The organism is Paenibacillus sp. LjRoot56 (genome assembly GCF_964253335.1).
Classification (GTDB): domain Bacteria; phylum Bacillota; class Bacilli; order Paenibacillales; family NBRC-103111; genus Paenibacillus_E; species Paenibacillus_E allorhizoplanae.
In genome coordinates this window covers 1-230,686 of the sequence record NZ_CAXURV020000005.1, presented here as the reverse complement: position 1 = coordinate 230,686, position 230,686 = coordinate 1, and the positions used below count along the sequence as shown (strand labels likewise).

Here is a 230,686-nt window from a genome sequence, read left to right as displayed (position 1 = left end):
ATTCTTTGCCTTTTTCCGCTGTTAGCTCGTCTGTAGCTTGCTTACACAGTCCTGCTGCTACCGCGCTGTCGATACCGCCGCTAATCGCGATCAGCAGACCGTTCGCGTGCGCGCCAAGCACGTAATTTTTCAGGAAATCCACACGTTTGCGAATCTCTTCATCAATATCAATTTCAGGTTTAACGCCGAGCTTTGCGATAATTTCAGCTTGTAAACTCATGCAACTCTCCACCTTTTATCTAAATTTTGGAATGATGCCTTCTTTGAGATCTAGTATAGACTTTCGGCTCCCAAATTTCAAAGTGTAATCCACAACAGTGAGAAAAATGGCCATGCTGGTTCACTCGCGTTAGTCGATTTTTTCGACTATCTACACCCGTGATGGCGCCATTTTCCTCGCGATAGTCGATTTTTTCGACTATCTACACCCGTGATGGCGCCTTTTCACTCACGTTAGTCGATTTTTTCGACTATCTACACCCGTGATGGCGCCCTTTTCCTCGCGTTAGTCGATTTTTTCGACTATCTACACCCGTGGGGACGCCTTTTCACTCACGTTAGTCGATTTTTTCGACTATCTACACCCGTGGGGGCGCCTTTTCACTCACGTTAGTCGATTTTTTCGACTATCTACACCCGTGGGGGCGCCTTTTTCACTCACGTTAGTCGATTTTTTCGACTATCTACACTCGTGGGGGCGCCTTTTCACTCACGTTAGTCGATTTTCTCGACTATCTACACTCGTGGGGGCCCTTTTCACTCACGTTAGTCGATTTTTTCGACTATCTACACCCTACGTGCCTCTGGGCACACCAAAAAGAAAAAAGCCCACCTGCTCATTGGCAGGTAGGGCCTATATGCCTAACAATTATTATTTGCAATATTGTTCAAAAGCACCAATCAAATCGCCAGCGATCATGTCTGCGGAACGATCTTCGATTTGGTGACGTTGAATGAAGTGAGCTAGCTCACCATTCTTGAACAACGCGATGGATGGGGATGATGGCGGGTATGGTGCCAAGTACTCACGCGCTTTTGCCGTAGCATCCTTCTCTTGACCAGCGAACACGGTGTATGTGTAAGTTGGTACAGTTTCGTTTTGAAGAGCTTTCGCAACACCTGGACGACATTGACCAGCTGCACAGCCACAAACGGAATTCACGACAAGCAGCATCGTGCCATCCTTGGATTTCTCAATTGCTTCCTCAACTTGCTCAGGAGTCAGAAGCTCCGTAATTCCCAGACGAGTCAAATCTTCTCTCATCGGTTTAACCATATCTTTCATGTATGAATCAAAAGACATTGCCATATGTGCCACCCCTTAGGATTTAATAGTTACTCTTAAAACGTAATGACTATAACTTATATTATACATCCGTTAGCGGTGAAAGCAAAGTCCAATGTCGCTTGATAAAAATAGAAATAAAGCGAAAGCTGTTTAGGCTTCCGCTTTATCATCCTTATCATTCTCGATATCTTGACCCGGTTCGTAGGCAACATTTTTATCCGGATGGGTGAAAATACCACTTTGCGGCTTGATGCCTTCTTCAAATAGTTCGCGATTCTCTGCGCTTTGGAAACCAACATCCTTAAAGGGATGCACCCACTGGTCGCCTGCCATGACTTCGGGGTTCGTATCCGACGTCCATTGCTCCAGAGGGGAGTTCTCGGATTCATAATCATGATCGCCGATGGTCACGCCATACTCGTTCACGAATGGCGCACGCGGACCTCGCCCTTGCTCAAACTGCGGCAGAAAATCGATCTCAAAAGGATCTAGCTCACTCTGGTCCTTCGAAGAGGCGGCTGATTTCTTCTGATCTTGACTCATGTGGATGGGCGGTTGGGGCCATCCAATTTTTTATCATAGCCCTCTTTACTTGCAGGTTTTTTATCACGCTGTTGATTTTGCTGTTCTTGCTGGATTTGCGTTTTGGAATCATTCTGACTCATATCCATCAACTCCCTTCTGCCCGTAGTATGTGACAAAATAGGGAGATTCATTCCAATAATCAGCATGAGTAGATTCAGTAACTGTCCAGGGGTGAGATACAACGCGGTAGGCTCCGCTAAAGCAAAAAAGCTCTCAACCATCCCCGCTGCACCACCATAGAACAAGGTAATCTTCAGCAGCTTGCCTGTTCCTAGAACCGTTGTCGAACGAACTGTCCACAGCTGCTGCCACACCAGTAAAGGCACCAATAAGATCGCTAGGTACGCATGATGGGGATGAAATCTCGATACCGTACCTTCCACGCCAATTCCCCAGGGCAATTGGGTTGGCAGCCCGAATGAAGGCGTCAAAGCCGCATATAGGAATACAGCTGACGCAGCACCAATCGCGAGCATATCCAGTAAAACTCGCCAAGCAATACCATGCTTACGCACCTGATACGTTAAGTAGATGTACGCTAGTACGATGCCTACTACGATCTCCATCCTAGAGCCTGCTGTCAAAAGCAGCTTCATCGGGCTCTCCCATAGCAGGGATGGCTGTGTCAACAGACTACCCAATCGCCAAGTAAAGAACACGATCAAGACACTATTCAAAATCAGATCATCCATACCCTTTACGGCTCCCCGATCTGTATCAGACACTTCCAACTCTATCCGATTCCATTGCCGCACTACACGTCGCATCAGCCAAAACCCGAGCACACAAGCCAACAACAACGCGACTAACTGCCCCTGCAATTGCAGCGGGCCAATTTGTACCACTTCAGGCATAGGTGACCTCCGACTCTTTTTACCTAAACATAACATTAATGTGCTTAACTTTCGACAAAACGCTTACTATTTCCTGGGAAATTTTGCAGAAGAGCGTGAACGTTTGTCAAAATCCCTCGAACTTACTGATGAACGATCTCCAGAGTTCTTTGTCTCCATCCTATTTCCCGACAAAAGGAAACAACAGCTTCTGATTCTCGTTCGTATACATGTTATCCTTGGTGATGACCTCGGAACCCGTATCCATCACGCGTTTGACCGTTTCGCCGCGATGCGCTTGGAGTGCCGTTTTGACAGCGAGATATCCCATGTTAAAAGGCTTCTGCACGACCGTTGCTTGCAAAATCCCAGCCTCAAGGAAGGAAATTTCATTCATTGAGCTGTCGAAGCCGACAAGCTTTATCGTTCGCCCAGGGTCCATCTCCTTCAGGGCCCTCCCGGCGCCAATAGTCGAAACCTCATTCAAACCAAAAATGCCTTTGATTTCCGAGTGCTCCCTGAGAAGTTCCATCGTTTGCTCATACGCCTTGTCTTCAGATCCGTTACTATACAACGAATCTAGCAGCTTAACGGAAGCATCACTGTTCAAGCTATCCCGCACCCCGTTTTCGCGATCCATCTGGGTGGTCGAGGTTTTCACAAAGCTAACGATTGCGTACGTTGCTGGCCCTTGCACATAACCCTTCATCGTTTCCACAGCTTTGCGCCCTGCCGCGTAATTATCCGTTGCAATAAAGCTCTCCGATACGCCTCCCGCAAGACCTGAATCGACCGTGATCAGCGTAATCCCTGCATCTATCGCACGCCGAGCAACAGGAACTAGCCGATTGTAATCCGTTGCCGCCAGGATAATCGCCTTCGGCTTCTCCACTATGGCTTGTTCCACAAGTTTAATCTGTTCCTCGATTTGTGATTCCGAAGCAGTTCCCACGATCTTAATCTCTGCATTATACTCTTTCGCGGCTGCAAATACGCCTTGATTCAACACCTGCCAGAATTCCACATGTGGATCAATCGTCTTGGGGATCACAATAATTGAATTGTTCTTGGCACCCAATTGGTTAGCGAAGACTAGAAATCCCGTGATCAGAATAACGGCAGCGGCAAGCATAATCACAACAGCACTCACTCTAATTTTCAAAAAAAACACCTCACTTCTAACCTTCACTTTGACCCTGAACGGGCGGCATTTCAGGAAACGTAATCGTGACTGTCGTACCCTCTTCGAGTTCGCTTTCGAATTGCAACCCGTACAGCTCTCCAAAGTACAGCTGAATGCGGTGATTCACATTAAGCAAACCGAACCCTTTACCTGATTGTGATTGATGCGTCGTTTTCAGTCTTAAAGCCTTCAACTGCTCCTCGCTCATGCCAACGCCGTTATCCATAACCTTAAGCTCGATGACACCGTCCGACTTCCGCCCGGTAATACGGATATGCCCGCTTTCTGCCAAATGCTTCATGCCATGATAGATCGCGTTTTCCACGAGCGGCTGCAGCACGATTTTCAAACTACGATCTTCCAATAGATCCGCATCCACCTCGATGTCGTACGTGAATTTATTGCGGTAACGGATATTTTGTATCGTTAAATAGTTCTCAATATGAGCCAATTCCACACGAATAGGAACGAGTTCCTCCCCTTTGCTAATGCTCGAACGCAGCAGCTTGGACAAGGCAGAAGTCATCGTCACGACATCATCGACTTTCCCCATCTCGGCCATCCAAATAATCGAATCCAGTGTATTGTATAAAAAATGAGGCTGAATCTGCGCCTGCAAGGCCTTCAGCTCGCTAATTCGTTTGACCTCTTGATCTAGTACCGTCTGGCTCATCAGCTCTTTGATTTTGCTAATCATCAGATTGAACGTCCGTGACAGCTTGCTAATCTCATTCGCGCCTTCCACATCGACCCGGATATCGAAGTTCCCCTTCTCTACCTGCTTCATGTGAACTTCGAGTTGTTTAATCGGTTTGGTCAACGTGATCGACAGCCAAATCGAAATCGCCAGCGCAATAATAAGCGCAATTCCTCCCCACATGGCGGAGGTCAGCTGCATCTCTTTTTTGTTCCCACTGAGGTCACCGGCATAGGTTACGCCGACCATTTTCCAGCCAAAGCTCGTTGTTCGCACGGTATAGATCTTATTTTCATCCGTCACCACCGTTTCGAACGTACTATCCTTGGCCTGCATCAATGCACGGATATCCTCCGACTTCAAGCCCGAATACAGCAGCTGCTGCTGAGGATGATAAATGAGATCGCCGCTCTTTTCGAGTATGAATACGTACCCTCGCTGACCCAACTGAATTTGATTGCACAAATCATTAATGAGGTTAAAGTTCAGGTCAACGAGCAGCACCCCGCTTGCGCCACCTGGCTGCGGACTTGGCATCTGCTTCGAGATCGAAACAACCCATTTATATTCATTTTGATACACATGCTGCACATGGGAGGAGGAAATGACGATATCTCCCTTGCTCCTGCTCGCTTTGGTGTACCATTCCTGTGAAATCAACTCGGCGTAAGACTTAAATTCAGGTGACACCCGATCCGATACAACAGCACCATTCGAACCGATGAACACAATGGAAGCGATATCATTTCGCGAAGCAACGATTGTGCTGAAATAGCTGCTGATCTGACGCTTCAACTGCTGCGCTTCCGTATCCTGCGGATTTTTCATAGAGAGATATTGCTTCAGGTCCGTATTGCTCAAAGAAAGCGTAGAAATGCTCTCCATATTGCCAATATAAGTTTGGATATTCTTATTCACTTGCTCAAGCAGTTGGTTCGTATAGGTCAGCGAGGCATCCGTTACGGCGACTGTCGAGAGCCGATAGGCGCTATAGCTGAGAATGACGGTTGTACATAAAATTAAACAAGAAAAGGCCAACGCGAACTTCGTATGAATGCTTTTGAATTGAAAAGATCGAAGTAGACTTCTCATAAGAGCCCAGCCTTGTTGACGGCTCTGAACTCCTTCGGGGTCATACCTGTATGTCTTTTGAAAATAACACTAAAATATTGCGGATCACCATAACCTACCTTCGCTGCAAGTTCATATGTTTTGAGTTGCGTGGTGGCTAGCATTTCTTTGGCTTTATCTAACCGGTATCGGGTCACATACTCAATGAAAGTCTCCCCCGTATACGGCTTAAATAACGCGCTGAAATAGCTCATGCTCATATAGATATGATTGCACACCTGCTGCAGCGAAAGCTGCTCATCGGCATAATGCTCATGAATATAGGCAACAGCCGACTCCAACTGCGCCCCTGACACATGCGTACGTTTCTCTGCAAGCCGATCTACGAACGCTAAACAAATGCCCTCTAACCACAGCCGCACATCATCTAATGTCTTGCGTGTGTAGAGTTCCATGAACGAATGATCGCCAAGCACATCTCCATCATCCACCCCCGTCTCCACCCCAGCATTCATCAGGGCGACGAGCAGTTTGTGGAGCTTGCCGTAGCAAGATTCCATGGGACACGCTGACTTCTTCAAATCGTCGATCCACTCGTGCAGGGTGTTCGTGATGGCAGTCTTTTCACCTGTTTTGATCGCTGCGATCAATCTCTTCTCTGTACGTAAATAGCTCGAGTTATCTTGGCTGCTCCCGAACTCCATATCTCCAATAGCGATGATGCGATTATTCCCTAACATAAAGCGGTAATCCAATGCAGCAAGCGCTTCTTGAAAAGCCTTCGGCAGCTCCTGCAGTCCCTTGTACATGCGGCTAATGCCTACTGTGACGGTCATGCCCAAATATTTCTCTATACTGTATCTTGCTTGCTCGGCAAGCGTCTGACCGATGACCTCGACTTGGTTCTCCCTGCCTGAAACGAGACCGACAAGCTTATCATCACGAGTCCGAAAAACCGTACCGCCATGCTCCTTCTCTACAATTTCATGCAAAATATTATAAGCCGCAAATCGCAGCAGCTCCTCTTCCGCCACTTGGTCGCTGTACAGCTCCCTGCCAAAGTCATCTATGTCGAGTGCTAGGACAGTATGTCCGGCACCCTCTAAGTGCAGACCGAACATTGGAAGCTTTCGCTCGATCTCGTCTTGCCGCATGCCGGATGTGACCAACCGTTCCAAAAACCGCTCGCGCAGCAAGGGCATACTCTCTTGGAATTGGTGGCGAAGGAACGTGATGTCCTCGTGCTGCTTGCGCTCCTCATCCAGCTCGAGGCATAGCTTCTGCAGAAATTCCGTGAATTCTGCGCTATTGATCGGCTTCAGCAAATAGTCCTTTACCTTCAACTTAATCGCTTGCTTGGCATAGTCAAAATCCTCGTAACCGGTTACAATGACGACTTTAATCGTACGGTACTTGGCGACAATCCGCTCCGTGAGCTGAAGTCCGTCCATGAACGGCATATTAATGTCGGTGATAACGACGTCTGGCTGCAGCCGCTCAACCGCTTCGTAGGCGTCACGGCCATTATCGTAATCGCCGACAAGCTGGAAGCCGCAAGCTTCCCAGTTCGTCTTCTTCTTGATGCCTTCTCTGACTTCATCCTCATCATCTATCATGATGATTGTGTACATGGTCCGTTCACCTCTGGCTACATCGAATTAGGCTCTATGTGTATTGTACACAGCAGTCCCAGTAACTGGCAATGCATACTCCTTAGTCGATGCGCTGACAAACGCGCAAAAGAGGCTGCATGTTTACAGCCCCTATCGCTTGTATGATTATTTTCGAGAACCGATTACTTCTACAATACTTATGAAGGTACGTTATGACTAGACAAGAAGAACTCAAACTGGATCTCTTGATCCGCTGGAATCTGATATTCTTCATGAACAGGTGCACCCCAGCTGTCGTCCCCGCCAACACCCATTTGTTTGCCTGCAACAGTCACAACGGTATAATGAACTTCCGGAAGCTCAAAGGCATGATCAGCATGCTCGAGTTCAAATGCCGTATACGGAGACAAGTTGCACTCTACAGGTGCAACTGGATCTGACTGAATCGACAGGCCAATACCAGCCAAATCCGTCACATTCACACGGCGTACGCCCGTACGGTTACCCGATTCCTGTGGAACCAGATAAGGCGTAGGCAATTGATTCACCGGACGACTAAATACGCACAAACGTGCACCGAAATTGCGGTCGATATAATTTTCTTCAGGTCCCATCGCATACCACTCGGATTGACTATAATCTGCTGACATCTTGAATGATACAGCAAGTATCGGCAAATTCGGCAGACCCGCGGCACCCTTGTAATGTGTATTCACGCGAACATTTCCATTCGCTAATACCGTGTACGCAATTCGAACAGACACTTCCGTGTTAATGCTGAATTTGTAATCGAAAACGACAGTTGCTGAACCTTTTTCTTGGCTAAGCTCCCAATTGACGCATTTGCGAGCCAGACTAGCGGCATACCAAGCTCCAGCAGTGAAACTCATTGCAGTTCCTTTGTCATTATCCGTGGTAGCACGCCAGAACAATGGAACAGGCGGCGTAGCTATCATTTCGCGACCTTCGTATTTCAACGAAACGAGTGATCCGACTTGTTTCGAGAAAATAGCGATAAAGCCTTTGCCTGTCACGCTCATATTAACATCGCCCTCAACGACAACGACTTCGCCAGAAGGCTGCTCAACCTGACGGCTTGCCCCAACCACAAACGTCGTTTCGCCAAACGTAGTCTCAAATCCAGCATCAGCCCACAGCGTAGCTTCTCTTAGAACTAAAGAAGCCTGAATGCAGTACTCACCAGGTGTTCCTTCTACATCCGGCAATTCAATTGGCAGACTGAATTCACTCTGAGCTTCGACTTCGATATTCGCTTGCCCAGCGCCAATCTCTTTCCCCTCATGGAACAGACGGTACACAAGTACCAAATCATCTGTGTTCGCAAATAAATTCTCATTCACGATGTTAATATGAGTTCTCGTTGGTTCCAGCTTAATATTCTGATAAAGGAATTTAACTTCCTGCATTTTAGGTGTGATTTGACGATCGGCAAAGACGAGACCATTACCGCAGAAGCTGTAATCGGTTGGACGATCTTTGAAATCACCGCCGTATGCCAAAAACTCACGGCCATTTCGGTCTTTTTTCACAATTGCTTGATCGATATAATCCCAAATAAAGCCGCCTTGATACATCGGATATTTGTTCTCAAGCTCTGTATACTTATGCAGGCCTCCGACGGAATTCCCCATTGCGTGCATGTATTCACAGCTAATGTATGGTTTATTCGGCTCGCTGTTGAGATACGCTTCAATATCCGCTGGCTTCGCATACATCCGGCTTTCCATATCGCTGGTCGCATCATAATTGCGATCGTAGAATACACCTTCGTAATGAACAAGTCGTGTAGGATCTGTTTCACGGAAATAGTTAGACACATTGAGAATCACTTGCCCGGCATACGACTCATTACCGCATGACCAAATGAGAATCGAAGGATGATTCTTATCCCGCTCCACCATCGAAATCGCACGATCCATGACAATATCTTGCCACCCCATATCGTTACCTGGAATGTTCCAGGAAGGCTCAACTGCGCCCATCTTTTGCCATGAACCGTGTGTCTCTAAATTCATCTCATCAATAACATAGACCCCGTACTCATCACATAGCTCATACCAAAGCGTTTGGTTAGGATAGTGAGACGTACGAACGGCATTAATGTTACTGCGCTTCAACGTCTGAATATCCCACAGCATATCCTGCTTCGTAATCGCACGTCCGCTGCGGCTGTTAAACTCATGGCGATTGACACCTTTGAAAACAATACGTTTCCCATTGATGCACATTAGCTTGTCCTTCATTTCAAACCGGCGGAACCCAACCTTCTGAACGATGGCTTCAACTACATTGCCGCTCTCATCATAGATCGAGATACACGCGGCATATAGATATGGGCTTTCCGCACTCCAAGGCTGAACAGTACCTGCAGCAAGGTTGAAAGATAGGTTGCCTCCGCGGAATTCACCTTCTTCTGTCAGGCAGATTTGCCCTTCAGCATCCTTCAGTTCAAGCTTAGCGCGAACGGATGCCGTATGCTCATTGCGAAGCTTGAGCTCAATCTCAAGCAGCCCTTGCTCATACGCATCATCCAAATCTGCCTTCACACGCATATCCCACACATGGACTTTAGGTACGGTGTACAAATACACCTCGCGGAAAATACCCGACATCCGCCAGAAATCCTGATCTTCCAGCCAGCTTCCTGTGCTCCGCTGATAAACTTCTACGGCCAGTTTGTTCTCGCCTTCACGAATATGAGGCGTTAAGTCAAACTCGGCAGGCGTAAAGCTATCTTCGCTGTAACCGATAAATTCACCATTAAGCCAAACATAGAAAGCCGATTCAACGCCTTGAAACGAAATATAGACGGGCTTGCCAACCATCGTATTCGGCAATTCGAAATTTTTCACATAGCTGCCAACTGGATTATGCTCTTGCGAAATATGAGGAGGACGAAGTGCTTCAACACCGTCCCATGGATACATCGTGTTAACATATTGTGGCTGACCCCAGCCTTGCAGCTGGATATGACCAGGCACTTGGATATGCTCCCAAGCTGCGCAGTTATAATCCATTTGATAAAAAGACTGCACGCGGCTTGCGGGGTTAACCGCGTAACTAAACTGCCAGCGCCCGTTCAAGCTATGCCGCATGTCCATCGGTGCGCCAGCCTCCGCAGACGCCATTGAATGATAATAACGATGATCCGAATGGGCTTCCAACCGGTTCACTTTGAATACCCGTACATCTTGAAGCCAATCAAGGCTCGGTACCGAATGTTTCATTTATCTATGCCTCCCAAAAAATAAGACCCACGAAGGGGTCTCGAATTACACACTATTTTACAGAACCAACCATTCCAGCGACAAATTGCTTTTGCATCAAGAAAAAGACAAGTGCTGTCGGCAATGTTGAGATCACAATAGCGGTCATGATAACCCCAAAATCCGGTGAATAACTAGAACCCAAATTGGAAATCAACAAAGGAATTGTTCGTTTCTCCGGTGTTTGCAAGACAATAAGCGGCCACAAGTAGTTGTTCCAGCTAGACATAAAAGTAATGATAGCGGCAGCTGAATACGTTGTTTTCATGGTCGGCATATACACACGGAAAAACAACCCTAATTCCGTCAAGCCATCGATACGCCCAGCTTCCAGAAGCTCCTTCGCGAACATTTTTGTGCTTTGACGGAAGAAGAAAATGAGAAACGCTGTCGTAAATGTCGGAAGGACAACCGCGTTCATGGTGTTAATCCCGATAAATGGAACCGCGCGAGATAGACTCGAAAACATTTGGTAAAGCGGAACCATCAACGCCGCGAATGGAATCATCATGGAGACAAGCAGGATATTGAACACGATATCCTTGGCTTTGCTCCGATAGATTTCGAAGGCATAGCCTGCCAGCGAAGCAACGACTAAAGCCAAGATGGTTGTAGATAATGAGATCCTCAAGGAATTCCAAAGTGCAGGAACGAGATTGATTGACTTGGTTAATTTGTGGAAGTTGTCCATGAAATGCGATCCTGGTAACATTCTGCCCTGTGTAACGTCCACAGATAGATTCGTGGAACTAATGACCATCCATATGAATGGAAAAATGGAGATAAGCGCCACAGCAAAAAGGAAGACATAGATGATTGTACGTCTTAATCCTATCATTTTTTATCACCTGCCAATTTGATTTGAAGGACAGATAACACAATGATCATGACCACAACCGAATAGGAAACTGTTGCTGCATAGCCAAAATCAGGTGTGTATTTGAAAGAAAGATTGTAGATGTACTGCGATATGGAGAGGGTAGAATTACCTGGGCCACCCTTCGTAATATTCATAATCTCATCGAACAATTGCAGCGTACCAATCGTCGAGGTAATGGACGTGAAGAGAACAATAGGCTTAAGCATTGGGAACGTAATAAAGAAAAACTGTTTGAACGCAGAGGCTCCGTCAATACGAGCTGCTTCATAAATAGAGCTATCAATGTTTTGCAAAGAGGAAAGGAAAAAAATCATATTATATCCTGTCCAGCGCCATGTAATGGCAAGGATAATCGTAATTTTCGCCCAGAAAGGATCGGAAATCCATGCGATGGGCTGTGAAATCAAGTGAATCTTAATTAAAGCCATATTGATCAAACCATCGTTACCAAACAAATATTTGAAAACAACGGAGTAGGCAACAAGTGAAGTTACGCACGGCAAGAAAATAGCTGTACGGAAAAACCCTTTAAAACGAAGCTTGCTATCATTTAACAAAACGGAAATCATCATTGACAGAATGATCATGACCGGCACCTGGATAATCAAATAAATAAACGTATTCTTTACGGCAGTAATGAAAGTCTTATCGCTAAAGAGCCGCTTATAGTTGCTGATCCCGTTGAAATGTAGATTAGCACCCGCGCCTGTTTTAAAAGAAAGCAGCAATGCCTGAATCATGGGATAAAAGTAAAACAAACATATCATCAATACGGCAATAGCGATAAACAGCCATCCCGTAAGCTTTGCACGGCTACGCATCGAGTAGTTCATTAGATTTCAAATCCTTCCATTATTTACGATGAAAAATCGAAACGCTGTCCCCTGCTTTGCATTTTCGCAATTCAGAGGTCAGCGTTCCATAGGTTAATGGGAAGAGAAACTTACTTAAGTTGGGATTCTGCTTGGGACTGAGCATCACTGAATACTTTCGCGATGTCTTTGCCCTTCAGGTAATTTTGCATCTCAACTTTGAGAATATCTTCAATCGCATACGTATGCAGACCATAGTTGACTTTAGGAATTTGAGCCGTCCATGTTGCGAAATCAGAAATCACCTTTTGACCTCCGAAGAAATCGTCGGCTTTCGTATAAGCTTCACCTTGCGCAGCAGGTTTATAAGTACCAACAACCCCTACGTCTGTCACTAATTTTTGATACAAATTCACATCAGAACCGAGTGTTTTTCCAAGGAAATCAGCAGCCGTATCTTTACCTGTGCTGTTTAATACATACCAGGAGCTTCCTCCAAGGTTAGATGCGTTAACGGAACTAGCTGTGTTTTTCAACTTAGGAAAAGGAACAACTGCCCATTTACCGGATTGATCAGCTTGTGATTTAACCGATGGCGTAATCCAGTTACCTGTCGGAACAGAAGCAACAGCACCGCTATTGAAACCAGCTAGGAAGGAGTTCCAATCCGAGTTGATTTTCACAATGTTCGCGTTCATGATTTCTTTGTATGTTTCGAAAGCTTCTTTCAACACAGCGTTGTCTTTCAGATCCGGCGTAGTGCCGTCACTCTTCAGATACCAAGCGCCTGCGGATTGAATCATCATACGGATTAAACCAAGATCATTGGGATCCTGTGTCAGCAAATCTTTACCTGTTTTGGCTTTAACCGCTTTACCGACTTCAATGAATTTCTGCCAGTCAATGTTTTTCAAATCATCAACCTTGTAGCCTGCTTGTTCCAAGTAATCTCTGCGAACATAAAGACCTGTTACGCCGGAGTCAAATGGTACACCGTATTGTTTACCGTTCAAGCTTGTTGGACCTAATTTGTATTCAGCGAAATCCGAAGCTTTAATGGATGCGGACATATCTGCGAATGCATCTGGATATGTTTTCAAAAAGCTTTGTGCACGGTAATCTTCAATCAATACAACATTCGGAAGGCCTGACTTTGAACCAGAGTTCAAACCAGTATTCATCTTTTGAATAATGTCATCTTGTGCATATTCAACAACATTGATTTTCACATCAGGATGATCCTTGGCATAAGCGTCTTTCGCTAGGTTCATTGCTGCGATATTAAAGTTCTTATCCCATGCCCAAACGGTAATTTCTTTACTAGTGCTTGCAGCACCGCCGCTAGGAGTAGTCGTTGATGATGTGTCTGACGAATTACTTGAACATGCCGTCAAAAGCATAAAACTTGCAAGTAAAACCGTAGAAATTTTCTTCTTCATGTGATCCCCCTGATGATTTGAATTTGTAAGTGCTTACTTATAGATAATATCATTTGGGCAAATCGTCTTGTTAGAACGAAATTTGCTGAAATTAGCGTTTTTATTGTATCTGGAATCCCATCCTTATTTGATCATTTGTAATATTTTTATATTTTGTATTTTTTTTTAGTTTTTTATACTTCTACAAGGATTGAATTGTACGCCATGGAAGCGTAATTGATATCTTCGTCCCTTGTCCCAATGTGCTTGTTATCGCAACCCCATATTCTTCTCCGTATAAAAGAACCAGTCGATCATGAACATTACGAATACCAATTCCTGTGAACATTTGCCTTGCACTTGTGGGATTCGGCATCTCATCCGCTTCGTTAGAAAGTTCCATGCCATCCCCATTGTCAACGACTTCACAGAGCAGCGTATCCCTCTCTTTCGTGATGATGACATAAATATATCCCGTGCCTTTCTTATTAAAAGCATGAAAAAAAGCATTCTCAATAAAAGGTTGCAGCATCAAATTAGGCACTTGCGCAGGCAAGCAGTCCGGTGAAACAAAGTAATCGACCTTAATCCCTTGGCCATAACGAATCTGATTAATGAACACGTAATGCTTTAAATTCACCAATTCTTGCACAACAGGAATCGTTTCTTTGACATTACTGATGGTATTCTGCAGGAGAGAAATGAGCGCATGAATCGTTTGCGTGGCGGACTCCTGGCTCCCTCGCTGAACAAGGATGTTAACAGAAGCCAGCGTATTATATAAAAAATGCGGATTAATCTGCTGCTGCAGCGCGGCTAATTCTGCCTTGCGCTGCTCTTTCTGCGTATCAACAAGCTGACTAATATAGTCGTTCAACTCATCGAGCATGAAATTGAAGGATCGGCTAAGTTCCCTTGTCTCATAGGTGCCCGTTACCGCCATATAATTATGAAAATTCTCTTTCGTTACCGTGGACATTTTCTTAACAAGTTTTCTTAACGAGAGCGTCAATCTCCGTGTGATCACATATACAATGAGCACAGCAATAGCCACGATTCCCGCAACAATGAAGAAAATCGCTTTCCGGTTAAGCATTTGACCGAGTGTCACCTTTTTATCAATAACATTCATGATGTAAAAGCCATACAACGGCAAATCTCCAGCCAATACAATGACATCTTTATCGAACATCTTCATTTCATCCTTGGCCAGACCCTGCTGCTGAATCCTCTGTGCACTGCCTAAAAGCTCTTTGGACGTAGTTCCGATCAGCTCAGCTCGATTGCTAGAAACGATTAGACCTTGACGATCTAATATCAACACATCATTCCCATCACTTGTGAAGCTTGCATAAATGGATCTTAGATCGCTTTCTTTCATGATGATATAAAGCGTCCCATACCAATCTTTACTGACAGGATCAATCAGAGCTTTGGCGGCAACCAGTCCTGGATCTCCAGAACCTGGCCTCCCTTCATCCAAATAGCTGTATAATAAGCGTCCTGGCTGGTTCCGCGACTCTTGTGTAATCGGATTTCGCCCTAAATCCGCCAAAGAACCGGACCAGTAGGTACGGTCGCTCGTATAGTTTTTGCCATTTATGCCCGAAATGATCATCCCAATGTTCTTGGCTCCAATGCCCGACTGGATTCGCTTCATCTGTTCGCTCATACCGAAGGCCACCTTGAAGTTGGTTACCGAATCGGTATCTCCTTCGGTCAGAAAACTTTTAATCGCACCGCTTTGCGCTGCGTTAACGACAATATTTACATTTGAATAATGAATGGATTCCAAACCGCTTTTAATTTGTTCAATTATTTTGGAATTTGTGATACTAAATGTCTTCACAAAAAGCTTTTCCGACATTTGCACGGTAACCCAAGAAGTCGCCACCGTGACAGTGATCATGCTAAGCACCATCACAAGGAACAATTTACTAAATAAGCTTTGATCGGAGAATTTTCTTAACCATGCCCCCATATGTCATGTGATTCCTTTCGTCTTCATTTTTTGCGATAGTGGCTAGGTGAAGTCCCCATCAGCTTACGAAACACTTTCGTGAAGTAACTATGATCGGAGTAGCCAACAAGAGAGCTAATTTCTGAAATCGACATATGCGCGCTATCTCTTAGTAATTCACACGCACGTTCGATCCGAATACGATTCAAATACTCATTGAAGCCTTCTTTATTATGAATGGTGAAATAATTGGATAGATAGGAGGGGTTGAAATGAAACTGTTTGGCTACTTCTGTCAGCGTCAGCGGTTCCGTAAAATGCTCATCCAGATACATTAAAATCTTCTGTATGCCCGGAGAACTTGTTTTGTTACCTGTCACACAGTCTGTCGCCTCATTAAGAAACTTAGCTAGAAGAGAGCGCACTTCCCCGATATGTTTGGCCTCATGAATGGCACGGAAATACTCATACTTCGCTTCATCCAGCGTTCTGGCCTCATAGTGAAAGTGCAGTAAAGAGACAATAATATTGAATAGGCTGTGGCCTAGAAAAGATTTAAACTCGAACATATCCGTATCCAATCTGCCAGGCATGGAGGCTACATAACGGCCAAGACGTTCAAAAGCTTGTTGAAAATCTTGATGATTCAGTTCAGCGCTAAACGCCTCCGAATCAAATGATTCTCCGTTCCCTTCATGTTCTACCAGTTCGTCTGCAAAGAACAGTTGTTGATCCGATAGAAAGAAACGGTGATCCAACACTTTGAGAATATCTTGCGTATACACGTCATGGAGTTCTTCGATTTTCCTGAAATTTTTGCTAAGCGCCACATAGAAGGAGGAGCCTCCTCTTACGCCAGAATCCACCAATTGTTCACATAAATGGATGGCATCCATTCTGCCAGCATCCTCTGTATTCAGCAAAAACCGGATATGGCTGTCTTGATGGGACAGACGGTGAATGATAAAGGGTTGCTCGGCATCCTGAACCAACCCTTTCAGCAAGGTTTCGATCCATTCCTCGTTTCGTTTCATTGAAGAGGACGAGCTATCTTGCATATCTGCAACGAATAAAATAAAACAAGGATACGGGAATTGAGCGCTGATCTCCGCACCATCCATCTCCATGGCATAGCCGGAAATTAGCTTGTCCAACACATAGTCGACAGACTGTCCTTTTTCATTCGTAAAGTCTATATGTCGAAAGGCTGGCATCCCTTGTACAGTCTTTTTTAATACAGCTAACAGCGAATTTGCATCTAATTTAGGTTTTAATAAATAATCTGCTACACCATTCTGAAACGTAGAGCGCACATACTCAAATTCACCGTAGCTGCTGAGCACCACGATTTCAATCTCTGGATAGAGGCCTTTCACAACTCTGACCAATTCCTCTCCACTCATAACCGGCATAACAATATCTGTCAGGATCAGGTTGGGTTCGAGTCGCTTGACCATGTCAAGCGCATCCTGACCGTTAGAAGCCTCGCCGACAATCTGGAATCCTTCGCTCTCCCAATCGAGAAGATGTCTGATCCCTTGACGAACTAGCATCTCATCATCAACAATTAATATCTTGCAATACGTCTCCATGACTTACTCCTTTGTGGACTATACATAGCTTCCCACTTTTAGATTGAACGATGTATCGGTCTCTGTCGGATTTTAAAGTTAATTGTACACATTAACGAGCATGAATCAACAATCATCCCGAGAACTTAACTACGCAGCAAAAAAAGCATCATTCACCATGTTAGCGTGAAAGATGCTTCCTGCAGACAGTTTTCTAATTCATTTCCCATTTAAATATAACGTCGCATGATGTCGTTTTTATTCGTAAAGTAGCGGCTTGATATCCGCAGCATCAATGTTCGTTTTGTCATACCAGTGGAAACCTGTATCGATGTTTTTGGCAACTGTTTCGCCTTTGATCGCTTGCACGGCCGCTTTTACGGACCAATAGCCGATGCCGATCGGATCTTGCGTAATCGCCCCAGCCATTTTACCGCTGCGGATGGCATCCATTTGTTGTTTGCCGGAGTCGTAACCGATAACAACGATTTTGTCTTTCTTGAGCTCAGTCACCGCATTCAGAACACCGATAGCTGAACCTTCATTGGCACCGAAGAAGCCTTTGATATTCGGGTGTGCTTGAACAATCGCTTTCGCTAAGTCTGTTGATTTGAGCTGGTCGCCACCGCCGTATTGGGTATCAACGATTTTGATGTTCGGATATTTCGCTTTGATCTGATTCGTAAAGCCATCTCGACGATCGATCCCTGTGCGGCTCGTTTGGTCATGCACGACAAGTGCGATTTCGCCTTCGCCCCCGATAAGCGCAGCCATTTTGTCGGCGGCGAGCGCAGCAGCCGCTTTATTATCAGTAGCGGCAGTCGTCACCGGAATGTCGCTATCCACACCAGAGTCGAAGCCGATGACCGGGATTTTGCTTGCTTTGGCCTTCTCGAGCAGCGGCGTCGCCGCCTTACTGTCAAGGGCAGCGAATGCGATGGCCTGTGGCTTTTTGCCCAGTGCAGCTTGCAGCATTTCAATTTGCTTATCCACCTGTGTTTCTGTCTCAGGACCTTCAAATGTAATCTCCACATTGAATTCCTTCGCTGCTTTCTCTGCGCCTTGCTTCACCGCTTGCCAGAACTGGTGCTGGAAGCCCTTGGAGATGACCGGAATATAGATTTTATCTGACTTTACTGTTGTCGTTGATCCCGCTGTGGATGTCGCTGTTTTCGTCGTGGAACTGCATGCACTCAATAAAATGGCTGACAGCAATACCAAAGATGATGCTACAGCAAATTTCTTAGTCCGTTTAAGCACTGTACCTCGCCCCTTGCTTCTCAATTTTGGTTGTATAGGACTCCTGACGGAGTGAATACCAAGGTTATTTCTTGCGGCGGCGCATCATATCTGCGTATACCGCCAACACAATGACGATCCCGACAATAACCGTCTGCCACTCCTGCTTCACGGATAAAATACGAAGTCCATTCGTCAGCACACTCATGATCAGCGCACCGATGACGGTTCCAAGGATGGAACCTTTGCCCCCGCTGAGGGACGTGCCCCCAATGACCACGGCTGCGATGGCTTCGAGCTCATAGCCAGCCCCAAGTGCAGGCTGCGCTGAGTTGAGGCGAGAGGCCATCATGATGCCGGCAATTCCGCTGAACACACCTGTTAGTGTGTAAATGACGATTTTCCAGTAGTCCACGTTGACGCCAGAAAGCCTAGTAGATTCTTCATTGCTGCCTAGGGCAAAGTTGTAACGGCCAATGATCGTTTTGGTCAAAATAATACTGGCTATGATCGCAGCTCCGAAGAACACGAGAATCGCGTTCGGAATTTCCACACCTGGGAAAATGTCGCTAACTAGTGAGCCCATCGAAATCTTCGTGAATGCAGGCGTATCGTTAAAATAAATCGGCTTCGTTCCCGATATGACAAGCGATAAGCCCTTCGTCACCATCATCATGGCAAGCGTTGCGATGAAGGGCGGAATTTTCATTTTAGCTACAAGCAGCCCGCTAATGAGTCCGCAGACAGCCCCAGTCAGAATGCCTCCGACAATGCCGAGCGGCATCGGGAGCTGCCACGTCGTGATGATCACGCCGGCCATGACGGAGGAAAAAGTCATCACGGTTCCAACGGCCAAATCGATCCCCGAGGTGATGATAACGAACGTAGAGCCTAACGCTAGAACCCCGATAACGGCGGTTGAGAGCATAATAGCAATGAGGTTATCGAATTGGAAAAAGTTGCTCGACGAGATGGAAAAAATGAGAACGAGCATGATTAAACTGGCAAATGCCAATAGCTTCTGTGCAGCTCCGTTTTGTTTGGACAAGGTGGGAATTGTTTTTTTGTAGGCATGTGCAAGTCTTGTTGACATGAGGCTCCTCCTAACTGATCCGCATCGTGGCGAATCGCATAATAGCTTCCTGTGTGGCTTCTTGCTGCGTGAGTTCACCGGTAATGCGACCTTCGCACATGACCATGATGCGATGGCTCATACGTAATATTTCTGGCAGCTCCGAGGAGATCATGATGATCGATTTCCCTTGCGCCGCGAGATCATCGAGCAGCTTGTAAATCTCGGTTTTGGCTCCCACATCGATACCTCTTGTCGGTTCATCGAAAATGAGAATATCGCAGTCCCGCAGCAGCCATTTACCGATAACGACCTTCTGTTGGTTACCGCCGGATAGGAATTTCACCTGTTGATGGATCGTTGGTGTTTTGATTTGAAGCGCTTCCACATAGTGCTGCGCTTTCTCGCCGATGATGCTGTCTTGCATCCAGCCGAGTCGCCGCGCCTTTCGATAGGAGGCGAGTGCGATGTTCATTTTCACATCCATCTCCACCATGAGCCCGAAGCGCTTGCGGTCCTCAGACAAGTAACCGATGCCGTGCCTCACCGCGTCATGCGGCGCTTGGATACGGACCTGCTGTCCGTGGATGCGGATGTCTCCGGAATCGATGGCGTCTGCGCCAAAAATCGCCCGCGCCACCTCCGTGCGCCCCGCTCCCATCAGACCGGCGAAGCCGAGGATTTCACCTTTGGCCAGATGGAAGGAAACATCCTTCACCGCTGAGCCGCGGTTTAGCTTGGAAACTTCCAACACCTTCTCCTTTGAGGTGGTGGTTGTTTGTTGATTCGGGCTGACGTAGAGCTCGCGCCCTACCATCATCGCAATGATCTGATCGATGGATGTCGTCTGCGTCTGCACCGTATCGATATAACGGCCGTCACGCATGACGGTGATGCGATCACTGATGCGTTTCAACTCTTCCATCCGGTGAGAGATGTAGACGATTCCCACACCGCGGCTGCGGAGCTGATGGATGATGCGGAACAGCTCCTCTATCTCTGCGTGCGTGAGGGCGGCTGTCGGTTCGTCCATAATCAGTACCTCGGATTGAAAGGATAGCGCCTTCGCAATCTCTACCATCTGCTGCTTGGCTACTGTCAAATCCGCCACCATCGTTCGCGGGTCTAGCTGTAGGTTCATCTGATCCAGGAGGTTCTGCGCTTGCTCATTCAGCATGCGTTCATCGACGAATAGCTTGATGCCATGTCTCGGCTCGCGGCCGATAAAGATATTCTGTGCGATCGTCAAATCTGGCATCAGGTTCAACTCTTGGTGAATCATCGAAATACCTAGCTGCTGCGCTGCTCTTGTATGAGGGATATTCACTTCCTTGCCCTTCACCAGGATGCGACCTTCGTCTTTCTGGTACACACCCGTGGCAATTTTCATCAATGTTGATTTCCCTGCCCCATTCTCACCGACTAGCGCGTGCACCTCACCAGCAGCTAACGCCAACTGACACTGATGCAGCGCATGAACACCAGGAAAATGTTTCTCAATCCCTTCCATCCTGAGCAAAATTTCCTCACTCATCGTCTATCTCACCTCGTACCCCAGTTCGTCATGTCCCTCGTTCATGAGTTCATTCTACCTGCCAAAAGCTGGAATGAGAGTGGATAAATCTCTTCAAAAACGTTGAAAATCTTCTGATTCGAGGTTGGCGTGCTTGAGGGGGGGGGAAGTATGGAGGTGCGAAAGTGTAGGTACTGGAGGTACGGTGTGTTGATAACCTGTTTGGAGTAGCTATGCCTTGGAGATACGGAACGTCGTTCCGCTATTTCGGTGAAAAGAACGAATACGCCAGAGTTGAGGAACCACGTTCACGGGCAGGATAGTGTGATCACTTCGGTTCTTGGGCAGTTCCAAAAAAATTTCAGGACAATCTTACTACAAAATTCTTCATTTTTTGTAGTATTTTGATTTTTTTATCGGGGGTTATGTTTACTTATGTCGAAAATAAGAGAATCCCCCCACTTTTTATTTAACAAAATTATCCTAATTTGTATTATTAAAAGTCTTTATACCTATTCCAAACAATAGAAATGATTGTTAACATAACATGTGTTGTTGCGGCAGTTACAGCAAGAGATTTATCTATAAAACAATTTCATCTTCAAAATATCCGTGATATGAAAACTAGAAACAGTAATAAGGTGGTTGATTTTACGATGAATAGGTACTTAACCTTATTTATTATCCTAATATTGGTGATATTAAGTGGTTACGCCAACAAGGAAGAAGTAAATTTAGTAGCTAATAGCGATTCTTGGAAGTTTAAAGTAAACTATCTCCCCAGCAAACATGGATACATTGAAAAACAAACAATTGAATACATTGGGAAATTATCTGTAAACAAGGTAGACATTTCTCTAAATTACAAAAATAATAGTTCCACTGTAAATACACTAAAAGTTGAATCTCTTGTTGGGGTTGGTCCTCAACAGTTACCTACCAAAACCGAGGTAGATAATTGGAAAGATACAAAAACTGTTAAGATAACTTGGACTGAAAAAGATACTTTGCAAGAGGAAACAATTAGAATCACCCCCTCAATCCAGGAATAATTAAGGAGTCGCACTTTGACGAATCTGGGCTATCACGATATGAAATACTCCACCTCATTGGGATCTCATTTCCCAAATAGACAAGAAAATGGATAGAGATTCAGATGTAATCTGAAAACTCTATCCATTTTTATTTCGCCAATTAAATGTCCAAGCTGCTATTCAGCAGCTTGACCGTTCAATTTCTCTTTGAGCAGGTTCAGCTGCTCATCTACTTTAGCTTGCTTCGCTGTGTCGATCGGCGTGTAGCTGCCAACCCCACCAGCTGGTACGTATGGCTTGCGAGCGATCTCAGCTTCAACTTCAAGCTGAATGATCTTCTCTTCCATGCGTTGGAAGCCGCGAGATGCGTTGCCGCTTTCGATCACACCGTTGTAGGATACTTGCGCCATTTGTTTCTTCGCTTTCGCTAATTGAGCACGGGATACAAGCTCGTTGCGTTTGTTGCGCATTTTGTAGAATTCATCTTTCATCTCGTGCAATTGCTGTGTCAACTCATCCGCATGAGCTTTCGCAGAAGCGTATAGATCTGTGTACTCAACAATTTTATCTTCGTGGTACAGTTTTTCTTCAACAGCTTGACGAGCAATCGCTTCTTGGCCATTTTTGATGGCTGCGGAGGCTTTCGCTTCACGATCAGCTACTAGGCGAACGGATTCTTCAAGGCGCTGCTTCAGCTTGCGCTCACTTGCGATTTGGCGAGCAACCGTTACTTCTGCCTGGGCAATTTCTTGCTCCATATCGCGAAGGTATTGGTTCAACATTACGATTGGATCCTCAATTTTATCTAATACCTCGTGAATTGAAGCTTTCGTCATATCTTTCATTCTTGTGAATACACCCATGGTTTACACGTCTCCTTTTTTACTATCCAATGTTTGTTTTTCAAAACGAGCGACTTTGGCTCTAAGTTCGTCTACTTCTCTTTGCAAAGCTTTCTTCTCAATGTCTTTCATCATCTCATCGATGTTGTTCGTTGGTTGGCTCGCTTCATAGGAAGCATACTTGCTAGTCGGTTGTGGCGCTTGGTGGTGGTTATGGGATTTATGATGATTCCATGCTCCCCCTGGATAGTTTTGACGACCATACGAGCTTGCATAGGGATCAAATGGGGGCTGATCAAACCCAGGTTCCTTCGGAATGACAATCGCCGCTACAAAGTAGACGAAAATGACGGTGCCTCCGGTGAAAAACGTGGTGATCACGACTAGTAAACGTAATAGTGTGACATCTACATTCATGGCTTCTGCAAGTCCCCCGCATAGGCCCGTTAATTTCTTATCTCTTCGTGAGCGATATAGTTTGTTCATGATCCTGTGTTCCCTCCTGTTTCAGTCTATTGCGAAGTGCTTCCATTTCCGCATCTACAGCTGGGTTACCCCCACTGTAGTAGCTTTCGCGACCCATCTTCCTAACGTCGCGAAGCGTCCTGGCGTGCAGCTCCATATCGGATACGCGCTCTTCCAATCGGCCGAACATCCGCGGTGCCCCATCTTGTGTGACACTGCTGCGAGCATGCATGCGCTGCTGCAAGCGAGCGGACTCCATACGAGCCAAGTAGTAGCTTCGTTTGTCTGCGACTTCTTTGTAATCTGCCTTCAGTTGTTGCAGCTCCTCATCAAGCTCAAGGATGGACTGCTTCGCCTGCTCATACAGATCATGGTATTGCACGCTTTTCTCTTCCGCCTGCAACTTCTCTTGCAGCACGATGCGTGCCATATGCTCTTCGCCAGCCTTCAAAGCCAGCAGCGCTTGATGCTCGCGCTTTTCTTTCGTTTCTAGTGCAGTTAAATATTGTTGCCGAAGTGACGCTGCATGACTTACGCATTGCTGATACAATCGTTCTGACTGCACAAGCTGCTCACGCTGGGCCGCTAAGTATTGGTCAATCAAGCGTACCGGGTCTTCCGACTTCTCTAAATGCTCATTCAAAGTTGCCACGGTTATATCTCTCATCCGCCTAAATAGGCTCATCTTCACTCCACCTTTTTCACACTCTATATTCGATTCTCTTACCGCTTACGTTAAGCTGTTCTTCCTTTTAACATGGAAAATCCATATCCGATTAACCCGATTGCCAGAAGAATAATGATCCAACCTGCTAGCTTACTTACTAGAATGATTATCCCGATACCGGCAATTACCCATCCTATTTTCTTATCGTTCTTAATCCCTAGGTAACCCAGTCCAACCATAATGAGGGGAATCACATATCCCATCACCGAGCCAATAAAGTCTCCTAAGTGAAAACCTAGCTTATTGAATAAAATCAGTGCGCCGAATGCGATCAGCAGAGCGGCAAATCCTGTATTTCTTTTCATCGTTTCGTCACCGCCTTTCGTTGTTTGTCGTCGTCTTCTTCATGTCTTTATTCTAGGTAAAATCGCGGCTTTCCAAAACGGACCGTGGACGGTATTTGCACCTAGACCTTAGTCGGGGTGGGTCTACGACCTATGATAGACGGGCATTCCCCCCTGCTGGCATAGCTAAAATTATCGTGAGTGCCATTTAGGAAGTATGGTAAAATAAGGGCTGGTTTGAACTATCACGCTTTATTGCGTAAGGAGGATTCTCTTGTGAACATCTCGGAGGGAACTTTTCAGGGAATTGGTGGGGTTGAACTTTTCTATAGAAGAGCCACTCCGTCAGAAGTACCAGTCAAAGGCGCCATTATTGCTGTACATGGACATGGCGACCACAGCGGTGGATTAGTCAATATGTGTGACGCACTCGTACAGGGGGGTTATATCGTCTATTCGGCTGATTCGCGCGGTCATGGGCGAAGCCCCGGTATTCGTGGATCCATACGCTCATGGGACGAATACAAAGGAGATCTGCATGTATTTAGGGAACTCGTCCAATCTGAAAATCCTAAATTGCCTCTCTTTATCATTGGTCACAGTATGGGGGGCGTGATTAGTGCGGACTATGTGCTCGATCGGGGCACTGGGATTCGTGGACTCGTTTTGGTGGCTCCCGCGATTTCGTATGAAATGACGACCTTTGAGAGTTGGCTCATTAAACTTCTGGGGAAAATAAGACCACAACTCACCATTCAAAAATCAGGCAGTGTCGATGGATTAACACAAGATCCCGAAATGGTTGCAAAGCTGCAAGCAGATCCTTTGCGTCATAGTACCGTAACGCCGGGTTTAGGCCTTGGACTAAGCCAAGCCATTCCAAGAATTTTGAATCACGCACAATCGTTTCAACTCCCCCTTCTCCTGCAATACGGCCTAGAAGATAAATTGACGCCCCCCGCGAAGCTTCAGCAATTCCTGCACTTGGTGGGTTCGCAAGATAAAAAGAGCTACGCTTACGATAGGATGCTTCATCGTCCTTTTGATGACCTAGGGCGAGAGCAATTTTTTTCTGATTTACTAGATTGGTTGGATCAACATACGGTTACGCGTAATTAACCCAAGATGTATGTTTGCAAATGAAAGAAAAACCGCCGTCAATGACGGCGGTTCTTCTTATGCTTATAGTCGCTGCTATACCGTTTCCCTATCTAACACGTACACCTTCACGTTCTTTTTCACACCAAACTCCTGTGCTTGGCCCAAATCATTCATGAAGACATCAATTCTGGAGCCGCGAATCGCCGATCCGATATCTTCCGCTTTCCGGATGCCAATGCCTTCGATGAACACCGTGGATCCTAAAGGAATGACGGCCGGATCTACAGCAATCGTGCGTCCCTCCTTAGCTTTGATACCACTATAAGTGATGCCGTATGTAGGATGAGAGGCTTTTTTGCCTGTCGATTCAAAGCCCGCGGTGTACGCGGTTAACGTTGTATTAATCACTTTTTTGATAATTTTCGGCTGTCCCTCGGATGCAGCTGCTACAGCGACAAGAGGGATTGTAAGACTTTGTCCGATCGTCAGTTGGTTCGGATTCGAAATGGAATTGGCAGCAATGAGATCATCGACAGCGATTTCAAAGCTTTTTGCTATTTTGAACAGGGTATCTCCTCGGCTTACTTTGTACGTTGTCGCAGCTTGATCGACTGCAGTAGCTGGAGCTTCAGCGATCGATGTATCCGTGCTTCCACTCGTAGAGGCCACATAGACAGGCGACATATCCATGTCTTCATAGCTCGTCGGATACGAATATGCCTTCGATTGCATGAACCACAAACCAAGCAACACAATGAGGGATAAGGTCGATATACATATTTTACGAAACATCATAGCTATAGCTCCTCCTAGAAAAGTTAATAGAGTTATAGCTACTAGACTCGGCTAAAAGTAAACTTTCTATACATTTCCTATGAAATTAATGATAGATACATAGAAACTATTAAGAGAGAACCATAAGGACTGGTTTGTATATTCTCACCTTATTCTGTTTACGATAGTAAACCTATGGATGATATTAAAAACAAAAAGATGATTCCTGTCTGATATATTTCCCCATCTAAATATGCCTTGACAGGAATATTCCATTTGGGTTATATTCAATACATGAATACGATATTCAGTGCTCTTGCCGAACCACATCGCTTACGCATGGTTGAGCTATTACGAGACGGCCCCCTTACTGTAGGGGAGATCGTCGACCGGCTCGGCCTAAGTCAGCCGCAAGTTTCCAAGCATCTGCGTGTACTAAGTGAAGCAGGACTCGTAGAGGTACAGCCAATAGCGAATCGAAGGGTCTATAAACTGCGGCCGCAGTCCCTTCAGGACATTGAGAATTGGCTCGGTTCCTTCAGACGTCTGTGGGAAACCCGATTTGATCGGATGGAGGCCTATATAGAGGCTTTGCAGGCAAAGGAAAACAAACCGGCTGATCCGAAATAAATCGCGATCAAGCTTCCGTAAACTATTTTATATAATGGAGGATTAGACATGACACAACAAAACACATTTGAGATGAATCATGAAGGTACAGAATTGGTGATTACTCGTATCGTTAACGCACCTCGTGAGCTTGTATATCAAGTATGGACAGAGCCTGAGCACTTAGCTGCATGGTGGGGGCCAACGGGGATGGAGTTGACGGTCGTATCCCTGGATGTTCGCCCAGGCGGCCTTTTCCACTACGGAATGAAGTCACCGGAAGGCTTTGAAATGTTTGGCAGATTCGCGTATCAAGAGGTTGTTGCACCGGAAAAGCTTTCCTATGTGACTTCTTTCGCAGATCCGGAAGGAAACGTAATCCGTGCACCGTTCAGCCCTATTTTCCCACTTGAAATCTTGAATAAATTAACGTTCACCGAAGAAGATGGCAAAACGATCATCGTCATGAGCGGCGGCCCGATCAACGCGACGGAAGAAGAAATTCAGTTCTTCGCTTCGATGAAAGGTTCTATGGAAGAAGGATTTGGCGGAACGTTCAAGCAATTGGATGACTACATTGCGAAAATTACAGCTTAATCCCATACACAAACAAAAAACGAGCCTTCAGAAGAACTCTTCTGTGGCTCGTTTTTGTTTTGTAACAGGATATTTATACAGCTGCTTTGCGCAGCAACCCATAGGAAATGATCGAATAGATAACGACCAAAGGGATCATATACCAGAACAAACCCATATAATGATCAGCTACCCAATGGCCAAAATCGCTCCATAGATCGAAATGTGTCATCGTATAAGAACCAATTGTCCCAATCAGCAGCATCGCTGTAAAAAAGATGTACATGGACATGCTGCCAAAACGGCGATGCAAGCTAGAAATAGCAAACCCAAGGAAAAAACAATGTACCAATACGAGGATATTAAACCCCAGTATACCGATGTACGGTAGATCGCTTAGAAAACCTATTTTAAACAGATGCAAATTCACGTTCCACCCGTCTGTTGCTTGTTCAATGGCCGAAAGAATGGTTAGCGCAATCCCTGAAATACTATTTACTAAAACGACAGTCAAGGCTGTACCGAAGAAATAATCTTTTCTCCGAATACTAAGACCGATGGCGAATGGGAACGTTTCTTTTATCGTCAGCGTTCCTGCTATAAATGCGTATACGAATACAGAAGCAACCGCACCCGTATTGACGGTTTCACCGTCATTCAATGAAAGAGCAATTAAAGCATTGATCAGAAAATTAGCGCCCAGGATGGCCCATGGAACCAAAAACCATGTGTTCTTGTTCCTTAGATGAAGCATGACTACTTGCTTAACTCGGTTCATAGTAATTCAGACCCCTTTCCCGCGACTTGCGTGCGTGTCAGATGAACGATGAGCTGCTGGATGGAAACTGGAGCGAATTCCAGTCCTAATTCTTCGGCGTATTTGCGATCTTGCACCGAAAGAGCCCCCATGATGGTCGCTGTTGCAGCAGAACCAATTGCTGTTCGCTCCAGCACTTCTTTTCCCCGTACGAACGCATCTACCGCTGATTTCAAACCTGAAACCATACAAGCACGGCCGCGAAGCGCATCAGCATCTTCATTTAGAATTAACTTGCCGTTGTCGATCACTAGAACATGCTCAAGTAGTCGACTCACCTCATCAATGAGATGTGTAGAAAGAATGACGGTTCGAGGGTGCTCCGCGTAATCTTCCAACAGACGATCATAGAAAAGTACACGTGCTACAGCATCCAACCCCAGATACGGCTCATCGAAGATCGTCAATGGCGCGCGGCTAGCGAGCCCCACCACAATACCCACCGAGGAGAGCATGCCTCTGGAGAGCTTTTTAATTTTCCTTTTGATCGGAAGTCGAAAATCTTCAATTAACGCGTTAGCATACGCATCATCCCAGTTCGGGTATAAGGTTTTGGCAACCGCCAGCACGTCAATAATACGGAAAGTATCCGGATATTTCTGGCTCTCTTTAATAAAACAAATCTGATTCAGCACCTGACTATTCTCAAAAGGCTCTTCGCCAAATACCTTGAGCTCACCGCTTGTCGCGAACTGCTGTGCGGAGATCATATGCATGATGGTTGTTTTGCCTGCGCCATTTCTGCCGAGTAAGCCGTAGATTTTGTTCGCTTCTACCGTGAAGCTGACCCCGTCAACAGCCTTAACTTGGCCATAGGCCTTCGACAGTCCTTTTACCTCAACAACGTTCGTCATTACGCTTTCTCCCCTCTCCGCACCATTTCCGTTAATTGCTCTACCGTTATGCCTAACTTCTCGGCTTCCCTCACCATCGTCACGACATATTGCTCGTAAAAAAGTTCTTTACGCTTCTCCATCAGCTTCGCCCTCGCTCCCTCCGCTACAAACATGCCAATGCCACGCTTCTTGTATAAAATCCCTTGGTCCACTAGCAGGTTAACACCCTTCGCTGCCGTTGCCGGATTGATCTGATAAAAGGCTGCAAATTGATTCGTAGAAGGAACCTGCGATTCTTCCAGCATGCGTGACTCGATAATGTCATCCTCAATCTGCTCTGCGATTTGCACAAAAATCGGGCGGCTATCGTCCATCATAAATCCCACAATTCTCACCACCGCTTTCATCACTACATTGGTTAGTTACTCATGTAATTAACCATACAACCAAATAACATCGAAGTCAAGCGTAATACAAAAATTGGGTAGTTAAATAATTTCTTTTTTGCAGGGGAATACCAGTAGGGCGTGGGGTGAGAACCGGTCTAGGTAAAGATAAAGACAAGAAATGGTTGAATACAAGAAGAGCTGGTTAAAGACATAGAAAAGAAAAAGCGAATGACGACACACTTATTGAAAGGTAGGGTATCTATGTTTCTATCTATCATACGGAGTAGTTTGGTGGTTTTGTTGGGGTTTGCGTTGATTAACCCTGTTGGGGAAGGAATAAAGTCTACGCGCGCATCACAGCATGCTACAGTACAAGTGGCACCGCAAACCACTTTTGCACATGAGGATTCACAACTTGCTGCGGTACAAGATGAGCTGAAAACTGTTGCTGCACAAGTAGAGCCGCAAACCGCTGAACCGTTGTTTTCTTTCTCGGTGATGAGCGACGTTCATATCATATCGACGGACTCGGCTTCTCAGTTGCTTCTGCGGCAAGCGCTCGCGGATCACCATGAGCTGCGCCCAGACAGCAAGTTGCTTGTTCTGAACGGTGATCTCACGAACGGCAGTGAGAGCGATTATCGCAGCTTGCTGACGCTGCTTAGCCGCCAGCCCCATGCCCCTGTGCAGGCGACCATGGGCAACCATGACTACTACGGCGTGTGGCGCAAGCCGGATGGCACGATGGATTACACGAAGATGAATTCTTCGTGGTCGAGTGCGAATGCGGTCGCGTTATTCGACCGCATGATGGGGTACGACAAGCCGTATCACGAGCTTGTCGTAGAGGGCTATCGCTTCCTATTCCTTAGCGGGGAAGCGTATAGAGACGTGGACGCATCCATTAATGAGGATGCGTACCTCTCTCCCACGCAGCTCAGCTGGCTGAGCGAGCGGCTCACGGCGGCGAGCTCGGCGGATGCCGGCAAGCCCGTGTTCGTATTCCTCCACCAGCCGCTGCCGAGCACGCTGGATGGTACAGATCTGGAGCTGGGCGTCGTCCAGCACAAGGAACTGCGTGCGCTGCTTGACGCGCACCCGAATGTCATTTTGTTCAGTGGGCACACCCACTGGAACGTTGAAACGACCAGCCAAGTGAAGCAGCTGAAGTTTCTTGCCGCTTCCAGCGCCTCCATCCGCGAGGTATGGAGCGCTAAGAACGAGCCCGAGACGCGGTCGCTTAGCCAGAGCCTCATCGTCGATGTTTACCCAGATCGCGTAGCTATTCTACGCCGCGAGCATACCGAAAAGCGATGGATCGAGCCATCCATCGCGAAGGGGTATGATGTGAAATAGCGCTGCCAGCTTTAGTTCGATTTCACCCACTTAAGATGCCCTTAACAAGCTGTCATCGTATTGCTCGGCTAATTAGTTGTGGTAGAATCGGACTAAAGCATGCTTCAGAGCCGACTAAGCTCATTTAAGTCGGAAGATCCGAAACTATTTACATGGAAAGAGACCCTTCCGTAATGGAAAGGTCTCTTCTTCTTGCTGAGCTTCACTGACGGCCACACAGATTCGTTTCATTAACAATACAGGCCGACTGCAACGCGCCTACAGACGTGTTTGGACAAGTGAAAGTCAGCCTTTCGGATCACTCGAAGGACAGTCTTATTCCGATTACGCTACATTCTGTGTGCTCACTGATTCATCGTAATCAAGTGCCTACACGATCTGTAATCGACTTCACACTCCTCAATAACTGGAAAACCTCCATTTATTTTTCCTATTTTAGCGTGAATTTTTATTTTAACTGGAAAATATGTAGCTAATTTTTGAGTTTCTGCTGTTTCCGACGTAAAAGCTTGAAATTACATGTATTTTTTACAGTTATTTGTATAAAAAGGAAGATTCCCACTGAATTTAACTGTATGTTTTCCCGCTAAAGTACCACCATGGGTTCATCACACAAACCCCAATCTACTAAACAACCAATCTATTAACACATTTTCTATTACATAGGTAAATCTAGTTAACGGGCATGCCTCCTTCGACATCTACTATAAGCAGATAGAGAGAAGGAGGTGAAACTTACATGCAAAACACAAAACGCAGCATCCCTACTCTCAAAGACTCTGGCAAGTTCGGCAAGTCGTACACGCGCATTCCTCTGGGCAAAAAGTTCGGTCCTACACAAACACTTAGACGACTTACTATTCTTTGGGTAGATAACGCCGGTGTTCCTTTCGTCACTTCGGGCTTTTTCTGTGAGGCTCGTACTTTAAATGGAACTCGTCTTGCAACTGCTCGCTTTGATGCATTTGGAACTGCCGTATTCCGTACAATCGGTACCCCTACTACACGTACTTTAGTTCTTAGAACTTTCGATGCAGACGGTGTCATCTTCCGTACACGTACGGTTCGTTCTGGTATTTCGGCTTTCGTATTTATCGGCTAATTAACCAAAAACAGCCCACCCCCGGCAAATCCAAGGGTAGGGCTGTTTTCTCTTTTACTTAAATTGCTTCAGAAGGCGCTTCGCCGTTCCGTTCGGTGTGTCAATGACTTCATACATATTGACGATGACGCCAGTTTGCACTTGCTCGTTTTTCAAACCGGAAATGCTTACTCTCTGGCTGCCGCTCGTTAATTTGCCTGTACCCATTAATGAAGCATCTTGGGTACCAACGATACGACCGAGAGAATCGACCATTTCGAATTGGATTTTGGAGAAATTAGAATCAATAATGACTTGATCTTCATGTGTAATATCCATGTCTAGTTGAAGAACATAGGAATAGGTTCCGCCGCTATACGTCCAGCCAATCGAGCTGTCATTCACCTTAAGTGAGAATGGATAGATCGCGATGGTATCTCCAGTTTCTTCTCCCTGTAATGCAACTTTGAACGTCCCTGCGGACACATTTCCTTCTGAAACGGACTTATCATCGTACACATTCAGCGCAAATGAATCATCTTCTGTCGTTTCTTTATTAGGCAGCAAGTAGGAGTAGCTGACTACATAGGAGCTTCCTGGTGCAATTTGCGTAGCCGCCGCGCTTTGGCGAGAGCCGGTATACGCATTGCCTTTATTATCGATAAGCTCGTTCTGCAGCTCAGGCAAAGCAAGCGTGCTCGTGCCGTTGTTCGTGATTTTGTATTTGGCGATCGCGGTTTTGTAGCCAAGATCATCATTCTCATGCGCATGAAGCTCAATGAGCGATACTTCCAGATTCGGGTTCACAACGCTGCTGCCCAGAGCAAGCTTGGTTCCAAGCTCATAGTCTACCGCTGTGGTGAAGCCGTTTTGGGCTTCGGTCGCGCCTTTGAGCACGAACACAGCCACAGGCTGTTGCCCTGTTATTGTGGTGGCACTGTTCCCTGATGTGGTTGACCCGCTTCCCGTCGTTCCTGCACTATTACCTGTCGTTGATCCGCTTCCCGTACTACCAGTCGTTGTCGTTGTCCCGCTCCCCGCCGTGTTTCCCGTGCTAGCCGCCGCTTTCTGCCACAGCACGAGCTGTGCCGCATTCGGATCGATGCCCGTTGGCAACGTTGCATTGAAGTAATAAGTCGCCGTCTCCTTCGGCGCTAAAAAACCGCTGCGCGTACTGTTATCTGTGGATGACACGGATGAGCCTGAGTCACCGAACTGGTAGGAGGCTGCCAAGGAAGGGACAGGAGCGACAACGTCCCCGTCATTGCTCAGTGTAACCACAGTCTGAACGTGGACACCATCCGCTTGAATCGAATACGTAGACGAGCTTGCCTTCGCAGTCACGTTCTCGCCATCCTGCTGCCCCGCATAGCTCTGTTTCACGCCCAAAGCTACCGTATTCAGCGACGAATTCATACTCAAAGTTCCCAGTGAAACATCTTCACTTTGATTGAGATAATAATATTCCAACGTTAGCCCGCTTGTAGGCATGCCTTTAGAAATTAGCGTTTTGAGCGTCAATGTATCGGACTGATTGGGCAAAATAGCCGTATCCGCTCCACTCGCAACTGTCGCCGTGTATTTCATTCCATTGGCATCCACAAGTCTAGCTAGCAATCCTGCGGGTACTTTCACGCTGCTAGATCCTAAGTTCTTCGCTGCGACTTGCGTGTACATATACCATTTGCCATTCTCGGTCACACGTACGCTCTGGCCTAGCGCAAAAGCAAGGGAGGCATCATTCGCAAGTGTGCTGTCTAGCGTGCGCAAGCTAATAATCTCTTCTGGCGCTTCCAGCTGCCCATCTTGGATGACGGAGGCAATCGGCAGCTCACCGAGATGATTCATGAAGTCGGATTTATTGTAATCCCAGCGAAATACATCCACTTTCAAATCAGCAGCAGTTTCACCTGCCGGCAAATTCGCGTAGAATCGGAAGCTTTCCTCTTGCCCGCCGTTCACGATGCCGCTCTTTTTCTCACTCAAATTGGCCGTGTAACTATGTCCAGCACCATCCGTCACGCGTACACCATACTTGTTAAAATCAAGCGTCTGATTTTCTCCATTATGGAACAAGACTGAAAATTGCAAGGATGATGAGGAAAGTGACGCTCTATTTAGCATAAAATAAGAATCCTTCGAGATAAAAACGCCCTCTGATGCGGCGTGTGCGGAAGGTACTGGAGCTGCCCATGAGGCAGCCAGCAAACTTCCCGTCAGTAGTACAGCTAGACTTGTCTGTTTAAGTGAGTTTTTGGAGCGGAGTCCAATCGATGTTAGTTGACGAATCATAGTACAAACCTCCTGTTGCCTAATCGTAACGCAGAGCGTCGATAGGTTTTAATTTTGATGCTTTATTCGCTGGATATAAACCGAAAATGACACCAACAAGTGCTGAGAATAAAAACGCGTAAAGCCCTACGTTGATCGAAAGACTCGTCTCTTGGCTTGGATTGATATACGGCCAGGCCAGTGATAAAGCGATTCCGACCAGTAGACCGATCAGACCGCCCATCCCGCTAATCAAAGTAGCTTCGACTAGGAATTGCAGCAAAATATTTCTTCGCTTCGCCCCAATCGACTTCCGAATCCCGATCTCTCTCGTCCGCTCACTCACCGTCACGAGCATAATATTCATAATCCCGATCCCGCCTACAAGCAGGGAAATCGCAGCAACAGCAACCAATTGGTTGGTCAGCGTACTAGACGCCGTTTGTCTTGCGCTAATGAGCTCGGATGAGTTCAAAATATTGTAGCCAGTTGTACTTTTAAACTTCTGATATAAGTAAGCTTCTACGGCTAATTGTGCACGGCTGACGAGATCACCAGAGGATGCTTCCACATAGGCGGTCCGAATATTACCTAACTTAAAATCCCGGCTCATCGTCGGCAGCGGCACTAACACGGAGCTATCCAATGAGGTTCCGCTCGTATTGGAGCCCTTCGTTTGAAGAACACCGATAATCGTGTACATGTAGCCCTTCACATTAATTTCTTCGTCGATCGGGTCTTCCTTGCCAAAAAACTTCGTCGCCACTTCACTCCCGATAACTGCAACGTGATTGCGGAAATCCAGATCTGCTTGAGCGAGGAAACGTCCGCTGGCCATCTTCCCTTTTTGCAACTCCAAATAACGGTCATTCGTTCCGATCACATTGTAGCTCTCCGTTGTGCGGTCGAACTTAATGCTACTATTCTGCGTCATAGTGGGTGCAATCGACGAGATGCCCGCTGTGCCCTCTAGGGTCATGAACTCATCGTAATTCAACTGTGTGGCGCGTCCGTTCCCCATTAGGTTAACCGTTAGGAGATTCGTTCCCAGTCCTTCATATTGCTTTTCGATAGCTTTGGAGGTTCCTTGACCAATCGAGACAAGTGTGATCACCGAAGCAACCCCGATAATAACGCCTAGCATGGTCAGAACCGTTCGTAACGGATTCGAGCGAATGGTGCTCATCGCCATTTGGAAAAGCTCCCAAATTCTCATGAATGCGCCTCCTCTAACTTAGGCACTTCAACCGACCAAGCATCATTGCGGGTATCACTGACGATTTCGCCATCTCGCAGCGCCACCACGCGCTTCGCATTGTCTGCAATGTGATGATCATGGGTGATCAACACAATCGTATTGCCCTGCTGATTTAACTCTTTGATCAACTCGAGTACCTCGATGCCCGTTTTGGAATCCAAGGCGCCTGTCGGCTCATCCGCTAGAATGAGCGACGGTGAAATGGCCAATGCACGCGCAATCGCAACCCGCTGCTGCTGTCCACCCGAAAGCTCGCTTGGCTTGTGATGTCCACGTTCTCCCATCCCTAACTTCGTCAGCATACGCTTGGCTTGTTCTTTCCGTTGTTTAGGAGAAATACCTGCATAAATCATCGGAAGCTCCACGTTTTCCATCGCTGTCAGCCTTGGCAACAGGTTAAACTGTTGAAAAATGAAACCAATCTTCCGATTGCGCAGCTGAGCAAGTCCGTTGTCTGACATTTTCTCAGTAGCTACGCCATCCAATGTATATGAACCTGACGTTGGGCTGTCTAGCAGCCCAATTGTATTCATCAACGTCGATTTCCCCGATCCGCTGGGACCAATAATGGCGACAAAATCCCCCTCTGCAATATGCAGGGTAATGCCGCGCAAAATCTGCAATTCCTCCGCACCACGGGTGTAACTCTTCGTGATCTCATTTAGCTCAATGATATTCATCCCATTAACTCCTTTCCGGGCGAGATTAGCTCTTTATTGACGCGCTCCGCCACCGCCAGCATTACCGCCACCCTGGAAACCACCGCCGCCAGCAGCTCCACCTGCACCGCCTTGGAAGCCGCCTGCGCCACCTGGGAAAGCACCTCCGCCTGGGAAGCCTTGCTGTTGCTGATTTGTCGTCGTTGTCGCTCTGCGAACTGGCATGACTACCTCTTCGCCTTCTTTTACGCCATCGAGCACTTCAACTTGCGTTTTGCTTCGAATACCTACTTTTAACTCCCGCTCTTCCGTTGTACCATCGGCCTTCTTCACCGTAACCGTCGACTTGCCTCTTGTTGTCGTCACGACTTGAATCGGTAGTACGAGAATATCCTTCTTATCTTGGATGAGGATTTCAGCCGTCGCCGTCATCGCATATTTCAAATCATTCTGTGCTGTATTCGGAATGGCCACAACCGCATCATACGTAGTCACGCCATTCGTCGTTGTCCCCACATTCGATACAGAAGTCACTTCACCTGTAAAAGTTTTCCCTGCAATCGCATCGACTTTTACGTTAACCTTTTGTCCGACCTTCACACTCGTCAGATCAAGCTCATCCACAGCAATTGCGAGCTGCATCGTGCTTAGACTTGCCACTGCACCGAGCGTGGTGTTCGCATTAATCTGCGCGCCAACCGGGTAATTCCGAAGGACGTTATTCTTACTGTTGGCAAAATCCGCCGAGAACACGCCATCAAACGGTGCTTTGATCGTTAATTGATCGATTTTTTGCTGGGCATCGCTGACACGGATTTTCTGGCTTTCAATCGCAGATTGTTTGGCGACGATATTCTTTTGGAGGTCGTCGTTAAAAAGGGTCACAATCAGATCGCCTTGTTTAATCGTATCGCCATCTTTAAATTTCAGCGTTTTCACCGTACCGCTGGCTTCGGAGAAAATAGACGCCGTGCGCACATAAGCCAGTTCAGCCTGATCGGAGGAAGCTACCTTGGTTGTGCCGCTGCCGATGCTGCCTTTGACCTTTAATCCTGCCGAAAGCGTACCGTCGTTATCCACGAGTACATCGACCAAAACCACTTTATTCCCATTCGCGTCGGCGCTAATTTCGTGACCGATGGTATCGACAGCACCAACCTTCGATAGCAAGTAACCATCCACGCTCAGCTCCACGGGGTCACCTTTTTTCAATTGCACCGCTTCTTGCAGTGAAAATGGCAGTTTCACCTTAAACTGCGTTGTATCTGAAATCGTACCGATCTTCGTCGTTTTATTCACTTGACTGCCAACATCAAAATTAGCATTCAAGGTGATCTTGCCCGACATCGGAGAGGATACGCTCATATTTCCTTGTTCAGACTGCAGCTCAGTTAGATCACTCTCCAGCTGCCCCAGAGTTACTTGGGCTTCCTTGAGATTCGTTTCCGTTGACGGGACAGAAAGTTCGACGAGCACATCGCCTTTTTTAACCGCTTGATTCTGGGTTAGATTCATCGTTTTAATGATCCCTTCGATCGGGATCACAATGTTTTGCTTATCCTTAGCGTCCAATTGGGAGGTACCCGATACGGCCATCGATATGGCTCCCTTAGCCACTTTCATTGTTGTTTGTTGTGTCGCCGCTGTTGCTGGCTTCGCATTATTATGTACATAGTAGTATGTACCTGCCCCACACAGGATGGCCGCCAGGGCTACTATGAGCCACCTTTTCTTACTGCCTACTTTCATCCGTCATAACCCCTCTCACGGTTTACCTAAACACTCGTTGCCTAGGTCGTACAATCTTCACAAGATGTAGTCTACTAGGGGCGACTGAAACCTGTCTGAGTATAAGCTGAAAGTAAGTTGAACGAAAGCTGAGTGTTTGCTGAAAATGGGGATCAACAAAAAAAAGTGAAGTTGCATGGGAGACCCAGCAACTTCACTTTTTTACTATAATCTCCTGTACTCACTTGGAGTCACGCCAGAGAACTTCTTAAATGTACGGTTAAACGAGCTTAGCGATTGAAATCCAGTCGCTATTGCAATGTCTTGGATTTTCATCTCCGATTGCTGCAGTAAATTCATCGCCTGTTTAATGCGGAATTCGTTGATATAGTCGACGAAGTTCATGCCTGTTTTTTCTTTAAAATACGTAGATAAATACCCACCAGTGATGTTTAACTTGCCTGCCACCTGCTCGAGCGAGATATCTTCGGCGTAATGCTCTTCCGTATACGTGAAGACGAAACTAACGATGGGATCACGTTCCTCTTTTTTCAATCGGACCAGTCGCGCCGCCTCTTTGACCAATGTTTCGAAATACTGCTCTAGCTGCTCTACCGTATGGATTGTGGGAATTAAATCAGCTAGCCCGTACAAATCTTCATTATCGCTCATATGAAGCATTCGTATCACTTTGTCGGTTGTTTCCTCCGCGTAACGATGGAAACGTGCCGTCCCAATGCCCTTTTTCTTCATTTGTGCCAAAATGCGGCGAAGCGACTGCATCGCTAGCGCGTCGTTTCCTTCCTGCAAGTTCACATTAAATTCATGCTCCAACGCAGCTGTCGGCAAGAAATACTTCTCTTGGACTTGACCTGCCTCTAAGACGCAGGTTTCATCGTCGAACGGTCGCAGTTTGATTAACTGCACCACTTCCTCGTATGCAGCGGTCATCTGCGATGCGTGATCGTGCCGTGAGCTAACGGTTATTGTAAAGAAGCAATATTGGCTATCCGCTGCCAGCTCCGTTTTGATTTTGTCCAGTAAAACCGTTACGCGTGTGTCATCTTCGTCCAAATACACGAGAGATAAGATTTGGTCAGCTTCAATCTGGATCGTCTGCGATCCCTTCATCTCTGCGCTAATCGCGCGACTGACATACTCATGTATAAACGAGGTTGCACGCTCTTCTTCGCCGAGAAGCTCCTCCCTAAATCGAGCTTTGAATGCCAACTGGAATAATACGAATCGAAACGGCCTTTCGTCAGGCTCGATCCCCTCCAGCGTTTCATGATGCCCGACGCGGATGCGTTTAAGACGGCTGACAAGGGTATAGGAGTGCAGAAGACTCTTTTTCTCTTCCAGATCACTTAAAACTTTCTGATTCGCCCGAAGCATTCTTCCAATGTTTTCATTAATAAATTCGAATTCATTAGTCCCTCTCTGATCCGAATCCTTCTTTTCATTCAAGTGACGAATGGACTCGACGATTTTTTTCACGGGATTATTGAATCTTCTGCTAAAAAATATGGATACCATGACACTGATCGCTATAGATACGACGAGCAGCACTACTAATATAACGTTGAGGCGAACGATTCGCGCTGAAATACTTGCATCAGGCACGATATTAATGTACGTAAGACCACTTAGCTCGCCTTTTTCATAAAAATAATAGCTCCCTTCGCTTTTTACCCATCCATTTTCGGACTTTAAAGCAGGAAGTTTACGTTTGTCCGTTTGATCGGACGAGTATAGGGGTACACCTTGCGGGCTCAAGATATAAAAGTTGTCGTTGATGGACTGATGGTAAGCTTTGTACAACTTTTGGACATCAATAAAGGCGAGCATGATGAACTCGGGATACAGCTTGCTTTTGACAACATACGGAATGACTAAACCAGTTTGTGATATTGGAAGGGTCTGGGAACTCGTAAATGCAGCAGCTGGGTACAGTTGAGTACTGAACGGCTCCGTAAATTCCTTTTTCCAAAATGGGTACGTATATTTCGGGTTCGTATAGTGCTCCGAGAACATGACTTCCAAGCTGCTTCCCCGTATTTGCTCCAAAACTAGTGAATGCTTAACATCATAAACAAATAAATTATTCAGAAATAATTGTTGATTATTCACCGTTTTACGCACATCATCCATGATTTGTCCCGCTGCTACATAATCAATATCCGAGCCTTTAAGACTCCGTAAATGATCATCCAAATACATGCTGACAATGACGTTGTTCAACAATTGAAAATACTGTTCGAAACTATGAGCTGTATGCGATAAATTAGCATCGTTGTAGGTAATAATTTCATCGTGAATGCTTTTCCTGAACAGAATAAGCGAGACGATATTAAACGAAACAAACAGCACTATAATGGCCAAAAAGCTGAGCAATAACTTTGTTAATATCGAACGGGTATTGAGCTTTAACTGCAGTATACTTCTCATCAATTTGGCTTTCCCTCCCTCGAGTTTCTACAAGAAAACTTATACCGTAGTTTCTATTCATCGGTGTAGTCTCATTTTCGAAAACTGTGCATTTTTACGAAAACCCGCAAATATGCGCTAATTCCAAATAATCTCCGATTTTCAGGAAGCAGTCCCCATTATAACATGACAATATCAACAAAGATCAAGATTTCGTAAAGGGAGGGGATTCCGGGCATGGACATCCATACAGCGGAAGAGGGTTTTCGCACTGTGGCCAATACGGTCGGTAAAGCGAAAAAAAAGCGCTCCATTACGACTAGGTTGTGGAAGGAACGTTACTTATTTCTGCTGGTTTTACCAGGCCTCCTATATTTCATCATTTATAGGTACGTCCCGATGGCAGGCAACATTATAGCGTTCCAAGACTTCAGTCCGTTTCAAGGATTTCTGCACAGCGATTGGGTTGGATTGAAACATTTTAAGAAGATTTTTGAAGACCAAGAAGTCATTCGCGTTCTTTGGAATACCTTGTACTTATCCTTTTTGCAGATCGCTTTCGCTTTTCCAGTCTCAATCATATTGGCCATCATGTTAAATGAAGTGCGCAACGAAATGTTCAAACGAATCATTCAATCCATCGTATATTTGCCGCATTTCTTATCGTGGGTAGTCGTCATTGGAATCGTGACCGTTTTTCTGAAGTCCGAGGGGATTGTTAACAAGCTGCTATTCGCGCTGTTCGGCATGGATGCGACACCATTCTTGACATCATCTGGGTGGTTCATGCCTCTTATCGTATTGGAAGTTATTTGGAAAGAATCCGGATGGGGAACGATTATTTTCCTCGCCGCTTTAGCAGGCGTTAATCCAAGTCTGTATGAAGCAGCCGTTGTAGATGGTGCAAGCAAGTGGCGGCAAATCTGGCACATCACCTTGCCCTCAATTCGAGGCACCATCATCCTTCTACTGATTCTTCGTCTGGGCAGCGTGCTTGATGTTGGGTTTGAGCAAATTTTCCTGATGTTGAATTCGTTAACCATGAGCAGCGGCAACGTTATCGATACTTTCGTCTATTTCAAAGGTATTGAGAAGTCTGATTTCAGCTTCGCAACTGCCGTAGGATTGTTCAAATCGTTGATCGGGTTAATTTTGATTGTCGGGGCTAACAAGGTAGCCAAACGTTTCGGCGAAGATGGCGTCTATTGATCTTTCGCTTTCATTTGCAAAGCGTGCAGGAGGTGTAAGAATTGAATAAGCATAAATCGGTATCTGAAAAAATAGGAAATGGCTTAAATATCACAATACTTACGATTGTTGGACTTGTTATGCTATTTCCGTTTTACTATATGATCATGATCTCATTTACTTCCTATACGGAATATGTAACGAAAGAATTCGTGCTTTTTCCAACGGATTTTGTACTGGACGCTTATCAATATATTTTCAAATCCAAAGTGTTTATCCGCTCTCTTGGCGTTACCGCTTATGTTACTATAGCAGGAACGTTATTCAGTCTACTGATCACATCTATGATGGCTTATGCATTGACGAGAGGCATTCTGGGCCAACGATTCTATATGTTCCTCGTGCTATTCACTTTCGTCTTCGGGGCAGGGATCATCCCCACTTATATGGTAGTCAAAGCGACACACCTGCTCGATAGTTACTGGGCACTCATCATTCCAGGAGCCATCAATTCATTCAACCTGATCGTATTGCGCCAGTTTTTCCTAAGCATTCCCCAGGAACTGACGGAGGCTGCTGTCATTGACGGAGCTAATGATCTGCAAATTTTTTCACGGATTGTCCTTCTGCTCTCCAAGCCCGCTTTGGCAGCATTCGGTTTGTTTTATGCGGTAACCAATTGGAACATGTACTTTACTGCACTGATCTATATCAGTGATCCAAGTAAATGGACCGTTCAGGTCATTCTGCGGCAAATTGTTATCTTGAGCCAGAAGCTCGATTCCCTTTCCGATGGTCAACAGGCGGCTTTGGCACAAAACGCGCCTCCACCTGAAACAATCGGCATGGCGGCAATATTAATCGCGACGATCCCGATCTTACTAATCTATCCGTTTCTGCAAAAACATTTTGCGAAAGGGGTGATGTTGGGCTCGGTCAAAGGATAAGAATCGGCTTACCTTAACACGCTAAGATACATTCATAGGTTTTATAAATAAGGAGGGTTCGACATTGAAAAAAAATCTCGTTTGCATACTTCTTTCGGTCACGTTAGTCGGCAGTATAACAGGCTGTTCCACCAAATCGGAGGAAAGTCCTAAAGCTAGCCCGAATGCAGGGGCTACAACGGCAGTTGATAAGTCTAAAAAGTTCACCATCAATTGGTTTGACGGTACTTGGGAAGAACCGGTTCCTGGGCCAGACAGCGAAGCCGTTAAACGAATCAACGAGAAATTTAACATAGACTTTAAGTCACAATACGTACCTTTCGACACCTATGATGAAAAGCTTGCGGTCAAGATGGCTTCCGGCGATCTACCCGACGTCATTGGCATGGAAGAAGTTAACGCCAACTACTTGAAGTGGGCGCAACAGGGAGCATTCCTGCCACTAGACGAGTTCTTACAGCAGTATGAATCCACCAAAACCGTTCCAAGCTTTACCTGGGATGCATTTAAAGTGAATGGTAAGGTTTATGGCATTCCAACCTACTTCTCACCTAAAGGCGGCAAAAAGCCGATCATCCGGAAAGACTGGCTCGACAAGCTCGGCCTGAAGATGCCAACGAATTATGAGGAACTCAAACAGGTCGCCATCGCATTCACGAAAAACGATCCTGACGGCAACAGCAAAGCGGATACCATCGGACTTGGGCTTGCAAAAGATATTTATTACGACCCATCTTTCGGCTCCTATTACGCCAACTCCACCTGGTACCATAAAGATGAAACTGGTCAGTACATTCCTGGGATTATCGCAAAAGGAAATAAAGAAAAAATTGAGTTTTTGGCTGATCTTCAAAAGCAAGGCGCTCTTAACAAAGACTGGGCCGTAACAGCCTATAAGGACGTTTTCAAAGCGTTTAACGCCGGAAAAGTCGGTATTTGGTACGAACAACCAGGAACGAGCAGTCCTAACGGCGTGATGTTGGAGACAATCCTTCAAAACGATCCAAAGGCTGAAGTCGTTCCGATTCCTCCCTTTAAGGCACCAGACGGATCACAAGGCCTCACACTTGGCAGCGGCTTTTATCGAATGTACATGATTTCTGCTAAGTTGAAAAATGAACCTGAGAAAGTAAAACGTATTCTTGAAATGATCGATTATTTCCATAAAACGATACCGGATGCACAGAAGAATCCACAAAATAAAGATTTCGATTGGTTGTACGGCGGCGAAGGTAAGGGCTACAAAATGGTCAACAACATTGCCCAACCGATCGCTGAAAATCGCTCTAATGTGGCTCCAAGCGCCTATATTACGGACGGTGGCTGGGTGAAGGATGATGCAGACTTGTTCCAATTTGCCAAAATTGCCAAGATACCGGAATATGCCAAATTCCAACAGTCGTTGGCTGACATGCTTCACAACATGAAGTTCTATATTAACCCAACTAGCCGTATCATCTCTCCGATTCTTATGGAGAAAAATGCAACGCTGGCGAAATACATTACGGACGAAACAACGAAGATGATCTTCGGCCAAAGACCTCTCACTGACTGGGACAAAATGGTGCAGGAGTATATGGCCAAAGGCGGTAAAGAAATGATTACCGAAGTCAATAAATCACTGCAAGCAGGCAACATCCAAGGCGAATGGAAATAATCTAAACGAAGAGGCTGTCCCATGCGTCATCCGTCATCGTAGGATGTGCGCGGGCAGCCTCTTCGGACTTAAACGGGGGAAATTAACATGCAAACCTTAACAGCAGTTTTAATCGGGGCTGGAGCCCGCGGAGCACGAAGCTATGCGCCATATGCGTTAGATTATCCACATGAGTTAAAGTTTGTCGCTGTCGTCGAACCCGACGATCATAGAAGGGAGCAATTTGCTGCCGAGCATCAAATTCCACAAGATCATCGCTTCTTGTCATGGGAAGAACTATATGCAAGACCGAAGCTCGCAGATATTATGGTCATCTGCACGCAGGATAAAATGCATTTTGAACCAACCATCACCGCGCTAAATCAGGGATATCACGTTCTGTTGGAAAAGCCTATGTCCCCAGATCCCAAAGAATGTATCGCGATGGAAGCGGCAGCCAAGGAGAACGAACGCCTGCTATCGATCTGCCATGTGCTGCGCTATACGACCTTCTGGTCGACGATCAAACGACTGATTGATGAAGGTCGCATTGGCGAAGTCGTTTCCATCCAGCTTAACGAGAACGTCGCTTATTGGCATATCGCACACAGCTTCGTACGTGGCAATTGGAATAATTCTGATACGTCCAGCCCAATGATTCTGTCCAAATCGTGTCATGATATGGACGTTCTTTCCTGGCTCATGGACCAGCCTTGTGTCCGTGTAAGCTCCTTCGGGTCCTTGATGCATTTTCATTCAGGAAATGCGCCTGTTGGATCAACAGATCGTTGCATCGACGGGTGTGCGGTGGAATCAACATGTCCGTATTCCGCTACAAGATTTTATCTAGGTGATGGGAAGAACTGGGCTAGACATTTCACGCCAGATTTATCTAAGGAAGCAATCGTTGAAGGATTACGAACATCGCCTTACGGGCGATGTGTATATAAATGCGATAACAATGTCGTTGACCATCAAGTTGTCAACATGGAGTTCGAGAACGGAGCTACTGCGACTTTCAGCATGAGCGGATTTACGATGAAGCAGGAAAGAATCATACAGATCATGGGAACGAGAGGTCAAATTAACGGACATGATGACAAAATCACAATGTACGACTTTGTCACCCAAGAAGTGAATGAGATTACGGTGCATGTGCCAAATAGCGGTCATGGCGGCGGTGACACGGGTATCGTCCAAAGCTTCCTGCGCGAAGTTCGCAATTACGATGGCGGAGAAGGACTTACCTCTGCATCCGCTTCTGTACGCAGCCATTTAATGGCGTTTGCCGCCGAAGAGTCCCGGCTGAATCATGGAAAGTCAATTAACATTAATGAATTTGCCAAATCGTTTGCTGAGTAAGATGAGCAACGAATGGACCCATAACGAGAGATAATGAGGCGATATTTTGAAAAAGTTAGAAGTTGGAGATAAACAATTTAATCTACTCGGTCAACCCATCCGCCTTATAGCAGGTGCCATTCATTATTTTCGAGTTGTACCTGAATATTGGCACGATCGCTTGCAGAAGTTGAAGGCTTGCGGTTTCAATACCGTGGAAACCTACGTGGCATGGAATATACATGAGCCAAAGGAAGGCGAGTTCCACTTTGAGGGCATGGCAGATCTTGTACGTTTTATAGAAACAGCAGAAGAACTCGATTTATTTGTCATCGTTCGTCCAAGTCCCTATATTTGCGCAGAGTGGGAGTTTGGAGGTTTACCTTCTTGGCTTCTTCGTTACTCCGACATGCGGCTTCGCTGCGCTGATCCAACATTCCTCCAAAAGGTGGACGCTTACTACGATGTGCTCATTCCGAAGTTGATTCCACATCTTAGTACAAATGGCGGATCTATTATTGCCATGCAAATTGAAAATGAATATGGCAGCTACGGCAATGACAAGACTTATTTGGAACACTTACGGCAAGCGCTTCTTCGCTATGGTGTTGACGTTCCACTGTTCACTTCCGATGGCCCTACCGACTATATGCTGCAAGGCGGCACGCTGCCGGATGTACTAGCGACTGTAAATTTCGGCTCAAAGCCGGAAGAAATGTTCGCCAAGTTTAGAGAGTACCGGCCGACAGAACCGCTCATGTGTATGGAATATTGGAATGGCTGGTTCGATCATTGGATGAAGCCACATCATACTCGGGATGCGGAGGATGCAGCGGATGTGTTCGATCGCATGCTTAGCTTAGATGCTTCGGTGAACTTCTACATGTTCCACGGAGGCACGAACTTTGGGTTCTATAATGGGGCCAATTACGGGGAAGTTTACGAGCCGACGACTACGAGCTATGACTACGACGCTCCTATTTCTGAATGCGGCGATCTCACCCCGAAATTTCATGCTATCCGACGGGTATTATCACAACACATGGACATAGGTGAATGTGTCTTACCTGAGCCCATTGTGAAAAAGCAATATGGTGGTGTCAACTTGACACAGAAAGCTGACTTGTTCCATCATTTACTACAACTTTCAGACTCTATTACCAGCGTATACCCGCTGACAATGGAGCAAGTTGGGCAAGACTATGGGTTCATTCTGTACTCGACTACCGTATCCGGTCCCCGCCTAAACATGAAGCTGCATCTGCAAGATGTGCATGACCGTGCAATGGTTTTCGTCAATGGCTCTTATCTCGGTACCGTGGAGCGATGGGATCCCAAACCGCTGGATCTGGATATCCCGACTGGTAGCGTCAAGCTTGATATACTCGTCGAGAATATGGGGCGCATTAACTACGGATCTAAGCTGAAGGATGCCAAAGGAATAACGGAAGGTGTCCGGTTGAACGGTCAATTTTTGTTCGATTGGACGATTTCCCCTTTGCCACTTGATCAGCTGTCAGGCCTACAATACTCGCATTTTAGAGATGTTACTAGCGAAGGACCTGCCTTTTACAAAGGTTCTATTGAGATCGATGACATTGCGGACACTTTCATTCGGCTGGACGGCTGGAAGAAAGGTGTTGTGTGGATAAACGGTTTCAATTTGGGGCGTTATTGGGACCGTGGACCGCAAAAAACACTGTACATCCCAGGCCCTTTACTGCGCAAAGGCAATAATGAAATTATTGTATTTGAATTACACGGCGTGGACAATCCGGAGATCATGCTGGTAGATACCCCTGATTTGGGATAAGGAAATAACAAAGGAGCTAAGCGACCTTGTAGGTGCCTAGCTCCTTTGTTTGTTTTTATTGCACACTTCCCCTTAGTTTGTAGCTGTCGGGGCAGGTGTTGCTGTACCTTGTGCTGCGTTACGATCAGGACGACCTTGTGCGCCATCAGGGCGTTTATGAGCTGTACCCTTTTCCTCAACAGCCTTCTTGATGGAGTCTGTCATGCCGTCTTTGATTTTGCTGATTAAATCATCTTCACTGATACCCTTCGCTGTTGCGATATCCACGAGGGATTTACCAGATTCTAGCTCTGTTCTCAACTCATCTTGTGTAATACCCAGAATTGTCGTGATGACTTCTGGATTGCCGAAGTGTCCACCACCGAAGCCTCCTGGACCTCCTTTACCTCCAGGTCCACCTTTACCGCCGCCTGGAAAACCGCCCTTGAAGCCAGTGCTATCAATTTGCTTCGTTAATTGGTCGCTCAGACCTTTAATAATCTCATCGGCCTTCTCTTGTGTCAGCTTGCCAGCGGTTACTTCAGCTGTAATTGTAACTGTCTCAGCTGCAACGAGCTTGGACAAGTAATCTTCCTTCGTTAGTCCTTTTTCAACGGCAAACGCAGCTAACGTTTTATCAGCCTTCAGCGCTTCCTGTACAACGCTTTCTTCAACGCCTAGAATCGTTGCTGTTTCTTTGATCACGTTACCGCCACGGAAGCCACCGCGATCTCCCATTTGTCCACGACCTTTATCGTTAAAGCCTTTGCCGCCCTGTCCTGCTGTTGGTGCCGCTGTGCTTGTGGAGTTTCCTACTGCTGTATCTGCGAACGCTTCGTTATGTAGGGCTCCTACTAAGCCAACTCCGATGACAAAAGATGCTACTAGTGAACCTGCTAGAATTTTTTTGCTGATTTTTTTCATAATGGTATTCCACCTCATCTTTGGATTTGTGTTTGTGTTTCCCTTACAAAACCAAGTATAGCCCCCTTACCTGAAACCCATCTGAGCGTAAACTGAAGGTTGGTTGAGAGCTATCTGAGAATTGGCTGAAAATGGTATGGCATAAATTACAATAAAATTTACGTACTGGTGTTCGCTTTTCGCATTCTTTATGGTAGAATAAGGATCATATGAGCACAATTTCGAAATAGATAGGGGGACGCTGTCTAATGTCTTATCGTAAAGAGCGCAATAAGTTAATCGCTTACTGGGTAACCACCATCCTAGGACCTGCGAGTTTCGTCATCGGCGGATTCTTCTTCATAACCCATGGTGAGCAGCAAATCACTACATTGACTGGACTAGGATATCCCGAGTATATCTTGACCATCCTGGGCTTCTGGAAGCTGATGGCCGTCATTGCCATCCTGATCCCACGTTTTCCGCGATTGAAAGAATGGGCATACGCTGGCTTTTTCTTCGAGCTCTCGGGAGCCGCGGCTTCGCATATTTTGAATGGCGACAGCCTAGCTCTCGCTGCCCAACCGCTAGTATTTCTAGCGCTCGTCATGGCTTCATGGGCACTTCGCCCACGTAGCCGTAAGCTTGTTTCTTAGCTGATGCCAAGGGCCAACCGTTCGACGATTGGCCTTTCGTGTTTATGTTGGTTGAAGGATAAGTTAGATTAGCTAGTTTGTAGGTGGAAGGCGATAACTGTGTGCATTTAGATGCTATGTTGGTGGGTGCGCGGGGTTAGAGTAGCTAGTTTGTAGGGGCGGCGATAACTGCGCGTCCGAATGCTCTGTTGGTGGAGTCGAGGGCGCGGAGAGTAGCTGAACTATTGTTGTAAAAAGGATAACTGGTACGTTCCCACATACTTAATACTTCTCGCCTACTCTAACTCTACTTCACTTCACTTCACTACTTTCCTCAACTCCTTCCACTTCCACTTCCACTTCCCCCCCCCCCACAACCATTAACTGTAAAAAATACAGTTAATCCCCTCCCAATTCCCTAATATCAACCTTTAACTGGATTTCCTCCATCTATTTCTGACGATTTCAGTGAAATCAGCCACTTCAGCCAAATTTAGCTACATGAAATCCATCCATTTGCTCAAAAACAGGATTTTCATCCAAATTAACTGTATGAAATCCATCTATTGCCTCCGCTTAGGCTGCATACTCGGCATGAACCTGCTATACCCTCACTCTTGGCTTCTTTGCCACCCTATCTCTCCACTCGCCACGTCAACAGACCAAAAGAGGCCAACGCCTCAGCGTTAGCCCCTTCTATCCCTACCTATCGCGGCAACCGCACGATAAACGCGCTTCCCTCACCGACGGTGCTCTCCACATGAATAGATCCGCCATGCAGCTCCACAATGGAGCGCGTAATCGAAAGGCCTAAGCCCGCTCCGCCGCTGCGTCTTGCCCGCGAGGAGTCGATGCGGTAAAACCGATCAAACAAATGGGCGATATGCTCCGGCGCAATCCCTGGGCCGTTATCACGTACAGCGATCTCAACGGCTGCGTCCCTTCTCGTCAGTGAGACCCTTACCTCACCTGTCTCTGAATGCGTATGCTGGACCGCATTGTGGAACAAGTTGAGGATCACTTGCTTGATTTTATCCGGATCGCAATGACACAGTGTCTCCGGCTCCAAGAGGAAGGTAACCGCCCTCTCGCCTGCGAGCAGACGCAGCTGATGCTCCATTTCATGAAGCACATCGTCCATGGCTACCTCCGTCTTATGGAAAGACGGCGTTCGATCCAACCGCGCCAATAGCAGCAGGTCCTCAACTAATTTATTAATACGGACGGATTCGCCGTGCATGCTTTTCAAAGCTTTCAACAGCGGTTCAGGCTGTTGATATGCCCCACGCAGCAGCACCTCCAGGAAGCCATGAATGGAAGTAAGTGGCGTGCGAAGCTCATGCGAGGCATCCGCAGCAAAACGCCGCATCTGCTCCTTCGCTTCCTTTTCCGCCTCAAAAGAAAATTCCAACCGCTCTAGCATGCTATTAAAGGAAGTCGCCAAGCGATCCATCTCCGCCTGCCCTTGATGGTCAGGGAAGCGTTCATTCAAGTTACCGGAATCAATACTTTTTACCGTATCTACCAAATTAGACAGTGGCACAAGTGTCCGGCGCAGCACAGGCAGGAAGCCTAGCAACCCAATAACCATCGCAAGCATGGATAGAAATAGGAACGTGAGCAGCTGCCTTAGGAGAACATCCTTAATCGGCGCTGTGCTTGTACTTGCTTGAATGAGCCCCTGATAGCCGCGGGAACGATCTGGTTCCCCTCCCCCGATTTGATGAAACACAATTAATTGCTCATTCCCTTTGCTGTCTTTCATGATTAGATGTTCCTGCTTCTTTGTGCGCTTTTGCAGGATTCTCACATATTCTTCTTTGTCCAACTCCAGCGTCGACTGTTCATCTTGGGAGGAAACGAGTTTATAGGTCCCTTTGTCATCAATCAGCGCAATCGTTAAATCCGGTACGAAAATCCGCGGACCTTCGCCGAAATTATCCTGCCGATTGTTGCGCATGAAATCCTGCCTAGGCAGAAATGGGCTCGTACTCTTATCTCCTCCTAGCTCAGCCCGAAGCCACACGTTAGGCGGCAGCGCTGCAAGCTGGTTGCGAATCGTCTCTGCTTTATTTTGAAACATAAACTGCTGCATGAATACATATTGAAACACGCCAATTAACAGCAAGAGTGCCGACATAACCAATAAGGTACGAGATAAAATTTGAAACTTTAAGGATTTCGTCTCCAAGACAGCAGCGAACCAACCGCGCGTCTTCATGTCAAATCCATCCGATACCCCGCCCCGCGAATGGTGCGAATCAGCTTGTGCTCCTTATCTCCTAATTTGTCACGCAGGGAGCGTATGTACACTTCCACAATATTTTCCTCACCGCCAAAATCATAGCCCCACACTTTATCCAGAATCATCGTCTTACTCAGCACGAGACCGTGATTGATCGCCATAAATTTAAGCAACTCGTATTCCGTAGGCGATAGCTCCAAGATCCGATCATGCATACTGATTTCTTTGCGGCGGTCGTCCATGCGAAGCGGTCCAATAACGACTTCCCCGAACAAGTTTGGAAAATGGTTCCGAATCCGCGCATAGATCCGCGCTAGCAGCTCCTCAAAGCTAAACGGTTTGATCATGTAATCATCGGCTCCAAGTGTTAACCCTTTTACCCGATCATCGATTTCATCTTTGGCTGTTAGCATAATGACCGCGACATTGTCTGTCTTCTTAATCATGCGACATACCTCGAAACCATCCATCCCCGGCATCATGACATCCAGAATCGCGATATGCGGCTGAAATTTATTACAAGCTGTGATCGCACTGATGCCATCTTGTGCCGTCATCACTTCGAAGCCTTCGTTCGTTAGCCCTAGCTCTAGAAATTCTAAGATATGCGGCTCGTCATCGACGAGTAGTATTTTAATCCCTTTTAATTGACGCATCTGCAATCGTCTCCCCCGAGAAATTCATTCGTACACGACTTCTACAATCAGTATCCCATATCCTGCCTAAAAGCAATCTGAACAGCGGCTGAAAGCTAGCTGAAAGTTAACATATCTTCAGCTACTTTTCAGCTAACGGTCAATTCAATCTCAGCTACCCCTCATATACTGATCTCATAATAAGTATGGTTTCGACAGAAAAGAGGAATTCCTGATGACAATGACAACAAACACCTTCCTCCCCTTTCATTTTCAAACGCTGGACTCGGCTATTGAACTTCTTCTTCCCCTTGGTGAGCAGAGACAACAGCTGCGGATTCATGAGATCGGCAACGAATGGTTCGGGCGTGAAGAAAAGCGATTCAGCCACAGCCTCCCTGACAGTGAAATTAACCTTTTAAATACATTAGCCGGTGAAAGCTGCCTTGTGTCCAACGCCATGCTAGAGGTGCTGTTCCTTGCTGAAATGTATCAAGCTATTACAGATGGTAAATATACGCCTCTTCTATATAAAGAGAAGACCACGCTAACCCATATACCAGCTCCTGCGACGCAAGGCTGGAAGGTAAATCCAACGACCAAATCAGTTACACTGCCGGAGCATACCTGTATTCATTTACAAGGACTCGACAAAAGTTGGTCCCTGAAAAGATTAACCGACTATTTGAAGAAAACCTTATCTATTTCACGGGGACGCCTGCTATCTCAGGGCGATGTCACGATATGGGGACCATCTAGCTCCGAGCAGGAGCCATGGATGATCGGGATTCAAAATCCATGGCACGAGAACACCAAGTTAGGTGCGATTGCGATGCCAGAGGGAGCGCTATCTACGTACAGTCCGCTCGAAGATCGCAGAGATGCTGACTCTGGCAGCGATGTACTGCAATGCACAGTTGCTGGTCGGGATCTCGTGGCATGCCATGTATGGGCACGATTGTTAGGCTCACTTGGGCTAGAGGCTGGCCTGTCCCTCTTCGCCAAACGCAGTGACGCTTGTGAAGCGATTGTGCTTACCAAGCATGATGAGCTTCACTACTACGGGCGGGAAACCTCCCTCGGGCATCGATGGCTGGATCTTCAGGTCGATCACTATCATTTTAGCGACGGACATGGCAAGCAGGGTGTTGATAGCTTTACCTAAAGGATTGCATGGAAGATCGATTGTGGATGATATTAGGAAAAAATAAATGTTATCCACAATTCACCTATGTTTGTCCACAGTCGATAGGTCAGTTATCCACGAAATCAGTTGTTTTATCAACAAGTTATCCACGTGCTGTGTGTATCTTTTGAATATCTAGCTCTTTACATGCTATGATATAGAAAATACGCGAGGCAGGGGCTTTATGGAATGACATATGATGTAATCGTAATTGGCGGCGGTTCTGCTGGCCTCATGGCTAGTATTGCCGCAAGCAGAGACGGCGCAAAAGTGCTGCTCGTCGATAAAGGAGATAAGCTGGGACGCAAGCTCGGCATTTCTGGCGGCGGCAGATGTAACGTGACGAACAACAAAGACATGGATGAATTAATCAAGCATATCCCTGGCAACGGGCGATTCCTTTATAGTGCATTCACCCATTTTGGGAATAAGGATATTATTGCTTTCTTTGAGAATCTCGGCATCCAGCTCAAGGAAGAGGACAATGGTCGGATGTTTCCCATCAGCGACAAGGCCAAAACCGTTGTCGACGCGTTGATCGGCCAAGTGCGGCGCCAGGGCGTGGAGATCCGGACCAACAGTCCGGTCAAAAAGGTCTTGTACGCGGACGGCCGCGTCAGCGGCGTTCAGCTGCAGGGCGGAGAGACGATTAGTAGCCGCGCTGTGATCGTCGCCTCCGGCGGATGCTCGGTGCCGCATACCGGCTCCACGGGAGACGGTTATGCGTGGGCTGAGGCAGGCGGGCATACCATCACGCCGCTCTTTCCGACCGAGGTTCCGTTAACCTCGAAGGAGCCTTTCATCCGCAGCCGCGAGCTGCAAGGACTGTCCTTGCGCGACGTGACGCTCAGCGTGCTGAACGCGAAGGGGAAGCCGATCATCGCGCATCGCGGCGATATGCTGTTCACCCACTTCGGTCTGTCAGGGCCGATCGCGCTGCGCTGCAGCCAGTTCGTTGTGAAGGAACTGAACAAGTCCGAGCGCAAGGAAGTGCTCGTCACGGTGGATTTGTTCCCTGATCTGAGCACCGACGAGGTGTACAATGAGAGCATGACGCTCGCTAGAAGCGACGCGAAGAAAGCGATCAAAAACGTGCTCAAGTCCCTGCTATCCGAACGGCTCATCCCGTTGTTGCTTGCGAAGTCGGAGCTGGACGAACTGCTAACGTACGACAACATTCCGAAGCAGAAATGGATGGAGTTGTGCAAGCTCATGAAGGCCTTCCCTGTTATCGTCAAGGGGACGCTGTCTTTGGAAGAAGCTTTCGTGACTGGCGGCGGCATTCAGCTCAAGGAAGTCGATCCTAGCACGATGCAATCTAAGCTGGTTCAAGGTCTCTACTTCTGCGGAGAAATCCTCGATATTCACGGATACACGGGCGGGTATAACATCACCGCCGCATTCTCGACGGGCTATATGGCGGGTACGCATGCGGCGATGCAGGAGTGATATCTTCCCAAAAACTTTTTAGCGAAAACGTAGCAGTCCGGTGATTCAGCCTTCTCCCTAACGGGTATTAGTTGGTATAGAGATCAACCCCCATACCAGAAAAGGGAGCTGAAAACGATGGAGCCGACGAAAAGCGTGGACATTGAGCAGAAGCGAATTGAGCAAAAATTTGACAAGGGACTTGTCGCATCAACCTTTATCAAATATGCAGCGTACATCATTATCATTTTCGGACTGCTGTATTTCCTGGTTCGTTACGTATTCCCGCGGTTTTAGATACCGACAAAGGGGGAGCATCGCTTACCCCAAAACCAAAAAGACGAACACACACCCAAGGTGCTGTTCGTCTTTTTGCATGTCAATTTATTAAGCAGTTGCTAATTCCAACTCATCTTCCTCATCACGATCGAATGAAGCGCGGTCGAATTCACCTTCGGATTCAGCTACAAGCAATGCTGTAACTGTTGTTCCCGTTGCATTAACAGCTGTACGACCCATGTCGATCAAGGCTTCAACGCCTAGAACTAGACCCATACCTTCAAGCGGCAAGCCAAGTGCAGTCAATACAACCGTTGTTGAGATGGATGCAGGACCTGGTACACCAGCTACCCCGATGGAGGAAATGACAGCTACTAGGATTAACAATAGATACTCAGAAATACCTAGTGGAAGATTGTATACTTTTGCTACGAAAATCGCTACAACCGCCGGCCAAACGCCGCCGCATCCGTTGAAGTTCATCGTTGCCCCTAATGGTGCCACGAAGCTTGCGATACGCGGTGAAACGCGAAGGCGTTTCGTGATAACTTCCAAGTTCACAGGAAGTGTTGCATAGCTACTGCGTGTTGTAAAAGCAACAGCGATCGTCGGATATGCCTTTTTGAAGAATTTAATTGGATTCACTTTCGCTACCAGCAGCACAAGGCCACCGAATACCAAGACGAAGTGAATAATTAATGCCACGTAGGAAGTCAAAATGATTTTTGCTAACGGCTCCAATGTTTCCCAACCGTATTTAGCTGCCATAGCCGCGATCAACGCGTACACCCCATAAGGTGTCAAACGAATAACATACTTAACAACTTGGTGCATAACCGCAGCTGCTGAAGTAACGAAAGACTTCACGGATGCAACAGCTTCAGGTTTTTTGGAGCCTATGGATACGATCGCCACAGCTACGAAAATCGCGAAGATTAGAACCGGTACAACCTTACCACTCGCCATGTCGCTAATTGGATTGGATGGTACTAGATCCAAAATAACTTGGGAGAAAGTCGGAATTTCTTTGGCTTTAAAATCCTTCGGAACTGCTTGAGCGATCCCATTACCTGGATCAATCGCCAATGCCACAAGTAGACCGATTAATGCTGCGATTCCTGTTGTGAGCAGGAACCAACCAATAGTCTTGAAACCCAATTTACGAAGTTGAGCCATGCTGGACAACGACGAAATACTGTTAATAACTAAAATAAATACCAGTGGCATAACAAGCATTTTGATCAGATTGACGTAAATCGTTCCGATCGTACTAACACTTTTAAATTGCAGACCTGCCTGATTGAAAATGACCCCTGCGATGATACCTAAGCCTAAACCGATAAATACGCGGTTACCGAAACTGACTCTCTTTCTACCTAAAAAATAGATAAATCCAATCACTACTAATGATACGACTAAACTGACCCAGTTCGTTTGAAATGCACTAACTAAGTTGTTTTGCATGGTCAACATCTCCAATCCCTATTGGTTCACTTGGTTTAATTGTGATAAATATATGACAACTCACATAGGCTGTCAATGGTTACATTTTCCAGTTAACATAAAAACCGAACATTCCTCCTATTTATACGAAGGTCGATTCGGCTTTAGTTCTTTTTTATAAAATTTCGTGTAAATTTTCTACATCGTATGCTGATCATGAACGATAGCAACCACATACCACTGTGATCCTGTATATTCAAAAACAAGTCGTAAGCTGGTCCAATCCATACCTTGATACTGGGGATCGAAACCAGGGAAATGGTATTCAACTGTTATATAGGAAGACGTAGGATACACGCTGAACACATTGTTGATCATATTCCCTTTGCCAATAATCGAGTTATAGCTAATCTGTGGTGCGGCGGCAAAGTTAGCGTTATACACAAATTTCGCCCAATAGTTGGGCATCGTAAGATCAATGGGGTCACCTGACCCATCGAAAGTTCCCCAATGCGTAAGACTTGAGCTAGCCCATAACGTCGCAAGATTGCTACCTTGTACTTGAATGTCTGTCGCTGTGTGAATGTAGGAATATGGTGAGAATTGGACACCCTTCTGCGGATGCACGAGACCTGCAAGCTTCGAAATATTCTTCTCCTTTAGTAGGGACATCACTTCTTGGGCACGGGCTTCGATGACTTTCTTCGCATCTGCCGATGTCGAGAAGCTGGGAGGCGTTGCTGCTGGAGAAGGCTTCACGCTAGCTGTTGCCTGCGGCGTAGACGTCGCAATTGGTGTCGTTGGCACAGGAGAGGGCGACGAAGTGACACTTGTGGTTGGTTGCATCGTGGTTGGCTCCGAGCTGTTCGAGACCCCATTTACGGTCATCTTCTCACTGCAGCCTGTTAGTACACTGACCAAACTAACCATAACCACGACCATGGCGATCTTCCTCCTACATCCCATGAGAACCACTCCTTTTTCAAATATCTTCCTTATTACACCAAACGTATGCGAGCCGTGAAAGGTTACATTCTTTTCAACACCTCATGAAATAATGTTGGAAAAGGGAAGAGTAACTATCGGAGCCCGGATATACGGTCTAAGGTGAAGATGACTTGAGTTAAACGGCACAAAATAACTGGAAAATGTACAGCTATTCAAGGCAATCTCCCTTCAATATTAGATTTAGATGGAAAACGTACAGTTAATATCTCCAAATTTGGTCATGTGGACGGAAATCTCTGAATTTAACTGTAGGTAATCCATCTATTCTGTTTTTTGGAGGAAAAACTCTTGAATTAGCTGTAGAAAATCCATCTATTCTTAAAAGAACAAAAGTCGCCAGGCCAAAAAGCCCGAGGATCATACCCTCGAGCTATTATCATTGTCCACGCTTGGTCCGTACTTCTGCTCGTTCTGCACGTCCAGGCTCAGACCCGCTTCGCATCGCCCGACTACCACCGCCAGTTAAATACGAATACCGGCGCTAAAGTGATTGTAGTCATCCGCCGAAGGATCGAAGGCCGCCTCGTCATCACTCGGTACCGCATCGCGGTCCGCTACCACCGCGGATGCGGCATAGCTGTCGGGCCAATCTTCATTCACGGTATGTGCCGGAATGCGGATGGAGCCCTCCAGGTCATAAGCCATTGCGAAGGTGGCCTGCTCGGATTGCATCTGCGACCGATCCACGAGCCGTCCGCCGTGGGATTGAGCAATCTCGATGGCTGAGGTGATCTCCTGCGCATCTAGATGAATGTGCAGCGTTGCGCGCTCCCCTTCCAGCAGCTCCGGCTTGTAGCCGAGCTCTTCTAATGTGTCTAACGCCAGCAACGCATCTCGCGTTTGATCGAATTCAAAAAAGATAGGAACAAAGTCCTTCATCTAACAGCACCCTTTCTTCTAAAAGTTTTTCGCCAGAAAAACTGGCATCGTAAGCATAAGCTCAAATGGAAAGTCTGCCATTAGGTTTGACCAATTGTTCCTATCCTATTCGGAAACCTATTTCACCGTCTTCATCAGTGCTTCTTGAACGAGCTGGAGCAGCTCCGAGTGGTAGGCCGGCACAGCTGCGACCAAATAGATAGCTCCGTCCATCACCGCTTCCTCTACGACTGCTGTGCCACCGAGCAAAGCTACCGGATTCCCCGCGAAATCCGTCACTTTCACACCAGCCTCCTGCGCAAGCAGTAAGCCAGCATAGAGATCCTCCCCTTCGGAGTTGTACAGAACAACCCCGTGCAGATCTCCTCTGGCCAGCATCGCCCATACAATGGAAGGCGCCCATAAGCGCATCACTCTTTTGACCGAATACTCCAGATGATGTCGGAGCGCTAATGCCCGCTGATCGTCTTTCGTTACGGCATGCCCTTGAATCCATGAAACGGTAGACTTCGTTAGTGCACCGCTAGGCCTCGCCAGCAACCGTCTGTCACCTTGCCAAGCTCCTTCATCTTGAACAGCCACATAAGTCAGTTCCATGGCCGAATCATGTACGACACCCAGTACAATCCGACCTTGATAACTCAATGAAATGGAAACACCGTACAAGGGGATGCCCAGTGCGAAATTGTTCGTCCCATCCAAGGGATCCACGTGCCACACCCAATCACTTGCTGATCCACCCTCACCCGCTTCTTCACTATAGATGCGATGAGTCGGAAACACACTCAGGATGTCATCCACGATAAGACGATCCGCCAGCACATCCACCTCTGTCACGAGATCACCACGCTCATCTTTGTGCTCAAGGATGAATTGACCACCAAAACGTTTCTTGGCCAATTCACCTGCTTTCACAGCTGCTCCTACAGCAACCTCTCTTGCTAATGTCCATTCGTTCCGATTCATTCCGTGCATCCTCCTCACGTGATCACTTCTGTCCCTTCCATATTACCATATCCTACCTAGGAAAGTTGCGTGAAAGCCTACGCTTGCATTGACAAGCCACCTGTTCATAAGTGATAATATAGCAAAATCAGAAGGCGACAAGAGCTGTCGAAAGGGGTATTTGCGAGTATGGTAAAGCATCATCAACACAAGATTTTGGATTGTACGATTCGAGACGGCGGTTTAGTTAACGATTGGGATTTTAGCGTGGAGTTTGTCCAAGATATGTATCGCGGCTTGAGCGCTGCCGGCGTAGAATATATGGAAATTGGTTACAAAAACTCAGAAAAGTTACTAAAAGGCGGATCATCCGGCCCTTGGAGATTCCTAAACGAATCCTTCTTGCGTGATGTTATCACCAAAAAAACAGATACAAAACTATCCGCTCTTGTTGATATCGGACGTGTGGATGAGAAAGACATTTTGCCTCGTGAAGACAGCTTACTTGACCTTATCCGCGTTGCTTGTTACATCAAGGATGTTGATAAAGGTCTTGAGCTTGTTCAGAAATTTCATGACATGGGTTACGAAACATCCCTGAACATCATGGCGCTTTCCCACGTAATGGAGAACGAATTAACGGAAGCCTTTGAAGAAATCAACAAAAGCGCAGTTGACGTTGTTTATGTCGTAGATTCTTACGGCAGCATGGGCAGCAAAGATATTGACTACCTAGTATCCAAATTCCAACGCTTACTTCCTGAGAAGGAGCTAGGCTTGCATATGCATAACAACATGCAGCTTGCTTTCGCTAACACGATCACAGGAGCCTCCAAAGGCGTAACTTTCTTGGATTCATCCGTATACGGTATGGGTCGCGCTGCTGGTAACTGTACGACTGAATTGTTGCTCAGCCACCTCAAAGGTGCACGCTACGATGTACGTCCTGTTCTTGAAATCATTGAGAAGCACATGATTACAATGCGTGAGAAATGGGATTGGGGATACCTCATTCCATACATGATCGTTGGTGCACTAGACGAGCACCCTCGTACAGCAATGGCCTTGCTTGACTCAGCTGAAAGAAATAATTTCACTGATTTCTACGATCGTTTAACTTCCGTAGAAACATTCCCATCTGCAAGCAAAAAATAATCAACCTAACCTCAACAACCCCTACTCGCCAGTTCAGGAAAGATTAGCTCCTGACTGCACGACTAGGGGTTTTTTGCACCACATGAAAACCATTACTTGATAATTTTTGCCGAAACGACATAGTTTTCTGCGTAAGCCCGATCGATTAAGAAAATGAAGTCCTCCCTTTCTCTACGACTGAGACTCCTTCTCGGATGCACCTCGATATAATCACTATCAATGAGCATTGTACATTTCTCATCCGTATAGATTAACCCATTTTCTAAGCGTTTCATGGCTTCCATCATAACTTCCCGCGATTTTAAATCCCCAAGAATTTCCACGTAAACTTTAGCAGTAGCATCACGATCTTGGAGTAAAATCACTACCTTGTGTTTGACTTTAATGCGCACCTTCTTTTTGGGAGATATGCTCATAGGTTCTACTCCTTCATTACGTCTATGGAGTTATTTTATGTCGGCATAGGGTCATGTGGACTAGGCTAATGGACGATTTCACTATCTATTCTGTATGACTTCAGGTGTTTAAAGGCAAGGAAGGATATTTTTTCCCTAATTTGAAAATAGTAAGATCATTAGCACGTCAGGGGGGTTCAGTGTGATTCAAGTGCTCTCGACATGGCAAACATTCTGTCTGTTGTTTTTATTCCAGCTGGGTACAACCATTGTATTTGGCTTCGCTGGCGGTGCTAAGCAGGACGCTTGGTTAGCTGCCCTACTCAGTGCCACCATTGGTATAGGCATCGTATGGATGTTTTCTCGAATTTATGAACGCAATCCAGGTGAAACCTTGGTTTCCCTGCTTCAAATAACCTTCGGCAAGTATGTAGGCCACCTGTTAACCTCTCTCTATATTTTTGCTTTTATTTACGAATCGGGGCGTATTCTAAGGGATTTAGGTGAGTTAATGAGCACATTTCTACTCCCAAGTACACCAGCCCCGTTCTTAATGCTGCTACTTGTCTTATTAGTTGCTTATGCTTGTTATGCCGGGATTGAACGAATTGCTCGGTTAGCTGAACTCAGTATTATCATCGTTATTTTGTTTACCTGCATCCAACTCATTTTGCTTTTCTTCTCGGATGCCATTGACTTCTCGTGGCTGCTGCCTGTTGCATCGGATTGGCGAAGCATTGGTGTAACGATATTCCCACTAGGCTTAACAACAACCTTCGGTGAAGTTATCATCTTCGCCGTATTCTGGAAATTAACTGTCAGCCCTAGCAAGTTTCGTAAGGCTGCGCTGTACTCCTCCCTTCTAGTCGGCACAGTTTTTGTCGTACTTGATCTTATTGCCGTTAGTACGCTGGGACCTGACCTGTTCTACCGTTCCTTTTATCCGCTGCTCACCAGCTTTCAGTTGATCCGAATTGCCGATTTCATCGACAATTTGGATCCCTTTGTCGTAACAACTTTCATAACAGGCGGCTTGTTCAAAATCATGCTGTACGCCTATGCGGCATGCACAACAATCACCATGCAGTGGAAAACGGAAAATCATCGCGCGGTTATTATACCGGTCGCTTTACTGATTTGGTTTATTTCCATCTACACCGCCAAAAACATTGCCAGCCATATTTTTGTAGGCCTGAAGGTTGTTCCTTGGATTATTGAACTCCCTTTATTCGTCGTAATCCCATTGGTTATTTTCATCTTGAACGGGGTATTCAAAAAACGCAGCGTAGGGAGCTAAGGAGGGAAATCGGATGCAACAAACACCCGTTGATGAAGCCATCGATATTGCTCAGCTGCAAGCTGAGATCAATCAGCAGCTTGATCACGATCCAGATTTAGTCTTTGTACACATCCGTTCTACCCTTATCGCTTACATCTCAGGCTTGGTTGACGCTGAGCGGATTGAACGCGAGATAACCAAACCCTTATCTGAAGCGCAGCCAACAACAGGAACGCTTTCCTCCCACCTGCTAACGCCGGAAGTCAAACAAACCAATCTCTTTGAAACGTTGATCGACAGTCTGCTCATTGGCTTTGTTATGATCGCTGAGCAAGGGGAGATGGAAGTACTATTGGCCAATTTGGCCTGCTTTCCACATCGGAGTATCGAGCAGCCTGAAACAGAATCAGGTGTCCGCGGCCCCAGGGAGGGCTTCACAGAGCATTTGGAAACGAATGTTGCCTTACTGCGACGTCGTTTGAAAACAGACAAAATGCGGATCAAAACCTGGCAAATCGGCGCCCTCAGCCAAACGGAGGTACGGCTCATTTATTTGGACGGCATCGCGGATCAAGAAATTGTCGATGAAATCATGAAGCGGTTATCCGCTATTCGTATTGATGCCGTACTGGAGAGCAGCTATATCGAAGAAATGATTCGGGATAATCCCTTTAGTATTTTCCCTACCATGGAATACACGGAAAGGCCCGATGTGGTAGCTGGCGCTCTCCTAGAAGGGAAAGTCTCTATTTTCACCAATAATACGCCTTTCGTGTTACTTGCTCCTTTTCAATTCTGGTCGGCCTTTCAGTCCAGCGAAGACTACTACTTGATGTTCACCAGTGCAACCTTCATACGGTTTATTCGCTCTTTGTCTATCATTCTGGCTCTTCTATTGCCTTCTCTTTATGTGGCCATTACAACCTTCCATCCTGAAATGCTGCCGACGAATTTACTACTTGCTGTTGCAGGAGCCCGTGAAGCCTCCCCTTTCCCTGCTATGGTCGAGGCACTCATCATGGAAATTACATTTGAAGCACTCCGGGAAGCGATACTCCGATTACCACGCGTCATGGGACAAACCGTCAGTATCGTCGGCGCACTCGTCATCGGACAAGCGGTTGTACAGGCTGGGATCGTATCTACGCCCATGGTCATCGTTGTTTCAGTGACGGGAATCGCTTCCTTCATGATTCCGCGCTATAACATGACCTTTTCCATTCGGATTATGCGCTTGCTGCTGCTCTTGCTTGCAGGTACGCTCGGCTTCGTCGGAATCCTGCTGGGGCTGTTTACACTTGCCCTCTATTTGACGGGAATCCGTTCCGTTGGCGTTCCCTACCTATCTCCGATTGGACCTTTGCGATTAAAAGGACTGCGGGACTTTCTAGTTCGTTCTCCTCATTGGCTCCTTGACCGTGATCTGGTTCCTACTCCGCCAGAGGCGGATATAAAGAGGCACGAATGATGAGAAAAGTAAATCAACTGATGGCGTACACGATGATTCTAATCCTGTTGACAGGGTGCTGGGACCGCAAAGAAATTAATGATATTGCCATTATGCAGCTTTCCGCATTTGATCTGATGATGGATACAGGCAAGTACCGTGGCTATGTTCAAATTGCGATCCCCAAATCGATTGGTGCAGGCCAATTGACCACAAGTGGTGGTACACAACAGAAGACGTACATGTCGCTCGTCGATTATGGCGACAATATGGAGGCTATGTCCGTGAAGCTAGAGCGCAAGCTTTCAAGAGATCTGTTGCCTTCACACCGCAGGATCTTCATGGTCGGAGAATCCTTAGCCCGGCAAAACATGGCGCCTGTGCTAGATTTCATTTCAAGAAATCCCAAAAATCGTTTACGCACCTATCTTGTTATTGCTCGGGATACCGATGCGAAAAGTCTAATCGAGACGGAGTACCCCTTGGAAGCCACAAAGGAAGAAGCCTTGCGTGAAATCATTGTTCGAAAAACGGTGGTCCCTTCGATGCTCCGCAATTTCTATGCCTCCTCCGCCGCTACCGGTATTGAGCCCATTGCGGCTGCGTTCTCCAAAGATAAAGATGGTAAAATTCTATTGAACAGCGTTGCCTTGTTTAATAGAACCGCTTTGGTAGGCTATGTGGACGACATGCAAGCTGTTGCGCTTACGAGCCTGTTAGGCAATAAGCCCTTCGGCGACGTGGAGATAGCTCTCCCTGACCAGAAAAATAAATTGTCTGTTCGAGTCACTACGTTAAATGTTAAGAAACGAGTGGAAATCTCCGGTGAGCAACCGCATTTTATTATGGATATTACAGCAACTGGCCGTATTATGGATAATAATTCGAATCTGGATCCAAGCGATCCCGCTATTGTGGAGAAGCTCAATGCATCTTTTCAAGAGCAAATTACGAAGATATATCAGAAGCTTTTTCACACCCTGCAAACGACCTATAAGACGGACAATGCCGGTCTCGGACAATCTGTCTATCGGAAGTATCCAAAGCTGTGGAAAAAAATCGAGAAGGACTGGGAAACTATCTTCCCTGAAGTAGACGTCCAGTTTAAGGTTGCCGCTAATATTTATCAAATCGGTGTTCAAGGCGCTCCTTATTACTTAAGAGAGGATGAGATTAGTCAATAATGTGGATTAAATTGACCGCACTTACGATTCCATCCATCCTCATCGCCATCCAGCAAATGTCCTATTGGACGAAACAGGGAAGCCGCAAACAAGCTTTGGTCTTTCTCCTCTGGATGATCATAGCTTGGGGGATCGGATGCGCCTTTATCGGCGGATTCCGTCTTCCAGAACCTACAAAACCCTTATTCCCTGGCTGGGAGTAGGTCGGGTTAACACGCATCCGCTTCTGCCCACATACATTAATCTCATTGATTAATGTAATCGTGGGAGGAATTGTGTTTGAAGAAATATCCGGTTGATTTACTTATATTTGCCCCGCATCCTGATGATGAAATACTAGGGACAGCTGGCACGATCATGGACGCCATTGCCTGCGGCAAGAGAGTTCATGTCGTGTTCTTCACGAATGGCGATGGCTACCCAGAAGCGGCTACCCTCTTATTCGGTAAGCCGCCAGAAGAGCTAGGGCCAGCGCATTACTTGGAGCTGGCGCGTATACGCCAGCAAGAGGCTCTGGCAGCCGCGGCGCTGATCGGGCTTCGCCCACAGGATCTCACGTTCCTCGGCTATCCAGATGCCGGTCTGGGCCGCGTATATGCGACTACGGGCGCTATGCCGCCCTTTCAGCAGCGCTTTACGCAGCGGCAGGCAACCTACGGCGGGCTTGTGCCTGATTTTCACTCGATGTATTACGGCTGCCCCGCACCGTATCGAAAGGCTTGTGCCCTCGGTGATACGAAGGCATTGATTACGATGCTGCAGCCCAAAGAAATCTATGTCACGGATGCCGCTGATACCCATCTCGACCATGGGGCGACTCATGCTTTCGTCATGGAAGCCATCCTGCAAACTGGGTATATGGGTGCGGTCTACACGTATTTGATCCATAGCGGTGCGGAATCTCAGTGGCCATGGCCACGCGGCATCACGCCTGAGCTTCCTTTCGAAGCGCATCTTGTAGAGGGACATCGCGTTCCGTTGAACGTGCCTTGGCCGCCGCCGATCCGCCGGCCACTGACATTGGCTCAGGCCTATTGCAAGTGGCAGGCACTGCTTGCTTACCGTACGCAGATTCCAGTTGAACCGGAGTTTCTACAATCTTTTATTAAATGCGAAGAGATTTTCTGGACGCCGAATCCATACAAATAAACGCCGCTGCCTGTATCCAGTGGCTTTGGGAGTGAATATGAGCCGCTATGAGCCGCATTTTGCTAATTGAAGATGAAGAACGTATTGCCCGTGTGCTGCAGTTAGAGCTTGAGCATGAAGGCTATGAGGTACTTATTTGTGGGGATGGGCGATCTGGACTTCAAGCTGCCTTGAGCGAAGAAGGATGGGATCTCATCCTTCTTGACGTTATGCTCCCAGAGCTCAACGGACTTGAGGTTCTTAGGCGCCTTCGACAGGTCAATGCCTCGCTGCCTGTCATTCTGTTGACTGCGCGCGACGCCATCCCTGATCGTGTCAGCGGGCTGGATCAGGGCGCCAACGACTATGTCACGAAGCCTTTTGCCACAGTAGAGCTGTTAGCCCGCATTCGCAGTCTACTCCGGCAGAAGAGCCTGCAAGAGCAAGTGCCCGAACAGGATCATTTGCTGAAAATTGATGAGCTTACGATGGATTTGAAGAGCCGTGCGGTCTCGCGTGAGGGCACAGCCATTGAGCTGACGCCAACGGAGTTTGATTTGCTGCGCTTCCTGATTCAGCATCAGAACGAGGTGATGTCGCGTGAGCAAATTATCACCGAAGTGTGGGGCTATGATTTTATTGGGGATACGAATGTTGTCGATGTGTATATCCGTTATTTACGTCAGAAAGTGGACAAGCCTTTCACCACCAAGCTGATTCAGACGATCCGTGGCATCGGCTATTTGATTAAGGCGGAAAAGACGGATTCAGAAGGCAACTCCTCCTCCGATGGGCAGGAATCTGTATGAGCCTGAGACTAAAAATTACGTTATGGGTATCAATCGGTTTGATGGTAATCCTGTTCTTCAGCTTTACTTTTGTATATTACATGTTTATCCGCGTGACAACGAAGGGTGAAATTGATCTTTTGAAGGATAAAGCCAGCGCTTTGTTGCTGAAGGATCTACCTAACCATCCCGAGTATTGGAAAGATAATATGCAAATGGATGAGCTGCTCATCCCACAAGAAATGCTGCGATATATTACACCAGACTCGAAGGTCGCACATGAGATTTATTCCGATACGAATCTGGCCAGTTACCCAGCAAGCTATTCAACTAAGGCGTCTGAGGCCTTATTAACTGATGCAGATGGCATCATACTATTCGTTCGGACACCCGTGTTCAAAGACGGGAAACAAGTAGCCCTCTTAGAAATAGGACGCAGCCTGCGAAGACTTGGCATGTACTCCGAAATGTTGATCTCGATTCTTGTCCTGACTTCCATTGGTGCGCTCATATTGGCTCTGATTGGGGGTTATTTTTATACGAATGTGCTGTTTCGACCGCTTAAACAATTCATCGCTACCATGCAAAACATTGAGGAAAGCGGGTCATTCCGTCGTATTACACTGCCTGCCAACCAAGCTAATGATGAACTCATGATGCTTGGCAACACCTTCAATCGCATGATTGACAGGCTGCAAGATATGTTTCGTAAACAGGAGCAATTCCTCGCCGATGCTTCTCACGAGCTGCGAACCCCGCTCACGATTATTGAAAGCTATGCGAGTCTCTTGCGGAGATGGGCTTCCAGCAATGATCAATTGCGGGAAGAGGCCCTAGAAGCCATCGTATCTGAGTCTGCCCAGCTGAAGCTGCTCACGCAAAATCTGCTTTCACTCACGAATACAAACCGTACAAATTGTGAGCAGAATACAGAATTCGACCTTATTCCACTGGTAGAGCAAACTGCCGCGTCTCTCCGCGTCACTTCTTCCCGAGATATTCGGGTACAGTTCGAGCACAATATGAAGGAACTCCCGATGACAGGCGATCCCTATCAGATCAGGCAGTTGCTTATTATTTTAATAGACAACGCGTTAAAATATAGCCAGAAGATCGTGGATATCCGCATCTGTTTGCAAGAGAAACAGGTGATTATCAAAGTCATGGATCAAGGTATTGGCATCGCGGAAGAGGACCTCCCCCATGTCTTTGACCGCTTCTATCGGTCTGATAAAGCTAGGAACCGTAAGCAAGGAGGAGCAGGTCTTGGGCTCGCTATTGCCCAGCATATTGTGCAAAAACATCAAGGAACCATAGAGCTCCTAAGCAGTCTAGGACTAGGCTCCACGGCCGTTGTAACGCTTCCACAATCCTGTCAATAAGAACATTATAAGGGGATTCTCATCATTCTCTCAGAATTGGGCTTCCCCCCTGATATAGCGCGATTTAAAAGGTTGCATGGTAAATAATAGGGCAATTTTCATCTGGTATACTGAGTCTCAGGTGGACAACCACATCGCAAGGTTACTCAAATAAGAGTCAACTGACCAAGATTCTTGCGGATATTCATTGAAGTATCTAATCTTCAATGCAAGATAGTTTGGCGAAAACTCAGCGAAAACTCTAAGGAGGTAAACCCCATGAAAAACCCACAAAAAACTTGGTACAAAAAATTAGTCGTTACGGCATTGTCCGTATCAATAGGATTATCAGTAGCTGCAGCAGCTACACCAGGTAAGGCAGAAGCAGCTACGAGCGCGTCAACAGAAGTAGCCAATGCTACAGCGCTTACAGCGTCAGCAACATCGACTTCCAGAGGTAGTCAAGTCATTTCCATTGGTAAAAGATATTTAGGAACACCTTACAAATTCGGAGCAACTGCAGGTCAAACACGTAACTTTGACTGTTCTTCCTTCACACAATATGTATTTAAAAAAGTAGGCGTTAGCCTGCCGCGTACATCTCAACAACAAGCACGTGTAGGTAAGTATGTATCTCGTGGCAATCTGCGCGTTGGCGATTTGGTGTTCTACTCGATCCCAGGTAAGCCAGGTGTGATTCACCACGTTGCAATCTACATGGGCAATAACAAAATCCTTCAAACCTACGGCGCTGGCGGCGTTCGTATCACCAACATGAACAGCGGTACGTGGGCTTCCCGCTATATGACAGCACGTCGCGTGCTGTAGTAGGTTAACGGCAGCCACTGCTTAACTAGCAAATAAACGAGAGTCGGATAACCGAGAGTCGAACTAGATGGAAAACCTCCATCTAATTCGGCTCTTTTTGCGTGATAAAACAAAATAGCTGGATTTTCTGCCGTTAATATTGGCTATTTGGGCGAATTGGTGAGGAAACGCTGAAATTAGCTGCATATAATCCATTTGTTTTCATTTTCGGCCTGTTTTCTGCGGGAAATAACGACAGGAAATACATCTAATTTGTGGAGGGGGGAGTGGCGCCGGACTGTAATCGTGCGGTGTGCGTGCTACGAGAGCTGATGTGGAGATTGGTGTGCTGTGTGTTGTGCTGTGTGTTGTGCTGTGTGTTGTGCTGTGTGTTGTGCTGTGTGTTGTGCTGTGTGTTGTGCTGTGGAGTTGGTGGGAGTTGAGCAATTTGTACGACCTAGTAAAATAAGCGTTTCTTGCCTGTTGTGGCGGCCGCTCCTCCTCCCTGCCAAAACCAAAAGAACCCCCTCAGCCATATGGCCTAAGGGGGTTCTTTTGGTTACAGCGCGGTGACTAGTACCGGATATACGCCTCATGATAGCTCTCCTTCAACCCTCGCTTGCGAATCTTGATCTCCAATACTCGCTGCTTATAGGTGACATTGGCAGTTCTCGGCAGCACCAGCGTTGGCACTTTGATAATGCGGTTCTTACCATTCGTAAAGCCTGTCAGCTTAATTTGATTCGATTTGACGAACACTTGGAGCGCTCTTGGATCTTCTTCCTTTGCAATTTTCACCTTAACAATGACGTGCTCATGCGTCTCAAAAATTTCTGTACCGATGGTTCCAGAGGATGAAATGTTGGCATCCATGCCTGGCATCGCTTTTTTCAGCATGTCCTGTACATATCCTTCAGCCCACGTCATATTATCTAGAAAGGTCTGCCCTTTTTCGGCGAATGGCAGCTTTTGTCCAAGAAACTTCTCAACCTGTTCCCACTTCAGCCAAGGATGGCGATTAAATCCGCTCAAGCCTATCACCTCATTTTGCTAACAGTATATGTGCCTACCTCCCGATGTGACACCCTCCCGAAAATTCAGAGCACCTCTAGGCGGATACCTCATATACTGTAGGTGTGATAACGCAAGGGGGATCGGATTATGCCAGCTATCGTCGGGAATGTGAAAATTATTAGTGTCGGCTCCAGCTCTGTCGTTCATTTCGGCGATTCCTTTATTATTTCACCTACTAGCTCCTCCAAGACTTTCGCTGGAGCCGGTTCATTTAACACCGGGGATTTTCCGCGTGTCTATAATACGTACAGTACGACGGTCACCAATGATTCTGACTTTATCGATGCGAATGCGAGCGGCAATATCCTCTGACAATTGTCAGCCTAGAGCGAGGTGTTCCACAGCGTATGAACTGGACCATCCATCAAACCATTATGATTCAGCAGCTAAAAGTAAACTCTGTCGCCAACTCATCCGTCCTCCAAATTGGCACAGCGGGATCGATTCGTTCCTTGTCCAATCTGTACAATACAGGCGGTTTCGTAGAGCCTGCTCCGGAGCTTGGAACAAGTGAGGTTAATCCTGTAACCCTTGTTCCTCTGCCGGCACCGACATAACGCTAAGCAAATCTTACTTACTGCGCTTCAAGATTAGCCAGGCAGTCCTTTGAATATCGGAGTAATCCGGAAGGAGGTGCATGTCCGAATGAATAACGCGATCACGTGGCAGCAATGGGCCCAGCAGATCACCGCTTGTCTAGAAATGCAGAAACAGCGCATCGATAAGTTAGAGCAAACCGTAAACAAGCTGCAGGCGGATCTGAAAGCCATGAAGGACGAGAAGCGCATTCACATTGATAAAATAGAATATAATTTTGATCAGCTTAAGGTTGAAAAGCTAGACGGGACGCTAACGATCGGAATCAGTCCTAGCGCAATAGATCAAATTGAGGATCTCAGTGTGAACGGTAATTCCTTGAACAAAGAAAGTAACGGTGGCGGTATGGCTCCTATGGATATGAATCCTTTTTACCAGGGCGGGCAATATCAGGGGACAGGACCAAGCGGCGGGATCGGCACGGGTCAAGAGGCAGTGCGCGGAGAAGCTGCAAAGCAAGGAAAAGACATTCAAGCGGATGTCGCTAGCGGCATTGAACAGTATTTGCGGTTTGGCGTACAGGGCGATATTAACAACCTTGAACATAAATATCAGCATCCACTCGATGAGGATTACAAAGATTTGATTATCGAAGATATTCGCAAGCAACTGGATACACGTATCCAACATTATGTGAATCAATACCGCGGCGTTGGGTTCAAAGAACCTTTGGAGGCTGTAACCAACAATATTATGGACAAAACGAAGCAAGACATCCTTACAGCAATAGAGACTTACATATCCAGTCTGCCCAAGTAAATGGTTCCAACTAGATCAACTATTTTAAGGGAGAGAAGGGCTAAAGATGTTTAATTTACATGTTGAAAACAAACAAATCTGTGTTGGCGATGTCCGTATCGTTGGGGTATCCAGTGCGTCCGTTTTCCTGATCGGGGATACAGAGGTCATCTCCTTATCCTCCATGTTTGACACGCCACCGGAATCGGTCATCATCGCCCCTTTCGTTCCACTTGCTTCGGAGGGCTAATCGATGGTTCGACTATCGATTGTTGGCAACATCTATATTAATAGCATAGGCTCAGCAAGCACGATGCAAACAGGTGATAATGTGTATACTGCCTTGCAGAACCGAGTTTTTGCTGTCCAGCGTGAAGTGCCTATTTATTATGGGAATGAGGGCAGCTTCGCGGCTTACCCTTTCTACCAAAGACCTTTTCCTATCCCTCAGCCTCCCGAACCTTTCACAATGTGTGTGGATAACTTAGGGAGTTATATAACGGTTCGTAACATCCGTATTCTCGGAGTTGCGGCTTCATCTCTTTTTCAAATTGGCAGCAATCGTGTAACGAGCTCGGAAACCCGCATCAAAAACATACGTCAATTCGTGACCAATAAACCTGGTCCCAAGGGACAACAGACGTTTGTGCATACAGGGACAGATGACACAATTGGCGATATCCCAACGAAGCCGAAAGAAACTGCTGAGAACAAACCGCCACGTATTGTATTCGTTACCCAACAGCAGCAATCTAAACCAACGTAAGGAAACCAACGTAAGGATTGAAAATGGCGCTAAGTGGCGCAAACATCCTAACAAAGGCGAATAGATTGAGTAAGCGTAGAGGTCAAAGATGTGAAAAGACACTTATTTTTGGCGTAAACAACTCAACAAGAGGAATAAGTGCAAAAAGGCATCCTTTAGCGCCTAAAGCTACAAAAATGGTGGGCGCAGACAGAAATAGTTGCTTTTTCGCAATTATTTCTGTATCGAGAAGCTGATTCGAACAAAAAGGTTGCACTTTTGCACTTTTGCAAGCTCTTTCGCAGTTGTATTCACACCACGAACACATCTTGAACAGGTGATTATCGCAAAATATCGCACAAAGAGGGTCCCAGCCATATCACATGGCTTGGGACCCTCTTCTACTTACGGCATAAGCAGCGGCTGCGCGCGGCTCAGCAGTGCAGCCATCTGCGCTCGCGTCAAGGATGCGAGCGGGCGGAACGTGCCGCCTTCGAAGCCGTCGACAAGGCCCCTGCTGCTCATCGCAGCAATAGCCTCTGCCGACCAGCTATCCGCTGGCACGTCCGTGAACGTCTTCGCCACGCCGCTACCCGGCGTGGTCAGCTTTAACGCGCGGGAGAGCAGCACACTCATCTGCTCCCGCGTCATGCTCTGATCGGGCGCGAAGCGATCGTTGCTGATGCCCTGCATCAGCCCGTGCTGCTGCGCGATCCCGATCGCCTGCGACGCCCAGTGGGTCGCAGGCACATCCTTGAACGCGGCACTGGAGGCTGCCGCGCTCTCTAGTCCAAGAGCGCGCACGATAATCGTCGCGGCTTCAGCCCTTGTGAGCGCCGCGTCGGGCGCGAACGTGTCTGCGGCTGTGCCGAGCATCCAGCCGCGATTCGCTGCGTTCAGGACGTCGGCCTGCGCCCAGTGCTTTTGCATATCGGTGAAGTAAAAACCATCTGCCCATAGCTGGTAATAGCTCCAAGTATCATCAGCTTCCTGATTCAAACTCCAGCTGCCTGTTCCTTTTAACCCATATTTTCCCACTAACTTCAGCTTCGCTTTCATAGATTGCTCGTTATCGAACCAAACCGTGTAAGTACCGGCTGCTAACTCATTACCGTTCACAGTTGCTTTCGCATCTGTTGATAGGATCGTAAATGTAGCAACGGGTGACTGGCTTGCTGCATCATAACGGATTGTCCCTCGATATTGATCTACTAGCTTTTGAACACTCTTAGCAGCGATCCCTGCCCCATCGGATGCAGAATCTTGGTTCCAATAGCGGCCATATAATGGCATGCCCAATACGATTTTATTCGCTGGAGCTTGAGACAACGCATACTGAATGGATTTCTCAACAAAGGGCAAGCTAGCAACAGGACCCGGCGTAGGATCGCCAGGATAGCTCTCATCATAGGTCATGACCATTAGATAATCACTGACAGCCGCCAAAGCTTTATAGTCATACAGACCGATCCAATTCGTCGTAGAACCTGTTGGATTCGCAGCCACCGCTACAGAAACTTCCATCGTACTCGGCAGCTCCGCGCGCAGCTTTTTAACGAAATCGGTATACTTGTCTCGGTATTCCGCTCCTACATTTTCAATATCTAACTGGATGCCGTCTAGCTGATTAGCTTTGATACTTGCCACAAGTTCTTTAACTAGAGTTTCGCGTTCATCGATCGCTTTTCCACCAATCGTTCGGTCAAAATCGTTACTTAGAAAGGGGACAACTCTCTTCCCTTGCCTGTGCATCTCCGTTATGAAGGAAGCCTGCAGATCTGTAACCTCTAAACTACCATCTTCGTTAATATGATAATAACTCGGCGACACCACATCTAAGGTATCTCCGCTCTTATTGACTTGTGACGTATACGTACTAGGTGCTCCGCTGAATAAGTAGGACATATTGAACTTCCCCTGAGCCACCGTAGCCCCTGCTAAAACATCATTCTTGTATACGAACGTAACCTGACACATCGCACCGACGACGACTAGGGCCACAACAAGCCTTCGCCATCCACGTTTGGATTTCACCTTGTCTCATCCCCTATTCGATTCGTTATGATTCCTTCTATCATCCTAGAAAGCTACCAAAATCGCTACGAGTAAATACTGGGGATACGTAAAAAAACCGCTACAGCTGCGTGCTTGCACGCTGCCGTAACGGTCAAAATCTAACGGTTATTCACCGCTAGATCTTACTATTCTTTGTCTAAAGCTTGGATTAGACGATGAATCATAGCCGCTGCCTCTGCGCGGGTTGCGTTAGCTTGCGGCAGGAATTTGCCAGTATCATCCCCTTGGATAATACCCAGCTTCACAGCTACGTTCACACCTGCTTTTGCCCAATCCGCAATCTGCGATTGATCCGCAAATGTTTTGTTAACCGCCTGATCGGCTTGCTTCACTAAACGTGAAATCACAACAGCCAGCTCTTGTCGGCTGATTGCCGCATCAGGACGGAATTGTCCATCTGCTCCTTGGAAGATACCTGCTTTCTCTACAGCAGCTACTGCATCCGCATACCAGGCATCTGCTGGCACATCTGCGAAGGAGGATGCTGTATCTGAATTCTTTAATTGCAGCATTTGTGCAAACAATTTGGCAATTTGCCCACGTGTCGTTGTACCTGCAGGATCAAATTCCGTATCCGTGGTACCATCAACGATATGATGGGACACTAAATATTGAATATCTTGTTTTGCCCAGTGGTTATCCACATCCATAAATTTACGTTCGAATTTAGCCAGCCCAAATGTTCCTGATGCAGAGAAGAATACATTGATTTCTCTACCAAGGTAATGTGGCGTACCCTTAACGAATTCGTATGCGCCTAGCAACTCAGGTTCATTCGAAGGCGTTGCTGAAAGCCTCAAGATCAATGACTCAGCAGCTGTAAGCTCCTCTTTTTTACCGTTATTCTTCTTGCCCAAGCTAACTTGAAGCGTTTGGCTTGAAGCTGTATAGCCAATAGGATAAATCGCATTGCTCGGTTGCAATACTAGCTCCAATGTCTCGTCGTCTTTTAAGGCAAAAGACTTGGCAGGAATCGTGACCTCAGCATCGTTATGCTGCAGTTTCACGATGTAGCCTTTGGATTGAATGGCGTTCCATACATTCCCTTTAACGAGAAGTGTATCTTGTTTGTCAGCCAGCGGTACAATGACTTCATTGTTAGCCACGGATTTGGTTAACATAACGAAATCCAGTTCCACTTCATTTGAAGCAACAAAATTACCGCCACCACCGCCAGTTTGAGCTGACGTTTTTGAAGTTGCTGTCTTAAACGTCAAGCTTCTGTCAGCCACGAGTACGTTGCTGCCGCTATAGTCAAGCAAGTTGCCTTTAACGTTAACTTTATATGTCGAACCTGACGCAAGAGCAGTCCGCGGTTTCAGCGTCAGCTTCTTACTTAATTTCTTCGAATCATCTTCGATAAACCAACCACTCTGGTTATTGCCATCCAGAAGTTGGGCATCTCGCAATGATAGATCTTCTTTGTAGCCCTTCATGTGCTGATACTCAAACGTAACATCAATCGCTGTCTCTTGCACTCCCTCAACCTTCACAAGCTGAATAACATCCGCATTCAAACTCGTTTCATCCATTGGGCGATCAAAGACAATATCCACATTCGAGCTTACATTAACATCCTGCGCATTGTTCGCAGGTGTAATAGATGCGATCTCTGGCGTTGTTGTACGTACTAGCGGTACATTCAACTGCGTTTCCGCTGGAGGCACCACTACGATCCGGGAAGTATAGTCTTCATAGCCTTCTTTGCTAAACAATACACGCCAGTTGCCTTGTAGGACATCCCAACCGTAACGGCCTTCAACATCCGTGGTTTGCGGATTGATTTGACCATAATTGTCTGCATCCCAGCTAGTCCATTGATTTTGATTTTCCTGTTGAACGACAGCTGTCACACCAGAGACACGGTTATCCATACTACCTTCGAATACATAACCAGATGGATCGATGAGCACGATAACTTCCATCAGTGGCACAGTAACACTTAGCCCATTCTTAACATAAGTGAGCGTAAGCATTTGCTCACCGTATGAGCTCCATCCATAAGGCACTTCGCCTGTAAAGGTTTTCCCATCACTAGATTTGGTCAATGGATACGTGCTTCCGATAAAGGAAATGGACGCCTCATTGACAGCCTCTTTAAATACAACCTTTGTTGAAATCGGCGTTTTCTCCGTAACCGCGAATGTAGCTACTGAAACTTTCGGATTCAACTTCACATCTACGTTCCAACCTGCTGTAATTCTAGCCTCATCAATCCCAGGTACGCCAGACTTATACTTCACATTCACAGCTTCCGAAGATTGGCTTTGATTATTTTCTACAACTTGCGCAGTCAGTCGAAGCTCAGCTTCATCCGCACCATCGGCTACTGGCAATACAACATCCGCGTACCACCAACGGCCTTCTGCTGTCACACGTCCCAGACTCATGGAACCAGCAAAAATTTCCACTGTAGAACCTGGTTTTGTCGACCCGTATACTTTGATCTTTTTATCCCCAGTTACTGCCGGTGCATTCAAAGTCACGTACAATACATTTGAAGTAGCGATCTGTGTTGGCTCTTCTTTGTTCCCGTTAATGACTGGGTAAGCAGTTGTACGAATCGAAGCTTCATCCGCTTGATCGACGATAGCCTTAAAGCTGATTTCACCGCTTCCCCCCACAATAACATCTCCGGCTGGAATTTGAAGTACGCCGTTTGTAGCCGTTACATTTACTATTTTGCCATTCAATTCAACAGAACCATTGACCAACTTCACATTGGTCGGCAGTTCAAACTGCCATATCGTGCTGCTGGATGGCGTTGTACCATTATTTTTATATTTCAAACTATAGCTAAATTCTTTTCCTAAAATAACTGTAGCCACAGACGGAGCAAAGCTATTCCCTTCTCCGAAGAAGTGTCCACCTTGTGACTGTAGAACGATGGTTCGTTGATCTGCGCTAGTTGCGAGATTATTCTCATAGCTCGGGTAACCGTACAATGACGCAGTGAATTTGTAGGTTCCTGCGGACAATCCACGAATTTTGAAATAACCATCGGCATCTGTTCTTGCCCATCCGCTGTTCTTGCTGTTGCTTGCATATACACTCACATATTTCAGCGGTTGATTATTTTTATCAACAACCTTACCGTGAATGAATTGATCATTTTCAAGCGTTATCACCGGAATTTGATGATCAGTCACCTGCTGAACCACCATATTATCCGTAAATCCAATAGCATGCACCGAAATCTGAATTTGACTCGCTTCACCTAATCGATCAAGTCTGTAGTTTCCGTCCGCATCCGTACGCGCATACGCGTAAGATGATCCTGCATACGCAGATACATCAGCACCCACGACTGGGCGTCCAGCTTCATCTACGATCCGACCGGTATACACAACCGAAGGCTGAAGCGCAACCTCAAACGTCGAAGTTCCTGTAACAACAGTTACTTGGGACTTGTTCACAGGTTGAAGGCCAGGTACGGAAACGTTAAATGTGTAGTCATTTGCAGCCGCAATCCCAGGAAGCGAAAGAGTGCCATAATATCCGTATACTTTCTGAGTAACCGTTGGATCTGCACCTTCCAGCACAAGCAATGGATTCGGCACATAGACACGTTCCGATACAGTCATAGATTGATTGTAGCCGTAGAGATAGCCTGACTCCCAACCGAATGACTGAGAAGCTGAGGAACTGTAAAGATAATAAGATTCCAACTGACTCGTTTCAGCACCCTCTGGCATGAAGAGCTTTAACGTCACATTGGCAATTCCCTTGATCTTTTTGGCAACTGAGATCGTTACCGGATTTGTTACGTAATTGGAAACTTCATCTACGTTAAATGTCGTTTTCGTTTCTTCATATAAGCTATCGCCCATAATGGAAATGGTATAACTGCCTGGCTTTAATCGCTTAAGCTCCGATTCACCAGAGTAGGTCACGAAGTAACCGTCCTGTCCGATATACCCTTCTTTGTTGACAGAACCTGTGATCGAAACGTGCAGCGATCTGGCTACAGGTACCTGCGTTCCTTCTTCTAGCAAACGAAGCTTCACGTTCTGCAGCACTGGTAATTTAACAATAATACCCGTCTGTTTGACACCGAGTTCAGTTGTAATTCCCTGAACCACATCTGTGTAGCGGTCTGTACCTGTGCCAATCACATTGATTTTAACGGAACCGCCCGGCAGACCTGCTGCCGTAAAGTTGCCGTCCGCATCGGCATTTACTCTCACGTATTGGCCGTCAATGATAAATTCTATAGCCGGTTTGTCTGTGACAGCTGCATCGCGCTGCTTAATGGTACCTGCCAGCGTTGCGCCGATTTTCTTGTTCAACTCTACTTTCTTCTCATCCGAGTTCGTTCCGTCTCTCGTCAAATAAGCTTTAACCGAAACAATCTCGGTCACACCTTCTTTAATCTCGAATGTACCTAGGTACTTGCCTTGCCCAGGAGTGAGAACGACCTCCTCCGTGAACACCTCTGTACCCGTACCTTTCTTGAAAGAAACAACCGCTTTCGCGCTAATTCCATCTCCGATGGATCCAGTCAGTTCGATAGGCATTTGACTGCCAATTTTGAGAAGTCCAGCTGAGCTTTGAACTGTGGATGTTTTCACATCCAGTTGTGACACAGCAAATGCTGGAACAGTGAAGTGAATAATGCTGGATTCCGTGCTAATGCCCTTACTATTTACTGCAACAACCTTAAGATCGTAGATCTTGCCAGGTTGGGCTTCTGAATAAGTGAAGGAAGTCCCCGTAACATTGCCTTTGATTTTGACCAACGTTTGACCTTGCTCTGCCGCATAGACGTCGTAATACGACGCTCCGGAAACAGCATCCCAAGTCAGCTTAAGCCCTTGGCCAGCGAAAGTTGCTTTCGGATCCGGCTTGCCCGGAGGAGCGTTCGGATCTCCTGCAGGATAAGACTGAGAAATTACAATTTCTTGTCCAGGTCCAATCGGTAATTGGTAGGTTAACAGATAATTGCCGTTTTTGTTCGGAACCTCTGCATAAACCGAATCCGAATAAGAAGAATCCGATTTTATCACAACATTGCCGCTCTGATCTTTGACTGTAAGCGTCCCAGGGACGGAATTATAATAGCTGTACCCTCCGTCATCATAAGGACCTTTCCCTATAATTGCAGTGCTAAACGTTTGATAATTCTTGCCTTGCTTGACGAACACTTGATTAAGACTCAAATCGCCAGCTTTGATGATGGCTGATGTGTAAAGTAACGTCCGATCAGGATTCGTATAGTCATATGCCTGAATTGGACCGAATACGCCTTGAATATCATCATTAAAACTTAAGCTCGTAGCTTCTGAGTAAACTCTTCGTTCTGAACTCCATATGTAGCGCCACGGTGTTTCATAGTCCGCTTTCTTAATCTGAGAAAACTGGAAGCGATATTCCCCTGGCGTTGTATACAATTTCGTTAACGCATTCTCTTCAGTTATACTGCTGGATGGTACGCCAGACGAGTAGGAATAATTGGATTTAAGCACACTGACCATTTCGAAAGGAACGTTAGTTTGACCGTTCTTCAATTCCACTGTAATGAGGCTGTTCGCCAACTCAGCGAAACTTACGATGTTCTGCTCTTGTGCTGGAATCGTAACCGACTTATTGTAATGATACGCATTCGTTGAGCCATCTGTACCAACAAGGGATGCATCCAACGTAATTGGCGCACTTAATAATACACCTGGCGCTGAGAATGATAACTGGTCATTCAAAGCTGGTATGGCTAGAGATAATAACACATTTGCCATTCGGGTAATCGATGTTCCCTCCAGGGAGAATACCGTCCGAACTAGTCCGCTTTGCAGCGGCAGCGATTGAAGATTCTGCATTTGTTCGCCTGTGAAAGTTTGGTCTACCAGATAACTGGCAGTTGGACTCCCTGTCGTACTCGAAAGTAGATATGCAGCCACTATTCGATATTGCCGTTGAGGATTAATCTCTTTATAGAATTCAAGACTGCCGCCAGACATCGTGTTACTAGCTGTCACACGGTTGCCGTCGAGTTCAAAAATTGCTGCTCTAGTTAAATTACTGGTTGAATAACCAGAAGGTAGTTGAACACCAATCGACTTTGAACTGTTGTTCTGTCCAATCTGAATGGACTGATCCAAGGATAAAGTCACGACATTGGTAGGAAACAACTGCCTATTCAATTTAAGACGATAAGTGCCTTGAGAAACATTATTAATTTGAATCGGATATGAGATCTGTCTCATTCCTGAAATAGTTTTCAGTAATGTGCCATTCTGGCTAAGCTGATACTCCAATGCAGGGTCATCCCAATTAAGCGCTTGTACGCCACCAGCTGGATCGATGCCAGTCCCTTCACTGTTGAGCGAAGATCGAACCGGTGTTCCGTTCGTACCTAACGTCTCATTCCATAATCCCGTCTCTTGCATAGACGTGCTAAAAGCACCCGTTGATACAGTATCTACGAATTGCAATTGATTGTTGTATCTATCAAAGTAATAAGCATATGTGTAATACCCGCCATTTCCAGTGCTGTTCACATAGGAAACTGTCCCTTGAAATGCACTGTCCAGTTGTAGCGTCACGTCTTCAGTAAAAGACATATTGCCTCTCGAAAAAATATATCTCGTATTATCTTTTAAGACACTGAAATTTACGCTGCCTAACATGCCTCTGCTGACATAACCTACTTGACCCTGAAATTCTGATCCTATGTTTTGCAATCCAAGTGCTACCCCTGAGTTATTATAACCCGTCGGTGGTGTAACCTTGACCGTCTCACCGCCGAAAGAAATGGATTGCCCGCTTTGCACATCGGCAGGAATGCTTTTCTCTAGCAAATAAGTTTCTGCATTACCTTGTGTCACAAGAGATGCATATGCCTTAAATGCTACGTTTGAAGCTACCCATGCTGTCACTTGTCTTTGCTCATTGAATTGACGGGTATACATAGGGTAGGATACCCGATCTGTCTTGCCATAAATATCTGTGGGCATCAACAGTAAGTAGCCTGATGCGGTCTTATCATGCGTGAAGGTCAGTCTTCTTAATTGATCTTTGCCGAAATTCAAGTTACTTATATCTCCACCTGTAAAGCTATAGTGGTAAACAATGGCTTCACCAGTAGAAGTGCTTCCTCTCACTTGAAGCTCGTACTGCTTCCCTTGCAAAATAAAAGAATTCGGGATGAAGAACTCCCCATTACGAACCTTGGTCGTGAATGCCTGGTTCGTATAATACTGCTGTTCCCCGTTTGAAGAATAGTGCATGTAAGCATAGAGATTCACCTCTCCATCTTGCATAGGTGCACCCGTGTCATTTTCAACTTGGGCAATTAGACCATTGACTTCCTGAACTTCTGCAAACGCTGGTACACTGCTGCCGAACAACAATATAACGGCAAGCGCAAGCTGTAACCAACGTAATGACGTCTTTTTACTCATTCCCCACTCTTCCTCCTTGTACATAATTTGACAAATTTTCTAGTATTTCGACTTCCATCTTACTAAATAAGGAATTACAATAGCATTACACGCTAGCACTTTAGACACAGTAAGGAGTTTGTCATGCGTCTTATTCATGATTTTTTCGATGCCAAATCCCCTTCTAGCAGACTAGAAGGACCGAAGCAAACTATCATACTTATTCATGGATTAGGACTGAATAGCAACTTATGGGAAACTTTGACGCCCTATTTGTATGATTCATATTACGTAATCACCTATGACTTGCCAGGTCACGGGAATGAGCATGTACATCCACTCCCTATCAATTGGACTGATATATGCGACCAATTCGTCTTTTTTTTGGATAAGAACCGATTAAACAACGTTCATCTCATCGGCCATGGACTTGGAGCCAATCTCGCTGTTAAAGCAGCTTTACGAGTCCCCTCACGTATACAATCGCTCAGTTTGCTCTCCTTGCCGGGATTTATTCCATCTGAATATTTGAAACAAGGGATTGAAGATAGAATAAAACTTATGCTAAGCAGTGATCGCACGAGTTTTATTACGCATATCCTGCCTTCATTGACGGTTCAGCATGAATCCAATGAAATAAGATCTCGTATCTCTCAAGCCTATCAAAGTGTCCATACAGGGAACTATCTCAAACTCTTACAGTTGTTCCGTGACAACGATACGATTGCTGATTTAAAGAGTTTGAATACACCAACCATCCTTTTGGGAGGGGAGCAGGACCCCGTTTATACACCTGTGCTCTCTGCTATAAGTGCCAGCTATATTCCACAAGGACGCTTCCAGGTCATTCCTGGCGCCGCTAACCTCGTTTTCTTAGATCAGCCCAAGTGGACAGCTTATTGGGTTTGTAAACATATCGACACATTGTCTTCCAATGCGATCGATACTGACAATACGATGCCAGATACCACCATTTCCTTACATAAAGTCATTCAATCGGGACAACATCTTTTACATAATCGGCAGGAATTGAATATTCAGTTTCTGCATTCGTTCCGGATTTGTGTAAATGGTGTTGAGCTTCCTACTGGCTGGAATAAACGGTTCGCCAAGCAACTATTGCTGTATTTGTTGCTCTTCCCCAATGCAACGCGGCAACAAATGTACGACGATTTATGGCCGAATTACGAACTGAAGAAAGCACAAAATTATTTACGAGTCTGTTTGAATCATTTGAAATCATTACTTGAGCAGCATTCAGAAGGCAATGAGTTTCTGCGGATCGACCGCGAGCATGTAACCCTACAAGGGAATATACGTTGCGATTTGCTCGATTTGATACATAACCTAAAAGAAGCGATGGCCGAGCAGAATGAGGAAGTGAAGGTCGCTTGCATCCTTCAGATATGGGAAAACCTTCCGCAACATCTTCTATCAGGCTACGTCGACGATTGGATCCTGGGAACCAGAGATAAAATAGAATGGCAGCTCACCGCTTTGGCACACTGGATGAACAAAAAGGGGAATCTCTCTGACATGGCTGTCAATTTCAATTACGTAGCAATACGAAATTTCTTGCTTGAGAAAGAATAGAGGGAACTTCTCATCCAACTCCATCACCACCGAATTAAACTCTTAGTTCCCGGAATAACTTATTTCAAAACACCGGGAACATAAGGGGGATACGCCAAAAAACCGTTACATCCAAGGGATAAAACCCTGCCATAACGGTTTTCAAATATGTGTGAGCGCTCATTTCATAGCGTGTGTCCATCTTCATAGCAGATTACCCATGACTATAAAATCGATAGTGATTTCGCCCCTTGCCCTTCACTTGATATAAGGCGATATCGACTTCCTTCATCATTTGGATGACATCCGTATGATCGGAACGATACATTGTAATGCCCATACTAACCGTTGATCGAAAAGCGTGCCCCTGTACTTCCCATGTTTGCTCGACACTCGCTAAAATACGCCTAGCGATTCCTTCTACATGCTCCTGGCAGTCCACGGCCGGTAATAGAATGGTGAACTCATCTCCCCCCATTCGGGCAAACATATCAAATTCTCGTAGGCAGCTCTGTACCCGTTCGACGAATTCCTGCAGAAATGCATCCCCAACATCATGTCCCATCGTATCATTAATGATTTTAAAATCATCGATATCTACATAAAGGAGTGCAAACATACGATCCGTTCGTTTAGCCAGTTTCAGAAGTTGATGCACATGTTCCTTAAACAATCGACGATTCGGCAAACCTGTCAGCGGGTCATGGAAAGCCATCGCAATAAGGTGACTCTCTTGATTTTTGTGCTGTGTACGATCTTGAAGTGCAAATGCAATCTCAATCAACTCACCCTTTTCATCACAAAAAGGGATCGCTATACACTCCAACCATAGGTAAGCCTCACCCGCCCCTCTCACACGAAACTCAAGTTTGCTGCTCGTCTTCGTTTGCAAGGTATGCACAAACAATTTATACACATCTAGGCGAAACTCCACATCAACCGCCTCGATAAATTGCTCAATATGAACAGGCTCAGATCCCAATATTTCGTGAAATCGGCTAGAAGCATAAATCAAATTGCCATGCGCATCCAACTGACAATACAAATCCCATGCCTGCTCGATGATTTGACGTGCGAGTATCGCTTTGGGTACTTTTGAATGATTGAAATAATCTGAACCTATTTCATTGCTCATTACCTCTGCCGCCCTCTCTTATGCCATACATAGAGACTTTGGTAGCTTAACACGAATACATAAAAATCAAATTAAAACTTTCTAAAATTTTATCAATAAGAAAGTCGAAAATTAGCGATTGCTGTCATTACACTTCCCATTTTGAATAACCTAACACTACTTTATACCTAAATGTGTCATTTTTGCATGCGAGAACCCCCTCATTGTCAATAAATGGATAGAAATTATTGGGAGAATCGTTCTATAATGTAGGTAATATATGTAATATTTGAGAGAGGGAAACACCCTTCTTACATTAGGAGTTGTTTCATCACTGAGGGGGATTTCAAACATGGCAGGAGAAACCATTTTAGTCGTTGATGACGAGCAAGAAATTGTCCAGTTAATTCAACTCTACTTGGCGCGTGAAGGCTATAAAGTGATCAGTGCCAATAACGGACATGATGTGTTTGGCATTGTTAGAGAACATAGGCCTGATCTCATTATTCTGGATATTTTGCTGCCAGGACTTGATGGTATAGAGGTGTGTCGTCAGCTCCGCAAAACGAGCAATACGCCAATCCTATTTATTTCATGTAAAAGTGAGGATATTGACATCATTCTTGGTCTCAGCATGGGTGGCGATGATTATATGACGAAGCCATTCAGCCCTAGTCAACTTGTAGCCCGGGTCAAAGCACTTCTTCGCCGCAACTCCATTCGTGAGCAGCATCAGGATGATCCCCAATTGGTTAAATTCCCTGGTTTAGAAATTGATCTCGTGAGCCACATCGTACGTGCGCATGGACAAACGATCTCCCTTTCAGCCAAAGAATTCGACCTGCTCTCCCTAATGGCCAAGACACCTAACCGTGTTTATAAAATCGAACACCTCTTTGAACTCATCTGGAGCTTGGACAGCATGGGCGATCCACGCACACTCATTGTACATATTAGCAATTTACGCAAAAAAATTGAACTTAATCCAGCTGAGCCCCGCTACATCATTACTGTACGAGGCGTAGGCTACAAATTTAACGGATCCGCTATATAAATCTAGCGATGCAACCACTCCGTTATGAACTGCTGGAGAGGCACTGCTGCCGCGGCAATAACTAGAGCAGGCAGCATGTTGGCCACGTTGATTTTTCTTATTTGCAAAATATTCATTCCCACACCAATCACCAACACGCCACCTACCGCGGTAATTTGTACAATCATGGCATCCAGAGACGCTTGGCTGAACGCCATGGCGATCACAGTTGCCAACAACGCAATCGTTCCTTGCATCACAAACACGGATGCGGCAGAGAAGACAACGCCAATCCCCAAGGTGGATGCGAAAATAATGGATAAGAAACCGTCCAGCAGCGACTTGGTGTATAAAATATCATGATTATGACGCAGCCCGCCATCCAAAGGGCCTAGTATCGCCATAGCACCGATGCAATAAACAAGCGTACAGGTGACGAAGCCTTCTGATATGCTAGTTGGGGCCGCTGGATGAGATGTCGGTTGCTTGCTTATCTTGGTCTGCAGCCAATCGCCAAGTTTGGTCAGATTCGCTTCTATTCGCATGAGCTCTCCAAGAATACCGCCAATCACAATGCTCATGATAACGAGCACAATTTGATCTGTTTTGAGTGCCATTGTAATACCTAGCACAGTAATTGCGAGCCCTAGGCCCTGTAGAACTGTGTTTTTTATACTTTCTGAGATGCGGGGCAGCAGGATGCCTAATAATCCACCGATAATAATGGCCACTGCATTCACGATCGTCCCCCATAAAGCCATGCCTTTCATTCCTCTCTGCGTACAAGCTATAATGACCTTCTCATTCTACATGATTCTCCTCATAATTTCCTGCAACCTTGGAAATGGTAAGGATAAGCAACAGGAAAGGAGGCATGTTGAATGTCGAAGAACAAATCAATGGATCCCATGACTGGCGATACGGTCGAAACCGACGGTATTTATGCCAATGAGGCTGGGCAAGAGGTTACACTTAAACGAGGTGATGAGTTCCCCGCCGACCTGGTTCTAGGCCGTAGTACGTATGAGCTGCAAGGCTTTGCAGATGAGGCGGAGATTGATCATGATCAGTCGGAACTTAACCCCATGCGTAAGCGTGTAGATGCAAGAACCTAAGCTTTACTAAGCGTCATCCTGCACAAAGAAACCGAGCGGCCTCTATGGCTTCTCGGTTTTTTATTTTTCTGTGCTATACTAGGGGAATACATTGGTTAATTTTCCCCGGGGGATTCCTATATGACACGCATAATGATAATAACAGGCGGCACACTTGGCGATTGGGCACTTCAGGAGATTTGCGCGGATGATATTCTGGTTGGTTCCGATCGTGGGGCCCTTTTTCTCATTCAAAACGGCCACCTCCCTCATATATCGATGGGGGATTTCGACTCCGTTACAACCGAGGAGCTTGCCCTTATTCGAGCTTCCAGCCAAGAGTTCATAGACTGTGATCCGATTTATAAGGATCTGACGGATACGGAGATGGCTTTTAATTGGGCGCTGGATCAAAATCCAAGCCAAATTCTGCTCGTCGGCGCGTTAGGCACACGGTTCGATCATTCCCTTGCTAATGTGCATTTGCTTCGCAAAGGCATCGCGCATGGCATTCCCTGTGCGATTATGGATGCTAATAATCTCATTATGGTGATCGATCGACCGACTCGCGTGAGGAAGGGTCCGTACACACATACTTCCCTGCTTCCACTAAGCCTAGAGGTAACGGGAATCACACTGCATGGCTTTCAATATCCCCTTCATCAAGCAACGCTTGAAATTGGGATGTCGCTTGGTATCAGTAATATTCTCCTTGAACCAGAAGGCCTCATTGAGCTTACCTCAGGCTTACTACTTGTGATTCAAAGCAAGGATTAGTGAGATGCTGGTTCCCACTCTTTCTAATTTTCTAAAGCCGGCTAGAATTGACCGTGGCATCAGCGTTCCGTCAGTTTAACTCGACAGAAATTACATAAAAATTTGGAAATTCGACACGCTCTTCCCTGCTATAGGATAGCTAACTCTGTTATAATAAAGGATACGCTAGACATTTATTGAGATATTGAGGTCGTTTAAGCATGCCCCCTGTTCAAGAGAACCTTGTTAGAAATCTTCTTCCTACCAAACTACCTTCTGTTATCACACATTTTGCATCTCGACATGTCCTTACAACGCGTGAAGCCGAAATTATTAGCCTTATCGCTTTGCGTGGTTATAGCAACAAAGAAATCGCAGATTATTGCTTCATCAGTGAAAAAACAGTCAAAGTACACATCGAGAAAATCATGGATAAAGTCGGCACGCGATCGATGCGCAAACTTCTATCGGCTATTATCAGTACCGACGCTTACTCTTCATAATGAGACCAAAAGAACCGCCAGTTGCTTAAGCAGCTGGCGGTTCTTTGTGAAACGTCCCTTCGCCGAAATGACGGCGGAACTTATTTTCCTGCTTATCGCCGCGAGAACTCGCTAGATATCTAGGTTACAACGCAGCGGCGAGCTTCTGCACAAACTGCTCCAGATAACGCTGGTCGACATCATCGAACCGATTGAGGCTGGGGCTGTCGATATCCAGCACCCCGACAAGTTCGTCTCTCACTATAATCGGGATCACGATCTCCGATTGCGAAGCCGCATCACAAGCGATATGTCCCGGGAAAGCGTGGACATCAGGAACAAGCACAGTTTCCATGCGCTCAGCAGCCGTACCGCACACCCCTTTACCGAAAGGAATTCGCACGCAGGCCGGCAATCCCTGAAAAGGTCCGAGCACAAGCTCCTTCCGCTCAAGCTGATCATCCACCAAGTAGAATCCTACCCAGTTGATGTCTTCTAGAAACTGCCCCAGCAATGCAGATGCATTCGCCAGATTCGCAATACGGTTCGGTTCATCCTGTATTAACGCGTGGGCTTGCCCGATCAGCAATGTATATTGTTCTTCTCTTGTTCCGCTATAATTCGATTTCGCAAACATCTGTCATCATCCTCTTCTGCCTAGTCTACTTTCATCATACCAAATGAACGGCTCCCCGCCAAAAGGTACTGGAGCGACTAACTCCTCTACAATTGCCACTAGCGCGCCCGAGTTAGTCTACAAAACCGATTAACTTTGGTGAAACTGAGCCTGAAACCCCGGAATTAGTCTACAAAACCGACTATCTCTTCTACAATTGCCGCTGTCGCGCTGGAGTTAGTCTATTTCATCGACTAACTCCTCTCCTTATGTATGTGTACAAAAGGACAATCCGCTAATTCAGCAGATTGCCCTCAATAAGATCTTATTTTTGTCCGTAATATGCGTTTGCGCCGTGCTTTCTTAGAAAATGACGATCCAGCAAGGTTTGGTCCATCGGCTGAATGGAAGGATTCAGGTTGTACGTACGATACGCGATCTTCGCAACCTCTTCCAGTACAACTGCGTTGTGAACCGCATTGTGGGCATCCTTACCCCAGCTAAACGGTGCATGGCAGTTCACCAGCACGCTCGGAACCATCGCGGGATCCAACTCACGGAACGTTTCGATGATCACATGGCCTGTTTCCAACTCGTAAGCCCCTTGAATCTCCGCCTCAGTCATCAGACGCGTGCACGGCACTTCGCCGTAGAAGTAATCAGCATGTGTCGTACCGAGTGCCGGAATCGCGCGGCTAGCCTGCGCCCAGCTTGTCGCCTACGGCGAGTGCGTGTGAACGATACCTCCAATCGATGGAAAAGCGCGGTACAACGCCAAATGCGTTGGCGTATCCGAAGATGGCTTCAATTTGCCTTCCACAAGGTTACCCTGCAGATCCACGACAACGAGGTCTTCTGACATTATACACTTGTACGTATATGTTAGTTAGGTGTTTCGTAATTAAAGGACATATAATTAAACTTGTATGTACAGCTTATAACGACCATTAAGAATGGATAATAGAGAAAACGATCGTCTTCCCATCCGACTCCAGTCGTGTTTCCACCGAATAGTTACCGATTTGCGTTGTCGTTGTTTCAAGAACACCTTTCGCTGCAGCACGTGCGCAGGCATCCGTAAACTGGCGGTTGAAAATGTCTGCATCATACCCGAATAGGAAATCCGTAAACTTGCGGATGCTTTCCGTGTTACGAGCAAGCACCCCGTCCTCCAGACGGACAGTGACGCCATAGGTCGCAAACTGTGGATCCAACCAGAGAGAAGCTTCATTGCTGTTGCGCGCTTCGGCCGTAGCTCCGCTCAGAGATTGCGCTTTGGCTTCTGAATTCCGAAATAGACGCAGCGTCGTTTCTTCCAGATCGTAATTCGTCCCGCGCAGCTTGCCTGCCCCTTCCATCACTTCGTAGGCTTGCAGCATGCGCTCATCTGGGAAAACGAGCTTCTTGTAGCTGCCATCCTTGGTTGGCACGACTTTGATGAAAGCTTCGTTATCATTTTTCACGCTGACGCGCTTTGATTTCGTCTGCAAACGCGTAATAATTTGCAACGCTTCGGCACGTGTCACATATTGACCTACCCCGAAGTAACCATTCGGATACCCTTCCATGATCCCCTTCGTCATCGACTCTCCGATAAACTTCTGCTGCCTGCTCGTTGCGCTCTGTAAATCTCCGAAATGAGATGCTGCTGCAAGACTATATGTCTCGTCCTCCAAATATTCCGTTTCCTTCAATAAATAGTACAAAATCTCCGCGACATCTTCTCGCTTCAATGAAGCTTTATAATCAGTGAATTGTCCTTTGCTTATAAAATGAAGATCACTTGCCAAATCCAAATATGGCTTAGCCCAGTAACCGACCGTGTTCGGCTTAAACGTGAAATCCCGGTAGTCCTGTTGTAAAATATTTTGATTACCTGCACTCAGCGTTTGCAAAAAGCTTGTCTTCCACTTCCGTTCCCCATTTGGGAACTTATCTGTGAAGGCTAGCAGTACAATTTTCACAAATTGATCTGCGGTAACGGTCTCATCTGGTCGGAATGTTCCATCCGGAAAGCCATCCAATAAACCTTGCTGCACCATCTGATCGATCGTCTGCTCCGCCCAATGACCCCCAATATCCTTAAACCCTGCTGCCTCGCTTCTACCTTGCAGGCCACCTATTGTTAATAGGCAACCGATCGTCGCAATTGTCAGCCATTTATTCCATCGTATCATCGCCAATTTCTCCGCTTCTATCCTAATTTTCGGCACCAACTTCTACCATTCTCTAGGATAAGCCTTCTACTAGTCTTTGAGAACATGCTAAAAAGCCCATTCATTGAGGCAGGAAACGCCCCCCTTAACTGGGTCTATAGCCATATAAAAGGCCAAAAAGACCCTGCCCTCTACTAGGTAGAAAGCAAGATCCGCTATCGTGAACATGATTACTCTTTCTTTTTCGTCCCTGCTACCGCTTTAGCAGAATTGTAGTAGCGCATCCAGTCGACAATGTACATCATTTTAGCTAGGTAATCAGGTGCACTCCCCTGTAAATGACTGTATTGCTCTTCTTGCAGCAGTTGATGCAGCTCATACCCCTTTGTATAGAGAGTCTTCATGAACGCTTCTTCCGTCTGTGGCTTGTAGAGATCCGTTCCTCGGGAAAGTTCAATTTCCTCGATAATTGTGCCCCGGTAGTACGGGTAAACATTCACCTGCAGGCCCATATCGATGTAAGCTAAACCTGTATATTCATAAGGAAGCCAAATTAAATTCGTCTTCTTGTCTTCTAGCTTCACGGTGTACACTAAACCTAGGTTCAGGGCAATCGGCTGCGGATAATTGCTTATTAGCCCGGATCGCAAATGATCTGCTATATGCTCAACGAAATTCATGCTGCTCTTCCTCTCCGAAGGATCTAGTCCTTCCTTCATATTGCGTGCTAAAGCGCTTCGTTGTCAAGCAAGAACGCATACGTTCCAGTTTCTATCTTTAATTGTTCTGTTTTCTAGGTACAATTTCCTGCCGATCACGCTCTAACTATTGGGCATGAACAGTTTCAATAAAGAATAGGCTCTGATGAGGCACAAAGGGGCAGGGGCTTACGAAAGTTATAAGTAATGTTTTTATTTCCAATGGTGAACTTTTCGGGAATAGATGCGTCTATATAGGAGAGGTGAGAGAATTGGAAACGACGGGTGTCCATGTATTTGATTATTTGAAGTACATTGCAGAAACAACAGATCAGAAGGTGATCCTTCGTAATTTAATGGAAACCTACGGGAATGATGTGTGGAATTATGCCTTCAGTATTTGTCGTAATAAAGATGCAGCTGACGATATTGCACAGGATGCTTTCTTAAAAGTATATCGCAATCTGACGACTTTCCGTGGTGAAGCTGCGGTTAAAACCTGGTTGCTTACGATAACCCGCAATACCGCTTATGATTATATGCGCAAAGCGTTTTGGCGCAAGGTGACTCTGGTTGGATTCGTGCAATCGGGAGGTACCGCAAGTTCGGCTGAAACAGAAGCGGTTGAAAATTTATATGCAAGTGAAATTTGGCAGAAGGTCATGTCTTTATCCGCAAAATATAGAGAAATCTTAATTCTTCACGCACATTATCAGATGACAACCAAGGAAATGGCAGCTATTCTGGATATTTCGGAAGGAACCGTTAAATCCAGACTTCACCACGCCAGACTTAAGGTTCTTAGTCTGAAGGAGCGTGAAGCGCTTGAACACTCCTGAGCCGGATGACTTCCAGAAGCAATTGGAAGATGCGCCCCTCGTACAGAAGGGGTTCACCTCCAAGCTTCAGCAGGATATTGAGCAAAAGATTCGAAAGAAGGAGCGCAACAAGTCCAAGGTAAAACCTCTTCTCTGCGTTGCTGGTATAGGTACGGTCATGGCTGTTGTACTTCTTTTCCCATGGCATACGATGCATACGCAAAGTGAGGCTGCTGCGCTCGAAGGGAAAATGATGCCGGCGGCAGTCACCGTTTCCACGCCCCCTCCTGCTCCCATCAACACAGCCTTGCTCATTGGGCTACGGACAGAGCATCAGTCTACCACAAGTGGCGGCCAGGGGCGCGTGCTATCGCCACTTCGTTACAGCACCTATCGGACGATGCTCATAGCGCCCGTTCGCGGGCAATTGCAGAAGACCTCCGAAGGCACTGGTATTTTGATGCCGTATAAGCAAAACTTCTGGAAAATCGACTCCCTCACACATCTGACGAACAAAGGTGAGTCTCACTATTTATCTGCTCATTTGGCTGATCAGCCCATCAAGACAGAACGCTTCACAGAGCCAGAGGATCAAGAATTTAATCGCGTAGAAACACTGTTGTTTGCAGGCAACCAGTACGTCTCCATTGCCGAGTCGGAGGCAGCTTGGAATGGCAATGCGCCCTATCATGCGGATCGCATCTGGGTGCGCACGCTTCCACAATTGAAGGAAGCACGCACCTTGCAATTCTACAAAAAGCCAGTGGACAAGAACCACGTGTCCTTGATGGATGTCTTTGGCACAAGTACGAGTACGGATCTAGCGAGGATGTCGAGCATGGCAGACAATGCAATGAGCGAGGTATCGGGACAGAGTTGGACCGTGCAGCGTGAGGCAGGACAGTGGGTTGGCAAAGTTGCTGAAACACCGAAAGCTAGTTTATCGAGACCTGATTCTTACGTACTGCGTGATTTCCCACGCCAATTGCCTGACAAAGTCGTTAATCACGACGAGATCTGTTGTTCTTGGACCAATATCAAGTCCTCGTGGCCGAAGGCTACGGATGCGCTAACCTCCCCCTTGGACGATATGCTCGTCATCTTCGAGGGAGATACGCTCAAATTCTACTCCTACGGGCAAGCACCTGGCAGCATTCCCCAGCTTACCTTAGACCTGGAGCCTGGTGAACAGCTGGTCATGGCACAATGGGCCACAGATCACTACGTTCAGGAGTGGATTGACAAGGTCGGGCGCTACCTGTCCACTGAGACAGAGTCTCGGCCCGTGGAAGTGGAAGCACAAGTGAAAACCCGCTAGATCATAAAACCCGCTGGTCCTCTTGGACAGCGGGTTTATTGTGGTTTCGGTTGGGCTGTATGTGACTACCACTCTCAGCAACTAGGCCTTGTACGCATCCATAAAGCCTTGAACAAAACGGGGATCCCACTGGCTCCCCTTCCCATCTGCGAGAATGGCCATCGCCTTCTCGATAGGCATCCCCTTCCGATACGGCCGATCGGACGTCATCGCATCGAACGCATCGGCTACCGCAATGATGCGGCCGAACACCGGGATATCCTGGCCCTTCAGGCCATCCGGATAGCCCGCACCATCGTAGCGCTCGTGATGCGAGCGCACGCCTGGAAGCAAAGGAGCCATCGCCTCAGCGGGCTCAATTTGTTTCAAAATCGATTCACCCAGATCTGGGTGACGCTTGATTTGCTCGAATTCCTCGTCGGTTAGTCGGCCATCCTTTAACAGCACCGCATCGCGCACACCGATTTTGCCGATATCGTGCAGCAGCGCTGTTTTGTACAACCAGTCAAGCTCCTGTTCGCTCAGGCTAACCGCTTGTCCAATTAACAAAGAGTACTTGGCAACGCGCGTTGAATGCCCTGCTGTATAGGCATCCCGCGCATCGAGAGCTGCCGCAAGCGTAGCGTAATAGCTCTGCAGGAGCTGATTGTTCATTTTTTCACGGGCATCGAGGCCCTTCACCATATGGTTAAAGCCCGCAATCAACCGCGAGAACTCATCCGAGTATAAGTCAGAGGCCCGAACTTTGAGATCACCGGACTGTACTTGCTTCATCACGCGATGTAAATCCTCAATCGGCTGTTGAATATCACTGGCCAGCAGCCGTGCGCCCAAAGACGAGAAGCCAACGCCCAGCAAAAGAATAATCGCTGCCCATTTCCAATAATCAGCGATCAGCTGGGAGGAGTCCACGCTTGTGCTCAACCGAATTTGCGTTGCTAAGCTAAAAAGAAATAGCGGCATCGTGCCGATGAGAAACGCACTCAGCTGAAACTTCCGCTGAATTGACACGATGACGCGTCCATCCAACGAGACGTCCTCCCCATGAATCTGCTGCCCTAACTCACGTATATGTATCAACATGGGCCGAATGGCTTGCGCCGTCGTAAAAAACTCAAGCAACGCATGCATACTAGCAATCAGTATGGCACCGATGCCCGCCAGCCCTATGTAAAAAGCAGGCAGTGTCAACCAACCCCACGCGATCCCTAAGCTCGCCATGGTCATTGCCGGAATGGATAGCCCCAAAAAGTGCGGCCCCATGATCCGCATCACCGACAAGGCAGGAAAGCGATGTGTCTGTAAGTAGGCTGCACGAATAGTCGTAAGCGCTGGCTTCTCTTGCCCCATCATTTCGCGAATAGGCCCAATGTGCCTCCGAAATATCAGAAACTCCGCAAACATCATGACACATAACGATAAAATCATAATAATAAATACTCGGAGCATTTCGGCCCCCGAAATCGTGAGTGTTGTCGAAATAATAACCCCGCCCACAACAAGAACAGCAATCCCCGAACCCAATATATAATTTCGTAAAAGATCACGTAGAAACTTCCTATATATCAGCATATGTCTCCCCGCCTCTATCAAAAACTTTCCTCACATCGAAGTTGACTCGCATCCTCTCTATTGTATCGTAATCTAGCAAAATCTGCTTGATATCTCTAGTAGAATCGACTAGCTTGTTAGCTGTTCTGACAAAAGAAAAAAGCCGCACTCTATAGTTAAGAGTGTAGCTTTGTTGTTAGCTCCGTGTCCGTGACTTTAGCGCCCTTTTTTCGGGCCTAACCGCACCCGCGCAAGCCCTTCCCTATCCTTCCCGCTTCAACGTCGGGTCAGCATCCGTTCCAAGGAACGCGCGTGCTAGGTCGGTCACGCTTTTGCCTGTGAGTGTCTGGGTGACCTCCGGCACCTGCGCGATCATTTTGGCAATATCGCCGGTGATCCGGTTGACGCCGGACGTCGAACCGTCCTGCGAGATCACGGTGATCTTATCCACGTTGCTCAGCGGCGCCGCAATTTTCTCCGCCAGCTCCGGCAGAATGCGGAGAATTTCCACCGTCACCGCCGCCTGCGTATACTGCTTATAGGCCTCGGCTTTCTTCTCCAGCGCCTCCGCTTCCGCAAGCCCCGCTAGGCGCACGACTTCCGCGTTCGCCTTCCCTTTGGCGAGCTCCGCCTCCGCCGTAGCTTCGCCGCGCTTTCTCGTCGACTCCGCTTCCGCCTCGGCCTCAAGGATTTGTCGCTGCTTGCTCACCTCAGCGCGCATGATCGCCGCCAGTTTCTCCGCTTCGGCCGGTTTAATAACAGAAGCCTCGAGCTCCTTCTGCTTCAGCTCGACCTCGATCTGGCGAACGGTTTTGTTCGCCTCCGCTTCCATCTGACGGATCCGTACCTGCTCCGTCACGAGCTGCTGTTGAATTTGTTTTTGCTTCAATTCATAGGCCAAATCCGCTTCCGCCTGACGACTCGTCGTCTCCTGCTTGAACTCCGCTTCCTTCATGCTGAGCTCCTTGCGGTACTGAGCTTCCTTCGCCGACGCCGCGCTCTCCGCTTCAATCGTCAATTGATGGGCTTCCGCCTTGCGAATAGCCGACTCCTTCTCCGTATCCGCCTGCCGGATTTGAATATCGCGCTCGACTTCCGCTTTGGCAATACTCGCGCTTTTGCGAATCCTCTCCACTTCAGGTACACCCAAATTCTCGATGTAGCCTTGATCGTCCGCTACCCGTTTCAGCACGAAGGAAATGAGGTTTAGCCCCATTTTATCCAAATCCTCCGAACATGTTTCCCTCATCTTACTGTTAAGCTCATCCGGGTTCTTGAGGATCGATTCTACCGTCAACTGCCCAACTAACCCCCGCAGATGCCCTTCTACTGAGTGCAAAATCATCGCTTCCCGCTCCGCCATCGAATGATCCAGGAACTGCTCGGAAGCGGTTGCGATCGCGATGGGATCACTTTGGATTTTGATTTGAGCGACAGCTTCAATTTTGAGACGAATACCTTGCAGAGAGAACATCGGTTGGTCAGGCTTCACGTCAAAGCTCGTGAGCATCATCGAGATCGTTTTGTAACTTTGAAAACCGGGGATGACGAACGTTCCGCCGCCTTGCACGACTCTTTTGCCACCTAAACCAAACACGATCATCGCTTCATTCGGCGGCACTTTCTTATACGCTTTTACAATCGAAGCCAGTAAGATAAAAACAACAACTACAATGGCAACAACCATGATAAGCACTGAATACATCATTCCTGCCCTACCTCCCTGTCATTCCTCACTATTGTTTGAAGCAAGAACCTACTATTCAAATTCACTAAATTCCGTCACCGTTGCCACACCTTTGCTCATGTTCAAAATAACAACCTTCGTCCCTTTCGCCAGGGACTCACCGTTCTCGGAACGAACACTGATGGAGCGCGTGGTTCCTTGGAGGACATACACCATTTCACCCATGCCTTTTCCAATAATAGGAACTGTAAGCTTCCCCAACTGACCGCTGAGCTCAAAATCGCTCTCCTTCATACTGTCATCGTGCTTATAAATAACCTTCGCATACAAAAGAAAGAAGAGCCACGCCATCACTAACCCAGCAGCAATAGCACAGAGAAGAATGAGTAAACCGCTTGTCATGCCAACCTTGTTAAGGATGTACCCCATGCCGCCGAACACCGTCAAACCCGCGAGCAACGAAGACATATTGAACCAAGATGGGCCACTATGCCCGTGCCCGTGACCATGTGTACCTCCTCCATCGCCATGCAGCTCGAAACTATCCACACCGAAAAGTGTGATGAGCAACGTAAGAACAAGACCTACGAAAAAACAAACAATAAACATCGTCATCATCAGCTTTACCTCCCACATAAATTTAGACGAAATTGGGAATAAAAGGTTTCGATTCAAAGAAAAATCCCCCTATATCGCATAGGAGGACAGCAATTCCCCTTCGTTAATTTTAAACATATAAAGCGCATCCTTCTCGTACTACTTGCGTATAATCATTCGATGACTTATCGTTAAATCTATTAAAACAAAAGGAGTAGATTATCCCATGTATTCAAAAAAATGGACTTGGTTAATTTCGGCAGCGCTGGTAATCATGATGTTGACGCTAACGGGTTGTCAATCAATACAAGGTTTGGAACTGGCAAAGGCCGTTCAGAATGGCGCGAATGTGAAGTCTTCCGAGTCGAAAGGTACTTTGCAGCTTGAACTTGTTCCAGGCGATACGTCTAAGCTATCCGCGGGGGAAAAGGCCGCACTTGCAGCCCTGCAGGATGTGAAGGTTGAGCTCGCAGTAAAAACGCAGGACAGCCAACGTCTATCTGCTGAAGGAAAGATTATTTACAGTAAAGGTACTATCCCTTTTAACGTTGCCATGGAGGGTACGAAGATCAACCTTAGCATTGAAGGTGCGAAACAGCCTATCGTTATTGATCTTTTAGGCGGGGCTGATATTTCTTTCTTAAGTTTCTTACCTAAGACCATCCAAGAACAATTCGGCAATAAATTACTTGAGATTAAATCAGGACTCATCGAACTTATTTTAGCGAATACCACGGATCCTGCTAATCTAGCAATTACTTCCGTAACGGATAAAGTCAATAATGAATCGCTTTCGTTGCAAAAAGCACATGTAGAGCTTAGCGGCACGGAATTAGCTTCTCTTCTGCAAAAGCTGCTAGCTAACGTTCTTGCCGATGAAGCTGGCCTCAAAAAAGTGCTTAGCCAGTTGTACGATGCGCTTGCTCCTGTGATTCAAGAACAGATTGCAGCTGGAGATAAGAGCATTACTTTGAGTCTGCTAACGAATAAAGATCTGACGCTTGGCTTTGTGTACTCCCCGATCCATGATTACCTAGCGGGATTGGCAGATTCCATTGATCCAACGAAAGATATGTTCAGTGCTAAGGCATCGCTTCAAGCAGATCTTTTCATTGATAGTGACAAGCAAATTCGTAAGCAGAACATTGCGATCAATATGCCTCTTACGAAATCAAACAATGGCGCTACCGCGATTAAGATTTCCTATGTGAGTGAATCTTGGAATTTGAATAAACCGGTTACGGCTAGCAAGGTAGATACGTCCGGTGCGCTTCAACTTAAACCAGATGCTACGGCAATCTTCAGGGTGCTTGCTACGTTAGATAAGCAATCTACGCTTTATAAAATGCTTAAGAACGATCTGCAAGTGACCAAAAAAGATATCAATATGGTTACCGACGGGTCGGGAGCTAAAGACGACGCACCTCAACCATTTATTAATGCCACTGGCACGACGATGGTACCGGTTCGCTTTGTTTCCGAGCAGTTAGGTGCTGAGGTTGGCTGGAATGGTGATCTACGCCAAGTTACGATTACTGATTTCCTCACGGGGAAAACATTGCTTTTGACATTGGATAGCAAAAATGCAACTGTAAACGGCTCCGCTGTTCCTGAGCTGGAGAGTGCCGCTACATTGTCTGACAACTCAACTTTTGTTCCTATTCGCTTCATTGCTGAGCAGCTAGGCTGCGTAGTTTCATTCAATAATGAGACGCGTGTCGTCACGATCCACCGCGACTAAGTAATTTTTACATAGGCGATCACCCTTTTCGTATAGCTGAATAGTCTAGTAATGAACCTAGGCAGAAAGCCTGCTGCGTGAGCGCAGTTGTACGAGAAGGAGTGAACGTTTATGTATACAAACCCTATGCATCCACAAGGGCCGCAAGGTCATCACGGACACCAAGGACCTCATATGTTGTATCAAGCTGAGCCCAACTGGCAGCACATGATGAAGCACAAAAGAGATGCCCTCATGCATGCACTACATCCACACATGGGCCGTAAGATTCGTGTCACGACAATTGATGGGCATACACATGAAGGTGTTCTCATTAATGCAGATGGCCATCACGTGTATCTGAATACGGATCCTCATCATGGTCACCAACAAGGGCATCACAGACCGATCTACACACCAGCACAATATAATCAAATTTTGACGCTTGTGCTTTTTGAACTGTTAGTTATTCTACTGCTTGCCTAAAACACATTAAGCTCGCTCCTCAAGGCCACTTAGGCTGAGAGAGCGAGCTTTATTCGTTATTGCTGAATGAAGCGCTGGTAGGAGGCCTGACAGTCCTCATACAGCCTTCCCTCATCTGCTCCCGTTAGAATCCCCTTCTCCACTACGATTCGGCCATTGACGACCGTGTAGTCGACCGCACGTTTGAGGCCTACTGTCCCCAACCACGACTTAGCGTCGGTATGCGTTCCGACAGCGTCTATCTGATCGATTCGCACCATGAACAAGTCAGCTGATTTACCTACCTCCAGCGACCCAATGTCGGATCTACCTAGGATCTCCGCTCCACCCCTCGTTGCTACCTTCAATAGATCATATCCGGTTGGCGCCAATGCGCTAGATTGCAGCCTGTGAAGCAGGTAGGCGATGCGAAGCTCCTCCAGCAGATTTGAGCCATCATTAGAAGCGCTGCCATCGACAGCCAAACCAACTGGAATGCCCATCTCCAGCATCTCAGGCACTCTGGCAATGCCAGAGGATAGCTTCATATTGGAAATGGGGCAATGGGCGACGCCGGTCTTCGTCTTAGCAAGCAGCTTCATTTCATCATCATTGAAATGAATGCCATGCGCATACCACACATCGGAGCCTAACCAGCCTAAGCTTTCCATATAGGCCAATGGCCGCATGCCGAATCGTTCGAGCGTATAGGCTTCCTCATTCTTCGTCTCGGCGAGATGCGTATGGAGGCGCACGCCTTTGGCTCTGGCCAGCCTCGCAGATTCCAACAGGATATCTGCGGAAACACTGAATGGCGAGCATGGCGCGAGCACGACCTGCCGCATCGAGCCTGCTCTGGCGTCGTGATACAGGTCAATAAGCCGCTCGCTATCCGCTAGGATCGTCTGGATATCCTGCACGACGCTCATCGGCGGCAATCCGCCGTGATCCTTGCCCAGCGTCATCGATCCACGAGAAGCCACGAAACGAATGCCTAGCCGATCAGCCGCTTCGAATTGTTTATCGATGAAATGAGCACTATGTTGCTCAGGAAAAACATAATGATGGTCAAATACGGTCGTACAACCGTTCTTCAAGAGGTCTGCAATTCCGGTTAGTGAGCTATAATAAACAGCGTCCGGCGTAAGACCTTTCCAAATCTCATACAGATAGCGGAGCCAGTCGAATAGCTCAAGCTTCTGCACCTGCGGCAGGTTACGCGTAAACGTCTGATACAAGTGATGATGCACATTGATGAGACCAGGATACACGAACATGTTGGACGCATCAATAATTTGCGTGGAGGCATCCTTCGGAGATAATCCCTTCCCTATCTGTACAATTTGATTGCCCTCGATCAGCAGATCCGCATGCTCCAACACGCGGTCCTCTGCATCTACTGTTACAATTGCCTTCGCATTTTGAATCAAGATGGAACCCATTTTCATTAGCCTCCTAAAATAGAATAAGGGAACCAAAAAAATCCTAACCACAAACACAATATACGCATATATTGTGTTCGTAGTTAGGATTTAGGTTCCCAGTAGAGCCCCCGAACCGAATTATCGAGGTTATACGAACTATGAAATTGTCGTAAAACTTTTGCTAAATTTAGGAATAGTATAGATCAGCTAATAAAGAAACGTCAAGAGGGCATTGCCGTTGAAAATAACTATGATGTTTTTTCAGAAAAGTGGAATAAGCTTCCCTAATAATGGATATATTATCAAAGCTGCGTTAATGACTTACAAGCTCTTCGGAACGAGTTGATTCCGCCGATGAGAATCGCAGGCACAAATTATTGTTGGAGGTTTATGAACACATGGAAACTGGTACGGTAAAATGGTTTAACGCAGAAAAAGGATTTGGGTTTATCGAAATGGAAGGCGGCAATGACGTATTCGTTCATTTCAGCGCCATTACAGGGGAAGGTTTCAAAAGCTTGGATGAAGGCCAACGTGTGCAATTCGAAGTTGTTCAAGGTAACCGCGGACCGCAAGCTGAAAATGTAGTCAAGCTGTAGTCCTTCATCACATATTGCTTTAACTGCTTGCGCGTCAGAGTCAATTATGACAAGGAGGAGTTCGATTGTACTTTTCAAAAAAATCATTGGAACCAGTACCGGAGGAACAAACCAGCATCTGGACCTGCAGCACTGATCAGTGCTCTTGCTGGATGAGAGATAACTTTTCATTCGCGGATAGTCCCGCATGTCCGATTTGCAATTCATCCATGGTCAAGGATTTAAAGATGCTCCCAACCTTATCGAACACAAGCAGCAGGCGATGAATCCGGCACAGAAGAGCCCCTGTCTCCAATGGAGACAAGGGCTTTTCTTGTTATAGGACTTTATGATAGTAATCCACTTAATATATAGTTCGCTGAAATGCTTCGCCTTGGTACATCATCAAGGTATCTTCCTCACTCATATGAGGGGTAGCTAATACGAGGATTTTCCCCCACTCCAACTCAGTTACGAGTCTGTCCGTCTCCGCTTCAGGCACACCGAGCGCCAGGATCTTCGCTCTCAACTCCTCGCCACGTGATCGGAACAGATTGGCGATCGACGTGAACAATCCTTCTTCGGCCATCGAAATCTGCTCTGCACCCGCATACTCCGCGACGTAATTTGTACCTTCAGCACTGTGTGTCAGAACATAAATATGATCCTTTTTAAAGCCTTCGTTATGCAGTTGTTGCACCTTATTCTGCGTATCCTCAAGACTGGATGTCACACTTACTCTGGTATACGTACTCATGGCAATTCCTCCTCGTCAATGGGTTTTATAGGGTGTATCCGTGTTACCTTGAGCAGCTACTTTGTTCTACATGCTCCGACGTCTGCCGAAGATTAGTGATACTACGAACATAATAAGGAAAACGAAGAACAAGATTTTGGCGATACCTACTGCTGTTGAGACAATCCCAAAGAATCCAAAAACACCTGCAACTAACGCAATTACTAGAAACGTCATAGCCCATCCTAACATACCCAACACCTCTCTCTTCCTTTTCGATAGTGTTCATCTTGCTATGCTTTCTATTACCCATCCCTCCTAGGATTGAAACAGGCTTTGAAACGAATGTGGTCATTCTTGCAAAAGAAAAAAAGTGCCCCCGCCATATACATGGCTTTGGGACACCCTTTCCGATAACACCTGCTATGATTTCTTACGGTATATACGCTCATGTGGTACAAAATCATCATACTTCACACCTTCAGGCACGTGGAGAATATACTCTTTCTTCCCGAGACCCAAGTAACCTTGCGGGGTTAAGCTGCTGTAAAACAAACTGTGCACCTGCTGCTGCAGCTTCGGATCGAAGTAGATCATCACATTCCGGCAGAGGATAACGTGAAATTCGTTAAAGGAGCCATCCGTCACTAGGTTATGCTGAGCAAACATCATATTTTCTTTCAACTGCGGTTTGAAATACGCATACTGATGATCCGTTGTGTAGTACTCCGAGAACGCTTTGGTGCCACCGGATTCCAAATAATTAGTCGTATACAATTGCATCTGCTTCAGCGGGAAGGCGCCTTTTTGCGCCGATTCTATGGCCTGCTCGTTCATGTCAGTAGCATAAATTCGTGTCTTCTCCGCCAAGCCCTCTTCTTGCATGAGGATTGCCATGGCATAGGCTTCTTCGCCTGTTGCGCAACCCGCGTGCCATATTCGAATCTCCGGATAGACCCGAAGCTCTGGCACGACTTGGGTCCGAAAAGCATTGAAGAAACTGGGGTCTCTAAACATTTCCGTCACGCGAATCGACATATCGCCCAGTAGCTTGTCCACGAATAGCGGCTCATGCAGCACTTTCTCCAGAAGCGCTGTTATCGTGGTCAGCTTTTCCATCTTCATACGATTTAGAATACGCCTGCGTAAAGAGGAGCGCACATAATGACGGAAATCAAATCCGTACATTTGATATAAGCCCTCCAGGAGCAGATTGATCTCAATATTTTCCCTCTCATCGACAGTGGACTCTTCCAACTCATTCCATACATCTTGAGGTTCCCGTGTCAATGCTTCTTCACCTGCTTCGTGAGCCACACCCGCATCAGCGAGAAGAGTTGTTCCATCTGCAGCGGCTTCGTAATATAGTCCGATGCTCCCGCTTCGAGACATTTCTCTTTCTCACTCTTCATAGCTTTCGCTGTCAAGGCAATGATGGGTAAGTGGCGCAACTCCAGCCCTACCCGTATCTCCTTCATGGCGTCGTAACCGTCCATAACTGGCATCATGATATCCATTAATACCAAATCATAATCTGGCTCCACGGCTAATAGATCGATAGCTTCTCTACCATTCTCGGCGACAACGACCGTTACACCTTTTATTTCTAATGCGCTAACGAGTGCGAATACGTTACGGGCGTCATCATCGACAAGCAAAACTCTCTTCCCTTCAAACAGTTGTGCATCCGCGTTAATTTGCACATCTAGGGATAGCTCAGCATCGCTAAAGTAACTCTTCGGATAGGAAGATCCCCCCATATACGGAATCACCTGCTCAGTAGAAGCGGCGATCTGCTCTTGTGCGGAGGTACTGTCAGGATGCGCTCGTTCTTCTGGGCCATTTGGAATATATAAGGTAAACGTACTGCCTACCTGCAGTTCACTCTTCACAACAATCGTGCCTCCAAGCAATCGGGTAAACTCGCGGCAGATCGATAGACCAAGACCCGTCCCGCCATACTGACGATTGGTTGTACCATCCACTTGCTGGAAGGCCTCAAAAATAATGTGCTGCTTATCAATTGGAATCCCAATACCTGTATCCTTGATCGAAATTGCAAGAATCGTTTCCTCTGAACCTCGATGGAGAAGTTCTCTAATACGCGCTGAATCAGAGAGAGCTATTCTCATCGTAACAGAGCCTGTTTCGGTAAATTTAAAAGCATTTGACAGCAGGTTCTTCAGAATTTGCTGCAGGCGTTGACCATCAGTCACAATGACAGACGGCACATCTGGATCCAGAATAACCTGGAAATCAAGCGCCTTCTTGGCAGCCACTGGTGCGAACATAAGCTCCATGGACTGTGGAATCTCCGTCACATTAACTTCGTCCTGCATAATCTCTATTTTCCCAGCTTCGACCTTGGATAAATCCAGAATATCGTCGATCAGTGACAGCAAATCATGCCCCGCCGCATTCACCACACGCGAATACTCCACGATCTCGGACATTTGCATGTCTCCGCTACTCTCGACTAGCATTTGCGAAAGAATCATGATGCTATTCAGCGGTGTACGCAATTCATGAGACATATTAGCCAAGAAGTCGGTTTTGTACTGAGAACTTGTCTTCAGCTTCAACGAATACTCTTCAAGCTCGTCTTTGGCTTTCTCGAGCTCCGCTGCTTTCTGCTCAGAAAATTGATTCTGCTCCTCCAGAAACTCATTCGTCATCCGCAGCTGTTCCTGCTGCATTTGGAGTTCTTCAGACTGTGTCTGAAGCTCTTCCGATTGCGTTTGCAACTCTTCCGTCAGAATTTGCGACTCTGAGAGGAGACGCTCCACTTCCATACGGCTGCGCACACTCGTAATCGCCGTCCCGAACTTCTCTTGCAGAGAATCAACCAAAGTCAGATGCTTTGACTGAAATTGATGATTGGAAGCCAACTCTATAACGGCTTCGGTTCTTCCATCTACAAGAATCGGTGCTAATAGAAGGCTGCGAGGCGTTGAGACTCCTAACCCAGACGTTATTTTTACATGATTATCAGGAAGGTTATCCATCAGGAAAATTCGTTTATCGACTGCACACTGTCCAACTAAGCCTTCGCCTAGTTGAAAACGGGAAGCAGCTTGATCCTGTCCGGAGACTGCATATCCAGCAATTTTCTCATAAGTAGGTTGTCCTTCTTCGTTCAGCCTTAGATAGATAACGCCATAGCTGGCATCCAACATGGGTGCCAGCTTATGGATAAAGGCTTCACTTAGCGATGTTATATCACGTATGCCTTGATATAGTGTTGCAACTTCTGTGATACCCGATTGAATCCAGCTCTGTTTCTCTAAACTCGCCAATAGCTCATTCGTTGCATCAGCCAACACACGGATCTCGTCATTCGTCCTCACTTCAATCCGAGAAGCTAGATTCCCTTCCATTGCGGTAATATCGCGAATCTTCTGGGTAACTTGTTTAATGGCGTTCGTTATCGAATTCGATAGAATGAATGCCACAACAACAGCAACAATGGAAATAAGGCCCAATATAGTAAAAAGAACAACTTTAAGATTATAGTTGCTTTTGGCGATTTGCTGGACTCTTAAGGCCGTTAGGTTCTTCTCCGTGATGAGAAAAGAATCAAATTGCGTACGCAACTGATCCATCACCTTTTTGCCTGCATTCTGTTTAAAATAATCATTGAGTGCTGCTGTATTGTTATCCTTTTTCATGCGGACAACGGTGTCACCACTCGTTTTCAGCCAGATCTGAATCGTCTCTTTAATGGCCTCCAAGCTTTGCAATTGGGGGGGATTATCACTGACAAGTTGACGAATTTTATTGTACGCTTCCTGCCAGGTACGATTCGCTTCATTATATGGCTCCAGATACTGCTCATCACCTGTGATGACAAAGCCTCGCATGCCTGTCTCCAAATCGAGCATTCTTTTCTGCAATTCGTTTAGTTGGTCGTGCACTTCCATATCATGTGAAGAGATAAAGCTAACTTCTTTTTGTAGATCCGTTACGCGACTACTTACGACTAATAGCGATAGACCCAGACAGACAAGAATTAAGATGTAACCCAGCATAATCTTGGGTTTAATCTTAAATAGCATGGAATTAAACATAAGAAAGTGCCTCCTGGTACAGTTGGTAGCAAATGTAAGATAACATTATACTAATCTACTATACCACATTTTCAGCTCCTAGCAGGTAACTAACCATCTATACGTTCGGCGTTAAGGCCGTTTTCAATTTCGACATCGCTCTCTTCTGAATACGGGATACACTCATCTGAGAGATGCCTAGCTGATCGGCAATATGGCGTTGGGACTGCCCTTCTTGGTAGATCATCCCAATAACAGTACGTTCCTCATCCTTCAAGCAATCCATAGCTTCTGCAAGATCCATACGCCGCTCTAGGGCTTGATAGTCATCGGAGGCACCTGCTATCATATCCCCAATCGTAGCCCCATCCCCCTCACTTGTGAGCGGGGTATCTAGGGATGTGTAGTGATAATAATCGCGTCCAGCTAAGATTTCAATGGTTTCTTCCGGACTCAGCTCCAAATAAGCTGCTATTTCGTCCACATTCGGCGAGCGCTCCAGCTTAGCCGTCAGCTCGTCCAACGCACGTCCCATCTGCGCTCCTTTTTCCTTAATGCGTCTGGGGACTTGTATGTACCAGGATTTGTCACGCAAATAATTTTTGAGATGACCAATGAGGCTTTTCATGGCATAGCCTTCAAAAGGTACTTCCATCGCATGGTCATATTGCGTAAACAACCTGAGCATCGACATCTGACCGACTTGAAAGAGGTCCTCATAGAGGTCAGGGCGGCTTCGCGACATTTTGGCTACTGCCATTCGCACAATCGGTTCATAGTGCAGGAGCAATGCGGTAGCTGCCTCTTGACATCCGGTTTCCTTATAAATCTTCTTCTTTTCATAGATCTCATATAAAGGGTCGGAGGAAGAGACAGTTCCCTTCGCATTCATACAATCTCCTCTTTTCTATACACCTGCTTGGTCAGAATGACCTTAGTTCCTTGGCCTCCGCGTGCAAGCACCTGCACATCGTCCATTAATGCTTGCATTAGAAAGAGACCAAGTCCACCAACCGTAGCTTCTTGAATCGATTTATGGTGCAGCGTTACTTCTTCGGGGGCCGTTTGAATGTAATGAAAGCTATCGCCTTCATCCTTCACCGTTATTTTCATATAGCCCTCGCTAGGCTCAAATTGAATCTCTACGATACCTGACTGCCCCTCTGCATAGGCGTGAAGAATGGCGTTGTTGCACGCTTCCGCGACAGCGACTTTCATATCTTCAATATCCTCAAAGGAGAAGCCAGCTTTGGTTGCAACGCCGTATAAGGTGAGTCGAACAATATCCAAATATTCCGCTTGTGCAGGTATGGTCAGGCCAATGTATGGGCTCATATGATTTCTTCTTTCCTTTCAGTTACACGTTGATTTTCTCTTAAGCTGCCATTGTTATGCAAATAACTGGAAACGCCTGTAATATCGAATAACCGCCTAACTTTAGCTGGGATATGATCGATCTGGAACGCTGCGTGCATAGCAGCCCTGACTTTAATCGCGGATACGATGAGCCCAATTCCCGTGCTGTCTATATATTTTAGTTCTTTCAAATCTAGGATAAGTGTTTCTTCCTCTTTCCTTACTACTGAATCCAGTACGTTAGCTAGGGAAGACGCCGCTGAGAGATCAAGTTCCCCACTGAGATATATCCTATTTTCTTTCCCATCTGACTGTTTATAAAACATAAATTTACGTATAGCGTTCACGTGATGACCCCTCTCTATTTCATCGAACCGGCTTGCGGTGATGACTTCTTCACTTTAATTTTATCCCAAATCTCGAGCGTCATAGTCGCTCCTTGCAGAATAGCCTTCAACTTCCCATTAAGCGGGGATGTTTTCGCAGACGTTTCTGTTGGCTTGACAGCAGCGATCAGGCTTGAAGCTGATTGTTTAACGGAAGAAGATAGCTCATGAAGTACTTGACCAACATCCTGCACGGTTCCGAATAGATGATTAAGTGTGGAAAGTTTCATTCGCATATCGATCGCAACCTCATTCGTATTGAGAATGACATCCTTCACATCAGAACTGATCTCTGTCACTTCATTTTTCATCTGTCCCATTGTTGAGGTTATCTCATCAAGGGAATGCTTCAAGGATTTTAAGGTTTGGATCAAATAAAAAACCAGAAACACAAATGCAATTGCTACAACACATACACTTATTTGAAGCAACATGGGAATCCCTCCTGTTTTGCCGTGTTAATACGTAATTACCCACGTTTGAAAAAGTTGAAACACATCAGGCACAAAATAGGTTTATCTAAACTTAACTGTTTCACTTAGCCCTCGTAAGGGTACTTATTTGTTGTAGACACAACTAAATTAATTAAGTGGAGGAATGATCATGGTTAATTCAACTATAACGAAGGCTAGCCCGCTAACAGACATGCTCGATAAACAGGTCGCCAACTTCTCGGTACTCTATATGAAACTTCATAATTACCATTGGTATGTGAAAGGTGAGAATTTCTTCACCCTACATATCAAATTCGAAGAATTGTACACGGAAGCCACTCTCCATTTGGATATAATAGCTGAGAGAATGCTTTCCCTGCGTGCGATTCCGACTGCCACTCTGAAAGAGCATCTGCAAATGGCTTCAATTAAAGAAGCCAAGAAGACTGAAAATAATGCTAACCTCATGGTGGAACAGCTCGTTGATGATTTCACTTTATTATGTTCCGAATTGACCGAAGGGATCGAGCTGGCTGAAGACCAAAAGGATCAGCCTACAGCGGATATGCTGATTACCATCCGCTCCTCTTTGGAGAAACACAGCTGGATGCTGGCCGCCTATCTCGGCAAGTAGACAAGTAAGAAAAACCACGGTTGGCGGTTATTCCGTCATTCCGTGGTTTTTGCTGTGAACATATTTAACTAAAGTAACCTCAGTGCCACTCGTTGTATCGACCAAGACTTCATCCATTAATGCTTCCATCAGATAAATGCCCAAACCACCAGTGGTAAGCTCGCTCGGCGTCGTCCCCGTGAAAGGACCCGTTTGCCGACTTTCGTTAGACGCCTCGTAGCCAGTCCCGTTATCTTTCACTTTCACCCGAAGTGCATCATCACTAAGCTCATAGCTAATGTCGATATGACTGCTGTCATCTCCAGGCTTTGCATGCAAAATTGCATTGTTGCAAGCCTCAGATACAGCCACCTTCATATCTTCAATGTCTTCATATGTGAAGCCCAGTTTCGTTGCTACACCATACAAGCTAAGCCTTACGATCTCCAAATGCTCCGCTGCTGCTGGAATATGTAAGCGAATGACCTTCATACAGTGCCTTCGATCCCTTCATTCAGAAATCCAGTAATCCCCGTCAGATCAAACAATTTCCGTATTCCTGGCGGAATATCTTGAACGGCGAACGGCGCTTTGATTTCATCGCGAATTTTCAAAGTAGATACCACGATGCCAATCCCCGTGCTATCGATATAGCGTAAATGCTTCACATTGAGAATTAATGCTTTATCTTCACGATGAACGACGGCCTCAAGTGCCTGGCGGAAGGGTTGTGCTGCTGCCAAATCAAGTTCCCCATGGATACTGAGCTGAATTGACTTTTCCGATTCTTCAAGATTAATTTGAAATCTTTCTGAGGACATAAGCCACACTCCCTAGTCATTATTGTTTAATCGTACCAAGACCACTACTAGTATTCAAGTTTCATTGAATTGCGCAAGCTAGGAGGCAGAGATCACGACTAAGCACATGTCATCCTGCGAAGGGCCGTTCTTCGTTGTAGCAGAAAGCCTTTCGACCATTCCTTCTGGGTCATGCCCCTTCATATGCTTAAGGCTGCTCTTGATTTGAGCCAGACCATCATGCTCCTCATCTGCGATCCATTCCGTCAATCCATCGGTATATAAGACAATTTGAGCTTGTTTCTCGTAACTCGCGTATCCTTTAGTAATCTCAATCCCTTCAAAAAAGCCAATTGCACAGCACCCTTCCGAGAGCAGTTGCACTTCCCCATCGAGCACAGCAACACCAGCTGGGTGCCCTGCATTCACATATTCAATGGTGCGCTGCTCGGTATCAAGTACCAGATAGATCGCGGTAAAGTAATAATTAATAAGACTATCCGTAACATGCAGCTGATTCATTCGCCGATTAAGCTCCTGCATCACCAAATCTGGATCACCTATTGCTGTGATGGTATCCTTCAAAGCCGAGTAGATGTACATACACACCAAGGAGGAAGAAATACCATGCCCCATCATATCGAGCAAAATAATGCCATATTGATGCGGCCCGATCGGATACCACGCATAAAAATCACCCGCAAGTTCTGATGAAGGCCGATACACCGCTGAAATCTCGATGTTATCTTTCTTCAGCGGATGACTAAGCACACTAAGCTGGACTTGTTTAGCCAAATCAAGCTCATACTTAATCCGCTTATCGCGCTCTTTATGCCAATCCTTCTCATATTTCAAGCGAAGTGTTGAACGAATCCGCGCCAGAAGCTCCACCTTGTTAATCGGTTTCATCACATAGTCGAGCGCTCCTGCGTCCAATGCCTCCGCCAACTTATTGGAATCCCCCATCGCCGTTACGAAAATGATGGGAATATCCCTTAACCGCACATCAGCTTGTACCGTACGACATGCTTCTACCCCATCGATTTCCGGCATCATCATATCCATCAGGATCAGATCAACCGTTACTTCCGCAGGATCGGGTGCATCCATGCCTAGCAAGTGATAGAGTTCTCTTGCCGAAGATAGCGTAATTAAATCCGTGTAGCCCGCTTTCTCCAAAATTTTTTCAATAATTAATAAATTCGTCTTATTATCATCCACAATGGCAATACTCATAGCGCTAACCCCTTTCGGGTAAATAGGAACTGAGTCCCATATGTATAATGTATAATCTATCATATATCCTATAACCCTATCGCAGACAATTCAATCATGTAATAAAGAAACTTTTATAATTTAACCAACTATTCACATTACCCAAGGCATAAATAAACTCGGCAAGTTATTATTTGTACCCTCCCCTGTTTCAATATGCCTCTATGCGGGTACATCTAAGTATGGACGTGTAACATATACCCCAAACTGAAGGAGAGATGACGTATGAGTGAAGTAGTCGAGACGAACAAAGGCGGATTATGGTTAGGTCTAATGATTGGTGGTGCTGTCGGCGCGATTGCCTCATTGTTAGTTGCCCCTAAAGCGGGGTCCAAGCTACGCCAAGACCTAATGAGCACCTATCGGACTTGGCAGGATAAAACGAAAGAGCTTGCCTCCTCCGTAAGCGAAAGTTCCAAAGCCCTTGCGGAAACCCTAAGCGACAGCTCCAAAGCCCTTGCGGAAACCGTTAGCCAAAAAACAGAGGATCTTGTCGATACAGCCAAAGAAACAGCCAAAGAAAGTCAGCATCGTGTCACAGACTCGATCCAGGCAGCAAAAACAACCTTTCAAAATAATTAACACCAGTTGTACATGGGGGCATCCCCACCAAAGGAGTGCTTTACGATGGACAAACATGCCTTACATCAACAATTAATCGACCTTGGACTTGAACGTGTGGAATACGTCGAGAAGTCCGTGTACCGCATTGATATTTACAACGATGCTACCTCAGCGGCTTATCCGTTGACGTTAACCACCATAACTTCCGAACTTGGGAACACAACCGTGCATTTCCATGAGGCCGATTTCAATGATAACCAATTCGTTCCTCTTCAAGTTCGCCGGGCCGCGCTGGATAAATTAATTGAACTCGAGCAGATCTGCAACGGATCGGCCGGTAAATCCATTGAAGAAGCCAACAATGGCTCCATGGCTCAGGATATGGATGAAATGAAGAAGCTCGGGAATGAAATGAAACATATGAAAACCAATAGCGAGCTCATAGAGAATGATATGGTTCCTGATCCGATGCCGTAGTGGATTGGAGAGGTGGAGAGGACCACAATCGGAAGATATAGAATAGCTCATGTAAGCGTACATGGGCAAAGATGCAAAAGAGCACGCTTTTTCGACGAAACCACCTAAACATAGGCAAATACGTGCGAAAGTGCAACCTATATGACCGAAAAAGCTCCAAATTGATGCATGCTAGCAGAAATAGTTGCCTATTTGCGTGCATTTCTGATTAGGAGCTTCATTCGATAAGAAAGAGTGTACTATTGCATTTCACATGCTTCACACTGCATACACCCAGAAGAGGGTATCCCGCCACATATATGGCTTTGGGATACCCTCTTCCCTATGTTCTGGCCTTATGCCTTCGGATGCACCATATCTGCTGGCTTCACGTAGCTATCGAATTGCTCCGCTGTTAGGTAGCCGCTGCGCACCGCTGACTCCTTCAGCGTCAGCCCTTCCTTATGCGCTTGCTTCGCAATGCTGGCTGCCTTCTCATACCCGATATACGGGTTGAGCGCCGTAACTAGCATAAGCGATTGCTCGAGATTGCGCTGAATCACCACGCGATTCGGTTCCATGCCCGCGAGGCAATGGTCATTGAACGAGCGCATGCTGTCAGCCAGCAGTCGCACAGACTGCAGGAAGTTGTGGATGATCACGGGCTTGAACACGTTCAGCTCGAAATTGCCTTGGCTAGCGGCGAAGCCGATGGCCGCATCGTTGCCCATCACCTGGCACACGACCATCGTCATCGCTTCGCTCTGCGTGGGGTTGACCTTACCCGGCATGATCGAGCTGCCGGGCTCGTTCTCCGGAATCGTGATTTCACCGATTCCGCAGCGGGGGCCGCTCGATAGCCAGCGAACATCGTTGGCTATCTTCATTAAGTTCGCCGCCAGCGCCTTCAGCGCGCCATGGGCGTAAACGATCTGATCATGGCTGGTCAGCGCATGATACTTGTTCGCCGCCGAGACGAAGCGCGTGCCCGTCTCGCGAGTCAGGGCTTCGGCGACGCGGGCGCCGAATTCGGGATGCGCGTTCAGCCCCGTGCCGACGGCGGTCCCGCCGATCGCGAGCTCGCGCATTGTATCCACGGCGCTGCGCACCATGCGCGCCGTCATGTCCAGCATCGCCCACCACCCGCTAATCTCCTGACCCAGCGTCAGCGGGGTAGCGTCCTGCAGGTGGGTGCGGCCGATCTTGACGATGTCGGCGAAGGCCGACATCTTGGTGTGCAGCGTCGCCTGCAGTCCCTCCAGCGCAGGCAGCAGCTCTTGCTCTACCGCGATGACACCGGCAACGTGCATCGCGGTCGGGAACGTATCGTTCGAGCTCTGCGAACGATTCACATCATCATTGGGATGGATGCGCGAAGCGCCATCCCCAAGCAGTTCATTGCCGCGGTGAGCGATCACCTCGTTGACGTTCATGTTCGACTGGGTCCCACTTCCAGTCTGCCAGACGACAAGCGGGAACTCGTCGTCCCAGCGACCTTGTACGATTTCATCCGCCGCTTGGGAGATTGCCTCCGCTTTATCCGCCGGCAATCCGCCTAGATCGCGGTTGACGTGGGCGGCTGCTTTTTTGAGCAGTGCGAAGGCGCTTATCAAGCGAGGCGGCATTCGCTCCGTGCCGATTTTGAAATTTTCGAAGCTGCGCTGCGTCTGTGCCCCCCACAACTTATCCACAGGTACTCTGATTTCTCCCATGGTATCACGTTCTATGCGATATTCTTGACTCATAATTTCCCTCCTTGGTCTTGTCAGACTACTTCTATTTTACTTAATACCGTACCCACTACTACCCACACTTAGGTACATAGAAACACGCCTCGCATAGTTTCCCCAAATGTTGGAACCTTATGAGTCGCTGCTGGTTATCCCACTAGCAGGAAAGCTATAATAGGTAGACTACTCATTCAAACAAAGGAGATCACACCTATGGAAACGAAGTTAGCGATCATCGTTCGCTCCACTGAAATTGATGTGAACGGACATGTGAATAATGCGAAATATTTAGAATACCTCGAATGGGGACGCGAAGAGTGGTATGAGGCTTGTGAGCTATCCTACGAGACTTTCAGTGCCCTCGGTATTCAAACGGTGACTGTTAATATCAACATCAATTACCGGAAAGAGTGCAAGCAAGGGGAGCAACTGACAGTGAGTTGCCGCCCTGAGAAGATAGGTAACACCAGCTATGTGCTGCACCAGGAGATTCGCAATGCGCAAGGTGAACTATGTGCGGATGCCCTTGTAACCAGCGTGACGATGGACAGCATAACGCGCAAAAGCCGGGAGGCCCCGGCGGCATTAAGGAAGTATTTTGCTTAATCGGTCTGATTCAGTGAAGGACGCGTTAGCGGGCAACTTCCTAATGGCAGCGCGTCCGGTATAAATGCAGTCAACTTCCGCATGAAATAGCATGACTCTGGAAAATGATGTTCTAGAAATCGCAGCGTTGCTTTCGATAGCAATTGGTCGTTACGGTACTCAACGATGATTCGCTGTACAAAATCATAGAAGGCTTTCACGGTTCCGAGTACTTCCTTAGCGAACTGCGCCTCGGCTGGAAAACCTGGCGGCGTAAAGCGCAGGTAACCTTGCATCGCACGATTTTTTACCATATAGGACGAGAAAATCGAAGCAAACTTATCCGTCTCCATGCCGAGGATACGCTCCACTGGATCCAGCAGCCCATTCAGCAATACGGCATGCCCCAGTTGATCCTCCAGCCATAAATCCAACAATTGAGTCAGCGTTAAGGGCGCAGCGGGAACGCCTTGTGTCCAATACGTAAGTTTCCGTAAATACTCGCGGTTTTCATTAATCGTCCCATTAAAGTAAGAAGGCGTCAGATTCAGATTGACGCGATTCCACAGCCGTAAATGCTGCATGTGGCCTTCTAGCCTACAATAGGCGTCCGCTAGGGGATATACATATCTCGCAAAAGCCTGCATGTTCGGAGCATCCGCTGTATCTAACGGTGATAACCCTTTCGCCTGTCGGATAGCCTCCTGAAATAGCGGGATAAACCTCTCCGCTTCCTGCCACCACTTGGTTTCCACGGGAGATAAATAATCCCTCAGAAAATGCGCATGATCTTCCAGCACCTCGAGCCAAAATAAATGTTCCTCTTGCAAGGATATTCGCCCTTCTTGCGTCATGCTGGTCCCCCCTCCTCCGAACGCCTTTCTTTCATTCAAAATGTATGAGAGGAATTGGACCCATAGACCGCATTACGATTGAGAGACGGTTAATTACTGCGGGTTCTTCGGCTTTTGACCCAGGAGACGATTGGATAGATGAAGAACAGACTCTCTACGAATAGGGCAAAAGTCGCCCAACTGCTATTGAAATATTCCGCCAGCTCTACGGGATTTTTAGCTAAAATAAGTGAAAGCGAGACAACAATAGCCGCCAGCGAGAATGTAATTGGTTTGTAATTACTTAGCGACAGGGCTTGCGAACAAAGCAGCGTCCCTAGCGTAAAAATAATACTTAGCTTAATGAAATAGCCCGTGAACCAGATCGAAACAATGAGCGCATCTGTATTGCGTAGAAAGTCGCCTAAATGCAGGAATCCGGTAAGCTCAAGCGCAGGATACATTAAAGTAGCCCCAAGCTTAGGCCCGAAAAAAAACATCATCAATAGAAATTCTACAAGGAGGATGTAAGTGCCCGCCAAGGATCCAATCCAAATGATTTTACGGTTTTTTTGCTTCATATTTAGCTCCGGGACAATATACGAGAACATAATTAATTCACCATACCATGGGATAATCGCATACGTTTGAGCCCACAGTGCCTTCCAATCATGAATACGCGTAAACTCGTACCACATGGGTGTATCCATAGCCGTAAGAAAAAATAATGGTTTGAACACGAACAGCACGCCTATAAATAAAAAGCACCCCTGTGCAAATCTGAACACAGTTGAAACACCGGATTGGGTCAAAGATGCAACGGTAGCCATAACCAGCACAGCAACAGCGACGGGCGGTGTTTCCCGCAAATAAGTCGGTATGAAGAAGTCGGTAAACTCGCGCAAAATATAAGAGGCCAAATGTAGAAAAAAGAATGCCCACAGAAACAGAATACCCTTATGCAGGTACTTGTTTATGAGGGTACCACCGTACTCACCAAGATAATTCGAGGGTTGGCGCAGCGCAAACCGAAGGCTGAGGGTGGCAATCCCTGTGCCACAGATTGAAGCAAGTACTATGCATAATCCGCCATCAAAGGAGGCCGCACCCGCAAGAGGACTGATGAGAAAGGCTATCGTGGTAGAAAATACGAACACAAAGGTCAAGGCACCCAACTGCAATCCTGTCACTGTTCCACGTTGCTTCACCTTGCCGCCTCCCTGCATATGCCTATCCTTGAATAATGAAGTTTTGAATCGGCTCAAATAGCAATCGAATTGCCTGACTGGGATTTACCCACTCCGGCCAGAAGATACTGATGGTGCCAAAAACAAACGCGACACCGGTAACCGACAGAGCAAGTCTCCTTTCTTTCGGGCTTACGGATTGACGTCGCAGCAGCGATATTTGATAGAACAGGATACAAGCAATACCTATGGTCAAATACAACAAGGACTATGATCTCCTTTCGAATTCAAAGTTTCGCTGAACGGCTTATACCCGTGCTTCGCAAGCCCACATGAACATGAAATTCCGGATCCGTATGTGTAAACATCATCTCGCGGGGGCTTTCCCCCCATTCCTGCCACATCCTGGGGTATTTATATTTCACTAACTCGCTCCACTGAAATACATCAGCCTGATGCTCTTGCGCTTTATCTGCAGCAGATTGAACCATTTGTTTAACACGATCATTCACTGCCGCCTCCACCAATTTAATATTTTCTGTGGAGCTTAAGTTCATATTGGATTCAATGGAAATGAGATCTGCTCTTGCCTGAATAGATACCTGAATCGTGACCCCACTCCCGTTACGAATCGCTCGCGTCCTATGCTTCACATCAATAAGCCTAGCACTGAAAACACCTTGTTTATCTGGGAGTTTCCCCGTAATGATCAATTCAGGAATCTGATTCATCATGATTAAAATGCCCATCGCTTCTTCATTCGTAAATCTACCTATAACGGCGCCATTTTTCATGATGGCTGCGCCTCCAACCCCCGACCACTTCACAGTCTTAGCTTCTGTCAGCAGGTTAAGGTCACGCAAAGTTAACTCCGGAATATAAGAGTCCCCTAAGTTATTCCATTGGGCATATAATAATTCTCGGATTCTGATTGGAGGAATTCGCTTGGTATGCGCTGATTCTCGCCAAATTTCAGTGGGGAACCGCTCAAACACAGATTCTAACTTCGCTAGATTCCTGGCGAGGCCGTTGAAATAAAACACATAGATCGGCAACCTGAAGTCCGTTGCACGAATCAAATGATCAAACAGAGGGGTCAACCCTGCACGTGCGAAACGATCACCAATCACGACGACTTGCATCTGTCCCCACGTAACCGATCTAGGTAACTCCGCCTGAATATGCTGGAGCGCCTCAGCGACATCGGAGCCTTTGCCCGAAATCGATACGAACGGTTTTTGATTAACACTATTCGAATTGACTCCATTAGATATGCGATTTGGCAACATGAACAGCGTAGAAACTTCGGTCTGTCCATCTTCGTTCAAATCAACAAGCATCGTCGATACGAAGGTGCGGTCATTGAGTTCTTGTTTGGACCAGCATCCGGTTAACCCTGTTGGGACAGCCGTAATAAGCACCAGCATAACAACGACACGCTTTATATTTCGCAACATGGCAGCCCCTCCCTGATTGATCAAGGTCGTTTTTTGCTAATCCAATTCGTCCAAGGAAATCGGCCAGCGGCATCCCTCATCTGTTCAGACTTAAAAGGAATGAACGGAGAAAGATAAGGCGTGCCATAAGACTCCATCGATAACAAATGAATATAAATAAAAAAGACCCCAATCAATAATCCGAGAAGCCCAAATATGGCCGAGATAAACAATAGCCCGAATCTCAGGATTCGAATCGTTAAGGTTAATGAGAAATGCGGTACAACAAAGGAAGAAATCCCAGTAAGGGCAACAATAATAACCATCGGCGCACTCACGATGCCAGCCTGAACAGCCGCTTCCCCTATGACAATGGCTCCGACGATGGAGATCGTCTGTCCCATCGTTGTAGGGATACGCTGCCCAGCTTCTCGCATAACTTCAAACGTTACCTCCATAATTAAGGCCTCCAAGATCGCTGGGAACGGTACAATATCCCTGCTTGCGGCCAAAGAGATCAGCATATTATAGGGAAGCATCTCTGGATGGAAGGTTGTAATGGCCACATAAGCTGATGGCAAAACTAAACTAACAGCAACAAATATGTATCGCAGCAGACGGATCCAACTGCTGTAGAAATAGCGCTGATAATAATCCTCCGCCGACTGCATAAACGACAATAAGGTCGCAGGGGCGACCAAATTACTTGGTGTTCCGTCTGTCAGTAACGCCAAGCGTCCTTCAAATAACGAAGAAACCACCACATCAGGTCTCTCTGTATTCAGCATTTTCGGAAATGGAGATATAAGACGTTCGTCTAGTAACTCTTCTAGAAAGCTGCTGCCCGGAAGACGGTCCGTTCGAATCTCCTGAAGTTTCGTTTTAAATTGCTGCACCATATCAGGGGCACAGCGACCATTCATATAGACCAGAAGAACAATGGTTCGTGATTCGCTTCCGATAATAAATTGCTCAACGACAAGATTTTCGCTTTTGATGCGCTGACGGATGAGTGACAAGTTCGTCCATACATCTTCTACGAAGGATTCCTTCGGGCCTCGAATGGTCTTCTCATTCTCAGATACACTAACTTCTCGCTTCGCTTTTTGAGGAAATGGGAACAAGACGCCCGCTGTCTCACCCGAAATACATAGTAAGACATACCCGTCGAACAAGCCTTTTAGCGCTTCTTCTGGCGTATGTGTAACGTTATACGTAGTCGGAAAAAACGTGTAACTCTGAAAAATGCTTTGGAGACGCTCGTCGCTGCGTCCCGAATATGGCAGCAGCAACTTACGCAGTACATGCGTTTGCAGCATCTCCAAATCAATTGCATCCATCATATAGTAAATTGTGCAGATGAAGTCATCCTGCTCAATCCTTTGCGAGACCATGTCTAAACGATCTTGCAGCCTCTCGCGGATCCATTGCGTCAATTCCATATACGGAGCTTCCTTTTTGGTAGTAGTTTCCTCCGACTCGGATGTAATTATGCATCCTAATGACGAATCAAATGGAAATTACCACATGGAGCAGTTTCACATATTGTCTGTGGATAACTTCTCGCCGATCGGTGTCGGAAGTCCGTCCATGCTCGTCATATTTTTCTTCTGCCAATAGGCGTGCAATCCTTCGTCCCCTTGCTTCGCCGCCCAATTTTGCAACGTATTTCGCTCACCTTCATAGGTGTAAAAAGGAACGCTGAATCCGCAGGATGACTTCACCTCGTGAATGTCAACGACCATGATTTGCCGCACCCCTGGCAGCAATTCGAACTTCGGTGCCAACCGATCCCACTCGTCAGATCCAGACAGTATCACACGGCCTTTGCCATATAGTCTTATAATCTTTGGCGGTCCCTCGATAGCCATGAACATGATGGTGATGCGGCCATTTTCCGCTAGATGTGCGCTGGTTTCATTCCCACTCCCTGTTAAATCCAGATAGGCCACTTGATTGGCCGATAGAATCCGCAGCACATCGTGTCCCTTCGGTGAAATATTGACATGCCCTTCCGCAGATAATGGTGCTGAACCAACGAAGAAGATATGTTGCTTGGCGATAAATGCCTCATGCTCCGGTAAAAGTGCCTCGAACGATTTCCCCATGTCGCACTCTCCTCTTTCCATTTTCTTCTATTATGCGCTCCTTATCTCTATTTGTGAAATACATAAATCACTATTATTTCATAGGAAATACCTATAACAAAATGTATCTAAAGCATATCCATCAATTAAATTCTCACCGACAGCTTTTACATATTTATGGAATTTACAGGTTAAAGTAAGGAGAAGTGATGATGAGGGAGGGATACGTGTGAAACAAAATCCATCGATTGAAGCGGCAGAGTTCTATTTCAAACAACTTTTCTCCGAACAGAGTGACTTCCAATCGAAAGAGTTGCTCATTGGAGGAACTGTGTTTAAGCTGTTTTATTTCGACACGTTGGTCGATTCGTCCCTCGTTCAAGATTTTATTCTGAAGCCGCTGTTTCTCCATCCTCAGGATGCAATCCGCGAGGTAGTGTCGATACTCGACTATGCCGAAACGGAGCACTTGGAGGAAGCGGTTCAGGCCATTTTGTGCGGTAAAGTCGTACTCTATCCAGGCGGAGACAGTAAGCTTTACCTGCTCGGGGTGGATTTAAAGAAGGAACGATCCATCAATATCCCGACCAACGAACGGGTTTTACGCGGTGCGAACGAAGCGTTCATTGAAAACTTAGATACCAATATCAACCTGATGCGCAAGCTAATTAACTCTACCGAATTCGTCGTAAAAACATATACAATTGGCCGACTCTCGCGGACGAAGGTCGCTGTCATGTACATCAAGTCGATTGCAAAAACAGCGATCGTAGAGGAAATAGACAAGAGGCTAAAAAGTATTGATCTTGACTATATCGAGGCCCCAGGATTTATCGATGAGATGATCGGGGAGAAGAAATTCAGCCTATTTCCACAACTGCTTATTACGGAACGTCCAGACCGCGCGCGCGCCTATTTAATGGAGGGGAAAGTCGTCATTGGAACGGCAGGGTCACCAGACACGATCATTCTGCCGGTAACATTCTGGTCTTTCTTCCAAAGTCCTGATGATTACCAAGTCAGTTGGCTGCTCGGCACTTTTTTTCGGCTGTTACGCATTAGCTGCCTTTTCATTACGATTGGCCTGCCTGCCGTTTACGTAGCGGTTAGTGCCTTTAATCCACAACTGCTGCCGATCAATTTCGTCAATACGCTGCAGAGCTCACTGAAATTCGTCACGTTCCCACCGGTACTCGAAGCGCTTTCGATGATGTTCATGCTTGAGATTTTAAGAGAAGCGACCATTCGGCTGGCGAGTCCCGTCGGCCAAACCATTGGCGTAGTGGGCGGTATTGTTATCGGAACAGTGGTTGTGCAGGCCAATTTGGTTTCCAATACCATTGTTATCGTAACTGCTTTAACCGGACTAGCCTCCTTTGTCTTGCCTTCTTACGAGATGAGCAGTGCAGTTCGCCTGCTAAGCTATCCTGCGCTCCTTCTTTCCTCGTTGTTCGGCTTGTTTGGCCTCGCATTCTTCTTCATGATGATTTGTATCCATCTGTGCCAGATGACAACGCTGGGACTCCCGTATTATACACCGCCCTTCTCCTTTCGTGATACGAAGGATACGCTGTTTCGGGCACCGCTTTGGAGCACGCGTAAACGCCCGATAGGAGCGGTTTCGAGCAATCACATACGGATCCGGAATCCAAGGAGTTGGAAGCGTTGAAAAAAGAAGAAACCATCTCAAGAAGACAGCTGGTCTCGCTAGTTATTATGGTTCAGCTCGGAACTGAAGTATTATCCCTGCCCCATGTAGAAGCGAGAGTTGCAGGCCATGATACATGGCTGGCTGTCCTCCTGGCTGCTCTCACTGCACAAGTAGGGATCACGCTGCTTTGGTGGCTAGGCAGCCGTTACCCTAAGCGTAACTTCTATACCTATATCCCACTTATTGTAGGTAAACCCATTGGAGCTAGTATCAATTTAATATTTGGATGCTATTACGCCATTTCCGGACTTTTGCTGACAATACTTTATAGCGACATCTTAAAAAGATGGCTGTTCCCACTCACGCCTAGCTGGGTTCTGATTCTCATGCTTCTCCTAGTCTGCGGCTATGCAGCCACTTCAACGTTGAAACAGCTTGCTAATGTATCGCAAACCTTTATGGTCTTCGCTTACATCAGCTTTTTGCTTATCGTATTTAGCGGAATCTACGGGCTAAATGTGAAAAATTTGCTGCCGATTTTACCAGAGGGTTGGTATCCTGTTCTGAAGGGCACCTATTCCGCATTTAGCGCTTATGTTGGTTACGACCTGCTCCTTTATGCTTACCCGTACGTACAAGTACAAAGCAAAAAAAAGCTGCTGCTTTCGATGACGCTAGCGAACGCCTCCACAGCCGTGTTTTATATTGCCGTTTGCCTGATCTGCTCAATGAAGTTCAACTTGAAACAACTTGAGGTTATTCCGGAACCTATTATTTTTATATTAAAAAACTATCGCGTTGATATCTTGCAGAGCATTGACATCTTGTTCCTCATCTTCTATGTATGTATTGTTTCGGCGACGATTTATGTGTATTTCTTTATGGCTGTTAAAGCATTCCTGCATCTACGCAGCAAGGGCTTGGGTAAGCAGCATGTTTGGGTATGGACGATGGTCGCGCTATGTTTCCTTGGAGGTTTCTTCTTAACGAAGCGGAACGACATCTTGCAGATTGCCGCGATTCAGGATTTCGTATCAGTCACGTTAGTCGTCGCTTTGCCCGTCGTTCTTCTCATCATTTCCGGGCTCCGGGGCGCTGGGAGGAAAGAGATATGAAGAGAGTGAGAGTGATATCAGCGCTACTCATCTGCTTACTGCTGACAGGATGCTGGGATCAGTCTCAGCTGAAGAAGCTGCTTTTTGTCGATGTAATTGGAGTAGATTACGAGGGTGACAGCAAGCAGCTTAAGGTCAGCTATGTCATTTCCTCGCTTCAGAATGCCAATCAAGGGGGAGGCAGTCCGAACAACATATTCGTGGAGTCAACAGGCGATAACATCTATGACGCCGTAAGTAAAACAAACAAAGAATTTCCTGGCGTTCTTTCTGTACTGGAAACCAGATTATTTCTAATAAGCACCCGATTCGCCAAAGATCAGCCGCTGAACTATCTGAATATTACCAGCCAATTCATCGCCAATCCGTTATACGGCTATCTGGCGGTGTATGACGGCGATCTTTCGACGCTGCTGAATAAGAAGAAAATTAAAGATCAGACCTTATCGGAATTTCTGGTAGGTTTATTAGAAGAGGAGAAGAAGAGGGGGAAAATCCCTTTAAACAAATTAGTTCAATTTATACTCGGGGGAGCGGGGTTCCTTAACGACTTCGCACTTAATCGGTTCGAGCCTTACGAGAACGGGGTTCGTCTAGCGGGTACCTCCTTGTTTCGAGACGGGACATATACCGGCATCAATCTGGGTGATGAGGATACCATCTTCGCCACTCTTTTGGGTGGCACATCGGGCAAAAACCAGCTGATTACGGGTAAATTGGACGGAAAGAATTACTCGGCGCAGGTGCAGAACGCCCATCGGGATTTCCATATTAACGATAAGGATGGCAGTCTTCGTGACATTGAAATTTCGTTAAATCTGGATATTAAATTAATCGAAGCAGGACTTGACTCTAAAAGACATACGAAAGACATGCTCATAGAATTGGAAAAGCAAATCACAGCTGATATTACGGCAAAAGCGACTAACGTGATTGCAACCTTGCAAAGGACGAATTGCGATTACTTACAGCTTGGACATGAGGTTTCAGCCTATCATCCGAAGCTATTTGGAGGCATCGAATGGTGGCGCGAGCAGTATCCGAAACTCAGCATTAAGCCACAAGTTAAGGTTAAGATTCTTAACACAGGTATTTTGGAATGATGTCAGCAAAAAACTTGCGTCATGCTTGCATATTTTTCCTCCATTCGAAGAATACTTAGTTGGTTGAATCTTAGCTTATGCTTACGACGCCAGTTTTCTGGCGAAAACGTGAAGGAGGTGATTGTACCATGTCAACAACCAACAGTAATGACGACGTAGTAAGTCATGCAATTAATGCGGCTCAGGCGAATGCTGAAGACAGCCAATCCCAGCAACAGGTAGAGGAATTATCTGCTGCGCTGCAAAGTGCAACATCCGATGCTAGTGATGAGGAAAACACCTCACAGGAATAATTCGCTTCAGTTCCACACCAAACAAAGAGCTTTCCCTCACGCTAATCGCGATGTAGGGAAAGCTCTTTATCTTTGGCAAGGGTATGAATTCCTCCATCCATTGAACCAAACGCCCAGTTTTTGAATATGGTGTAGCAAAAACGTTGGGATGATGAAACATGAGAGACATGAGAGACATGGACCAGGACTTGGACTTGGAACACCAACCCGTTAGTATACAAACCTATAAAGTGCTAAAGAGCAAATTAAACCTGATGTACCCCGCTGTTATTCATCTGAATGCCCCTCTGGTACAGCATAAAATCAATACAACGATTGTCAATGCCGTCAACAAGCAGCTGCATGATCAAGGATTCCCGCAGAACCCGGAAACCGATGTGACCGCTTATTATGAAATCAAAACGAATGAACGTCGCGTGCTTAGTTTGTCATTGCTCAATTATGCTTTCTCTGGCGGAGCGCATGGAATGACCATCCAGAATTCGTTGACTTTCAGCACGGAAACTGGGCAAAGCTACACCCTCAAAGATTTGTTCAAACCAGGCAGCGATTACGTCAAGAGAATTAGTGATATCGTTGCCGCCGAGATCAAACAACGCGAAATTCCCTTGTTAGTTGAGTTTAAAGGCATTCGCCCTGATCAAGATTTCTATATCGCAGATAAATCGCTTGTGATCTATTTCCAACTTTACGAACTAGCCGCTTATGTGTATGGATTCCTATACTTCCCAATTTCGGTGTATGAACTCCAGGATATCATTGCGGAAGACGGCCCGCTCGGGAAAATGATGTACTAAAACAAGCTAGACGCAGACGATAATTTGCCGACTGAAATTGCCTTTGTTCACGGTGCAGCGTGAGTCGATGTGAAACCCAGCTTTGATTAAAAGCGGGTCCATCTGCTCGGTTGTAATAATGACCGCGCGCCGCGCTAATCGGCGGGCGGTTTGCAGCATGTCCAGCTTCTCATCCTCCGGCAGAACCGAGCACAGATTGTACGGCATGTCCAGAATCAGCGCATCATAGAGGAGCTCTGGACTGCCTTGCAGGGCCGTAGGATGCGGAACGAGCGTCCGCATGTCGGCAACCTGGACCACATCCGGCATGCCGAAGTGGTCCAGATTCACCCGCGCGCCGCGTACGGCCAGCGGGTTAATGTCGTAACCCACGATGTCGATCCCCATCGACATCGCCTCCACCAGCACCGTGCCGATGCCGCAGCACGGGTCAATGACCCGCGTGCCCGCCACCTCGGGCACGGCGATGTTCACCACCGCCCGCGCGAGGCGCGTCCCCAAGGCGGTGGAGTAGTTCTGTGGCTTCTGCTGATGCTGAAGCCACACGGCTTCGCCGTAGCTGCCCTCGCCGAACAACCACCGGCCTCCCAGCTCCGTCACGGCGAAGTATTGCTCCGGCCTGCGCATCTCGGCCTTACCGCGCAGCCCCAGCCCCAGTTCGCGCTCGACGTTTCGCTGGCGGTCATAACTGACCGCCGTGTCCGTCTCCGCGAACACGACCTTGAACGTTGCGCCGCGCACGGTCAACGTCTTTAGTTCAGAGGCCAGCTCCGGCAGGCTGTCGGCCTCAAAGGCAACATCCATCCGCAGCTTCAGAAACGGGCTGCGGCTCGGCTCCACCCTGCGCGCGCTGACGGCGTAGCGCGCCTCAATCACAGCCTCTGCACCCAACAATGTGCGCAGCTCCAGCTGACACAACGCCTGTTCATCTTCATGACAGGCAAATACATAGACATATTTCCCGCTTTGTTCTAGACTCTTATGTTCCATATTCTTATGTTCCATATTCTTATGTTCGATACTCTTATCTTCCAGACTCTTATGTTCCATACTCATCTGCTCCATACCCTCACTCTTTCCTGCACACTTAAGCAAATTCCTGAATAACCTGCTTCACGAACGTATCCATCGTTTTACACAAAAACATATCTTTCCGATACACAATGCCCACTTCCTTCTGTGGAATGGGATCGATAATCGGGATTGCGCACAGCTTCTGCTCACGCATCTGATCGCCCATGCCCTCCACATAGGATTGAGGCAATATGGCTCCACACACATGATTTTTCGCCATTTGCAGCAAAGATTCGAGCGTGGAGAGCTCCACAATTGGCTTCCAAGCAAGTCCAATCTGCGCACAGCAATCATCCATCATTTGCCGAACATAGAACTTCTGTTGCAGCATCGCTATTGGAATCTCGGTCAACTCCGCCAACCTGATCTCCCTCACCTGCTCTTGGGCAAATGCATGCTGAGCCGACACCACAAGTTGAAGCTTCTCTTGGTATAACGGCATACATCGAAGCTGCTCGTCCTCCTCAGGCAAAAAGACAACACCCACATCCAACTCATTGCTCAGCAGCTTTTCTTTCGTCTCTTCCGTTGCCAACTCCATCACCGATAGCTCGATTTTGGGATAATTGGCATGAAACGTCATGATTGTCGCCGTCAGCAAATGATTCCCTGAACAGCCGATTCGCAATCGTCCGCGCTGCATGCCTTGGAGCTCATTCATTGCCATCTGCGCTTGCTCCAGCTCATGAAAAATATTCCGGCTATGCTTGCGTAAAATCTCGCCCGCTTCGGTCACATAAATCTTTTTGCCGATTCGCTGAAAAAGTGGAGAGCCCACTCGATCCTCCAGTAATCGGATCTGTTGACTAAGTGTAGGCTGACTAATGCCCAGCCTTTCTGCTGCTTTGGTGAAGTGCAGTTCCTCGCACACCGCCAAAAAATACACCAACAATCGATAATCCACCTGACGCCCCCCGATCATAGCTATTAACTATGATAGTAATTGATAAATCGCAATTGATCAATGATTGCGAATTTTCTATAGTTAAGGGTAAAAGATTGTGAGAACCCTCAATAGGAAAGGTGGCACAACGTATGTACGGAAGCATTCGCATCGAACAAAATGTAAAGGGCAAGCCCCTGCCTAATTTAGACGAAAACCTGGGGTTTGGAAAACTATTTACAAATCACATGTTTATGATGGATTACGAAGAAGGCCAAGGCTGGCATGATCCGCGCATCATCCCTTATGGTCCGATCTCCCATGATCCCGCGGCGATGGTTTTCCACTATGGGCAAGCCGTTTTCGAAGGTATGAAGGCATTTCGCACCGAGAATGATGACGTTGTTTTATTTCGACCAGATCAAAATGCTAAACGTTTGAACCGCTCTAGTGAACGTCTCAGTATCCCGCAAATAGATGAGGAATTCGTTGTCCGTGCCATTCAGGAGCTAGTTCGTGTTGATGCTGCTTGGGTGCCGAAGAAGAACGGCTCCTCCTTGTACATCCGCCCTTTCGTTATTGCAACGGAAGCGATTCTAGGTGTCCGCCCGTCTATGCAGTATTCCTTTATCATCATTATGTCGCCTGTTGATGCTTACTATGACGAGGGGCTGCAGCCAATTAACATCCTTGTGGAAAGCTATTATGCTCGATCCGTGCAAGGCGGGACAGGCAATGCCAAAGTAGCCGGCAATTACGCAGCTAGCTTGAAGGCACAAATGCTGGCCAAAGAGAATAACTGCGCTCAAGTTTTATGGCTCGACGCTATTGAGAAGAAATATTTAGAAGAAGTCGGCAGTATGAATGTCTTTTTCAAAATTAACGGTGAAGTCGTCACGCCTAGCCTAAGCGGCAGCATTCTCGAAGGAATCACGCGTGGAAGCATCATCCACCTGCTGAAAGAATGGGGTATCCCTGTTTCTGAGCGAAAAATTTCAATCGATGACATCGTTAAGGCTCATGCGGATGGAACGCTGGAAGAAGCATTCGGCACCGGCACCGCTGCGGTTGTATCGCCAATTGGCAGCCTACTGTGGAACGGTACACCGATGGTCGTCAACCATGGAGAGATCGGTGAGCTTGTCGAGCGACTATATACAACGATCACCGGTATTCAAAGTGGGAAGCTTACGGACACGTTCGGTTGGTTGTTGAAGGTTTAAAATCTATGTTGTCGCGAAATAACTGCGCAACAAATAACCGACGAAGTTTCTATTCGTCGGTTATTTGTTCATTGATTCTATTTAGTTAGATAAATGTCACTGCATGACTGACCACAAACACCTCAACTGCTTCAGCTACGGTTGCCCCATCAAACGAATAGCTGGAAAACGAATAGCTGGAAAACGTACAGCTAAATCCGCGCTATTCCACAACTCAAGTGAAATAGCTGGAAATTATGACGTTAATTTTGCTCGTATTCAGCGGAACCGGCGAGTTCGAAGAAAATAACGACATATTTTCCATTAATCGTATTTTCCAGCTGTTAACAGTGAATATAGCTGTAGATTTTCCAGTTAAACGAAGCGATTAGCCACTTCCCCTCTACCAACTACTTCTCCACATGCACGTCATCGTCCTTCGCTTTCCCCTGCTCCTCTACTACGTGACCATCAATATCGATAATATCTTTGCTGCTCACAGCATCGTCTCCAAGGAAATCCCTCAGCTTGCTCTTCGCTTTCCGCCTAACCTCGTCATCGATGCTCTTCGACACAGCTGCCAAGGCTAAACCTAGTGCACTTAGATCATCCACATATCCCACAATCGGCAGTAAATCAGGCATTAGATCTAACGGCAAGATGAGATACCCCAATGCACCATAGATTTGAACCTTTGCGCGGAGCGGTGTTTTCGGGCTATCCAATGCGTAAAAAAGCAGCAATCCGCTATAAATTACTTTACTGCCGGCTTTCTTAGCACCTTTTTTCAACTTGGACCAGAAGCCATCAATAGTGAAATACTTTTCATATTTGGACGCATTCATGTAGCGATCACTCCATTCATCAGCAATTACACTGTATATACCCCTATTTTACACCTATCTCACGCTTGAAGCTTAATTCTTTATTGTTATGGCACTAATTGATTATAGATAATCGCATCTGGCAACAATGGTGAGAAATCCTCTACCCACGGCTATGCAAAGATGCAGCCCGCGTTAGAGGAACTATTCTCGCCAGTAGAAAGATGATTGCGGGAAACAAAACCTCATACTTTCTACGATGGCAAAAAAATTGGAGGCGTATGGTTGTGGCAGAAATTAAAGTTCTGGATAATGGTCCCCTACTTGTAACTGGCGTTACGTTAATGGATGGTGAAGGAGATCCCATGGAAACGAAAGAACAGATTTACCTGTGTCGTTGCGGACTCTCTTCGAACAAACCTTATTGTAACGGTGCTCATAAAGGGCATTTTGAAAGCCAGGTTCGCGACTAACCTTATAGCACGCGTACGACCGTTCTAACATTCACTGACAAAGGGCTGCTCTCAAGTTGATACTTGAGGAATAGCCCTTTGTATATTTAGTGTATGGACGATCGCCCGATCGAACCATTCTCTCGCTCATTGGTTATCATCAGCGTGGCACGCAGATCGTTCTGATTCGTGTACGCTTGCAATTCGAAAGGTACGCTGACAGAAGCAGGCAAAACGATATACCAAACGATATAACCCTCATCAGTCTTTACAATCTCGGCTTCATACTCCCTCGCCCCTGCTTTATCGCCCTTCACAACGATATGTGTGATAGACGTATCTCCAATTTCTCCAAATAACAGGAATGTCCCCCTGGGCTTTTCCAACCGAATTGGCATCATCATATAGGAAAGTGCAGTATCCGACGATGTGTCCATCTTATCTGCGCCAATAGAGTACCCACCACCAGAAGCCCATTTCCACCCCAGCCATGATTTCTTTGCGATTTCTACTTTCAAGTCTGTCCCGCTATGATCTTGCAGCCGTTTGCTGAATTGTAGAACGCCTTCGTGAACATGCTTCCGAAAAATGACTTTATATTTATCTTCATTGAAAGATCCTCGAAATTGTCGGATTGCCTCCTCGGACGTTCGTTCGAGTGGGATACGCAGTGTCTCTGTAAGCCCCATCGCCTTGGACAGCCCCCAATCTGCTATACCTCCCGGCTTTTCTATCACATAGATCGTGGAATAGGCTAGGATAAGCACAACAAAGAGCATCCCTGTCACCAAAGCGTATCTGGGCATTCGCCGAACTACGTTTAGCATGTGCATTCTACCTCCGTTCGATGATAATCGGGCGGCGTAAGTTGAACACCACTCGCTTATTTTACCATTCGTTGGAAGTTACTGTCACGATTTTGTCCCCATCATAGGTTCAAGCAGCCTCAACTAACTTTTACCCAAGTCCATCTAAAGAAAGCCCTATACAACGCATAGCATATCCTGTATGGTGTTGAAATCGACAACTTACAGCATGAAATGAGGCCATCGTATGATTTCAGCCCTACGTAAACTTACTTCCATTCGGCTGCCGTTCTGGGTCATGTTTATGAATACCTTCAGTATGGCGGTCGGATTTTATATGATGATCCCCCTGCTTGCTTCCTATTTATTAAACGACATCCTGCTGACCGTTACCATGGTTGGTATCATCTCCGCTATCCGCAGCTTCAGCCAGCAAGGTCTTTCCGTCCTTTGCGGTACCTTGGCCGACAAGCTTGGCTATAAGCGCACGATTCTGATTGGTTTGCTCATCCGTACCTTTGGATTCGGCATGTTCGGCTTTGTCGACAGCATCCCAGGCTTTATCATCGCTTGCTTCTTCTCAGGCTTAGGTGGATCACTATTCAACCCAGCTAGTTATGCGTATTATGCAGCGTTATCGACTTCGAGCAATCGGATCACGATTTATGCCATTCGAGAAATGTTAAGCAATATGGGATTCGTCGTGGGTCCTGTCCTGGGTGCCTTACTCATGGGCTTTCATTTCAAATACGTTAGTTTGGCCGCTACCCTTATTTTCGCATTTTCCTTTTTCTTTAGTCTCTTCTTTTTGCCAGCTATCCAAAGTGAACAATCTCGCAAGGCATATACAGGCATCTGGTCTCAAATGCAAAACGTATGGAGTAATCGCCCTTTCCGACGCTTCATGCTCTTCACGATGATCTCGTGGTCCCTGGTCACTCAGTTATACATTGCCGTTCCGTTTCGTGTTCATCAGCTCGCTTCGGATGCGAATATCGGACTCATTTACAGCTCTGGGGCTATCGTTATGGTCCTGCTGCAGGTTCCACTTTCTAAATTAGGCAACAGGAGGTTACAGCCTTTCGGCGTGATGTCATTAGGCACCTTGCTGCTTGCTGGGGGCTTATTTACAATGGGAATGATGGGATCCATGTGGGGGATTTATGCGGGGGTTATCGCCTTCATGATTGGACAGGTTTTTCTACAGCCCATGATGAATACCATGGTTTCCGATTATGCCGGGGATGAGCAGATTGCTAGCTATTTCGGTTTTAACAGCTTTGCGCTTTCCATCGGGGCTATTATCGGAAACGTAGGCGGTGGCTATCTGTATGATCTAGGAAATGTGCTTGGCTGGCAAGGGCTTCCTTGGGTGTGTTTCTTGGTGTTTGGGCTTATAAATATTCGATTTATGCTCAAAGAGCAAAGGACGACGAGCTCAGGAAGCTCCGTTCGCAGTGCCGTCTGAAGCATCCGTCGTTACACTTGTACCGCCTGTTAGTCGTTCTCGCGTATCTGTCTCCTGACCTCCAAGCCTCTTCAGCAACGTTGCCCGCCAACTCACCGACAGCTTATCGACTTCAAGCAGCTTTCGGATGCCTGCAATATGATCTTTCTCCTGATGCATGATCCGGTTGGCGTAAGCCACAGTGATCGCTTGGGGATGCGCGAAGATCAGCTTCAATTTATCGGATTTGTCTACAAATCCTTCACGCAGTACCCGGAAATAGAAGCCGGTATACCCGGTTTCTTGCACGATCAGCGGCATATCAGGCCTGTCGTACTTGACCGATAATTTGAAGCAAGGCTGTCGAGGTTGGCTCACTTCAACGATCGCTTCCCCCAACTCAAAGATATCTCCGATGCACACCTCCGACTCCACTAAGCCACGGATCGTTAGATTTTCTCCAAATGCGCCATAGGTCAGCGCCTGGCCCAACTCTTGCTCCCAGTACGCATAATGTTCAAAAGGATATACACACACGGCCTTTTCTCGACCACCGTGATGAACGAGATCAGCCTGTCCATCCCCTTTGAAATTCTCCCATGACAAAAATAAAGTTTCATAAGTTGGCTGCTTATGAATCCCTGTGGTAATTTCTTTGTTTTTATACGGGATTAGCTGTGGCTTGCCGATATTGATCGACAAAATTTCAACAGATTTCATCTGAGGTCACCTCCAAATATAGTTATTATTTCTTTATGATTCAGCTTATAATGATAGCTAAAACCTATCATATAGGAATGATGTTACGCAAATAACGGAGGCCTACCAAGATGGAGCTTAAACAATTAGAGTACTTTATGGCGGTATGCCGAGAACTTCATTTTACCCGTGCCGCTGAGAAAATGGGGATTGCTCAACCCTCGTTGAGCCAGCAAATCAGGTTGCTCGAGCATGAAATCGGCACGCCTCCCTTGAGAAAATAGCTTTCACGCGCTACTTCTTTTCGGGTTCAGTATAGATTGGGATCATTGATTCTTCAATACAATAAATTTTCTTATAACGATAGGAAATTCCTATGATTCGCACAAAAAACAGACTGCCCTGATGTCCGAGGAAATATCATTTCCTCGCACGGCAGCCTAAATGCGTAATACCCTAATCTCCTTCACTCCCCTTGGAACGAAGCCACAACTTCCTCGATATAGATATCCTGCTCTCCGACATAATAGTTCGCAACATCATCCTTCAATTCCTGAACTTTAGGGTCGCTGATAAACGCCTCCAAAGCTTCTTTTGTTTCAAAATACAAGCTGAATATGAACGAATACCTCGGAGTCGTTCCATCTGCTGAGGATAGGACCTTTTTGACCTCATACTTGGTGGCCCCCATTTCAAGCACTGTCTTCTTGGATAACATAGCAACATGTGTATTCAGATAATAAGCTTCATCGAAGGGGATACCTTGTTTGTAGTGAAAAGTTAATACTAGCATGCAATCATCTCCTTATATGGTTATAAGCTCATCATAAACGATGACATTAGTGGTAGTGTCAATTCGCAAATGCCTATTGCACTCTATATCACGCGGTGATATACTCATCTCATGATATATCACGACGTGATACAACGAGGAATGATACAACATAACCTGATATAAGAAAAAGGAGACTTTATGGATAGTGAGAAGCTCTACCGTCAGTACTTGCCGATGTCTGAACCGGCTTATTACATTTTGCTTTCCCTGACTACAACTCGGCATGGTTATGGCATTATTCAGTGGGTGGAGGAGCTCACACAAGGTCGAATTCACCTCGGTCCTGGCACGATTTATGGCAGCTTATCTCGGATGGAGAAGGATCGTTTGATTCAAGCTGTAGCTGAAGAAGAGCGTCGTAAGCTGTACCGCATCACCCCTTCTGGTAAAGAACTACTCAAGCTGGAGATCGCCAGAATTACAGAGCTTTACGAAAATGCGAAGAAAGTAGAGGGATCTTTATATGAATGAGACCAAAAAGGTGTTTAAATGGTGGGACAGTTCACAATCGGAGACAATTACAGCATGGTTGGAGGATATGGAGGCGCAAGGCTGGCATTTACAACGTGTAAATTGGAATGGCCTGCGTTTTCACTTTGAGAAAGGTGTTCCTCGCAAAATGAGCTACTGCGTAGATTACCAAACGAAGGTGGATCCCAACTACGCTAGCATTTTTGAAGACACAGGTTGGGATAAAATTTACAGCGGCGCAGGCTGGTATATCTGGAGACAAACGTATCAGCATACAAAGCCTGAAATTTTCACTGACATTGACTCCATGATCGAACGGAATAAACGACTCATTGGTGTATTTACGGCGGTTACTGCCGCACAAATCCCAGTTTTCATGATAAACATAAAAAATACGTTCTTTTATCCCTTGCTGATCCTCTATGTACCCGTTCTTGTCTTACTGGTCATTAGTCTATACCGTTTAGTTGCGGCCAATAAAAAACTACAAGCCAAAAAGGACATTCTTTGAACCGCTAGCCGGTTAGCTGAATGTCCTCTATTCACTCTTCGTGATCCATTACCCAATAGCCCCGTGCTCTCGCAACAAGCCAACTACTGCAGTATGACCCTGCTCTTTGGCTAGATCGATCGCATAGACGCCATCCTCTAATTTGGCATTCACATCCGCACCCTGGTTGATCAAAAGCTCAATGATCTGCGCACTATCCTTATGAAAGGCTGCCACATGCAGGCTTGTATGCCCATTGCTATCCATAATCGTCGGCTTCGCACGGTGAGCGAGCAGCAATTGTATGACCTCTAAACTCCGCTCACCGGCAATAGCCGCGTGCAGTGCCGTATTCGACGGAATGTAACTAACTTTAGAATGCGATAAGGCATTCACATCAGCGCCATTTTCCAAAAGCAGCCGAACCACTTCGCTCTGACCGAAATGCGCTGCAAATCCCAGAAGGGTAAGGCCATCGCTGTTCTCAGCATTGGCAAGCGAAAGATCCGTGTCCAGCAAATCCTTGACTCGGTTTACATCGCCTGTGCGTGCTGCTGTAAATACATCGTTAATCATGTAAGGGGGCCTCCTCTAATTTATTCGCTATTTCAATTCGGCAAATATCTAGATATTTCCTTTTTCCCGTTTAAATAAATCGTTATACTCGCCGAATGCGAGAAAAACCCACAGCAGTTTCGCTGTAGGTTTTCTAATCATGATCTACTTCGTTCGTTCATGAAGGAAAATCATTCTATATCTTGAACTTACCGACGGCTTGCTGCAGTCTCAGTGACATACTGTTCAAGTCGTTCGCGAATGCAGCAACTTCTTGCAGTGCTGCAAGCTGCTGCTCCGCGCTCCCCGCTACATTCTGCGCAGCGAAGGCCGATTGCTGTGCAATTGTAGACGATTCGATCACCGAGGCCGTCACCTCTTCGGATCCTGCCGACATCTCTTCAGCCACTGCCGAAACATCACGGATCTGATCTGCCACTTGATCGATGGCCTGCAGGATCAATTGAAACGCCTCACCCGCCTCATGTACGACGACGATCCCCGTGTGAACTTCTTTGGTTCCCTCACTCATCGCCTCGACAGCTAGCTGAGTACCCTGCTGGATTTGTTCAATCAACCCGATAATCTGATTGGCAGAGCTGCCTGATTGTTCGGCTAGCTTCCTTACCTCTCCGGCAACGACGGCAAAACCCCGACCATGTTCCCCAGCACGAGCCGCTTCAATAGCTGCATTGAGTGCCAGCAGATTCGTCTGCGTCGCGATACTGGAGATCACACTTACAATGCTGCCGATTTCTATGGATTGCTGGTCAAGCATCTGCACCATGGAGGCTGTACGATCGACTGTCGCCCGTATGGATTCCATCTGCCGAATAACTTGTTGTAAAGATACGTTGCCATGCCTTGCTTTCTCGGAGGCATCCATGGAAACCTCTGACACGGAAGAAGACGTTTCTGCAATCCGTTGTATGCCTATTGACATTTCCTCCATGGCTCGAGCGCTTTCATTGGAAGTTAAGCCCTGAGCTTCGGCCCCCCGCGCTACGGCCTGGATCGAAGTCGCAATCTCGTTCGAAGCCGCCGAGGTTTCTTCAGCGCTTGCCGAAAGCTGCTTTGAGGAAACGGCTACATCCTGTGAGCTTGCGTTCACCTCTCTAATCAACTCTTGCAAATTAAGAATCATTCGACTGAAGCTATCGGTTAATTTCCCTACTTCATCCTTACTCCGACTCGTAATCGTGCGCGTTAAATCTCCCCCAGCAATACTTTGTGCTACATTCATCAACACATTGATAGGTCTAATGATGATTCTGCTAAGTAACAGTGCAATGCCTATGCCAAGTAAAACATCGATAATACAGGATATTATGAGTGTAAAATTGACGGAATGAACTTCCTCAATTAAATGATCTGTTGACTCCTTAGATTCTTGATTGAAGCTGTTAATGTATTGATCTGCCACGGTATAGATCGTTTGTTTGAATTGGTCGGTCTGATCATCTGCCTTCTTATTTTCATCGCGAAGCTGCGCAGCCGTTAGTTTACTGTCTTTTTTATTAATGTCCTTGACCACATCAAATGATTTGATAAACCCCTCGCTGGCGGTTCGCAAACTTGCAGCTAACTCTACTTCCTTCTGGCTGTCCGATCTTAGCGCAATGAACTCGAGGTATTCTCTGAATTTCACCTCGTTTTCCTTGTACGCTTTAGCAGCTTCATCACTTTGATTGATAATGACATCCGCTTGATTACTGTATAAGATACCTACATAATTCTTAAGCTCGTAAGCAGCCTTGACCTCCGCATTGCGTTCCGTTTCCTGATCCAATGCACTTTGGACTTGAGACAGTTTAAAGTAATTGTTCCCTGCAGCAATTGTAAATAATAAAATAACTAAAAGCATGCCAGATAGTAGTTTCGTTTTTAAAGACCAATTTTTAATCATAAAAGACCCCTTCTTTCTTCTTTTGAATTCTAGCCGCTACCTACGTGCATCGTTCCATTGCCATTGAATTCAAGAAAGTCTTTTTCTCATCTAAGTAGTCATCTAAGAGGTCAACAATCGACAAATTTCGCGGGCTATTTTATATATATCGACAAATACGATTGAAAAAATAAGGTGCTATGTTACGTTCCATAACATGCCAAAAAAGCTACCCCCGGAAGAGTAGCCCCATGATTGCAAACAAACCAAATACCGATAACATCGCACCAGAGACGCGATTAATCCACAGGAACGCCGCTCCTTTGAGCCGCTCCCGCAACAATCCAATCAACAAACTGAGCAGCAGCCACCATAATGCCGAGCCCGCAAACACACCGACCACCAAGGCGATCGCAGGCGTAAAGCCTGCATCCGCGCTATCGCCCAGCCCGAGCCCCGCAAATGCACCGACGAACGACATGATCGTCATCGGATTCGTAATGGTGAGCAGCAGGGTCGACGCATACGATTTAAACAGCGTGTCCCCACTTGCTTTGGCTGCCTCAACCGCAGGCTTGGAGCGAAATGTTTGCACGCCCAGATAGATAAGGAAAAGACCGCCAACCAACTGCAGGATCACCTTTTGATCTAACAAAAAGCTAGTAATCAACGTCAAACCGAACCCAGCGATGAAGCCATAAATGGCATCTGCCGTAGCGGCGCCTAGTCCAGATAGAAAGCCATGCAATCGGCCAAGCGTCAAGGTTCTGCGCATACATAGGATCCCGATAGGGCCAACTGGTGCCGCGATGGAAAAGCCTAATAACAGGCCCTTAAGTAAGGGAATCAGCCACACGCTTAGAACACCTGCTCACCGTCATACGTAGCGATTTTCTTGTATAGATCCGGACGACGATCGCGGAAAATCCCCCATTCGATACGCTGGATCTCCAACTGATCCAAGTCGAACTCGGCAACGAGAACCGTTTCCTCGTCACGCCCAGCTTCCTCAATCAGATTGCCCTGCGGGCCTGCAATGAAAGACGAACCATAGAAGTTGATGCTGGAATCCTCATCTTCTTCCTTCCCGATACGGTTCGATGCAATTACCGGCATCAAGTTGCAAGCCGCGTGACCGCGCATGCACATTTGCCAGTGATCCTTCGAATCTATGGAACCATCCTGCGGCTCTGAGCCAATAGCTGTCGGGTAGAACAACAGTTCCGCCCCCATCAGCGCCATTACGCGTGCAGCTTCTGGGTACCACTGGTCCCAACAAACGCCGACGCCGATTTTGGCGTAGCGGGTTTTCCAGACCTTGAACCCTGTATCTCCTGGGTTAAAATAGAACTTCTCCTCATACCCTGGACCGTCAGGGATGTGGCTTTTGCGGTACGTGCCGAGAACAGAACCATCGGCATCAATGACAGCAAGCGAATTGTAGCGCGCGTAGTTCTTTTTCTCATAGAAGCTGATTGGCAATACAACGGCCAGCTCCTTCGCAATCTCACGGAAGTGATTGATCGCTTTGTTCGTTTCCAGCTCCGTTGCGAAGCGATAGTAATCGGACTTTTCTTTTTGGCAGAAATACGGTGTTTCAAACAACTCTTGAATCAAAATCACTTGCGCACCCTTCGCCGCGGCTTCACGCACCAATTTCTCTGCTTTGGCGATGTTTTCTTCTATATTATCGGAACAGCTCATTTGTGTGGCTGCTACAGTCACTTTTCTCACGTAAAATCACCCTTTCTTGCTGGCTGGCATTTGCTGCGTCGTGCAGTGAACATTGCCGCCTTCTTTGATAATAGACATGCCGTTAATTGTACGGATTCGACGTTCTGGGAATGTCGCTTGAAGCACTTCAATCGCCTTGCGATCTGTCTCTTCCGAAGTACCACCAAATACCGGCAAAATAATGCCGCCGTTCACAAAATAGAAGTTCAAATAGCTAAGCGTCAAGCGCTGCTCTTCAAAGAACGTCAGCGGTGGTTGCTCGATCTGAATAATCTCGAAAGATCGGCCTTTCGCATCTGTCGCGCTGCGGAGAATTTCCAAATTCTCCTGCGTAATCGCATAGTTGGCATCCGAAGGATCGTTGCAGACTTGCAGAATGATTTTGCCTGGAGCAGCGAAGCAAGCAATATTATCAACGTGACCGTCCGTCTCGTCGCCGTCGAGCCCTTTGTTCAACCAGATGATCTTCTCCACGTTCACGAAATTGCGGACATGCTCCTCAATCTCCTCGCGGCTCAGATCCGGGTTGCGATTCGTGTTCAGTAGACATTCTTCTGTGGTCAAAAGCGTACCTTCCCCATCCACGTGGATGGAACCGCCCTCCATGACGAGCGGAGCGTCAAACCGTTTCACACCATGATGCTCTGCGATTTGTGGAGCTACGTTATCATCAAGATCCCAAGGCGCATACTTGCCGCCCCATGCGTTGAATTTCCAGTTAACTGCGGCGATTTCTTGCTGCTCGTTCAAGACGAAGGTTGGACCGTTGTCGCGGAACCAAGCGTCATTATGCTGGATCTCAAGGAAATCCACATTAGATTCGGTGAACATCGCTTTCACTTGCTCTGCATCGGAAGGGTTAACAATCACGGTTACAGGCTCAAATTCGGCAATCGCCTTAGCCAAATCCGCATACCCTTGGGACACGACCGCGTGATCCTCTGGGTAAACCATCGACGCTTGAACCGGCCAAGAAATGAAAGTCCGCTCGTGCTCTGTCCACTCTGCCGGCATGCTATAGTTTACATCTTTAGGTTTCGTCATCATCCGTCATCTCACTTTATCTAAATTTAGTTAATCTCTTATAGGAAGATTCAAATAAAAACATCGTCTCCCATCATAACTCAAAAGCCGCCAAGGCTCAATGTAAATAGGTAGTTCTGTAACCAAATCTTTGTGGAAAGGAACTCGCTTTACGGCATGCTACAGCTTTCCCATTACCTACCAGCATATTTGAAATGCTTTTAATACAAATTAGAAGAGGATTTCATAGACTGCATACCCGAAAGGATTGATCACTTTGGCAACTGTTCTGCATATTACTGCACATCCTCATGATCATCAAACGTCTTACAGTATGGCCGTAGGTAAAGCTTTCATCGATGCCTATCGCGAAGCGAACCCCAATGACGAAGTGATACCTATTGATTTGTATCGTGTCCAAGTGCCGCATATTGATGCGGACGTGTTCAGCGGATGGGGTAAGCTGCGCAGTGGACAGGACTTCTCCTCCTTAACTAGCGATGAGAGCGCCAAGGTAGGACGAATCAGTGAACTCACCGAGCAGTTCATTGCCGCAGACAAATACGTATTCGTTACGCCGATGTGGAATTTCTCGTTCCCTCCTGTGATGAAAGCCTATCTGGATGCTCTTTGCGTAGCTGGCAAAACGTTCAAGTACACCGAAGCTGGCCCTGTTGGCTTACTTTCTGGCAAAAAAGCACTGCATATCCAAGCACGTGGTGGTGTCTATTCAGAAGGGCCAGCGGCCGGCATGGAATCGGGTCATCGGTATATCAGCATTATTATGGCGTTCTTTGGTATTACAGAGACACAAGGTTTGTTCGTAGAGGGGCATAACCAATTCCCCGATAAAGCGGAGCAAATCAAGGCGGATGCGATTAGTAAGGCGAAGGAATTGGCCCATACGTTTTAATAGGGAGCTGTCCCCCAAGATGAATGGATCTTGGGGGACAGTTTTTACTTTTTGGATTGGCTGCTCAGCTCGGTAGAGTTGACGACTTCTTTATTAGCAGGAGTTGGGCTGATTAACGGACACAGAAGACGCTAATTGGTTCAAAAGTGCCCCTTAACAAGGCTAACGGACATGAGTGCCGCTATTTGCTTTAATTGCACATGCTAATCACACAAAATGATCAAATAACGTCGCTGGCGTCCGTTACGTTGAAGAATGGCTTCTTTTCTGCGGAATAAGGTCGCTAGTGTCCGTTAGATAGGTGGGTGATAGGTGGTGGATAGAAAATTAGAATCCACAAGCAAGACAAGCCGGCAAGTAGCACTCTCCCCCTCAATATAGCAAATAAGCCTCCAACGCCACTCACGTGGACATTTGAAGGCTCACACATCTTTACAGTTCGAAATTAGGATCTAGCTAATGTAACACTAGTGCCCCCTTTTCCTACCAAAAAGGGATAAGTTAAATATAACCCGCCAACATATAGCACCACCGCTATGTAAACAGGCAATAAATGTACAAAGTCCGTGTAGCCAATATGTGCGTGAACCAAAAGCCCTGCAGCAAAGCCGGGCAGCCCACCCCAGAGGAATGTCCACCATAACCAGCCCTCACCTTGATTGACCCCCCAAAGCGCCGAAGCAGTTATCGCTACTGCCAAGGAAAACAAAGCACCGCCAAAGCCCGCACGATCATGTGCAATAAGCGGAATAATGGTCTCACTCCAAGCTGACAATTGTGAAGAAGTTACGCCTAAATAGGCCAAATCGCTTGGGACGAATACCTCCGTTATACCGACAAAGGATATTGTAAGTCCCCCGATTCCCAGACCAAAGCCAAGTATCACGAAGCAACACTGCCCCCATTGCGCTCTTAGCCAAACTCGATCATTTCGTAGCCCTGGCGGTTTGCGAGACGGATGATCCTTCAACCCACGCAGCGTCAGCAGCAGCATAGGCAGCAAAACTACCGCTACAGCCGCATGAAGTGGATCAAAATAACCGTAACCCAGATACAAAAAGAAACTACTAAAGCCGACAACGCATGAGGATATGACGGCCGTTCGCGCCCAATGCAGCCCGTAACGTAAACCGTGATGCGCTAGCTGATAATAGAAAATGCCAATGGAGATCATCGTACCCGCTAAGGTAATGCGATCATGAGACATGAAATGGAGTAAATGTTTATTGAAATGGATAATTTCACTGCGTGATTTGCCCAAAAAGTCCTCATCATAAGGCAACAGCACCGTTGTCGCTGCGATCAACCACGCGAGCACACCGCCAATGATCATCCCTAATCCCAGCAGGCTCATCCATCCCCAATTCGCCCAAAAGGAAGGGGTGGGTGGAAAGGAAGAGATCTCCCCATGCTGGGGAGCCGTCGAAGGGACGGAAGATTTATCAACAGCAGTTTTGGCATTGGAATCCTGCTCGTTAGCGTCAACACTGCCTTCGTACGGCAAAGCCTCAGCGTCCGTGAAGGCCACAGAAGCTGTGATGCGATCATACAGGATCGCTTCGTTGATCCGCTTCGGCAGCCCTGGCCCCGCGTAGACGAGCCCGCTGTGCAGTATGACGCTCGTCGCTCCTGCTGCCAGCAGCGCGCGCGCGTCCTCCGGCTGATGCACGCCGCCGGCCGCCACAACCGCGCTGCGCTCGCCCAGCGACTCGCGCAGCAACCGGACCTTGCTCAGCTGCGCGCTGAGCAACGAAGCGCCGCCGCCCACGCGCTCGCGGCGAGTGCCCGGCTCCCGCTGCGCGTCGCCGAGGACGACACCGCTGAAGCTGCGCGCGGTGTCAAGGATCGCCCGCAGCTCCCCCACCGGGAGCTCCTGCGGTACATACACAAGCAGCGGCTTCCCCGGTGCCGCTGCCTCCGCAAGCTGGCGTACCTCCGCGAGGTACGCCAAAGCCTCATCTAATGGCCAGCCTTCGGCTAGGCCATCGAGGGTGAACCCCGCCGCGTACGGCGCCAGCTTGAGCAGCAGCTCCCGCTGCTCATCTAGCGCTTCGCGCGGCGAACTCCCCGGCATCGGTCGCAGCCGCACGAAGTGCGGCAGTCGATGCCCCACGCCCTTGCGCAGGCGCGCAGCGATCACGTGCGCGCCGTCGTTCTCGTAGCCATCGGCGTAAACGATGGCTTCCTCTTCCGCCATGCGAGTAATCGATGCATGGCTATTAACAGCTCGGACCGTCACGGGTCCGAGCTCGATGAACCCGAGCCCGAACTGGGCGAGGGCCTTGTGCGCCGTGCCGTGCGGGTCAAGACCGCCGCTGAGGCCGACGGGGCAAGCAATCGGCACGCCTGCCAGCTCGCTCGCCAGCAGCGGCGACATTTCCATGTGGCCCATCGTGCGGATCACGAAGGTCCCACCAGGAATGCGACTTAGCCCACCAATCGCATGCAGTGTAAGATCTCTTGCCCTCCACCCGCTAAACTGGAAAAGCAGCGGTTTAAATAACGTATGATACGACCAATCGGGCATAGGCCGCCTCCTCTTTTGGATGATAGTTCCAGTATACCGTGTATCCTTGCCTCTGCCCATAGACACACTTTGTTGCGATTCCCTGTGATTCTAATCACAGGGGTTCCCTCCACTTATTCGCTATACTGAAAGCATCAAGTCATTCTACTGGAAATGAGATGATCCGACATGCTAAGCGAACAAACCATCCGAATCATTAAATCCACCGTGCCTGTATTAGAAGTTCATGGTGTTGCGATAACCAAACGTTTCTACGACAAGTTGTTCACATCTCACCCTGAGCTTTTACATCTATTCAATCACGCCAATCAAAAGCAAGGCCGACAGCAGACAGCTCTAGCGAATGCTGTTTATGCGGCAGCGAAGCATATCGATCGATTGGAAATGATCCTGCCAGCTGTTAAACAAATTGCTCATAAACATCGCAGTCTTGGCGTCAAACCCGAACAATATCCCATCGTTGGGCAACATTTGCTAGGCGCAATTAAAGATGTACTGGGCGATGCAGCGACAGATGAGATTCTCGGGGCATGGGCTGAAGCCTATGGGGTCATTGCCAGTGCATTCATTGGCATTGAGTCGGATATGTATACCAATTCCGCTCTGCAGCCTGGAGGATGGTCCGATTTCAGATCCTTTGTCATCGCCCGCAAAGACAGAGAAAGCGACGTCATTACCTCCTTTTACCTAACGCCGCAGGATCATGGTCCGATTGCTGCATTCGAAGCTGGACAGTATGTCAGTGTTCGTGTCCAAATACCCGGCGATGCCTACACACATATTCGTCAATACAGCCTCTCTCATGCTTCTGGACAACCGTTCTACCGAATCTCGGTTAAACGCGAAAACACCAATCCAGCTGTGCCTGCGGGCAAAGTTTCCGTCTTTTTGCACAATCACGTTCAAGAGGGAGATGTTCTATGGCTCTCCGCGCCAGCAGGTGACTTTACATTAGATCAAACGGATACACGACCTGTTACGCTTCTTAGCGGCGGTGTCGGACTCACCCCTATGGTGAGTATGCTGCATTCACTCGTCACCACGCAGCCAAATCGAAAGGTTACTTTTATCCATGCTGCTCAAAATGGGGGACATCACGCGCTTCGCAAAGAGATCGAACAGCTGGCTGAAGAGCATCCTCAAGTCACACTTGCTTGGTGTTACGCGCAACCGACAGCTGCCGATACCCGTGAGCAGTCTTACCACAAAGAGGGCTACGTAGATCTCCCATGGATCCAAAGCCTTGTTCCATCTGTGGATGGCAGCTTTTACTTCTGTGGACCTCTGCCGTTCATGAAAGCCGTGAACCAATCGCTCATCGCGTGGGGTGTTCCTGAATCAGACCGTCATTACGAATTCTTCGGACCTTCCGGTGCTCTTTCCTAGTTGGACCCCTATGAAAAACGGCTCTGTTTGCATAATGCGACAGGGCCGTTTTGATTTGAAGGGCATCTGGAGTAGTGCCGGAAATTTCTCCCTAGGAATGAAAATCCAAATAACTGGAATTTCTCCATCTAATTCAAATCATTTTTAGCGAAAATGATACTTAACTGGATTTTATACAGGTAATTTCGCTACTTATCACAAACTGGAGAGAAATCGCTGAAAATAACTACATATAATCCAGCTATTCCTCTTTTCGCGCTAGACTCCACTAATATAACAGCATAAAATCCATCTAATTTGTTGAAGGGCGGAGCGGTCTATTGGTTGGAGGGTGAGCGGTCTATTGGTTGAAGGGTGAGCGGCCCATTTGTCGGAATGTGTGGGGGCATTTGCTGGAGGGTGTGCGGTCCATTTGTTGGAGGGTCAGCACTCTATCTGCCGGAAGTTCTGCGGTTCATTTGTTTGAGATTGTCCCTTCCCTTTCGTTTGACCGAAGATTAGCCCTAGCACTCATTCCCTGATACCTCCCGGTTCTATACTTACTTTTTCCCTCTTTCACGCAACAACCGATTCACCGTTTCTCGGCGAAGCCCAATGAACTGCCCTATTTCCTCTTGGGTTAGCACGTCGGTCAACTTCAAAGTACCGATATACTGCGCAAACCATGCCTCCATTTTCAACAATTTAGCCGCTGGAGCAACTGCTGTTAGCTGATCAATCCGCTGCTGCATCATGCGCAGCTTCTCCTGTAATTGGCGCGCAATGGTGCGAAAGTGGTCTGGATTGTTTTCCAAATCCTCGTACCAGCGGTCCGCAGGCAGCACTTCAACCTCACTTGTCACGAGTGCGATCGCCGTTGCATAGTAGGCACTTGGACTAATTAGCGAGTGATGCGGAATTGTCTCACCAGGTACAATGATATTCACAAGTGCCGTGTTACCATCTTCATGTGAACGGACAATTTTCAACAGTCCCGAATGCAGCTTGAATAGTAAACCCATCTCGCCTTGGCGGAACAGGATTTCCCCTTTATGCAATTTCATCTTCGTATCCCCTTTAACGAGAAAAAGCGACAGCACGCTTGGGGCTGATCGCTTTTATGGATATCTTGAACGACTATACTTCCTTTTTCAAGGACTCAAAAGGAGTCCGAATTTGCAGACGTGCTTGTGTTATTTTGCCCGATAAGCTCACGTACCAATTCAACTGCTCGACCTTGCCAATCAGCCAAATGGATACCAGTAAACCTGTAAGCGACACGAGAACCGCAATCGGCAATGCCCACATGGAGACTGGATGAGCGAAATAAGGGATGAATGAAACCGCTAAGATTGGCGCCGCATTCCATTTGAAAAATTGAATTAACGTAATCGTCACAAGGGCTGTTAGGAAAAAGGAAACGGCTCCCGTGCTAATGGTATAAAAAATACTGCCCATCGTAACCGCAATAATGGCTCCGATAATAATGCGACGTATTTCTCTTATGTTGTCTACACGATGCATGAATAGAAAACTAAATGCGCCCAGCGTTGGGTAGAAAACCATCTTCATCGATGGAAAGTGATAGGATGCCCAATAAGCTCCCATCAGATAACAGCAAATGATAAGTGAACGAAGAAACATCGTTGGTTCCCGTCCTTTTCTATATGGGATTCATGAGGCCGTTCATGTTCTAAACCAGACCTTTCCCATTTTACAAAATAGACAGAGAATCAGTCAATAACTTTACATGTTATGTTATGTCATTTTTTCCTCATTTTTCACTTGATTAGTTCCGTTCCACCGACACGGTTGTCGAAGCAAAGAACTTCGTCACCGCAAAAGACGCCGCACCAAGCACAGTAGATCGATCACGAAGCTCCGAAAATTCCACCTTCAACTGCTTGCGCGGATGCGGTAATGATCGCTTCTCTAGCAGATCCAAAAGCGGCTTCATCAGCCACTTCTCGCCACCGGCCAACCGGCCTCCAAGAATGATAAATTCCGGATTATATCCGTTAATGATGTTCACAACACCGACCCCGAGGTAATAGCCCAGCCGTTCAAAAAGCTTGATGACCCCTGCATCTCCGCTTTCGGCTTTGCTAAGCAGACTTTTTAGGTCGACTTCGCGCCCTAGCTCTCTCCCTGCTTGTTCCAATAAGGCATGCTCCGATGCGTATAGCTCCCAACAACCTAAGCTGCCGCAGCGGCACTTCGGACCATCATGCTGAATCGAGATGTGGCCAATCTCGCCGGAGAAACCCGTCGCCCCGCGATACAGCTCGTTTTTGATAATAATGCCCGCACCGATCCCCATACCGATAGATACATAGATGAGATTCGCAGTATCTTTCCCTGCACCGAACTGTTTCTCGCCCACTGCCCCAGCGTTCGCTTCATTATCAATCACAACAGGAAGTCCAAATTCAGCTTCTAGCTGACTCTGCAGCGGCACATTCTCCCAGCCCAGATTCGGGGCAAACAACAAATTCCCCTCCTCATCTACGATACCTGGCACGCCAAGGCCGATGCCAATCACACCATAAACGCTTTCTGGCGCCGTTTCAATCAACTCACGGATCGTCGTTTTGAGTAAGTGCGTAACCTGCTCGACAGATTCATTGTGATGCTGGATGCGGTTTTCCCGAATCACTTTACCCGTTAAGTCGGTGAGAACAGCCAACATATCATGCACACCAAGATCAACGCCAATCGCATATCCTGCCATGCCATTAAAAAGAAGCATCATCGGCTTGCGCCCGCCGCTCGATTCTCCAGCGCCGATCTCCTGGACGAGGGAGCTTTCGATCAGCTCATTCACAAGACTAGATACCGTCGCTTTCGTCAGCCCTGTAATCTCAGCGATTTTAGCGCGTGAGATCGGCGAATCCGTGCGGATGTGATGCAAAACGATCGTTTTATTTATCTTTTTCACGAGGTTTAAGTCGCCTGTTTGTTTCATAATTATCCCCCATACCGTTCCAAATGCTACAAGTCTTCGCTATGGAAATGATTCTAACATAGAAGACTTTTTCGCGCACTAACTAAGTTTGTTTAATGAATTTACAAACTTTCGGAATGATGCTATGATGACTTCATAAGCACTTATCATTCATTTATACGGAGGCTGAATTCATGAGCTACTTTGACAACATTCAACCAGTTAATTACGAGGGCCCGACATCCACGAACCCACTTTCCTTTAAATTTTACAACCCAGATCAAGTTATTCTAGGCAAAACAATGCGTGAGCATATGCGTTTCGCAGTTGCTTACTGGCATTCTTTCTCTGCTAATGGTTCCGACCCATTCGGTGCGGGTACGAACATCCGTGCTTGGGACAAATACGACGGCTTAGAGCTGGCGAAAGCTCGCGTTGACGCTTGCTTCGAGCTTCTAAACATTCTAGGTGTCGACTACTTCGCATTCCATGATCGCGATATCGCGCCAGAAGGCAACACCCTGCAAGAAACGAATGCTAACCTCGACGAAATCGTTGGGTTGATCAAAGATAAAATGGCTTCCACAGGCAAAAAGCTTCTATGGAACACAGCTAACATGTTCACCAACCCGCGCTTCGTTCACGGGGCTGCTACTTCCAATAATGCAGAAGTTTTTGCTTATGCAGCTGCACAAGTGAAAAAAGCTTTGGACCACGCGAAAGAGCTTGGCTCTGAAAACTATGTGTTCTGGGGTGGGCGTGAAGGTTACGAAACGCTTTTGAACACGGATCTTGGTCTTGAGCTCGACAACCTTGCTCGCTTCCTGCACATGGCCGTTGCTTATGCCAAAGAAATCGGCTACACAGGTCAATTCTTGATCGAACCTAAACCGAAAGAGCCTTCCAAGCACCAATATGATTTCGATGCAGCGACAACACTTTCATTCTTGCAAAAATACGACCTGCTTCCTTACTTCAAATTAAACCTTGAAGCTAACCATGCTACGCTTGCAGGTCACACGTTTGAGCACGAGCTTCGTGTAGCTCGCGTTAACGGCATTCTTGGTTCCATCGATGCGAACCAAGGCGACTTGCTGCTAGGTTGGGATACAGATGAGTTCCCAACTGACCTATACTCGACAACGATGGCGATGTACGAAATCCTCTTGAACGAAGGCGGCATCGGCCGTGGCGGCGTGAACTTCGACGCGAAAGTTCGCCGTACTTCCTTCGAGCCAATCGACGTTGTTTATGCACACATCGCAGGTATGGACGCATTCGCTCGCGGCTTGCAAGTTGCAGCTAAATTGATCGAAGATAAAGTATTCGACAACATCCTTGACACGCGCTACGGTTCCTTCAAGTCCGGTATCGGCGCAGACATCGTGTCTGGCAAAGCAGACTTCAAGTCCCTTGAAGCTTATGCACTTGAGAACAACGCTCCGATTGTGAACCAATCCGGTCGTTTGGAATTGATCAAAGCAACTGTGAATCAATATTTGCTTAACGCTTAATTTGTTTAACACCAAAAATCCCGCTTCGGCCATTGGGCTGGGGCGGGATTTTTTTTGGATTGAGTCACTGAAACGTATGAACCTTGGCTCCCGATGAAATAACTGGATTTTCTGTAGCTAATTTCATGGTAAATGCTCATTTCATTGGAATAAATGGATAAAATGAAGCTAATTTAGTCGCATCAGTCCTAAATCAGCGAATACGGTAATTTTAACTGTATATCTTCCATCTATTCGTCTAAATTAACTGATTTGAAGAAAATTAGCTGTAGTTTTTGCAGTTAAGTACCTCGTCGTGCGGGATTATTCGACACATCGCGGCCTACTTCGATCGCGCCTATTTCAATGCATCGCGGATCGCATCTTCGATCTGATCCATCGGATCGCTGCTCGGCGCCTTGTAAAGTCCGCTAGCTACAGCTGCGCTTACGCTCACTGCCTTGTCGTCCTCGACCAGCTTCTGCAGCAGCGTGCGCGTGCTGCCCTTGAGCTTGGTCTGGATGGCGCGATACGCCACCGCGACCATCTCATCGCGGCGAAACACAGCGCCTTGCGCGATCAGCTGCGCCTCAGTCGCGCTGAGCAGTCCGCTTGTCGCCGCAAGCTCGCGAGCCGTCTGCGGCTCTGCCTCCGCATAGCCGAGCGCGCGCAGCGTCAGCGCCAAGAACTGCTCGCCGGTGATGCTCGCATCCGGCGCAAAAGATTCGTTGGTCACACCGTGCACCAACGTTTTACTAAACGCGAAGCCGACGGACTTCGCGGCCCAGTGCGTCGCCGGCACATCCGTGAACGGCGAACTCAGCCCTTGCGCATTCGCGGCGGCGGTCTCCCAGCCGAACAGACGCAGCAGCATCGTGGCGCCTTGCGCCCGTGTTAGCGTCTGCTCGAGCTCGTAGCCGCGATCCGTGCCTTGGAACAGCTGCAGCTTGTTCAAGCTGTCGGCTTCCGCCGTGTGCTTCACCCCAGCGTCCGCAGCCCAAGCTCCTCCGGCAAACAGCGTGGATAGAAGCACAGTTCCAATCAGTGTCATAGCCAACTTCTTGACCATAAATGCCTTGCGTAAGTTTCCCATCATCGCTGCACCGCCTGATTCGCGCCTTTGTGACGAAGCGTGGAGAGGTCAATCACGTAGGAAGTCTCCGTTAGCCTTTGAAAAAAGGGATCTACCGAACCCACCAAATCCCATTTAAAGCTGATGGCAAAATCCATTGGATTCCCATAATCATCCCATTTGCGCATCAGTCTAATCGTTTTCCAACCATCGGAGTAGTCCTTTACGACGCTTTTATCGGTTAGCTTTTTACCTGTAACGAACTCGGTGTTCTGCCCTCTTACTTGGTTATTCAAGTTGTAAATAGGACCCCCACCATTAGATAAACCACGCGCAATATTCACGCCATCCGTAACGCTAATGAACTCCTCTGTGAAGGAGTAGCCCGTCGGCATCGTCAACTTAACCACACCATACAACACTTGCAATGGCTTAGCCGAGTCACTGTAAACTGCATCGTAGACTGACTTGGATACCGAAGGTTTCCCCACCATTGCTTGCGGATAAGCAGTAAATTCGGCCGCATACTGTACCTGAATATCCTGCATCTCATACGTAATACTGCTGGGCTTAGTGACGACTTGCTCAGCCCCCCACACAGGAACTGTAAAGCCAAGACAGCCTATTAGCATAAACAAAGAGATTACTTTACTTATTTTCCTAATCATACCAAATCCCTCCCAATTCATAGATTACTAGATGATCGGGAGGTTGGCAATATGCCATAAGCTATAGGGAATTAGCAAATGAAGACTACTCTTCTACTTTAATTTCATTTGAATGAAAAGGTGTATTTACACTAGAAGTCAGCGCATCGTCATCGTTATTATCACGGACTGTTTTTTGCAGAACAAACGAGGACATGGTCAGGAACAAAGCCGTGACGGCGTAGTACCCTTTGACCGAAAGAATCTGATCGAGATTAATGATGCCGATGAACATGCCTAGCAAAGCTAAGGCAAACGAGCTCCATGCTAGGAATGTAAAAGCCGATGTATTCCGTTTGCGAGATTCGTATCCATCCTCCAAATTATCACGAATAACCTTCTGCAGCACGAACGCCGACATGGTAAGAAAAAGTGCGCACACGGCGAAATACCCCTTCACGCTAAGCGATTCTTCAAGTGTATATATCCCAATAAACATTGCTACGAAAGCTCCAATAAAGGACGCCCACGCCATAAAAGTAAACGCTGCCGTGTTCCGTTTCCGTTGATTCATCATCTTAAAAATCCCCCTATCGTTGCCAAGCAACGTTATGAATGACTTGCTCTTGATACTCAGTATATGGTACTCAGAGCGTTCAAAATAGTACTATTTTCCAATAGTACCTACTCCTAAGACTAAGCCTACATGTACTTTTCGTAGACAGATCTTGCTACAGCGCGACCAACACCCCTCCAGCCCTCGTTTCACCTGCTGTAAGCGTGAAAAACATCACTACAGCTCGACCAACACCCCACCTACACAACATGGAACAATTTGACATCGCTTTTTTAGTACTGTATAGTACTATTCATGACAAAAACAAAAAAAATATCCAATCGTGATGTTGTACTTCTCACCGCCAGGAATCTCTTTCTGACTCAAGGCTATTTGGCGACGAGTATGGATGAAATCGTGATCACCAGCAAGGTGTCTAAGACGAATATTTACTATTATTTCAAAAGTAAGGAAGAGCTCTTAGCCGCGATTCTCGATCAGCTTATAGGGGCTTATACACGGGAGATGCAAGAGATCGCAGCACGTTCAGACTTGTGTGTACAGGAGCGTTTCGATCTATTCCTTCAAGGAATGGCAGGCTCTGAAACCAGCTTCTTAGCTGGCTGCCCCTTCCTCACGCTATATACACAGATGCCGCAGGAGGCGGACGAACTTAGACGGAAAGTGGGGTTGTTTTTTCAGGAACAAATGCGCCTAGTGGAAGATCTGCTCCTCGAAGGTGTGCGCAAAGGAGAGTTCTCTCCTAATCTTTCTACAAAAGCTGTCGCAGGGCTCATCGTTTCAACACTCGAAGGCGCTCTTTTTCTACAGCATGCGAATCAAGATCCAGCTTTACTGGGTCAAACCCTTACTACTTTAGCCCAATTGCTAAAGTAATTTTTTTACTCATGATTAGTACTAAACAGTACTAGTAAACAAAAGATGGAGGTTATTCATTTGGCTCATATTTTTATGACTGGCGGTACAGGATTTATCGGAACTCACACGCTAGCGCAGCTTTCGCAAGAGAATCACACAGTGTCTGTACTCGTGCGGTCAACTTCGCGGTGGGAGCATATTTGTAAGGGGCTAGGTTGGTCAGACAGTGCTGATACCATCATAAGCCGCATCCGCCCTGTTATAGGCGATTTGGGCATGCCCGGCCTTGGCTTGAGTCACTCTGACAGGGAAAAGGTTCTGACCGCAGATGTCATTATTCATGCTGGCGGGCCGATGGATATTCGGATCAGCGAAGCAGAGGCACGCGTGGTTTTTCTGCAGGCTGCCGAGGAAATGCTTCGCTTGGCTGCGGACATTCAGCTGCGCGGGGGATTAAAGCATTTCATCCATGTGGTCGGGTTCAAAAGCCCCTGGACAGACGAAAATAGGCACAATCCCGCTCCCGTTATCGCACATTTAGAGCAAGGTCCGCCGTATGAGCTGATGAAATGCCTAGCGGATTTGCGCATTCGGGAAGGCGCTCAGGAGCTTGGACTCCCTCTTTCTATCGTTCACCCCAGCGTAGTCATCGGCAGTTCGCAGCATGGAGAAACGCCTCAGACCGGCGGTCTCGGTATTCTTGTCCGAGCTACGGCGCGCGGCTTGATGACTATCGTACCTGGCGGTTCTACACATTGGTTGCCGCTTGTCCATGTCGATCATGTCGCCTCCTTCATCAACTTATTAACAAAAGAAGCTTCACCACCACCTACGCAAACGTACTATTTGCTGGACGATCCAAAGGTAAGCCATTCCATGCAAGAGCTAGTTTCCATGATCGCCAAAGAACTGCGCGTTCGTAAGCCCCATGGATCCATTTCGCCAAAGTGGCTCAGTAAGCTTTTAGGTACATCATTAGGACAAAAGTTAGGTATCCCCAAGGAATCCCTTGAATTTATCGTAAATAAGAACACCCCTTTTCCGATTGCACCGAAAGAAAGCTTGCTGCACAAGCATAAGCTCCCGAATAAGGTTCAGGATGAAATGCTGCCTTTTACGATTGCGGATCTTGATTTTCAGCTCGTGCATGGCCATATGCCTGCGGAAGGGTTTGTGAGAGGGAAGCGAGGGCCTTTGGCTAGTCTGGAGCGAAGCGGAACTGGGCGGCGTACATCGGCAGAGGATTTGGTAAGGAGCGACGCTGGACTACGGCTGGAACAAAAGCCTCTGGAGCCTCAAAAAACCCCCCTCCTCTTCGTGCACGGCACACTAAGCGGAGCAGATTGCCTGCTCCCTCTGGCAGCGCAGTTCCCAGAGCACGACGTCTGCCTGGTCGATCTGCCAGGCTTCGGGCGCTCGCCCTACCATCACGCAGCTGACGTGATGGAGGGCCACATCGCAGCGCTCGTCGAGGCGATCCGCGCCTTCGACAGCCCGGTCACGCTCGTGGGCCACTCGCTGGGCGGCCTCCTAGCCGCCCACGCCTACGCTCGCGTGCCGGAGCGGATCCACAGGCTGCATCTGCTGCAGCCTGCCCTGCAACCGGCCGCGCGCATGTACCGCAGCGCGCGCCTCAACCATCTCGCGCTGTGCCGGCTGCGCGAGAAAGACCTGCGGAAGCAGCTGCTGACGCAGCGCTGCTTCGTGGACATAAGTGACATACCGACTTCGTATGTCACTTATGTCCTGCAAGAACTGCAGTCGCCGCGTGTGCGGAAGACGACTGCTGAGACCCTCTCTGCGCTGGCACGCGCAGAGGGGTTCCCTCCGCAGCAGCAGGCGGAGCTGCTGCGGAAGGCTTCGATCCTGTGGGGCACACAGGATCGCGCCCTAGCTTGGGCGGAGGAGCTTCGCTCCGCCCAGACGATAGAGATCGAGGCGGCGCACCATTTCCCGATCTCGCATCCCGAGCTGACAGCCCAGCTGCTACGGCAGCAAGGGCTGTAAGTAAGCTCTCCTACCTCATCCGTCATCATTCATCTTTCATTCGTCTGCATTCATCTTTCATCCGACTTTCATTCGTCTGCATTCATCTTTCATCCGTCATCCATCCGTCTTTCATCCGTCCGCTGCATTCATCCTTCATCCCTCTCTCCCTACCCGCCCCTGCCCCGACTCTCCCTCATTATGAGTAGTGGATAATTAGGACAATAAGGTGGAGCTATGAGTGTACTGAGAATAATTGGAGATATGAGTAGTGGATAATTAGGACAATAAGGTGGAGCTATAAGTGTACTGAGAATAATTGGAGATATGAGTAGTGGGTAATTAAGACAGTAATGTAGAGTTAGGAGTGTAATAAGAATAATTAGAGAGTAGTAATGATAAGAAGAATGTTGGAAAGTGAAGTAATGTAGTAGGTCCTCTACCCATTCAAAAAATGCAAAAGAGCACTTTTCGAATGGGTTCCTACCTCCATTATTGAAAATTGATGCAAATAGGCATCAATTTGGAGTGATCTCAGGAGAAAATCATGAAATACGTTAAAAAGGTTGCCTATTTGCACGCATTTACTACTTTCGACCATAAATTGGTAAAAAATGTTGTATTTTTGCATTTTTGAGAAAGGGAAGAGGAATTGATGAGAGTGAGCATCCCGCCCACGCCAGCAATATCTCATCTGCCGAAATGCCACCGATTACCTAACCTGACAACATTGCCCCTACGCGGGGGCCGCAGAGGCGAGCTCTTTATCTTTTTCCCCTAAGTTTCCCCAAGACATTCACCTAAAGCCTACCGGCGGAATAACATATGAGAAAACCTTTGACGAGGTCATTCCAGGGATGAGCGATCACGGTTAAGAGGTTAGTTTTATCGAAAAGCAGGCTCGGATACAGTCATTTCCGACTCCCCATTTCCTGAGCCTCCCACTTTGGGTGTCTCAGTTGCGCTTTAGTGAGTTTCAGCCACTGAGACTACCAAGTAGGCGGCTCGGTCATTTTTTTTCAAGGAGGCATCATCTATGCAAATTCACGTTGTCCAGAAAGGGCAAACGTTGTATCGTATTTCGCAAACCTACGGCGTCTCGGTCGAGGAGGTCGCAGAGGCGAATGAGTTAACCCCCTCTCAAACGTTAGTCATCGGACAGGCATTAGTCATTCCGATTGTTGGCTCCTACTATTGGGTACAGCCTGGTGAGGGCCTTTATCGAATCGCACAAAAGCTCGGCATTGACCTAGACGCACTAGCTTCTGCGAATGGACTTACGCTATATCAAACATTACCCAGCGGTTTCCGATTATATATCCCCCCTGCCCCGCGCAAACAAGCCGAAGTCAATGCCTATATCGAACCTAGAGGGACGGATGTGTCACCTGTTCTCGTTCAAGCTGCCCGCGAAGCCGCACCTCATTTGACCTATTTAGCTCCCTTCAGCTTCCGCATTAACCGAGATGGGACCTTGGTCAATCCGCCACTAAACGATTTGCGAGAAATCGCTCGGCAGCATGGCGTCACCCTCATGATGGTGGTCACCAACCTCGAGAATGATCAATTCAGTGCAGAACTGGGACATGTGATCTTAACCGACGAAGCTGTTCAAAATCGTTTGCTCCAAAACATCGAAGCAACTGCTGAGAAACTTGGGTTTAAAGATATTCATTTTGACATTGAACATCTGCTGCCAGCGGATCGGGAGGCTTACAACAAATTCCTGCGCAAAGCGGTAGATCGCTTTCATCGGAAAGGCTATCTCGTATCCACTGCACTCGCGCCAAAAACAAGTGCTACACAAGCAGGAGCTTGGTACGAAGCTCATGACTATAAAGCCCATGGCCAGATTGTCGATTTTGTCATCATCATGACCTATGAGTGGGGCTACAGCGGCGGACCGCCTATGGCCGTTTCTCCTATTGGACCTGTTCGCAAGGTGTTGGAGTATGCACGCAGTGAAATGCCTTCTTCCAAAATCATGATGGGTCAAAATTTGTACGGTTACGACTGGACGCTACCCTTTGTCCAAGGAGGCGCCTACGCCAAAGCAATCTCGCCGCAGGCAGCCATTGATCTAGCCCGCAAATATAATGCGCAAATTTTATATGATTACACGGCACAAGCGCCGCACTTTAACTACTGGGATGACGCCGGTAAGGAACATACCGTCTGGTTCGAGGACGCTCGTTCTATTCAAGCTAAGTTCCGTTTGATCGAAGAACTCGGACTTCGCGGCATCAGTTATTGGAAGCTTGGACTCAAATTCCCGCAGAACTGGCTGCTGCTTGAAGATAATTTCAAAATTGTGAAACGCGGTTAACGCATTGAGCACCCTCCCCGCAGGCGCGTGTAGATGGTGGGGTTCTCTTTTTCGACATAATCAACAAAATCTCAACAAATTAAATAACCATTTCCCTTCATTTTTCGCGATGAAATGCCGATGAAAATAGATATCTATTTTCAGCAAGCAGATTCTAGCAACAGCTTTAATGGAGGGAAATGAAGCATGAAATGGTTTTCTCAAAGTAAATGGTTGTCCCTAGTCATCATTTTCATTGTTGCAAGTCAGGCAATTTTCACAGGAAGTGCTTTCGCCGCGAATGACATTTCGAAGTTGGTTCTGAATAAAAATGAGCTTAACTTGCAGGTTGGCGATACAGCTAATCTGACAGCAACGGCCGTTTTCACAAGTGGCTCCACGGAGAATGCAACGGTCAAAACCGATTGGAACTCCGGCACGACCGATGTAGCAACTGTCTACGCGGGTGTCGTGACAGCCAAAAAAGAAGGTAAGGCCGTCATTACAGCCACCTATCTTGGAGAGACTGTCATCGTTAACGTAACGGTTACGAAAAAAGTAAAATCGTTAACCACCGATAAGCAAGCCCTTGATCTTCGTCTCAATGGAACGAGCCAAGTGCTGATAACAGCTTACTATGACGACGGTACTTCTGCAGATGTAACAAGTAAAGCAGACTACACAGTCGCATCCAGCTCTGTCGCTACCGTGACGAATGGTCTTGTTAAAGGACAAAACCCAGGAAGCACTACCATTACGATATCTCATATGAATCAATCGATCGTTTTGGATGTCGATGTCGAGGTTGTACGTCGTCTTGATGCAGAGAAATCCAATGTTTCCTTACTTCTAAAGGGGACTAGCGTGCTTGAATTAACGGCGACATACCCGGATGGCACCAAAGATAACGTAGCTACGAAAGCGGTATGGACATCAGACAAGCCTGAAGTCGCAGATGCCCTTAAAGGAACAATTACTGGATACAGTGTAGGGAAAGCGACTTTAACTGCTACCTATGGTACTAAGTCAACGACAATTACGGTTGATGTAGATAGCACGTTGAAACTTGAGTTAGATAAACAAAGCATTTTGTTAAAGAAAAATGGGACAGGCACGTTGAAGCTTAACGCTACCTATCCAACAAGCACTACACCTACGGATATTTCAGATCGTGCAGAATGGACTTCCAGCGATGAGAGTATCGTTTCTGTAACCAAAGGCAAGCTCATTGGTAACGCAATTGGCGAAGCAACGATCTCTGCGAAGTATGGGGATAAAACAGTCACAGCCAAAGTTGACGTTGAAGTTCCGCGTCGTTTGGTCGTGAGCAGCGAACTCGTTATTTTGAAAACAGCTGAAACACAGCAACTCGAGTTATTTGCAACCTATGCCGACGGCACAACAGACAATCTCGTAAAAGATAGAGCCGTATGGAGCGTAGATAATGAAGATATCGCTACGGTAACGAATGGACTTATCAAAACGTATAAAGCTGGTGTTGCTAATGTAACTGCTACCTATGGCGGCAAAACGACGACAACCCGAGTCGAAGTTGACGTCCCTAACAACATCACATTAGACAAGAAAATAGTGAATATGCAAGTCGGAGACTCTACCACGGTCACAATGACTGCAAATTTCAAAGGCCGGACGGATGACGAACTAAATGACAAAACCAAATGGACATCAAGCAACAAAGATGTTGTTGAGGTTCGTGACGGTATCATAACGGGGATTGCTACGGGTGCTGCTACGGTAACTGCTGAATACGGTACACGTAAAGCAACTGTACAAGTTTCGGTAGGCGAGTTGAAGACTCTTACGATTAGCCAAGAGAAATTAACCATGAAAAAGGGCGAAACGGCAACCCTTACTTCAGAAGCCGTGTATACCGATGATACCAAGAAACCAGTAACCTCTGATGTTATTTGGACAAGCAGTAATGTTAAAGCTGCTACTGTTGACAAGGGTGTCGTAAAAGCCATCGCGTCCGGCGAAACTACGATTACCGCTCAACTGGACAACAAAACAGTTACGATTCCAGTAAAAGTGGATATGGCAAGTGAGTTGAAAGCCAATGTAGCTAGCTTGGTTTTTGATTTAAATGAAACGAGATTGATCAAAATTACAGCAACAGATGACGACGGGGAAGATGTTTTAGTTACGACCGATGTCGAATGGAAGTCAAGCAATACAGGCATTGCTACCGTATCTAAGGGTCTTGTTACACCTGTTGCCCGCGGTAAAGCAACCATTACGGCAACTTATGGCGGTAAATCAATCTCTGTTCCCGTAGAAATCGGTGTGATTGATAGCTTAACAGCGAATAAATCCTTTTTTGTAACGAAAAGCGGATCTGAAACGCAACTGAAATTAACCGCAACTTTGTCCGATGGCTCAACGAAAGACGTCACAGAAAGCGCAACTTGGAAAGTTTCTTCTTATAAACTCGGAACTATCGAAAAAGGACTTTTCACAGCAACAGCTTCAGGGAAAACAACCATCACTGGCTTCTTTGGAGGTAAAACTGTATCCATTCCTGTGGAAATTGATTCTTTGAAGTATTTGAAGACCAATGTCGTTAAACTAACGCTTAAAGAAGGCGAAACAGCGAAAGTAGAAGCCTTGGCGACGTATACAGATGGATCCGAAGAAGATGTAACCAAGCCGGCACTCTGGACAACTTCCAACATCATGAACGCAGACGTAAAGGATGGCACGATCAAAGCAACTGGCAAAGGGACTGCACGCATTACCGTTACTTTTGCCAACATGAAAACGACCGTTCAAGTGACGGTCACGAAGTAACCGTTCGTATAGAACCGTTGCTCCTAGTTATCTAGGGGTAACGGTTTTTTCTTTTTCATTGCAACAAACGTCACGCCTACTCCTCCATGCATAACTTCTCATTCGTAGGGGAATATATGCTTACCTACTGAATGACCCCTATCTATTAAATACCTGGAGGTATGGATAATGGTTACCCGCTCTATCAAATTAGCTTCGATTTCTTTCCTTACTTTCTCTCTTCTGCTCGGGGCACATCAATATCGGCTGCATGCCCACGATCACAGTACGCAGGCGTCACAGACTGAAAACCTGCAGCATTTAAAGCGGGGCTCTGCCACGATGTATCAAACCAATCCCTTTGGTATGCCAGGGGCGGAAACAAAATTACTTCCATCTAACAACTTGAATGGCTACGCTGCCGCTTATGGGATTACACCACCAACAGCGTTTAACGTTACAACCGTACAAGCTCAATCCGTCCCTGCTACGCCGAAAGATAAAACGAGACCTTGGTACAGCTACCTCGGTTTATTGGGCTTACTTGGTTTGCTCGGACTAGGGTCACGCTCCAACTCTTCGTATTCGAAATAGCTTTTGTTTGGGCCATGAAAGAAGCCTAGTTCCTGATTGGGGAACGGGCTTTTTGGTCTGTAATTATAGACATTTGTTTATGTAATAGACTTTTGTTTGGGGGTGCGTTAGAATAAGGAGAGAACGACGAAGGAGGAGAGCTTTGCATGGATCGTGAACAGCAAATCCTAGCGCTTATCCGTCAAAATCCATTCATTTCCCAGCATGAAATGGCCGGTATCATCGGGATCTCCCGCTCCGCTGTTGCTGGTTATATTGCCTCTTTGACCAAAAAGGGAACGATTCGCGGCAGAGCCTATGTCACTTCGGATGAACACATGATTTACTGCATCGGCGGAGCCAATCTCGACAGTAAAGCTACTAGCAAGCATGCGATCCGCCTAGCTTCCTCTAACCCTGTAACAGTAACCGAGTCTTGTGGCGGCGTTGCTCGCAACATCGCGGAAGCTTTAGCTGGATTAGCTTGTCAAACATCACTCCTAACTGTGGTTGGAGATGACAAAGCAGGCCAGTGGGTGCTCGAGGAAACGAGGCGCCGAGGCGTCGATGTCAGCCAAGCTATCGTACTGAATGGCGAGAATACGGGGTCATACACCGCACTCCTCGATACTTCGGGGGAGATGTTTCTCGCTTTTGCCAATATGGACATCTACGATAAATTGTCACCAGCAATGCTTCGGGATAGATGGTCCCATATTGCCGCTGCCAAGCTCGTGATTGCAGATACGAATCTACCGAACGACACCTTGGAGGAGCTGATTCGTCGGTGTCAGGAGGAGAGTATCCCCCTCTTCATTGATCCTGTGTCCTCGGAGAAATCTAAGAAACTTCCGACAGATCTGTCTGGTGTAACGGCTATTTTCCCGAATTTAGAAGAAGCCATTCAACTAACCGACACACCACTCTCCAAGAATCAAGACGTCATTGATATGTTCTATGTAGAGCCTGATCACAGCAAAATTGCTAATACCATTCGAGACCGCGGCGTGAAGCATGTTTTCATTACACTCGGTAGCCGAGGGGTTTACTATGCGGGGGAAGAAGGCGAACGTTTCTTTCCGCCAATTCCAACCCAGGTTGTCGAGGTTACGGGCGCAGGCGATGCTTTCTTAGCAGGTATTGTCTATGGCGTTAGCCATCAACAATCGTATATGAAATCCTGTGAATTCGGTCTTGCTGCTGCACACATTACGCTTCAAACTAGTCAATCTACGTCCAGTGAACTGAACGAGGAGAACTTACAACTTACGATTAACACCATGACTAAAGGAGACTAAACCCATGTTATCTAACTCATATTTAACTTTTACCGATGAAGTGAAGGAAGCTCTCGCGAATAATAAACCGATCGTAGCGCTGGAAACAACCATTATTTCTCATGGCATGCCCTACCCGCAAAATATTGAAATGGCGAAAAAAGTGGAGCAAATTATCCGCGATAACGGTGCGGTTCCAGCAACAATCGGCATCATGGATGGTAAAATCAAGATTGGCTTAAACGAGCAGGAGCTCGAGGCTTTTGCAACGAATGGCCATGTGGAAAAAGTAAGCCGTCGCGACTTCCCCTACATCCTCTCCTCTGGCAAAATCGGTGCGACCACGGTAGCTGCGACGATGATCGGCGCTGCCCTTGCTGGCATCGAAGTGTTCGCTACCGGTGGCATTGGCGGTGTCCACCGCGAAGGAGAAAGCTCCATGGACATCTCCGCTGATTTGACGGAGCTGGCGGCGACCAACGTCGCTGTCGTCTGCGCTGGTGTGAAATCGATCCTCGACATTGGACGCACGCTCGAATACTTGGAAACCCACGGGGTGCCCGTGGTTGGTTACCAAACGAGCGAGTTCCCGTCCTTCTACGCCCGCGAAAGCGGCTATGGCGTAGACTTCCGCCTCGATGAGGCAGCTGACGTGGCCGCCATGCTTCGCACGAAGTGGGAGCTAGGCCTAAACGGCGGCGCCGTCATCGCTAACCCAGTCCCAGCGGAATCCGCTATGGACCATGTTGAAATCGAGGCCGTCATCCAGCAGGCACTGAATGAGGCCAAAGAGCAGAACGTGACCGGGAAGAAGGTCACGCCTTTCTTGCTAGCGCGGATTAAGCAGCTGACTGAGGGGCGCAGCCTGGAGACGAACATCGCGCTCGTTTATCACAATGCGCAGACCGCCGCAAGGATTGCGGTTGCGCTGAAGAACTAAAATAGACTCGCTCCCCATGGGGGGCGAGTTTTTTGTAGCCATAGGATCATAAGAAGCTGATTAGGTTGCAACAGCCTGCTTCTTCTTTTTCCAAGGCGGGAACACCGAAATACAAAGGATAAACACCGTGACAACTACATGCACGTAGATCGCATATTGACGCAGCGTCTGATTGCTGACCAATGCCATTCGGTATACGGAGAGTGGTGAGGTTGAAGTCCTTATAGAAAGGCAAGGCGACCAGCATGGGCATCGATGCCACGCATATGCCCTTCCTATTCGAGCGTTTTTACCGGATGGATGAAGCGCGTGCCCGTAACAGCGGCGGTATGGGGCTTGGTCTGGCTAACTCCAAACAATTGATTTTGGCTCATGAAGGGACCATCGAAGTGAGCAGTTGGCTGGGGAAAGGCTCTGTATTCACAGTTACACTTCCCTTCAACAAGCATGCTGCTTCAGAGTAGTTACTCCGTTACCCATTGCGTTTTTAAGGCAAAAGGAACACGCGCTGCCTTCGTTGGAATGACTTCTGGGTAACCAATATAAACAAATCCGACCATCTCTTCTTTGCCTGAGAGACCGAAGTTCTCTTGCATTTTCGGATGATACGTGGGATCGCCAGTCCGCCAGATCGTGCCTAAGCCCAGGGCATGTGCAGCTAGCATCATATTCTGTACGGCGCAGTGAACAGCCGCATATTCCTCTATCACGGGTACGACTGGCTTCTCCGCCGGCGAAACAGCTACTGCAATTACGAGCGGAGCTCGCATGGCTTTTTTCTCAATGGTGCTGCGCAGCTGCTCTTCTTCTTCCTCAGTCAGCGCAGCATCTGCGCCTGACTTCGCTTCTGCAATGGCGACTTCGGCATACCCACGACCCAGCAGCTTTCTACCCTCGCCCGACATCACCCAGAACCGCCAAGGTTCCGTATTCGCGTGATTCGGTGCCCAGACAGCAGCTTCCAAAATCTCTTCAATCAATGCGTGCTCGATGGGGTCTTGCTTGAGTTTCCCAATACTGCGCCGCTGGCGAATCGCTTCTTTCACATCCATGCTTCCCACTCCCCATTCGGTTGAATTATTATTTGTAGCCGCTCGCCATTGACGGCGCAATCGCGCCTATCCGGCGGTGTGACTGGCGTTAACACCGTATAAGATTCTATCTACACTTAAATGTACATGTTCCCCCACGTATTTTCAATTTTTATTGAATACTCGCCCGCCTTTCCGTGCAAATACAAAAAAGACCCCAACGAGCCTAACCTCGTTGGAGTCTTTTCCAAATCTTCTATGTGTGCCAAACCTTATTTATCTTTTTTAGCGTGTGAACCGTCGCAGTTGCCCTCACCGTTTTGTGTGTTTCCGCATGCACATTTACCCATAATCGCTACCTCCTCCAAATGTAATCTTGTTGGGTTTATTATATCCAACTCACTTACATTTGTAAAGTAGTTAATTAAAAGTTAGTAAATGAGGATAATTATCATTCTCAATGGAGCCCTACTTCGCGACTAGCTCGTCATATTTAGCTTTTTATCCGTAGGGAGAAAGGCTGCAAACAATCCTAGCAACGGCAAGTACGCGCATAGCCGAATCACGAAACCGATACTTGTCGCATCCGCCAACGTCCCCAGCACCGCCGAACCAATGCCGCCTAGGCCAAACGCTAGTCCGAAGAATAATCCTGATACCGTACCAACCTTCCCAGGCAACAACTCCTGCGCATAGACCACGATTACGGAGAAGCCGGACAACAGAATGAAACCGATGCATGCACATAGAACCGCTGACCAGAACAAGTTCACAAATGGAAGCAGCAAAGAGAACGGCGCTGTTCCCAAGATGGAGAACCAGATCATATTTCGTCTACCGAATCGGTCCGCCAAAGGGCCGCCCATAAATGTCCCCACAGCCCCAGCTGCTAATAGGGTGAAAATAATGAGCTGCGCTTTCCCTGTCGTGACTCCAAAATGGTCCATCAAATAGAACGCGTAGAAGCCTGTCATACTCGCCACATAAACGAATTTGGAAAAGAGCAGCATGATCAAAATACCTAGCGCGTAGGCGACTGTTTTCTTAGGTAAAGGCTTCTTCACCGAAGCCGATTTACGAACGGTGGAACGCACGACTAGCGCGCCTTGGTACCATTTTGCCACGAAGATCTGAACCACGATCCCCGCTGCCGCCGCAAACGTAAACCAAATAATCCCGAACTGACCTAACGGCACAAAAATGAGTGCGGTAAAAACAGGCGCCAACGCCTGGCCAATGTTCCCGCCTGTTTGGAAAATCGACTGCGCCAGCCCTCTCCGAGGACCCGCAGCTAAGAAGGCCACCCGCGAAGACTCTGGATGCAGCACGGATGATCCTAGGCCAACGAGAATTACGGCCATGATCACATGAGAGAACGTTCCCGCATAGGCCAGTACGATAATACCAAACAGCGAGAAAATCACGCCAATTGGCAGTAAATAGGGCTTCGGCCTCGCGTCCGTATACAACCCAATCAAGGGTTGGAACAAGGAAGCTGTCACGTTGAGTGTGAAGGCGATCCAACCGATTTGCGTAAAGCTTAACTGCAAGGAGTCATGCAAAATCGGGAAAATCGCGGGAATAACCGACTGAATCGCATCATTTAATAAATGCACTAAGCTGATCGAAAATAAAATGGCATAGACCGTACGTGCCTGTGTCTGTGCTGCATTTGTAGCAGAAACTGTACCTGTTGCTGTTTGCATGAACATTACCCCTTATCATCATATCATCTGATGTTTAAAATCATGGGGAAGGCAAAGGATCTCTCCCGCTCCCATCTTCTTCATACTCCTACTCTAATCCTAGTCCTGCTGAAGAAACTTTTTGACCTGCTGAACGGTCCTCTCCAGATTCTGAAGTGTCCAATGCTCCGCAGCGGCAACATCCTTATCTCGGATCGCTTGATACAAATTCACATGAAAAAGATGATGGTGATCGTGAACCTGCTCATCCTTGACTAAATTCGTCAGAGCTTCCAACATGACTGCTGAAAATGAGCGATACAAATCGACAACAATGCTATTTTTGCTCGCGACCGCGATTGACTGATGAAAAACCATGTCAGCAGCTAAATAGGCATTCGTATCCCCTCGATCCAGCGCCTGCAACCGTTGATCCAACGCTTCACTCATCTGCGCCAAATCGGCTTCATCGCGACGTACAGCAGCAAGTCTGGATATTTCCAGTTCAAGCATTTTTCTGACTTCGTAGACTTCCAAAACTTCCGCCCGACGCAGTCGGTGAACTAGCGGTTCTTGCATCGCTGCATCGGAATGCCCCGTTAGAAAGGTGCCAAAGCCCTGCTTCTTCTCCAGCAGTCCCGCATGCACAAGAACCCGAACAGCCTCACGAATGGTGGATCGGCCGACGCCGAACTGTTCCATTAATTCCGGCTCCGTCGGAATCTTATCGCCCATTTTCAGCTCACCATCTGAAATTTTCTTCTGCAGCTGGGTCACAACATCATCCACAAGCTTGGGACGACGGAGTGTTTGGAAAGAAACCTTCGCATTCATCTGATCATCTCCTGTATGGCGAGTATATCATAGATGCGAACTACTTTTCTATTCTTTACTTAAAATCCGCATCGATTTAGCACTCTCTTGTTAAGACTGCCAGAAATTTGACAATGACGTAGATGATCAGGCAAGCTATAGTTATAGCAACAAGACAAGCACGTGAAATACTAGATGACTAGATTGCTAGAAACACAAATACTCATTATACCAAGGGGGCCATCCTATATGACATTTAACAAAAAACTTACACTCATCTCCACGACTGCCATGGCATTTTCCTTATTCGCTTCTTTGACACTGGTTCAACCTGCCTCCGCTGCTGTTAAAACAAGCGCTGATTTTACAGATTTGGCTGGAAGCAACGCAGCTCTGAAAACGAAAATCGATCGGATGATCGCTGATGGTATTTTTGAAGGAGTCTCCGGTACAACTTTCGGAATCTCAGAAAATATGACGCGTGCTCAATTCGCTAAAGTAGCTACGAAAATCTACAATATCCCGGTTGATCTTACAATTAACGTGTCCAGCTTCACGGATGTTCATGCAGACGACGCGGCTAATGGTTGGGCGATTCCTTATATTGAAGCGGCCAAAAAAGCCGGTCTGATCGATGGCGTTACAGATACAACCTTCCAACCTGGCGAATCAGTTACCGCGGCTCAGTTGGATACCGTGCTCCTGAAAGGATTAGGAAAAACGGTTTCGATGGCAAGCTCACCTTGGTATACCGATGCGGTTAAACAGGCCACTGCGCTTGGTATTCATCCAACTAACAAAGCTGGCAATCAAGCCGCGACACGCGAGGATCTTGTAGTTAGCTCGTACGGGGCGCAAGATGCCTTCAACGCTCAGAAACCGCCAGTCGTAACACCGTCTAACCCAAGCAATGTTTCGGTTGTAGGTGATTACCATTTGGGCAGCGTTATTGATAGTGGATTAACTAGCTCCGCCACAGGTACCATCACAAAAACGATTGCTGAAGATCCTACGCTAAGTAAATTTGCAAAAGAGATCAAAATCAAATTAACAAACTCTGCTGGTGAAGAAATTGCGACTCCTGGCATTGTACAGTCTGTTGTCTCCTTAGATCCAAGCATTGCCAAAGTAGGCCTTACCTCGGATCATCATGCCTACGTGCTGGGTAACAAACCCGGAACTACGGACGTGAGTCTTATTGTGCAAGTTGGTAATGGGGAAGCCAAACAACTGCATGTTAGCGTAACTGTCGAAAGCACTTCTGTGAGTGTGAAGACATTGACAGCAGGGGAAACTTCTATTACTGAACCTATGGATGTTTCAGACATCGTGTATAAAGCTAATTTCAACGCATACACAGCCATGGATCTTACGGCTACAGATAACTATGGAAACAAATATGAGGACCTCGACATCCGCAATTATAACTTTGCTCTAGGCACTTTATTTATTACGAATGATATCCGCGGGGAAGCCGGCTCCACGGTTGGCTCGGTCTCTGTCGATCCTGATGGTACTGTAAAGGTAACGGGTAACGTAACCTCTTTTGAACTTACTGCCGTTTCTGCATCAGGCGTCAAAGTAACAAGCTATGTTACATTAACAACATCCAGATAAGTTGAGCGAAGACATCCAGCTCCCCGTTAGGGGAGCCTTTTTTGTATGCGGACGCACACTAGCCCATCTCTTACATATATTGCTAGTGCTCATCATTTTACAGAAAGGGGTCGGTCTCGATGTACAACGACCCAACCTTTTACCCTTATCCTCCAGCTCAGTATCATCTGTATCCTCCTCATCCCTACCACTATGCACCTTACTGGGCGTGGGACCGTAACTTCCCCCCAGTTGATACCAAAATGCTGTCTAACTCCGTTGTTACCTCTGAACATCTGTTAAAGGAAGCCTCTATCGTCGTCAAAAAGCTCACAGACCCGGCAATCGCCCAGCAATTAATGACGAATGCCCAGAGTGGCAACCAAAAAGAAGTCGATCGCATCGTTAAAACCTTCGGTAGTGATTCCAACATTGAAACTAGCTACTCCCCCAGTGCCATACAATTCGTGGTTGGTCCCCGCATCACTGGCAATCCATGCTGCCGAGTCACACTCATGCTCAAATGGGGCGAATGAGCAAAAGAGCAACCCTTCCCGTACCAGGAGTTGGGTTGCTCTTCTTTTTAACGCACATCTACACTGTTTAGTAGCGGCCACGTAACCGCGAGCCAATAGGATGCTGCTATGAGCACGCCCCAATAAAGGCTGTAATATACATCTAACATCGAGTAAGAAGATACATAATAATACGTTCGTTTACGGCTCATCGAAAAACGCTTCGCTTCCATCGCCACCGCCGTCCGATGGGCACGGCGAATGCTTTGAGCCAACAGCGGTATAGCGATCATCCGCATCGTAGTGTACCACGAAGTCAGCGGATTCCGCTGCTGACGTTTGCCCCTAACCTTGAGCGCATAGCGAAGCGTCTGCAGCTCCTCGAGGATGACAGGCAGCATGCGCAGCGCTGCCAGGAAGCTGTACGCGTACTTCGGCGCGACCTTCCACTGCTGCATCATCGCGTAGAACAAAGCGACAGGCCGTGTGGTCAAGCTGAACAGCAAGCCAACGGAGGCAACTTGGACGCCGCGTAAGCCAAGATGGATCCCGCGGTAGAAGCTTTCCTCGGTAATTCGAATAATCCCGAGATGAAACCATTCTGTCTCTCCGATACCGAACATCATCATCCCTGCTGTGGAAGACACGAAAATTAACAGAAATGGCGACGCATATAGCAACAATCTCTTCGTCGGATGTCCAGATAATAGCGCTAGCGGAAGCAACGCGCCTAACGTCAGGAACAGCATCATGTTGAGATTATGGGTGAAGACGACAATGATGAATAGCAGAATCGATAAGCCAAGCTTCACACCGGGATTCACCCGATGCAGCCACGTTTCACGAAAGGGGAACGTTATTTGCATACGAGCGGCTCACCTCCTGGGACTGATGACGGAACAATGTGCGCGACTTCCGTCACGTGCCCTGCCTCAACCTGCCAGACGCGGGTCGCCCAGCGCTGGACGATCTCGTGATCGTGCGTCACCATCACGATCACAGTCCCGCTGGCGCGCAGCCGCTCCAGCTGCTCAAGCATGCGCAGCGTGCCGCGCGCATCGAGCCCGAAGGTGGGCTCATCCAGCAGCAGGATGCGTGGCCCGCGAACCATCGCGGACGCAACGCTGAGCCTGCGCTTCTGGCCCAGCGAGAGCTGGAACGGGTGCCGCTCGCGCAGCGCGAGCAGGTCGTATTCCCGGAGCAGCAGCTCAGCAGCTGCCCACTGCCCGTTCTTCGGCTGACCCTCTGGCAAGCCATAGGTCAGCTCTTCCTCCACGGAGTTCGTGACGAACTGGAACTCCGGGTTCTGGAACACAAAGCCGACCTGCTCCGCAAGATACTCGACTTTGTTGCCCTTTACGCCCGCGATCAGACAGCTTCCGCGGGTTGGGATGAGCCGCATGATCGCGAGGAGAAGCGAGCTTTTGCCGGCACCGTTGGCACCCACAACGGTGATCCAATCACCTGAATAGACGCTAAAGTTATCCACAGAGGTCCTAATCTGCCCGCCGCGAACACCGACGAAATCATGGAAGGTCATAACGGGTACTAGCGGCCCTACATTGGTGCGCTGCATGTTCCCTTGGTCCTCTGCCTTCACATTCGCCTGCGGATTCTCCTTGGCGTAATCCTCCCACACCTCGGGATACCAGATCCCGTATTCCCTCATTTGCTCTTTGTAAGCCTCAAACATGGCAAGCGGCGGTCCATCGGCCAACACCTTACCTTCCGGTGTCAGAATGATCAATCGATCGAGCAAATCCAGCATGCCGCTAATTTTGTGCTCGACGATGAGGAGAGTTTTGTCCCCGCTAATGGCTCGAATCGTGTCCCAAACCTGCTTCGTGCCCTCATCATCCAACAGCGCCGTGGGCTCATCGAGAAAGAGCACCTCTGGCTCAAGCGCCAGCACACTTGCAATCGCTAGCCTCTGCTTCATCCCTTGGGACAGCGTACTAATCAACGTATGCGCATCAGGCACATGCAACCCAACCAAATCCAAATAATGCCGAATTCGCGCAGGCATATCTTCCCGCGGCACTTCCTGATTTTCCAACACGAACGCGATCTCTTCGTCGATATAAGGCATACAGAACTGTGTATCCGGATCTTGAAACACATATCCCCACCGGCTAGGCCTTCGAATCTCATCTGCTTTGAGCGGAAGCTCAATCATGTCCGGGACAATTCCGCTCAGTACCTGAAGCAGGGTCGATTTACCACAGCCGCTAGGTCCCAACAGCAGTACCTTCTCACCCCGCTCGATGGAAAAGGAAACCCCCTGAAAGATCAGGGGGGCGTCATCGCCGGGATATTTTAACCGCAGATTTGTAACGCTCATTCCTTCGCTCATCTCGTTACCCCAATACGTCGTAATCTTTTTTGGAAACAGGACGAATCAGATTCAGTACACCCGTGCGGGATAAGGCACCCGTCAAATAATAGGCGAATACACCCGCAATCAAAGCACTGCCCAGTAATCTTAAACCAATGAATAATAGATAATTCCAGAATGCCAGCTGATCGATATAGCCATAGTACGTATCCACAAAGATGGACATAATGGCGGAAGCGAAGGCAGCAAGAATCGTTACTCCCACATTGGTGCGACGATAGCGGAAAGCCGCGAACACCAGCTCAGCACCAAGTCCTTGCAATAATCCAAAGACGAGCGTCGACACGCCCCAATGACCGCCATACAAGGCCTCAATCGTTGCAGCCGCCACCTCAGCCAACAGGGCAACACCTGGTTTGCGGATTACTAGGAACGCGAAAGTTGCCGCCATGAACCACATACCATAACTCAGCTGCTCTGCATGTAAGCCTAGCGGCTTCATGAGATCATAAATCGGTCCCCAAATTCGATAAATCACACCAAACACGGCTGAAATGACAATGGTGATCAAAATATCTGTCAGCTTCAACCCTTTTTTGCTTGCTTCCTTTTGCGCCATCTGCTTCTCGACTCCTTTTTCCTAATCATATTTGTCAATGAGATAGGCGAACACGCCAACCTTGGATACATGGTCTCTTTTGCCCCTTAAGAACAAAAAAAGCCTACCGGAATACCGGCAGGCTTGAACATTTGTGCATAAAAAAAGCACATCAGGTCTCTACGCTGGCATTATCCAGATCAGATTAACGGTCAGTGGCATAGGGCCACTATCTCAGCCTGACTTCATCAAGCACCCGTGTTGCTATTCATTTGGCTTAACTGTAGCGGATTAGCCGCTCTTTGGCAATCCTTTTTTTCCCAAAGGGTCGCGTTGGATGTTTATTTCTCGATCAGATGCTTCAGATCCTGTGTCAATCCGTTTAATTGACGGATGCTGTCTACGATATTCTGCACCCGATGCTGCTGTACTTCCGCGCTAGCTAGCACTTCTTGAACGGATGCTGCAGACTCCTCGGTAATCGCTGCAACGGATGTCATCTCTTCCGCTACCCGCTGCGATGAGATCTGCAATTGTTGATTCATACGTTGCAAGTGCGACGCCTGCTCCATCACTTCCGCTGTATTCGTGTTGATGACCTCGAACAATTGATTAACGCTATCTGTCGATTTCTTACCTGACTCTACAGCAGTAATGCCAACGGCAACCTTCTCTACGGCCGTCACAACTTTGGCCTGAATGGAACCAAGAATTTCCGAAATATCCGTCGATGCGATGTGTGCATTCTGCGCCAGCTTCCGAATTTCGTTTGCTACAACGGAGAACCCCTTGCCATGTTCACCTGCACGAGCAGCTTCGATCGAAGCATTCAGCGACAATAGATTCGTCTGGTTCGCAATATCTGCGATCGTGGAAACGATATTCCCAATCTTCACGTTTTCTTCATTCACTTCATTCATGATGTCGGAGGTCTCAGTGACGATGACGGTGATATCATTGATTTTGAGCGACAAATCTTCCATCTGGGTCTTGCCTTCGTTCGTCATTCTCGCTGTATCCCGTGATCTGCTGCTCATCGTATTCGATGCCGTAGTGGTCTGCTCCACAGTCTCATTCACATTCTGAATAGCGGATGTAATATCGTTAATGCTGGAGGCTTGTGATTCAATACCAATCGTAATCTCCTGAAAAGCAGCAACGACTTCCTCCGTAATTCTACCTGTTACTGCAGCATTCTCTTGCAGGTTTCCACTAGATGTACCCAGTACCTCTGTCGTATTACGAACACCTGACAGCACTTCATCCGTTTTAATCTTTGCGATCTCCGATTCCTTCGCACTTCTGGCAACATTCGTTAACATTCTCCTACCAATCTGACTTTGACCGATGAGTGTCATGATCGTGAGCAGATAAAAAGCATTAACCCCAATCGGATCCACATGTGGAGTAAGCGTCGTTATATACACATTCATATTAATCAGCCCTAGCACACCATTGAGCACGAGCGGCTTGTAGTCCATGTATAAAGAAATGAGCGCTAAGCTTAAGTACAAAATAAATAAACCAAACAAAGAGGCACTATGTGACATGAAAAAATAAGAAATCGCACTAAGCCCAACCGCAATTACATACTTCGTATACGGAATAGCAATCTTCTTCCAAGTTAAAATCGTGCATACAATGGCAATCGGTACGCCGACCGAAGAAAGGGTTATCATCATAGATGCAGATGTATACGCAGCCGCGACTCCAAGTGCAAGACACGCCCATAAAAGCTTAACCATTAAGCTATTCCTTCTGTTTAATTCGAGCAGTTGATCCGTCATCGTGACTCCCCCTAAATGACTTTCTACATAATCAGACATTTCTCTACAGCTTTCAACAAGTAGCGCTCCAAACCCTCTATTTTCCATGCCAAAATCAGGATAACATTAGAAGTTGACTTCCACCCCTTAGAAAAACTACAATTTGTAGTGTCCTCATTATTTTTCAACAAAGGAACTTATTCAGGGTGGATGATTCCACGATGCAGAAAGGGATTGAAATGATGACCATATTGCTCTATATCGGACTAGCTCTATTCATTGCAGCTATCATTGGTTATGTACTCGCAGCAAGAATAAACAAAGACAACACCTCACGGTTGAAAAAGGCTGAAAAGCAAGCCCTGAAAAAGAAACATAAAACATGGCTCCTTCTCTCACATGCCCTGCTCATTATCGCTCTCGGCAGTGTTGGTACTTCACTCATTCAAAGCTCCGCAGGCAAATACAGCCTAGATAAGCTTAATTTCCATGCCAACATTCAGGTCACAACCGATAAGGATTACGGACGCGATCACAAAGATGGCACCCTGATGTATGAGATGAAAATCCCTACTTCAGGTACGCACAGCCCTCATGATTTGAAATTCGGTTTCTACAAGGAGAGACCTGGGTACGAGATGCTTGTCCACAACTTGGAGCACGGCGATATCATCATCCATTACCATCCCGATGCACCGAAGGAGCTGAAAGATCGACTTGACTACTTGACCCACTTCAAGACAGCTGGTGCTGGTGTTCTCGCAGTTCCGAATGTGGATGTTCCTGCTGATCAAGAGGTCGTGGTTACGGCTTGGACGAAAACAATGTCACTCGCCAAATTCGATGAAGCTAGTGTCGGTACATTCATTCACGACTATATCAACAAAGGTCCTGAACAAATTCCTGCTAACATACGACTCGGCGGCGGAACGATGTAATTATTTGCGAATGGTTTCACGATCTGAAACTAGTTCAGTTGGTACTAACCCTGTCATTCTTCGGAATACGCGATAAAAATAAGACGGATCATTATAGCCGATAAACTCGGCAATTTCGGTGACGGTCAGGGCAGAATGACGCAGCATGTATACGGCTGTTTTGATTCTAGTAACGTGAACGAATTCGCTGATCGTTTGACCCGTGACTTGGCGAAAAAGCGACGCTGCATAATTCGGCGAGCGGGAGATACAGGTGCCTAACTCATCCTTGGTGACATGCTCGCGATAATGATTCTGGATATAGCCTTTCATTTGCTCCACGAGAAGTGCGGTTACCGAGGATGTGGCTGCCTGATCCCACTCCCGCTGAAGATACACAAACAGCTCTTGCAGGTGCGCATCACATAGCGCCATGTAATAGGGCTGTTTGTCTTGCCAGCCGCGATGAATCAAGCGCAGTCGATCTGCGATGATGTCGAATTTGCCGGTTAGACGTGTCGTGTGGGATGGCTGTTGGAGTAGCGGAAAGATGTCCTGTGCTGCTTGTGCATCAAATTGCAGCACAAATTTCTCATGGATTTTCGTTGGCACACTACGGCCATAGAAGGGAGTTTCGCTCGGGATCAGTAACCATTGCCCTTTCTCTAGCACTTGTTTCTTCTCATTGATCCAGTACACACAACGGCCGTAGATCACGAATATAAGCGTCCAATCCAGATGCTTATTGGGCTGTTCCTCGTTCCATGTACTGCTTTTATCATAATGAAAACCAGTTAGCTGCATAGGAGTCTCGCCTCTTTTATCATACTATATTACATATATCATACTATAGTTCATAGAAAATCGCATGCATAAGGCATATAATGAAGCCAACTAATCTCTTACATTCGAAAGGAAGTCCTTCATAATGCGTAAAACGAAAATCATTTGTACGATGGGTCCTGCGTGCGATTCCGTCTCCACCCTGAAAGAATTAATTCGCGCCGGCATGAGCGTCGCGCGTTTAAATATGGCACATGGCGATTTGGATGAGCACCGCGGTCGTATTCAGCGTGTACGCCAAGCTGCGCAAGAAATGGGTGTTATTATCCCGATTCTTATGGATATCAAAGGCCCCGAAATCCGCATCGGTCAATTGAAAGATGCTTCCTATGACTTGCAAACGGGCGATCGCATCGTCTTAACGACTGAACAAATTATCGGCGACTCCAGCCGTGTATCCGTGAACTACCCAGGCTTGCCGCAGGATGTGAAGCCGGGCAATCTTGTATTGATCGACGATGGCTCCATTGAATTGCGTGTTGAAATGATCGACGGCACAGAAGTGACTTGCAGCGTCTTGAACCCTGCTCAGTTGAAGCAGCGCAAAGGTGTTAACTTACCAGGCGTACGCACATCCTTGCCAGGTGTGACAGAGCGCGATGTTATGCACATCAAATTCGGCGTTGAGGAAAATATTTCGATCGTCGCAATGTCCTTCGTTCGTAACGGAAACGATGTTCGTGAGGTTCGCGCACTTTTGGAGCAGCACGGCGCTGGCTTAACACCAATCATCTCCAAAATCGAGAATGAAGAGGGCATGACGAACTTTGCTTCCATTTTGGAAGCATCCGATGGCATCATGGTAGCCCGTGGTGACCTTGGGGTTGAAATTCCGACTGAGGAAGTTCCGATTGCACAAAAAGATATGATTCGCGCTTGTAACTTAGCTGGCAAGCCAGTTATCACAGCTACGCAAATGCTGGATTCCATGCAGCGTAACCCGCGTCCGACTCGCGCTGAAGTGAGTGACGTAGCCAATGCCGTGCTTGACGGCAGTGACGTTGTGATGCTCTCTGGTGAGACAGCCGCTGGTAAATATCCGATCGAGTCCGTGACGATGATGGCGACCATTGCTGAGCGCGTCGAGCAAACCATGGTGCGCAGCTCCTTGGTTGACGCACAGCTGCAATCCAACAACGAGATCACCGAAGTGTTGTGCCAAGCGGTTGTATCCTCCGCGAACAAGCTGCATGCTGCGGCGATTCTAACACCGACAGAGACAGGCTTCACGGCGCGGATGATCGCAAAATACCGCCCAGAAGCACCAATCATCGCGGTAACGAACAGCCAGCACGCGATTAGCCAATTGAGCATGGTGCAGGGTGTCATCCCTGTTCTTGGCGAGTTCTGCGAATCGACGGACGCAATGATTCGCTCCGCGATCAACCAAGCTGAGACGCTAGGTTATGTGAAGAAAGGCGACCTCACCGTCGTCTCCGCAGGTATTCCAGTTGGGAAGTCCGGTACGACCAACCTGTTGAAAGTTGAGCGCGTTTAGGGGTATCATACCAAACCACCGCAATTAACTAATTTCTTGCTGTAACCACCGCTACCCAGACGCCTCACGGAACGATTAGATGGAAAACCTCCATCTAATTTCTGTGATAACGGATGGTGAAGCGAAATAACAGGAAAAACTCCCGTTAATTTCGAGAAATTACGAGGAAATCGGCGAAACATCGAGAAATAGATGGACTTTTTCCATTTAACCGCAATTTTCGGAGCAATATCAGTCAATTAGCTGTATTTTTTACAGTTAAACTGCCTGTGTAGCTCAGACCATTAATCCTCCCTTCCACCCTTGTCCTGTGGAGTGGGAGGATTTTTAGATTGTACCTGTGTTGTGGAGTAGGAGGTTGTTTGTGTCCCCCTGCCACCAAGATGAAAATTTGTGAGAAAGCGAGCTAGAAAAAGGGGTACACTAGAGTAACATTAACTTTCGAGCAACGGAGGACGCACGCACGTGATTATTCGACTTGGATTCGTTTCTACTGCAATGGCCATTTTCAACAACACACCTAGCTCGACATTCACGTACAAGCTATTCTCAGAGCGACCGCGCGATGAGGCCATGCAGCGTGCCATTGAAATTGGCCGCAAAAACCTCCAAGCTACGCAACGAATTCTCTATTATAATGCCGCTCACGGCATTCGTTTGTTTCGACTATCGTCCGCACTAATCCCCTTGGCGACACATCCCGATGTGCAGATTGATGTTGCCGGAGAATATGCAGACGAGCTTCGCAAGCTCGGTGACTTCGCAAAGGCGCACGATATCAGGCTCAGCATGCATCCCAATCAATTCACGCTGCTCAACGGAAACGATAAGGTCGTTGCTGCGGCGATCGAGGATTTGAATTATCATGCTGCTATTCTGGATGGCATGGAGCTGGACGAGGCCGCGATCATTAACATCCATGTCGGCGGTGTGTATGGCGATAAGGAGTCCGCGACGCAGAAGCTTTTCGACAATGCGCCGAAGGTGCCCGAGTCTGCGATGCGGCGGCTCACCTTTGAGAACGATGACAAAACGTACACGCTCGAAGAAACACTCGCCGTGAGCCAGAAGCTACAGCGGCCATGCATGTTGGATTTGCACCACGACTGGTGCAATCCGTCAGCAGTTTCCCCCATCGAGCTACTCCCCCAGATTGCCCAGACATGGGGAGAACTGCCGATGAAGATCCACGTTTCCTCGCCCAAGAGCGAGAAGGAATTTCGCTCCCACGCGGATTACATCGAGCCAGAGATGCTTACGGCTTTTCTAAAAAGCTGCAAAGAGATCGATCTCTCCCGCATCGACGTCATGATTGAAGCGAAGGTGAAGGATTTGGCTCTGTTCCGACTTGCAGAACAGCTTGGTAAAATCCGCGGCGTTAAGCGGTTGGAGGGTGGGGTGCTGAGCTGGTGAGTTCGCAGACCGACCTAAACAGGATTACACAAAAAGAACCGATTCTGATGTTCTCAGAAACGGTTCTTTTCCGTCGTATCAAGGGCTGCATTGGCCTTGTGTATATTTTTCACATGGCGTAAAGCGTTAATTTCGCCGCCGATAATGATAATGAGCGCTGAGATGTAGAACCAGGTCATCAACACGATGATCCCGCCAATACTGCCATACGTCGCGCTGTAGTTGGTGAAGCTGTTGACATAGAAGGAGAACGCCAACGACGTACCTTGCCAACCGATGGCGGCGAATAAGGCGCCTGGCAGCACGCTTTTACACGTTAAACAGGTGTTGGGTGCGATATAGTAAATGCCGATGAATACGGCAAAAATGATGACAAAGTTAATAATCCAGCGAAGATGATTCCACAGCTCAATATGGGCAGACGCCACGTGAACGTGCTCCGCCAACCAATCTCCAATCCAGTGACCGAATACGCTGAGCAGCAGCGCCGAAATGATCACGATTAACATACCTAACGTGAGCATGATAGCTAAAAAGCGAGAGTGAATGAAGCTTTTACGTGCTGGCAATCCGTACGCTTTGTTGACTGCTCGGACAATGGCGTTCATCGCCGCGCTGGCACTCACTAAGGCTAAGATTAATCCGAAGGAGAGTGTGCCGCCTCTTTTGACATTGAGTAGATTACTGAGCGTTTCTTCGAGCCACCCCGCCACAGCACCCGGAATGTACTCCCGAATCAAACCGATGACATCGTCAGAGGAGAACGGCAAGTAGCCGAGTAAACTCATCACGAACAGCAGCAATGGAAAAAGGGAAAGCAGAAAATAGTAAGCGCACTGCGCGGCCAGCCCGGTAGCATCGTGTTCATTGAACTGCCCCCACAACAATTTCGCGTAAGATTTAACCATACGTCTATTTTTCCTTTCTTACGGCCATATTTGTGGTAGAATAGGTGGTTCAGTCTTGCAAGTAACAATGTTTATGAAACAGGTGGTCACATGAATTCCATTCCTATGTATACAACGCCGTTAGGCTTTAAACCAACCACAGAGCGACCAATCCCACATGCCCAAATGGCGCTTCTTACCAATAGCACCAAGCTCGTACCCGATAGCGATTCGGATAGTTACTTCTTCCGCGATTTGGAGGAGCACGGTATTCTGCTCAATGAAGCTCAAATCAAGGCAGTCCGACATTTTAAAGGTCCGCTGCTCACGTTAGCTGGCGCAGGTTCCGGGAAGACGACGGTGTTGGTATGCCGTGTCGCTTACTTGCTCCGCGTCCATCAGGTACAGCCTGCGAATCTGCTGCTTATTACGTTTTCTAAGAAAGCTGCCGAAGAAATGCGCGAACGTCTCACAACGCTGCCAGGTTTGCATGCGAGTATGGCTAATGTGATGCAGGTGCGGACGTTTCATGCTTTTTGCCTGCGACTTCTACGAATGAACGGGCTGCAGCAAGAAATTCTAAGTGATGGCCGCTTTCAGCAAATTGTATTCAAGCGGATCATGCTGAGCATGGGCTTGCAGGATACATATCAGCCTGAGGTGCTTATTTCCCTGCTTTCCTCCTATAAGATGCAGCTCATGGAGGTTGAAGATCTCCCCGAAGGCACGGAAGAAGAACAGGAAGTTAAGAAGATTTTCTTACAGTATGAACAATGGAAAATGGAGCAACAGAAGATCGATTTCGATGATATTTTGATCAAAGCGTACCAACTGCTCCTCCACAATGCTGAAATTTTGCGCTCCATGCAGCGGAAATTCACATACATCAGCGTCGATGAATTCCAAGATACGAATACGGTTCAGTATGAAATTATTAAAATGATTGCGGCAGCTCATCAGAATCTGATGGTTGTCGGTGACGATGACCAGACGATATATTCGTTTAATGGGGCGAGAAATGAATTTATTTTGCAATTCCATGAGCAGTACCCTACGGCAACAACCGTTACGTTGGATATCAACTATCGGTCTACGTCAAGTATTGTTGGCTTAGGCAATGCGATCATTAAGCATAACGTGCAGCGTAAATCCAAAACACTACTAGCCACTAAAGAAAGTACCCAAAAACCCCATTATGTGAAACCAGCGAATAGTGATGACGAGGCGGATTGGTTAATCGACGATATTCGGCTTAAAGTCGCTGAGGGTGGCAGCCAGTATGGGGATTTCGCGATTCTGTATCGAACAGCGAGCAACAGTCGGGCTATTATTGAGCAACTCATTCTGCATAACCTCCCTTTCGTGGATTATGGCACCAATGATTCGTTCTACGAGCAGTGGATGGTTAAGCCGATTATTGACCATTTACGGATTGCCCATGAGCGTCGGAATTTCGAAGCCATCGAAGGGGTCCTCCCCTCATTATATATTGGACGAGACCAAGGCATGCGTATTATTCAAGATCAAGAAGCGATTCAGGCGAAAAAGTGGCCTTTAATCCATCTGCTGGGGCTTCCACAGTTAAAAGAATTTCAGAAAGAAAAGCTGAAAGCCCGCATTCGTTTGATCAAATCTCTCGTGGAGATGACGCCACTCGCAGCCATTCAGACGATTCGCAAAGATTTCTACGATACGTTCCTGGAGACGAATAAGCGCAGCAAGCTTACACAACATCGTGAAATGCTGAAGGAAACGCTGGATGAGCTTGAATCCTCCGCCAAGAGGTTCAATACGGTCGAGCAGTTCCTTTATTTTATCCATGAAGTGGCCGAAAAACGCACGGAAATGCGAATGCAAAGCAAAGAACAATTCGCGGATAAAATCTCGCTGATGACGATTCATAAATCGAAGGGACTCGAGTTCCCGATCGTGTACCTGCTCTGTGCGATTGAAGGCAATATGCCGCATTCCTCGGCACTCGATGCAAGCCATTTGGACGATGTCAAAATGGCAGGCGTAGCGGGGCGCGACAAGGGAACCGCTGCGCTCGAGGAAGAACGGCGACTGGCTTATGTCGCCGTGACAAGGGCCAAAGGCGAGCTGCTGATCAGCTCGCCGGCGTTCTACCGCGGGAAGAAGGCGGAGCCTTCCCGCTTCTTGCTGTCCGCGTTCCCTGGCGCGGACGCAGGCGTTGTAACCAGCCGCAGCAAGCCGGCTGGCGGGTTTACGGCCGCTGGCGGAGCGGCGGCCGGTCGTTCTACAGTCGCTGGCGGAGCCGCGACTGGCGGGCGGTCAGCCACCGGCGGAGCCGTGGCTGGGGCTGCTGCGACCGCGACCGAGCGGGTCGCGGCGTGGTTGTGTGGCGCGGCCGGCTGCAAAGCCTGGTCGCGGATCTCTTCGCCGCAGGAGGCACGACTGGCGGCGAAGGCGTGCCCGCTCTGCGGCGCGGGCATGGTCAAGGGCAGCCGCGAGATCGCGCTGGCGCGGCGGTAGCTCTCCTATGATCTTCCTCTTTCGACTCGGATGTTGTAGAAACTACAACGTTATGCTTGGATTTGTGTCATTTCGGGCTAAATGTTGTATCACATACAACATAGTTCTTGGATTTGTGCCATTTCCGGCAAAATCGAGCATTAATGTTGTAAGGCATACAACATTACCCTGCTACATGAACCTTCAAACTATAAATTGTTGTACAATCTACAATATTCTCTCTTCATACCAAAGAGCAGCCATCCCACAAGGGATGACTGCTCTTTTCTTTCATATCGACATTTTATACTAACGTTCTCAATGCCTCCAAAGCCGCCTCATAATCCGGATGGTGACTCATTTCAGTCAAATACTCCACATAGCGAACCGTATCATTCGCATCCACGATGAAGATCGCACGCTGATCCAACTGGATCTCTTTGATAAGCACGCCGTATGCTTGACCGAATGAACGGTTTTTGTAGTCGGACAAAGTGACGACTTTATCAATACCAGCAGCACCGCAGAAACGGCTTTGTGCAAAAGGCAGATCCACCGAAATCGTCAGAATGACGACGTCGTCACCAAGTTTGTCGGCTTCCACATTAAAGCGGCGCGTCTGAGCGTCACATGTCCCTGTATCGACAGATGGCACAACAGAAATGAGCTTCACTTTGCCCGCATAATCCGCCAGGCTGACTTCGGTCATTAGATCCTTATTCACTTTAAAATCTGGTGCTTGATCCCCTACTTTGATTTCTGGTCCCAGTAAAGTGATTGGATTGCCGCCAAGGGTAGCGATGCCTGTGCGTTCTTCTAGGTTTGTCTGTGTCATATCGTAATCCTCCTAAGGGTTATGTGAATGGTATGTTTTTCGTGGTGCTTCGGTTTAACTTAAACCGCTGCAATAACAGCTTTCAACTTCTCTTTGCTCTGCAAACCAACTAACTGATCAACCACTTGCCCATCCTTGAAAACAAGCAAGGTCGGGATGCTCATCACGTTGTACTTTGCAGCGGACTCTGGGTTATCATCGACGTTGATTTTAACAATTTTCGCAGTGTCACCGAGTTCGGCTGAGAGTTCATCTAGGATTGGAGCGATCATTTTACAAGGGCCGCACCATGGCGCCCAGAAATCGACGAGGACGGTACCGGTACCTGTTTCATTTTGAAAAGTAGCATCAGATATATGATTAACGGACATTGCTCATTCCTCCTTGAAGTGCTAGTTCTTGTTCTTGTGAAGCATGCTCAGAAATAAAACGTTCAGCATCAAGCGCGGCCATACAGCCACTTCCAGCTGAAGTAATCGCTTGGCGATAGATCCGATCTTGTACATCGCCGCAAGCGAACACCCCTGGGATCGATGTTTGGGACGTACCTGGAATCACTTGCAAGTAACCTAGCTCATCGGTTGGTAGCTGCCCACCTAAGAAACCAGTATTCGGCGTATGTCCGATCGCTAGAAAAATCCCATCCGCCTCCAATAACTCTTCTTCACCTGTAGCGTTATTGTGGACTTTCAGTCCTGTCACACCCATCGGCCCTGCCACCACTTCAAGTGGTGTACGATTCAAGCTCCAAGCTACTTTGCTGTTGCCGCGAGCGTGATCCTGCATGATTTTTGAAGCTTTGAGATCATCTCTACGATGGACAACACGCACTTCGGAAGCGAATCGAGTTAGAAACTGTGCCTCCTCCATTGCCGTGTCACCGCCGCCGATGACGATGATTTTTTTGTTCCGGAAGAAAAATCCGTCACACGTTGCGCAGGTACTTACCCCTTTGCCAATATTGTCGGCTTCGCCAGGTATCCCTAATTTCTTAGCTGTGGCACCTGTTGAAATAATCAGTGAGTCCGCAGTCAATCGCCCACCATCCTCGAGAAATAAGGTAAATGGACGTTTAGAGAAATCAACCTCCGTTACGCGTCCCGACTGAATCGTTGCCCCGAAGCGAAGCGCTTGTTTCCGCATATTATCCATTAACTCAGGTCCTGTGATCCCATCTGGGAAACCCGGAAAATTGTCGACTTCTGTTGTTGTGGTCAGTTGACCACCTGGCTGTATACCCTCAATAACAAGTGGTGAGATGTTCGCTCGTGCTAAGTAAATGGCTGCAGTTAGTCCCGCAGGTCCTGTACCGATAATGATCGCTTTGTGATGCATAGGGATTCCTCCTTTTATATTACCGTAGTGCTGATGTCACGAATTAATATTGCTTACAATTTAATTTGTAACAAACCTTATGGATGAATCATATCAATTGTCTTTTATTTTGTCAACAATTAAATTGTGTACAATATAATAATACACACCTAACTTGTATTAAGCTCACGTTCAGCTTCCACTCATACTTCCTTCAGCTTGATCAGGCATAATGGGTTTCAGAACGAGAACGACACCAACAGTCACATCACGAGAGGAAGTATATACATGAATTCAAAAAATAATCGCACTTGGATATGGACATCATCCGCCCTTTTGGTCATCTTGATCGCTTATGCTTCGGTTTTCCCACCCGTTTCCAAAAATAATGATGAGAAAGCTGTTGCCAAGGTCAATGGAGTTGAAATTAGCACGACGAAGCTATATAACGCGTTGGTAGCAAGTGGCGGAGCACAAACGTTAGACTCGATGATCACGGAAGAGCTTATCAGCCAAGAGAGTAAGAAAGCAGGAATCCAGATCACGGATGCCGATGTGACGAACGAGATTCAAACGATTAAAGCTACGTATGGCTCTGAAGATGAATTCAACCAAGCGCTTGCCAACTACGGCATGACTCTGGACGATTTGAAGAAAAACATGCAATCGCAAGTAACGTTGAAAAAGATTTTGGAGCCACAAGTTACAGTCACTGACGATGAAATCAAAAAATATTATGATGAAAATTTAGAATCCTTAAAAGTACCTGCACAAGTGAAAGCTTCTCATATCTCTGTAGCGACGGAAGCTGAGGCCAATGCCATTATAGCGAAGTTGAAAAGCGGCGGTGATTTCGCCACACTTGCGAAGGAAAGTTCCACCGATGCAGCTACCAAGGATAAAGGCGGAGATCTAGGCTATATCTCTGCAGGACAAGGAGATCCGGCGTTTGAAGCCGCGGCATTTGCTTTGGAAACAGGCGGTCTTAGCGCTGCGGTACAAACAGCAACAGGTTACGATGTTATTAAAGTAACGGATCATAAAGCTGCTTCAACACCAACGCTTGCAGACAAAACCGCTACAATTAAACAGTCGTTAGTCGATCAAAAGATCTCAACACTTTCCCAAACCTGGTTGGAACAAAAGAAATCCGAAGCAAAAATTGAAAATAATCTTGCCGATTTGACTAAGACAACCTAGTTCTGGCTTAGTGTGACGTATGTGAAATTCGGCGCGTCAGGCGGTACTGATGCTGTCGGGTGAATATAGCCGGAAACCGAACGGCGTCCTGTGCAGCGGATACCATCGGACTGAAATAACTGTAAAATAGGTAGTTAATTTGAGGCTTTTCCAAGTTATTTCGATCCGATTTCAGCTTATCCGGAAATATGACGTTATTTAGCTACATGAAATCCATCTATTTGGAAAATTCGAGCTATATCCACGAACATAACTGTATAAAATCCAGTTAATCGTTAGGCGGACGCTTGGTAGGAGTGGCGCCGCATTCGGATGGCGCAACATCTGGCGGGGTGGGACCCCCTCACCCCCTACTAAACACCAAAAACCCCCTTAGCTACAACAGCTAAGGGGGTTTCTCTGTCCTATTACGGGGTGCGAAGCTTCATCTCGTCCAGGCTTTTGAACTGGTAGCCCTGCGCCCGCGCAGCGTCAATGATTTTACCCAGCGCTTCCGTATTGTCGCTGGACACGGAGTGCAACAGGATAACGGCGCCTGGGTGTAGTTGGGCCATCACATTTTTATAGGCATACTCCCAGCCCTTCTGATGCTTGGGTTCCCAATCGCGATACGCAACGGACCAGAACACATTCGTGTAGTTCAGTCCTTGGCTAACAGCCAGCGAGCGGTCATTGAATATGCCCCGCGGCGCGCGCAGATAGTGCATTTCCTTTTGTCCCGTCACCGCGGCGACTTCGTCTTTCACTTGGTTCAGCTCTTTCTGAATGCGCTCCGCCGGAATCCTACTCATATCGGGATGGCTCCATGAATGGTTGCCAATCAGATGCCCCTCGGCTGCCATACGTTTCAACAACTCTGGTTCTGTTCGAATATAGTGGCCAGTCACGAAAAATATAGCCGGCACTTGTTTCTCTTTGAGCACATCCAGAATTCGACCTGTGTAGCCTTGTTCATACCCATTATCGAAGGTTAAGTACAATTCCTTTTGTGACTGATCGCCAGTAAAAACAGCGCCGCGCTGCTTCAAGAGGCCCTTGAATCCCTCTTCATCAATCGATGGCGGTTGGCCGTTGACACTCTTTTTGAAACCAAAATGATAGGTTCCATCCGCTGAGACCATGGTCATTTGCCCCGCCATAAGAGCTAGGGAAAATAGAAGAATGCGCAAGATTTTCATATGGATGTCATGCACTCCTTGCCTTGTGTGATGAGTTGTGGCGAGTTACTGCCAACAGGACCTGTTACTAATATGCCACACCACGGCAGGAGATTATGTGTAAGCCACCTCATTGAATCCTAACATTATATTTCGCCTCCTCCGAATTCTGTGATATCCCCCCATTCCACTTGGCTTTCATCTGAATACAATAGAGTACATGATCTGTAGGGGTGGAGATTCATATTCGTAGACGAGATCCTAAACCAATCAAAGAAGATTTGCTGCATGTCCTAAAGCTATCGTCCGAGGAAGACATTTATACAGCACAGGTTAACGGATTTTCATTAGCCGATATCGCAAAAGCTAACCAGGTTGATGTACAGAAGGTCATTGAACTCCAGTTAGCCGAGCTAACGGAGCAACTGCAGTTGCGACTGTTTAATGGCAGCATCACACCTGAGCAATATCTAGCCCAGCGTGCTGAGTTACCGGAAATCATTAGTAAGAGTGTGTATGCGATGTAATCGCACGCAGCACCCCAGTTGGGGTGCTTTTTTTGTCAGCGAAGGCTTGTTGCTGTCGGGCTTTTATGTCACTATGAGACTACGACCTACGCTGCTTAGAAAGGAGTTCATGTGCTGTGAATTTCCATCAAATGATCCCGCTTATTCCGCTAATTGATCATATTCAGGTGGCTTCTTCCACCTTAGCCATTACAAGTTCACCTAGCAAATATCAACTTGTTATCGTCCGCCAAGGTCACCTCACACTACACTTCGCCGGCCATGAACCCATCATTTGCTCGCAAGCGTATGCCTGTCATCCCGATCAAGGTGACAAGTACCTAGAACGAAGATCGTCGATTACGTTATCATCACCTATACGATGCTGCCTGAGGATCACCATTGGACTTTGCATGGACACCTCACCACCTTAAGTGAAATCAAGATCCACTATATGCTCGATGAAATTATCCGGAGAACGCAGGACCATGATCCTTTGACTGTCTGGGAAGACACGACACATATCATGCGAATGAGAATGATGTTAGAGCGCATTCTATTTATCTATCTGCACGAATCCGATTTGACCCATGAGAAAAAGTCAGCTTCCGAATCGATCGAGGGTACGATCTCTTATATCAACGAGCATTACATGCTTGAGCTTACTTTGCCTATGCTAGCCCGTCGTGCGAGAATGAGCGTGGGGTATTTTACGGTTTTGTTTAAAAAGATGACGGGAACAACACTGATGAGCTACCTGTATGCCTTGCGTATTGAGAAAGCCAAGATCATGTTCCTGCAAACAGATCTGCTGGCCAAAGAGATTGCAAGCCGCGTTGGATTCATCGATTACTTCCATTTTAGCAAGGTATTTAAGAAAAAGACGGGCTATACACCCTCCGAATATATGACTAGCCACCCTAAAATCTAATATTGAGACATGTCTAATCTGCATATTGGACATGTTCTATCCCTCCATTATTCGGTATCATACTCATTGAGAATAATAATCATTGTCACGGAGGAATACAGAATGAGATCCCTTTTTACTCGTATTAGCCTTATCGCACTGATCAGCGTTTTTGCACTAAGCCTTGCTGCTTGTGGCAAAACGACGAATACCGAATCAGCTGCAACAACGACACCAGCTGCCGCTAGCCCAGCTCCTGCTGCCAAAGCAGATGGAAAGATAACCGTTCAAGATGCGGTAGGCACGGTTGAATTGCCTAAGAAGCCTGAACGTATCGTGGCCATGGAATTCGGCTTCACAGACATCCTTGTCTCTCTTGGCGTACAGCCGATCGGGGTTGCGGACGATAGCTCCCCAGACCTTTTGATGGACTCCGTAAAAGCTTTGCTGAAAACTTACACATCCGTCGGTTCACGCTACGAGCCTAATATTGAACTTATTTCATCCCTTAAACCAGATCTGATTATCGTTGATATTAATAAGCATAAAGCCGCGATTCCACAGCTCAAAGGTATTGCACCTGTCCTTGTGTTGGATGACTTCCAAGCGGACTACAATCAAATGCTGAAGAACGTAGGCATTATCGCACAAGCCGTTGGTAAAGTTGAAGAAGGCAAAAAGCGCCTAGCTGAGCACCAAACTAAAGTTGAAGCGATGAAAAAGAAACTTGCCGCATCGAACATTAGCGTTCTCCCTGCGGTTGTGAATCCAAAAGGCTTCTTCGCACACTCCGATCATGCGTACAGTGGATCCTTCCTCTCTATGCTTGGTTACAATGATCCGGTTAAAAATGCGACAGCTTATCCACAGATTACCTTGGAACAGTTGGTAGAGGCGAATCCAAAAGTCCTCTTCTTGATGCCGACAGAGAAAGTAACGATCGTGCAAGAATGGGAAAAGAACCCGCTGTGGCAGAAAATTGATGCTGTAGCTAACAAAAAAGTATTCACTGTTGAGAGAAGGGACTGGTCCTTATCCCGTGGCATGATCGGGTCGGAGAAAATCCTCGACGATATCGTGAAGAATCTGGGGCAATAGTTCGATGAACCAACCCATTAACCTTGAGAAGCAGAGCCGTAATTGGCCTCTGCTCTTCCTATTTTCTGCGAGTCTAATAGCGATACTAATTGGGATTATATCTAGTTTAAAATGGGGCCAATCCCCCGTATCATGGCATACGCTGTACGAAGCTGTGACCTATCAAGGTAGTGATAAGGCACATCTGTATATCCAAACGCTGCGGTTACCACGCGCCATCATGGCTTGCATCGTCGGGATGCAGCTTGGGTTGGCAGGGCTGCTCACCCAACTCACGACCAAAAACCCGCTGGCTTCCCCACATATTTTTGGCATCAATGCGGGAGGTGCTTTAGCGGTTGTAGTTGGACTTGTATTCCTGCCACATTTCGGCAACATGGGGTTGATTGCTTTTGCCTTTGTCGGCGCTGCGCTAGGTGCTTTATTGGTATGGTCACTCGCTGGAACGGGCAGCAAACAATACGTCTACATTGCGCTAGCTGGCATCACAATCCACTTCCTCCTGTCCTCATTGACGGAAGGGGTCATTATTCTTAATCAGCATGCGACAGACAGCATGATTTTCTGGCTGGTAGGTTCTCTTAGTCAAGCCGCTTGGACTGAAGTCCGCGTGATCCTTCCGTTTTTTATCGGGGGCATGCTGCTGTTTGCGTTCATGCTTCCCTCGTTCAAACTGCTGCTTGTCGATGATGAGATTGCGACGGGGCTTGGCCAACGCATCACGTTCGTGCGCGGTATCAGTGTGCTGCTCGTCATTGTACTCGCTGGCTCCGCAGTAGCCTTATGTGGTCCCATTGGCTTCGTCTGTCTGATTGTGCCGCATATTGCGCGGGCATTAGTAGGTACGAACTTGGTCGTTCTCGGACCGTTAACGGCTTTATTTGGCGGAATTCTGCTGTTGTATGCTGATTTTCTTAGCCGTTTTATTGCCTTTCCGTTCGAGTCCCCTGTTGGGATCGTCACTTCTTTGATTGGCGCTCCGTTCTTCATTTACCTAGCGCTGAAGCAACGGAGGGCACAATGATGACCTTAAAAGCATTACGGATCCCCGTTATATCGTTGATCATTGCTTTCGTCCTGATGATTGTATTAGCCATCATCTATGCGCATGTTGGGGCGGTTCGTATACCTTATCGCGACGTATGGGCAGCACTGACGGATGCGAAGCATCCTTCGTATTTTATCGTGCACCAATTGCGCTTGCCCCGTATTTTGGTTGCTATATTAGCTGGCTTTGGACTGGCAGTTGGCGGTGTCATTCTCCAAATCGTCATTCGAAACCCCTTGGCGAGCCCCGATGTTATCGGGATTACCAAAGGGGCTGGCTTTATGGCCGCTGGGGTCATTTTCTTGTTTCCTAAGCTGCCAAGCTATTACTTACCGATTGCCGCTTTCATTGGGGCCTTCGCTGCCTTCCTCTTGCTGCTCTTGTTAAGTCGTCGGTTAACCCTGCGTCCCTCCCATCTTGCCCTAGTGGGCATTGCGATTGGGACCATTTTTCAGGCTGGCATCCAGTATCTGATTGTTCGCCATCCCAGTGACATCAACGCGGCGCTGCTGTGGCTGTCCGGCAGTCTGTGGAACCGCAGCTGGAACAACGTGTACAGCCTGCTGCCGTGGATTGCCGTGCTGGTGCCCATCGTATGGGCGAACTTCGCCAAGCTGAATGTGTTTCAGCTTGGCGATGAGATGACCGCCGCGCTCGGCGTACGGATTGGGCGGCAGCGCTTCTGGCTGCTGCTGCTCGCTGTTAGCTTAGCCGCCATCTCCGTGTCGGCTGTCGGGGCGATCGGCTTCATCGGCCTGATCGCGCCCCATATTGCGCGGAGCCTCGTCGGCGGCCGGCACCAGTGGTTGATCCCGCTCACCGCTTTGATCGGCGCGGATCTCATGCTGCTCGGCGACTTAGTCGGCCGCGTCATAATTCTCCCACGGGAGGTCCCCGTGGGGATTATGACGGCGGTCATCGGGACGCCGTACTTTATTTATTTGCTGCGCCGCGAGCGGCGCCGGCGGTAGGAGCCATAACTAACTCCTATTGCTACCTTGGATCTATTTGCGTTTGTTTCCAACTAGCTAATATTGAAGAGACGATCACGTGGAAAGCCTCTGTGGTTGAGGTGGACTCGGGCGTTAGAGTGTGAGCACCTACGTACTTGATCTCCGCTTTAACTGTATAAACTACAGTTAATTTTCGCGAATTCGCTTGTTTCTAACGAATAACTGGAAAACATGCAGCTAATTCGTTGCGATTTCGAAGAATCGGGCTAAGCCTTGAAAATTAGCTGTAGGAAATACATCTAATCCTTCAAATGCGTGAAACAGAGCTCAATTAGCTGGAGTAAATCCAGTTATTCGTGTTTGACCCGCTGATTAGATGGGTAATCGGGAGTAGGGGGAACTCAGTACTGGCCATAAACTAAGTAGTCACTTCACTCCCCCGATTTCCTACCAAAAAGGAGTCCAACCCCTTACCAGGGTTGGACTCCTTCTCTGTTTACTATGCTAGATCATGCCACGCAGGCGATCCGCAATGACGCGCATCATGCTGCGCAGTACGTCGATGTTCTGGAAGCAGAAGCTCAGCACGAGATCACGGTGCAGCTGGAGCAGCACGGCTGGGTCCTTCGCTGTGCAATCTGCTGATCGAGGGCCGCTGTCGATGATGGCCATTTCGCCGAAGAATGCGCCTTCGCCCAACAGCGCGAACTCCTCGCTGCCGCGGTGGACGCGGATGCTTCCCTCGATGATGCCATACATCGTATCTCCGAAGTCACCTGCGCGGCAGATCGCTTCACCAGGCTCATAGGCAACTTCCTCGACCATTTGAGCCAACCACATGAAGTCGTTCGGGCCCAGATGGGCGAAGAGGTCGATCTTTTGCAAGACGAGGATCCGACGTAAAATCACTTCATCCCTCGTCAAATCTGTCGCAGCCTGTGGCTCGTGCAATGCCGCTGCGGCAGCCTCCGCCTGAGCAAGAACAAGCTCTGACCGCGCAGCCTCTTCAATCCCATCTCGTCCTAGCTCTCGCACTTGACCTTGATCTCCCGCCAACTCTTCTCCCTGCTCCACCACAGAAGCCTGCCCTTTCCCCTGACCCCGCTCCAACTCAGAGCGCAGTCTGCGCGAAAGCAGCTTCATCATTTCAACAGCAATGCTCGTCTGATCGAACATCATATCGTAGAACACAGATGAGTCCAGTCGCCACAGCACCATGTTGTCTTCTGCTTTAATCGTTGCTGTACGCGCACTGTTCGTCAGAATCGCCATCTCACCGAAGCAATCACCGAGATTGAGCTCTCCGAGGAGCTTCTTGTTGCGATAAACGCCAGCTCTGCCCTCATCTACTAACATAAGGGAGTCGCCTGGATCGCCCTCTTTAATGATCGTATTGCCTTGTTCGACGGCCAATTTATGCAGTCGCTTGGCGATAACAGATAAGTCTCTGCTCGTGAGTCCCTGGAATAACGAAACACGACGAAGCAACTGCACGCGATGCATGAGATCTGCAAGCTCAACGTTCACCTCTGTCTCCGACTTCCGAAGTGTATGGTACTGGATCGTTTGAGTCAGCCATTCATCACCTTGCTCAGCTAGCCAGCTCAAATGCAGATTCAGCTCAACCTTGCTTGCGGTTACCTTGGACAGCTTGCGAGAGCCTGCCATGAATTTGGCCATTTCTGTACGCAAAGTCCCTTGAAGCGTCTGATCAATGACCTCTTCGGCATTAGCCTGCTGACGCGAATCTCCTTCCGACCAGTCCAGATACACGGCCTGCATGGTTTGCCCATCTTTCAGAAGCGCCAACAATAAAAACACACGACGAGTAATGGCCGTACGAATTTCGCCGATCATCTTCTCTATTTCCGCATAGTCATCTACACCAACAACGCATGCACCATGCTCAGCGAACTGTGCATACAGCGTAAGCTCTTGGAAAATATAGCCCTCCACCTTGCGGCTATCCGGTTGAAGCAACTGCTTACTCATGCGTTGTAATGACTCTAAGATACGGTCACGCAAGGCGTATGGCGCTTTCTCGTAACAAGCAAACAACATGTCCATCGCACGTTGGGTTGCAATCCTTTCAAACACCGCAGGCAAATACAAACTAATTTCCTGTTGCTCCAAATAAGGCGCCAGTTTTGGCAGCACATCATCTTCATCGTATGCGGCGAGCGCGTCGATGGCGTAGCGCCGGGTTTTGCTATCTTTTAACATACCTATAATGGGTACTAGTAACGGAGGCACGTGGAGGATAGCAGCAGACTCCAAAGCGCGAATTCGAACCAAGGGACTGTTATCCTGCAAAAGGGAGATAAGCGGCTTGTAAAAATTTTTCACACGGATTTGTCCGAATAACGCGGCCATCGCGATCCGTTCCTCTTCGTGTCCGCTCTCCATCATGTCTTTCAGCTTCCCAACCGCACGGAACATGCCTTCAATGCTGTAGTATTTGACTAAGCCAGCAATCGTTGCTGCTTGAACCTCGACAGAAGAATCTTCCAAATGCACAGTAATCTCATCGACATAATCTTCTTCCGCATAAGCAGAGAGCGCGATAATCGCCTTGGCTCTGACTTGTACATGTTCAGATGTGATCAGTTCCTGCAAAACAGGCTCAAAACCTTCGGGTACCTTCATCTCCACATACGCCAAGGCCTCTAAGCGAATTTCGGGTATGGCATGACGCAGTAAACCGTCCAAATGAGGGGTTAGATCAAATGAGCTTGTCTCCTTCAAAAGACCGAACGCATACAGCGCTTGCTGCTTGTCCGAACCATTCAGCGCATCGATCAAGATTTGCCGAGTTACGGAATCCATGAGATTAAGCTCGACCTTTTGCAGGTCGTCGCCGCCTGTTTTGAGGTTGGACAAGAGCGTCGTCAAGTACGCTTTCTTTACCTTGATGCCCGCAAATATCCCCACAACGAGCAAAACTAACACGATATAACTCAACTTCTCAGGGGCTACGAATCGTGTAACGAGGAGAAGACAGATGGCTGCAAGTCCTTTGGCACCGTTACGGACAATCCCGTCCAAGAAGCCCTTCGCTTTATTCCGCCATTCCGGAGGAACGGGGAACATTACTAATTGGCTCACGGAGGAGTAGATCGTATCACCAACGACTTTGTCGCTTCCTTTGACAACAACCGCCATAGCAAGGACCGGCAATACCAGAATCCCGAGACTACCCGCGAAGAGAGCAATCGGGAAAATTAATAGCGCCGTCATCACACCGAATCGCGTAATCACACGCCCTGACACGAACAATTGCACACAAAGGGCAATCAACCCTGAGAAGCCGTAGAAGCTTCCCATAAAGCCGGCTAATGCTTCATTTTGTAAGGTGCCACGCAGAATGACCTTGAACTGATAATCAATGAGGGTTAGCGATACGACGAGCGCGGCAGCCAAGATTGCGACATATTTGAGATGCGGCACACTCGCGAAAAGGCCACCTTTTTGCTGCACAGATGACGACTTAGACGAGGCTTTGCGTACCTGCGCTGGCTTCGAATCACCCTGATCTTTGGTCATGCCCAAGATGACAAATACCACCACAAGACCAAGTAATTGTAGTCCGGCATACACATAGATTAAATTCGCCGTTCCGACGAGTGGAACAAGAACCTTGAGGCCGAAACCGCTCAAAATCCCGCCCATAATCCCCCCACTGCCTACGAGCCCGATCATTTGCTTCGCTTTCCGTTGGTCCATTACCGAAGTTGCGAACTGCCAGAAGCATACGATCATCAGAAAATTGAACACATCGTATCCGATATAAATGACAGGAAACACCCATCGCAGCTCGAGTCCTACACCGAATCTAGAGATTAGCACGAAAGCTGAGGCGGAATCATCAGCTTGAGAAGGGTTTCTAAGCGTACCCTGGGAGAGAATCGTTGGAACACGATGCCTGCCGTAATCATGACAAGCGCCTGCGGCAAGTACATCAAAGACAAATACGAATTGTCGAATCGACTTAAGAAGAGTGTATCCGCCGCCGTTCGTCCGATTGTCGATGCCGATACCACGAAGAACAAATAGGCAAATAACAGAAATACTTTTCTGTATTCCTTCTTATCCTCTGTCATTTTATTAAGAAAGGAACGATACGTTTTACTAATACTGCTACTCACACGACACCTCATTCTAAAAATTAAACGATCATGACTCTTTCCTAAAATTGTACCAGAAGTCCTAGGAAAAAATAACTACATTTTCAACAAAATGACGTAAGAAAATACAAAAAAAGACATCATCCGTAGATGTGTCTTCCTAGCAGACATTCTATTAAATTCTAAAATTGTCGCCTCTCCAGCTGCGAATTGCTTTCTTAATCGCATCCGGAGTCATCCGCTCCGCTGCTGCCTTCTTACAAAGTGCAGGAAACTCTTCATCCGATGCAAAACGCAAAGCCGTAATTTGTCCCATCGTCAATTTCTTATCTAACAGCTTCTGTGTCAGCACGAAGTGCCGAAGGTTCTCTTCTGCCCGAATCGCCCGATCCTGCGCCTTGATCGGGTAGGAACGGATAAGCACAAAGATCACAACCACAATAACAGCAATGAGGACAAAAATGACTGCTGGCAGCACCTGATCGTTGGCCCGTAAAGCGCTAACGAGCTGCATAATGGATAGAACCACTAAGCCTAATGCCAACAACGAAAACACATAGTGAAACAACGGATGCATACGTCGATGATTGACATAATTCTGAACCTTCATCTACTTATTTCCCCACAATCTGAGTAATCTCACTCTCTAATAATAGATAACGGTGCACACTTCGCATGATCGGCACTTTCGTCAAATTGTTTTTGTCTACATATTGCTTCATCTGATCTTTGGACAGACCTAAGATCTTACCCGCTTCCATTACCGTGAGCACCGCTTCATTGCTAGTCGCGTTGAAGGTTGTCTTCACCTTTTGATTCCAGTCTTCAAATGATTGCATGTTTTCGCACCCTTCTCAATCCGATCCTTCTATTATAGCACGAAAACACCTGCATCACCCAATTACCTTCATCTGCCATCTAGGACTCCTCTCCGCTCATGAGAGCTAGCAGCGCTTTCGGCAACGGAAATTTCTGATTGCTTATCATGATTTGATTCAAGGCTTCTTCGGCGATATCCGCCTGCTCTTCCTTAATCACACTGATCTCCGCGTGCAGCCGTTCCATCTGAGAATCGAGTGCCGCCGCTGAATTTGCTGCTTGCTTTAATTCTTCTAAGAGACGAGCGGGTACAGCTTGGTTGCCTTCATTGAATTTATAAAATATTTTATGCTCCAGGCTCGCCCAACAGTCCATAGCAATCGTACGAATTTGCACTTCCATACAGACGCGCTCTTCGCGGTCCGACATATGTACAGGCACTTCAATGAGCAAATGTAAGCTTTGATAGCCATTCGGCTTCGGATTTTTGATATAGTCTTTTTCGCTCAAAATATGAAGATCATTCTGATTTCTCAACATCTTGGAAATGACATAGATATCGGACACGAACGAGCACGTAATTCGCAGGCCGGCAATATCCTTCACACTGCCCTTAATGCCTTCGAAAGAGAGCTCTCCGCCTTTTCTCATCAGCTTTTGAAAAATCCCTTCAGGCGATTTCAACCGAGACTTCGTGTGTTCAATCGGGTTATATTCATGCAGCATCTCGAATTCTTGAACGAGGATATCAATTCTCGTCTCCATTTCATCCAGCGCAAACTTATAGGTCATCATAAAGCGTGTAATTTCGTGCTTAAACTTTTTCAAATCATTCATCGAAAACTGATTCGTAATCATATTCATACAGAATTCCATCCTTTGGTCATGGTTATTTTCCCATTCCTTGCTAGTTTAAATCATGGAGATCGCTCTACGCAAATGCAGCGATGAGAAAAGACACCGCTAGGGTGTCTTTCGTGTCCGTTGTATGAATTAGTGCATTTTATATGTATTAATCACGTCTTGTAGGTCTTGGGCAATGCTTGCGAGCATCTGGGAAGATGACGTAACCTCCTGTGAGGAAGCCAGCTGCTCTTCCGTCGCCCCAGCTACACTCTGCGACAACTCCGAGGTGATCTTCGCTACGTGCTCCATGTTGGTGACCGTTGCGGCGACTTGCTGCGAGCTTGCCGCCATTTGCTGGGCAGCCGCTGCTGTTTCCTGAATCTTGGAAGCCACTTCGTCTGCGGAGCGAACAATCGCTTGGAAACTCAGTTCGGTCCGATCGACGGATTGAAGTCCTTTTTGCACCTCAACCAGTCCAGCATCCATCGCTTTAACTGCTTCTTGTGTATCTTTTTGAATGTTGGTAACCACACCTCTGATCGCACCAACAGACTCCCCTGTTTGCGTAGCTAGCTTGCGAACCTCTTCTGCAACAACCGCGAAGCCTTTACCAGCTTCACCAGCACGAGCCGCTTCAATGGCTGCATTCAAGGCAAGGAGGTTCGTCTGCGTCGCAATTTCGCCGATCATTTGCGATACTTTACCGATGTTCTGAGAGTGCTCGGCCAACTGGAGAATCGTCTGATTCGCCTGTGTAACCGCACCGCTTAAAGCGTTCATACTCATCGTTACATGTTGAACATCCGCTTGACCGTTGCGTGCTTGTTCAGATGCATGGACCGACAGATCGGAAACGTCTGACGTCGTTTCAGCAATGCGCTGTACGCCAATCGTGATTTCGTCCATTGCGCGAGCACATTCCAGCGCGTTGATGCGCTGAGTTTCTGCTTCTGTGGCAATGGTCTGAATATCCACAGCGACATGCTGGGAGGCTTCGCTGTTTTGCTCCGAACTCGCATACAACTGCTCGGAAGAGGAGGCCACGGCACTGGACGATTCCTGCATACGAGCCATGACTTCGCGCATTTGACGTATCATCCCATTTACCGCCTGAACGAGGACGCCAATTTCGTCTTTATTACTAAAACGTAGCTCCGAAGCCGTCAGATCCCCTTCTGCCATACGATCCAGCACATGAGATGCGGCAATAACGGGTCTTGTAATGTTACGGACAATCACCCATGTAATCGCAACGGATAACAATACGGCGACGATCAATAGACTCATACCGCTTATGATGCTGCTGCGAAACGCCGCTGCATTCTTTTCCACACTTTCATCTGCGCCTTGTTGGTTGAACGCAACCATTTTGCGACTTATCGTTTGTACAAAATTATAGCTTTGTGTTAGCTCGTCATAGAGCCTAATTAGTTCAATCTCGTCTGTTGCCTTACTGTACTTGAGGTAATTGCTTTTTAGATTGCCCCATTGTTCTAGAATCATGTTGTAATTTTTCTCATCTTCTTCATCAGCTAGCGAGTTGCCGTAGCTGTTTATCGCCTTGTCACCTTTAATAATCGTCGCTTGAATGTCACGCGTTAACTCTAGCTTCACTGAGGCATCCTTCTGATTATTAACACCTACTAAATCCTTCGCAAAATGCTCCGTCAAATAACTGAATTCCTGAATCAGCTGAGTTCCGACCATCCAATTCTGAGCAATCTCCGTCATATCCTGCTTCATATTTTTCATCCTTACCATATCGGTAAGACCCAAAAATCCCATAAACAGTAGAACAACTGCAAAGGAACCAATAAGTTTTTGCTTCAAATTCATTTTTACCTGTGTACGTCTCATCCACTCTTCTAATCTAGCTGTCGATTGCATCTAAATCCTCCGAAATTTCAATTTATGAGCATTCTCTCTCTTTATCCCAAGCCTATCTTATCGGAAAAATGTAAGGAGAATTCAATAGAAACTATTAACTCAGTATGAGTTTAGCTAACATTTTCCATTTATAAAACATTCAAGTTGTCCACATAGACCCCTTCTTTTTCCAGAGGGTTGTACATAGAAATGGAGAGAGACACCCTCGAAAGGATGTGCGTCCCACTATGGAGATGCAGCACTTGCTTTCTAATCAAATGGAGCTATTTCTGCAATATGGACTAGCTATTTTCTGGACAGTTACCTATATCCTCATCATTATTCAAGGGTTCAAGGATCGCGCCTGCGGCATGCCGCTACCAGCTATTTGCGCTAACATTACGTGGGAGTTTCTCTTCGCCTTCGTGATGCCTTTCCACCCGCTGCAGATGATTGTTTCGCTCGTCTGGCTTCTTCTGGACTGTGTCATCTTGTTCCAAGCTGTCTACTTTGCCAAACCCAAATATCCACCACGGTTACTCTTGCCTGCTATCTTTTCCTTACTTGTCATAGCCTTGCTGCTCCATGTCGGCATGATCGTTGAGTTCCATGATCAAGAGGGAAAATATACAGCCTTTGGCATCAATTTGATGATGTCGATCCTGTTTATCCAGCTGCCTTTTAAACAAGAGCTCAAAGGCCAGACCATCTACATCGCCTATTACAAAATGATCGGCACCTTGTGCGCTTCCGTGCTCTGCTACTCGTTGTACCCGGATTCATTCTTACTATTGCTGCTGTGTCTACTGACCACGATAGCGGACATTGTATACATCGTGATGATTCATAGAGCTTTGCACATGACGAAAGGATCGAATGCCCAGCTAGTACCTACCCTCCGCGCCTAGCAAAAAAGACACCTCGACAAGGTGTCTTTTTCTTCCCATGCCTACCCCAAAATCGGCAGATTCACATGGCTCGGATACGCCTCCGAGTGATAAATCTTCTGCGTCACCACAACCGGCTGCGGATCCTCATACGGATTCAAGCCGGTATTCGTGTTTGGGAACGCGATCATTTTACTAGACGAAGTCACCGTAAATCGTAAGCGGTGCCCGACCGGGAAGGTATGTGCGATATTTTGCATGAAAATCGCGTACTTCTCGACTTGCCCCGGCGTAAGCAGCTCCGGTGTGTCCAAGCCGTTACGGTACTTCGCACGCACGATGTAGTTGGACAGCTTGATGGAGTTCCCCTTCGGGTCCACATCGCTTAAGGTCACAACCCAATCCGTGTCCACTCCGCTGCTCGACGCGTACAGCTCGCAAGACAGCTCGCCCGCTACGGTCACGGCCTCCGCCAACACCTCGCTCGTGTACACGAGGATGTCGCTGCGCAGCTCATGCTTCCGCATGTTCTCCGGCTCACGCTCGCCGCTATCCGCCACGGGCTCCTCCGGGTTGTACACGTAGGAGTCCGACTCAGCCTGTTGCGGCCGCTCCCCGAGTGTCAGCAAGCCATCACCAAGGCTAGAGTTGGCTCGTCCACCGCTGCCCAAATACCACTGCGTCGCCGTCGCCTCGCTTGGCGTCCAATCATCGGAGGTCCGCCACTCGTTGGTGCCGACCACATAATAACTAGCGCGCGGCTCCTGCTCGATGCCATTGGCAATGCCCTTCAAAAACCGATCAAACCAGCGCAGCACGTTCACATCGTAGTTGTACACAACGGCATCGTTGCCGAAGCTCGTGTCGAGCAGGTCACGTGCGCGGTTTGGGCCGTGTTCCCACGGGCCGAGCCAGATTTTGCGGTTCGGCACATCGTGCTTGGTGAGCATCCGCCATGTCTCCGATACGCCCGCACTGTCCCCATCGTACCATCCGGAGATGACGAACATCGGGGCCTTCACGTGCTCTCCGCGCTCGCTATATGTACAATTGCGCCAGAAATCATCATAGTCTGGATGCTCGCTCCAAATATCCCACGGACCTGAAGCCTTACCGATCATCTGCTGCGGAATCTCGCGAATCGGCCTCGCATCAACAGCCTTCTCAGGGCTGACCGCCCGCCCCCCGAAGATATCAAAATCCGTCCGCGTCCCCACCGACTGCGCCAACGTCCAGCACAGCAAAGGCCACGAACACACGGTGCCGCCCTTGCGCACCGTATCTACGAACGGCGAACCGACGTTCACTTCGTTCACGACGGCCTTCAAGTTCGGGTGCCCGCTCGTCGCTGCGGCTGTGACTACATAGCCGAGGTACGAAGCGCCCCACATGCCCACGTTGCCGTCGGACCAGTCCTGCGCAACGATCCAATCGATCGTGTCCGCGCTATCGTCACGCTCATAGAAGAACGGCACGAGTTCGCCTTCGGAATCGGCACGGCCGCGAACGTCCTGATTGACGACGGCGTAACCTTTGTTCGCCCACCGCTTAAAAAACGTCTTCCGCAAATTGCGGTCATAACACGTACGGATCAGAATTGTCGGCAGCTTCGCACCTGGCGCCACACCCTCCGGCAAATACACATCCGTCGCCAAACGAACGCCATCGCGCATCGGTACTAAATCAGTCCCAAGATCATCTACGCCAAACTCCGGTTTGGACAGCAGCGGATCTGCATACTCCACAAGCGGTGTCACGGCTTCATAACCGTCCACGACCAACACTTCCATGCCATAGCGGTTCGGTGCCACGAAAGCCACGATGCCCCCATCCACGGTCACGATATCAAGCGCGGTATCCTTACGCAAAGCCCAGACCTGCGCAACGACCTCTCTACCCGCTACTTCACCCGTGTACTGGATATGCTTCTGATACAGCTCACCATTCCCCAGCGTAACAGAGTCTCCCTGCCACTCCGCACCAGCGTAATGGGACTGATTCACACTAATTTTGTGCAAAGGAAGGATATAGCCCGCTGTCTCCGCAAGCACATTTTCCTGCATCTGCGTTCGCCGACGCGGATCCACTTTGGCATGCATGATCGCGCTATCTGTAAAACGAATCGCCCCTTCATATACGCCAGCCGCATACAGCTTATAGTTGCTCGTCCATCGCTCTCTCGTCATCTCCGCCATCCCCTATCCGCACACCGCTTCAAACACGCGCAGCCAATTTCCACCCATCATTTTGCGAACATCCTCATCCGTGTAACCTCTTGCCACCAAACCACGGGTAAAGTTAATAAAATAGCTATATGTCTCAAGCCCCTTCACCGTTTCCGTCGAGGGTCCATCCCCTTTGGCGAACCCAATGCGAGGCGCGATATGCTCTTTAAAATACACCAACGACCACGCCACATCGCTCATTGGCCAGTCTGTACCAATCCCGACATGGTCGACGCCGATCAGTCTGACGAGATAGTCCATATGATCGAGCACATGCTCAATCGTCGTATCATTCGGATCCCCGTGGACAAACCACGGCATCGCGAACACGCCAATGACGCCGCCCGTTGCGGCAATGGCTCTGAATTCCTCATCGCTTTTGCAGCGCTTATGCGGGTAGATGTTCTCCACCCCTGTGTGCGAAGCAATAACTGGCGCTGTTGAAAGCCGACACGCGTCCAGCGTCGTTTGTTTGCCGCAATGACTTGTGTCGACAATGATACCTAGCTCATTCATTTTGCTAATAAAACGCATCCCGAACTTGCTCACGCCACCGTTCGCCTCTTCCATACATCCAGACGCAATATAATTCTGATTGTTATAGGTAAGCTGCAGCACTCTCAGCCCAAAATTGTACATAGCCTCGAGCAGCTCTAGATTCTTGCCTAAGCCGTCGGTTTCCTGTGCGGTTACGATCCCTGCTTTCAGGTTGTCCCGCTTCGCTGCGCGAATCTGCTCCGCCGTCACAGCCTTTACAAGCCAATCGTTCGCATCAAATTGTCGCTGAATGTCGCCCATACTGATCAGGATCTTGTCCACACTAGATACATCCAGCTGACGATTCCCTGCCGTGATACCCGAACGGTACCACTCTTCCTTAAACTCGGAGATCTCTCCGCGAGCCACCATGTCGTGAATGATTTTGCTCGGCATCGCGCTGTATGTCCATGAATCCTCTTTATACGGCTCACACGCCTCCCGAATACTCTCGGAAATAGCTTCTGGAATTGCCTTCGGTGACAGCGGTCCCTGGAACAAAAGATCGATAATAATCGAGCTCTCATGCAGCTCCCGTGCGCGTTCCTCTTGCTCTGGTGTAAGATTGAATGGATATAGTCCTTCTGTCGAATTCATCGATGCTCACTCCTAGAAGTCAATGTGGATTCCTTTGTTCGTACGAATCGCTTCTTTGTAGATGTAATGCGCTGCTGCGAGGTCCTCGCAGGCAAGTCCTAATGATTTGAACAGCGTGATGGACGTGGCGGAGCGTCTTCCTTCTTTCTCACCCACCAACAGCTCACCAATTTCAGCTAAAATGTGGCCCTCCCCAATGACTCCCTCCTGCAGAGGGATCAGGTAGTCACCCGCTTCGTTCACAGCGGACTCTGTGCGGTCCACGAAGAGCTCCGCCCGGCGTACCAGTTCGGTATCGAGCTCGCGGTCTTTCGCTCGGCAGGCGCCGATGGCATTCACATGAGCGCCTTCCTTGATCCACGCGCCCTGCACGATCGGCGTCGTCGACGCCGTCACCGTGCAAATGATATCGCTATCCGCCACAGCCGCCTGTGCGGAGGATGCACACGAGACGAGGACAGCCGGATAGCGGCTTGCCGTCTCGGCTCTCAATCTTTCGGCATGGGCTGGGTTCGGCCCCCATACCTGGATCTTCGTGATCGGGCGCACGAGCAGCATCGCCTCGATGTGCGTGCGGGCTTGCTCGCCCGTGCCGATCACGGCAAGGGTCGCGGCCTCGGGCTTAGCCAGCAACTTAGTTGCTGCTGCGCTGACCGCTGCGGTTCGGATGGCGGTGATTCGGGTGCCATCCACAATCGCCTCCAATTGACCATTGGTCGAATTGAACAGTGAGACAAAGCCTTGATGTGAAGGATACCCTTTTCCATGATTCCCCGGAAACACGGTGATCACTTTGGCGCCAACCTTCTCATCCCTTTTTAAATATGTCGGCATCAGTCCCATCACATTGCCGCCTTCCAGCGGGACAACGGAACGTAGTGCTTGAACAGCTTGTCCATTCACCAAATCGGAGAGAACCGTTTCCATGATTTCAATACAGGCTGGCATCGCAAGCAGCTCTTGCACTTCAGTTGATTTGATCACTAGTATGGGACATCACCTGCTTATATGTAGTTCTATTTATTATAGCAAAGTCCGAGGAGATGGGGAAAACTTGCAAATTGAAAAAGAGCACCCCAAGGGTGCTCCTAAACGCTTGTATTTTTAGCTAGCACTAACCCTCCGGTACTTGAGGAAGCTGCCGATACGCCACACGCAAATGTACAAATAGGCCATAACCATCGTTAACACAGCAAATTCTGATGGATCCAAGCCTTTGAAATACTGGGATAATATCAATCGGACCGCGATAACGGCAATGATCACATATTTGAAATTAGGGTTAGGCTTCGAATAGACCAAACCATCCTCCCGCTTCTCATACCCTGTATGGTACAGCATAATACTACCAAGCGCTACGCCGAGCACGCCTGCACACAGCAACTCCCAAATAGCTGGTATATGAAAAGGATGATCCGGAATATGGGTCAGTGAGTTAATACTAAGCCCAAACACAATGAGCAGCAGGAAAACGGGGATCAGCATGCCTCTTCCTTTATTCCGAATCGGCTTTGCTTTCCCTCGTGTTCTTAACCAAATGACTAAAATAATTACAACAGCGCCGATTCCATATCCAATAAGTGTTTCAGCGTTCATATTGTAGTGCTCCTTTCGATGACAAGTTCTACAGAAATTATACGGGCACTCCTCCGAATTTACCTCCGTCTAGAGACCGACACAACGAAATTGGATGAAAAAAGGGAAAAAGCACCCCGCAGGGTGCCTGTTTGAAGCTGTATGTAGCTTTTCCAGATTACGATTGAAACATTTGCTTCACTAACTCTTTGTTCCGCTTCTTAAAGGCTTGATTATGCGAAGAGACCATCCCGAACTTCTCTGCTGTAGGCTGAATGTACTGTTTAGCTTTATTCACCGCATTCGCCGCGTCTTGGAAGGCTCCCGCGATCAAATGCACTTTGCCTGGATGATTAAGAATGTCCCCAGCTGCATATAGTCCTGGCACAGAGGATTCACTGTTCGCATTACCCGCGATATAGTAATTCTCCGCTCTTGCGATCTCGATTTCACTATTCTCTAGCAAGGTCGTATCACGATCATAGCCATGGTTGATAATCACTTCATCCACCAAAACAGATGAAATTTCTCCCGTTTCATGATTCGTCAGCTCAACGCGTTCAATAGATGCGTCCTCACCAGCAGCAAACAACTTCGAAATTGAGGTATTTAAGTGGCAGATCACGGAGCTGTTCTGTAACTGCTTCACTTGGGCCTCGTGTCCGGTTAGCTGCTCTTTGCGATAGCTGAGAATGACCTGCTTGGCGACAGGCTCCAATTCATTCGCCCAATCAACAGCCGAGTTGCCGCCACCTGAAATAACGACAGTCTTGTTCTTGAAGCGCCCTAGCGACTTCACCGTGTAGTTCAAATTTGAAACTTCGTAGCGCTCTGCGCCTTCGATCTCCAGCTTTTTCGGGTTAAGGATGCCTGAACCGACAGCGACGATCACGGTTTTGGAGTAGTGCAGTTGACCTGATGTGGTGCGCAGTACGAAGATATCCTCTTCGTTTTTAGCTATTGCTTCCACTTTCTCATTCAGTACAACCTCCGGGCTGAACGTAAGTCCTTGCTCAACAAGCTGATTGATCAGCTTCGCTCCTGGAGTCGGCGTGACGCCGCCTACGTCCCAAATCATTTTTTCGGGGTACACATGTATTTTGCCGCCGAGATGCGGTTGAAATTCAATGATTTTGGTCTTCATTTCACGAAGCCCACTATAGAAAGCCGAGTACAGCCCCGCTGGTCCCCCGCCAATAACCGTTACATCAAACAAATCGTTCTCTTCCATGCTCATTTCACTCCTTCAGTCACCAATTGCGATTGAGAATCATTATTAATGAAATGATACTGCGTTTTGATGATTTTATCAACTGAAAAAATGCTGAACGCATTACGATGCCATGGGACGACTAGGGAATCAGGGCTATTGGCTTCGTTTCGCCAGAGTTAGTCCGTTTTGTAGACTATCTCTGGGACTTTAGCTCCGTTCCGCCAGAGTTAGTCGGTTTTGTAGACTAAATCTGGGAGTTCAGCTCCGTTTCACCATAAGTTAGTCGGTTTGGCAGACTAATTCTGGGAGTTCAGCTCCGTTCCTCCTGAGTTAGTCGGTTTTGTAGACTAAATCTGGGAGTTCAGCTCCGTTTCACCAGAGTTAGTCGGTTTTGTAGACTAATTCTCGGAGTTCAGCTCCGTTTCACCAGAGTTAGTCGGTTTGGTAGACTAATTCTCGGAGTTCAGCTCCGTTTCACCAGAGTTAGTCGGTTTGGTAGACTAATTCTGGGACTTTGGCTCAGTTTCTCCAGAGTTAGTCGGTTTGGCAGACTAATTCTGGGGGTTCAGCTCCGTTTCGCCAGAGTTAGTCGGTTTGGTGGACTAATTCTGGAGTTTCAGCTCCGTTCCTCCTGAGTTAGTCGGTTTGGCAGACTAATTCTGGGGTTTCAGCTCCGTTTCGCCAGAGTTAGTCGGTTTGGCGGACTAATTCTGGAGTTTCAGCTCCGTTCCTCCTGAGTTAGTCGGTTTGGCAGACTAATTCTGGGGTTTCAGCTCCGTTTCGCCAGAGTTAGTCGGTTTGGCGGACTAATTCTGGAGTTTCAGCTCCGTTCCTCCTGAGTTAGTCGGTTTGGCAGACTAATTCTGGGACTTTAGCTCCGTTTCTCCAGAGTTAGTCGGTCTACACAGGAATCCGCACGCGGAACGTGCTGCCTACCCCCTGCTGACTCTCCACCTGGATCGTCCCTTGTGCGGCATCCACAAGGTTCTTCGCGATGGCGAGTCCAAGACCATGACCGCCATCCTGCCGAGTTCGAGCCTTGTCCTGCCGGTAAAACCGGTCAAAAACACGCGGCAGGGCCTCCGGTGCGATCCCCATCCCATTATCCCTCACGTCGAGCGTGAGAAAGCGAACTCCTTTTTCCACCTTATCCACAAGAATGATGTGCACGTCTCCGCCATCCAGCGTATATTTAATTGCATTATCGATAAGTATCACCAGCAATTGCGTCAATTTGCCCCGATCCCACTCCACGTTTAGCTGGTCGGGTACATGCAGCTGCAGCGCCATCCCTTTAGCCTGCGCTGCGGGCAGCAGCTTCGTTACTACGCTTTCGGCGGCTGCTTTCACCTGGAAAGTTGTCCTCTCCAGCACGAACTCGTCAGCATCCGACCGTGCCAGCTGCAACAGCTCGCTGGTCAGCCTCGTGATGGCGTTGACCTCGTCTTTCATCCCCTTCAGCACGTTATTCGTGAAGGGATTAGTTTCATCCGCATCGAGCTGCAGCGCCTCGATGGAAGTGAGCACGACGCTGAGCGGGGTACGCAGCTCATGCGATGCATCGGCAACGAACTCGCGTTGCCGCTCATACGCTTTGGCAATCGGAATGATCGCTCTACGCGCCATACGATGACTGAACCACAGCGCGAGTACAAAGAAGAGCAGCGCCATTCCTAGCATCAGAATGAGCAATAAGCGAAAAAGCTGATGCTGAAAGGTGACTTCCTTCCCTACATATAAAGTACCGATCAACTGTCCGTTCTTCTTGAGTTCCCGATTAGTCACGAGAAACCGGGCATCCTCCCCGTTTTGAGGTCGACCTTGGACATCCATTGAGGGCTGATCGAACGTCTGCAAGGTCGTTTGCTGGGTCCGCGCTCCCTTGAACTGACCCTTCGCGATTAATGCCATCATCTGCTCTCGTAATTCCGGCTGCGTCTCATCACCTAATTGCACATTCCCTATATCGGAAATGAGGTAATAAAACGATTGATCCGCACTGATCGAGAAGGCATCCTCTACAGAGCGCGGTGGCTGACGCTTCGGATTGGTGTCCCCATCCACCCATTTCTGCAAAACCTGCAGCTCACTATTCGTTAACTCGGTCAGACGGGACCGTTGGTCGCTCCAAATCAACATGTACAGCAAGGTATACACAATGACAACGAATAGCCCAAGAAAGATCATCAGCACGCCGCTATATTGCAGCGTAAGTTTATGGCGTGTCTGGTCAAATAAATTCCCTGCAGACAGGCGTTTACTCAGCCAATTCATGTTATGCTTCAATTTTATACCCTACGCCTCTCACGCTCTGAATGAGTTCCCGAGCATCGGAAGACTCCAGCTTCTTACGAATTAATTTGATGATTGCGTCGATCGATTTTAAATTCACATCAGCATCTAAGCCCCATACTTTATCTAAAATAACCTCACGCGTAAGCGTCCGCCCCTTATTCTGCAACAGCAGATCTAAAATCTGAAACTCACGCGGAGACAACTGAATCTCTTGACCTCCCTGCCGAACCATCTGATTCGTCCGCTGCAATTCCAGCTCTCCCATTCGCACAATGTCGTCCTGCAAAGGAGCAAAGCTTCTGCGCATCAGCGCCCGCAGGCGTGCCAACAGCTCGTCCATTTCAAAAGGCTTCACGAGATAATCATCCGCCCCCGCATCCAGTCCTTCGACTCGATCTCGCAGCCCGTCTTTGGCCGTGAGCATAAGAATAGCTCCTCGATATCCAGCCTGGCGCAGCCTAGCACAGGTGTCACGCCCATCTCCCTCAGGCATCATCCAATCGAGAATGACCACGTCATAGCTAGAGGCTGCGGCATAGTCGAAGGCATCGTTCCCCGTTTGAACCCAATCGACGCTGCAGCCGGTCTTTTTTTTCAACATATACGTCGTTAGCTCGCCTAATTTCACATCATCTTCTGCTAATAAAAGCTTCATCTATCCGCCACCATCTCTCGTTCGCTCTACTACAATTAAGTATAATCTATCGCCTTCGGGCTTTCACCGTAATTTCACCAAGTGGGGTTAACATAGGTCTCATGGAACAACAAATCTACGAAAACGAAGGGAAGATCCCCATGAACATCCAAACTAAAATCATCCTCGCAAGCGCATTATCTGTTGTACTAGCAGGCAGTGGAATTATTGCTTTAAGCGCAGGCAGCCAAGTATTCGCTGCAACCGACACATCCCCAACGGCAACATCTGCCCCGCAGGATAAGCCAGCAAAGCCGAAGCCAAGACAAGGAGAAGCCGGCAAGCCAGGTGGCCCTCACGTGAATGGTCAAAATCCGCCTCCGCCTAACCACGATGGTGTGGATTGCCCGGGGCAAGGGCAAGGAGATGGCCTCCCGCCAAGCTCACCTGCCAGCTCACCTCCTTCCAACAGTGATCCCGCCAGCGGAATTACGAATCCTTCTACCTATTCCGTCGCGATTTCTGGTGGACTCACAACAGATCCGCAGGACAAAGGACGGCCAGTAGTGCTGATTGCTGCCGCTCTCGGCGTACCTACTGAGGTGTTTCGAGAAGCTTTTAGCGGAGTGACGCCATCTGGGTTAGACAGCCAACCGAGTCATGAACTCGCACAACGAAACAAAGCCGCTTTAATGAAGGTACTTGGGCCTTACGGCATCACCAATGAGCGTCTGGACGAGGTATCTAATTTCTACCGCTACAACGGGAATCGAACGGCAACTTGGCAAAAGACCTCCGCAACCGCAACAGCCATCGTCACTGATGGCGTGGTAACTGGCGTTACCATCACGAATCCGGGAGCTGGCTATTCCTCCACGCCGACAGTTAGCATCACTGGACCTACTGGCACCGTGACGGCCAAAGCCGTAGTGACGTATACGCAAGATTTTAAAACGAATGGCAGCATCACCTCGATTACCCTCGATTAAATTAGAAGGAGCCTGTCACAGTTCATCTGTGGCAAGCTCCTTTTCCCGTTAATATTTGGTGCAACTGGAACCATTCATTCTCCCAGCCGCCTTGTTTCCGCACAAAGATTGGTAGTATGATAGGGAGATACTTAAATTAACCAGAGGTAAATTAAATCATGAAGATGAGAGATTGGGACATTAATTTAAAAATCCGCCTCGGTGGAGAAACTGCTTTTAACGTTATTTTTTGGGCATTCTTTCCGTTCTTATCTATCTACTTCGCCAATTCGTTCGGTAAAGGTTGGACGGGTATTCTTCTTGTCTTATCGCAGGCGCTTTCTGTGTTCGGCAATTTGCTCGGCGGCTACAGCGCAGATCGGTTCGGACGCAAACGAATGATGGTGATCGCCGCTTTGGGACAAGCCGTCGGCTACGGAATCTTCGCACTGGCCGCTTCACCCTGGCTGGCAATGCCCGTTATGAGCTTCATCGGCTTTAGCTTCGCTAGCTTCTGTGGCTCGTTGTATTGGCCTGCCAGCCAAGCTATGGTGGCGGATGTCGTGGATGAGGAGCATCGCTCGAGCGTGTTCGCCATCTTCTATACAACCGCGAACATGGCCGTCGTTGTAGGACCTTTGCTCGGCTCCCTCCTTTATAAAGACAACCCGTATCTCGTGCTGGCCGCGGCTGCTGTAGTTTGCGTGTTACTCGCGCTCATGATGTCGCGACGGTTACACGAAACGCTGCCGAAGCAGCTAGCGGATCGCCATCGCGCACAAGCTGACACCCCTTGGTACCATGCCATCGCAGTGCAGCTGCGCGACTACAAAATCATTGCTACGGACCGTGTATTCCTGCTGTTCGTTATCGCTGGCGTGCTGCTTTCACAGACCTTCATGCAGCTGGATTTGCTTTTTCCTGTCTTCTTGGAAGAAACGATGCCGCTCACGACAATCTTCTCCTACCATGACTGGGATCTCCAGCTTACGGGTAAGCAGTTATTCGGCCTGATTGTTTCCGAGAATGGTTTATTCGTCGCCATTTTCACGGTCATCGTGACCAAGTGGATGCTGATGTATCGCGATCGCTATGTGTTCATCGGCGGGGCGCTTTTCTATGCGCTAGGCATGGTGATGTTCTGCCAGATGTCTACCTTCTGGGGATTAACCATCGCAATAGCCGTCTTCACACTTGCCGAGCTCATGTCCGCAGGACCACAGCAAGCCTTCGTGTCCAGATTGGCGCCGGATCATATTCGCGGCCAATATTTTGCTGCTTCTAGCTTGCGTTATACGCTCGGGCGCACGATAGCACCCCTATCAATCCCGATCAGCTCGTGGATCGGTTTTACGTGGACGTTCATCTTGTTGGCGGCACTTGCTGTCTTGTCGGCAGCCATCTATAACATGATGTTTAATCAGTATGATAAGCAAACTGCGCTGCAGTAGGCGAATGAGAAAAAGCACCCGTAAGGGTGCTTTTTCATTATTTGCATGGTTACGATACCTGTTTGAGGCGGGTGAGAACTCCCCGTTTGCCAGTTAGGCCTCCACTCACCAAATAACTGGAAAACACGTAGTTAATTTCGGAGATTTCATCTTCAAATTCACTTTAACTGGAAAATATGCAGGTATTTTCGCGACAAATTCACTTTTCGGCTGAAATGGGTTGATTTAGATGGAGGAAATCCATCTAAACCGATCTCACTACTCACATGCTACGCCGTCCCCGTCCCCATCCAGCTTCGCGCTATAGCCTGGCTCGCCTTTCTTGATCTTATAAGCTCCAGCTGCGTTGGCCTCCTTGCACGAGTTGTAAGTCGTGTTCGCTTTCGGCTGCAAGGTCGTCACTGGTTTCGGAGCTGTAGTTGACTTCGGTGATGCCGCAGCACCACCCTTCACCACACCCTCGTGATACCCATCTTCTTGCGCATAATTTTCTACGCTCCAGATGTTCAAAGCTTTCTGTTGTGCCTTCTTCTGGATCTCACGGAATTGATCCACATATTTCACGTTCGGCGGGTAAATATACGCAACTCTGGCATAGCCATTTTCGAGCAGGAGCTCGTTAAACATTTTATCCCCAATGTAGAGATAGCACAGTAATCGGCCATATTTATCCCGCTCCGACACATCCAATTCCAGCTGAACGTCTTGGCCTGTAAGCATCGTTTTGGCATAGTTGGACGCTTCCAACGCAAAAGGCTGAACCGGCTTCTCGGGATCCACACTTTCTGGCGTATCTACAAGCAGTAGACGGATCGTTTCTTCTTTTTCTTTGCCGCCGTCGGTAAAAGAGATCTTCATCGTGTCGCCATCAACGACCCGAACTACTTTTGCGGGAATTCGCTTATTTACCGCAGATTTATCCGTTCCCTTGACGGTTGCCTTGTTAGACGCGGACGCAGCTGCGGAAGGTGTTGCAATATCAACATCTACTTGTGATGACGAACATGCCGACGCCACCATGATAAGCAGCAAGAAAATGCCTGCACGGACAATTTGTTTTTTGACACAAAAGCTTAGGATTGCGTTTACCATTGCGTTGTAACCTCCATATGATGACTGTTCTAGTGGTCTACGATCTCGTATGTACACATCCTATTATATCAGATTGCATGGTACACGCTCTGGTCAATTCGCAAAGAAAAAAGCACCCCCTCAGGGTGCTTTTTTTATCGTGACTAAGGCGTTCCACTTCGAAACGAAAGCGCCAAATCCAACACATGCTCCGTTTCATTATAAGAACTGATGTCCATCTTCCGATTGCCGTCAAAATCAGCGACCATTGCCCGTCGTTCCTTCCCTTGTGCCCAGGGTCCAAATTCGTTATCCAGTGGCTGAAAATAGTTCTCGCCCTCGTTCTGGAATACCCGCCAAATGCCCGTCTCCGCCGTATAGGCAATTAAATCGCCTCGCCCGTCGCCATTCGTATCGCCAACCAGCAGCTGGTCGCTACTTCCAAAGGAAACCCCGCCTGCGGTCTGCGGATCAGCGAACCCCCCTTGCCCTTGATGATACATAATGGATACGCGATTCTCCTTATGCGAGACGCACAGGATATCATCATCTTTATCAGTGTCCTGCAATTGGGCTGTGAAAATTTCTGCATCCTCGGGCAGCTTCGTGTTTGACTCTGTATACGTCAACTGCTGATTTAACAGGTTAACTTGCACAAGTCCCTTGTCTCCTTTGGCAATTAAGCCCATGCCATGACTAGATCGGAGTGCGCGAACAGAAGAAAGTCCTATTGGTAAAGCACCGATTGTGCGGACTGGCAGAAACTGTCGCTTATCCGCTATGGCCACCCGCACATTCCCCGTTTCTGTGTTATACGCAAGCAGATCTTGCTTCCCATCACCATTAACATCGACGAGTAGGAGTGACTCATCGGGCGTAAACGTTTCTCTTAACCATACTTGTGAAGCTTCCTGCTGGCGATTTCTCGGCATATCGTAATTCCCCGGAATAACCAGAACGCGATGCAGCTGGCGTACAACGACATCCGAATGTCCGCGGCCTGTAACATCGCCAAGCATGACATTTTGCAGCTTCGTTCTTGGTGGCAGCATCACGCGATGCGCTGGGGTGAAAGGGACGATATCATGCAGTGACATCCAGCGATAATCTAGCTTTTTGAAACCGGTAATCAATTTATGCAAGTAGGAGCCTGTGTCTCCCTCTTTATATTGATAGACGGGAATACCATCCTTCTCTTCTGGGTTTCCATCTGCGGCCATTACAGGCTCTAGGTGCGAGAATTCCAAAAACGGATGGAAGTAAAAGGAGGCTAGTCCGTCATCCTTCGCTGCCTTCTCCAACATCCGGTCAACCGATGCAGCATCACTTATATAGCGATATGGCGCAGGGACATAGACTGAACCCAAACTATCTTGTCCGTACGTATTGATCGTATCATAGGTATTCATATCATCACGTGCGTTTTTGGCGTAGAGATCCGGTTGATACATAAGGCCGACGAAGGAACGAAACACTGCCTGTTGCTCATGGGTATCTTTATAGTGGGGAGACTCCCAGAACGCGGGATGTAAACCTGCTCCAGCAAAGGCAGCTAAGCTTTCTTTCATCCGTTCCGCCGCATAAGAGAGCTCTTGCGTTTCCGGTGCATCTTTAATGTTAAATTCTGAGCCTATTCCTGAATTTTGCTCGCCATCTGAGCGATACGTCTCACCATATTGATGCCGGTACCCGTGCATACCCAATACGCCGCCTTGATGCTCTGCCTGTTGGAGGAGTTTAATGAATGCGCTTACTACTTCGTCAGGATTTGGATCGTCAATACCCTTTTCCTTCCAGACACCGTCATCTTGCAAGCTCATTCTTCTTGGAATCACAGCAACATGAAAAGGCACGTGCTCAGACTCAATATAGGTCATGACGGCCCGCAATTTCCCTAGGCCTTCGAGGGTGTTATAGTCGCCGCCAAGTCCGACATCCTCCAGTCGAATCATAGCATGACGCTTACCCATATTCGGAGAGTCATTCATCTCTGTATTTGAAGGGATATACGCGGCAAGCCCAACGGCTGCAAGAACACCTCCGACGATCCCTATTCCAATTTGCTGCCACAATTTACGTTTCACGCTACCTGCTCCCCCATTATGTAAAACGTAGATTATATCTATGATTTCGACATTTTTCTCCTAAATTATATATGAATCTATGCTTTCTTACTATAAGAGTTTGAACAGAGGTCAAAATGTATTTAAGTAATGTCTGGAGTACTTGAAAACGCTTCCAAATTTAGTCTTTTTTTAAAAGCTATCCTCGTTTTAGTTTGGAGAAATCGGACTACGTCGTTGATATCGGTCGAAACTTAGCTCACCTGTTTCATTTCTGGGGAGTTGGGTAAGAATAAAAGAATACAATCTCTTTACTTTCCGCTAATACTGCACTGACATAAGCAACATATGATGAAGATATCTTATTGTAACGGAGGCATCCGACGATGACAGCCAAAATAGGTTTCGTATTTTTCTGTATAGTGTCCCTATCGGTTTTAGGTGTTGCTGCCAAAGAGAGTCAGCCCGATCAGCTTATAGATCAACGTACAGACAAACACATTGTTGGTCCGTACTCGCCAGCCCTTTATGACTCCACCGAACAATTTGAGTATGAATTCGAATGGCAAAACGGGAAGATTATTGCGAATCCACAGTAAGTGAACTTCTACAAATACGTTAACTTTACTAGTTAACCCAAATAAACCCCCGACTCTCACAGTCGGGGGTTATTCTACTTGAACTTAATTTTATCCAACTCATCTATAAAAGCAGATCTGATCGGATACTTCAACCGGAAATGACTAACTAACTTTTCTGCACGATCGCCACGCCCGACGCTGTTCAAGTTCGTTTAAGATTCTCTCTCTTACATCCTACCTGCAAGTCGTCTTTGCTATACCTCCGCAAGCTCTATTTGCTTCTAAGTGCTTTTCGCGGCGTTCACTCACCACTCTTTTTACTCATCATCCCGTACTTCTTCCCCCACTCCCCCATACGCTCGAGGATCGGTATGAAGCTTCGTCCTGCTTCCGTCAGTGAGTATTCAACCTTCGGCGGAACCTCCTGATAGACTTTCCGGTGAACCATATCATCCTTTTCTAACTCTCTCAACTGCGACGTCAGTATGCCCTTGGATACCCCTGGCACCAGTCGCTGCAGCTCACCGAATCTCCTCGTTTCCCTTAAATGCCATAGAATAAGGATTTTCCACTTCCCTGCAATGACATTTTGGGTGGCGGTAACGGGGCAGACTTCGATTTGTTCCTCTGGAATTTCCCCCTGAAATGTTGTCCGAGACATACGCAATCCCGCTCCTTCCTTGATGGTTCTATTTTTATGACTAGGTCATTTTTTAATGACTACTTACATATTTCTAGCTACTATAATAATATATGACTATGCCGAATTATCCAACAACATTTTATATAAATAGGAGGACGTCCATGATGTCAAAAATCATCGTTACCGCAGCAACAGGTGAATTAGGGAAATTAGTCGTCAAGCATTTATTAGCAAAAGTTCCAGCAAGCGAGATTGCTGTTAGTGTTCGTAACACAGAAAAAGCCGCTGAATTTGCAGAGCTAGGCATTGAAGTTCGATATGGGGATTGGGATGATCCAGCCTCACTGGAGCAAGCTTATGCGGATGCATCTAAGCTTTTGCTGATTTCTTCCCCGCAAGATGAGTCGATCAGTCGTGTTCGTAAACATGTTAGTGCAATTGAAGCGGCCCATAAAGCAGGCGTTCCCCACATTGTCTACACGAGTTTCGCCTATGCAGATGTCGATGCTTTCGCCCCTCTGGCTAACGTACATCTAGCAACCGAATTCGCGCTGAAGGCATCAGGCATTCCAACAACGATCCTGCGCAATACGTGGTATCAGGAGCTTTATGTTAATCCAAGCTTGCAAGCTTACATCGATAACGGCAGCATCATAAATTCAGCAGGCACAGGTAAAATTAATACAGCGACACGCGATGACTTAGCCTTGGCTGCTGCTGCTGTTCTTGCCGAAGATGGACATCAAGGCCAAATCTACGAGTTAGCGTCATCCGAGTCGTGGAGCTACGAGCAATTAGCAGACATTTTATCTCACGTATCCGGTAAAAAAGTAGCTTACCAATCCGTCTCTGACGCTGACTCCTCCGCAGGTATGATTCAGGCTGGACTGCCTGAAGGTCTCGTTCAGTTCCTAGTTGCCATTGACAGCAAAATGGCTGCAGGAACAGAAGGACGCACGTCCACGGACCTGGAGAAGCTCATCGGGAAAAAACCAACTTCCATTCATGAAAGTATTGCGTTATTATTCAATAAATAATCCTTATATTAACTCAACAAAGAGGTGAACCTCATGCAAGTTGAAATTTGGTCGGACTTTGCTTGTCCGTTCTGTTACATTGGCAAACGCCGCTTTGAGCAAGCCCTAGCGGAGTTTGCACACCGCGATCAGGTTGAAGTTGTCTATCGCAGCTTCGAGCTAGACCGTCACGCACCCAAAAGCGTTCCGCATGACGTCTATGATATGCTCTCTTCCCGCTACGGCATGAGCCGTCAGGAAGCTATCGCTATGAATGAGAAGATGCGTCAGCAAGCGGCGGTAGAAGGGCTCGACTTTCAATTCGATAGCCTCGTGCTGACGAACACGTTCGATGCTCATCGTTTACGGCTTTTTGCTGAGAAACAGGGCAAAGGCGCCGTTATATCCGAGTTGTTGTTCCGCGCCTATTTCACAGAATCCACAAACATAAGCGACCACAGTATCCTTGCGGACATCGCTGCAGCCGTGGGAATCGACCGGGAAGAAGCTTTGTCCGTTCTCGCGAGTGATCAGTTCGCCCAGTCGGTGCGGACCGAAGAAGAGAATGGCAGCCGAATGGGAATCCGCGGCGTTCCGTATTATGTCATTAACGGCAAGCATGCCATATCCGGGGCTCAAGCAAGCGGCGTTTACTTAAACGCTATGCAACAGCTCTGGGATGCCGAGCAGCCGAAACAGGTTGTAGAAGCAGCCAGCGATGAGGCTTGTTTGGACGGCACGTGTGCTGTCCCGAACAAATCGTAATATCGGTGTTTGCACTCATCAACAAGAAGAAGCACCCTCGCGGGTGCTTCTTCTTGTTGTGTTTCTTCATTTGATATATTCTGTACATGAGTATAAATACGAAATCAGAGGAGTCATTCCAATGTCGACAGTGATCGGTACGAAAGAAAATCCATGGTCCTTAAAAACACCTCCACAAACCTCCGAATATGAGATGTATAAAGACGAAAAAGATGGCAAAACCATCCTTGTTTGCACGGTAGGTAAAACCGTTTTGCATTACGACTACCGTTGCATTCATGACTTACAAGAGATGCTCAAACAGCATGGAGATTGGATCGAGCTAGGTAGCGCTGATGAGCAGAAGCCAGCCAAAGAAGGCACGGTTGAAGCTTGGGGGCGCTCTCCTGAAAACCCCATTGGAGGTTGGTATGGCTTGAAGAAAGGCTTCCGCGGCAGATTCGGCATGTATGTTCCCCCATTAATGGAGGTACTTGGTCTTGCAGAAGTCGAACACAATCCAAGAAATAATCGGATGCGGGCGTTATAAATACGCAATAACCACTCTAACATGAAGAAGAGCCTGTCACCCTACTAAAGTGACAGGCTCTTACTATTCTATTTATTGGCTCTAGCCACAATGGTTCGTATTTTTCCTGTCTAACTTCAAAGAGTACATATCGAGATCCGCTGCATGTAGTAAATCATCCAACGTTCGCGCATCGTCAGGATACACAGCCGTCCCGATCGATACGGATATTTCCAAATTGAACTCTCGCGAAGCTAGCTTTAATTCATTCTGAATATGACTGATCAATACTTCTTTCTTGGACGCATCCGTAGACGTCGATAAGATCAGAAATTCATCCCCCGCCCACCGTGCGGCTAAATCTTTTTTCTGTAAATCGAGTAGTAAGACATTCGCGATACGCTGCAGAACTTGATCACCGATCTTGTGACCGCGAGAATCGTTAATTAATTTGAAGTTGTCGACATCAATAAAATATAAAATCAACTGCCCTTGTCTGCGCTCCACCGAAGTAGTGAGCTTAGGAAAGGCTTCGAGGATGAATCTTCTGTTATACAGTGTTGTAAGGTTATCTTTCTCTGAGAGGAACTTCAATCGATCATACTGCGTGCCTAGCACCCAGCTTGCCAATAAAATCAATATGCCAGCGACAGGGAACTGAAGAGAAGGAAAATTATAATACATCGTACCGTAGGTTCTTAAGGCTACAATCGTGACTAAAACGACCGAAATTATAACGATTCGTCCCGAATAATTCATCCCAAATCACCATCATTCAATTTATGTCTATATAGGTCTATAGTGACACACTTGTTCCATACATTTCAAGGAATATTTGGTTTGTGCAGTCGAATCGACTCGAAAATGATCGTTAGCAAAAATTCGAAGCAAACCACTTCAATTTTATGGTAAAGTAGTGGTATTCGACAATTTTTTTGAGAACATCCAAAAACTTCTAACAGTCAGATGAGGTTCAAAATGGATCTACTTCTAGATATGAAAACCATCCTGTTGACACTGGTCATCGGCCACCTATTTACAGCCGTGTTCATAATCGCCTACTGGCGTCAACATAAGAACGAAAGTACAATCAGATACTTTTTCTATGCAAAATGCTTACAAGCCACTGCGTGGGTGATCTTCATCCTCCGTGACGGTCTATCGGATACACTTACAATTTCTCTTGTGAACTCATCACTTTTTATCGGTTATGCCTTTGAAACCATTTCCGTGCTGAAAATTCAGAATATCCTGAGCAAGCTGACGCGTAACCTGTATATTGCTTTGACAATTTTCAACATTGTCGGCTTCCATTCCATCCTTCTTTTCGACAACGTAGAGAAGCTCAGAATTTTCTTTGTTTCCATGGGTGTCGCTACGAGCCTCCTCATACCCGCATACAAAATGATTCAAAAACGAGCCGCTTCCATGGTGACCCATGTGCTAGGCTATCTGTACCTTACAGTCTTGGTATTTCTTCTGATTCGAGCCGTTAGTGCCGTATTCTTCGAAACGTTGATAAGCTTTTATCATATGAACGGTAATCAGACCATGGTCCTACTAGGCCAATATTTCGTCATGATTGCGGGAAATACGGGATTCATTCTCTTGATGAAAGAACAAACCGACCAAGCACTTATTCGGCTGGCCAATTATGACGATTTAACCGGTACACTGAACCGCAGGACGTTCATCACACGTACCAATCAATACATTACTTCTTACGCGAAAATGCAGAAACCAATCACCTTGCTGCTATTTGATATTGATAATTTCAAGTCCATCAATGATACATTCGGTCATGATACGGGCGATCAAGTGCTCGTCGACCTCACGAAACGAATGAAGGAGCAACTCGGCGCTGATGATCTTTTCGCCAGATACGGCGGTGACGAATTTGCCATCATCGTGCCTGGCATGGATGAGCGAGACTCCTCGCTTTATTCTGAGAAGCTTAGACAGGCCGCAGAAGGTGCGCTAGTTCCCGGATTACAGCTTTCCTATACCATTAGTTTAGGAGTTCTCACGGTCATCCCGGATGAACGGACACATCTTGAGGAGCTTTACTCCACGTGTGACAAGGCCCTATACCAGGCCAAAAGGAACGGTCGAAACGGTGTATACCGTGGGGCTGTGGATAAACAATTGGTACATGCTTAGCAAAATTCATGTAAGTAGGCTGTCGCTATGATGCGGCGGCCTTTTGTTTTTTCTCGTTCACCTCTGACTACCTAACCACGGTTTGTGACAAACTACCAAACAATCCCTATTTCGAACGTATCGACGACAATTTTCCTGATACTTTTCAACCTATTCTTGTTAATTTAATGCTAAGTCGCAAAAAAACCTCACAGAGAGTAGGTAGGTAGAATGATTTCTCTAAATGATAAGCCCATGTATCTAGCACATTTCGCAAAGTTAATCCAAATGGATGAACATCGGCTATTTCGTATATGTAAGGGGATCGAAGAGAACGGATATCAATTAAACCGAAACGAACACGGACATATCGATCTAACGGAGAAAGATATTACAGTTGTGTTAAGTTTCTGTTTGTAAAGGTAGGGAGAGACGCCACGGGTAAGCGTTATGCACTTTCTATCACACGAGATTTCAGACGGCGTTGGTGTATGAACTGGAAAACATACAGCTATTTACGAGAAATTTCTTCGAAAACTCGATATAACTGTAAAATATGTAGTTAAAACTACCTCTTTTGTTCAGATCGGGTAAAATGGTTAAAATTAGCTGTAGGTTCTCCATCTGTTACGCGTTTGATCGAATACTCCCGAAATATAACTGTATAAAATCCATCTATTTGATACTTTTACGTCTCCAGTTACTCCCTCTCCACTCGCCACCAACACATCAACACGCTTATTTGGTAAGAAAAACCCGCTCCATGAGCGGGTTTTTCCATCATTTAGAATCTTTTTGGTCTTTCGGGTCCTTTGGACCCTTAGGATCTTTTGGATCTTTTGGATCTTTTGGATCTTTAGGTTTCTTCGGCTTCTTATCGTGGTGCTTGTCCGTATAATCAACTTTAGGCGCTTGCAAACCTCCTGCTAGAACCGTCTCTCTGATGTCTTCACCGAGATAGAAGCTTAAATGTGGCGGCTGATTGTACGCCGTGTTCTGCCATGCGATTCCGTTTCTGTAAACCGGGTCATGCATAAGCGTATACATCCGGTACTCCGTAGGAATCGTCGTGCTGAAGATTCTCAGTTCCGAGCTGTCTGTTGTAGGCAAAAGAACTTCCTCACGCCAATCACCTAGGATATCGGCCTGTAAAGTCGGAGTCGCCTTTGTTCCATTATTGCTGACTACGCCTGCAAAGCTTTTCAAAGGCTCAGCTTTCTTCGTAGTTGGATTAAACTTTGATATTGATGTATTATCCAGCAACTCATTCAATAAATCCCCATCCCAGAGAAGAGAGAAGTTCACAGATACGCCTGCCGTTCTAAAGCTATCAGCTACGACCTGACCCTGTACGTTGTAGATGCCTCCGCCCGACGCTGGCGTTGTCCCTCCTGTCCCCCAGAACTCAAAACCAGGGCTTGCGGTAATATTTGCCGCCAAGCCACGTCCTGTATCCACGTAACCATTGTAGGACATCAGTGTTTCCCCTGTTGCAGCATCATGAAGCTCTACCGATGCTACAGAAGGGACTTCATGTACTGCCATAACCTGCAAACCTTCACGAGCCGGATCAAATGCCCCTACATGAAGCGCGTCGCCATGCGAACCTTGTTCACGCTGCATCTCGCCATCCATTTCATAGAGAATGCTGCCGTCCTGATCCAGGGTCAACGATCCTGCAATAATTTCGTCAAAACCATCATTATCAACATCCGCCATGGCCAGATTGTGGAAGCCTAGGCCTGCCCCTCTACCCGCTTGGGCGGAGTCGAAGGTCCACTCTTCTTTGAGCTTGCCATGCACTAAGCTATAGGCCACATACGTAGTCCGTTCATAATAACCTCTGCCATAGATGGCGCTTGGCTTCTTACCATCCAAATAAGCTAATCCAGCAAGGAACCGATCCGAACGGTTATGCCAGGTGTCTCCCCATGAGGCAACATCCCCTAACGGGAATGCATAATCAATGGTGTCGATCTCCTTACCCGTTTCACCCTTGAATACGGAAATGTACTCCGGCCCCCCGAAAATATGGCCGAACTCATTTACCCACTTGCCATTATCTGCCGCATTACCAATGACGCTGATGACCTTGCTGCTATCAAATTTGCCATCTGTAACCCCGTAGACGGTCGTTGCATCTGCCGTTTTAATGAGGAATTCGCTTTTGCCATCCCCGTCATAATCAGCGATGATAAATTGATGATAATGCGCGCCCGATGTGAGGTTAAGCCCCATATTCATCCGCCACAATAAGGTGCCGTCCATTTTATAAGCATCAAAAATAGTCGGCCCTGTCATCGCGTTCTGCGAACTGTCGATAGCGTTAGATGGGTACCATTTCACAACGACCTCATACTCGCCGTCTCCATCCAAATCCCCTACGCCAGCGTCATTGACACTATATGTGTAGCTGCCTGTGGCCGTTGTTCCTCCTTCAGGCTTTTGCATCGGAATCGAGAGATAATCGTTAGCTGCTGCTGATGTTTCCTCTCTATCCTTTGCTGGCTTTCCATTGACAAGCGTCTCCACTTCATAGGTGTCTCCGGCGACACCAGCCGTGTCCGCAAAATTGGTCACAGACAATGGTGACGTATTCAGCTTTTGCCCATTGCGGTAAATATTGAACTTCACATCGCGGTCATACTCATCTGCAAGCAGACGCCAGCTTACGAATATGCCCTCATTGGATTGTAAAGCAATAACGCCTCTGTCCAGCCACTCTGTCTGTCTTGCATTATCTGGCGGTGTAAGACGGTTGTATACATATTGGGTTGCATATCGGCCAAAACCATTCTCCAGACTTGCAGGAACCGCTAGTTCACCCTTAAACGTGTATATGCCCGCTTCATGGGGATTCCAAGATTTACCTACGTTAACCCACGAACTTACAGGCACGGTTACCTTACTATTATTGGCTAGGGTAACACTTACGGATGGCGGTAAACCAATGGAATCGATATCCCGTGTCGTTTGATCTACATACACTGTATGATAGGATAATTTATCTACTTTCGTAATACGATTTTCTGGAATCGGCATATGATACACACCGAAGTTATCAAGGTAAGTCGTCCAAGCAATGTTATTGCCAGATGTTCGCATGCCCACCAATTTAACCGAAGCGACTGAACCGTCAAAAGCTACACCATTCAGCGAGGACGTGAATTCTTGACTTGTACCCGCAGCTTTGTCGGTTAGCTTGAATTTGACGACCTCATTTTCCACATCCAGATTAATCCCTACCTTATACCACGCTTGCGGATTCGTAATACCCGTACTTGCGGCAGGCTGCTTTCCTGCAAAATATTGCAAAGGTGCATTATTCGTATTATTTAGCGTAAATACCGTATTGCCAGTACTATCGAGTATCCTAAACTCGCCGCCGTTTTCACTAGGATTGCTAGCTGCTTTATCATTCACCTTGCCAGGATACCAATCAAATTCAACGAGAACTTGGCTGCCTTTAACCGAAGTACCAAAGGTCTTGGTCGCTACGCGCCCCCCGCTTTGGTTCGTTTGAGTAAACTGCAGCATCGGGGTGTTATTCCCCATCACTTCATATGTATTAATCGATACTGTAGCATTCGCTGTTACAAATCCCCAATTAATGGGGTCCGGTGCGACCGTATCACCGAAATCACTATAATAAACGCTATCGAGCTCGACCCCATTGTTACCAACAGCGGCAGACGCCATTAACCCGTTCGGTATTAAGAGAGCGCTTGCAATAAGTAACGAAACGATTTTTTTCCATTGTCTGTTAGTTCGCATTGTTATTTTCACTCCTTCTGTTCGAGCTATGAGAGGATTGTGCATGCTCTCGGTAATTCCTCATCGTGCAAGGTTTTGCATATCCTAAGAATCACTATCTGCCTTCGTTCAGAACTGCTCTTTCTTCCCCTCCCCGCCAAATAGAATCTATAACGATGACCCATACAGCTCATACCTGTTGGTACGATTGGCCCGTGTACTAACTGTAGAACTTGACTGGCTACGCCGTCTATTAGACATTTTTTCAAAAATGAAATTCTCTTGTAAGAGACCATTTGGCAGTTATATGACATTTTTGACTAAACTTCTCTTTTCTTGATCTCGTATGTAAAAAGGTGATAAAAGCATGAAAAAATAGACCTCCTTAGCCCATTTCGTGGCAGGTGAGGTCTATTGCTCAGTAATTCCTAGCGACTACTTTGTATTCGTAAGCTCGATCATCTTACCTTGTGACTCCTTGAATATACGTACCAGGGATTGCACCTTATCAAACTCATAATCTCCAGGTCCATAGTTATCCATGAACATTTTCTTCAACAAATCTGCGTAAAAGGTAACTCGTTGCTCAAGCACATCATGCTCGATCTGGATAATCTCCTCAATGGAATGATTGCCAATGAATTCTTCTGACTTATCAATAGGATCTTCCCATCTGCCCCCTCTACGCTCAGCAGGATTAGATTCCTCAGGCTCTCTCGGCGGCTCCAATTCGATCGATGTTCGTAAACTCGACAAAGCAATATTTTCTTTCGCCAGCATGATTTGAAAATATTTATTTTTGAATAAATCAATAATGACGAGTTTGCATAACTCTCGGTTTTGAAGGAGCATTCCGTCGAAGGGGTGGATGGTCCAGTAACCATTTTTCAGAAAAAGATTTAACTTGAACAGTTCGCTGCCATAGATATATTCGATGTTAATATTAGAATCTGACATGATTTCAAAAGAAAATTCTAACATAGCCTAACCTCCTGCAACGACAACCTCATCGAGCTTCGATTATTGGTTTTTACTTGCTCGCTCTGACCCAACTTAAACCCCAGTCATAGGCCTTATCCAACTCTTGATGCCCCTGAAAGTGCCTTACAATTCGCTCAATACTTAACGTTTCATTCTTCTCATTCTGAATTAAAGCGATAGCACACATCGGGAGATCGTTATCATGCTCATCGAGATTAACAATGATGTCAGGTCCGCCATTTTGCTTAATTGTGACTATGCCATCCGCCTCAGACCATTTCGACACACCCTCGTAAATGAAGGTAAAAATCAGTATCCGCTTGAAATTGGCAAGCTTAGTTCCATTAATTCGAATGTTCTCTCCAGTTTTAACCGAACCTGTTCGATCATCCCCATCAAGAGCGATATAAGGTTCACGCGTAAGCGATCCAAATGAATTGCCTAGCGCCTGAATCAATCCTTTTCTACCATCTTTAAGTTCGAAAAGACAAGCTAAATCAAGATCGATTCCGCTAGGTGATTCCCCCCAGAAGCCACGATTGCCTGCCAGTTGTTGATTCCAATTCAGGTTGATTAGAATTTCACCTAGACCGCCCGATTTCTTCTCGAGGTTGATCTTATCTCCCTTTTTCGTTAATACAATTTTGGAAAGATTAATCTGTGGTCCCTTTTCCGGTATCGGTTTGGGTTCCGGCGCCGCGATCTGAATTTCTGGAGCTTTCAACGTTGGCTGCTCATTATCTACAACAACACCATAGCTCGCACACAGCGCTTTAAGGCCTCCAGCGTATCCAGCACCGATTGCACTAAACTTCCACTCACCGTTGTATCTATATAATTCTCCTATAACAATGGCCGATTCTACGGAGAACTGATTGCCCAAGTCATAACGAAGTATTTCTTGCCCTGATGCTTGATTCACGAAACGAAGATAGACGCTGCTGACCCCACTGAAATTTTGACGCCTCGCTTCACTTTCATAGATCGTAAGTGTAAAAGCAATCCGATCAACGTCAGTCAACACTCGTTTCAGATCGATATTCAGTTGTCTTTCATTTGCTTGCTTCTCGATATATGTCATAAAGCTATTGCTCGGGTTTCCATAAAAGATAAGATCTTCATCACCACGAACCTTACTGTTCTGTGCAAGTAAAAAGGCCGAAGTATCGAGCTCAATTTGATTGGGAGCCTGCCAACCGATAAAGACAGTCAGATTGGTAAGCGATGCATGCACTTTCGTTACATCTACCTTTTGTCCTTTGATTACAGCAACGACGGTCATGTTGACTTCACCCTTCTTTGTAAAAGATGTAAACATAAAGGTGGCAACCAGAAGGCAACCACCTTATACAAGCCAACCTCTAGCTCAAGCCATAGTTCGTAACTAGCGCAGCCAAACCACCTGCGAAACCACTGCCTACCGCTTGGAATTTCCAATCGCTTCCATGACGATAAAACTCGCAGAAGACGACTGCTGTCTCAATGGAGAAATCTTCACCTAAATCGTAACGAAGAATCTCATTCTTATTCGCATCATTCACTACCCTTACGAAGGCATGACTGACTTGTCCAAAATTTTGACCGCGTTGTTGTGCATCATGTATCGTAACCGTAATGCCAATTCGACTGATAGCTGCTGGTACTTTAGCGAAATCGATCATGATTTTCTCATCATCACCATCACCTTCACCCGTACGATTGTCTCCAGTGTGAACAACAGCACCGTCATAAGCCTTAAGGTTATTATAAAAAACAAAATCTGCTGCTGACTTGGCTTTACCATCTTCATGAAGAAGAAACGCGGAGGCATCAAGATCGAAATCTCCACCGCCATTATATTTATTGGTATCCCAGCCAAGTCCTACGATGATTTTGGTTAGACCTGGGTTCGTTTTGGTTAGGTCAATGCGTTGACCTTTGGATAAATCAATCGACATGGTTATCTCACCTTTCAAATAGATAATAGACATGCTTCATTGGGTTCTTTATCCAGTATATAGGTTTGGTTACATAAATCGCAATGATTCGACTCCTAAAGTACAGCGCCATATTGTCTGAGCAGGCCTGCTATTTCTTTAAATCCGTATTCCTGGGCATAGCTTAACGCCGTATTTCCCCTGTTATCACGAATATTCGGATCTGCCTGCACATCCAGCAATTGTTGTACGCACGTGTACCGCCCATTATAGGTGGCCACCATTAAAGGGGTCTCCCCACCGTCATAGCACGTAAAGATCGGTTTTGCGCCATGTTCAAGCAAAATTCGGAGCATGCGGTCATACCCGTGCATGCAAACGGCCGAAAGAACAGACCTTCCTGATATAAATCGAATATTCGTATCTGCGCCATGCTGAAGCAAGAACTCTACTGCCGCTATTCGGTTATGATAAGCAGCCCAGAATAAGGCCGTATTCCCATCGGCATTTGTTAAGTTAATCTGTGCGTTGGCCGAAAGTAAGGTTTGCATCATGTCCATCTTTCCTTCACTTGCTGCGATGGTTAGAGGAGCTTCGTTGTTTTTGATACGATTCGGATTGGCTCCAATTGCAAGCAATAGCCGTACTTTGCCCATGTTCCCCTGATGGACGGACTTGTTAAGCATGCCGGACAACATGCCTTGATATGCGTTCACTGGGTTTAATCTGCTGCTTCCTCGTTGTTTCCCAAATAAACGGCTTTCATATTGTTTATGAGTATGCCTAGCTACTCTGGCAAAACGCTTGTGTAAATTTAAACAAATGACGGTCGTATCCGCAGGCAAGACCTTATCTTCCCCGACTTTTTGCGCAACACTACTATAAAAAGCCTTCTTATTCCCCAATAAGGGCCGTTTCACTTTGAGCATAAGGATGTAATGATTTTTCTCAGGGAAATATTCGACTTTCTTCCGAACCAAATATGCCTCTTTAATAATCGGATACAGTTGAAGCTCTTTCTTAATCCTTATAATGAACTGCTCAGATAACTCATGAGGGATAAACGTATCTGTATGTCGGACTTGCGCTCGCTCTGCGTTCGCTAATTGAACTCGTTCCGCATACTGCTGACCATAGGCGACATATTCCTTCACTTTATCTTCTTTGCCCAACTTGGCGTAATAAGCAATCAATTGCCGACAACTTGCGAATGTGAAGGCATGGTCTAATTCCATCGCTTTCCTCAAGGCTTCAACACCAAGTGGATGCTGCTCCTCTTCATCCGTAATGAGAAGGGCGGCCCCCATTTCCGCATAAGCCGGAGCAAAATGAGGATCACGCCAAATGAGATATTGGTAGATGGGCAGAGCGTCGGTTTCTCCATACAGTTGATTCGTCATTTGTGCAATTTCCCATACCTGATTGAGCGTCATGTCTTTCCTTTTATCGTACTTGACACGCTCGAGATGTTCTTTTATTTGCTGATAGTATTGGAACCGCTCTGACCAAGATTTGCGAACATTCATTTTCCATTGTTGGCTGAGTTGATCCGTCAGGGAATGTAATGCATCCCCCAAGAGGGCCTCCGCCGATGAAATATCACTTAACACAGGCGGTTCAGCCTGCTGGCCAATCGAACGCAAGCGATCTTTCAATGAGGGATGGGTATCCACATAGCCGGTTTCAATTTGAAGCACTTCATTCAGCCATAGCCTTGTGTCCGCCTTATCCTGTGGCTCACGGAAAAAACGATGCATCTCCTGATATACGAGAGGTGGTTCTTCCTCATCAATCGCACGTTTATCCATTGAATTCCAAAAATAATTGTCTAGATTTCGATGTTGAATCGAGATATGTACCAAAGCATCCGCCATAGCCGCTGGACTTGTTAAGTTTGCAGCAAATCGATCCGCTTCGTATTCATTCTCTCTGGCTAAAACAAAGGTATAAGCATTTAATTGGGGTGCATACCACCGAATAAAAGCTTTAAATAGAAAGCTCCATCCTTGCTTCTTTTCCGAGAACTGCTCCATCAACTGATTCCATGTTCTTCGTACGCGGTAGATCCAACCGTGAAATTTGGAATGAGCACGCGACAAATGCCCTAATTCATGCGCAAGAACCGCACGAAACTGTTCGCGGGACAATGCCTGCATGAGTGGCAAACCAATAATTAAGTAGTTCCTATGCCATCCAAACAAGCCTAGACGCGGAATTTGAACAACAGATGCATTAAACTCATTGGTCAACAATACTTTATGGATTTTGATGCTTTTTGCTATCTTGTTTAATGATTTCACTTCTTGCATCAATAGTGGTGCATTTTGCTGCGTCATTGCAATCCCTTCAGGGGCATGGAATTTGACTTTAAGCGATCGTAAAATCATCCAAATCACTGCAAACAAAGGAACGCCTAACTTAAATAGCAACAAGGGACTTTTTAGAAGCACGGTAAGCAGCAATAACGATAACACAAGAAGCAGCCCCATAATCACAATAATATAGGCGAATCCAAGTCCTACGAGAGAAAATACTCGAAGCAGATATAACTTTGGTGCTTTCTTGGCCTCTTCTTCCAATCTTTTGACTAGACGTTCAAATTGCTCTCGTGACAACCTAAACACATCCTGTACATGAATTTTTTGTATATTTACTCTTTTTTCGACATTCCGTCTTAAACTCCTTTTGAAAAATGGAACAACATCATTGATCCGGTCTAGCTGGGATGGAATAATATCTGAAGTTTTTCACTCTACTCTATTAAAAGTTGTTTGATATCTGGGTATATGGGTAAGTAATCTTATACCACAGTCGCCCTAGGCGGCTTGCTATCACTCAACTTTCCAGGAGGGATTACTATGAGCAAACATATTATCGGCGTATTCAACACGGAAGAAGAAGCGATTCGCGTTATCAACCAATTGAAGGCAGAGGGATATCACTCAGAGGAACTCTCGGTAGTGGGCCGCAACCCCGGCGATCTGGACCACATTGAAGAAGCGACCGCGACCAAAGCGGAAGAAGGCCTTGCAACAGGCGCGGCGACAGGCGGCGTACTAGGCGGGGTGACGGGGCTGCTCGTGAGTATCGGCGCTTTGGCGATTCCTGGATTGGGTCCCATCCTTGTAGCAGGTCCAATCGTGGCGACCTTAACAGGTGCAGCCGTCGGGGCAAGCGCAGGCGGACTGGTCGGCGGCTTGATCGGACTCGGTATTCCCGAGAAAGACGCGATGCTTTATGACGAATATGTTCAAAATGGCAAAGTGCTCGTCCTCGTAGACGACGACGCCGAACTCGCCAACCAAGCGTATCGGGTTTTCCGCGACCACAAGTCGCTCAATGCGGATACATACGATCCGGACTACGGGTACGTAAGCGGCACAGGCGGCGCCAACACCCGCTATCGCAATAACTTGTAAAGGCTGGCATTATGCCTGACAGATCATCAGGATGGCATACCGACAGCCTAACATGTGCATAGCTAAGACCAGCAAGAGGCTGTATCCAAAGGTCAATTTAGACTTTTGGATACAGCCTCTTTTTCGTTGCTAGCCGATGCGCAGTAAACCAGCAATAACCCTGTTTCCCGCAGTCTAACTGGATTTTCTCCATCTATTTGAAGCAAATTTCTCGGATTCGAAAGATTAACTGGATATCCTGTAGTTAAATTCCTTCGATTTGCTCCATTCTTCAAAATTCACACAAATTACATGCACTTTTTCCATTTAAGCACAAACGTACGTCTAATTCGGGCAAATTAGCTGTAGTCTTTACATCTAAATACGAACAGGCTGCCACCTTGCGTTCGTAAGCCACAAACAACGAACGAAGATTCGATCATGAATCAGCAATATAGTCCTTTGAATGGATGTATATGGAAATTCTCTAGGATGCCATAAAGAAACAAGCAGGCACGCATCCTGTCGGACGCTAGCCTGCTTGTGTCGAATCCCTATCGCCTCATTATGGCGCTGCCTGAGCTGTACGGATCGGAGAACTCACTCCCCGATTTATCGTTGTCCCAAACATCGGCATACGTGGAACTTTTCTTGAATTCCTCCAACGCGAAGGAGCAGGAAGGGATAATCTTGCGCCCTTTGTCGCGGGCTTCTTGGACCACCACGTCCAACAGCTGTTTACCTAGTTGACGACCACGGTAGCGCGGGTCCACGTAGGTATGATCAATTACCCAGGTATCGGTATCGACCAGCCTGTAAGTAATCTCGCCGACCTTACCTGACAAGGTGCTGAGGATGAAGGAATTGCCTTGCTTTTGTAGAACAATTTCCTCAGCTTCGTGAAACGTGTTGTTTGCTTCCATAGTGGAACACCTCCTGAAGGATATGATGCTTGTTTGTTCTTATTACCCTTTCGAAGAGGCGGTGAAACAAACGGTGTACCTCATTCACCATCATATCCAATAAGCAGCTCGACGTGTTCAACTAAAAAACTGAATTCCTCCTATAATCACTTAAATCAGACCTGATTTTTGCAATAATCTCTGCATCATCGTCGCCACCTCAGCTCGGGTCATGTAGCCCTTCGGCGCAAGTAAAGTCTCGTTTCTTCCAAAAACAATGCCAGCCTGCAGATTGTCCGCAACGCTGCTGTGCGCCCATGAGGACACTCCTGCCGCGTCTTCAAACGGACGAAGTATAGCGTCTGCCGATTGTTCGGACAGCTCGTCTTTCAAACCGGTTAACGCTATCGCTTTGGCAAGAATAACCATGGCTTGCTCTCTCGTGATCGTGTCGTTCGGGCGGAACGTACCGTCTTCAAGACCACTGATCAACCGATATGAATAAGCCGTATTGACCGCACTGCTGTACCAATCTGCCTGTTCCACATCCGAGAATGGTGTTGCTCCATTCTCCAGCTTAAGGCCTAATCCACGAACAATGATGGCTGTAAATTCAGCACGGGTGATTTCTCGATCAGGACTGAACATGCCGTTACCCGTTCCGTCGACGACCATCCGAGATCCCATGTCGTTAACAGCAGCTTTACCCCAGTGATCCGCCGCATCGCTAAATTCGAGCGGATGCCATACGACTGCATACGTACTGTTGGTCAAGCTGTTGATTTGGGCCTCATACTTCCCATTGATATGTTGGACTTTTGTCGGCACATGACGCACTGACCCATCCTCTTCAACTACAACACCTGTAGTAATCTTGCTCGGATCAACTTCATCCGGAATGGCAATCGTTCTTTGCACATAGGCGTCGAATTTCGTTACTTCAACGATTTTATCGCCATAGACGGCTCTCACCGTAAAGTCCAGCGGTTGGGCGACAAGCGCGAATTGGCCATTGCCTGCAGCGCTATCCACAACCTTCAACGTATCCGTTGTCGGAACCGCGATTTCAATTCGCACCTTAATGTCTTGCAAGGCTATTAACGCACCAACCTGCTCGGATATAGCGCCTATATTGATTTGTCGAGCTGGAAGCGTGTAGATCGCATAATCGGTTTTGAACTCCAGAACGGCTTGCTTGTTCTCCATGTTCTTCACCATTTGACCGTTCAGTTCGCCAACGAAGATATCGAATTTTTGGCTGATCGGAATCGTGACTACGGCATGTTGCCCTTCAGCTGCAAGCTTCTCATCCAGCTTTTTCTGATCCACAACCACCGTCATTTCGGTCTGATTGTCTCGCGTCCCGATCTTAGCGGTTCCCGCATTCTCGACCTTCCCATTAACTAGAATATCAACGCCCGTGCTCGTATCGACTGGTGTCGTTGGAGCGGAAGGTTGAGATGGCTCAGAGGGCTCAGATGGCGTAGTTGATGCTCTCGGAATGACGGCGTTCGATTCTGCGGAAGCTCCACTTTTCCCCGCACCGTTGATCGCTTTTACCGTAAATGTATAGCTTGTTTCATTCGTCAATCCTATGAAGGTTACCGGACTTGCTCCCCCGATAATGACTATATTTCCCGGTGAAGCAGTCACTTCATATTCTGTAATCGTACTTCCACCATTATCGCTCGGAGCCGTAAACGTAACAACAGCTTGTCCGTTACCCGCGACCGCTGTCACATTGGACGGCTCTCCCGGGATCGTTGACGGAGTCGCGCTTATTTGATTCGATGCCGCGCTTAAGCCACCCAAGTTTTCTGATTTTACCACAAAGTAATAGGCGGTGCCGTTAACCAGATCTTGTACGCTGTAGGTAGAAGATGTGACAGTCGCTATTTCGATGATACTCGTTAGATCTGCATCCGTTGCCATATAAATATGATACTTCGTGGCATCCGATACGGTATTCCAGCTCAGCGTAATTTGACGGTTGCCTCCGTCAGCCGTAAGGTTTTGCGGATTTGCAGGAGCATTCGGCAAGTTCACAGCTTGCGTTAATACAAACGTTACAGGAGTCAAGTCATCGGCGGATACGGTGACCGTTGCCGTGTAGGTGTCTGCCAGCAAACCATCCTTGCTATGAATATCAAAGCTTGTTGATTCGCCGCTAGTTAACGTAGTGTCCGGCTGTGTGATTACAAAATCGTTAGCGTTTGCTCCCCTAAGCGTAACCGACAGGTTCGCTAAGTCGCCAGTACCGTTATTCACGATAGTAACGGGTCTCGTTTCTTGGGTACCCGATACGTATCCTTGAGTAAGGGCCGTTAATGTTTGATCCGTTATTGCAGAGATTGTATAGACAGGAGCTGCCGTCACAGTGATCGTCGCTGTCCCTTTTTTGCTGCTGCTCACCGTCGACGTGGCTGTGATTGTGTAGTCGCCAGGCGTGGTATCTGCCGCTACGGTTACTTCACCCGTGCTGTTCACCGCCACCTTTGCGTTGCTGCTCGTCCACGTGACCGTCGTCCCCGCTCCGCCCACCGCATCTACCGTAGCTGTGAACTGCTTGCTTCCTCCTTGCACCACGCTTGCTGTGCTTGGGCTCACGGTTACGCTGCTAATAGCCGGCGCCGCCGTGACCGTTATCGTGGCTGTTCCTTTTTGGCTGCTATCCACCGTCGATGTGGCTGTGATGGTATAGTCGCCAGGTGTGGTATCAGCTGCTACGGATACTTCCCCCGCGCTGTCCACCGACACCCTCGCGTCGCTGCTCGTCCACGTGACCGTCGTCCCCGCTCCGCCCACTGTATCTACCGCAGCT

Annotated in this window: 210 protein-coding genes, 4 pseudogenes and 2 riboswitches (1 of these 216 cut by a window edge); of the genes and pseudogenes, 89 read left to right on the top strand and 125 right to left on the bottom strand. The window is 47.3% G+C overall.

What is annotated here, in order from left to right:
- From nadE to ACSQ8O_RS32965, 16 genes are all read right to left on the bottom strand, one after another.
- Positions 1-220: the 5' end (the start) of an ammonia-dependent NAD(+) synthetase gene (gene nadE / locus ACSQ8O_RS33040; protein ID WP_056617478.1), read on the bottom strand. Its footprint begins 590 nt before the window's first position; 220 of the gene's 810 nt are visible here — the first part of the coding sequence; its start codon is at positions 218-220; the stop codon falls past the left edge of the window.
- A 651-nt stretch (positions 221-871) separates the two neighbouring features.
- The gene (locus ACSQ8O_RS33035; protein WP_236288159.1) at positions 872-1,309 is read right to left on the bottom strand and encodes a BrxA/BrxB family bacilliredoxin; all 438 of its coding nucleotides are present in this window, start codon (positions 1,307-1,309) and stop codon (positions 872-874) included.
- Positions 1,310-1,438: 129 nt separating this feature from the next.
- The gene (locus ACSQ8O_RS33030) at positions 1,439-1,831 is read right to left on the bottom strand and encodes a DUF3905 domain-containing protein (RefSeq protein ID WP_436245153.1); all 393 of its coding nucleotides are present in this window, start codon (positions 1,829-1,831) and stop codon (positions 1,439-1,441) included.
- Entirely contained in the window at positions 1,828-2,727 is a 900-nt protein-coding gene (locus tag ACSQ8O_RS33025) for a hypothetical protein (RefSeq protein WP_436245152.1), read from the bottom strand. Before ACSQ8O_RS33025 ends, ACSQ8O_RS33030 begins: the two co-directional genes overlap by 4 nt.
- A gap of 160 nt (positions 2,728-2,887) precedes the next feature.
- Positions 2,888-3,868, bottom strand: a complete 981-nt coding sequence (locus ACSQ8O_RS33020; RefSeq protein ID WP_436245151.1) for a substrate-binding domain-containing protein — start codon at positions 3,866-3,868, stop codon at positions 2,888-2,890.
- A gap of 16 nt (positions 3,869-3,884) precedes the next feature.
- Complete coding sequence (locus ACSQ8O_RS33015; protein ID WP_436245150.1) at positions 3,885-5,678, bottom strand: cache domain-containing sensor histidine kinase; 1,794 nt, start codon at positions 5,676-5,678, stop codon at positions 3,885-3,887.
- On the bottom strand, positions 5,675-7,288 hold the full coding sequence (locus tag ACSQ8O_RS33010; RefSeq protein WP_436245149.1) for a response regulator: 1,614 nt from the start codon (positions 7,286-7,288) through the stop codon (positions 5,675-5,677). Before ACSQ8O_RS33010 ends, ACSQ8O_RS33015 begins: the two co-directional genes overlap by 4 nt.
- Positions 7,289-7,467: 179 nt before the next feature.
- Positions 7,468-10,518 carry a glycoside hydrolase family 2 TIM barrel-domain containing protein gene (locus tag ACSQ8O_RS33005; RefSeq protein WP_436245148.1) on the bottom strand — a complete coding sequence of 1,017 codons (3,051 nt, stop codon included), beginning with the start codon at positions 10,516-10,518 and terminating at the stop codon, positions 7,468-7,470.
- Between the two features lie 52 nt (positions 10,519-10,570).
- A complete protein-coding gene (locus ACSQ8O_RS33000) occupies positions 10,571-11,395 on the bottom strand; it encodes a carbohydrate ABC transporter permease (RefSeq protein ID WP_436245147.1) in 825 nt (274 codons plus the stop codon).
- Entirely contained in the window at positions 11,392-12,258 is an 867-nt protein-coding gene (locus ACSQ8O_RS32995; protein ID WP_420851889.1) for a carbohydrate ABC transporter permease, read from the bottom strand. The genes ACSQ8O_RS33000 and ACSQ8O_RS32995 overlap by 4 nt, the downstream gene beginning before the upstream one ends.
- A gap of 122 nt (positions 12,259-12,380) precedes the next feature.
- A complete protein-coding gene (locus ACSQ8O_RS32990) occupies positions 12,381-13,688 on the bottom strand; it encodes an ABC transporter substrate-binding protein (protein WP_056617455.1) in 1,308 nt (435 codons plus the stop codon).
- 181 nt (positions 13,689-13,869) lie between these two features.
- Positions 13,870-15,648, bottom strand: a complete 1,779-nt coding sequence (locus tag ACSQ8O_RS32985; RefSeq protein ID WP_436245146.1) for a histidine kinase — start codon at positions 15,646-15,648, stop codon at positions 13,870-13,872.
- Between the two features lie 23 nt (positions 15,649-15,671).
- A complete protein-coding gene (locus tag ACSQ8O_RS32980) occupies positions 15,672-17,219 on the bottom strand; it encodes a response regulator transcription factor (RefSeq protein ID WP_436245145.1) in 1,548 nt (515 codons plus the stop codon).
- A 237-nt stretch (positions 17,220-17,456) separates the two neighbouring features.
- Positions 17,457-18,458, bottom strand: coding sequence for an ABC transporter substrate-binding protein (locus tag ACSQ8O_RS32975; protein WP_436245144.1), 1,002 nt, complete (start codon positions 18,456-18,458; stop codon positions 17,457-17,459).
- A 64-nt stretch (positions 18,459-18,522) separates the two neighbouring features.
- The gene (locus ACSQ8O_RS32970) at positions 18,523-19,530 is read right to left on the bottom strand and encodes an ABC transporter permease (protein WP_436245143.1); all 1,008 of its coding nucleotides are present in this window, start codon (positions 19,528-19,530) and stop codon (positions 18,523-18,525) included.
- A gap of 10 nt (positions 19,531-19,540) precedes the next feature.
- Positions 19,541-21,043, bottom strand: a complete 1,503-nt coding sequence (locus ACSQ8O_RS32965) for a sugar ABC transporter ATP-binding protein (RefSeq protein WP_436245142.1) — start codon at positions 21,041-21,043, stop codon at positions 19,541-19,543.
- A 509-nt stretch (positions 21,044-21,552) separates the two neighbouring features.
- Between ACSQ8O_RS32965 and ACSQ8O_RS32960 the strand changes: the two genes are divergently transcribed.
- Positions 21,553-22,074, top strand: a complete 522-nt coding sequence (locus ACSQ8O_RS32960; RefSeq protein ID WP_436245141.1) for a hypothetical protein — start codon at positions 21,553-21,555, stop codon at positions 22,072-22,074.
- A gap of 158 nt (positions 22,075-22,232) precedes the next feature.
- Here ACSQ8O_RS32960 and ACSQ8O_RS32955 read toward each other — a convergent pair whose 3' ends face one another.
- Genes ACSQ8O_RS32955 through ACSQ8O_RS32940 form a run of 4 tightly spaced genes read right to left on the bottom strand, consistent with a single transcriptional unit; the run spans position 22,233 to position 24,395 of the window.
- Entirely contained in the window at positions 22,233-22,919 is a 687-nt protein-coding gene (locus tag ACSQ8O_RS32955) for a PspA/IM30 family protein (protein WP_056617436.1), read from the bottom strand.
- Positions 22,920-22,922: 3 nt separating this feature from the next.
- Positions 22,923-23,384 carry a PspC domain-containing protein gene (locus ACSQ8O_RS32950; RefSeq protein ID WP_436245140.1) on the bottom strand — a complete coding sequence of 154 codons (462 nt, stop codon included), beginning with the start codon at positions 23,382-23,384 and terminating at the stop codon, positions 22,923-22,925.
- On the bottom strand, positions 23,353-24,048 hold the full coding sequence (locus tag ACSQ8O_RS32945) for a PspA/IM30 family protein (protein WP_056617430.1): 696 nt from the start codon (positions 24,046-24,048) through the stop codon (positions 23,353-23,355). Before ACSQ8O_RS32945 ends, ACSQ8O_RS32950 begins: the two co-directional genes overlap by 32 nt.
- 50 nt (positions 24,049-24,098) lie before the next feature.
- The gene (locus ACSQ8O_RS32940) at positions 24,099-24,395 is read right to left on the bottom strand and encodes a LiaF transmembrane domain-containing protein (protein WP_056617426.1); all 297 of its coding nucleotides are present in this window, start codon (positions 24,393-24,395) and stop codon (positions 24,099-24,101) included.
- 255 nt (positions 24,396-24,650) lie between these two features.
- On the opposite strand from ACSQ8O_RS32940, the gene ACSQ8O_RS32935 reads away from it, so the two are divergent.
- Positions 24,651-25,493 (top strand): lysophospholipase, encoded by an 843-nt coding sequence (locus tag ACSQ8O_RS32935; RefSeq protein ID WP_436245139.1) that lies wholly within the window; start codon positions 24,651-24,653, stop codon positions 25,491-25,493.
- Positions 25,494-25,568: 75 nt separating this feature from the next.
- Here ACSQ8O_RS32935 and ACSQ8O_RS32930 read toward each other — a convergent pair whose 3' ends face one another.
- A complete protein-coding gene (locus tag ACSQ8O_RS32930; RefSeq protein WP_436245138.1) occupies positions 25,569-26,270 on the bottom strand; it encodes a 3D domain-containing protein in 702 nt (233 codons plus the stop codon).
- Between the two features lie 273 nt (positions 26,271-26,543).
- On the opposite strand from ACSQ8O_RS32930, the gene ACSQ8O_RS32925 reads away from it, so the two are divergent.
- Both ACSQ8O_RS32925 and ACSQ8O_RS32920 read left to right on the top strand, forming a co-directional pair.
- Entirely contained in the window at positions 26,544-26,879 is a 336-nt protein-coding gene (locus tag ACSQ8O_RS32925; protein ID WP_056617650.1) for an ArsR/SmtB family transcription factor, read from the top strand.
- A gap of 48 nt (positions 26,880-26,927) precedes the next feature.
- Complete coding sequence (locus tag ACSQ8O_RS32920; RefSeq protein WP_436245137.1) at positions 26,928-27,455, top strand: SRPBCC family protein; 528 nt, start codon at positions 26,928-26,930, stop codon at positions 27,453-27,455.
- Positions 27,456-27,528: 73 nt separating this feature from the next.
- Here the strand turns inward: ACSQ8O_RS32920 and ACSQ8O_RS32915 are convergent, their stop codons facing one another.
- Genes ACSQ8O_RS32915 through ACSQ8O_RS32905 form a run of 3 tightly spaced genes read right to left on the bottom strand, consistent with a single transcriptional unit; the run spans position 27,529 to position 29,464 of the window.
- Positions 27,529-28,212, bottom strand: coding sequence for a hypothetical protein (locus tag ACSQ8O_RS32915; RefSeq protein ID WP_436245136.1), 684 nt, complete (start codon positions 28,210-28,212; stop codon positions 27,529-27,531).
- Complete coding sequence (locus ACSQ8O_RS32910; protein WP_436245135.1) at positions 28,209-29,105, bottom strand: ABC transporter ATP-binding protein; 897 nt, start codon at positions 29,103-29,105, stop codon at positions 28,209-28,211. Before ACSQ8O_RS32910 ends, ACSQ8O_RS32915 begins: the two co-directional genes overlap by 4 nt.
- Positions 29,105-29,464 carry a GntR family transcriptional regulator gene (locus tag ACSQ8O_RS32905; RefSeq protein WP_216855838.1) on the bottom strand — a complete coding sequence of 120 codons (360 nt, stop codon included), beginning with the start codon at positions 29,462-29,464 and terminating at the stop codon, positions 29,105-29,107. The genes ACSQ8O_RS32910 and ACSQ8O_RS32905 overlap by 1 nt, the downstream gene beginning before the upstream one ends.
- 240 nt (positions 29,465-29,704) lie before the next feature.
- On the opposite strand from ACSQ8O_RS32905, the gene ACSQ8O_RS32900 reads away from it, so the two are divergent.
- A complete protein-coding gene (locus ACSQ8O_RS32900) occupies positions 29,705-30,832 on the top strand; it encodes a metallophosphoesterase family protein (protein ID WP_436245134.1) in 1,128 nt (375 codons plus the stop codon).
- Positions 30,833-31,571: 739 nt separating this feature from the next.
- Positions 31,572-31,934 (top strand): hypothetical protein, encoded by a 363-nt coding sequence (locus tag ACSQ8O_RS32895; protein WP_063795615.1) that lies wholly within the window; start codon positions 31,572-31,574, stop codon positions 31,932-31,934.
- A 54-nt stretch (positions 31,935-31,988) separates the two neighbouring features.
- Here the strand turns inward: ACSQ8O_RS32895 and ACSQ8O_RS32890 are convergent, their stop codons facing one another.
- From ACSQ8O_RS32890 to ACSQ8O_RS32870, 5 genes are all read right to left on the bottom strand, one after another.
- Positions 31,989-34,205 carry a hypothetical protein gene (locus tag ACSQ8O_RS32890; protein WP_436245133.1) on the bottom strand — a complete coding sequence of 739 codons (2,217 nt, stop codon included), beginning with the start codon at positions 34,203-34,205 and terminating at the stop codon, positions 31,989-31,991.
- 19 nt (positions 34,206-34,224) lie between these two features.
- Complete coding sequence (locus ACSQ8O_RS32885) at positions 34,225-35,400, bottom strand: ABC transporter permease (protein WP_436245132.1); 1,176 nt, start codon at positions 35,398-35,400, stop codon at positions 34,225-34,227.
- Entirely contained in the window at positions 35,397-36,122 is a 726-nt protein-coding gene (locus tag ACSQ8O_RS32880; protein WP_436245131.1) for an ABC transporter ATP-binding protein, read from the bottom strand. Before ACSQ8O_RS32880 ends, ACSQ8O_RS32885 begins: the two co-directional genes overlap by 4 nt.
- A 33-nt stretch (positions 36,123-36,155) precedes the next feature.
- Entirely contained in the window at positions 36,156-37,850 is a 1,695-nt protein-coding gene (locus ACSQ8O_RS32875) for an efflux RND transporter periplasmic adaptor subunit (RefSeq protein WP_436245130.1), read from the bottom strand.
- A gap of 204 nt (positions 37,851-38,054) precedes the next feature.
- Positions 38,055-40,277, bottom strand: coding sequence for a helix-turn-helix transcriptional regulator (locus tag ACSQ8O_RS32870; RefSeq protein WP_436245201.1), 2,223 nt, complete (start codon positions 40,275-40,277; stop codon positions 38,055-38,057).
- Positions 40,278-40,493: 216 nt separating this feature from the next.
- Here ACSQ8O_RS32870 and ACSQ8O_RS32865 point away from each other — a divergent pair, with 216 nt between their 5' ends.
- The 5 genes from ACSQ8O_RS32865 to ACSQ8O_RS32845 all read left to right on the top strand — a co-directional run bounded on the left by ACSQ8O_RS32865 (position 40,494) and on the right by ACSQ8O_RS32845 (position 47,181).
- Positions 40,494-41,465, top strand: a complete 972-nt coding sequence (locus ACSQ8O_RS32865) for an ABC transporter permease (RefSeq protein WP_436245129.1) — start codon at positions 40,494-40,496, stop codon at positions 41,463-41,465.
- Between the two features lie 41 nt (positions 41,466-41,506).
- Positions 41,507-42,391, top strand: coding sequence for a carbohydrate ABC transporter permease (locus ACSQ8O_RS32860; protein WP_436245128.1), 885 nt, complete (start codon positions 41,507-41,509; stop codon positions 42,389-42,391).
- Positions 42,392-42,455: 64 nt separating this feature from the next.
- Entirely contained in the window at positions 42,456-44,048 is a 1,593-nt protein-coding gene (locus ACSQ8O_RS32855) for an extracellular solute-binding protein (RefSeq protein ID WP_436245127.1), read from the top strand.
- An 87-nt stretch (positions 44,049-44,135) separates the two neighbouring features.
- Positions 44,136-45,389, top strand: coding sequence for a Gfo/Idh/MocA family protein (locus tag ACSQ8O_RS32850; protein WP_436245126.1), 1,254 nt, complete (start codon positions 44,136-44,138; stop codon positions 45,387-45,389).
- Between the two features lie 46 nt (positions 45,390-45,435).
- Positions 45,436-47,181 (top strand): glycoside hydrolase family 35 protein, encoded by a 1,746-nt coding sequence (locus tag ACSQ8O_RS32845; protein WP_436245125.1) that lies wholly within the window; start codon positions 45,436-45,438, stop codon positions 47,179-47,181.
- A gap of 72 nt (positions 47,182-47,253) precedes the next feature.
- Here ACSQ8O_RS32845 and ACSQ8O_RS32840 read toward each other — a convergent pair whose 3' ends face one another.
- Entirely contained in the window at positions 47,254-48,084 is an 831-nt protein-coding gene (locus ACSQ8O_RS32840) for a hypothetical protein (RefSeq protein ID WP_436245124.1), read from the bottom strand.
- 248 nt (positions 48,085-48,332) lie between these two features.
- On the opposite strand from ACSQ8O_RS32840, the gene ACSQ8O_RS32835 reads away from it, so the two are divergent.
- Positions 48,333-48,719, top strand: a complete 387-nt coding sequence (locus ACSQ8O_RS32835; RefSeq protein ID WP_436245123.1) for a DoxX family protein — start codon at positions 48,333-48,335, stop codon at positions 48,717-48,719.
- A gap of 685 nt (positions 48,720-49,404) precedes the next feature.
- Here the strand turns inward: ACSQ8O_RS32835 and ACSQ8O_RS32830 are convergent.
- Positions 49,405-50,919, bottom strand: coding sequence for an ATP-binding protein (locus tag ACSQ8O_RS32830; RefSeq protein ID WP_436245122.1), 1,515 nt, complete (start codon positions 50,917-50,919; stop codon positions 49,405-49,407).
- Positions 50,916-51,599 (bottom strand): response regulator transcription factor, encoded by a 684-nt coding sequence (locus tag ACSQ8O_RS32825; RefSeq protein ID WP_056610663.1) that lies wholly within the window; start codon positions 51,597-51,599, stop codon positions 50,916-50,918. The genes ACSQ8O_RS32830 and ACSQ8O_RS32825 overlap by 4 nt, the downstream gene beginning before the upstream one ends.
- A gap of 214 nt (positions 51,600-51,813) precedes the next feature.
- On the opposite strand from ACSQ8O_RS32825, the gene ACSQ8O_RS32820 reads away from it, so the two are divergent.
- From ACSQ8O_RS32820 to ACSQ8O_RS32810, 3 genes are all read left to right on the top strand, one after another.
- Entirely contained in the window at positions 51,814-52,743 is a 930-nt protein-coding gene (locus tag ACSQ8O_RS32820) for an FAD:protein FMN transferase (protein WP_436245121.1), read from the top strand.
- Between the two features lie 210 nt (positions 52,744-52,953).
- Positions 52,954-54,213, top strand: coding sequence for an NAD(P)/FAD-dependent oxidoreductase (locus ACSQ8O_RS32815; RefSeq protein WP_436245120.1), 1,260 nt, complete (start codon positions 52,954-52,956; stop codon positions 54,211-54,213).
- 117 nt (positions 54,214-54,330) lie between these two features.
- Positions 54,331-54,489, top strand: coding sequence for a hypothetical protein (locus tag ACSQ8O_RS32810; RefSeq protein WP_164483561.1), 159 nt, complete (start codon positions 54,331-54,333; stop codon positions 54,487-54,489).
- Between the two features lie 90 nt (positions 54,490-54,579).
- On the opposite strand, the gene ACSQ8O_RS32805 is transcribed toward ACSQ8O_RS32810, so the two are convergent.
- The 4 genes from ACSQ8O_RS32805 to ACSQ8O_RS32790 all read right to left on the bottom strand — a co-directional run bounded on the left by ACSQ8O_RS32805 (position 54,580) and on the right by ACSQ8O_RS32790 (position 58,767).
- Entirely contained in the window at positions 54,580-55,935 is a 1,356-nt protein-coding gene (locus ACSQ8O_RS32805) for a dicarboxylate/amino acid:cation symporter (RefSeq protein WP_056610673.1), read from the bottom strand.
- A 177-nt stretch (positions 55,936-56,112) separates the two neighbouring features.
- On the bottom strand, positions 56,113-56,856 hold the full coding sequence (locus ACSQ8O_RS32800; RefSeq protein ID WP_436245119.1) for a hypothetical protein: 744 nt from the start codon (positions 56,854-56,856) through the stop codon (positions 56,113-56,115).
- A gap of 528 nt (positions 56,857-57,384) precedes the next feature.
- A complete protein-coding gene (locus tag ACSQ8O_RS32795) occupies positions 57,385-57,801 on the bottom strand; it encodes a hypothetical protein (protein WP_436245118.1) in 417 nt (138 codons plus the stop codon).
- Positions 57,802-57,918: 117 nt separating this feature from the next.
- Positions 57,919-58,767, bottom strand: coding sequence for an inositol monophosphatase family protein (locus tag ACSQ8O_RS32790; RefSeq protein ID WP_436245117.1), 849 nt, complete (start codon positions 58,765-58,767; stop codon positions 57,919-57,921).
- A 168-nt stretch (positions 58,768-58,935) separates the two neighbouring features.
- On the opposite strand from ACSQ8O_RS32790, the gene ACSQ8O_RS32785 reads away from it, so the two are divergent.
- The gene (locus ACSQ8O_RS32785) at positions 58,936-59,901 is read left to right on the top strand and encodes an aldolase catalytic domain-containing protein (RefSeq protein ID WP_056610687.1); all 966 of its coding nucleotides are present in this window, start codon (positions 58,936-58,938) and stop codon (positions 59,899-59,901) included.
- Positions 59,902-59,993: 92 nt separating this feature from the next.
- On the opposite strand, the gene ACSQ8O_RS32780 is transcribed toward ACSQ8O_RS32785, so the two are convergent.
- The gene (locus ACSQ8O_RS32780) at positions 59,994-60,317 is read right to left on the bottom strand and encodes a hypothetical protein (protein ID WP_436245116.1); all 324 of its coding nucleotides are present in this window, start codon (positions 60,315-60,317) and stop codon (positions 59,994-59,996) included.
- A gap of 181 nt (positions 60,318-60,498) precedes the next feature.
- On the opposite strand from ACSQ8O_RS32780, the gene ACSQ8O_RS32775 reads away from it, so the two are divergent.
- From ACSQ8O_RS32775 to ACSQ8O_RS32740, 8 genes are all read left to right on the top strand, one after another.
- Positions 60,499-61,593, top strand: a complete 1,095-nt coding sequence (locus ACSQ8O_RS32775) for a GerAB/ArcD/ProY family transporter (RefSeq protein ID WP_436245115.1) — start codon at positions 60,499-60,501, stop codon at positions 61,591-61,593.
- A gap of 13 nt (positions 61,594-61,606) precedes the next feature.
- The gene (locus ACSQ8O_RS32770) at positions 61,607-63,043 is read left to right on the top strand and encodes a spore germination protein (RefSeq protein WP_436245114.1); all 1,437 of its coding nucleotides are present in this window, start codon (positions 61,607-61,609) and stop codon (positions 63,041-63,043) included.
- Positions 63,040-64,206 carry a Ger(x)C family spore germination protein gene (locus ACSQ8O_RS32765; RefSeq protein ID WP_436245113.1) on the top strand — a complete coding sequence of 389 codons (1,167 nt, stop codon included), beginning with the start codon at positions 63,040-63,042 and terminating at the stop codon, positions 64,204-64,206. The genes ACSQ8O_RS32770 and ACSQ8O_RS32765 overlap by 4 nt, the downstream gene beginning before the upstream one ends.
- Positions 64,206-64,409 (top strand): hypothetical protein, encoded by a 204-nt coding sequence (locus ACSQ8O_RS32760; protein ID WP_436245112.1) that lies wholly within the window; start codon positions 64,206-64,208, stop codon positions 64,407-64,409. The genes ACSQ8O_RS32765 and ACSQ8O_RS32760 overlap by 1 nt, the downstream gene beginning before the upstream one ends.
- Before the next feature lie 76 nt (positions 64,410-64,485).
- Positions 64,486-65,355: a PIG-L deacetylase family protein gene (locus ACSQ8O_RS32755; protein WP_436245111.1), complete on the top strand. Its 870-nt coding sequence runs from the start codon at positions 64,486-64,488 to the stop codon at positions 65,353-65,355.
- Between the two features lie 47 nt (positions 65,356-65,402).
- Positions 65,403-66,143: a response regulator transcription factor gene (locus ACSQ8O_RS32750; RefSeq protein ID WP_436245110.1), complete on the top strand. Its 741-nt coding sequence runs from the start codon at positions 65,403-65,405 to the stop codon at positions 66,141-66,143.
- Positions 66,140-67,504, top strand: coding sequence for an ATP-binding protein (locus ACSQ8O_RS32745; protein ID WP_436245109.1), 1,365 nt, complete (start codon positions 66,140-66,142; stop codon positions 67,502-67,504). The genes ACSQ8O_RS32750 and ACSQ8O_RS32745 overlap by 4 nt, the downstream gene beginning before the upstream one ends.
- Before the next feature lie 258 nt (positions 67,505-67,762).
- Positions 67,763-68,311 carry a C40 family peptidase gene (locus tag ACSQ8O_RS32740; protein WP_436245108.1) on the top strand — a complete coding sequence of 183 codons (549 nt, stop codon included), beginning with the start codon at positions 67,763-67,765 and terminating at the stop codon, positions 68,309-68,311.
- A 552-nt stretch (positions 68,312-68,863) separates the two neighbouring features.
- Here the strand turns inward: ACSQ8O_RS32740 and ACSQ8O_RS32735 are convergent.
- Positions 68,864-69,322, bottom strand: coding sequence for an Hsp20/alpha crystallin family protein (locus ACSQ8O_RS32735; RefSeq protein WP_056610716.1), 459 nt, complete (start codon positions 69,320-69,322; stop codon positions 68,864-68,866).
- Between the two features lie 129 nt (positions 69,323-69,451).
- On the opposite strand from ACSQ8O_RS32735, the gene ACSQ8O_RS32730 reads away from it, so the two are divergent.
- The 5 genes from ACSQ8O_RS32730 (at position 69,452) to ACSQ8O_RS32710 (ending at position 71,465) form a co-directional block, all read left to right on the top strand.
- Complete coding sequence (locus ACSQ8O_RS32730) at positions 69,452-69,676, top strand: spore germination protein (RefSeq protein WP_056610720.1); 225 nt, start codon at positions 69,452-69,454, stop codon at positions 69,674-69,676.
- A 35-nt stretch (positions 69,677-69,711) separates the two neighbouring features.
- Positions 69,712-69,921: a spore germination protein GerPB gene (locus tag ACSQ8O_RS32725; RefSeq protein WP_436245107.1), complete on the top strand. Its 210-nt coding sequence runs from the start codon at positions 69,712-69,714 to the stop codon at positions 69,919-69,921.
- Between the two features lie 88 nt (positions 69,922-70,009).
- On the top strand, positions 70,010-70,720 hold the full coding sequence (gerPC, locus tag ACSQ8O_RS32720; protein ID WP_436245106.1) for a spore germination protein GerPC: 711 nt from the start codon (positions 70,010-70,012) through the stop codon (positions 70,718-70,720).
- A 46-nt stretch (positions 70,721-70,766) separates the two neighbouring features.
- Entirely contained in the window at positions 70,767-70,949 is a 183-nt protein-coding gene (locus ACSQ8O_RS32715; RefSeq protein ID WP_236288069.1) for a spore gernimation protein GerPD, read from the top strand.
- 3 nt (positions 70,950-70,952) lie between these two features.
- Positions 70,953-71,465: a spore germination protein GerPE gene (locus tag ACSQ8O_RS32710; RefSeq protein ID WP_436245105.1), complete on the top strand. Its 513-nt coding sequence runs from the start codon at positions 70,953-70,955 to the stop codon at positions 71,463-71,465.
- Between the two features lie 384 nt (positions 71,466-71,849).
- Here the strand turns inward: ACSQ8O_RS32710 and ACSQ8O_RS32705 are convergent, their stop codons facing one another.
- Positions 71,850-73,478, bottom strand: a complete 1,629-nt coding sequence (locus ACSQ8O_RS32705; RefSeq protein WP_436245104.1) for an S-layer homology domain-containing protein — start codon at positions 73,476-73,478, stop codon at positions 71,850-71,852.
- Positions 73,479-73,645: 167 nt separating this feature from the next.
- Positions 73,646-80,917, bottom strand: coding sequence for an S-layer homology domain-containing protein (locus tag ACSQ8O_RS32700; RefSeq protein WP_436245103.1), 7,272 nt, complete (start codon positions 80,915-80,917; stop codon positions 73,646-73,648).
- A 123-nt stretch (positions 80,918-81,040) separates the two neighbouring features.
- On the opposite strand from ACSQ8O_RS32700, the gene ACSQ8O_RS32695 reads away from it, so the two are divergent.
- On the top strand, positions 81,041-82,489 hold the full coding sequence (locus tag ACSQ8O_RS32695) for an alpha/beta fold hydrolase (RefSeq protein ID WP_436245102.1): 1,449 nt from the start codon (positions 81,041-81,043) through the stop codon (positions 82,487-82,489).
- Between the two features lie 193 nt (positions 82,490-82,682).
- On the opposite strand, the gene ACSQ8O_RS32690 is transcribed toward ACSQ8O_RS32695, so the two are convergent.
- On the bottom strand, positions 82,683-83,603 hold the full coding sequence (locus ACSQ8O_RS32690; protein ID WP_436245101.1) for a diguanylate cyclase domain-containing protein: 921 nt from the start codon (positions 83,601-83,603) through the stop codon (positions 82,683-82,685).
- A 331-nt stretch (positions 83,604-83,934) separates the two neighbouring features.
- Between ACSQ8O_RS32690 and ACSQ8O_RS32685 the strand changes: the two genes are divergently transcribed.
- Positions 83,935-84,636: a response regulator gene (locus ACSQ8O_RS32685; RefSeq protein ID WP_436245100.1), complete on the top strand. Its 702-nt coding sequence runs from the start codon at positions 83,935-83,937 to the stop codon at positions 84,634-84,636.
- Between the two features lie 2 nt (positions 84,637-84,638).
- On the opposite strand, the gene ACSQ8O_RS32680 is transcribed toward ACSQ8O_RS32685, so the two are convergent.
- Positions 84,639-85,376, bottom strand: coding sequence for a DUF554 domain-containing protein (locus tag ACSQ8O_RS32680; protein WP_436245099.1), 738 nt, complete (start codon positions 85,374-85,376; stop codon positions 84,639-84,641).
- A 120-nt stretch (positions 85,377-85,496) separates the two neighbouring features.
- Here ACSQ8O_RS32680 and ACSQ8O_RS32675 point away from each other — a divergent pair, with 120 nt between their 5' ends.
- From ACSQ8O_RS32675 to ACSQ8O_RS32665, 3 genes are all read left to right on the top strand, one after another.
- The gene (locus tag ACSQ8O_RS32675) at positions 85,497-85,730 is read left to right on the top strand and encodes a hypothetical protein (protein ID WP_056610744.1); all 234 of its coding nucleotides are present in this window, start codon (positions 85,497-85,499) and stop codon (positions 85,728-85,730) included.
- Between the two features lie 120 nt (positions 85,731-85,850).
- On the top strand, positions 85,851-86,486 hold the full coding sequence (locus ACSQ8O_RS32670; protein ID WP_436245098.1) for a thiamine diphosphokinase: 636 nt from the start codon (positions 85,851-85,853) through the stop codon (positions 86,484-86,486).
- A gap of 200 nt (positions 86,487-86,686) precedes the next feature.
- Entirely contained in the window at positions 86,687-86,968 is a 282-nt protein-coding gene (locus ACSQ8O_RS32665) for a response regulator transcription factor (protein ID WP_436245097.1), read from the top strand.
- A 124-nt stretch (positions 86,969-87,092) separates the two neighbouring features.
- Here the strand turns inward: ACSQ8O_RS32665 and ACSQ8O_RS32660 are convergent, their stop codons facing one another.
- From ACSQ8O_RS32660 to ACSQ8O_RS32645, 4 genes and pseudogenes are all read right to left on the bottom strand, one after another.
- Positions 87,093-87,584: a GAF domain-containing protein gene (locus ACSQ8O_RS32660; RefSeq protein ID WP_436245096.1), complete on the bottom strand. Its 492-nt coding sequence runs from the start codon at positions 87,582-87,584 to the stop codon at positions 87,093-87,095.
- 304 nt (positions 87,585-87,888) lie between these two features.
- Positions 87,889-88,437, bottom strand: a pseudogene (gene araD / locus ACSQ8O_RS32655) (L-ribulose-5-phosphate 4-epimerase AraD); the annotation flags it as partial.
- Positions 88,438-88,510: 73 nt separating this feature from the next.
- Positions 88,511-89,740 carry an S-layer homology domain-containing protein gene (locus ACSQ8O_RS32650; protein ID WP_056610759.1) on the bottom strand — a complete coding sequence of 410 codons (1,230 nt, stop codon included), beginning with the start codon at positions 89,738-89,740 and terminating at the stop codon, positions 88,511-88,513.
- A gap of 209 nt (positions 89,741-89,949) precedes the next feature.
- Positions 89,950-90,399 (bottom strand): hypothetical protein, encoded by a 450-nt coding sequence (locus ACSQ8O_RS32645; RefSeq protein WP_436245095.1) that lies wholly within the window; start codon positions 90,397-90,399, stop codon positions 89,950-89,952.
- Between the two features lie 290 nt (positions 90,400-90,689).
- Here ACSQ8O_RS32645 and ACSQ8O_RS32640 point away from each other — a divergent pair, with 290 nt between their 5' ends.
- Together ACSQ8O_RS32640 and ACSQ8O_RS32635 are read left to right on the top strand one after the other, a co-directional pair.
- Positions 90,690-91,256, top strand: a complete 567-nt coding sequence (locus ACSQ8O_RS32640) for an RNA polymerase sigma factor (RefSeq protein ID WP_056610767.1) — start codon at positions 90,690-90,692, stop codon at positions 91,254-91,256.
- On the top strand, positions 91,234-92,553 hold the full coding sequence (locus ACSQ8O_RS32635) for a hypothetical protein (protein WP_436245094.1): 1,320 nt from the start codon (positions 91,234-91,236) through the stop codon (positions 92,551-92,553). Before ACSQ8O_RS32640 ends, ACSQ8O_RS32635 begins: the two co-directional genes overlap by 23 nt.
- A gap of 81 nt (positions 92,554-92,634) precedes the next feature.
- Here the strand turns inward: ACSQ8O_RS32635 and ACSQ8O_RS32630 are convergent, their stop codons facing one another.
- The 3 genes from ACSQ8O_RS32630 to ACSQ8O_RS32620 all read right to left on the bottom strand — a co-directional run bounded on the left by ACSQ8O_RS32630 (position 92,635) and on the right by ACSQ8O_RS32620 (position 96,409).
- Positions 92,635-94,125 (bottom strand): HD domain-containing phosphohydrolase, encoded by a 1,491-nt coding sequence (locus ACSQ8O_RS32630; protein WP_436245093.1) that lies wholly within the window; start codon positions 94,123-94,125, stop codon positions 92,635-92,637.
- Positions 94,126-94,366: 241 nt separating this feature from the next.
- The gene (locus ACSQ8O_RS32625) at positions 94,367-95,812 is read right to left on the bottom strand and encodes a flotillin family protein (protein ID WP_436245092.1); all 1,446 of its coding nucleotides are present in this window, start codon (positions 95,810-95,812) and stop codon (positions 94,367-94,369) included.
- A 51-nt stretch (positions 95,813-95,863) separates the two neighbouring features.
- The gene (locus ACSQ8O_RS32620; RefSeq protein WP_436245091.1) at positions 95,864-96,409 is read right to left on the bottom strand and encodes a hypothetical protein; all 546 of its coding nucleotides are present in this window, start codon (positions 96,407-96,409) and stop codon (positions 95,864-95,866) included.
- Between the two features lie 205 nt (positions 96,410-96,614).
- On the opposite strand from ACSQ8O_RS32620, the gene ACSQ8O_RS32615 reads away from it, so the two are divergent.
- Positions 96,615-98,129, top strand: a complete 1,515-nt coding sequence (locus tag ACSQ8O_RS32615) for a copper amine oxidase N-terminal domain-containing protein (protein ID WP_436245090.1) — start codon at positions 96,615-96,617, stop codon at positions 98,127-98,129.
- 111 nt (positions 98,130-98,240) lie between these two features.
- The gene (locus ACSQ8O_RS32610; RefSeq protein ID WP_436245089.1) at positions 98,241-98,594 is read left to right on the top strand and encodes a hypothetical protein; all 354 of its coding nucleotides are present in this window, start codon (positions 98,241-98,243) and stop codon (positions 98,592-98,594) included.
- Between the two features lie 56 nt (positions 98,595-98,650).
- Here the strand turns inward: ACSQ8O_RS32610 and ACSQ8O_RS32605 are convergent, their stop codons facing one another.
- Positions 98,651-100,015, bottom strand: a complete 1,365-nt coding sequence (locus ACSQ8O_RS32605; RefSeq protein ID WP_436245088.1) for an 8-oxoguanine deaminase — start codon at positions 100,013-100,015, stop codon at positions 98,651-98,653.
- Between the two features lie 60 nt (positions 100,016-100,075).
- A riboswitch (purine riboswitch) is annotated at positions 100,076-100,172 on the bottom strand.
- 223 nt (positions 100,173-100,395) lie between these two features.
- Between ACSQ8O_RS32605 and ACSQ8O_RS32600 the strand changes: the two genes are divergently transcribed.
- Both ACSQ8O_RS32600 and ACSQ8O_RS32595 read left to right on the top strand, forming a co-directional pair.
- Positions 100,396-100,596: a cold-shock protein gene (locus ACSQ8O_RS32600; RefSeq protein WP_028555458.1), complete on the top strand. Its 201-nt coding sequence runs from the start codon at positions 100,396-100,398 to the stop codon at positions 100,594-100,596.
- A gap of 65 nt (positions 100,597-100,661) precedes the next feature.
- Positions 100,662-100,862: a cold-shock protein gene (locus tag ACSQ8O_RS32595; RefSeq protein WP_081787428.1), complete on the top strand. Its 201-nt coding sequence runs from the start codon at positions 100,662-100,664 to the stop codon at positions 100,860-100,862.
- Positions 100,863-100,939: 77 nt separating this feature from the next.
- On the opposite strand, the gene ACSQ8O_RS32590 is transcribed toward ACSQ8O_RS32595, so the two are convergent.
- The 8 genes from ACSQ8O_RS32590 to ACSQ8O_RS32555 form a co-directional block, all read right to left on the bottom strand.
- Positions 100,940-101,332: a general stress protein gene (locus ACSQ8O_RS32590; protein ID WP_056610798.1), complete on the bottom strand. Its 393-nt coding sequence runs from the start codon at positions 101,330-101,332 to the stop codon at positions 100,940-100,942.
- Between the two features lie 66 nt (positions 101,333-101,398).
- The gene (locus ACSQ8O_RS32585; protein ID WP_436245087.1) at positions 101,399-101,563 is read right to left on the bottom strand and encodes a DUF1328 domain-containing protein; all 165 of its coding nucleotides are present in this window, start codon (positions 101,561-101,563) and stop codon (positions 101,399-101,401) included.
- A 171-nt stretch (positions 101,564-101,734) separates the two neighbouring features.
- Positions 101,735-102,703, bottom strand: a complete 969-nt coding sequence (locus ACSQ8O_RS32580; RefSeq protein WP_436245086.1) for a CheR family methyltransferase — start codon at positions 102,701-102,703, stop codon at positions 101,735-101,737.
- Positions 102,598-105,378, bottom strand: a complete 2,781-nt coding sequence (locus ACSQ8O_RS32575; RefSeq protein WP_436245085.1) for a CHASE3 domain-containing protein — start codon at positions 105,376-105,378, stop codon at positions 102,598-102,600. Before ACSQ8O_RS32575 ends, ACSQ8O_RS32580 begins: the two co-directional genes overlap by 106 nt.
- 97 nt (positions 105,379-105,475) lie before the next feature.
- Positions 105,476-106,249, bottom strand: coding sequence for a sigma-70 family RNA polymerase sigma factor (locus tag ACSQ8O_RS32570; RefSeq protein ID WP_436245084.1), 774 nt, complete (start codon positions 106,247-106,249; stop codon positions 105,476-105,478).
- The gene (gene rsbW, locus ACSQ8O_RS32565) at positions 106,246-106,692 is read right to left on the bottom strand and encodes an anti-sigma B factor RsbW (RefSeq protein WP_436245083.1); all 447 of its coding nucleotides are present in this window, start codon (positions 106,690-106,692) and stop codon (positions 106,246-106,248) included. Before rsbW (ACSQ8O_RS32565) ends, ACSQ8O_RS32570 begins: the two co-directional genes overlap by 4 nt.
- A complete protein-coding gene (locus tag ACSQ8O_RS32560; protein ID WP_235550392.1) occupies positions 106,689-107,060 on the bottom strand; it encodes an STAS domain-containing protein in 372 nt (123 codons plus the stop codon). The genes rsbW (ACSQ8O_RS32565) and ACSQ8O_RS32560 overlap by 4 nt, the downstream gene beginning before the upstream one ends.
- A gap of 14 nt (positions 107,061-107,074) precedes the next feature.
- Positions 107,075-107,533 carry a DUF948 domain-containing protein gene (locus ACSQ8O_RS32555; RefSeq protein ID WP_056610815.1) on the bottom strand — a complete coding sequence of 153 codons (459 nt, stop codon included), beginning with the start codon at positions 107,531-107,533 and terminating at the stop codon, positions 107,075-107,077.
- Positions 107,534-107,702: 169 nt separating this feature from the next.
- Here ACSQ8O_RS32555 and ACSQ8O_RS32550 point away from each other — a divergent pair, with 169 nt between their 5' ends.
- A complete protein-coding gene (locus ACSQ8O_RS32550; protein ID WP_235550393.1) occupies positions 107,703-108,167 on the top strand; it encodes a Dps family protein in 465 nt (154 codons plus the stop codon).
- 27 nt (positions 108,168-108,194) lie between these two features.
- On the opposite strand, the gene rsbW (ACSQ8O_RS32545) is transcribed toward ACSQ8O_RS32550, so the two are convergent.
- From rsbW (ACSQ8O_RS32545) to ACSQ8O_RS32535, 3 genes are all read right to left on the bottom strand, one after another.
- Complete coding sequence (rsbW, locus tag ACSQ8O_RS32545) at positions 108,195-108,638, bottom strand: anti-sigma B factor RsbW (RefSeq protein ID WP_056610822.1); 444 nt, start codon at positions 108,636-108,638, stop codon at positions 108,195-108,197.
- Positions 108,635-108,967 carry an STAS domain-containing protein gene (locus ACSQ8O_RS32540; RefSeq protein WP_436245082.1) on the bottom strand — a complete coding sequence of 111 codons (333 nt, stop codon included), beginning with the start codon at positions 108,965-108,967 and terminating at the stop codon, positions 108,635-108,637. The genes rsbW (ACSQ8O_RS32545) and ACSQ8O_RS32540 overlap by 4 nt, the downstream gene beginning before the upstream one ends.
- A gap of 78 nt (positions 108,968-109,045) precedes the next feature.
- Positions 109,046-110,182, bottom strand: a complete 1,137-nt coding sequence (locus ACSQ8O_RS32535) for a SpoIIE family protein phosphatase (protein WP_436245081.1) — start codon at positions 110,180-110,182, stop codon at positions 109,046-109,048.
- A 264-nt stretch (positions 110,183-110,446) separates the two neighbouring features.
- Between ACSQ8O_RS32535 and ACSQ8O_RS32530 the strand changes: the two genes are divergently transcribed.
- Positions 110,447-110,803 carry a YtxH domain-containing protein gene (locus ACSQ8O_RS32530; RefSeq protein ID WP_436245080.1) on the top strand — a complete coding sequence of 119 codons (357 nt, stop codon included), beginning with the start codon at positions 110,447-110,449 and terminating at the stop codon, positions 110,801-110,803.
- A 45-nt stretch (positions 110,804-110,848) separates the two neighbouring features.
- On the top strand, positions 110,849-111,262 hold the full coding sequence (locus tag ACSQ8O_RS32525; RefSeq protein WP_436245079.1) for a hypothetical protein: 414 nt from the start codon (positions 110,849-110,851) through the stop codon (positions 111,260-111,262).
- 335 nt (positions 111,263-111,597) lie between these two features.
- On the opposite strand, the gene fumC is transcribed toward ACSQ8O_RS32525, so the two are convergent.
- The gene (gene fumC / locus ACSQ8O_RS32520; protein WP_436245078.1) at positions 111,598-112,986 is read right to left on the bottom strand and encodes a class II fumarate hydratase; all 1,389 of its coding nucleotides are present in this window, start codon (positions 112,984-112,986) and stop codon (positions 111,598-111,600) included.
- A gap of 198 nt (positions 112,987-113,184) precedes the next feature.
- Here fumC and ACSQ8O_RS32515 point away from each other — a divergent pair, with 198 nt between their 5' ends.
- Positions 113,185-113,577, top strand: a complete 393-nt coding sequence (locus tag ACSQ8O_RS32515; RefSeq protein ID WP_436245077.1) for an acyl-CoA thioesterase — start codon at positions 113,185-113,187, stop codon at positions 113,575-113,577.
- Here ACSQ8O_RS32515 and ACSQ8O_RS32510 read toward each other — a convergent pair.
- From ACSQ8O_RS32510 to ACSQ8O_RS32485, 6 genes are all read right to left on the bottom strand, one after another.
- Positions 113,574-114,410 carry a DUF2935 domain-containing protein gene (locus ACSQ8O_RS32510; protein ID WP_436245076.1) on the bottom strand — a complete coding sequence of 279 codons (837 nt, stop codon included), beginning with the start codon at positions 114,408-114,410 and terminating at the stop codon, positions 113,574-113,576. The genes ACSQ8O_RS32515 and ACSQ8O_RS32510 overlap by 4 nt on opposite strands.
- An 89-nt stretch (positions 114,411-114,499) precedes the next feature.
- Positions 114,500-115,597: a GerAB/ArcD/ProY family transporter gene (locus ACSQ8O_RS32505; RefSeq protein ID WP_436245075.1), complete on the bottom strand. Its 1,098-nt coding sequence runs from the start codon at positions 115,595-115,597 to the stop codon at positions 114,500-114,502.
- Between the two features lie 22 nt (positions 115,598-115,619).
- Positions 115,620-115,841, bottom strand: coding sequence for a hypothetical protein (locus tag ACSQ8O_RS32500; RefSeq protein WP_436245074.1), 222 nt, complete (start codon positions 115,839-115,841; stop codon positions 115,620-115,622).
- Between the two features lie 22 nt (positions 115,842-115,863).
- Positions 115,864-117,033: a Ger(x)C family spore germination protein gene (locus ACSQ8O_RS32495; RefSeq protein ID WP_436245073.1), complete on the bottom strand. Its 1,170-nt coding sequence runs from the start codon at positions 117,031-117,033 to the stop codon at positions 115,864-115,866.
- Between the two features lie 20 nt (positions 117,034-117,053).
- On the bottom strand, positions 117,054-118,454 hold the full coding sequence (locus tag ACSQ8O_RS32490; RefSeq protein WP_436245072.1) for a spore germination protein: 1,401 nt from the start codon (positions 118,452-118,454) through the stop codon (positions 117,054-117,056).
- A gap of 96 nt (positions 118,455-118,550) precedes the next feature.
- Positions 118,551-119,120, bottom strand: coding sequence for a pyridoxamine 5'-phosphate oxidase family protein (locus tag ACSQ8O_RS32485; RefSeq protein ID WP_436245071.1), 570 nt, complete (start codon positions 119,118-119,120; stop codon positions 118,551-118,553).
- A gap of 208 nt (positions 119,121-119,328) precedes the next feature.
- Between ACSQ8O_RS32485 and ACSQ8O_RS32480 the strand changes: the two genes are divergently transcribed.
- The 5 genes from ACSQ8O_RS32480 (at position 119,329) to ACSQ8O_RS32460 (ending at position 124,058) form a co-directional block, all read left to right on the top strand.
- Positions 119,329-120,768 carry a spore germination protein gene (locus tag ACSQ8O_RS32480; RefSeq protein WP_436245070.1) on the top strand — a complete coding sequence of 480 codons (1,440 nt, stop codon included), beginning with the start codon at positions 119,329-119,331 and terminating at the stop codon, positions 120,766-120,768.
- Positions 120,765-121,865: a GerAB/ArcD/ProY family transporter gene (locus ACSQ8O_RS32475; RefSeq protein ID WP_436245069.1), complete on the top strand. Its 1,101-nt coding sequence runs from the start codon at positions 120,765-120,767 to the stop codon at positions 121,863-121,865. The genes ACSQ8O_RS32480 and ACSQ8O_RS32475 overlap by 4 nt, the downstream gene beginning before the upstream one ends.
- Positions 121,862-122,968, top strand: a complete 1,107-nt coding sequence (locus ACSQ8O_RS32470) for a Ger(x)C family spore germination protein (RefSeq protein ID WP_436245068.1) — start codon at positions 121,862-121,864, stop codon at positions 122,966-122,968. The genes ACSQ8O_RS32475 and ACSQ8O_RS32470 overlap by 4 nt, the downstream gene beginning before the upstream one ends.
- A gap of 128 nt (positions 122,969-123,096) precedes the next feature.
- Positions 123,097-123,261, top strand: a complete 165-nt coding sequence (locus ACSQ8O_RS32465; protein WP_157264846.1) for a hypothetical protein — start codon at positions 123,097-123,099, stop codon at positions 123,259-123,261.
- A 158-nt stretch (positions 123,262-123,419) separates the two neighbouring features.
- The gene (locus ACSQ8O_RS32460; protein WP_436245067.1) at positions 123,420-124,058 is read left to right on the top strand and encodes a DUF3298 and DUF4163 domain-containing protein; all 639 of its coding nucleotides are present in this window, start codon (positions 123,420-123,422) and stop codon (positions 124,056-124,058) included.
- Between the two features lie 6 nt (positions 124,059-124,064).
- Here ACSQ8O_RS32460 and ACSQ8O_RS32455 read toward each other — a convergent pair whose 3' ends face one another.
- Both ACSQ8O_RS32455 and ACSQ8O_RS32450 read right to left on the bottom strand, forming a co-directional pair.
- Positions 124,065-125,108, bottom strand: a complete 1,044-nt coding sequence (locus tag ACSQ8O_RS32455) for a TRM11 family SAM-dependent methyltransferase (protein ID WP_436245066.1) — start codon at positions 125,106-125,108, stop codon at positions 124,065-124,067.
- Between the two features lie 37 nt (positions 125,109-125,145).
- The gene (locus ACSQ8O_RS32450; RefSeq protein WP_436245065.1) at positions 125,146-126,036 is read right to left on the bottom strand and encodes a LysR family transcriptional regulator; all 891 of its coding nucleotides are present in this window, start codon (positions 126,034-126,036) and stop codon (positions 125,146-125,148) included.
- 131 nt (positions 126,037-126,167) lie between these two features.
- Here ACSQ8O_RS32450 and ACSQ8O_RS32445 point away from each other — a divergent pair, with 131 nt between their 5' ends.
- Both ACSQ8O_RS32445 and ACSQ8O_RS32440 read left to right on the top strand, forming a co-directional pair.
- Positions 126,168-127,238 (top strand): branched-chain amino acid aminotransferase, encoded by a 1,071-nt coding sequence (locus ACSQ8O_RS32445; RefSeq protein WP_436245064.1) that lies wholly within the window; start codon positions 126,168-126,170, stop codon positions 127,236-127,238.
- Between the two features lie 236 nt (positions 127,239-127,474).
- A complete protein-coding gene (locus ACSQ8O_RS32440) occupies positions 127,475-127,609 on the top strand; it encodes a hypothetical protein (RefSeq protein ID WP_436245063.1) in 135 nt (44 codons plus the stop codon).
- Positions 127,610-127,627: 18 nt separating this feature from the next.
- Here the strand turns inward: ACSQ8O_RS32440 and ACSQ8O_RS32435 are convergent, their stop codons facing one another.
- A complete protein-coding gene (locus ACSQ8O_RS32435; protein WP_236287979.1) occupies positions 127,628-128,062 on the bottom strand; it encodes a DUF1232 domain-containing protein in 435 nt (144 codons plus the stop codon).
- Between the two features lie 260 nt (positions 128,063-128,322).
- Here ACSQ8O_RS32435 and ACSQ8O_RS32430 point away from each other — a divergent pair, with 260 nt between their 5' ends.
- Positions 128,323-128,514, top strand: a complete 192-nt coding sequence (locus ACSQ8O_RS32430; RefSeq protein ID WP_056610876.1) for a CDGSH iron-sulfur domain-containing protein — start codon at positions 128,323-128,325, stop codon at positions 128,512-128,514.
- 86 nt (positions 128,515-128,600) lie between these two features.
- Here ACSQ8O_RS32430 and ACSQ8O_RS32425 read toward each other — a convergent pair whose 3' ends face one another.
- Complete coding sequence (locus ACSQ8O_RS32425; RefSeq protein WP_436245062.1) at positions 128,601-129,320, bottom strand: hypothetical protein; 720 nt, start codon at positions 129,318-129,320, stop codon at positions 128,601-128,603.
- Positions 129,321-129,546: 226 nt separating this feature from the next.
- Here ACSQ8O_RS32425 and ACSQ8O_RS32420 point away from each other — a divergent pair, with 226 nt between their 5' ends.
- Positions 129,547-130,767: an MFS transporter gene (locus ACSQ8O_RS32420; protein WP_436245061.1), complete on the top strand. Its 1,221-nt coding sequence runs from the start codon at positions 129,547-129,549 to the stop codon at positions 130,765-130,767.
- Here the strand turns inward: ACSQ8O_RS32420 and ACSQ8O_RS32415 are convergent.
- Positions 130,738-131,466 (bottom strand): MOSC domain-containing protein, encoded by a 729-nt coding sequence (locus ACSQ8O_RS32415; protein WP_436245060.1) that lies wholly within the window; start codon positions 131,464-131,466, stop codon positions 130,738-130,740. The genes ACSQ8O_RS32420 and ACSQ8O_RS32415 overlap by 30 nt on opposite strands.
- Before the next feature lie 110 nt (positions 131,467-131,576).
- Between ACSQ8O_RS32415 and ACSQ8O_RS32410 the strand changes: the two are divergent.
- Positions 131,577-131,714 (top strand): annotated as a pseudogene (locus ACSQ8O_RS32410) (LysR family transcriptional regulator); the annotation flags it as partial.
- Positions 131,715-131,911: 197 nt separating this feature from the next.
- On the opposite strand, the gene ACSQ8O_RS32405 reads toward ACSQ8O_RS32410, so the two are convergent.
- Positions 131,912-132,238, bottom strand: coding sequence for an EthD family reductase (locus ACSQ8O_RS32405; protein WP_436245059.1), 327 nt, complete (start codon positions 132,236-132,238; stop codon positions 131,912-131,914).
- 180 nt (positions 132,239-132,418) lie between these two features.
- Here ACSQ8O_RS32405 and ACSQ8O_RS32400 point away from each other — a divergent pair, with 180 nt between their 5' ends.
- Both ACSQ8O_RS32400 and ACSQ8O_RS32395 read left to right on the top strand, forming a co-directional pair.
- Complete coding sequence (locus ACSQ8O_RS32400) at positions 132,419-132,751, top strand: PadR family transcriptional regulator (protein WP_436245058.1); 333 nt, start codon at positions 132,419-132,421, stop codon at positions 132,749-132,751.
- A complete protein-coding gene (locus ACSQ8O_RS32395) occupies positions 132,744-133,262 on the top strand; it encodes a DUF2812 domain-containing protein (protein WP_436245057.1) in 519 nt (172 codons plus the stop codon). The genes ACSQ8O_RS32400 and ACSQ8O_RS32395 overlap by 8 nt, the downstream gene beginning before the upstream one ends.
- A 48-nt stretch (positions 133,263-133,310) precedes the next feature.
- Here the strand turns inward: ACSQ8O_RS32395 and ACSQ8O_RS32390 are convergent, their stop codons facing one another.
- From ACSQ8O_RS32390 to ACSQ8O_RS32370, 5 genes are all read right to left on the bottom strand, one after another.
- Complete coding sequence (locus ACSQ8O_RS32390) at positions 133,311-133,817, bottom strand: ankyrin repeat domain-containing protein (protein ID WP_436245056.1); 507 nt, start codon at positions 133,815-133,817, stop codon at positions 133,311-133,313.
- 175 nt (positions 133,818-133,992) lie between these two features.
- Positions 133,993-135,702 carry a methyl-accepting chemotaxis protein gene (locus tag ACSQ8O_RS32385; protein WP_436245055.1) on the bottom strand — a complete coding sequence of 570 codons (1,710 nt, stop codon included), beginning with the start codon at positions 135,700-135,702 and terminating at the stop codon, positions 133,993-133,995.
- Positions 135,703-135,910: 208 nt separating this feature from the next.
- Positions 135,911-136,537, bottom strand: a complete 627-nt coding sequence (locus ACSQ8O_RS32380) for a LysE family translocator (protein WP_436245054.1) — start codon at positions 136,535-136,537, stop codon at positions 135,911-135,913.
- 2 nt (positions 136,538-136,539) lie between these two features.
- Positions 136,540-137,415, bottom strand: coding sequence for an N-carbamoylputrescine amidase (gene aguB, locus ACSQ8O_RS32375; protein WP_436245053.1), 876 nt, complete (start codon positions 137,413-137,415; stop codon positions 136,540-136,542).
- A gap of 6 nt (positions 137,416-137,421) precedes the next feature.
- Positions 137,422-138,462 (bottom strand): agmatine deiminase family protein, encoded by a 1,041-nt coding sequence (locus ACSQ8O_RS32370; protein WP_436245052.1) that lies wholly within the window; start codon positions 138,460-138,462, stop codon positions 137,422-137,424.
- Positions 138,463-138,715: 253 nt separating this feature from the next.
- Here ACSQ8O_RS32370 and ACSQ8O_RS32365 point away from each other — a divergent pair, with 253 nt between their 5' ends.
- Positions 138,716-139,351 (top strand): FMN-dependent NADH-azoreductase, encoded by a 636-nt coding sequence (locus ACSQ8O_RS32365; RefSeq protein WP_056610925.1) that lies wholly within the window; start codon positions 138,716-138,718, stop codon positions 139,349-139,351.
- Between the two features lie 445 nt (positions 139,352-139,796).
- On the opposite strand, the gene ACSQ8O_RS32360 is transcribed toward ACSQ8O_RS32365, so the two are convergent.
- A complete protein-coding gene (locus tag ACSQ8O_RS32360; RefSeq protein ID WP_436245200.1) occupies positions 139,797-141,728 on the bottom strand; it encodes a hypothetical protein in 1,932 nt (643 codons plus the stop codon).
- Between the two features lie 318 nt (positions 141,729-142,046).
- Here ACSQ8O_RS32360 and hmpA point away from each other — a divergent pair, with 318 nt between their 5' ends.
- Entirely contained in the window at positions 142,047-143,264 is a 1,218-nt protein-coding gene (hmpA, locus tag ACSQ8O_RS32355) for an NO-inducible flavohemoprotein (protein WP_436245051.1), read from the top strand.
- Positions 143,265-143,803: 539 nt separating this feature from the next.
- Here hmpA and ACSQ8O_RS32350 read toward each other — a convergent pair.
- The 3 genes from ACSQ8O_RS32350 to ACSQ8O_RS32340 all read right to left on the bottom strand — a co-directional run bounded on the left by ACSQ8O_RS32350 (position 143,804) and on the right by ACSQ8O_RS32340 (position 146,208).
- Positions 143,804-144,307 (bottom strand): Crp/Fnr family transcriptional regulator, encoded by a 504-nt coding sequence (locus ACSQ8O_RS32350; RefSeq protein WP_436245050.1) that lies wholly within the window; start codon positions 144,305-144,307, stop codon positions 143,804-143,806.
- 73 nt (positions 144,308-144,380) lie between these two features.
- Positions 144,381-144,887, bottom strand: a complete 507-nt coding sequence (locus tag ACSQ8O_RS32345; protein ID WP_436245049.1) for a hypothetical protein — start codon at positions 144,885-144,887, stop codon at positions 144,381-144,383.
- Between the two features lie 145 nt (positions 144,888-145,032).
- On the bottom strand, positions 145,033-146,208 hold the full coding sequence (locus ACSQ8O_RS32340) for an ROK family transcriptional regulator (RefSeq protein ID WP_056610941.1): 1,176 nt from the start codon (positions 146,206-146,208) through the stop codon (positions 145,033-145,035).
- Between the two features lie 173 nt (positions 146,209-146,381).
- On the opposite strand from ACSQ8O_RS32340, the gene xylA reads away from it, so the two are divergent.
- Positions 146,382-147,701: a xylose isomerase gene (gene xylA, locus ACSQ8O_RS32335; RefSeq protein ID WP_236287954.1), complete on the top strand. Its 1,320-nt coding sequence runs from the start codon at positions 146,382-146,384 to the stop codon at positions 147,699-147,701.
- 337 nt (positions 147,702-148,038) lie between these two features.
- Here the strand turns inward: xylA and ACSQ8O_RS32330 are convergent, their stop codons facing one another.
- From ACSQ8O_RS32330 to ACSQ8O_RS32315, 4 genes and pseudogenes are all read right to left on the bottom strand, one after another.
- A complete protein-coding gene (locus tag ACSQ8O_RS32330) occupies positions 148,039-148,749 on the bottom strand; it encodes an S-layer homology domain-containing protein (protein WP_436245048.1) in 711 nt (236 codons plus the stop codon).
- A gap of 23 nt (positions 148,750-148,772) precedes the next feature.
- On the bottom strand, positions 148,773-149,420 hold the full coding sequence (locus tag ACSQ8O_RS32325) for a hypothetical protein (protein ID WP_436245047.1): 648 nt from the start codon (positions 149,418-149,420) through the stop codon (positions 148,773-148,775).
- 85 nt (positions 149,421-149,505) lie between these two features.
- On the bottom strand, positions 149,506-149,820 hold the full coding sequence (locus ACSQ8O_RS32320; protein ID WP_436245199.1) for a YiaA/YiaB family inner membrane protein: 315 nt from the start codon (positions 149,818-149,820) through the stop codon (positions 149,506-149,508).
- Positions 149,797-149,934, bottom strand: a pseudogene (locus tag ACSQ8O_RS32315) (YiaA/YiaB family inner membrane protein); the annotation flags it as partial. The pseudogene ACSQ8O_RS32315 and the gene ACSQ8O_RS32320, both read right to left, overlap by 24 nt.
- Before the next feature lie 336 nt (positions 149,935-150,270).
- On the opposite strand from ACSQ8O_RS32315, the gene ACSQ8O_RS32310 reads away from it, so the two are divergent.
- The 7 genes from ACSQ8O_RS32310 to ACSQ8O_RS32280 all read left to right on the top strand — a co-directional run bounded on the left by ACSQ8O_RS32310 (position 150,271) and on the right by ACSQ8O_RS32280 (position 160,702).
- Positions 150,271-150,852 carry a TetR/AcrR family transcriptional regulator gene (locus ACSQ8O_RS32310; RefSeq protein WP_436245046.1) on the top strand — a complete coding sequence of 194 codons (582 nt, stop codon included), beginning with the start codon at positions 150,271-150,273 and terminating at the stop codon, positions 150,850-150,852.
- A gap of 60 nt (positions 150,853-150,912) precedes the next feature.
- On the top strand, positions 150,913-152,841 hold the full coding sequence (locus ACSQ8O_RS32305; protein ID WP_436245045.1) for an alpha/beta fold hydrolase: 1,929 nt from the start codon (positions 150,913-150,915) through the stop codon (positions 152,839-152,841).
- 1,015 nt (positions 152,842-153,856) lie between these two features.
- A complete protein-coding gene (locus ACSQ8O_RS32300; protein WP_436245044.1) occupies positions 153,857-155,146 on the top strand; it encodes a glycosyl hydrolase family 18 protein in 1,290 nt (429 codons plus the stop codon).
- A 186-nt stretch (positions 155,147-155,332) separates the two neighbouring features.
- Positions 155,333-157,933: an Ig-like domain-containing protein gene (locus tag ACSQ8O_RS32295; protein WP_436245043.1), complete on the top strand. Its 2,601-nt coding sequence runs from the start codon at positions 155,333-155,335 to the stop codon at positions 157,931-157,933.
- 168 nt (positions 157,934-158,101) lie between these two features.
- Positions 158,102-158,506 (top strand): hypothetical protein, encoded by a 405-nt coding sequence (locus ACSQ8O_RS32290; protein ID WP_436245042.1) that lies wholly within the window; start codon positions 158,102-158,104, stop codon positions 158,504-158,506.
- A gap of 146 nt (positions 158,507-158,652) precedes the next feature.
- Positions 158,653-159,783, top strand: a complete 1,131-nt coding sequence (locus ACSQ8O_RS32285; protein ID WP_436245041.1) for a carbohydrate kinase — start codon at positions 158,653-158,655, stop codon at positions 159,781-159,783.
- Positions 159,784-159,787: 4 nt separating this feature from the next.
- Complete coding sequence (locus ACSQ8O_RS32280) at positions 159,788-160,702, top strand: pseudouridine-5'-phosphate glycosidase (protein ID WP_436245040.1); 915 nt, start codon at positions 159,788-159,790, stop codon at positions 160,700-160,702.
- Positions 160,703-160,762: 60 nt separating this feature from the next.
- Here ACSQ8O_RS32280 and ACSQ8O_RS32275 read toward each other — a convergent pair whose 3' ends face one another.
- Positions 160,763-160,891 carry a hypothetical protein gene (locus ACSQ8O_RS32275; RefSeq protein WP_436245039.1) on the bottom strand — a complete coding sequence of 43 codons (129 nt, stop codon included), beginning with the start codon at positions 160,889-160,891 and terminating at the stop codon, positions 160,763-160,765.
- Positions 160,892-160,971: 80 nt separating this feature from the next.
- Here ACSQ8O_RS32275 and ACSQ8O_RS32270 point away from each other — a divergent pair.
- Positions 160,972-161,166: pseudogene (locus tag ACSQ8O_RS32270) on the top strand (ATP-binding protein); the annotation flags it as partial.
- Here the strand turns inward: ACSQ8O_RS32270 and ACSQ8O_RS32265 are convergent.
- From ACSQ8O_RS32265 to ACSQ8O_RS32255, 3 genes are all read right to left on the bottom strand, one after another.
- A complete protein-coding gene (locus ACSQ8O_RS32265; RefSeq protein WP_436245038.1) occupies positions 161,167-161,754 on the bottom strand; it encodes a nitroreductase family protein in 588 nt (195 codons plus the stop codon).
- Positions 161,755-162,212: 458 nt separating this feature from the next.
- A complete protein-coding gene (locus ACSQ8O_RS32260; RefSeq protein WP_436245037.1) occupies positions 162,213-163,439 on the bottom strand; it encodes an MFS transporter in 1,227 nt (408 codons plus the stop codon).
- Between the two features lie 99 nt (positions 163,440-163,538).
- Positions 163,539-164,252 (bottom strand): FadR/GntR family transcriptional regulator, encoded by a 714-nt coding sequence (locus tag ACSQ8O_RS32255; RefSeq protein WP_436245036.1) that lies wholly within the window; start codon positions 164,250-164,252, stop codon positions 163,539-163,541.
- 228 nt (positions 164,253-164,480) lie between these two features.
- On the opposite strand from ACSQ8O_RS32255, the gene ACSQ8O_RS32250 reads away from it, so the two are divergent.
- Together ACSQ8O_RS32250 and ACSQ8O_RS32245 are read left to right on the top strand one after the other, a co-directional pair.
- Positions 164,481-165,848 carry an S-layer homology domain-containing protein gene (locus ACSQ8O_RS32250; protein WP_436245035.1) on the top strand — a complete coding sequence of 456 codons (1,368 nt, stop codon included), beginning with the start codon at positions 164,481-164,483 and terminating at the stop codon, positions 165,846-165,848.
- Positions 165,849-165,967: 119 nt separating this feature from the next.
- Positions 165,968-166,363: a hypothetical protein gene (locus ACSQ8O_RS32245; protein WP_056610990.1), complete on the top strand. Its 396-nt coding sequence runs from the start codon at positions 165,968-165,970 to the stop codon at positions 166,361-166,363.
- Between the two features lie 47 nt (positions 166,364-166,410).
- Here ACSQ8O_RS32245 and ACSQ8O_RS32240 read toward each other — a convergent pair whose 3' ends face one another.
- The 4 genes from ACSQ8O_RS32240 to ACSQ8O_RS32225 all read right to left on the bottom strand — a co-directional run bounded on the left by ACSQ8O_RS32240 (position 166,411) and on the right by ACSQ8O_RS32225 (position 171,062).
- A complete protein-coding gene (locus ACSQ8O_RS32240) occupies positions 166,411-167,208 on the bottom strand; it encodes an energy-coupling factor transporter transmembrane component T family protein (RefSeq protein ID WP_436245034.1) in 798 nt (265 codons plus the stop codon).
- Positions 167,199-168,695 (bottom strand): ABC transporter ATP-binding protein, encoded by a 1,497-nt coding sequence (locus ACSQ8O_RS32235; protein ID WP_436245033.1) that lies wholly within the window; start codon positions 168,693-168,695, stop codon positions 167,199-167,201. The genes ACSQ8O_RS32240 and ACSQ8O_RS32235 overlap by 10 nt, the downstream gene beginning before the upstream one ends.
- Positions 168,696-168,699: 4 nt before the next feature.
- Complete coding sequence (locus ACSQ8O_RS32230) at positions 168,700-169,296, bottom strand: ECF transporter S component (protein ID WP_436245032.1); 597 nt, start codon at positions 169,294-169,296, stop codon at positions 168,700-168,702.
- Positions 169,297-169,435: 139 nt separating this feature from the next.
- Positions 169,436-169,545, bottom strand: a riboswitch (TPP riboswitch).
- A gap of 71 nt (positions 169,546-169,616) precedes the next feature.
- Complete coding sequence (locus ACSQ8O_RS32225; RefSeq protein ID WP_436245031.1) at positions 169,617-171,062, bottom strand: methyl-accepting chemotaxis protein; 1,446 nt, start codon at positions 171,060-171,062, stop codon at positions 169,617-169,619.
- Between the two features lie 200 nt (positions 171,063-171,262).
- On the opposite strand from ACSQ8O_RS32225, the gene ACSQ8O_RS32220 reads away from it, so the two are divergent.
- Entirely contained in the window at positions 171,263-171,979 is a 717-nt protein-coding gene (locus tag ACSQ8O_RS32220; protein WP_056611008.1) for a DUF3105 domain-containing protein, read from the top strand.
- Here the strand turns inward: ACSQ8O_RS32220 and ACSQ8O_RS32215 are convergent, their stop codons facing one another.
- Positions 171,980-172,762, bottom strand: coding sequence for an AraC family transcriptional regulator (locus ACSQ8O_RS32215; RefSeq protein WP_436245030.1), 783 nt, complete (start codon positions 172,760-172,762; stop codon positions 171,980-171,982).
- Positions 172,763-172,886: 124 nt separating this feature from the next.
- Here ACSQ8O_RS32215 and pyk point away from each other — a divergent pair, with 124 nt between their 5' ends.
- Together pyk and uvsE are read left to right on the top strand one after the other, a co-directional pair.
- A complete protein-coding gene (pyk, locus tag ACSQ8O_RS32210; RefSeq protein ID WP_436245029.1) occupies positions 172,887-174,299 on the top strand; it encodes a pyruvate kinase in 1,413 nt (470 codons plus the stop codon).
- Between the two features lie 465 nt (positions 174,300-174,764).
- Complete coding sequence (uvsE, locus tag ACSQ8O_RS32205) at positions 174,765-175,712, top strand: UV DNA damage repair endonuclease UvsE (RefSeq protein WP_436245028.1); 948 nt, start codon at positions 174,765-174,767, stop codon at positions 175,710-175,712.
- A 53-nt stretch (positions 175,713-175,765) separates the two neighbouring features.
- On the opposite strand, the gene ACSQ8O_RS32200 is transcribed toward uvsE, so the two are convergent.
- Complete coding sequence (locus ACSQ8O_RS32200; RefSeq protein ID WP_056611019.1) at positions 175,766-176,620, bottom strand: YihY/virulence factor BrkB family protein; 855 nt, start codon at positions 176,618-176,620, stop codon at positions 175,766-175,768.
- A gap of 90 nt (positions 176,621-176,710) precedes the next feature.
- Here ACSQ8O_RS32200 and ACSQ8O_RS32195 point away from each other — a divergent pair, with 90 nt between their 5' ends.
- Positions 176,711-179,092, top strand: a complete 2,382-nt coding sequence (locus ACSQ8O_RS32195) for a UvrD-helicase domain-containing protein (protein ID WP_436245027.1) — start codon at positions 176,711-176,713, stop codon at positions 179,090-179,092.
- A 283-nt stretch (positions 179,093-179,375) separates the two neighbouring features.
- Here the strand turns inward: ACSQ8O_RS32195 and tpx are convergent, their stop codons facing one another.
- From tpx to trxB, 3 genes are read right to left on the bottom strand one after another with little or no spacing between them, the layout of a single operon-like run.
- Positions 179,376-179,906, bottom strand: coding sequence for a thiol peroxidase (tpx, locus tag ACSQ8O_RS32190; protein ID WP_436245026.1), 531 nt, complete (start codon positions 179,904-179,906; stop codon positions 179,376-179,378).
- Positions 179,907-179,965: 59 nt separating this feature from the next.
- Positions 179,966-180,277: a thioredoxin gene (gene trxA / locus ACSQ8O_RS32185; RefSeq protein WP_436245025.1), complete on the bottom strand. Its 312-nt coding sequence runs from the start codon at positions 180,275-180,277 to the stop codon at positions 179,966-179,968.
- Positions 180,267-181,241, bottom strand: coding sequence for a thioredoxin-disulfide reductase (gene trxB / locus ACSQ8O_RS32180; RefSeq protein ID WP_436245024.1), 975 nt, complete (start codon positions 181,239-181,241; stop codon positions 180,267-180,269). The genes trxA and trxB overlap by 11 nt, the downstream gene beginning before the upstream one ends.
- 267 nt (positions 181,242-181,508) lie before the next feature.
- Here trxB and ACSQ8O_RS32175 point away from each other — a divergent pair, with 267 nt between their 5' ends.
- A complete protein-coding gene (locus ACSQ8O_RS32175) occupies positions 181,509-182,420 on the top strand; it encodes a peptidylprolyl isomerase (protein WP_436245023.1) in 912 nt (303 codons plus the stop codon).
- A 407-nt stretch (positions 182,421-182,827) separates the two neighbouring features.
- Here the strand turns inward: ACSQ8O_RS32175 and pdaA are convergent, their stop codons facing one another.
- Positions 182,828-183,598 (bottom strand): delta-lactam-biosynthetic de-N-acetylase, encoded by a 771-nt coding sequence (gene pdaA / locus ACSQ8O_RS32170; protein WP_436245022.1) that lies wholly within the window; start codon positions 183,596-183,598, stop codon positions 182,828-182,830.
- Between the two features lie 212 nt (positions 183,599-183,810).
- On the opposite strand from pdaA, the gene ACSQ8O_RS32165 reads away from it, so the two are divergent.
- The 6 genes from ACSQ8O_RS32165 (at position 183,811) to ACSQ8O_RS32140 (ending at position 188,110) form a co-directional block, all read left to right on the top strand.
- Positions 183,811-184,104 carry a hypothetical protein gene (locus ACSQ8O_RS32165; protein WP_056611039.1) on the top strand — a complete coding sequence of 98 codons (294 nt, stop codon included), beginning with the start codon at positions 183,811-183,813 and terminating at the stop codon, positions 184,102-184,104.
- Between the two features lie 116 nt (positions 184,105-184,220).
- Entirely contained in the window at positions 184,221-184,517 is a 297-nt protein-coding gene (locus ACSQ8O_RS32160) for a hypothetical protein (RefSeq protein ID WP_436245021.1), read from the top strand.
- 98 nt (positions 184,518-184,615) lie between these two features.
- Positions 184,616-185,014: a helix-turn-helix domain-containing protein gene (locus tag ACSQ8O_RS32155; RefSeq protein ID WP_436245020.1), complete on the top strand. Its 399-nt coding sequence runs from the start codon at positions 184,616-184,618 to the stop codon at positions 185,012-185,014.
- Between the two features lie 102 nt (positions 185,015-185,116).
- Positions 185,117-186,091 (top strand): ABC transporter substrate-binding protein, encoded by a 975-nt coding sequence (locus ACSQ8O_RS32150; protein ID WP_436245019.1) that lies wholly within the window; start codon positions 185,117-185,119, stop codon positions 186,089-186,091.
- Positions 186,092-186,095: 4 nt separating this feature from the next.
- The gene (locus ACSQ8O_RS32145) at positions 186,096-187,115 is read left to right on the top strand and encodes a FecCD family ABC transporter permease (protein ID WP_436245018.1); all 1,020 of its coding nucleotides are present in this window, start codon (positions 186,096-186,098) and stop codon (positions 187,113-187,115) included.
- Entirely contained in the window at positions 187,112-188,110 is a 999-nt protein-coding gene (locus ACSQ8O_RS32140; protein WP_436245017.1) for a FecCD family ABC transporter permease, read from the top strand. Before ACSQ8O_RS32145 ends, ACSQ8O_RS32140 begins: the two co-directional genes overlap by 4 nt.
- Before the next feature lie 486 nt (positions 188,111-188,596).
- Here the strand turns inward: ACSQ8O_RS32140 and ACSQ8O_RS32135 are convergent, their stop codons facing one another.
- The 6 genes from ACSQ8O_RS32135 to ACSQ8O_RS32110 form a co-directional block, all read right to left on the bottom strand.
- The gene (locus ACSQ8O_RS32135) at positions 188,597-191,938 is read right to left on the bottom strand and encodes an Npt1/Npt2 family nucleotide transporter (RefSeq protein WP_436245016.1); all 3,342 of its coding nucleotides are present in this window, start codon (positions 191,936-191,938) and stop codon (positions 188,597-188,599) included.
- Positions 191,932-192,237 carry a hypothetical protein gene (locus ACSQ8O_RS32130; protein ID WP_436245015.1) on the bottom strand — a complete coding sequence of 102 codons (306 nt, stop codon included), beginning with the start codon at positions 192,235-192,237 and terminating at the stop codon, positions 191,932-191,934. The genes ACSQ8O_RS32135 and ACSQ8O_RS32130 overlap by 7 nt, the downstream gene beginning before the upstream one ends.
- Before the next feature lie 154 nt (positions 192,238-192,391).
- Complete coding sequence (locus ACSQ8O_RS32125; protein WP_436245014.1) at positions 192,392-192,826, bottom strand: DUF6526 family protein; 435 nt, start codon at positions 192,824-192,826, stop codon at positions 192,392-192,394.
- A 4-nt stretch (positions 192,827-192,830) separates the two neighbouring features.
- Positions 192,831-193,055: a hypothetical protein gene (locus ACSQ8O_RS32120; protein ID WP_056611059.1), complete on the bottom strand. Its 225-nt coding sequence runs from the start codon at positions 193,053-193,055 to the stop codon at positions 192,831-192,833.
- A gap of 79 nt (positions 193,056-193,134) precedes the next feature.
- Positions 193,135-193,893 carry a GTP pyrophosphokinase gene (locus ACSQ8O_RS32115; RefSeq protein WP_436245198.1) on the bottom strand — a complete coding sequence of 253 codons (759 nt, stop codon included), beginning with the start codon at positions 193,891-193,893 and terminating at the stop codon, positions 193,135-193,137.
- A gap of 135 nt (positions 193,894-194,028) precedes the next feature.
- On the bottom strand, positions 194,029-195,768 hold the full coding sequence (locus ACSQ8O_RS32110) for a methyl-accepting chemotaxis protein (RefSeq protein ID WP_436245013.1): 1,740 nt from the start codon (positions 195,766-195,768) through the stop codon (positions 194,029-194,031).
- Positions 195,769-195,995: 227 nt separating this feature from the next.
- Here ACSQ8O_RS32110 and ACSQ8O_RS32105 point away from each other — a divergent pair, with 227 nt between their 5' ends.
- Positions 195,996-196,655: a hypothetical protein gene (locus ACSQ8O_RS32105; protein ID WP_436245012.1), complete on the top strand. Its 660-nt coding sequence runs from the start codon at positions 195,996-195,998 to the stop codon at positions 196,653-196,655.
- A 41-nt stretch (positions 196,656-196,696) separates the two neighbouring features.
- Here ACSQ8O_RS32105 and ACSQ8O_RS32100 read toward each other — a convergent pair whose 3' ends face one another.
- The 7 genes from ACSQ8O_RS32100 to ACSQ8O_RS32070 form a co-directional block, all read right to left on the bottom strand.
- Positions 196,697-198,820, bottom strand: coding sequence for a CocE/NonD family hydrolase (locus tag ACSQ8O_RS32100; protein WP_436245011.1), 2,124 nt, complete (start codon positions 198,818-198,820; stop codon positions 196,697-196,699).
- 12 nt (positions 198,821-198,832) lie between these two features.
- Positions 198,833-199,993 carry a dipeptidase gene (locus ACSQ8O_RS32095; RefSeq protein WP_436245010.1) on the bottom strand — a complete coding sequence of 387 codons (1,161 nt, stop codon included), beginning with the start codon at positions 199,991-199,993 and terminating at the stop codon, positions 198,833-198,835.
- A gap of 12 nt (positions 199,994-200,005) precedes the next feature.
- Positions 200,006-200,977, bottom strand: a complete 972-nt coding sequence (locus ACSQ8O_RS32090; RefSeq protein ID WP_436245009.1) for an ornithine cyclodeaminase family protein — start codon at positions 200,975-200,977, stop codon at positions 200,006-200,008.
- Positions 200,978-201,097: 120 nt separating this feature from the next.
- Positions 201,098-201,589: a CcdC protein domain-containing protein gene (locus tag ACSQ8O_RS32085; protein WP_056611078.1), complete on the bottom strand. Its 492-nt coding sequence runs from the start codon at positions 201,587-201,589 to the stop codon at positions 201,098-201,100.
- 157 nt (positions 201,590-201,746) lie between these two features.
- Positions 201,747-202,799: an NAD(P)/FAD-dependent oxidoreductase gene (locus tag ACSQ8O_RS32080; protein WP_436245008.1), complete on the bottom strand. Its 1,053-nt coding sequence runs from the start codon at positions 202,797-202,799 to the stop codon at positions 201,747-201,749.
- 882 nt (positions 202,800-203,681) lie between these two features.
- Positions 203,682-205,055 (bottom strand): sensor histidine kinase, encoded by a 1,374-nt coding sequence (locus tag ACSQ8O_RS32075; protein WP_436245007.1) that lies wholly within the window; start codon positions 205,053-205,055, stop codon positions 203,682-203,684.
- A 1-nt stretch (position 205,056) separates the two neighbouring features.
- Complete coding sequence (locus tag ACSQ8O_RS32070) at positions 205,057-205,731, bottom strand: response regulator transcription factor (RefSeq protein WP_436245006.1); 675 nt, start codon at positions 205,729-205,731, stop codon at positions 205,057-205,059.
- A 140-nt stretch (positions 205,732-205,871) separates the two neighbouring features.
- Between ACSQ8O_RS32070 and ACSQ8O_RS32065 the strand changes: the two genes are divergently transcribed.
- Both ACSQ8O_RS32065 and ACSQ8O_RS32060 read left to right on the top strand, forming a co-directional pair.
- Positions 205,872-206,699, top strand: coding sequence for a hypothetical protein (locus ACSQ8O_RS32065; protein ID WP_436245005.1), 828 nt, complete (start codon positions 205,872-205,874; stop codon positions 206,697-206,699).
- A gap of 158 nt (positions 206,700-206,857) precedes the next feature.
- Positions 206,858-208,129 (top strand): MDR family MFS transporter, encoded by a 1,272-nt coding sequence (locus ACSQ8O_RS32060; RefSeq protein ID WP_436245004.1) that lies wholly within the window; start codon positions 206,858-206,860, stop codon positions 208,127-208,129.
- Between the two features lie 258 nt (positions 208,130-208,387).
- Here ACSQ8O_RS32060 and ACSQ8O_RS32055 read toward each other — a convergent pair whose 3' ends face one another.
- Both ACSQ8O_RS32055 and ACSQ8O_RS32050 read right to left on the bottom strand, forming a co-directional pair.
- On the bottom strand, positions 208,388-209,221 hold the full coding sequence (locus ACSQ8O_RS32055) for a thermonuclease family protein (RefSeq protein ID WP_436245003.1): 834 nt from the start codon (positions 209,219-209,221) through the stop codon (positions 208,388-208,390).
- Positions 209,222-209,364: 143 nt separating this feature from the next.
- Positions 209,365-211,284, bottom strand: a complete 1,920-nt coding sequence (locus ACSQ8O_RS32050) for a DUF2334 domain-containing protein (protein WP_436245002.1) — start codon at positions 211,282-211,284, stop codon at positions 209,365-209,367.
- A gap of 365 nt (positions 211,285-211,649) precedes the next feature.
- Here ACSQ8O_RS32050 and ACSQ8O_RS32045 point away from each other — a divergent pair, with 365 nt between their 5' ends.
- Positions 211,650-211,862, top strand: coding sequence for a hypothetical protein (locus ACSQ8O_RS32045; protein ID WP_056611102.1), 213 nt, complete (start codon positions 211,650-211,652; stop codon positions 211,860-211,862).
- A gap of 283 nt (positions 211,863-212,145) precedes the next feature.
- Here ACSQ8O_RS32045 and ACSQ8O_RS32040 read toward each other — a convergent pair whose 3' ends face one another.
- Positions 212,146-212,505: a winged helix-turn-helix transcriptional regulator gene (locus tag ACSQ8O_RS32040; RefSeq protein WP_056611105.1), complete on the bottom strand. Its 360-nt coding sequence runs from the start codon at positions 212,503-212,505 to the stop codon at positions 212,146-212,148.
- Positions 212,506-212,648: 143 nt separating this feature from the next.
- Between ACSQ8O_RS32040 and ACSQ8O_RS32035 the strand changes: the two genes are divergently transcribed.
- The 3 genes from ACSQ8O_RS32035 (at position 212,649) to ACSQ8O_RS32025 (ending at position 214,797) form a co-directional block, all read left to right on the top strand.
- Complete coding sequence (locus ACSQ8O_RS32035; protein ID WP_436245001.1) at positions 212,649-213,524, top strand: SDR family oxidoreductase; 876 nt, start codon at positions 212,649-212,651, stop codon at positions 213,522-213,524.
- Between the two features lie 33 nt (positions 213,525-213,557).
- Positions 213,558-214,268, top strand: coding sequence for a DsbA family oxidoreductase (locus ACSQ8O_RS32030; RefSeq protein WP_436245000.1), 711 nt, complete (start codon positions 213,558-213,560; stop codon positions 214,266-214,268).
- Positions 214,269-214,389: 121 nt separating this feature from the next.
- A complete protein-coding gene (locus tag ACSQ8O_RS32025) occupies positions 214,390-214,797 on the top strand; it encodes a DUF6855 family protein (RefSeq protein ID WP_436244999.1) in 408 nt (135 codons plus the stop codon).
- An 81-nt stretch (positions 214,798-214,878) separates the two neighbouring features.
- On the opposite strand, the gene ACSQ8O_RS32020 is transcribed toward ACSQ8O_RS32025, so the two are convergent.
- Positions 214,879-215,535: a GGDEF domain-containing protein gene (locus tag ACSQ8O_RS32020; protein WP_056611119.1), complete on the bottom strand. Its 657-nt coding sequence runs from the start codon at positions 215,533-215,535 to the stop codon at positions 214,879-214,881.
- Positions 215,536-215,754: 219 nt separating this feature from the next.
- Here ACSQ8O_RS32020 and ACSQ8O_RS32015 point away from each other — a divergent pair, with 219 nt between their 5' ends.
- Entirely contained in the window at positions 215,755-216,936 is a 1,182-nt protein-coding gene (locus ACSQ8O_RS32015; RefSeq protein WP_436244998.1) for a diguanylate cyclase, read from the top strand.
- A gap of 759 nt (positions 216,937-217,695) precedes the next feature.
- Here ACSQ8O_RS32015 and ACSQ8O_RS32010 read toward each other — a convergent pair.
- From ACSQ8O_RS32010 to ACSQ8O_RS31990, 5 genes are all read right to left on the bottom strand, one after another.
- Positions 217,696-220,689: a rhamnogalacturonan lyase gene (locus ACSQ8O_RS32010; protein ID WP_436244997.1), complete on the bottom strand. Its 2,994-nt coding sequence runs from the start codon at positions 220,687-220,689 to the stop codon at positions 217,696-217,698.
- 414 nt (positions 220,690-221,103) lie between these two features.
- Positions 221,104-221,649 carry a hypothetical protein gene (locus ACSQ8O_RS32005; protein WP_436244996.1) on the bottom strand — a complete coding sequence of 182 codons (546 nt, stop codon included), beginning with the start codon at positions 221,647-221,649 and terminating at the stop codon, positions 221,104-221,106.
- A gap of 49 nt (positions 221,650-221,698) precedes the next feature.
- Positions 221,699-222,967: a TerD family protein gene (locus tag ACSQ8O_RS32000; RefSeq protein ID WP_436244995.1), complete on the bottom strand. Its 1,269-nt coding sequence runs from the start codon at positions 222,965-222,967 to the stop codon at positions 221,699-221,701.
- 43 nt (positions 222,968-223,010) lie between these two features.
- Entirely contained in the window at positions 223,011-223,586 is a 576-nt protein-coding gene (locus tag ACSQ8O_RS31995; RefSeq protein ID WP_056611141.1) for a TerD family protein, read from the bottom strand.
- A 95-nt stretch (positions 223,587-223,681) separates the two neighbouring features.
- Positions 223,682-226,180: an ankyrin repeat domain-containing protein gene (locus tag ACSQ8O_RS31990; RefSeq protein ID WP_436244994.1), complete on the bottom strand. Its 2,499-nt coding sequence runs from the start codon at positions 226,178-226,180 to the stop codon at positions 223,682-223,684.
- 243 nt (positions 226,181-226,423) lie between these two features.
- Here ACSQ8O_RS31990 and ACSQ8O_RS31985 point away from each other — a divergent pair, with 243 nt between their 5' ends.
- Positions 226,424-226,984: a general stress protein gene (locus tag ACSQ8O_RS31985; RefSeq protein ID WP_436244993.1), complete on the top strand. Its 561-nt coding sequence runs from the start codon at positions 226,424-226,426 to the stop codon at positions 226,982-226,984.
- Between the two features lie 533 nt (positions 226,985-227,517).
- Here the strand turns inward: ACSQ8O_RS31985 and ACSQ8O_RS31980 are convergent.
- Both ACSQ8O_RS31980 and ACSQ8O_RS31975 read right to left on the bottom strand, forming a co-directional pair.
- On the bottom strand, positions 227,518-227,886 hold the full coding sequence (locus ACSQ8O_RS31980) for a GNAT family N-acetyltransferase (protein WP_436244992.1): 369 nt from the start codon (positions 227,884-227,886) through the stop codon (positions 227,518-227,520).
- 150 nt (positions 227,887-228,036) lie between these two features.
- Positions 228,037-230,686, bottom strand: a 2,650-nt coding sequence (locus ACSQ8O_RS31975) for an S-layer homology domain-containing protein (RefSeq protein ID WP_436244991.1), incomplete at its 5' end; no start/stop codon positions are given.

What these genes read in the sequence shown, in the direction of transcription:
- ACSQ8O_RS32115 (WP_436245198.1), bottom strand. Translation starts at nt 193,893, where the DNA reads ATGATTACGAATCAGTTTTCGATGAATGATTTGAAAAAGTTTAAGCAC.
- ACSQ8O_RS32590 (WP_056610798.1), bottom strand. Translation starts at nt 101,332, where the DNA reads ATGAGTACGTATACCAGAGTAAGTGTGACATCCAGTCTTGAGGATACG.
- ACSQ8O_RS32390 (WP_436245056.1), bottom strand. Translation starts at nt 133,817, where the DNA reads ATGATTAACGATGTATTTACAGCAGCACGCACAGGCGATGTAAACCGA.
- ACSQ8O_RS32095 (WP_436245010.1), bottom strand. Translation starts at nt 199,993, where the DNA reads ATGAATTCGACAGAAGGACTATATCCATTCAATCTTACACCAGAGCAA.
- ACSQ8O_RS32985 (WP_436245146.1), bottom strand. Translation starts at nt 15,648, where the DNA reads ATGGGGGCATGGTTAAGAAAATTCTCCGATCAAAGCTTATTTAGTAAA.
- ACSQ8O_RS32125 (WP_436245014.1), bottom strand. Translation starts at nt 192,826, where the DNA reads ATGAAGGTTCAGAATTATGTCAATCATCGACGTATGCATCCGTTGTTT.
- ACSQ8O_RS32825 (WP_056610663.1), bottom strand. Translation starts at nt 51,599, where the DNA reads ATGCGTCAATTAAAAGGGATTAAAATACTACTCGTCGATGACGAGCCG.
- gerPC (WP_436245106.1), top strand. Translation starts at nt 70,010, where the DNA reads ATGAATAACGCGATCACGTGGCAGCAATGGGCCCAGCAGATCACCGCT.
- ACSQ8O_RS32580 (WP_436245086.1), bottom strand. Translation starts at nt 102,703, where the DNA reads ATGTCTCGAAGCGGGAGCATCGGACTATATTACGAAGCCGCTGCAGAT.
- ACSQ8O_RS32820 (WP_436245121.1), top strand. Translation starts at nt 51,814, where the DNA reads ATGACAATGACAACAAACACCTTCCTCCCCTTTCATTTTCAAACGCTG.
- ACSQ8O_RS32155 (WP_436245020.1), top strand. Translation starts at nt 184,616, where the DNA reads ATGAGAATGATGTTAGAGCGCATTCTATTTATCTATCTGCACGAATCC.
- ACSQ8O_RS32015 (WP_436244998.1), top strand. Translation starts at nt 215,755, where the DNA reads ATGGATCTACTTCTAGATATGAAAACCATCCTGTTGACACTGGTCATC.
- ACSQ8O_RS32055 (WP_436245003.1), bottom strand. Translation starts at nt 209,221, where the DNA reads ATGGTAAACGCAATCCTAAGCTTTTGTGTCAAAAAACAAATTGTCCGT.
- ACSQ8O_RS32145 (WP_436245018.1), top strand. Translation starts at nt 186,096, where the DNA reads ATGAACCAACCCATTAACCTTGAGAAGCAGAGCCGTAATTGGCCTCTG.
- ACSQ8O_RS32065 (WP_436245005.1), top strand. Translation starts at nt 205,872, where the DNA reads ATGAACATCCAAACTAAAATCATCCTCGCAAGCGCATTATCTGTTGTA.
- ACSQ8O_RS32680 (WP_436245099.1), bottom strand. Translation starts at nt 85,376, where the DNA reads ATGGCTTTATGGGGGACGATCGTGAATGCAGTGGCCATTATTATCGGT.
- ACSQ8O_RS32765 (WP_436245113.1), top strand. Translation starts at nt 63,040, where the DNA reads ATGATGAGAAAAGTAAATCAACTGATGGCGTACACGATGATTCTAATC.
- ACSQ8O_RS32830 (WP_436245122.1), bottom strand. Translation starts at nt 50,919, where the DNA reads ATGAAGACGCGCGGTTGGTTCGCTGCTGTCTTGGAGACGAAATCCTTA.
- ACSQ8O_RS32690 (WP_436245101.1), bottom strand. Translation starts at nt 83,603, where the DNA reads ATGAGCAATGAAATAGGTTCAGATTATTTCAATCATTCAAAAGTACCC.
- ACSQ8O_RS32670 (WP_436245098.1), top strand. Translation starts at nt 85,851, where the DNA reads ATGACACGCATAATGATAATAACAGGCGGCACACTTGGCGATTGGGCA.
- ACSQ8O_RS32970 (WP_436245143.1), bottom strand. Translation starts at nt 19,530, where the DNA reads ATGTCAACAAGACTTGCACATGCCTACAAAAAAACAATTCCCACCTTG.
- ACSQ8O_RS32660 (WP_436245096.1), bottom strand. Translation starts at nt 87,584, where the DNA reads ATGTTTGCGAAATCGAATTATAGCGGAACAAGAGAAGAACAATATACA.
- ACSQ8O_RS32285 (WP_436245041.1), top strand. Translation starts at nt 158,653, where the DNA reads ATGGATCGTGAACAGCAAATCCTAGCGCTTATCCGTCAAAATCCATTC.
- ACSQ8O_RS32465 (WP_157264846.1), top strand. Translation starts at nt 123,097, where the DNA reads ATGTCAACAACCAACAGTAATGACGACGTAGTAAGTCATGCAATTAAT.
- ACSQ8O_RS32525 (WP_436245079.1), top strand. Translation starts at nt 110,849, where the DNA reads ATGGACAAACATGCCTTACATCAACAATTAATCGACCTTGGACTTGAA.
- ACSQ8O_RS32665 (WP_436245097.1), top strand. Translation starts at nt 86,687, where the DNA reads ATGCCCCCTGTTCAAGAGAACCTTGTTAGAAATCTTCTTCCTACCAAA.
- ACSQ8O_RS32240 (WP_436245034.1), bottom strand. Translation starts at nt 167,208, where the DNA reads ATGCAAATAACGTTCCCCTTTCGTGAAACGTGGCTGCATCGGGTGAAT.
- ACSQ8O_RS32325 (WP_436245047.1), bottom strand. Translation starts at nt 149,420, where the DNA reads ATGATTAGGAAAATAAGTAAAGTAATCTCTTTGTTTATGCTAATAGGC.
- ACSQ8O_RS32035 (WP_436245001.1), top strand. Translation starts at nt 212,649, where the DNA reads ATGATGTCAAAAATCATCGTTACCGCAGCAACAGGTGAATTAGGGAAA.
- ACSQ8O_RS32425 (WP_436245062.1), bottom strand. Translation starts at nt 129,320, where the DNA reads ATGCTAAACGTAGTTCGGCGAATGCCCAGATACGCTTTGGTGACAGGG.
- ACSQ8O_RS32885 (WP_436245132.1), bottom strand. Translation starts at nt 35,400, where the DNA reads ATGAGAATTTGGGAGCTTTTCCAAATGGCGATGAGCACCATTCGCTCG.
- ACSQ8O_RS32110 (WP_436245013.1), bottom strand. Translation starts at nt 195,768, where the DNA reads ATGCAATCGACAGCTAGATTAGAAGAGTGGATGAGACGTACACAGGTA.
- ACSQ8O_RS32700 (WP_436245103.1), bottom strand. Translation starts at nt 80,917, where the DNA reads ATGAGTAAAAAGACGTCATTACGTTGGTTACAGCTTGCGCTTGCCGTT.
- ACSQ8O_RS32300 (WP_436245044.1), top strand. Translation starts at nt 153,857, where the DNA reads ATGCAAATTCACGTTGTCCAGAAAGGGCAAACGTTGTATCGTATTTCG.
- ACSQ8O_RS32780 (WP_436245116.1), bottom strand. Translation starts at nt 60,317, where the DNA reads ATGAGCATATCTCCCAAAAAGAAGGTGCGCATTAAAGTCAAACACAAG.
- ACSQ8O_RS32920 (WP_436245137.1), top strand. Translation starts at nt 26,928, where the DNA reads ATGACACAACAAAACACATTTGAGATGAATCATGAAGGTACAGAATTG.
- ACSQ8O_RS32310 (WP_436245046.1), top strand. Translation starts at nt 150,271, where the DNA reads ATGACAAAAACAAAAAAAATATCCAATCGTGATGTTGTACTTCTCACC.
- ACSQ8O_RS32960 (WP_436245141.1), top strand. Translation starts at nt 21,553, where the DNA reads ATGATTGTTAACATAACATGTGTTGTTGCGGCAGTTACAGCAAGAGAT.
- ACSQ8O_RS32510 (WP_436245076.1), bottom strand. Translation starts at nt 114,410, where the DNA reads ATGACGCAAGAAGGGCGAATATCCTTGCAAGAGGAACATTTATTTTGG.
- ACSQ8O_RS32955 (WP_056617436.1), bottom strand. Translation starts at nt 22,919, where the DNA reads ATGGGTGTATTCACAAGAATGAAAGATATGACGAAAGCTTCAATTCAC.
- ACSQ8O_RS32260 (WP_436245037.1), bottom strand. Translation starts at nt 163,439, where the DNA reads ATGCAAACAGCAACAGGTACAGTTTCTGCTACAAATGCAGCACAGACA.
- ACSQ8O_RS32215 (WP_436245030.1), bottom strand. Translation starts at nt 172,762, where the DNA reads ATGCAGCTAACTGGTTTTCATTATGATAAAAGCAGTACATGGAACGAG.
- ACSQ8O_RS32340 (WP_056610941.1), bottom strand. Translation starts at nt 146,208, where the DNA reads ATGAAACAAACAGGCGACTTAAACCTCGTGAAAAAGATAAATAAAACG.
- ACSQ8O_RS32570 (WP_436245084.1), bottom strand. Translation starts at nt 106,249, where the DNA reads ATGAATGCGAAGGGAACTGTCTCTTCCTCCGACCCTTTATATGAGATC.
- ACSQ8O_RS32585 (WP_436245087.1), bottom strand. Translation starts at nt 101,563, where the DNA reads ATGTTAGGATGGGCTATGACGTTTCTAGTAATTGCGTTAGTTGCAGGT.
- ACSQ8O_RS32370 (WP_436245052.1), bottom strand. Translation starts at nt 138,462, where the DNA reads ATGATGACGAAACCTAAAGATGTAAACTATAGCATGCCGGCAGAGTGG.
- ACSQ8O_RS32790 (WP_436245117.1), bottom strand. Translation starts at nt 58,767, where the DNA reads ATGAATCGGAACGAATGGACATTAGCAAGAGAGGTTGCTGTAGGAGCA.
- ACSQ8O_RS32605 (WP_436245088.1), bottom strand. Translation starts at nt 100,015, where the DNA reads ATGGGTTCCATCTTGATTCAAAATGCGAAGGCAATTGTAACAGTAGAT.
- ACSQ8O_RS32235 (WP_436245033.1), bottom strand. Translation starts at nt 168,695, where the DNA reads ATGAGCGAAGGAATGAGCGTTACAAATCTGCGGTTAAAATATCCCGGC.
- ACSQ8O_RS32710 (WP_436245105.1), top strand. Translation starts at nt 70,953, where the DNA reads ATGGTTCGACTATCGATTGTTGGCAACATCTATATTAATAGCATAGGC.
- ACSQ8O_RS32045 (WP_056611102.1), top strand. Translation starts at nt 211,650, where the DNA reads ATGACAGCCAAAATAGGTTTCGTATTTTTCTGTATAGTGTCCCTATCG.
- ACSQ8O_RS33000 (WP_436245147.1), bottom strand. Translation starts at nt 11,395, where the DNA reads ATGATAGGATTAAGACGTACAATCATCTATGTCTTCCTTTTTGCTGTG.
- ACSQ8O_RS32290 (WP_436245042.1), top strand. Translation starts at nt 158,102, where the DNA reads ATGGTTACCCGCTCTATCAAATTAGCTTCGATTTCTTTCCTTACTTTC.
- ACSQ8O_RS32795 (WP_436245118.1), bottom strand. Translation starts at nt 57,801, where the DNA reads ATGAAGGACTTTGTTCCTATCTTTTTTGAATTCGATCAAACGCGAGAT.
- ACSQ8O_RS32910 (WP_436245135.1), bottom strand. Translation starts at nt 29,105, where the DNA reads ATGACGAACGTTGTTGAGGTAAAAGGACTGTCGAAGGCCTATGGCCAA.
- ACSQ8O_RS32750 (WP_436245110.1), top strand. Translation starts at nt 65,403, where the DNA reads ATGAGCCGCATTTTGCTAATTGAAGATGAAGAACGTATTGCCCGTGTG.
- ACSQ8O_RS32530 (WP_436245080.1), top strand. Translation starts at nt 110,447, where the DNA reads ATGAGTGAAGTAGTCGAGACGAACAAAGGCGGATTATGGTTAGGTCTA.
- ACSQ8O_RS32905 (WP_216855838.1), bottom strand. Translation starts at nt 29,464, where the DNA reads ATGATGGACGATAGCCGCCCGATTTTTGTGCAAATCGCAGAGCAGATT.
- ACSQ8O_RS32140 (WP_436245017.1), top strand. Translation starts at nt 187,112, where the DNA reads ATGATGACCTTAAAAGCATTACGGATCCCCGTTATATCGTTGATCATT.
- ACSQ8O_RS32195 (WP_436245027.1), top strand. Translation starts at nt 176,711, where the DNA reads ATGAATTCCATTCCTATGTATACAACGCCGTTAGGCTTTAAACCAACC.
- ACSQ8O_RS32320 (WP_436245199.1), bottom strand. Translation starts at nt 149,820, where the DNA reads ATGTCGGCGTTCGTGCTGCAGAAGGTTATTCGTGATAATTTGGAGGAT.
- ACSQ8O_RS32470 (WP_436245068.1), top strand. Translation starts at nt 121,862, where the DNA reads ATGAAGAGAGTGAGAGTGATATCAGCGCTACTCATCTGCTTACTGCTG.
- ACSQ8O_RS32400 (WP_436245058.1), top strand. Translation starts at nt 132,419, where the DNA reads ATGGATAGTGAGAAGCTCTACCGTCAGTACTTGCCGATGTCTGAACCG.
- ACSQ8O_RS32895 (WP_063795615.1), top strand. Translation starts at nt 31,572, where the DNA reads ATGCAAAACACAAAACGCAGCATCCCTACTCTCAAAGACTCTGGCAAG.
- ACSQ8O_RS32800 (WP_436245119.1), bottom strand. Translation starts at nt 56,856, where the DNA reads ATGGTCGTGGTTATGGTTAGTTTGGTCAGTGTACTAACAGGCTGCAGT.
- ACSQ8O_RS32575 (WP_436245085.1), bottom strand. Translation starts at nt 105,378, where the DNA reads ATGTTTAATTCCATGCTATTTAAGATTAAACCCAAGATTATGCTGGGT.
- ACSQ8O_RS32925 (WP_056617650.1), top strand. Translation starts at nt 26,544, where the DNA reads ATGAATACGATATTCAGTGCTCTTGCCGAACCACATCGCTTACGCATG.
- rsbW (WP_056610822.1), bottom strand. Translation starts at nt 108,638, where the DNA reads ATGAAGGTCATTCGCTTACATATTCCAGCAGCAGCGGAGCATTTGGAG.
- ACSQ8O_RS32650 (WP_056610759.1), bottom strand. Translation starts at nt 89,740, where the DNA reads ATGATACGATGGAATAAATGGCTGACAATTGCGACGATCGGTTGCCTA.
- ACSQ8O_RS32835 (WP_436245123.1), top strand. Translation starts at nt 48,333, where the DNA reads ATGTCTTATCGTAAAGAGCGCAATAAGTTAATCGCTTACTGGGTAACC.
- ACSQ8O_RS32815 (WP_436245120.1), top strand. Translation starts at nt 52,954, where the DNA reads ATGACATATGATGTAATCGTAATTGGCGGCGGTTCTGCTGGCCTCATG.
- trxA (WP_436245025.1), bottom strand. Translation starts at nt 180,277, where the DNA reads ATGTCCGTTAATCATATATCTGATGCTACTTTTCAAAATGAAACAGGT.
- ACSQ8O_RS32685 (WP_436245100.1), top strand. Translation starts at nt 83,935, where the DNA reads ATGGCAGGAGAAACCATTTTAGTCGTTGATGACGAGCAAGAAATTGTC.
- ACSQ8O_RS32995 (WP_420851889.1), bottom strand. Translation starts at nt 12,258, where the DNA reads ATGCGTAGCCGTGCAAAGCTTACGGGATGGCTGTTTATCGCTATTGCC.
- ACSQ8O_RS32385 (WP_436245055.1), bottom strand. Translation starts at nt 135,702, where the DNA reads ATGATTAAAAATTGGTCTTTAAAAACGAAACTACTATCTGGCATGCTT.
- ACSQ8O_RS32265 (WP_436245038.1), bottom strand. Translation starts at nt 161,754, where the DNA reads ATGGATGTGAAAGAAGCGATTCGCCAGCGGCGCAGTATTGGGAAACTC.
- ACSQ8O_RS33025 (WP_436245152.1), bottom strand. Translation starts at nt 2,727, where the DNA reads ATGCCTGAAGTGGTACAAATTGGCCCGCTGCAATTGCAGGGGCAGTTA.
- ACSQ8O_RS32100 (WP_436245011.1), bottom strand. Translation starts at nt 198,820, where the DNA reads ATGACGAGAGAGCGATGGACGAGCAACTATAAGCTGTATGCGGCTGGC.
- ACSQ8O_RS32345 (WP_436245049.1), bottom strand. Translation starts at nt 144,887, where the DNA reads ATGTTTCTTCGTTCACTTATCATTTGCTGTTATCTGATGGGAGCTTAT.
- ACSQ8O_RS32740 (WP_436245108.1), top strand. Translation starts at nt 67,763, where the DNA reads ATGAAAAACCCACAAAAAACTTGGTACAAAAAATTAGTCGTTACGGCA.
- ACSQ8O_RS32890 (WP_436245133.1), bottom strand. Translation starts at nt 34,205, where the DNA reads ATGATTCGTCAACTAACATCGATTGGACTCCGCTCCAAAAACTCACTT.
- ACSQ8O_RS32770 (WP_436245114.1), top strand. Translation starts at nt 61,607, where the DNA reads ATGCAACAAACACCCGTTGATGAAGCCATCGATATTGCTCAGCTGCAA.
- hmpA (WP_436245051.1), top strand. Translation starts at nt 142,047, where the DNA reads ATGCTAAGCGAACAAACCATCCGAATCATTAAATCCACCGTGCCTGTA.
- ACSQ8O_RS32200 (WP_056611019.1), bottom strand. Translation starts at nt 176,620, where the DNA reads ATGGTTAAATCTTACGCGAAATTGTTGTGGGGGCAGTTCAATGAACAC.
- ACSQ8O_RS32865 (WP_436245129.1), top strand. Translation starts at nt 40,494, where the DNA reads ATGGACATCCATACAGCGGAAGAGGGTTTTCGCACTGTGGCCAATACG.
- ACSQ8O_RS32405 (WP_436245059.1), bottom strand. Translation starts at nt 132,238, where the DNA reads ATGCTAGTATTAACTTTTCACTACAAACAAGGTATCCCCTTCGATGAA.
- ACSQ8O_RS33010 (WP_436245149.1), bottom strand. Translation starts at nt 7,288, where the DNA reads ATGTACACAATCATCATGATAGATGATGAGGATGAAGTCAGAGAAGGC.
- ACSQ8O_RS32875 (WP_436245130.1), bottom strand. Translation starts at nt 37,850, where the DNA reads ATGAAAGTAGGCAGTAAGAAAAGGTGGCTCATAGTAGCCCTGGCGGCC.
- ACSQ8O_RS32435 (WP_236287979.1), bottom strand. Translation starts at nt 128,062, where the DNA reads ATGAATGCGTCCAAATATGAAAAGTATTTCACTATTGATGGCTTCTGG.
- ACSQ8O_RS32075 (WP_436245007.1), bottom strand. Translation starts at nt 205,055, where the DNA reads ATGAATTGGCTGAGTAAACGCCTGTCTGCAGGGAATTTATTTGACCAG.
- ACSQ8O_RS32625 (WP_436245092.1), bottom strand. Translation starts at nt 95,812, where the DNA reads ATGATGTATTCAGTGCTTATCATGGTTGTTGCCATTGTAGTTGTTGTT.
- ACSQ8O_RS33005 (WP_436245148.1), bottom strand. Translation starts at nt 10,518, where the DNA reads ATGAAACATTCGGTACCGAGCCTTGATTGGCTTCAAGATGTACGGGTA.
- ACSQ8O_RS32850 (WP_436245126.1), top strand. Translation starts at nt 44,136, where the DNA reads ATGCAAACCTTAACAGCAGTTTTAATCGGGGCTGGAGCCCGCGGAGCA.
- ACSQ8O_RS32810 (WP_164483561.1), top strand. Translation starts at nt 54,331, where the DNA reads ATGGAGCCGACGAAAAGCGTGGACATTGAGCAGAAGCGAATTGAGCAA.
- ACSQ8O_RS32460 (WP_436245067.1), top strand. Translation starts at nt 123,420, where the DNA reads ATGAGAGACATGAGAGACATGGACCAGGACTTGGACTTGGAACACCAA.
- ACSQ8O_RS32070 (WP_436245006.1), bottom strand. Translation starts at nt 205,731, where the DNA reads ATGAAGCTTTTATTAGCAGAAGATGATGTGAAATTAGGCGAGCTAACG.
- ACSQ8O_RS31985 (WP_436244993.1), top strand. Translation starts at nt 226,424, where the DNA reads ATGAGCAAACATATTATCGGCGTATTCAACACGGAAGAAGAAGCGATT.
- ACSQ8O_RS33035 (WP_236288159.1), bottom strand. Translation starts at nt 1,309, where the DNA reads ATGGCAATGTCTTTTGATTCATACATGAAAGATATGGTTAAACCGATG.
- ACSQ8O_RS32870 (WP_436245201.1), bottom strand. Translation starts at nt 40,277, where the DNA reads ATGAGAAGTATACTGCAGTTAAAGCTCAATACCCGTTCGATATTAACA.
- ACSQ8O_RS32540 (WP_436245082.1), bottom strand. Translation starts at nt 108,967, where the DNA reads ATGTCCTCAGAAAGATTTCAAATTAATCTTGAAGAATCGGAAAAGTCA.
- ACSQ8O_RS32745 (WP_436245109.1), top strand. Translation starts at nt 66,140, where the DNA reads ATGAGCCTGAGACTAAAAATTACGTTATGGGTATCAATCGGTTTGATG.
- ACSQ8O_RS32280 (WP_436245040.1), top strand. Translation starts at nt 159,788, where the DNA reads ATGTTATCTAACTCATATTTAACTTTTACCGATGAAGTGAAGGAAGCT.
- ACSQ8O_RS32600 (WP_028555458.1), top strand. Translation starts at nt 100,396, where the DNA reads ATGGAAACTGGTACGGTAAAATGGTTTAACGCAGAAAAAGGATTTGGG.
- ACSQ8O_RS32245 (WP_056610990.1), top strand. Translation starts at nt 165,968, where the DNA reads ATGTACAACGACCCAACCTTTTACCCTTATCCTCCAGCTCAGTATCAT.
- ACSQ8O_RS32495 (WP_436245073.1), bottom strand. Translation starts at nt 117,033, where the DNA reads ATGTTGCGAAATATAAAGCGTGTCGTTGTTATGCTGGTGCTTATTACG.
- ACSQ8O_RS32020 (WP_056611119.1), bottom strand. Translation starts at nt 215,535, where the DNA reads ATGAATTATTCGGGACGAATCGTTATAATTTCGGTCGTTTTAGTCACG.
- ACSQ8O_RS32515 (WP_436245077.1), top strand. Translation starts at nt 113,185, where the DNA reads ATGGAAACGAAGTTAGCGATCATCGTTCGCTCCACTGAAATTGATGTG.
- ACSQ8O_RS32350 (WP_436245050.1), bottom strand. Translation starts at nt 144,307, where the DNA reads ATGAAATTGCATAAAGGGGAAATCCTGTTCCGCCAAGGCGAGATGGGT.
- ACSQ8O_RS32085 (WP_056611078.1), bottom strand. Translation starts at nt 201,589, where the DNA reads ATGAACGCTGAAACACTTATTGGATATGGAATCGGCGCTGTTGTAATT.
- ACSQ8O_RS32620 (WP_436245091.1), bottom strand. Translation starts at nt 96,409, where the DNA reads ATGATGACGATGTTTATTGTTTGTTTTTTCGTAGGTCTTGTTCTTACG.
- ACSQ8O_RS32250 (WP_436245035.1), top strand. Translation starts at nt 164,481, where the DNA reads ATGACATTTAACAAAAAACTTACACTCATCTCCACGACTGCCATGGCA.
- ACSQ8O_RS32915 (WP_436245136.1), bottom strand. Translation starts at nt 28,212, where the DNA reads ATGAACCGAGTTAAGCAAGTAGTCATGCTTCATCTAAGGAACAAGAAC.
- ACSQ8O_RS32965 (WP_436245142.1), bottom strand. Translation starts at nt 21,043, where the DNA reads ATGAGTGAGGAAATTTTGCTCAGGATGGAAGGGATTGAGAAACATTTT.
- trxB (WP_436245024.1), bottom strand. Translation starts at nt 181,241, where the DNA reads ATGCATCACAAAGCGATCATTATCGGTACAGGACCTGCGGGACTAACT.
- ACSQ8O_RS32550 (WP_235550393.1), top strand. Translation starts at nt 107,703, where the DNA reads ATGGTTAATTCAACTATAACGAAGGCTAGCCCGCTAACAGACATGCTC.
- ACSQ8O_RS32880 (WP_436245131.1), bottom strand. Translation starts at nt 36,122, where the DNA reads ATGAATATCATTGAGCTAAATGAGATCACGAAGAGTTACACCCGTGGT.
- ACSQ8O_RS32000 (WP_436244995.1), bottom strand. Translation starts at nt 222,967, where the DNA reads ATGTTTACATCTTTTACAAAGAAGGGTGAAGTCAACATGACCGTCGTT.
- ACSQ8O_RS32440 (WP_436245063.1), top strand. Translation starts at nt 127,475, where the DNA reads ATGACGTTAATTTTGCTCGTATTCAGCGGAACCGGCGAGTTCGAAGAA.
- ACSQ8O_RS32840 (WP_436245124.1), bottom strand. Translation starts at nt 48,084, where the DNA reads ATGAAAAAAATCAGCAAAAAAATTCTAGCAGGTTCACTAGTAGCATCT.
- ACSQ8O_RS31980 (WP_436244992.1), bottom strand. Translation starts at nt 227,886, where the DNA reads ATGGAAGCAAACAACACGTTTCACGAAGCTGAGGAAATTGTTCTACAA.
- ACSQ8O_RS32715 (WP_236288069.1), top strand. Translation starts at nt 70,767, where the DNA reads ATGTTTAATTTACATGTTGAAAACAAACAAATCTGTGTTGGCGATGTC.
- ACSQ8O_RS32225 (WP_436245031.1), bottom strand. Translation starts at nt 171,062, where the DNA reads ATGACGGATCAACTGCTCGAATTAAACAGAAGGAATAGCTTAATGGTT.
- ACSQ8O_RS32175 (WP_436245023.1), top strand. Translation starts at nt 181,509, where the DNA reads ATGAATTCAAAAAATAATCGCACTTGGATATGGACATCATCCGCCCTT.
- ACSQ8O_RS32535 (WP_436245081.1), bottom strand. Translation starts at nt 110,182, where the DNA reads ATGAGTATTGCCATTGTGGATGATAATAAGACGAATTTATTAATTATT.
- ACSQ8O_RS32900 (WP_436245134.1), top strand. Translation starts at nt 29,705, where the DNA reads ATGACGACACACTTATTGAAAGGTAGGGTATCTATGTTTCTATCTATC.
- ACSQ8O_RS32025 (WP_436244999.1), top strand. Translation starts at nt 214,390, where the DNA reads ATGTCGACAGTGATCGGTACGAAAGAAAATCCATGGTCCTTAAAAACA.
- rsbW (WP_436245083.1), bottom strand. Translation starts at nt 106,692, where the DNA reads ATGAGCCCATACATTGGCCTGACCATACCTGCACAAGCGGAATATTTG.
- ACSQ8O_RS32760 (WP_436245112.1), top strand. Translation starts at nt 64,206, where the DNA reads ATGTGGATTAAATTGACCGCACTTACGATTCCATCCATCCTCATCGCC.
- ACSQ8O_RS32030 (WP_436245000.1), top strand. Translation starts at nt 213,558, where the DNA reads ATGCAAGTTGAAATTTGGTCGGACTTTGCTTGTCCGTTCTGTTACATT.
- ACSQ8O_RS32295 (WP_436245043.1), top strand. Translation starts at nt 155,333, where the DNA reads ATGAAATGGTTTTCTCAAAGTAAATGGTTGTCCCTAGTCATCATTTTC.
- ACSQ8O_RS32645 (WP_436245095.1), bottom strand. Translation starts at nt 90,399, where the DNA reads ATGAATTTCGTTGAGCATATAGCAGATCATTTGCGATCCGGGCTAATA.
- ACSQ8O_RS31995 (WP_056611141.1), bottom strand. Translation starts at nt 223,586, where the DNA reads ATGTCGATTGATTTATCCAAAGGTCAACGCATTGACCTAACCAAAACG.
- ACSQ8O_RS32805 (WP_056610673.1), bottom strand. Translation starts at nt 55,935, where the DNA reads ATGCAAAACAACTTAGTTAGTGCATTTCAAACGAACTGGGTCAGTTTA.
- ACSQ8O_RS32930 (WP_436245138.1), bottom strand. Translation starts at nt 26,270, where the DNA reads ATGATGTTTCGTAAAATATGTATATCGACCTTATCCCTCATTGTGTTG.
- ACSQ8O_RS32445 (WP_436245064.1), top strand. Translation starts at nt 126,168, where the DNA reads ATGTACGGAAGCATTCGCATCGAACAAAATGTAAAGGGCAAGCCCCTG.
- ACSQ8O_RS32980 (WP_436245145.1), bottom strand. Translation starts at nt 17,219, where the DNA reads ATGGAGACGTATTGCAAGATATTAATTGTTGATGATGAGATGCTAGTT.
- ACSQ8O_RS33030 (WP_436245153.1), bottom strand. Translation starts at nt 1,831, where the DNA reads ATGAGTCAAGATCAGAAGAAATCAGCCGCCTCTTCGAAGGACCAGAGT.
- ACSQ8O_RS32360 (WP_436245200.1), bottom strand. Translation starts at nt 141,728, where the DNA reads ATGTCGCCGCTGCTGGCGAGCGAGCTGGCAGGCGTGCCGATTGCTTGC.
- ACSQ8O_RS32415 (WP_436245060.1), bottom strand. Translation starts at nt 131,466, where the DNA reads ATGAAATCTGTTGAAATTTTGTCGATCAATATCGGCAAGCCACAGCTA.
- ACSQ8O_RS32395 (WP_436245057.1), top strand. Translation starts at nt 132,744, where the DNA reads ATGAATGAGACCAAAAAGGTGTTTAAATGGTGGGACAGTTCACAATCG.
- ACSQ8O_RS32220 (WP_056611008.1), top strand. Translation starts at nt 171,263, where the DNA reads ATGCAGAAAGGGATTGAAATGATGACCATATTGCTCTATATCGGACTA.
- ACSQ8O_RS32330 (WP_436245048.1), bottom strand. Translation starts at nt 148,749, where the DNA reads ATGGTCAAGAAGTTGGCTATGACACTGATTGGAACTGTGCTTCTATCC.
- ACSQ8O_RS32005 (WP_436244996.1), bottom strand. Translation starts at nt 221,649, where the DNA reads ATGTTAGAATTTTCTTTTGAAATCATGTCAGATTCTAATATTAACATC.
- pyk (WP_436245029.1), top strand. Translation starts at nt 172,887, where the DNA reads ATGCGTAAAACGAAAATCATTTGTACGATGGGTCCTGCGTGCGATTCC.
- ACSQ8O_RS32675 (WP_056610744.1), top strand. Translation starts at nt 85,497, where the DNA reads ATGTCGAAGAACAAATCAATGGATCCCATGACTGGCGATACGGTCGAA.
- ACSQ8O_RS32730 (WP_056610720.1), top strand. Translation starts at nt 69,452, where the DNA reads ATGCCAGCTATCGTCGGGAATGTGAAAATTATTAGTGTCGGCTCCAGC.
- ACSQ8O_RS32630 (WP_436245093.1), bottom strand. Translation starts at nt 94,125, where the DNA reads ATGCTGATATATAGGAAGTTTCTACGTGATCTTTTACGAAATTATATA.
- ACSQ8O_RS32010 (WP_436244997.1), bottom strand. Translation starts at nt 220,689, where the DNA reads ATGCGAACTAACAGACAATGGAAAAAAATCGTTTCGTTACTTATTGCA.
- ACSQ8O_RS32990 (WP_056617455.1), bottom strand. Translation starts at nt 13,688, where the DNA reads ATGAAGAAGAAAATTTCTACGGTTTTACTTGCAAGTTTTATGCTTTTG.
- ACSQ8O_RS32610 (WP_436245089.1), top strand. Translation starts at nt 98,241, where the DNA reads ATGTATACAAACCCTATGCATCCACAAGGGCCGCAAGGTCATCACGGA.
- ACSQ8O_RS32490 (WP_436245072.1), bottom strand. Translation starts at nt 118,454, where the DNA reads ATGGAATTGACGCAATGGATCCGCGAGAGGCTGCAAGATCGTTTAGAC.
- ACSQ8O_RS32455 (WP_436245066.1), bottom strand. Translation starts at nt 125,108, where the DNA reads ATGGAACATAAGAGTCTGGAAGATAAGAGTATCGAACATAAGAATATG.
- ACSQ8O_RS32695 (WP_436245102.1), top strand. Translation starts at nt 81,041, where the DNA reads ATGCGTCTTATTCATGATTTTTTCGATGCCAAATCCCCTTCTAGCAGA.
- ACSQ8O_RS32785 (WP_056610687.1), top strand. Translation starts at nt 58,936, where the DNA reads ATGGTAAAGCATCATCAACACAAGATTTTGGATTGTACGATTCGAGAC.
- ACSQ8O_RS33015 (WP_436245150.1), bottom strand. Translation starts at nt 5,678, where the DNA reads ATGAGAAGTCTACTTCGATCTTTTCAATTCAAAAGCATTCATACGAAG.
- ACSQ8O_RS32150 (WP_436245019.1), top strand. Translation starts at nt 185,117, where the DNA reads ATGAGATCCCTTTTTACTCGTATTAGCCTTATCGCACTGATCAGCGTT.
- ACSQ8O_RS32105 (WP_436245012.1), top strand. Translation starts at nt 195,996, where the DNA reads ATGGAGATGCAGCACTTGCTTTCTAATCAAATGGAGCTATTTCTGCAA.
- ACSQ8O_RS32615 (WP_436245090.1), top strand. Translation starts at nt 96,615, where the DNA reads ATGTATTCAAAAAAATGGACTTGGTTAATTTCGGCAGCGCTGGTAATC.
- tpx (WP_436245026.1), bottom strand. Translation starts at nt 179,906, where the DNA reads ATGACACAGACAAACCTAGAAGAACGCACAGGCATCGCTACCCTTGGC.
- ACSQ8O_RS32255 (WP_436245036.1), bottom strand. Translation starts at nt 164,252, where the DNA reads ATGAATGCGAAGGTTTCTTTCCAAACACTCCGTCGTCCCAAGCTTGTG.
- ACSQ8O_RS32080 (WP_436245008.1), bottom strand. Translation starts at nt 202,799, where the DNA reads ATGGAAGAGAACGATTTGTTTGATGTAACGGTTATTGGCGGGGGACCA.
- ACSQ8O_RS32420 (WP_436245061.1), top strand. Translation starts at nt 129,547, where the DNA reads ATGATTTCAGCCCTACGTAAACTTACTTCCATTCGGCTGCCGTTCTGG.
- ACSQ8O_RS32945 (WP_056617430.1), bottom strand. Translation starts at nt 24,048, where the DNA reads ATGAGCCTATTTAGGCGGATGAGAGATATAACCGTGGCAACTTTGAAT.
- xylA (WP_236287954.1), top strand. Translation starts at nt 146,382, where the DNA reads ATGAGCTACTTTGACAACATTCAACCAGTTAATTACGAGGGCCCGACA.
- ACSQ8O_RS32060 (WP_436245004.1), top strand. Translation starts at nt 206,858, where the DNA reads ATGAAGATGAGAGATTGGGACATTAATTTAAAAATCCGCCTCGGTGGA.
- fumC (WP_436245078.1), bottom strand. Translation starts at nt 112,986, where the DNA reads ATGAGTCAAGAATATCGCATAGAACGTGATACCATGGGAGAAATCAGA.
- ACSQ8O_RS32485 (WP_436245071.1), bottom strand. Translation starts at nt 119,120, where the DNA reads ATGGGGAAATCGTTCGAGGCACTTTTACCGGAGCATGAGGCATTTATC.
- ACSQ8O_RS32940 (WP_056617426.1), bottom strand. Translation starts at nt 24,395, where the DNA reads ATGAAAAGAAATACAGGATTTGCCGCTCTGCTGATCGCATTCGGCGCA.
- ACSQ8O_RS32275 (WP_436245039.1), bottom strand. Translation starts at nt 160,891, where the DNA reads ATGGCATTGGTCAGCAATCAGACGCTGCGTCAATATGCGATCTACGTG.
- ACSQ8O_RS32725 (WP_436245107.1), top strand. Translation starts at nt 69,712, where the DNA reads ATGAACTGGACCATCCATCAAACCATTATGATTCAGCAGCTAAAAGTA.
- ACSQ8O_RS32230 (WP_436245032.1), bottom strand. Translation starts at nt 169,296, where the DNA reads ATGGCGCAAAAGGAAGCAAGCAAAAAAGGGTTGAAGCTGACAGATATT.
- ACSQ8O_RS32120 (WP_056611059.1), bottom strand. Translation starts at nt 193,055, where the DNA reads ATGCAATCATTTGAAGACTGGAATCAAAAGGTGAAGACAACCTTCAAC.
- pdaA (WP_436245022.1), bottom strand. Translation starts at nt 183,598, where the DNA reads ATGAAAATCTTGCGCATTCTTCTATTTTCCCTAGCTCTTATGGCGGGG.
- ACSQ8O_RS32950 (WP_436245140.1), bottom strand. Translation starts at nt 23,384, where the DNA reads ATGAACAAACTATATCGCTCACGAAGAGATAAGAAATTAACGGGCCTA.
- ACSQ8O_RS32430 (WP_056610876.1), top strand. Translation starts at nt 128,323, where the DNA reads ATGGTTGTGGCAGAAATTAAAGTTCTGGATAATGGTCCCCTACTTGTA.
- ACSQ8O_RS32555 (WP_056610815.1), bottom strand. Translation starts at nt 107,533, where the DNA reads ATGTTGCTTCAAATAAGTGTATGTGTTGTAGCAATTGCATTTGTGTTT.
- ACSQ8O_RS32040 (WP_056611105.1), bottom strand. Translation starts at nt 212,505, where the DNA reads ATGTCTCGGACAACATTTCAGGGGGAAATTCCAGAGGAACAAATCGAA.